The organism is Pedobacter terrestris (assembly GCF_052343045.1).
Classification (GTDB): Bacteria; Bacteroidota; Bacteroidia; order Sphingobacteriales; family Sphingobacteriaceae; genus Pedobacter.
Map to the genome: position 1 here is coordinate 4,381,172 of NZ_CP180264.1, position 230,686 is coordinate 4,611,857.

Consider the following 230,686-nt stretch of genomic DNA (forward strand, 5'->3'; position numbering starts at 1 on the left):
ATCCAGAAGTTGCAGAAATCGCCAATAAAATTGATATGTTATGGATTCCGGGATGCATGACGCCGACAGAAATCAGCATCGCACAAGCAAACAAAGCCATGTTGATCAAAATTTTCCCGGCTAATATTTTAGGGCCCGAGTTCATCTCTTCAATAAAAGATTTATTTGCCGGCCAGCTGTTTATGCCAACCGGAGGTGTAGAAATTGATGAAGAAAACCTTAAAACCTGGTTTAAAGCAGGTGTTTGTGCCGTAGGAATGGGCAGCAAGCTGATCAGTAAAGATGTTATGAGCAAAGGTCTTTATGATGAGCTTGAAGACAATACCAAACTCGCCCTTCAACTCATTCAAAAAAGTAAGTAAATAGTAAACCAACCTCTAACCAAATGAACCAACCAAAAATAGGCAAATACAGATGGACAATATGTGCACTTTTGTTTCTTGCTACAACCATAAATTACCTGGACAGGCAGGTGCTTTCACTTACCTGGAAAGATTTTATTGTTCCTGAATTTCACTGGACAAATAACGATTATGGAAATATAACCGCATTATTTTCCATTTTCTATGCCGTATCTATGCTTTTTGCCGGGCGCCTGGTTGATAAACTGGATACCAAAAAAGGTTTTCTATGGGCTATCGGCGTATGGTCTGTTGGTGCGTGTTTACATGCTTTCTGTGGCATTGCAACTTCAGGAATTATTACAGGAAACTGGTTTGTAGGCTTTGAAGGTGCAAAAGATATTATTGCAACAGTTAACAATACAGGTATGGTTATTTCGGTAAGTGTAACCTTATTCATTTTTGCACGTTTTGTTCTTGCAGTTGGCGAGGCCGGAAACTTCCCTGCTGCCATTAAAGCAACTGCTGAATATTTCCCGAAAAAAGACCGTGCTTTTGCAACCAGTATTTTTAATGCCGGCGCAACCGTTGGTGCACTTGCAGCGCCAATAACCATTCCCTTTATTGCCGAAGCTTACGGTTGGGAAATGTCTTTCATTATTATTGGAGCTTTAGGTTTCATCTGGATGGGGCTTTGGGTATTTGTGTATAATAAGCCCGAATTGCATCCACGCGTAAAAGCAGAGGAACTGGCTTACATTCAGCAAGATTTAATTGCAGACCGCAAACTAGCCGACTATGTAGAAGAAACCACAGAAAAAGTTTCTTTTTTAGATTGTTTTAAATACAAACAAACCTGGGCATTTGCCTTTGGTAAATTTATGACTGATGGCGTTTGGTGGTTTTTCTTATTTTGGACACCTGCATATTTAAGTTCTGTTTACGGAATGGATTCTACTCAAAGTGCTTTCCCCTTGTTTATTCTATATGTGATTACTTTACTATCCATCATTGGCGGTTGGTTGCCAACCTATTTTGTAGACAAAAAAGGAATGAATCCTTACGAAGGTCGTATGCGTGCCATGCTCATCTTCGCATTTTTCCCTTTACTGGCACTTTTTGCGCAACCACTTGGCCATATTACGTATTGGATTCCTGTAATTATCATTGGTATTGCTGGCGCAGCACACCAGGCTTGGTCTGCAAACATATTTTCTACTGTTGGCGATATGTTCCCGAAGAAAGCAATTGCTACTATTACCGGAATCGGCGGAATGGCTGGCGGTATCGGTTCCTTTTTCATCAATAAAGGATCTGGTTTATTGTTTGATTATACCGGGCAAAACCAAGTTGTATTTATGGGATTTAAAGGTGAAGAAGCCGGATATTTTATCGTCTTCTCTATATGCGCTGTCTGTTACCTGATCGGCTGGGTGGTGATGAAAGCGCTGGTACCTAAATACAAAGTAATCGAACTAAAATAAAGTATACGGGGCGTTAAAAGCGCCCCGAAATTTCAACCCTAATAACCTAACAAACTTAATCTATACTTAAACTATGGGTTAAGCATTTATTAAACTTAACACAGATCCCAAATTGAGTACACCTTTAAACCTCGAAAGTATTTTCGTTGAAGAAAGCCAGATTCCGGATGAATTTAGGCTTAAAGAAGAGATCAATCAAAAAGAGTATCTTTCTAATGGAGAAATGAAAACCTGGAGCGGACCTTTTAATGAGGTTTTCTCTCCGGTGTGCGTAAAAACGCCAGAAGGTTACAAACGCAAACGCATCGGCAGTTTTCCGGTTTGTACGGAAAAAGAATCAACAGAAGCATTAGATGCAGCCGTTGCTGCTTATGATAACGGTCGCGGACAGTGGCCAACCATGAGCGTTGCAGACCGCATTAGCTGTGTAGAAAATTTTACACAGAAAATGATTGAGCAAAAAGAAATTGTAGCGAAACTTATTATGTGGGAAATCGGAAAATCTTATGCCGATTCTGTAAAAGAGTTTGACCGTACTGTAGAATATATTTATGCCACAATTGATGCATTGAAAGATATAGACAGGCAATCTTCTCGCTTCGAAATTGAACAAGGCATTGTTGCGCAGGTTAGACGTTCTCCATTGGGCGTTGTGCTCTGTATGGGTCCGTTTAATTATCCGCTCAATGAGACTTTTACTACGCTTATCCCGGCTTTGATTATGGGCAACACGCTTTTATTTAAACCCCCGAAACACGGAACTTTACTGCATTATCCTTTGCTTGAAGCTTTCCGATCAAGTTTTCCAAAAGGTGTGGTAAATACCATTTATGGCAGAGGAAATACGATTGTACCGAGTTTGATGAAATCGGGAAAAGTAAATGTACTTACGCTAATCGGTTCAAGCAAAGTAGCCAATGAACTTAAAAAACTGCATCCAAAAGTAAACCGCTTGCGCGCAATTTTAGGCTTAGATGCTAAAAATGCCGCCATTATTACTAAAGATGCAGATCTGGATCTTGCCGTTTCCGAAACTGTTTTAGGTTCATTATCTTTTAATGGACAGCGTTGTACAGCAATTAAGATTGTATATGTACACCGCAGCCTGGCACAAGAATTTTTAAAACGTTTATCTGCAGAAGTAGAGAAACTAAAATTTGGTATGCCTTGGGAAAAAGGTGTAAACCTGACTCCACTTCCGGAACTGAATAAGCCAGAATACCTGAAAGAATGTATTGATGACGCAACTGCTCACGGCGCTAAAGTGGTAAACAAAAACGGCGGACAAACTTTCGAAACTTTTGTATATCCGGCAGTAGTTTATCCGGTAAACAGCAACATGAAATTGTATCGCGAAGAACAATTTGGCCCGGTTATTCCGGTTGTACCTTTTGATGATTTAGAAGAACCAATTGAATATCTGATTGGCTCGCCACACGGCCAGCAGGTGAGTATTTTCAGCAACAACGCTGCAGTAATTTCTTCACTTATTGATCCGCTGGTAAACCAGGTAAGTCGTGTAAACATCAACTGCCAATGTCAGCGCGGGCCAGATGTATTTCCTTTTACAGGTCGTAAAGACAGTGCAGAAGGTACGCTGTCTGTGGTAGATGCATTACGCTCTTTCTCTATACGCTCTTTGGTGGCTACAAAGTTTACCGACAGCAATAAAAAGCTTTTAAATGAAATTGTACGGGATGATGATTCCAACTTCCTGAGTACAAAATATATCTTTTAACACCCGTTATCTGAAAATTGGCGAAGGCCATAACGCTCAAAAGCCGCAGCTTGGAAGGTTTCACTCCCCGACTGCGGCTTTTTTTGTGGTTCAAATATTTCTTATTTCAGCTTTTTAGCCAGATTTAACTTCAATTCCTTTATGCCACTTGCCACCAATGAAGCCACTTGCTTTGCACCAAGCGGACTTAAATGCGTGTCGTCTTTTTTCCCTTCGGGATAATTCTCATTCCCGGGTTCAACGTGATTAAATAAGGCAATTGATTTTTCATCACCCAAACGGATTAACAGACTTTCAGTCTTTGCAAGCATATCGATTATCGGAACATTAAGTGAATCTGCAACCTGTTTCACTGCACGCGGATAATCGCCATGCGTATCCATTAAAACCCCATTTTTAAAACTTCTGCGTGCAATTGGGGTTAGCAAAACCGGTGAAGCTTTTTTTGCACGCGCCTCTTTGATATACTGGACTAAATTGGCTTTAAATTCTGCAATTGTTGTGCCTACAGCGGGTTTATCAATTTTTTCATCATTGTGCCCAAACTCAATAAAAACATAATCATTGGGTGTAAGTTTATCTACAATAGGTTGCCAACGGTTCTCTGCTCGAAAAGATTTGGTGCTTCTTCCATTTAATGCGCGGTTATCAATCTTCACATCTGTTTGAAAAAAAGATTGAAATTCCATTCCCCATCCGGTTTCCGGATATGCTTTTGCTTCTTTGTTGGCGGCAGTAGAATCTCCAATAATATAAATTGTTGTCGTCTTTTTTTGAGCTAAAGTGAAAGAAAGCAACAGGAGTGTTGCGGTGGCAAACAAGAGATTTTTCGTTGAGTTCATGGAATAAATTTAATATAAAAAAGGGGCAGTTTTGAATTGCCCCTTTGTCAAATATTCAGTTCAAAATTAGTAAGTCCACCGCGGATCGCCAATTGCAGTTGCAGTACTACTTGCAGTACGCAAAGCAGAACCAACCGGCAAAGTAAAATCTGTTGTGGTGCTTGTCCAGCTTAAAGCCAGTGTCTGGTTGCTGTTTAAGCTTGCAGTAGAAAATGTCAATGCTGTACCTGCACTTAAAGCGCTGGAAAGGTTAAAATAATTTGAATTGGAAATGGTAAGTGTACTCCCGCTTCCTGTTGCACGGATTGCCGCAGCATTCACCGTTCCAGATTTTGGCGTATTGGCCAGAATACTGTTTTGTATAACGAAAGAAATTGGATTAGCGGCTGCATCCAGAAATGCATATTTCGCATTGCCTCCAAAACCGTTAAAGGTAGAATAGCTAATTAATACTGCAGGAACAACATCGCCCGCATAAGTTGTGCTTGCTGTAACAATACCTGGGCCTGCATTATAAAATGTAGATTTTGTGATATTTAATGTATTAAACTGCAGTTTATTTAAGTGGAAGGTATAGTAACTTGATGAGCCGTTTGCGCCCATATCATACACTATAGAATTGTTTACTGTAATTCCTGTAATCTTGAAATCTCTCGCCGCCGTTCCTCTGTCGCCACGTAAAAATGCTGTAGTAGAACCATGTACAATGCAGTTATCAACCACAATATTGGTAAAAGTTGCCGCACTGGCGTTATTTGCCTGGCTGCCAATTAGGTTTAGAAAATATAATGATGCATTGGTGGCTCCATCAAAATCAATTCCCGAAAGGGTAATTCCGGCACCAGTTCCTTCTAAATCAAATTCTTTATAAATCACTTTTGTATCAGAAGGATTGCCTGAAGTAGATTTTATGGTAATCGATTTTTGTGTGATGAAACTCGCAAGTGTTAAATTGTACGCTCCGGGATTTAAACCGATGATTGCACCATTGGCGGCCGTGGTGATTGCTGTAGCCAAATCATCACCAGGATTAAGTTTTATCGTATAATTTGTAGCGGCCAAAGTGGTAAATGATACAATTCCTTTACTTTTTGTACCAGCAAACAACTCTGCAGAATATTGGGTTGCAGCGGTTAAACCTGTTATTGTTTTTAAACCTGCCGCAGCATCTGCAGTGTTTAATGTGGAAGTTACCGTAGCTCCGGTTGCTGGTTTAAGCACAATAGATGTAAGATCAGATTCTGGCGTATACCGAAGTGTTACCGCTGTTTCTTTTATTTCATTATCGCGCACGGCAAGGAACAACTGTACACCAGATATTTGAAATACAGAACTTCTTACATATTTAGATTCTGGCTGATCGGCAGTTGCATTTGCTTTTACACGGGCGTAGTATTTGGTTCTTACCGATAAATTATCTTCTGTAACCGATACACCTGTAGTATCAGACGTGGTAGAATATTTAACTGTAGAGAACAAAGAATCTGTTGAGAAATCTATACTGTATTTCAACTTTTTCCCGGTAGACATAAGCGGCGCTGTCCAGGTTAATTTAGCAGAAGTCTCTGCTGTAGTTATTTTAATGTCGCTTGACTTGAATATTCTTGCTGGCTCAGTAATTACCTCCTCCTTCTTGCAAGAAGCTATAAGGCCAATAACTGCCGAGAATGCAATCAGTTTTACAGATGCCTGGTATAATAATTTTTTCATCACTTTACTGTTAAGGGTTAGTAACCAAAGTTTTGGGCAATATTGGTGTTTTCAATCAACACGGTTTTCGGATATGGAAACAACTCTTTTTTATTTGCTTCAAAATAATAGGCAAACCCGGTTGATGTACTGGTTATAGAATTGTCTTCTGTAACAGATTTCCGCCAGTTTTTGGTGGTATAACCTGTTGGCGCTGTAGCAACACCTAAACCTGGCGTTACAAAAACATTGTTTGGTGTACCACCGTAAAGATCTAAGGTGGCTACTTCATTTACCGAAGTTCCCTGCACATATGTACCTTCTTTTGCATAGATATAATCCGGCACAGTAGCGTAAATTCCGGTACCTGCAATAAGTGCACGAAGTTTGGTCCGTGTTTCTTCAAACTTGCTGTTCATTAAATTCCAACGGATTAAATCGTACTTACGGATACCTTCTCCGCCAAATTCAAGCAAACGTTCTTTTACAATTGCATTAAAAAACCCGGTTTTATCTGTTGGCGTTACCGGAATTTCCGTTTCGCGGCCTACATATGCGCGTTTCTGTACTTCTTGTAAAGCGCTGGTTGCTCCTGCAGATGGCGCGCCATTTATTTCATTATCGGCTTCAGCATACATCAGCAATACATCTGCAAAGCGAATTAGCGGCCAGTTGATGGCAAAATTCTGTGATGAGGAACTGCCGTTAAATGCGGTCCATGATTTGCGGAATTTTGCATCGGTTTGGTTGAATAACGTATTGATGATTTTTTTAGACGTTGCTGTAATTTCAAAAACTCCGATGGTTACATCTCTGCGTGAATCGCGGCTTGCATCAAATTCATAGAAATATGTAGGAATAGCATTCATTCCTCCGCCACCAGATCCAAATGTAGATGCAGAATTAAACCGAATGCCGTTGTAATATCCAAGTTTACTATCTGTAGAAGCATTACTGCCGTACGCGGCAACCTCCATCATCAGTTCATGTGCATCATCATTTCGTGTGCCGTGCAGCGACTTAAAAACATTTTCGAAACTCGGATTTAAGGTATGCTGCGCGCGGTTATTCAACAAATCTGCGCACTCATCAAAAGCAATTTTGTAATACGTTAAGTAATCTGAGCGGCGTTCCATAGTATGTGTTGCGGTACGCAAAGCGAAACCTCCGCGAGCAAGCGCAATTCTGGCACGTAAAGCTTTAATTGCACCTTTTGTAAAACGGAAACTTCCGTATTCTGCAATTTCTGTACGCCATGGAACAAGGTCTTCTGCTGTTTTTAAATCGGCAATAATCTGCTCGTAGGTTTTATCCCGATCGGCGTTGGCTCCATACAACGTGCTTGCATCTGCAGAAGGCACAAATGACGCCGGAACATCGCCCCAATTGCGGATTAGTTCATAGAAAAACTGCGCGCGTAGTGCAAGTGATTCGCCATAATAACGTTTCATTGCAGCTTGTTCTGTTGCAGAACCGCCGGTATAAATTTTAGAAAGCGGAATATATTTGATACAGATATTGGCACGTTCAATTCCAGCGTACAATTGCAGGAATGGGTTAATCAAATCGGTATTGTCAGAACTTGCACCATACATACTAATTCCGCGGCGATCAGAAGAACTATAACTTCCTGATGTACGGAAATCATCCGCGGTTAAACCATATAAAGTAGAGATTCTGCTTCCGTAACCGTTATCCCCGCACAATCTATTGTATACGGCCAGAACTGCAGAATTGGTATATGTTGTACTTTCAAAAACAACATCTGGTGATGAAGTTGACGGGGATTCAACATCAAGATATTTCTTGCATGATGTTGTTAAAGTAATTGCTCCAACAGCGATCAGCATTAAAGCGGATTGTATAAAATTACGTTTCATGTTTTGCTATGCTAAGGATTAAAATACAAGGTTTAAGCCGGCAAGAATATATCTGCTTCTAGGATATGCAGCATAATCTACGCCCGGTGTAAGTGGATTTGATCTTCTGGTATTTGCCTCAGGATCATAACCTGAATAACCTGTGATAGTGAAGAGATTGTTTACTGTTGCATAAACCCTAAGTTTAGAGATAAAACCCGTTCTTTTAATCAGGCTTTGTGGCAAAGTATATCCCAATGTTACGTTGCTTACGCGGATAAAAGAACCATCTTCAATAGCGTAAGAGGTTAAAGCATAGTTTCCGGTAGTTGGTGTCCACATGGTGGTATTTGCATTCATTGCAGTAAGCGCTGCCGGATCTGTTACTCTAACGCCATTTGCATCAAAATTTTTCCATCTGTCTGTCATTACAGAAAGCAGGTTATTGTCTTTTACATTGTATTGAGAAGTGAACTCAAGTTTGTTGGCGTTATATACTTTATTTCCATAACTGAAGTTGATAAACACCGTCATGTCCCAATTTTTATAGGCGAATTGATTGTTAAAACCACCAATGAATTTCGGCTGTGCATTACCTAAAACGGTACGATCGTCATCGCCAATCATTGTACTGGATGATGAAGAAAGTTTTTTCACTTTCATATCTCCCGGTTGTGGATTTTTATTTCCTAGTAAAGCATAACTGTTCGCCACACCAGATTTTAGTGTATAGGTATATGAGCCATTCGTGTTCTGCACATACGTAAAATCATCTACAGTATAACGACCATCAGATATAAAACCATAGAACTGGCCAACCGGCTGACCGACCTCAACTTTATAATCGCCCAGACTGTTTACCCATCCAGATTGCGTGATGTAAGAATTTACACCATTCTGAAGTTCAATAATTTTATTCCGGTTAAAGGAAATGTTGAAACTGGTGGTATAATTAAAATCTTTGGTTTTAATGGCCTGATAGTTCAATTGAAACTCCCAGCCCTTGTTTTGCGTTTTACCCACATTTTGTTGTTGTGTGGTATAACCAGTAGTTTGCGGCACATTGGCGTTAAGCAACAGGTTTTTCGTTCTGTTGTCGTAATAATCAATGTTCACGTTTAAACGGTTGTTGAATAAATCAATATCCAAACCGGCATTTTTAGAAATATTGGTTTCCCAGGTGATGTTTGGATTAGATAAAATTGTACCGCTGGTTGTTCCAGAAATTAGGCCTGTAGCTACAGATGCATCTGTAGCAGCGTAACCACCTGCAGTAGAACTGGAGTAAAACAACGTACGGAATAAATCCTGACCAATACGGTTATTACCTGCCGCACCATAGCTCACTCTGGCTTTCAGGTTATTTAACCAATTCCATTGTAAATCTTGCATAAATTTCTCTTCAGTTACGCGCCATGCCACTTGTGCTGAAGGGAAATATCCCCATTGTTTACCGGGCGCAAATAAAGAAGATGCATCTGTACGGAAGTTAACAGTTGCCAGATATTTGTTTTTGAAACCATAAGACGCTCTTGAAAAAAGAGAGAATTGTCTGGTTGCAGAAATTAAAGATGTAGGTTTATCCTGTACAGAACCTGTTGGCGGCTCTGCTTTCTGAATGCTGGCAAAAGCCTGATCGGCTGTGATATTTACCGGAAACCATTTGATGGTTGCACTATTAGACGTAATATCAACCATGTTAATTTCTTGTCCAACCAACAAATCCAGACTGTGGTCTTTGCCCAGGTTTGGTCTGTAATTTAAAGTGTTGGTATTGATGATGGTTTTCTGACTAGAATTATCAAGCTGAATAGCCGGCAAACCTGCATTGTTGCGGGCAACATAACTCACCGGGCCATTGAAAGTATTTGTTTTCCGATCGGTAAAATTCATCCCGATGGTACTTTTAAACGTCAGGTTTTTAAGAATCTGGTATTGAAGATAACCGCTGCTGATCAAGTCATTTCGGTAATCGTACTTCAGTTCCTGATTGGCAAGTGTAATTGGATTGGTTAGGCCTGTTGTTAAGTAATCGGCATCAAATAAATCGCCAGAGTCACTTCCGCCAGTGTAAGGTTGGTAACGTACAGAATTACGCAAACGGTTAGTTCCCTGGGATCCTGTAGAAGACGTTCCAACACCGTCAATGCGTTGTCTGCTGTAACGAACGTTTACACCAACGCGAAATTTATCTGATATTTTATGGTCAAAACGGAAAGATGCAAAGGTTCTTTTATAACCTGAATTGAGCATAATACCGTCTTCACCGGTATTATTTACAGAAAAGTTGTAAGTCGTTTTTTCTGTACCGCCAGATAAGTTCAGGATTTGAGTATTGCTCCAGGCTTTCTGCCCAAAAACTTTATCCTGCCAATCTACATTTTGGATATTTCTATAAATATCCAAATCTTCAAAAGTGCCGTATTTTTTAGTAAAAGTATCTTTAACATCCTGCGACGTATTGTTATTGTACAATTCGTATTGGTACATCACAAAATCGTATGGGTTCATTACGTCCAGTTTATTTACAATTTGCCTAACACCAGCGTAAGCATCAAAAGAAACTACCGTTCTTCCGTTTTTACCACTTTTTGTGGTGATAATCACAACGCCATTTGCCCCGCGACTACCATAAATGGAAGTAGATGCAACATCTTTCAACACGTCTATAGATTGAATTTCATTTGGAGAAAGGATAGAAAGTGCATTTTCAACCTGAATCCCATCAACAATGTATAGAGGAGAATTATCGCCGGTTAATGAACTTCCACCACGTACTTTTATCGTGATATCTGCACCTGGTGAGCCTTCTGTGGTGGCTACAGAAACCCCAGCAAGTTTACCGGCCAGAGCTTGTGCGGCCGTACTTACCGGAAATTGCTCAATATCTTTTGCGCCAACAGAAGATACAGAACCGGTTAAGGCCTCTTTACGCACAGATCCGTAACCAATGTTAACCGTAACTTCTTCCAGTGTATTGGCATCTTCTTCCAGTATAGCATCTATTTTTGATTGATCTGTGAATGGAATGTTTTTGGTTTTGTATCCAACGTAAGTAAAAACCAGAATACCGCCTTTTGCCGGCACAGCAATTTTATAACCGCCATTTGCATCAGAAGTGGTTCCTGTTTTGGTGTCTTTAATGCTTACACTTACTCCAATCAAAGGTTGCCCGTCAGATTTATCTTTAATAATACCGGAAATTTGCCGGGTTTGGGCTTGAGACATGTTACCAAAAAAAAGGGTAATACAGGTCAATAAGAGTAAAACTCTGCTCATAATTATTTTGAATTAAATTTGGTTTTGCTAAGATTGTATGTAATTCAAAACATTAAGAATTTTATTCTTAATTGATTCTTAATGGATGATTTATATTTGGTTTTTTTTAGCTTAACAATTTTACAAACTAAAAATTAATTGAAAAGGGATTTAACCAAAAAACTATGCAATCGTTCCCGAAAACGTTTTCACCAAATTGAAAAATGAACGTTTTAGCCCACTTGCTGGGATATTTTTTGTAAATTGGGAGACCAAAACATGAGATTCGAAACGTCTACAATAAAAGATATTGCCAAAGCTTTAAACCTATCTACCTCTACGGTATCACGGGCGCTACGCGATAGCTATGAAATTAGCGAAGAGACCAAAAAAATTGTTATGGCGTATGCCAATAAGGTCAACTATCAGGCAAATCCAATCGCCCGCAGTCTTAAAGAGCGCAGAAGTTATTCCATAGGTATTATTGTAAGCGAAATTGCCAATAACTTTTTCTCCCAGGTAATTAACGGAATGGAAGCTGTTGCATACGATAAAGGTTACCATGTGATTATCTCGCAAAGCCACGAGTCTTTTAAACAAGAAAAAATTAACGTACAGCATCTTGCCTCGCGTTCTATAGACGGCTTACTCATTGCACTTTCTTCTGAAACTCAAGACATAGATTACCTTCGGGATTTATACGCCAAAGGATTGCCCATCGTGTTTTTTGATCGCGTACCAGAAAATTTTGCCACGCATAAAGTTATCGCCAATAATTTTAAAGGCTCTTTTGATGCGACCGAACATTTAATTCTTTCCGGAAAACGAACCCTCGCACACCTGACCAATTCAGAAACCTTATCCAATACGAAAGAACGCTTAGAAGGTTATAAAGCTGCTTTAGAGAAATACCATATTGCTTTTAGGCCAGAGTTGGTTAAATATTGCCAGCATGGCGGCATGCATAGTGAAGAACTTCAAAATGCGGTAAAAGAATTGCTTCCATTTAAACCAGACGGCATCTTTATTTCGAGCGATCGCTTAACAACCGGCTGTATCATGACCTTGAAAAACACCAATCCAGAAGTGGCACATCGCATTGCAATTGCAGGTTTTACCAATTCCAATCTTATTGAGCTCTTTTCACCTTCGCTTACATCGGTACGCCAACCCGCATTTGAAATGGGACAAGTAGCCACAGAATTGCTGATCAAAATGATTGAAGCCAAACAACCGATAGAGGAATTTGAAACCAAAATTCTGAATACAGAACTTATCAGAATGCGCAAAGATTTAGGAAATCGCTTTTTGTAACTGATTTCACGCAGATAAAAAGAAAAGAATAACGCTAAAAGCACAAAGTTTGGAGCATAGCGTTAAGCATAAATAATCTATAGGCAACTTTAATCTCCATGTTTTCCGTGGCTGGTTTTACTTTACACATTTTTTCCATTTCAAAAAAAGAGTAAACATAGAATGAAGTGAAGCAATTTACACGATATTCTATTTGCCTTTTTCCGTGCTCTCCGTGGCAAATCCTCTCATTCAAATCTGGAATTATCTGTTCATCAAAAAATTTGCTTCGTCGTGCCTCCTTGTAATGACGTGCTTACGAATAACAAATATTCTTACCTTTGCGGCTATGGTAGAAATCATTCTGAAAAAGGGCAAAGAAAAAGCAGCCATTCAACGGCATCCCTGGGTATTTTCTGGTGCTTTAGATAAAATTAAAGGGAAACCCGAAGATGGTGAAGTCGTCAAAACAATTGCATTTGACGGGGAATTTCTGGCCTATGGTTTTTTTAATAGCAACTCTCGCGTAGCTATTCGCTTAATTGAGTGGGATGAAAATCTCAAAATTGATCAAACCTGGTTTTCTAACCGGTTAAAACAAGCCATTTCTGCAAGAAAATCGATCTTAAATGATGAAACCAATACCTGCAGACTTGTATTTAGTGAAGCAGATTTCCTTCCGGGATTGATTGTAGATCAGTACGCAGATTTTCTATCGATGCAAATTTCCAGTTCAGGAATTGATCGCATGAAACAGGATATTGTAGAAATCCTTAAAACGGAACTCTCGCCAAAGGGCATTTTTGAAAAAAGTGATGCAACTGCCAGAAACCATGAAGGTTTAGCCTTAGAAAATGGTTTATTGTGGGGCGAAAATCCACCAGAATTTTTAGAAGTTAAAGAGAACGGAATCCGATACAACATTAACATTGCAGAAGGCCAAAAATCTGGTTTTTATTGCGATCAACGCGATAATCGCCAGATTCTAGCCAGCTATGCAAACGGCAAAAAAGTTCTGGATTGTTTTAGTTACAGCGGCGGTTTTAGCTTAAACAATTTAGCTAAAGGTGCTGCAAAAGTGGTTAGTGTAGATAGTTCTGCACTTGCTGTAGATACGCTGAAACAAAATGTTGCACTGAACGGATTTGATGCCGAGAAAGTGACGGCTATACAATCTGACGTAAATAAACAACTTCGGGCATTCAAAGAATCGGGAGAAATGTTTGATGTGATTGTACTCGATCCACCAAAATATGCACCATCGCGTTCTGCTTTAGATCGTGCGGCACGTGCTTACAAAGACCTGAACCGCTTGGGTATGCTTCTGGTGGAAAAAGGCGGTTTATTGGCTACATTTTCATGCTCTGGGGCAGTAGATATCGAAACATTTAAGCAAATTATTGCCTGGGCAGCACTTGATGCAGGTAAAGAAGTTCAGATTATTAAGCAATTCTGCCAACCAGAAGACCACCCTGTACGCATTTCATTTCCGGAAGGCGAATACCTGAAAGGCCTTTTGCTTAGGGTTTTATAATTAAAACCTGAAACCCAAAGAAATGTATGTTAAGGTACTTTCTTTAGAAAAACCTACAACCCCCTGCAGCAAAATCAAATCTGCGGGGGAAAAATAAATCCCGCCGCCGTAACCATTGTGCCAATTTGAAGAACTGGTTTCTGGCGACCAAACACGGCCGATATCATGAAAGCCGATTACACCGAGTTTTCCCGGAAATAAATAAGAATTGAAATCCAGCACTTTTAAACGCACCTCCAAATTGTTATACGCCATGGTACGCCCGGTAAATCTCCAGGTGTGATAACCACGCAAGGTTTGAGGGCCGCCAAGTTTCATCATCTGATAATATTCCGGCTGTCCAAAATTAGTTCCAAAACCCGTTCTGTTGGCAATTACAAAAACGGAATCCTGCCCCGGATTTAGATAAAAACTGAAATCGGTATTAAAATCAGCATAACGTTGTTTTCCAACGTTTAGGTTTTGTAAAGCATTAAAAGTTGCTTGCCAGTGTACACCGTTTGTAGGTTGTAAGCTATTGTTTCGCGTATCCACTTTTGCACCCACGGTGATTCCAGAATACCATCTGGTTCCAAAAACAAAAGCATCCGGATTTTCCAAGTTATATTCTGCCAGAAAACGCTGCTCATTATTAGACAGAGAGCTGTTATAAAATTGTCCAGCCAAACCGGCCTTAAGTTTAAATCTTCCATAGGTATGGCTTAAACTCACATCGCCATTGATATAATCGTAGCGATTGCGGAAATGGCTAATGCCATTATCGGTTTCCCGAAACTCTGTATTGTTGCCAATACCGAAAAAGTTGCTGTAATTGTTTGGCCCGTGAGAAAGCAGATTTATACTTAAATCGTTATTTCCAATTGCCTTCTTCCAGTCTGCCTCGTAAGAAATTAAAAACGATTGGCGCACTGTAGAATATTTGACTAAAAATTCGTGGTGAAAAGCATAAGGTTTTTTGCGGAAACCTTGTTTGGTATCTGCAAAACCCAAAATTAATGAAACGCCATAATCGTTATTGTATTCGCCCATAATTACAGGCATAAACCGATCATAAACAAAACTGTTGCGGTCATACTCATTCATTGCAGTATCTGCACTTAAACGAAGTTTTGCTTTTGTTCCATTCTCCACAACATTCTTTTTGTCAGAACGGTCATAGATATAGAGGTTTTTCTTGTTCGTAAAATTATTGCTCAAGGCGAATGTATCTACATCTCCGCCGCCAATTAAGCGTACTTTTATGGACGATTTTTGATCGCCTGTAACGTTAAAAGCATCCTGACCATCAAATCCATACAGCCGAATTTCTTTTGTCACTTCCGGATCGAAACTGCGCGTATAAAGTTGCTGCTGTACTTCGCCGTCTTTTAATGTTTTATTGATTTTTACATCAATTATTCCTCCTGATTTATAATCGATAGAAAAACGTTCATGTTTATCGCTCATCGGAATTTCAACAAAGATGGAAATGAACCGATAATATGCTAAAGCCTGTTTTCGGAGATTGTCGCGCCTGCTGATAAAGGTTTTGGTTAATCGCTCACCATCAAGTTTCCAGATTGATGGTGGTAATTTTTTAATGGCCGATGCAATTTTTTCATCCGTAAGTGCACCTTGTACATAAGCAATTTCTGTTTCCCAATCCGCTTCATTCAGCTGATTCAAAAAAGTGCGATCAAAATAACGTGCATTAAAATTCCAGCCGTTAATGTCTCTGATTTCTGCTTCGTAAGGTTGAAATTTTGATTTTAACCATTGATGAGAAACAATCCACGGAAAAACGCCAGAAGTTTGGTAAAAAACCTGATCCCGATCTCTTGGAATTGGTGTATAACGTGTCGTTTTACCTTCTTTAATTTTATCCCAGCGCCATTGGTCTTCATGCCGGTCCCAATCGCCAAGCAACATATCCAACAAACGTGCGCGCAATACAATTTTCTGATCTACAAGCACATCGTTATCGTCTCTTAATTTTTTAATTACTTTTAAAGAATTGTCGGTTTTATCCGATTCATCCGGAATCCGCTCTTCAAAAAGAAATACCTGGTTGGCAAATTCTTTACGGTATTCGCCCAAACCGGGATCGTCTGCAACGTAAACAACTTCTGGGTTGGAATGTGGAATTTGCAAAGCATCTGCCAAAGGTGGCACCGTTAACGCTGCAAAGGGATTTGACGTAGAAACCTGATCTTGAAGAATATCTTTCGCTATTGTGTTTTTAAGGTTTTGCGGCAATGCGCGTTCCGGAAATTTCTGCAGTGTACGCAGAACATATTCTCTTCCGGATTTATCACGCAACCTTAAAGACTTGGTTTGCATGCCTCCGCCAAGTTTTACAATTTCCAACCCGCCTTGCGCTTTCCTTAGATCGAAAACCCGCACCTTTACAGGCGTTGCCCATGCTTTCCTGTAGTTTTCGCCAAACAGAAAACGATGTGTTTTACCTACTTGACTATATTCCGGTGCAATTACAACTTCAATGCTGTCTTTTATCTGGCTTTGTGCAAACGAAATAAAGGGAAGTAAAAGAAAAATTGAAAAGAGGAGATGTTTATTCAAAATGCAAAACTTAGACACTAAAGATAAAGCAATTTTACGGGGAAAATGTTTAGTCTGCGTAAGTAAAACGCTTTTATGGAAAACAAAAAGGCATTTCATCCTATTGATATACTCTATAGGTTTGAAAATCATCAAAACAAAAACTAACTTCATCGTATGGAAACGGATTTAATCATCAGCCAAATAAATGAAATTCAAAGAGCTGCAAATGAAGCTTTTGAGCAAAAGAAAATTTCCCCATTTATGACCCATTTTGATGAGCAATTAAAATACAGCATTGCAAACGGTAGTGTGTGGACAAAAAAAGAACTGGGCGTTCAGACAGAGAAATTTTTCAGTAACGCAAAACAAATTTCCAAAGAATATTACCGCGTAAAATCCTCTTTTGAAAATGGTGTTTTTGTAGAGAAAATCGCGTCGAAAATTGTAATAAACAAATCTGTTCTGGCAGTTTTTTCGAAGAAACAAACCATCCAGACAGAAGAGGTTTTCCATTGGAAAGAAATTAGCGGACAATGGCGCGTAACAGAAGCTTCATTGATTTTAGAAGAGAAATACTGAAAGGTTGAAGGTAAAAGCTAAAGGGTGAAAGGCGAAAGCCAAAAGTAAAAACCTAAGGTCAAAAATTTCGTATAACTCAGTGTTTCCTCTGTGCACTCCGTGGTTTAAAAAATGTGAAAGCTGAAATGCAATTCCATAACTTCTCCGTGTTTTCTGTGCTTCCGTGGCAAAACCTCTATTTTGGTAGACTGAAAAATAGACTGCTCCCAGAAAGATCGGATTGCCTCCTCGCAATAATTCTCTATATAACTTCTCTGTGCCTTGCTCTGTGTTCCTGTGGTTAAACTGTGAAAGTAGAAAGATCAAAGCGTAAAGCAAAAACGTCATTCCAGAACTTCTCCGTGATTTCTGTGTTTCCGTGGCAAAACCTCTATTTTGGTAGACTGAAAAATAGACTGCTCCCAGAAAGATCGGATTGCCTCCTCGCAATAATTCTCTATATAACTTCTCTGTGCCTTGCTCTGTGTTCCTGTGGTAAACTGCGAAAGTAGAAAGATCAAAGCGTAAAGCAAAAACGTCATTCCAGAACTTCTCCGTGATTTCTGTGTTTCCGTGGCAAAACCTCTATTTTGGTAGACTGAAAAATAGACTGCTCCCAGAAAGATCGGATTGCCTCCTCGCAATAATTCTCTATATAACTTCTCTGTGCCTTGCTCTGTGTTCCTGTGGTTAAACTGCGAAAGTGGAAAGATCAAAGCGTAAAGCAAAAACGTCATTCCAGAACTTCTCCGTGACTTCTGTGTTTCCGTGGCAAAAAATCTAATAATAGCTAGACCGCAAAATAGATTGCTTCCGCGAAAAGCCGGAGCAAGCCGTCTTGCCTCCTCAAAATGATGCGATAAGAAACTGCTCTGTGCCTTCCTTCCTCTGTGTTCTCTGTGGTTAAAAAAAAGAAATTGAAGCTCTAAAAGCAAAAGGAATCTTCTATCCAAAACTTTAAAACAAAATCGGTATTTTTGCCGCTCAATTTAGATGATAACTTATGTTAAGAACAGTTACTTGCGGTGCCTTGAACCTAAATAATCTGGGCGAAAGTGTGACCTTGTGCGGTTGGGTGCAAAAATCAAGAGATTTGGGCGGAATGACTTTTATAGACATTCGCGATCGTTATGGTATAACTCAGTTGGTTTTTAACATGGATGACAATCGCGAATTGTGCGAACAAGCGCGTTTGTTGGGTAGAGAATTTGTGATTAAAGCAGAAGGAACCGTTGTAGAACGCAGCAACAAAAATCTTAAAATCCCTACAGGAGAAGTAGAAATCAAAATATCGGCTTTAGAAATTTTAAATGAGGCAAAACTTCCGCCTTTTATGATTGAAGACGAAACCGATGGCGGGGATGAATTAAGAATGAAATACCGTTACCTGGATTTGCGCCGTAACCCGGTACGCAATAACCTGGTTTTACGTCATAAGATGGCACAATCTGTTCGCCGTTACCTTGATGATCTGGATTTTATTGAAGTGGAGACTCCGGTACTGATCAAATCTACACCTGAAGGTGCGCGCGACTTTGTGGTACCAAGCCGAATGAATGAAGGCGAGTTTTATGCACTTCCGCAATCTCCACAAACCTTTAAACAACTGTTAATGGTTTCTGGATTCGACCGTTACTTTCAAATCGTAAAATGTTTTCGCGACGAGGATTTACGTGCAGACCGACAGCCAGAATTCACACAGATAGACTGCGAAATGTCTTTCATTGAACAAGAAGATATCTTAAATACTTTTGAAGGATTGATCCGTACATTGTTTAAAGAAGTACGCAATTACGATTTGCCTGAAGTACCACGCATGCAATATTCAGATGCAATGCGTTTATATGGTTCAGACAAACCAGATACACGTTTTGCAATGCAATTTGTAGAGCTAAATGATTTCGTAAAAGGCAAAGGTTTTCCTGTGTTTGACAATGCAGAACTTGTTGTGGGCATTAATGCTAAAGGTGCAGCAAATTATACCCGTAAACAATTGGATGAGCTTACAGATTTTATTAAACGTCCTCAAATTGGCGCTACAGGTTTAATTTATGCCCGTCACAATGAAGATGGTACAATTAAATCATCTGTAGATAAATTTTTTAACGAAGAAGATCTAAAACAATGGAGCGCTGCTTTCAATACCGAAAAAGGCGATTTACTTTTGATTTTAGCCGGCAGTACAGATAAAGTTCGTAAGCAACTAAACGAGTTGCGCCTTGAAATGGGAACACGTTTAGGATTGCGCGATAAAAATACGTTTTCTGCCCTTTGGGTATTGGATTTCCCACTTTTAGAATGGGACGAAGAAAGCGGACGCTACCATGCTATGCACCATCCATTTACTTCGCCAAAGCCAGAAGATATTGCTTTACTGGATACAAAACCGGGCGAAGTACGGGCAAATGCATATGATATGGTAATCAACGGTACAGAAGTAGGTGGTGGTTCAATACGTATTCACGACCGCGATTTGCAAGCGTTAATGTTTAAACATCTTGGCTTTAGCACAGAAGAAGCACAGAAACAATTTGGTTTCTTAATGGATGCATTTGAATTTGGCGCACCTCCACATGGCGGTATCGCCTTCGGATTCGACCGTTTAACATCAATTTTCGCTGGGCAAGATACCATCCGCGATGTGATTGCTTTCCCTAAAAACAACTCTGGTAGAGATGTGATGATTGATAGCCCGAGTACTATTGATGAAAAGCAATTAAAAGAATTGAAAATTAAAACTGACCTTTAATCAGGTATATCATCCGCAAAAGCATTTAAAGAAAAAACCCGGTCTGTAACACAGTCCGGGTTTCTTTTTTAATGTTGAATTATAATTTAATCTCTTCGTCTTTTGAGGAGATAAAGTGAAATTCTGTCAAATAATATGAAGGTTGAGCCTTCACTTTGATCCATTGGCCATATTTGAAAAACCAACGTCTTTGTAAGCTGAAAATTCCTTTTGTGATAAACGCTTCGATATATGGATGTACAGAAAGTGTAATTCCTTTTTCGTTTTGTTCTCTTAAAATATAATTAAGGTTATTTTCAATATCGTCCATTAAAACAATACTTGCTTTAATTTCTCCGGTCCCATCGCAGGCCGGACATTTTTCTACCGTTACAATGTTCATTTCCGGGCGAACGCGTTGTCTGGTAATTTGAACCAAACCAAACTTACTTGGAGGTAAGATGGTGTGTTTGGCCCGGTCTAACAACATCAGTTCGCGCAGATGATCAAATAACATCTTGCGGTTTACTGGTTTGTGCATATCGATAAAATCGATGACCACAATTCCGCCCATATCACGTAAACGCAATTGGCGGGCAATTTCTTTTGCCGCTTCCTTATTTACCTGTAAAGCATTCTCTTCTTGATTTTCTTTACTGGCGGTGCGGTTTCCGCTATTCACATCAATAACGTGAAGTGCTTCTGTGTGTTCTACCACAAGGTATGCCCCACCGGGCAAGTTTACGGTTTTACCAAAAGCATTTTTAATTTGCTTTTCTACGCCGAAGTGTTCAAAAATCGGTTCTTTCTGTTTGTACAGTTTCACTATTTTTTCCATTTCCGGAGAAATGTCGTGAACATAAGAACGGATATCATCGTAAAGCTCTGGCGTGCTTACGTAAACGTTTGTAAAATCAGGATTCAGAATATCACGTATTAACGTAGATGATCTGTCCATTTCGCCCCAAACTCTCTTTGATGGCTCGGCAGTAGGCAATTTCTTTATGAAATTTTCCCATTTGGCAATCAGATCAAGAAGATCTTTTTGCATTTCGGCAACCCCTCTGCCTTCTGAAACGGTTCTGATAATTACCCCAAAATTTTGAGGTTTAATACTTTCGATAATCTTTTTTAGCCGATTACGTTCGGTATTGCTTTTTATCTTTTTAGATATGGATATGGTATTGGAGAATGGCACCAGTACCACATACCTGCCGGCAATAGACAGATCGGAGCTTAAACGCGGTCCTTTAGTAGAAATAGGCTCTTTGGCAATTTGCACCGGTACGAGCATATTTTTTGTGAGTACATCAGAAATTTTGCCCGCTTTGTTTATATCCGCTTCGAGCTTTAAATTGTCTAATAATGTACCAGATACCGACCCGTTTCGCTTAATCTTAGTTAGCTTAATTAAAGATTGCACCTGAGGCCCCAAATCAAAATAATGCAAAAATGCATCTTTTTCATAACCAACATCTACAAACGCAGCATTTAGGCCCGGCATAATTTTCTTAATGCGGCCCAAATAAATATCGCCTACAGCGTAGTTATTATTAATTTGTTCTTTATGAAGCTCTACAAGTTGTTTGTCTTCAATCAATGCTATGGTAACTCCGGCAGGAGTCGAATTGATAATTAATTCTTTTACCAACAGCTACAGATTTAAGGCTTTCGCCCATGAAACAAATGGATAGTAACTCAGAAATTCTGACTCAGCAACAAACACACAATTCTAACATCGTATAAATGGTATAAACCTCACAGTATTCACTATGAGGTTTAATTTGCTGTTCAAAACAAGAAACTATTTTTTCTTATGTCTGTTTTTTCTTAAACGTTTTTTACGTTTGTGGGTAGCCATTTTATGTCTTTTTCTTTTTTTACCGCTTGGCATAATCTTAAGTTTTAAATGTTTTTATTAATTCAATCTGTTAATTAATTTTTATTTCTTAGCTCTGCAACCTTCTTATCAATGAATGATGATAGCGTTGGGTTTGCCGCTAATTTCTTGCTTTTTAGATAAGCATCCACTGCTTCTTGTTTGCGGTCTAAATTCTCTAATGCAGTACCTAAATAAAAGTACGCTTCTGGCGTTGGTGCTGTTGCAATAACCGTGTTAAAACGCGGAATAGCTTTATCAAACTGGCCTGATTTTATTGAAAATAAACCCAAATTCATATTTGCTTTAACATTTTTGGGATCTTTAGAAACCACCTCAAGCAACATGGCAATTCCTTCCATTGGTGCGCCGAGGCCATTTACTATTGTAACACCCAAACCCGTTTTAGCATCTATATTTGCCGGATCTTTCTCTAGTGCATTTTTAAAAGACGCATTTGCTTTTTGCAGCAACAAGGGTTGTGCAATACTGTCTTGTGTACTCTCAAAAGCCTTGATAAACTGATTACCTGCTGCCAACCATGTTTTAGATGATGGATTGGCATGGGCAACAACTTCAAGGTATAGGGCAGATGGTGTAATTTGTTCAACATCGTCCCATTTTTGAGCAAGCTCTTTAGCTAATTCTGTCTTTTCTGAACCATCGGCATTTTTGTACTTACCTTCTAATGCTGCAATATCCGTAGCTAAGTTTTGGTTTATTACGTTTTTTGCCGCTGTTGAAGAAGTTTCAATGCTTAGTTCAGGTGAAGATGTGGCAGCTGTTTCGGCCATTTGACCACTCGCAGGCATTTTGCCATTTTCTTCAGTTGGTTTAACCAACCCTTTAATATCTCTGGTAAACAAGAAAGCCGTAAGCAATAAAATAGCTCCAATAATGATAGTCTGTTTTGATCTTACGCCTGCGTTCACCATTTCTTATTAAGCTTCTACGTTAATTTTTTTAGAGTTACCTTTTACTTTATCAACAAATACTTTTGCTGGTTTAAAACTAGGTACAAAATGTTCTGGGATAATTATTGCAGTATTTTTTGAGATGTTTCTCGCCGTTTTTTGCGCTCTCTTTTTTACAACAAAGCTTCCGAAGCCTCTAACGTACACATTTTCGCCGCCAATCATGCTGGTTTTGATTACCTTGAAAAATGCCTCAACCGTCTCCTGTACATCAACCTTTTCAATTCCGGTTTTTGTTGATATTTCTGAAATAATATCTGCCTTAGTCATATTTTATTATTTATATAAATTGTTTTATTTTAATATTATAACTGTTTTGGGGTTGCAAAAGTATTGCTTTTTAATGAGATAGGAAAATAAAAGATGATTTTTTTATATCTGCACGTATCACCTTAATGCAACTTTTTCCATTATCGCAAAATTAGCCCGTAATTTGCATTAATGACTTTCCAGCAAGAACTGATAAATTGGTATAACCACAACAAGCGCGATTTACCATGGCGACATACTACTGATGCCTATACCATATGGTTATCAGAAATTATTCTTCAGCAAACCCGTGTAGAGCAGGGACTTCCGTATTTTAATAAATTTCTGGAAAATTTCCCAACCGTTACCCATTTTGCTACCGCAACTGAGCTCCATGTTTTAAAGCTTTGGCAAGGACTAGGATACTACTCAAGGGGCCGTAATATGCATGCTACAGCAAAATTGGTTGTGGAAAAATACGGTGGCATTTTCCCTACGTTACATGACGATTTATTGAAATTAAAAGGCGTTGGTGAATATACAGCGGCTGCAATTTCTTCATTCTCTTCTGGTGAAGCACGCGCCGTTGTAGATGGAAATGTGTTCCGGGTTTTGGCCAGATACTTCGGCATTGCAACGCCAATCAATTCTCCGGCAGGTAAAAAAGAGTTTTTTAAAATGGCAAATGACTTACTTTTCCGTGATGACCCGGCATTATACAACCAAGCCATAATGGAATTTGGCGCCATTCAATGCAAGCCAAAATCGCCAGATTGCAGCCAATGCCCGCTTGCACAAGATTGTTTTGCGCTAAATAATAATGTAGTTAAAACACTGCCTGTTAAACTTGCAAAGGCCGAAAAGAAGAATAGGTATCTGAATTATCTGGTATTGACCGATGAAGAACGCATTTTGGTTAAAGAACGTCAGGCAGGAGATATCTGGCAACACTTGTATGATTTTCCGCTGATCGAAAGTATTTCTTCGGATGAATCAAGCGCTGAAAATTTAGTAGGAAAAATCAGACAGGATTTTGGTCAGGATACAGAAATCACCCTTCTACGCGCTAAAAAACATCTTCTCACACATCAAAATATACATTTACAATTTTTTGGATTAAAAAATTATATCTTTAACTTTAGTAAACAAAAGGGCCTTAAATGGGTTTCTTTTAAAGAGTTAAATGACTTACCTCAGCCAAAGGTCATTCATGATTTTTTACAAGAACAATTTAATATGGTGACCTAACTAATCACCATTTTTTGTTAAGATTTACAACACAACTAACCAAAAATATTTTATGTCTGGGATTAACAAAGTGATATTAGTCGGCCATTTGGGTAAAGACCCTGAAGTTCGACACTTAGAAGGCGGTGTAACCGTTGCCAGTTTTCCGCTGGCAACCTCCGAAACGTACAACAAAGATGGAAAACGTGTAGAACAAACGGAATGGCACAATATTGTTTTGTGGAGAGGTTTGGCTGAGGTGGCGTCAAAATATTTACAAAAGGGCAAACTGGTTTATATAGAAGGTAAACTCAGAACGCGATCTTTTGAAGACAAAGAAAAAGTAAAGAAATATGTAACAGAAGTTGTTGCTGAGAATTTCACGATGTTGGGTAGAAAAAGTGATTTTGAACCTGGTCCAACAACAACGATCAGTCAGCCTGCAGAAAATAAGATTGCAGATGAGTATTCGATTGACCCGAACGATGCTTCCGGAGATCTTCCATTCTAAAATACTTCAAAAATAATTTAGCAAGCAGTCCAAACAGGCTGCTTTTTTTGTTTGTAAATATTCAAAATAAAAGCAGATTGATCCTTCATAAACATTGTTTTTAAACCAAAAAAGGTGACCTCCAGAGGGAAATCACCTTTTTTGAATTGCCTAACATTATTGGTTTAAACCTCACATTCTTTGGCGCATGCCGCCTCCACCTGGACCACCTTGCATTTGTACATCGCTACTCATATTTCTTCCGCCTATGCGGGTTAATGAATATGTGAAAGAAAACATATAATATCTTTTTAAAACATTATAGTTTAAATCTGTGATAGATGTACCGGTTGCCGTTCTGGTAACGCCAGTATTTTGGTTTAAGGCATCGTTTACCGCAAATTTAAACGTCCCTCTGTTCTTGAAAAACTGACGGCTTATATATGGATTTAAAATCGTATAGTTTTGGTTGTAAATATCGCCACCACCAATGTTGGTGTAGTAATCAATATCTATAGCTATCCTGATATTTGCAGGTAATACATAGCTCATATCAAAGCTCGGATTTACAGTATAATAAGAGGTATTCGCCGATTGCTGGGCAGAGAAGGTAGACCTTGTATAACTTCCGGTTATCCCTCCGGTAAGATCAAACTTATCAAAATTGGTCACCAATTTATAACCATTAGAAATTGTGATGCTGTTGGTTACATTTTTTCTGGAAAGAGTTTCGCCAACAGGCACAATAAAATTGACGTTACGGCTATAATTACCGCCGCCAGAAATATTAAGTGTTAATTTTCTTTCTGCCATTAAAGGTAAAGACCAGGTAGCGCTCGCATCACCGGCATATACGCCATCAACATTGATATAACTGACTTGTTGAATACCGTTTCCTAGTGTTAAAACATCAGTTCCGATACTGTTTATCGTTTGAGTTAAACTTAGCCTTGCAAAGAAAAAACGACCATTTTCGATATTAAAATTATTAAAATTTACTCTTAAAAGGTTGTTGAAAGAAGGTTTCAGGTTTTGATTTCCGACATATACGGTTTGTGTATTGGTATTATCCGGAATTGGCTGAATCTGATCTATTGTTGGTTGAGTAGTAGAACCACGATAGTTAATAAACAAACGTTTACGGTTACTGAAATTGTACCTGAACTGTGCAGATGGCGTAATGTTGATGAAGTTTTGTGTAAACTTATCGCCAGTGGTTAAATTGGTATTGACGCGGTTGGTTTGTTGTGCTGCAACACCAATGTTCCAATTGTATTTTTTCTCTGTTGTGGTTAAACTAAAACCAAGTGCATTGGTTAATGTTCTGTTATTATAGGTATTGGTGAAATCCAAATCAATGATGTCATAAGATAAAGTAGCTGGGTTGTAATTATAAACCTCGCGTTGAGAATCGCTATTGATATAACCATTCTGGTAGTTAAACTCCATACTCAATGTTTTGTTAATTGGCTCTGTATATACCAATCTGGTATTGTTGGTGATGGAACTGCTTTTGGTATTGTTGAACTGATTGGTAAGACTATCTCTCGAAACGGCGTTTTCCGTAGTTGTTTCTGCGCGATAATTAAGATTGGTACCATTTGCATCGTTAATATTGGTGCTCATGTTTAAGGATAAGGTACGTCCTCTGCGTTTAAAACTTTTGCGTATTAATAGGTTATTGCTTGCCGTTGGCGTTACAGACGTTGTTGTATTGCGTTGCAAACCAGTTGTTAAAGATGTAGTCAGATCGCGGGTATAATTTGTTGAACTGTTTCCATCTGTTTCTGTATACGCGAAGTTAGGTTGAATTTTTATCGATAAGCTTGGATTAATTTTAGTATCTACCATAAAATTAAAACGATGGTTTAATTTATCTGTAGTATTGTCTAAAGTTTGATTGATATTTGAAGCTGTTGTACCAGAAAGGTTCTGAACATTTGAGGTTTGCAAATTTTCTGAAGTGGATTTATTGAAGAAATAACTTGCCTGAAACTGAGTTCCATCTTTATAGGTATCTGCAAAGTTCAAACCTGCTGCATTGGTTGTGGTAATGCCGTTTCCGGTGCCGGATGACGAATTGCCGCCGCCGCCACCGCCGGTTCTTCCACCACTGCCAAAACCATTACCCACGCCATTTCCCTGGCCAAAATTTTGTTTGTTTACATTATTAAACTGCCCAATGAATGAAAGCTGCTGATCTTCATCAAATTTATTAACGTTTAAACTGACATCGTAGCGATCATCAGATCCATAACCTGCAGTACTGTTCCCGAAATAACCATGTTTCATCCCACTTTTAGTGGTAATGTTTAAGATTTTATTCCGAGTACCATCATCAATTCCTGTAAACTGTGCCTGTTCTGAAAGTTCATCTATTACCTGAATTTTATCAACCATATCTGCTGGCAAATTTTTGGTTGCCAGTAAAGGATCATTGCCGAAAAACTCTTTTCCGTCTACCTTTACCTTAGTAATCGTTTCGCCCTGTGCTTTTACACTTCCATCTTTCGCAACTTCTACTCCCGGCACCTTTTTTAGCAAATCTTCTACAACTGCGTTTTCGCGCACTTTTATTGATTTTGCATCAAATTCTATAGTATCTTTTTTTACTACAATTGGAATTGCAGCGGTAACATTAACGGTATTTAGATCTACCCCGTCATCTGCCATCTCTAAAGTTCCTACATTTAACGCCGCGTTACTTACGGTAACATCTTTAGTTGTAGTTTTCAATCCTAAAAAGGCTACATAAACCCGGTATTTTCCGGCTGGTATATTTTTCACAGTAAACGTACCATCGGGTTGCGTTTGCCCGCTGGCTACCACGCTAGAGTCTTTTAGACTTTTAACCGCTATAGAGGCAAAATCGACTGGTTTTTTATCAGAAGCGGTTATTGCTTTTCCTGTTATTGATCCAGAATTTTGTGCCATCGCGGTGTATCCGCAAAAAATCAGGACAAGTAAAATTGCCCTTTTAACATTCATCTTCATTAAACTTTCTTTGATTGTGATTACAAAACTATCCTGTCAGACTATAGTTTAACCGAAAGGTTTGTTAAGGCATGTTAAAACTATAGTAACATTTTGAATACAGCCAGAAAAGGCCGGAAAGAAGCAAAGGAATTTTTATTTATTCTGACCGGGAAACGATCTGTAATAAACCTTAGGACAGTGACAGTCTTTTTTAAAAACGCTGCAGCCTGATAGTAAAACGGTAGCGATGATTACAAGAAGGCTAAGATTTTTTTTCATTGAAGTTTAATTTATGAAGAATAATATAGCTAAAAACTGCCATGCAGGCGCCCAACATGTCGCATCCGAAATCCCACCACTCGGCAGAACGGTAGGTAAATACTTTCCATTGTAACAACTCAATTCCACCACCAATTATTGCGTTGATCAGTAAAATTTTAAATATTGTTAAAGTTCTGAAGCCGTAGCTGTGCTGGTAGTTTATTTTCCCGTAAAAGAGCAATACAGAGAGTACGTAAAAAAAACCTAAATGGGTCATTTTATCAAAACCTGTGAAAAAGAACCTGCCAGATTTGGTTTCTGGCATATGCATAAAACAAAGCACTAAAACAACGAATGTCCAGATAATGGCCCAGGTTTGTCCTTTTAGTGCTTTGAACATATAACTATTATGCGCCAACTAAGGCTTGATATGCTTCTGCTGTAAGCAATTCATCTAATTCGGCAGTGTTGCTTAAAGAAACTTTAACCATCCAACCATCGCCATAAGGATCAGAATTTACCAATTCAGGATTGTCATTTAAACCTGCATTAAATTCTAAAATTGTTCCGGTTACTGGCATAAATAAATCAGATACTGTTTTCACAGCTTCTACAGTTCCAAAAACTTCTTCTTTTGCAACTTCGCTACCTACAGTGTTGATATCAACATATACGATATCACCCAATTCGCGTTGTGCAAAATCGGTAACTCCGATAAATGCTTCGTTACCTTCAACTTTAACCCATTCGTGGTCTTTAGTATACTTTAATTCTGCTGGAAAATTCATTTATTTTTTATGATTTAATTTCAAATTCGATGTTTTCGTTAGCAAAGCGATCAATTAATTAGTCTAAACCAGTTAACTCCGCTTATTGAGCCAAAAATACAATTTAGTTTAACCAATAGCAATGGAGAAAAATCAAAGTTTAAGATTATTAAATCCCGAAAATAAATTTGAGTTTCCCAGGGATAAATAAAGAAAGACTTCTGGCAGATGAATGACCAACCAGAAGTCTTATTTTCTAATTCAATGTAAACCGCAAACTAAAACCAAAATTGCTGTACGATGTATTGAATGATTGTGAGGTATATGGCTTTGTGATGTTAGAATCGTAATACAATTTGATATTGAATTTCTGATTCAAAGCATAATCTACACTTGGCCTAAGCGTAATATTTTTTGCGCCAGATGACACTTCTGCAGATTCTACATCGGCACGGTAAATAACGGTTTTGTTATCTCTAACGGCAACATCCAGTTTAAAATCCATGTTGTTATCCATCTTAACACTTTTGAACATCCCAAAAGGGAAACGGAATTTGTTGGTTCTGTAACCCAAGCCGAAAACGATGTTGTTTTCTGACAATTGCGCCAACTGACTGTTAGATAAACTCAAACCCAGTAAACGCGATCTGTTCAGCTCCATTGAGATGGTCAGGTTATTTTTGAAACGCGTATCAATACCAATTAATGGCGCAAAATATTCAGCCAATGTAACCTGACTGAATTGATATTCTGGCAAAAAGTTATTGTTTGCATCACGCGCATCAACCGCTCCATTCCTTTCAGAATACCTTATTAAGGTATTGTATCCATTAATGTTGTATGAAGAGCGATAACCGTGTTTAAGATCTACAGACGAAAACCGATCAGCAATAAGGGGAATTTTTGTTAATCCACTGTAAGTTAAATTCCAGTTTGGCAAAGGAATTTTCGGGAAAGAATTTAAGGAAACCTTACTTGCATCTTTACCAGAATATGCAGCTAAAAATGCGGCCACAATTACATCCTGATTGTCTTTCCCGTAACCATCAGAATAACCACCGCTTGTACCTAAAGAGTTTCCGTTACGGGCACCTAGTCTTCTTGAAATAACCATTCTATTGGCCATAAACTGGTTAAATAAACTCGAAATCATACTCGAATTTTTTTCTTTAAATGCAGATCCTATAGCGATATAAGATATGCTATAATCGCCGGAAGTTGTCGCGCTTAAATTATCAAATGATGATGAAGTGGTTACGTATCTGAAATTAGATGAAAAATTTCTGTTCTGCGCACGGTTTGCTTTTAAGGTAATTTTAAGGTCGCGGATTGGTTCTACCTGACTGGTAAACTGCAAATCTTCACGAAGTGTATTAACATACAATTGTGTTTGCAAAGTATCGCTGGTAAGCCAGCCATTCATCAATGCCGATTGTCTTATGTCTGCCTGACTACCAAAAACAAATCCTAAACCTGGTGCACCAGTCACGTTATCTAATCCAAGGTATTTTGTTTTAGGGAGATATCCCGGAAGGAAAATACCTTTGGTTTGCACAAGATTGATGTTAACATTTTTGATACTGGTTAACACGCTGATGATGGCATCTTTAAAACTTCTGTTCTCTTGATTGTTGCTGGAATTTCTAATGAAACCAAATTTGTTATACAGCGTCATCAAGTTCAGCATGGGGTTTACCTGAACGGTCCTGGTATTCTGAATGGTATTTCCCAGGTTAATATTCGGATCTGTCAAAGTTGCCAAAGGCTCCGTTTGCCAGTTAAATGTTGTTCCGTATTTGGTGGTAACCGATACCCAGTTAAAACCCGGAATTTTATCGATTGGCAATTTATAACTCACGTTTAAATTGTGGTTGTAGTCAGTTGTGCGGCCAAAATTTTTCAGGTTTTGCCAAACGGTATCGCGTTTTAAGCCATCAATTTTGCCATCTGGTTCGTCTATAATGGAATAGTTGGTTGCATTAAAATCAAGTTGTAAAGAGCGTGTCAGGTTCCAGGCAACGCCATATACGCGGCTCATGGTAAAGTTTTTATTGTACGTTGTCGGATAGCCGTTTTTGTACACAGAAGTTGATGCGTCAAGCTCGTTGTTGCGCAAAGTATTTTCAGAATACAGCCGATCTACATCCATTCTGAAGTTTAAAGATGATGGCATAAGATTGATGTTGATATCTTTTAAAAGTGCCAGCATATTGGATTTTATAATTTTCTCGAACGGCGCATAGTTTCTGGATTCTCTGGAATAACTGTACTGCAAAGATGCTCTGTAAGTATTCTGCACTGAACTTTGATTAATGTAATCGCGGTGGTTATATTGCGTAAAGGCATAACTTGCAGAGAAGTTTTCAATGTCCCAAACCTGTGCAGGTTTTGAAGTATTTACACGCTCTTTATGCACATTGGTAAAGTTGATGCCTTTGCGTACGGTATAATCCTGTGAGAAATTCAGAATTGAATCGCGTTGCGATTTATTTGCCGCTTTATCTAAAGCATTTTTCAGTTCGATGTCCGGAGTTCTCGGGTTGTATTGTGGCGTAATAACTTGCTTAGAATAACTTACATACATCGGAATTTTTATGCCCGATTTCTGCGGAAGAAATTTACCCAATTCTACCGCTGAAGAAATATCGAAAGATGCATTATCCGACCGGTTTCGTTCAATCATTTTAGAATCCAGCGCACCAAATCCAATCGTTGATTTGCTTCCTGAAATATTTACATCGGCAAAATCTGCAAGTTTAAGATTTAAACGTCCGGTAGCTGCCCAACCGCCGCGCTCATCAAATTCAGTTAAACGCAGTTCATTAAACCAAACCAAAACGCTCTTATCCATGCCATCATCATCTTCCAAAGCGGCATTTCTAAGTGGATTTTTTACCCCAACCATATACACACGTACTTTACTCATATCCGGCTGTCCCTTTACGATAATCGTGTTGGTACCATCGGTATAAGTAAATGGCAGATTGGTTGGCCAGGCTTGTCCATTACTCAGTCTGGCTTCATTACGCGCAAGCTTGGCATTCTGGAAGAGCGTAAGATCAACATTCATGCGGTTCGCTTCTGGCCAGATTGCATCCGGATCGCGCGTACCAGCCGTTGTAATCTGCAAAGGCATATTATACTCGTAATAATTGTCTTGATTATCTGTACCAATCCTTAAAAAAGCCGCAACCTCATTATTGTAAATTAACTGATTGTTCACAGCTTCGGCGTGTACATACATTTCGAGTTTTTTATATGATCGGAAATCACTGTAAGCCGTTTTAAATGCAGCTCTTCCATAACCATCTTTTAATGTTTTTACCGTAACCGAAAGTGATTGTTCATTAAGTTGCGTATTGCTTGAATAGTTGCTGTAATCCCTTTCGCGTGCAATGCCTGGCGGCGTTACATATGGAATTGGTGTACGCGTACCATTTTCTTCGATATTTACTGTAGATACATCAATAGTGGAATTGTCCGGTGTTAAAGTTGCCAGCGCCGGATCTACAATAACTTCACTACTTGCATTCGTAGAATTATAGGGTCTCCATTCGCCGCGTACCAATTGTAATTTCGCAAAACGAAGTACGGCAGTATCGGTAAAATTGGTCATAAACATCCGCATAAAACGGATAGATTTAAAATCTTCAATACCACCGACTTTCTGACTATAATCGCCAATCGGGATTCTGAACTGATACCAGGTTGAGGCCTGTGTATTTCCATTGGCCAGTTTTACTTGTGAAGTTACTTTATCGGTAATGAAATTCTGACCAACAATCAAATCACTTGGCCGCATAGAAACTTTGTACTGAAAATATTCATCGCTCTGCGTCATATTATTATCGCGATTGATATCTTCCCCATCCGGAAGTGATGTTGATGCAGAATTTTCTAATCCAAGTTCTTCCTGAGATTGTTGTGCAGTTTTAGAATTTCCTTCCGGGCCGTTATAATTCTGATAACGTTTTAAAATTCCGGCATTCATTTGATCCAATGCCGGACCACGGAAATACGTGTAATTATCTGATGACGGATCTGCTTCTAAAGCCGCAGCAGCCGTGGCATTTAATTGCGATCTGATTTGTGCAATTTGTGTAGAAAATTTGCTGCGCTCATTGGCATCAGATAAACCATCTAAACCAACATCTTGCGCACGGCGTGTTGCCGGATCGGTATCAAAAGCCTGAATTACCGGTTGCAATTTGGGTACGCGCCCCCAGTTTGTCTCATCATATTTAGAAGGATCGTCTGTTGCAGGCAAACCATTTTCCAAGGATTTTCTTCCGTCTTTAAGTATATCTTCAGAAATATTACCCAGGTTAAAATATAAATCTCCGCCTGTTGATCCCGGTTTGTAGCTAAACGGATCCATCACCCAAAACTCTATATAACCAATATTTAAAGATTCAAAATCGTTGGTTTCTATCTTTCGCTGAAAACCGCCCCAGTTGTTTTGCGGTAACATTAAACGGCCATCTGCCTGCAAAGCGGTTGATCTGTAATTGTACGGCCCACGAAGTGTTGGATAGTACGCAACATCTAATGTCGTAATATTTTGTGCCTGGCCGGTTGCAATTTCTTTATACGGAAAAACTTCTTTTTCTAAAACTTCACGTACATAGTTATTGGAAAGTTCATCTTTATTGTTGCGGATGTTGGCAGGCGTAATTGTTGATGAAGAATTGTAAAATGTTGGATCGATATTGTAAAAAGCAATTTTGGCCCGGTTAAAACCGTAGGCAAGGTCATCTATCAATTGCGATTCACTAAACATTTGCGGTGTGCCGGAAAGTTGCCAGGCTATCGCACTTTTTAAATCAATGATAGACCTCGAAGATTCAAAATCGTCCAGATAACTTACACCGTTTTGGCTGTTGGCGAAATTTAATGCTTTCGGATGCCCCGGAATCAGTTGCGCAAACTCTCCATAGAATGAAACGCTTGATGGTGCTTTTGTAGAGATTAATGGGATTTTATCAACCAATTTAGTTAAAAATCGCGATGGCGAACTGTAGTTGACATCAAAACCCCAAATGGTATTGGAAATCGGTTCTTCGCCAATATTTACTTTTTGCGTAAGTGGCTTTTCTGTCAGGTTCATAAACGTACCGCCCAAAGTCAGTTTGTTATTTACCTGATAATCAAAACGGGTACCAAACAAAGATTTTTGCTGAAGCCCAAAAAGTTCGTTATTCTCTGTCGTTATCCGGATATTCTGCCCTGAAATTAAGACTGCCTGGTTAATAATACTTACCCGGCCGCCCTGATAATCTACCGTATAATCTACACCTTCTGTAAGTGGAATGGTACCAGAATATACCTTAACAGATCCTTCAGGAATATTGATGGAGTTTAAACTAAATTCTGAAGAGACTTCAGATTGATAATTTCCTTTAATTACGTACCGGTTTTGGTTCGGGAACAATTGCCGGGCAATTAACTGAGTAGAATCGTAGAGCGCGGTAAAGGTATATTTATCAATCAAAGCTTGTTCACTCGGAAGAAATTTCGATGCCAAATCTTTACCAAAAGGCTCTACAACCGGAAAAATGATACGTCCGTTTGTTGGGTCAATTGTTATATAACCCGTATTTGTATTGTTAATTAAAGAGGTTAGCGCACTTAACGAAGAAATGGTATTGGCAGTTGTTGTACTGGTAGAATATGCCCCGAAAGCATTGTTTACGGCAACAAAATCGAAAACCCCATCCGGCCGTCTTTCATTTTGAGTATTTAAACGATCTACTTCTGATAGTGAAATCCATTGTTTATTCATGGTATTCTGGCCTTCGGTCATCACCGGACTATCCACACCAGTTGCATTATCTGTACGATAAATATCCAGTTTGAAATTATTCGGACTGATTTGATAACCGCCAATAGAATAGATGTTTTTCATCATCAAATCCCAGGTTGGCAAAGCAATTTTAATCGTTTCGTTTTTTAGCAATTTGGTATACAAAACATTTGGGTTTGCAGAATCAAATGCCCTGTCTGTAGAGAACTCACCCACCTGATACTCTACTCCGTTATATGTATATCGGTACGCAACCGCTAATACTTCATCAGCATTTAAAGCCGCATTTAAGGAAATATACCCCAATTGTGGCTGAAAGGTAAATTCCCGGTCGGTCAATTTCCTTGCGTAGGTTAATTTGGCGAAGTTGTTTGTGCCGCCATTTGCCTGGAAAAAGGAAATAATATCATTAGAACTGCTTAGGCGTGCACCAGCAGGCAGTTGTGCCAATAAATTATTGGATTGCTGATTGAAACCAGTAACGGTAGTTCCGGCAGGCAGGTTTGATGTTCCACCAGAAATCTGCGCGGCGTTATAGGGTTGGTTTTCACCTAAATCCAAAAATGCCATTACATCTCTGGAATCTGTTGTAGTTCCGGCTTTGTTGGTAATCCAAACCTCTACCTTCGTAACTTGTATAGGGGACGTAATTACCGGCGCATTGGCCAGGAAATTATTGTAATTGTTGCGAAAATAGTGCGCCAAAAAATAATGCCGGTTTGCTTCGTAACTATCTGCACTTATGGAAAATGTATTTTGTTGTGCACCATTGGTAATTTTGATTTCGCGCGCTTCAGATTTCTGCTGCGTATATACACTGGTTACATTTAAACGCCCAAATTTCAGTTGCGTTTTAACACCAAAAAGTGCTTGCGCGCCGGTGATCAGGCTTGTATTTAAAGGCAGGCCAACATTACCAATTTCTATCTTTTGGATAATCTCATCCGGATCTCCGGTATATTCCAATTTGATCTGATTTTCAAAATCGAACTGTGCCTCTGTATTGTAATTGCTTTTGATTTTCAGTTTTGTACCAATATTCCCAACCAGATCCATTTGTATCCTCTGGTTAAAATCAAAATTGGTTTGTACACGCTGTTGCGAATTAAAAAGCGGATTTTCGTTCTTATTTACTCTACCCAAGAAAGTAAGCTCTGCCTCTCCACGTGGTTGAATATTAATGCTATTGCTACCAAAAATTTTCTCAAAAGATTTACTATTGATCTGGATTTCCGGGATTGCACCAGTATTTCGATAATCATTTACTTCGGCACTTGAAATGCTTCTCCAGTTTTCTCGCTTAATATCACTGTTTAATAAACGTTGATATTCTTCTACGGTTAAATACTGAATCTGTGTAACATATCTATCGCCAATAATGGTTTTCACAATATAGCGACGATTTTTGGCATCATACTCAACAGCGCGCTTCACATTATTAGGGAGCGGAGAAAACGGAGATGTAACCCGATCTAAACCAAGGGTTTCCTTTTCTTTAATGCTGAAGTTATTTTTAGATACGGCAGTATCCGTTTTGCTCTGAACAACCTGAGAGAGGGCGTTTTTTTTAGCAAATAAGAGAGATATGAGGAGCAGAAATGTAGAAATTCTCTTCAAAGGCAGTACTGTCTATAAATTTTTTAAAGCGTGCTTAATTAGTTGCTCTACCGAAAGCGTTCCTTCTGTCTTTGTTAAAATCTGATCAATAGTTTTTTCGGCGGTTTGTTTGGCGAATCCGAGCATTACCAATGCTGATAACGCTTCATCTTTCACAGTATTGTGTTGCGGTACAGAAATAAGTGTGTCTGCACCTTCTTTTTTTAGTTTGTCTTGCAACTCTAAAACCAGGCGTTGTGCGGTTTTTGCGCCAATGCCTTTAATGCGCTGTATAAGAGGCAAATCTCCCTTCACAATTGCAGCCTGAATTTCTAGAGGTGTAATGGAAGATAAAATCATTCTTCCGGTATTCGGCCCGATCCCGGAAACTGAAATCAGGTGTAAAAATAAACGGCGTTCGCCTTCATCGGCGAACCCGTATAATGTATGTCCATCTTCTTTAACGTGCAGCCAGGTATAAAGCTTGCAACGTTCAGAATCTCCAAGAGCGCTATAAGTGTTTAAAGAAATGTTTATATGGTAGCCAATACCTCCGGCTTCAATTACAACGTAAGTTGGATTTTTAAAAGTTAACTTACCATCAATATAGGCGTACATGAATATTATTTCTTAGTTGTTTTCCCAAATATACCTTTTCGTTTTGATGTTCCAGCAAGTTCTTCTTTAGCTTGAGCGTCAACAACAGCAATTGTTACCATATTCACAATCTCGCGAACAGAGCTTCCCAATTGAACAATATGAACAGATTTATTTAATCCTAAAAGGATAGGACCAACGGCTTCTGCTCCTCCTAATTCCTGTAGCAATTTGTAAGCAATGTTACCCGACTCTAAATTGGGGAAAATGAGTGTATTTGCCGGTGCATTTGCAAGTGTACTGAAAGGGAAATTCTCATTCAACAGTTCATTATTTATTGCGAAGTTACCTTGCATTTCTCCGTCGACAACAATTTCTGGATGGTTCTTATGCAGCAAACGTGCAGTTTCGCGCACTTTATTTGGTGTTATGCCATCATTAGAACCAAAGTTTGAATAAGACAATAAGGCAATTCTTGGTTTGATGTTAAATTGTTTTACAGATTTATCCACCAACAAAGTAATGTCTACCAGTTCTTCTGCCGTTGGATCTACGTTTACTGTAGTATCGCCAAAGAATACAGGGCCTTTTTTGGTCATCATCATATACATTCCTGCAACGCGTTTAACGCCTGGTTCTACACCAATAACTTGTAAAGCAGGTTTAATAGTAGACGCATAATTTTTGGTTAAACCAGAAATCATGGCATCGGCTTCGCCAAACTCTACCATAGATGCGCCAAAATAATTCCGGTCTCTCAGGTATTTCGTTGCATCATTTAACGAAGAAACGCCTTTACGCTGGCGCTTTTTGTATAAAGCTTCAGCATACTTTTTGGTTTTCTCCGGAGATTGCATTTGATCGATAATTTCTACACCGTTCAATTCCAGTCCGTGTTCGTTTATAATTGCCTGGATTTTTTCTTTATTTCCGAGCAAAATCGGAATTGCTACATTATCGTCTTTAACAATTTGTGCAGCTTTAAGAATTTTGTAATTATCGGCTTCTGCGAAGACAACACGCTTCGGATCTGATTTCGCTTTAAGCGTAACCGAACGCATAATGGCATCGTCCAAACCTAAACGTTTTCTAAGTTCTTCAGAGTACGCATCCCAATCCGTAATTACTTTTTTGGCCACTCCACTTTCTACAGCAGCTTTAGCTACAGCCATAGAAACTTCTGTAATTAACCTAAAATCTACTGGTTTTGGAATGATATAATCTTTCCCGAATTTTAAATTGGTTGCATTGTAAGCCAGATTTACGGCTTCCGGAACTGTTTTTTTAGCGAGTTCTGCAATGGCTTTAACCGCAGCGATTTTCATCGGCTCGTTAATAGTAGTTGCACGCACATCTAATGCACCACGGAAAATGTATGGAAAACCCAAAACGTTATTTACCTGATTTGGGTAATCCGATCGTCCGGTGGCCATAATAATGTCTTTACGGGTTTTGATCGCCAAATCATAAGCGATTTCAGGATTTGGATTCGCCATGGCAAAAACAATCGGGTTTTTAGCCATCTTGTTCAGCATTTCTGGCTGAATAATATTCCCGGCAGAAAGACCAACAAAAACATCAGCACCATTTAATGCATCTGCAACTGTTTTGATATCTTTTCTGTCTGTAGCAAACTCCATCCGGATATCGTCCAGATCTGTACGCTTGGTATCAATTAATCCGTTGATGTCAAACATCACCAGATTTTCTTTTTTCACCCCCAAAGAGAGGTACATTTTTGAACAGGAAACGGCAGCAGCACCTGCGCCGCTAATAACCATTTTAATTTTATCGAGTTTCTTTTTCTGTATTTCGCAGGCATTTAATAATGCTGCACCAGAGATAATGGCTGTACCGTGCTGATCATCATGCATCACGGGTATATTCATTTCCTCTTTCAGACGTCTTTCAATTTCGAAACATTCTGGTGCTTTAATATCTTCAAGGTTAACACCTCCGAAGGTTGGTTCAAGCGCTTTAACAATTTTTACAAAATCATCCACATTTTTGGTATCCAACTCCAAGTCGAATACATCGATATCTGCAAAAATTTTAAACAGTAAACCTTTACCTTCCATTACCGGTTTACCGGCTTCGGCTCCAATATCCCCCAAACCCAAAACGGCTGTACCGTTACTGATTACAGCAACTAGGTTACCCTTTGCGGTGTATTTATATACATCTTCGGTATTTTCTGCAATTTTTAAACATGGTTCTGCAACTCCTGGTGAGTATGCTAAGGTTAAATCTCTTTGAGAAGTGGTTGGTTTGGTAGGTACTACCTGTATTTTACCTGGTCTCCCTTGGGAGTGATAATCCAGTGCATCTTGTTTTCTAGTGATATTACTCATTAAGTAACGTATTAGTGACGCTGCAAATGTACAATTCTTTTACTACGAGCGAAATAAATAAGGGATCATTTAACAAAATGACGACTTACTGCTGCAAGCCACTGGCATTTCTGCACCATCAAAGTGCAGAATAGAAACACACGCTCAATTTTACAACGTAATGGCTGCAAACTCCCTTTAACCTTTGCTAATTTTAAGCACCATACCTGGCTGAAGAGCCGCTTTTTTAAGTCCGTTGTCGCTCTTGATCCGTTGAACAGTTGCTCCATTAAATTTTTCGGCGATGCCAGAAAGTGTGTCTCCAACTTTTACCTTATAACTTAAATAGGTTTCTAGTGTTTTTGTAGGCAAACTTCCTTTACGCAGAACTTTTAATTTCTGCCCCGGAACGATAGAATTGCCTTTAAGGCTGTTCCAAACTTTAAGATCTTGCACCTCTACGCCATACTTGTTTGCAATTGCGCCTAATGTTTGGCCACTGCTTACTTTATGGTAAACCGTGTTGGAAGCTGCAGGTGCTTTAACTGTTATAACCTTCATTCTACGCAAATCCCGTACATCATCTGTACCAGCTTCTACTATGCGGGTATCGGTTACGAGATCAGAAGTATTTAACACATTATAGACTGCAGTATAATCTGTGCCCTTAATAATTGGCATTATAATGCGTTTGGGTTCTTCGTCTGTGCCATTTACAATTCTCTTCTTGTACGATGGGTTCAGGGCGAATAATGCATCTTCATCCACATCTAAAGCTTTAGCCAGCAAAGGAAGTGAAACAAAGCGGCTGGTTTGCACGGTATCTGTTTTAGCAAACAAGGTACTCGCCTGTGGAGAGATCTGGTGTTTACCGGCATAATTCATCACGTAAACTGCAGCGATAAAAGCAGGCACATAATTGCGGGTTTCTTTAGGTAGAAATTGCCTAAGCACCCAAAAATCGCGAGAGCCGGATTTATCAATGGCGCGGGTTACATTTCCCTTTCCACAATTGTACGCCGCAATGGCCAGAAGCCAATCGCCAAGTTCTTCAAAAGCATCTCTAAAATATGCCGCAGCAGCGTAACTGGCCTGTATAGGATCTTTTCTTTCATCTACAAAATTATCCATTTTTAGGCCATATGCCTTTCCGGTTCCGAACATGAACTGCCAAATGCCCGTTGCGCCAACTTTAGAAATAGCATGCGGATTCATCTGCGATTCTACGATTGTAAGGTATTTTATCTCTTGAGGGATATTATAATCACGTAATGCTTTTTCAAAAATTGGAAAATAATACCCCGAAAGGCCAATCATTTTACCAAACATATCTTTGCGCTTTGCATAAATATCTATATACTGCTGTACGTATTCATTATACGGTAAAGGCACAACTTTAGTAATGGAATCTAAGCGGAGTTTGTATATATAATTCTGGCCAAGCAACAATGGATTTTCTGCAACTTGCGGTACCGCAGTTGTATCTGAATTGATAAAAATATTGTTTTGAATTTTTGGAAGACTATCCAGTTTAAGCGTTTGTTGTGCAGAAGTTGTACTTAGGAATCCGAAAGTTGCACAGATAGAGGTTAAAAGTAATTTTTTAATCATGGGCTATTTGATTTCTACACGCAACCATGTCAAATGCACGTCGAGGTGTTAAAGTACACTCAACAAAACATTCGACATGGCTGTAGAGTGCTTATTTTAAAAAAGCCTGAGAAAAAGCCAGAAGCTTATCTTCCTCAAAATGTTTGGCTGTAAATTGAATACTTAACGGCAAACCTGCCGCATTATTGCCTAATGGCAAAGCAATCGCCGGATGTCCACTCAACGAGGGCAAAACGGTAAATATATCGGCCATGTACATCACCAATGGATCTTGTACATTATCGCCAATCTTAAATGCTGGTGTAGGCGCAACTGGAGAAAGCAAGAAATCAAAATCCTGTAACATTTCGTCCATTTTCTCGCGGATTAAGCGACGTACTTGCTGCGCTTTTTGATAATAGGCATCATAATAACCTGCACTAAGCACAAAAGTACCCAAAAGTATTCTGCGCTTTACTTCTTCTCCAAACCCTTCAGCTCTTGACAATTTGTACAGCTCATTTAATGATTTTGCGTCTTCATTGCGATGTCCATAATGCACGCCATCATATCTGGATAAATTAGATGAGGCTTCTGCAGTGGTGAGGATGTAATATGCCGGCACCAAATAATCTAATAGATCGAAAGACACATATTCTATTGTGTGTCCAGCAGTTTTTAGATTTTCTATAGCCGATAGAATCGCATCTTTAACTTCAGCATCAAGGGCTTCATTCTCTATTGTTTCTTTCAAAACAGCAATTTTTTGCTGTTTAGATTCCTGAAGCTTAGAAAGATAATCGGGAACAGCTAAAGTTGAAACGGTAGAATCGTCGTCATCTGCTCCTGCTAAAACAGATAAAAGCAAAGCGGCATCTTCTACAGAAGATGTAATTGGCCCGACCTGATCAAAGGAAGAAGCATATGCAATAACGCCATATCTGGAAATCCGGCCGTAAGTGGGTTTCAAACCAATTTGGCCGCAAAAGGCCGCAGGTTGACGAACGGAACCACCGGTATCTGTACCGAGTGCAGACAAACACATATCTGCTTGAACGGCAACTGCCGACCCACCGGAAGAACCACCGGGAACAAGTTCTGGATTGGCTGCATTTTTTACCGCGCCGAAATAGGAAGTTTCATTTGAACCGCCCATTGCAAATTCATCGCAATTTAAGCGGCCAATAATGACTGCATCTTCTTGCAGCAAACGTTTAACAACGGTAGAAGAGTAGGGCGATACAAAACCCTCCAGCATTTTAGATGAAGCCGTAACCACATGATCCTGATAACAGATATTATCTTTAATACCGATAACCATGCCAGCAAGTTTCCCCGCAGTGCCGTTTTCTATTTTCTGCTGAACAGATTTCGCCTGCACTTCTGCCGAATAAAAAAACACCTCATTAAATGCATTGAGGTGTTTGTGATCTTCTATCTGTTGAAGATAGTAAGCCAGTAAATCGGGTACAGTTAATTGCTTTTGCGAAATGAGTATTTGTATCTCTTTAAGAGAACTGTATTTCTTCAAAACTTAAAATTTAGCAATTAAGCCGTTTTATCGCGGTTTGACGGATCTACCTGATCTCCATCTGCACCATCTTTTCCTTCTTTAAATTCTTTAACACCTTTACCTAAACCACGCATAAGTTCAGGAATTTTTTTACCGCCGAAAATCAACAAAATCGCAACTACGATTAAAATGATTTCGGGTGTTCCAAGCATTGCTGCTATTGTTGTATTTAACATGATATTTGGTTTTAAACTTTTTGACTTTCAACTTCTTTTTTCTCTTCTGAAGCAGTACCAGGAGTTGTTGCAACTGTAGGTTCTACCTTTTCATCAACAGGGGTTTCTTCTGTTGGATGGTGGCGTTGATTGTTGCTGGCAACCGTACTTTCTTCCTCTTTATCTACATCCATAGAGTTGATATTGCGGTGAATTTCACGTTTTACCCCATCAGATGCGTCTTTGAACTCTCTGATTCCTCGCCCCAAGCCTCTTGCCAGTTCTGGTAATTTTTTACCTCCGAACAACAAAAGTACCACTACCAATATGAGCACGATCTCTGATCCGCCCATATTTAAAAATTCTAATAACGTGCCTTGATACATCACTAATTACATTTTATACAAATATAGACATTTAAAACTGTCTATGGGTTTATTTACTGATCCAGGCCTCAGGGTTTAAGGTTGCTTGCCCCCTTCTAATCTGGAATTTTAATACGGCATCATCACCGGTATTGGCTACAGCACCAATAACTTCTTTTGTATCTACATCACTTCCGGTAGAAACTTTTATATCTTTCAGGTTTTGATAAACTGTAATATATTCACCATGCATAATAATTACCACGCCTCTGCCCTGTATATATTGTACGGTCAAAACTTTACCTGCAAACACAGCTCTAACTGCAGCTCCGTTTGAGGTGGTAATATCTACACCATCATTGGTATAAGACGCCAGATCCACTTTGTGCAAACCATATCTTTCGGTTATGGTTCCGGTGGCAACCGGCCATGGTAAGCGGCCTCTGTTGTTTTCAAACCCAGCAGATAATTTTGCTGCTTCTGGCGTTGCGGTAAGCAATTCGCTAGTGGTTTTCTCCCGTACTGGTGCAGTTGGCGTTGCTGTAGGCACTGGCCGATTTTCTGCCTTTGCTTTTGCCGCAGCAGCAGCAGCTAATCTGGCTTCTTCAGCAGCTTTTCTACGCGCTTCCTCAGCGGCTTTTCTTCTTGCTTCTTCAATGGCACGCTGAATGGCCAGCTTAATTGCGCGATCGATCTGTGCCTGTTGTTTTTTCTTCGAAGCAATATCTTGCTTAAACTGCTTTTCTTGTTTACTCAATTTATTTAATGCAGAAGATTGCTCGCTTTTATCTTTACCCAACTTATTCCTTTCGCGCTCTTGCTCTTTAAGTAAATCGCTCTTTTCTTTAAGGGTTTTATCCAAAACCTTAATTTTACCATTCAGATCTTGCTGCGTGGTTTCTATATAACCTGCCTGTTTTTTGCGGTATTGGCTAAACTGTTGCAGATATTTAATCCTTTTATATGCCTGGTTAAAATCTTTAGCCGCAAAAATAAACATCATTTTATCGTATGCATTTCTATTGCGTTGTGCAAAACGGATCATTGCGGCGTATTCTTTTTTAAGATCGCCCAGCTGACCTTGTAATGTATGTACGGTATTGGTATTCTGAGAGATTTGGTTATCCAGATTTTTTATTTCTGAGTTGATGGTTCCAATCTTATCCTGACGGAGCCTGATTTGCGCATTAATGGTATTAATTTGCTGTAAAGTGAGCTTTTTACCGCTGGCAGCTTTATTCAAATTCTTCTGCAGCTGCTCAATTTCACGTTGAATTGCTTCCTTTTTTCTGCGCAATTCATTTTCGGTTTGTGCCCTAGCCGAAAAGGCAATTACACTAAAAAACAGGATAAATACGAGTTTGTGTAGCTTCATTAAGCCAAAAGTATAAAAAAATGTGTAGTAAAAAATATTAAAAGTGAGATACTCAGGGTATAGCAGCCATTGATGAAATGTTCTTCACTTATTCTTCATCATAAACATAGTGAAGTGTTGCTATAGCTAATTTACCTCAGTAAACCTTTTTGGTACTGTAAACGGAAATTCTAACGGAACATTGCCATCAATTTTCGTAAACTGAAGAATAATATTAATCGTTTTCCCTTTAGATAAAGTGTTTATTTCTAATGCACTTGGAAAAAGTGAATCATTCAATTTCTGGTAATCGGTATAATTTACTTTTACAGACTGACCGTTTCTGCTGTCGCTTAGATTGGTTTCAGAAACTTTTAGTAATGTATTAAACAACAAGCGATAATCCAGATCGCCTTTTCTGCCTGAAAGTTCAGTACCACCACTTTGTGAATTCAGTTTAGATTGCGCATTAAGTAAATCTTCACTCGCATTGCCCACCAAAATTGCCTGTAAAGTATTAAATGTAAGTTGTTTATTGGCATACCTATATAAGTAACTAAAGGGCTGATTTACATATTGACTTTGAAAGCGATTGATAATTTTTACACTATCGGGTGTAATCAAAGCGCGCGCAACTTCTGCCATTCCGCCCAAAGCGGTAATGCTTACCCAAATCACTTCTTTATCTTTAATCCGAAAATTCATGGTTACATCATTAGATTTTCCGGCAATATCTAAACTGGCTTTAGCCTTTAAAGCAAGTGTGTTAAATTTAAGTTGTTTGGCGCTAATCTTGGCCAGCATTTCTGCTTTTGTACGGTCTACCTCGGTTTCTAGCGGAGCCTTTGGCGCAACAACAATTTCTTTTTTTGATTTACATGCCGAAATCAGCACAATTGATGCAATAAGGAACAGACTATTTAATGTATTTCTTTTCATTGATTTTCTTAATTAAAACATCAGATCCATTGCCGGCAGATTTAGCCTTTATCCACTGGATTACAGCACCATCTTTATCTCCTTTGAAATATAAAATATCTCCGTAACGTTCGAGGTAAACACCATCCTTATTGGTATTGTTTTGGAGTGCTTTCTCTATCCATTGCTGCGCCAAATCATATTTCTGCTGTTTAAATAAAATAAAAGCATAGGTATCTGCAACAGAAGGATTATCCGGCATAGCTTCTGCGGCCAATTTGGCATACGCGGCTGCTTTCACTAAATCGTCATTTCGCAAGGCGAGATAATACGCATAGTTATTCATGATCAGATAATTTTGCGGCTCAAGCACTAATGCTTTTTCGAAGCAAACTTTCGCTTGATTAAAATTATTCTGATTGATATAAATATCGCCTTGAAGTGCAAAAATCTGTGTTTGTAAAGCTTTATTCTCCGTATCCAGCTGCAATGCAAGTTTCAGATTAGCCAGAGCAGCATCGGCTTTGCCACTTTTAAAAAGTGCATAGGCAGAATAATAATATAGACTGGCCTGGTTTGGGTAAAGGGTTAGCGCTTCATCAGACAATTTAATGGCTTCGGCATATTTTCCCATCAAAGTTTGGAGATTTATAGTTTGTTCCCAAACCGCATACACCTGGTCGTCCAACTTCAATGCTTTTTGATATTGTTCAAGTGCCAGGCTGAGATTGTTTTGTTGATACAGCACGTCACCATAGAGTGCCTGAGCTTTTGCTGCCTCCGGATTCGATTCTGCCATCATTCTAGTCATTTCATTCAGATTGGTGGCAACCACCGGCGAATTAATTGCAGGAAACATGGCGATAACAATTTTAATTTTTTCTGTAAGAGGCATTTCTGCACTTTTAAAAGCTTGTTTAAGTGCGGCAAATGCAGCTTCGTCATTCTTCTGCCGGCGGTAAACGTCTGCCAAAGCCAGGTTAACTTCAAAATCATCCGGAGAAAGTTGCTGCGCTTTAATGAGTACTTTCGAGGCTTCAACAATATTTCCTTTTTGAAGCAGCAAACCGGCAGCATACAAGTAATTTTTGCTATCGGCCTGGTTACCTTCAAGCAACTTTATTATATCACTTTCTGATTTAGTTTCTACTTGCTGAAATCTTTTGCGTGCATTTTCCAAATCGCGCGAATTGCCAAATTTCTGTTCAATCTGGTTGTAAACAAATTTTGATGAATCGGCTTTGCCAGACAAATAAAACGCATTGGCTTTATCAAAATAATAAGCATCATTTTCAGGATCTATGTGAATTAACTGATCAAAAACACCAATCAATTCTGGCATTCTGTTGCCGCGTTTGTAAATCTCGCTCAATAACCTCCAATACCAAACGTTCTCTGCGTTTAAAGCAACCGCTTTTTTTATATTTATTTCGGCCTCTGCCAGTTTATCTTGTTTAAAATCTGAATTGGCAAGTTCAAAATAAGCAGCGTGATTTTTAGGATCTACACCAATTACTTTTGTAAAGTTGCTTGATGCCATTACATAATTTTCATTCAGTTTTTCCCGCAAACCTGTAAAAAACAAGAATTTAACCATATTGCTATCGCGATTGTTTGTGGTTAAAACTGGCTCCTGTGCAAACGCCTGTGTTGAACAGGCTATGGAGGCAAAGAAAAATAGTTTTTTTAGCATCTGTAAAATCCGGTTGGTATTTATTTGTTTTAAGCTTTTCCGGTATGGCCGTAACCACCTTCACCTCTTGCTGTTTCCGAAAGTTCTTCTACAGGCAACCAGTTTACCGTTTCGTGCTTTGCAACGACCATTTGCGCAATGCGCTCGCCATTTTGAACGGTAAATTCTGTATCTGATAAGTTTACGAGTAAAACTTTAATCTCTCCGCGATAATCTGCATCTATTGTACCCGGTGCATTTACAATTCCAATACCGTGTTTGTAGGCCAATCCGCTTCTTGGTCTAATTTGTGCTTCAAAACCTACAGGCAGTTCTATGTATAAACCTGTTGGAATGAGCGCACGTTGAAGTGGTTTAAGCGTTATAGCTTCTGCCAGAGCGGCCCGCAAATCCATCCCGGCAGCATGTTCTGTTTCATACTTTGGAAGCGCGTGTTCTGATGTATTGATAATTTTGATATCCATTTGCATTTTAAAATAAGGAGAAGGTTACAGTTTCGGATCTAACGTTTCATCATTCTTTTCAGATCATTCTTCTCAAAATAAACAATGCCGGCGATAAATGCAATCAATAGCGCATTTCCGACGTAAATATTGCGATGAAAAACGAAGAAAGAAGCAAAAACAATAACTGTGGATATAATTAAATAAGCCAAGATTTTCTTCAAATTATAAGGTATTGGATAATATTTTTGACCCAAAACGTACGATAAGATCATCATCACAAAATAAGCCATCATACTTACCCAAGCAGACCCCATATAACTGTATTTCGGAATTAGAACAAAGTTGAGCACAATGGTTATGAATGCGCCTGCAACAGAAATATATAAACCAAAACGCGTTTGATCTGAAAGGCGATACCAAATAGATAAATTCATATAAATACCCAGGCAAACATAACCCAGCAACAAATACGGAACTGCAGGCAAACCTACCCAGTATTCTTCGTTACGAATAAAATATTTAAGAATTTCGATATTGGCAATAATGGCAATAAACAGCACTGAAAGTGCAATAACAAAGTATTTTAAAATATCTGCATATATATTTCTTGCATTTTTCTCTTTTGCGTGACTAAAAAAGAAAGGTTCTGCGCCAAGTCGGAATGCAGTTATAAATATGCTGAGGAATATGGCAATTTTACAAACTGCACCATAAATTCCGACTTCGCCATTGGCGATATCCACCGGAAGCAATTTCTGAAGTACAATTTTATCGAGGTTCTCATTTACAATAAAGGATAAATTGGCAACAAGAATTGGCCAGCTGTATGAAAACATATCTCCAAAAAGTTTCCGATCGAACCGCAATTGCAATTTTAAAAACTCTGGCAATAAATAAAGTAATGTAACGATTGATGCAATTAAATTGGCCAGAAACACATAACCAATCCACTGGTAGCGGTACCAGCCAGAGAGCCATTCTGCACCAATCCAATGGTGTTTAATTACCGCCGGAACCGCAAAAATGAAAAACAAATTGAAACCTACAAAACAGCCAATGTTTAAAAATTTTGCAACGCTGTATTTAAAAGGACGGCCATCTGCACGGAGTTTTGCAAAAGGAATAACACATATTGCATCAACAAAAAGTATCCAGAGAAAAAAACTCACATACTTTTTGTAATCCATTATTTCTGCCGGTTTTGTAGCCAGATACGCCGCAATTGAGCTGGAAAACGTTAATCCTGTTAGGAGAAAAAGTGTGGAGATAAAAGCAATACACAAAAAAGAATTGTTGTAAACCTGTTGTTTCCGATCTTCAAACTTATTCAGATACCTGAAATAAGTACTTTCCATTCCAAAAGCCAGAACGGCATTAATTAAGGATGCATTGGCATACATATTGGTGAAAATACCATACACACCTTTTTTGTACACACCTGTGTAAATGGGCGTTAAAATAAAATTGAACAATCTGGAAAATACGGTACTGATACCGTAAACCATAGTTTGCCCCAAGAATTTTTTATATACAGACATGATTGATTTTTAAAAATAGGGTGGCCTGACCAGCGATTACCACAACAGGTTTTTCTTAACTACCTCAAAATTGGTGAAATTTTTCAGGTCGCTTTCTGTAACCTGCACAGCCTCTACAACGGCTTTCTCCGGGCCTTCATTGCACCATTCTAAAAACATATCGATTGTGGTTGCACCAGCTTCGGCTTCTATAAGAACGGAACCATCTTTCTGGTTTTTCACATAACCTTTAACGCCCATTTGATCTGCAACGGCCTTTGTACTTGCACGAAAAAACACGCCTTGAACTTTACCTGTAACTACGATATTGAGATGCTTAATATTACTACCCATAAGTTTTTTTATGTTACAAAGGTAAAAAGATGAGGCATTAATCCGCTGAACAAAATCAGTATATTGATTTGTTCGGCATTCTAACTGAAAAGGCTTGCCAAACGGCTTTTCTCTTGTAAAAACCCTGCCCAAATTTCATCAAGAATTTCTTTCGCTGGTTTTATTTTATTTAAAACTGTGGCAACTTGTCCAATTTCGAGTTCGCCATTTTCGATATCACCTTCAAACATACCGAGTTTGGCGCGTGCGCGACCAAGAAGATCAATCAATTCCTGGCGGTTTGCGCCGTTTGCCTCTGCATTAGACACGGCATCTGCAAAATCATTTTTCAGAAGCCTTACTGGTACCAGTTTTTTCATTGCCAAACGTGTATCGCCTTCTGCAGCATTTATAATTTTAGATTTAAAATTTGAATGAGCAGAGGATTCTTCTGCAACAGCGAAAGCAGAACCTACCTGAACGGCATCTGCGCCGAGCGCAAACGCAGCCAGCATGGCCCTTCCATCGGCAATTCCGCCAGCAGCGATTACAGGAATGCGAACAACATCTTTGATCAACGGAATTAAACACATGGTTGTTGTTTCTTCTCTTCCATTGTGCCCGCCGGCTTCAAAACCTTCTGCTACAATGGCGTCAACCCCGGCTGCCTGGGCTTTCAACGCAAATTTAGAATTTGCAATAACGTGTACAACCAAAATTCCATTGGCTTTTAAATGAGCTGTCCACGTATCCGGATTTCCGGCAGAAGTAAAAACAATTTTAACGCCTTCTGTAACCACAACATCCATCACTTCCTGAATATTTGGATAGAGCAATGGAATATTTACGGCAAAAGGTTTTTGTGAATGTGCTTTGTATTTTTGGATGTGTCTGCGCAGAACTTCCGGATACATCGAACCAGCGCCGATAATTCCCAATCCGCCGGCATTTGAAACCGACGCCGCCAAACGCCAGCCACTGCACCAAACCATTCCAGCCTGAATAATCGGAAATTCAATATCGAATAATTTGCAAATCGGATTCATAGGTATTTAATTGTATAATCAACACAGCTTTTCTACCAGATCGCCCACAATTGTAAAATCATCTGACAGCTGAATTAAGTTCAACCCGGGCTTTTTACCAATTTCTATTGAACCAAAAACATCATCTTTCTCCAAAAATTCGGCACCATTCCATGTTGCCCATTGCAACAAATCGGTAAAAGGAATTTTTTTATGCACTTGTAAAGTCTGCATTTCTGCCAAAATATTCAACTGACTGTTGCTGGCCAAACTATCTGTACCCAAAGTGATTTTTAATTTTTCTTTACGCATCAAATCTACATCTGGTAAGCAATTTTCTATATACAAATTTGCCTGCGGGCACAAACACCAATACAGTTGCTGTTTATTTTGTGCGGCAAATTCCAGATCTTCTTTTGCGGTTACTGTATTGTGCACCATCAAAATTTTCTGATTGGGGATATTTGGCAACCAGGTTTGTAACGAGGTTTTTCCTGATGGGGTGAAAAACGAAATATCTAAACCTAAAAAATCATATAACTTTAAAAACCCGCCTGTTTTACTCAGGAAAAAATCATTTTCATCATTCGTTTCCTGATTATGAATACTGATAATTTCGTTTCCTTGCCGGGCTACATTGGCAATTTTTTGCAATAACGGTACGGATACAGAATAAGGCGCATGCGGCACAACAGCCGCAGGCAAAGGCGCAAATTGTTTTTTGGTGCTCAGGGCAAAATCCATAATAGCATCTGCCCGATCGGGATTAAAACCCATTGCTTCTACAAAAGTATGGTAATAGATTTTACTCGATAGTTTTATCTGTCTGGATACAATCTGATTGGAAATATCGCCAACAGCAACAATACCATTTTCGGCCATTTTTGTATCGGCAAGTTGCATTGCTTGCAGCACTTCATCTGTCTCGCTTTGTCTGTTCTTAATAATTTGCTGCACAAATTCTACCAAACCTGTATGTTCAGGAATTTTATGCAACATGTGCGAAAGTTCCAGATGGCAATGGGTATTTACAAAACCCGGAACAATTGCACCGCTATGTTTTTGAATGTCAAGATCGAGTGCGAACGCTTCATCTTCCGTTAAAACTTCTTTAATCACACCTTCAGAATCAACAGCGATAACGCCGTTTTGAATGGGGGAAGTGCGTACCGGAAAAATCCAGTCTGCAGAGATATATCTGAGCATTTTTAGCAATTATTTAATTTCTTTTCCTTCTATTCTATTAATTCCCTGCATTTCAAATTCTATGGTTTGCCCGGCAGTTTGCATCGTTCCGGTTAAATCTACTCTGCTGTGGCTTTTAAGAATAAAACCTGTTGCCAGATCCAATTCTGCATCGCCAATATTTGTTCCTGACAAATCCGATTGAATTTCGTTGCCCATATTTTTAAACGAACCTTTTGATACGAGTGTGCCGCGTAAATCCAGATAAGCAATACCGTCTTTCACTTCCGTAAGTGTATAGGTTGTGATGGTTTCAATAGGCATAGAAATTTGCATTTTTGAATTAATAACCCAACTTTCGCCAATTTTAATGGCCTTTTCCGGATAAATTTTCAAAGACGTTTCCATAGTGTGCCGCATAGATTCTGCATTAAACTGCTGACTTAAAGTTGCTTTTATCTGCTTTACGGCAACAGAATCTTTTGAGGACCGGAAAGCAATATCACTAATCATTTTATCTACACCAACAACAGTTTTTACTTCTCCGTTTGGCGTTAATGACATCGTAAAACCGGCGTTTGTTAAGCCGCGCAGCGGATTATTTTTTGTGGTATCAGAATCATTAGAATCTACATTCATGGTATTTCCCATGGTAGAAGATTTCATAAACATGCGGTTGTAAATAACTTCGACATCTTTAAGTCGATCGTCGCCATTTTTGACATTGAAGGTATAATCCGTCCCGATATTCTGATTCATATTCATGGTTTGCCCACCAACCTTTTGTGTGATAATCTGATCAGAAACAATACTGAAATCGTATTTTTTCCCGATGGGAAAATTTTGTTTAAGGTGAAACGTTTTTTGTGCAAAGCTATTTACACCCGCCAAAATCAAAATAGAAAGAACGGTACTTTTTAATGCGTTCATTGTTTTATGCATTTAACCTGCCGGTTGCTGAGCAAAAATCCGGCTCAGCTGATGGTATAAATCGGGATGTTTTTCTTTAAGTAAATCAGGGCGTTCAAAGAAATACTCAGAAACCACGGCAAAAAATTCGGCCTCGTTTGTTATTGCGTAAGGATTAATGTCAGATTTATTTTCTTCAATTTTCTGCATTTCTGCATGCATCATTTTCACCCAAGGCAAAGTATATTCATGGGCGATTAAATTTTCAGGAATGCCATCTGTAGCGCCATCAGATTTATCTAAAAGATGTACAAATTCGTGAATGGCGGTATTTTCTTTTCCGGCACTTTTAGAAAAACCATGTCGCAATGCAGATCTGGATAAAATCATCTGTCCGTTCATATAACCCGTACCAACCATACCCATAATGTTGCGTTCGCCACCTTCAAATTGGAAGTCTTTATTAAAGGTATCCGGATAAAGTAAAACGCTGCTTAGATTCTGATATTGCCAATCGTCAAATCCAAAAATCGGAATTACAGCGCTTGATGCAATCAGTAATTCATCAAGTGTGGTCATATCCAAACCAACACCTTCTATGCGCACCTGATTAAAAAAGGCCGCAATTTTTTGTTCAAACCTAAGTTTGTCTGTAGAATCCAGATTGTGGTAAAACGATACATAATCATCCAGAATTTTTCGATCGGTTTCGGTTAATGGCTCAATTTCCGGTTTCTTTTTTTTAACAATAAAATAGATTGTTAAAATGGCAATCGGGATCAGGTAAGCTAATGGCAGGCTATTCATATATGAGATGGCTAGAGAGAATATTTGCAATGCTAATAAGCACAATGTATTTTCAAAAATCAGGATTCGATAATTTCCAGTTGAGTTAAGACCTGATCACGCGTTACCGGGTAAGGCTTACGGCCAACTAATGTTGCATAAATGGCATCGAAAAGTGGGGTATATGTTCCTATTTGTGAATAGACGTCTTCCGTTTTAATGGTTCCATTTTCAGAGATTGTCGTTAGCTTCCCTTGCATTCCCTGGGCTTCAACACCATAACCTGAATCGCCAATTTTCATTCCGCCAAGAAGTTGTTCTTCCTGAACATCTGCACGTGGTTTAATTAAACTTCCTTCTGTTCCGTGTAATACAAATGCAGGCTGAGGATTTAATGAAAGCATGGTTGCGGTTACAAATACCGTAATATCATCCGGAAAGTTAAGTTGAATGCTAAAATAATCATCAACTAAGGTTCCTTTTCTATTTTTTGTAGTGGTTTTAGTAAAATGTAGTGGTTTACCGAATAGAGAAATTACCTGATCCAATAAATGCGGACCCAAATCGTACAATAAACCGCTGGCTTCAATTGCTTGCTCTTTAAAAGCTTTCGGCCCGATTACATTTCTATACCGATCGTAACGCACATGCATTTCTACCAGTTTACCAAGTTTTTTCTCCTGAAGAATTTTCTTCACCGCAAGGAAATCACTATCCCATCTCCGGTTTTGATAGAAAAAAATCTGTTTACCCAAATTATCTGCCAAGGCGAACAGTTCCTTTGCCTGAGCGACGTTTGCAACAAATGGCTTTTCGACCAAAATATGTTTGCCGCTCTGTAATGCGGCTTTTGCATGTTCAAAGTGAAGATTGTTGGGCGTATTGATTACAACCAGATCGATTTTCGTATCTGCAAGTAAATCAACTATGGTATTGTAGCTGATCACTTGAGGATAAACTTCATTGGCTTTCTTGGTATTCCTTTCGGTAACCGCATATAAATTAAAACCGGCATTGGCCTGAAAAAAAGGCGCGTGAAATACTTTTCCAGACATACCATAGGCTAAAAGCCCTACATTAAAAACTTGATCTGCTATTGTGCTCATAGCCAAAAATACAATTCTGCTTTCAGCTTAATGACAAAGTCCAAACCTTTTAAGCGGTTCTGCATTCCTTTTTTACACTATCTTTGCAATTATGAAACCAGCAGAGATTAATGCGAAATGGAAAGCGCTTCAGATAAAAATTTCTGAAGAATTTGATTCTGATACGCCAGATTTAAAAGTGATACTTTTTTTAATCGGCGTACAGGAACTGGGAAAGGGCGGCATAAAATTCAGCAAACGCCAAAAAGAAGAACTGATGCATATTGCAACGTGCAGACTTTTAAGTGAGATGGGATTTTATGAACTTGAAGGTTTAGATCAGGATGGCTGGCCACATTGGAAACTGGTAAAACCGCTTCCGCCTTACACCATGCTGGAGCAGGAAATGCTGATGAAATCTTTAATAGTTGGCTATTTTGAAGATATTTATTCTTAAATCTTAAGAGTAAAAAAGCCCTAATGTTAGGCACATTAGGGCTGAAGGTATGTTTGTCTTCTGTTAAGAAGGTAGATGCAAATGTTAACCTTGTTTTTCTGCAGTTGCTTTCAATTGATCGTTGGCAACGATCACAATTTCTACACGACGGTTTTGGGCTCTTCCATCTTCTGTAGTATTATCTGCAATTGGTTCTGCAAATCCTTTACCAATGGTCACCAATCTTGATGATGGTACACCTTGAGAAACTGCATATGCTTTTACAGCGGCAGCTCTGCGCTCTGATAAACCTTGATTGTATACTTCTGTACCTTTATTGTCGGTATGCCCGATAATTTTAATATCCGTATCCGGATATTGATTTAATGAAGCAGCAAGACTTTGCACATTGGTTTTAGCTGCATCCTTTAAGGCTGTTTTATCAAAATCAAACAAAATACCACTATCAAATTTTACAATGATCCCTTCACCCTCGCGAATCACTTCTGCATTTGGAATGGCTTTCTGAATTTCTGCTGCCTGCCTGTCCATTCTTCTACCGATGAATGCACCTGCGGTACCACCAATAGCACCTCCAATTAAAGCGCCAACAGCGGTATTCCCTGCTTTTTTACCAATTAAGGCTCCTACAACACCTCCGGCAGCCGCACCAATACCTGCGCCTTTCTGTGTTTTAGTTAAACTATCGCAGCTTTGCAGCGCCATAGAACCTATTGCCAATCCTATACTTAATGTCGCTATTCTTACTTTCGAGATATTCATAATATTAGTAGTTAATAATCTTCTCCATCGCTTTCAAACACAATGCCAAAATTCAGAAAATTTAACTTTTACCCGTTTTAATCACTTTCAAAATAAAATTCAATCGATTAGTGCATAAAAAAACGGAGATGCTTTTACAGGCATCTCCGTTAATGTATCATTCTTAGTACAAACTAAGCCGAAAAATAGCTTTCTAACTCTTTGAGAGTATTTTCATCAGTTTTAAAATCTTTAATAATTTGTCCTTTTTCTACCAGAATAATGCGATTGCATACATCTGTTACGTGGTTCAAATCATGACTGGAAATAAATGTTGTCATTCCAATTTGTTCTTTTAACAGCTTTTTCAAGCGGATTTGAGTGGTTGGATCCAGATTGGCAAAAGGTTCATCAAGAATCAGTATTTCCGGATTTTGCATCAATGCGGCGGCAATACCCACTTTATTTTGATTTCCTTTACTAAAATCGCGAATGTATTTTCCGCTGTTTAGAATTTCGTTATTGAAAAACTCTGTGTATTGCAGCAGATAATTGCTCACATCGGCAACACTTAAATTGTGCAAACTGCCAATAAAGGTGAAATATTCTTCAGGTGTAAGATAATCAATCAGAAAACCTTCATCCAGAAAAGACGCGGTATAGTTTTTCCAGTTATCGTTTTTCATTACATTTTCGCCTTTGGATAATACTTCACCTTCTGAAGGGCGAATCAAATCCAATAGCATTCTAAAAAAAGTAGTTTTTCCGGCGCCATTATTTCCGACCAAACCAATAGTTTCGCCCGGCACAATTTCTACATGTTCTATGTTTACAACTGTTTTATCGCCGTAAACCTTTTTCAAATTTTTTACTTCTAAAATCATAATTATTCTCTAAAGCCTTCGGCTATTTTATATCGTTGTAATTCAAATCTTTTGGTGATGTAGTTTACCCAGAAATTACGCATTAAAAGCATAATTAAGCCAAATACAGAAACAATGGCCAAACCCAAATATGGTTTATCCATCATGCCAAATGGCACATACAGCAGAATTGGAGTTAATGCGTAAGGGAACATAAGCAACCATTGCGTAGCGCCTGTTCCCTGATAATTGAAACTTGCGGCTTTGCTTATATCCAGTCTTTTGTAATTTAAAGTAGCCAGGTATAAAACGACGACTGTTCCAAAACCAATATTATACAGATATGCCGCAAGATGCAACAGCAACAACTTCGGACTTAAAAACCCATAAAAGCTGGCGAGTAAGGTAATAATGGTACAACTAATTGTAAAGAGTAAAAACTTAGCTTTTATAAATTCTTTAGCATTGATTTTGTTGGCCAGAATACCATCAAAATGCGCACTTTGCCAAGCGAACATGAACTGTCCGTAAATAATTACCGAAATTCCGGTCATGAAAATCGCACCAAACATCATCTGTCCAAATGCATCTGCAAGAAGCGCCTTTTGTTTGTAAAACAAAAAACCATAAAAAAGGAAAAGAAAACCCATAATTACAGATGAACGTGGCCTTTTGTGCCTCAAAATCAGTTTCAGTTCAAGCGCAGCGAGTTCGCCAACACGCCCAAAACGATTTAAAAATGCGTAATCTGTACTCGCTTTGGTTTCACTTTTGCTGCCCAGTTCTTCTGTATACAGGTTTTTCCGCAAAAAGTTAGCGTTGATAAAAAATATAATAGCGGCTGCAAGCGTAAAAGCAAACCCTAAATATGGATGCGCGGCAATCTGGCTGAAAACTGCATTTGAACCGGCCATAACGGAAATAATTTTGAAATATTCCAGTGCAGCAAAAAGACCAAAAATAGCAAGTCCGGTGATTGTATACCATACATTTGTAATCGATTTACGTTTTATATAAAGTGCAAGATAATTGCAAAATATACTTAGCGAAAATATTGAGACGATATACATTAAACCAGTGAAGGCTCCGAATTGCGGAAAAATTTTAATAAATATAAAAGGCAGGAAAATAAAAAACGGCCAAAGGTTAAAAGCAGAAAAAAGTGCCTTTACATTGAGGAATTTTATGATCTGATTTCTGGAGATTTTAAGGTGCAAATACGGCACAATACTAAGCGTTGGCAATTCTTGAAGCTGCAACCTCATGATAAAATCGAGCGCGAAATAATACAAAATAATACCGTTAAAACTCTGTATTGGTGTTTGTTTCGGGAAAATCTCTTTTAAGATATAAGACATTCCGAATCCGGCCAGAAGCGCTAGTGCAAAAAAGTAGAGCATAAAAAAGCCGAGCACAATTTGTCCGGCAATGCTGCTGCCGCGATTTCGTGAACGCCAGAATGATCTCCATTGGTGGCTTAAAAAAATTTTCAGCATAGTGATTTAGTTAATAGATGTCTGTTGGTTGTAAGATACGATTTGGCCAGAAAAGTTACACTAATAATTATATTTATCTTTCCAGTTTTGCCTCAGTTTTTCGCGTAGTTTCTCCTCAGCGGCATTTTTGCCCGGATCGTAAAGCTTGGTACCGCTCAATTGATCCGGAAAATATTCCTGAGGAGAAAAGTTCCCTTCATATCCGTGTGAATATTGATAATCTTTACCATAACCAATATTTTTCATCAGCTTGGTTGGTGCATTTCTAATGTGCAACGGGACAGGTAAATCGCCAGTTTGTTTAACTAAAGATTGTGCCTTATTGATCGCCTCATATGCTGCATTGCTTTTTGCAGAACTTGCCAGATAGGTTACACATTGCGATAAAATAATCCGGGCTTCCGGGTAACCAATTACATTTACCGCAGAGAAGCAATTGTTGGCCAGCAATAACGCATTTGGATTGGCATTTCCGATATCTTCCGAAGCTAAAATCAGTAAGCGCCGGGCAATAAAAAGCGGATCTTCTCCACCTTCGATCATCCTGGCCAACCAATACACGGCCGCATTTGGATCGCTGCCGCGAATGGATTTGATGAATGCCGAAATAATATCGTAATGCTGCTCGCCAGCTTTATCGTACATGGCAAGGTTTTGCTGTGCATGCGCCAGCACACTTTCGTTCGATAGTATTACTTTATCCCCACCAATTCCGTTAATTGCAATTTCGAGCACATTAAGCAGTTTACGTGCATCGCCGCCAGACAAACGGATTAAAGCTTCATGCTCTTTGATGGTAATTTGTTTCTGCTGAAGAAGCTGGTCTTTCTTGATGGCGGTATTCAACAAACCAACCAGTTCATCTTCTGTAAGCGATTTTAAAATATACACCTGGCACCTGGATAGTAAAGCGGATATCACTTCGAACGATGGATTTTCTGTAGTTGCACCAATTAAAGTAACCAATCCGCGTTCTACAGCGCCCAGCAAACTATCTTGCTGCGATTTGCTAAAGCGGTGGATTTCATCAATAAATAAAATGGGCATGCCCAAAAAACCATCTTTAAGCTGCGCAGCTTTATCAATCACCTCGCGTACATCTTTAACGCCACTGTTAATCGCGCTTAAATTAAAAAATGGACGATCAAGTGCTTGTGAAATAATGTAGGCTAAAGTTGTTTTACCAACACCGGGCGGCCCCCAAAATATCATTGATGGCAATTGGCTGCTTTCTATTGCTTTTCTTAAAACTGCTCCCTGGCCCACCAAATGTTTCTGTCCAACATATTCATCAAGATTTTGAGGGCGCATTCTTTCTGCTAACGGAGATTGGTTTTGCATAGCGTAAATATATGAAAATTGATTATCTTGGGTTTATCTAAAGCTTCTAACCAGCATTAATACTGCTCATCACAATGTGTAACTGCACCTTAAAACAATTGTGTTATTACACGGTTCTGATTTTACGAATATGGAAATTAAAAACCTCGATCACTTTGTACTTACCGTAGCCAATATTGAAAGTACCTGCAAATTTTACGAAACCGCTTTAGGCATGAAGGTTATTGAATTTGGCGCCGGCCGAAAAGCTTTGCATTTTGGCAACCAAAAAATTAACCTGCATCCATTAGGTAATGAATTTGAGCCAAAAGCTTTTAAACCGATGCCTGGCTCGGCCGATTTGTGTTTTATCACCAACAATACTCTGGCAGAAGTTATTCAGGAACTGAAGAAAAAATGCATTGAAGTTGAAGAAGGACCAATAGAAAGAACAGGAGCAAACGGCCCGATTTCATCGATTTATCTCCGCGATCCGGATATGAATCTGATCGAAATCAGCAATTACCTTTAATCTTCAATTTTAGAGTGGTGCTTGGTGTCTTTCATCGTGGTGTACAAAATCAACGAAATTAGAATACATCCGGTTACGTACCAGTAAAAATAGTTTTCGTGCCCGATATTTTTAAACCAAAGCGCAAAGTACTCTGCTGTTCCGCCGAAAATTGCAACCGTTAATGCATAAGGCAAACCTACACCCAATGCTCTGATTTCTGCCGGAAACAACTCTGCTTTTACCACGGCATTAATGCTGGTATAACCGCTAACAATAATGAGTGCGGCAATCATCATGAAAAAAATTATTGTTGTATTGCTTTCTGCACCTATGCCGCTTAAAATAGGATAAGTGCATAGTGTGCCCAAAATACCAAAACCAATAAGCAAAGGTTTACGACCAATTTTATCAGAAAGCAGCCCGAACACAGGTTGCATAATGGCAAATACAAGCAATGAAATAAAGGACAATGTAGTAGAGGTTTCTTTGCTCAAATGAACGGTATTGACAAGGAATTTCTGCATGTAAGTACTAAAGGTGTAAAAAGCGATGGTACCGCCTAATGTTAAACCAACAACTGTAAAAACCTCTTTTGGATATTGCATTAAAACAGCCATTCCACTTTTTTTATCGTCATTTTCTTTTTTCTTAAAAGCAGAAGTTTCATCGATATGCCTGCGCAGATATAAAGCAATAAAAGACAATGCTGCACCGATAAAAAACGGAATCCGCCAGCCCCAGGTATGCAATTGTTCTGGCGTAAGCAGCCAATTCTGTAAAATTAACTGAATACCTAAAGCCAACAATTGGCCGCCAATTAAGGTTACGTATTGGAAGCTGGAATAAAAACCACGGTGTTTTTTGGTAGCCATTTCGCTGAGGTAAGTCGCTGATGTGCCATACTCGCCACCGGTGCTCAAACCCTGAATCAGACGTGCTAAAACCAACAACAGTGGCGCAGCAATTCCGATTGTACGGTAACCAGGCGTTGATCCGATAATGAGCGAACCGATTGCCATAATTAAAACCGAAAGTGTCATCGATTTTTTTCTACCCATTTTATCGGCAATACTGCCAAACAACCAACCACCAATCGGGCGCATTAAAAAACCAACGGCAAATATCCCTGCAGTGTTTAAAAGCTGTGCAGTAGGATTGCTGTCTGGAAAAAACACTGGAGAAAAATAAAGCGAAAACGCAGAATAGGTATACCAATCGTACCATTCTACTAAATTTCCAATTGAACCGCCAAAAATAGATTTTAAGCGGTATTCCATATCTTTAACATTATCTGTTTTATGCATATTAATTCAGTATAGAAATATAAATGAGCGTATGGAATTGGATGAAAACGGGTGTGTAAATCAAAAATAACATTAATTTAGCAACCTTGAACTGAATCGCTTCGCGAGAACCAAATCGCGCCATTATTGTTACTTTATAAATTTAATTTTATGAAAGATAATTTTTCTACACAAGCGGCAGAATATGCCATTTACAGGCCAACGTACCCAAAAGAGTTATACGATTATCTTTTTTCATTGGTTAACAATTTTAATGCAGCCTGGGATTGTGCAACCGGAAACGGACAGGTTGCCAGAGTTCTTGCCGAAAATTTTAACCAGGTTTACGCAACAGACATTAGCGAAAAACAACTCAGTCAGGCGTTAAAACTGCCAAACATTACCTATAAAGTAGAATCATCTGAAAAAGCAAACGTGCCAAATTCAAGCTTCGATTTAATTACTGTTGCGCAGGCGATTCATTGGTTTAATTTTGAAGCGTTTTATGCCGAAGTAAAGCGCACGCTTAAACCTGACGGCATTTTTGCTGTGCTGGGTTATGGAGTAATGACAATTGATCACGATGTTGATTTGGTGGTTCATAAATTATATGAAACCATTTTAGGCAAATACTGGGATGCCGAGCGCCGGTATATTGAAGAAAAATACCAAACCATCCCATTTCCTTTCGAAGAAATTAATGCACCACACTTCGATATTAAAACAACGTGGAATTTTGACCAACTGATTGGTTATCTCAATACCTGGTCTTCATTGCAACATTATAAAAAAACAAATGACCGCAACCCGCTTGAATATGTTATGATCGAGTTGAAGGAAGCTTGGGGAAATGCCGCACAAAAAGACGTTCAGTTTCCAATTTTAATCCGTATTGGGCGATAATTTGATTCCGGAAAATACACATTTGATTTCCCGGAAACACGCCTTTATACGCCGAAAAGCGTTTTGTAAATAGAATATTTATAGTTATCTGCTACGGCACTCACATTAAAAAACTCTGCTTCGAAAAGTTCGGTGAGTTTACTTTGCAGGGCAGCCAGAAACTGCGGTTTAATTTCTTCCAGGTAAGCACCGTTTAAAGTTTGCCTGCCAGACTTAAACCAAACACCTTCCGCACTCATGGTTTTTACCACGTACAAATTGGGTTCTACTTCTTTCTTGCCAGAAAACTGTTCAAAAGCATAAGTATACATCAGCGTTTGCACCAAAGCTTTATTGATGTGTTTGCCATCGGTATTAAAAAGTTCCTCAACATTTTTAAAAGTGAGCACATCACTTCCGGTTTTATAATCTACAATTCTGGTTACGCCATCTTTTTCATCAACACGATCAATCAAACCAAAAAGATTAATACTTTCCATACGGCCATAAACCGGAAAGCGAATTTCTGCGGTAATTTTTTGTTCTAAACTGAGCAATTTAAACGGCACCTGACTTTCATCCTGCTTCAGAATGATATCTGCATATGCATCTACAATGGCTAGAATTACCTGTTGCATCCCTGTAAATTCGGGCACTTTAGCTTCGTTATTAAACATCACTGCGGCGTATGCTTTTTGAATCATTGCCGGAATTTTCTTCCGTTCTGCCTGGATAAAATCCAGCTCAACTATTTTTCCTACACAATCTTCATAAAAATACTCCATCACTTTGTGCAAAATTGACCCTACCTGATTGGCTTCTATTACTGCAGAAACTTCTTCCGGCTCGCGGATGTCAGCAATGTAGCGAAAGAAAAAATCTATTGGATTGGAGAGATACTGCGTAAATGCCGAAGGGGATAAAGACCGTTCTTTGCGCAGGTATTTTTGCAATGCGTTTTGTATAAAAGGCTGTTTTTTGCTGATCTGAATATTTGGAGATTGCTCGGTTTTTACTTCTAGCGAAAGATCAAATTCTTGCACTTCAAACCGGCTTTCATACTGCAGTTGCTTAAAAATACGGCTTACTTCGCCAGATGTAGATTCATCTGTCAAGCTGTTGTACACAAAACTGATTTGTTTTGCGCGCTGCAATAAACGATAAACCATATAAGAAGAAATGGCGTCTTGATTCTCCAGCACCGGCAAGCCATATACACGTCTTAAACTATCTGGAATAAAGCTGTTGCCGATATTTGTTTTGGGAACAATGCCTTCATTGAAACCCAGAAATACAATTTTATCAAAATTCAGATTGCGGCTTTCCAGTAAACCCATCAATTGAATCCCGCTGAGCGGATCGCCAGAAAGTGGAACAGCAATTCCTTGCAACGCTTTTTGTACAAGTGAAATGACAAAAGCACGTTCTTCATTTATGATGTATTTGCCTACAGTATCCTGAAGCCGATTTAATTCTTGTATTGTTTTTACAAATAGTTCTGCATCAATTTTCTTCAACTGTTTGGCAGTCGACAAACGATTCAATACGGAATGTAAAACTTCCAGCAGCCGAACTGTGAGTTGATTTGGTTCTGTAATTTCCTGGAAAAACAATTCAAAAATGCCTTTCTGATTAATTAAACGTGTTACATCTACCGTATTAATCTTTTCATTAAGCAAAGCAGATTGAATTTTATCGCGCATTTTCTGACTGATTCCTGTGAGTGGATGTGTCAAAAATGCTTCGAGATTCTGATAACTGATTTGCCGGTTATGAAGAATTTCCAATTGTGTAGACAACCACAAATCTGCCAAACCAAATACTGCCGAACTTCCAAGTGGATAACCCATTGTAACATTCAGATCTATTGTTTTTCCAGAAATTGCAGTTGGAATGGTTTGGAGTGCAGGAATCAGCAAAGATTCATCTGCCAGAATTACTGCTGTAGACGAAATGCCTTCTGTTTTCTGATAGTCATCTGCCAGAATATGATTGAGAATTTTTGCCTGCGCCGATTGCCCTTGCACTTTGTACAAGTTAAGCTGATGTTTTTCGGCATCAAACATATTCGCCGCGTTAAATTCATTTTTCAACTGCAACTGGTTCAGGTTTCTTCTTAAGAACAAACCGGCTTCTTGCAAATCGTCATTCAGGTAATATGCATCAGCATCAAAATAGAAAATCGCTTTTTGCAAGTCCTGTAAACGTGTAAATATTTTCGCTTCCGATTTGCTGAGTGCATTAAAACCAACGAAAGCGATTTTCCCTTTAAAACTATTTATAAATGGATTTTGCTGAAGATCTGCTTCTGCCAGCTGGCGATATGCGCCACCACTGGTAATATGTTTTTGCGCCCGCAATGCTTCATGAAACTTATGATACAGTTTCGGCATGCGGCGCCACATTTTAATAAATAACTCTTGCTGCTTTTTGTGTTTGCCTTCTGCATACGATTGCCAGAACTGCTGCAAAAAAGCGTATTGCTCTGCACTCAGATAATCAAATTCTTTATTGATGATGGCAATATCTTCAAGTTCCTGATACAGTAAATTTGCATCGACCAAATCGGCATCAATCTGGTTAAAATCACTCAAGATAATTTTCGCCAGCGGAAAAAATTTATGGCTTTTAAGCGGTTGCAAATTTTCTTCCTTCAATAAATCATTATACACTTGGAAAAGCGTATAAAACTGGCGGTAAAAATCGGCATTTTTATAACTTCCGGCTTCAGCAAAAAACTCTTGTACGGTAAAAAAAGCCGGACTAAAAAAAGGTTTTTTAAAAATTTCGGCGAGGTATTTTTGCAGGTACGCAGCTGGTCTTTTATTGTTAAATACAATGGCACAATGCTGTAAACCGTTTCCAAACTTTGCAACCAAATCTGCGGCAACTTCTTCTAAAAAAGGTTTCATATTACAGCGTAGAGTTTATAGAGGTGAAACGGCTTTACTAATTTTATTATTCTGCTTTTATACATGTTTCAATTCTCCTTTAAGCGCATAAAAAAGGTAAGATTTTATGCTGTTATATCCCATATCTGTTAGCAGATTTTTGTAGGTCAAAATCTGCTCTATATGCTTGTCTGTTTGCTCTATTGTAAATTTATAATCGAGGATAATGATTTCATTTTCATGAATTAAAATCCGATCTGGCCGATGTATTTTCCCTTCGGCATCGATAATATTTTTTTCGGTGATGCTTTCTGTCGCAGCGGCTAAAAGTTGTGTCAAATCCGGATGATTCAATACTTTCATTGCCGATGTTTTCAATTCCGGAAGTTCGTCTTCCAAAATATCGCCTTGCGAAAGTAAATCGAGCAGATAACTGTCTACTTCCTTTTCGTTACTTACATTAGCCAGAACATCGTGCAGAATACTTCCTTTTCGTCCCGATTGTTCAATGTTCAAAATGTGTTTCAAATGGCGCTCCTGCGTTTCTACATACAATTCTGATAAGCGTTCTGTTGTTGGAAATTCACTCAACGAAATATGATTTCCTTCTGCATTGTCTTTTTTCCCTTCTACATATTCATCAATCTCATACCGATTGGTTTGCGCAAATTCGCTTGGATAAACTTTTCCTTCTGCTTCTACAGGTTCTGCAAATGCGGTAAAATCATCTAAAACTAAGGCCAGCGCATCTCCAACGTTGCTTAAACTTGGCTTTGCTTTGCCCATCAAGCCCATATAAATATAATCTTTGGCCCGTGTTGTGGCTACATACATCTCATTCAAAGCGTCCAGATTACTGTATAAAGTTTCTTCAAAATAAGCTTTTGCCACGGCAGAATCCGCAAGATGTTCTGAATATTTAAGCGGAATATCAACCAAATCTTTATACATGGTTTGCTGTGCTGAAACCCAGAATATAGAGTTTGGACGTGTTTTCAGGTTCCAATCGCAAAAAGGAATAAACACCGCCCGGAAGGCCAATCCTTTTGATTTATGAATCGTAATGACTTGTATTGCGTCTGTTCCTTCTGGTGAGGGCAAAGATTTTTTTATACCTTCTTCTTCCCACCAATTTAAAAAGTTTACAATTCCTTTTTCGCCAAAGCGACCGGCGTTTGCTGTTAAATCTCTAAATGCCAATAAATATGGAATGTGTGCGGTTTTTTGTTTCAAACCATAACTTCCAATCAGCGTTTCTACCAATTCTGGTAAAGGCAACTGTAGCCAATGTTGCCAGTTGTTGCATAAATCTGCCGGAAGTATTGCCGCCAAACTTTGAAGTGGCCGGTTTTTAAGGTTCTGATATACTTCAGGTTCTGGCGTTTCCCCTTTCACAAAGTGATAAAGTGCAATGCAATTGGCTTTGTAAAGCGCGTTTTGAGCATCTAAACCAACAAATGCTTTTAGTGTATTAATGATTAATTTGATGCATGAATTGTTTGAAATTAAAAGTGCATCGCCAGAGATTACTTCAATTTCTGCTTCCATAAGTTTTTTCACCACGCGCAAGGCATCGTTATTGGAACGTACCAAAACGGCTATGTCTCTTTGTGCATACGCTTTATTCTCTTTCAGGAAACGAATTTCCTGAACCATATCATCCAAAGCCACATCTCTGAAAGTTGTTTCAGTAAATCGCTCGGCATCGCTATCTTCTTTTACGAATTTTTTGATTTTAATTACACCGCCCTTCGCCGTTTTTAAAGCTAAATTTTGTGTCGCACCACTGTATATTTTGGTAATGATATCATCAAACTGATTTTCTGTCCACCACTCAACAACGTCTTGCGAGCGTCCATCAACACTTTCATTTAAACTCTTTTGTATTTTTGCCGAAATACTCGCGTACAACGCATTATTAAACTGAATGATATTTGCTGCACTGCGGTAGTTTTCTCCTAAACTATCTTCTACAACATTTTCTACACCAACGTCAGCTTTTGCCTGTCTGTGCAGAATATTCCAATCGCCGTTTCTCCATCTGTAAATAGATTGTTTAGTATCGCCAACAATTAAATTATCAATAAACTGACCGCCAGAAGACGCCATTGCATTGGTAAGCAACGATTTAAAACTTCCCCACTGACTTACTGAGGTATCCTGAAATTCATCGAAAAGAAAATTGCGGTAGCGGTTGCCAACTTTTTCCCATATAAATGAAGGGTTTTCGCCAGCATCACTGGTTATTCCTGAAATCAGTTTCTGCGCATCGCTGATCAGTAAATTCTCATTTTCTGATCGATAAATGGTTAACAAACTGGCAATTTCTTGCATTAACCTTAAATAATACAGGTTTTTATTAAATGCGAGTGCCAGCGCATATGTTGGAAGTTTGGTTACGTATTCGGTTTGTAAAGCGGAGAGTTTAGCGTTTAAAGCCTGAAAAAAATCTGGCGCATTGAAATTCTTCGCGAACCAATCGTCTGGCTGATCGATAAACTTGAAAACACTTTCAAGTTTCGAAAAATCTCCGCCAGCAACATGTTGCAATTTTAACAAACCATTTCTGGATTTTCCTTTCAGCTGATCGCTTGTAATGGCAAAATCATCGAACAGCTGATAACTTTCTGCCGCCATTTTCGCAATCTGTTCTTCGAACGTTTTAACTTCTACTTTCGTTAATCGGATGTAGTTTTTAAATAATTCGTCGATATTATCTGCGCCTAACTGATTAACCGCTTGCTCGAAAACCTGAAACCGTTCCTTAAAAATCTCGCCAATAAGGTTGTAAAGTTCGCTTTTATAGTTCCAGCTTTTATTGTCGCTAATGCGCTCAATTGCCAGATCAATAATCCATTGAAGAAGTTGCTTGTTGTGGTTAAGGGATTCATCGAGTTTTTCGACAAGATCATCCTTCACCTTATCGTAATTCATTTCGAGGTTGTAATCGGCATTCAAGCCAAGTTCAAAAGCGAAACCACGAATTACCTTTTGCACAAAACCATCAATGGTACTAATGGAAAAACGACTGTAATCGTGCAGAATTCTACGATAAATTTTATCTGCTTTGAGTTTTAAGGTTTCGGGTGTTAAATCCGGATGTTCCTTTAAAACCAAAGCGCGATAATCGTCTACTTTTTCAGCGCCAGTTGCAAAACCCTGAAGTACTTCTAGTATTCGGGTTTTCATTTCCTCTGTTGCCTTATTGGTAAAGGTAACGGCAAGAATTTCCCTGTATTTGCCTTCGCTGCTTAACAACAAGGTAAGATAGTGAGCGGTGAGGCTGAAGGTTTTACCTGATCCGGCTGACGCTTGAAGTATTTTTAAAGGCTTTGGCATAGTAATATCCTGGAATTTTCACGTGTTTTTCGAAAGAAATTTGTTGCTCAATTGCTCCGAATTTACAAACATAAGCGTAATCATTGCACGCGAAACAAAAAAATGGAGAATTTTATGGCTGCTATCAACCAAGAAACAAGCTAGCTGATTTTGAAATTGGCATTCTACAAAAAATACCATATAGACATATAGAGCTCGCAAACGGCAAAAACTATATGTCTATATGGTAAAAAATTAATTTTAATGCAATGTGGCCTCGTTATTTTTGGATATACTTTGCTACTTCTTAAACCATTAAGCCTAAAAAGTAACCATATGGACATATCGAACTCGCAAAGGCCAAAAACTATATGTCAATATGGTAAAAAATTAATTTTAATGCAATGTGGCCTCGTTATTTTTAGATATACGTTGCTACTTCTTAAACCATTAAGCCTTAAAAAACAACCATATAGACATATAGAGCTTCGCAAACGGCAAAAACTATATGTCTATATGGTAAAGTTAATTTTAATGCAATGTGCCTCTTTTGTTCTAAACATATTTTAATAGTTATCAAACCATTAAGCTTCAAAAAGTAACCATATAGACATATAGAAAATATAGAACTCCGCAAACGGCAAAAACTATATGTCTATATGGTAAAAAATTAATTTTAATGCAATGTGGCTTCGTTATTTTTAGATATACTTTGCTACTTCTTAAAACCATTAAGCTTCAAAAAGTAACCATATAGACATATAGAAAACATAGAGCTTGCAAACCGCAAAAACTATATGTCTATATGGTAAAAAAACAAATTTTAATGCAATGTGGCCTCGTTATTTTTAGATATACGTTGCTACTTCTTAAACCATTAAGCCTTAAAAAACAACCATATAGACATATAGAGCTTCGCAAACGGCAAAAACTATATGTCTATATGATAAAAAATTAATTTTAATGCAACGTGCCTCTTTTGTTCTGAACATATTTTACTAGTTATCAAACCATTAAGCTTCAAAAAGTAACCATATAGACATATAGAAAAAATAGAGCTCGCAAACGGCAAAAACTATATGTCTATATGGTAAAAAATTAATTTTAATGCAATGTGGCCTCGTTATTTTTGGATATACTTTACTACTTCTTAAAACCATTAAGCCTTAAAAAGTAACCATATAGACATATAGAAAACATAGAGCTCGCAAAACGCAAAAACTATATGTCTATATGGTAAAAAATAATTTTAATGCAACGTGCCTCTTTTGTTCTGAACATATTTTACTAGTTATCAAACCATTAAGCTTCAAAGTAACCATATAGACATATAGAGCTTGCAAACGGCAAAAACTATATGTCTATATGGTAAAAAATTAATTTTAATGCAACGTGCCTCTTTTGTTCTGAACATATTTTACTAGTTATCAAACCCTTAAGCTTCAAAAAGTAATCATATAGACATATAGAAAACATAGAATCAGCAAACCGCAAAAGTTATATGTCTATGTGGTAAAAAACTAATTTTAATGCAATGTGGCATCTTTATTTTTGGACATACTTTGCTACATCTTAAATATTAAGCCTTAAAGAGTAACCATATAGACATATAGAAAATATAGACCTGCAAAAGCGCTCAACTATTTATCCATATAATGATAAAATCATGCTTACAGGTTAAATTACTATTTTTTCTTTTTTCTTATTCTGGTTGGTCTTTTTTCCATTTCGTATTTGATGCCCAATAAATCTCTGATGACAACTGAAGCACAAGCGCCGCCAAATGCTGCCGGAAGATAAGAAACAGTGCCATAAGCAGAACGTTTGAAATTGCTGCCGTCAGTTAAAATTAACGATTCTCTGTTTACTCCCTCCGTAGAGAAAACGGCTTTTACTTGATCCACGTTTGGAAGCTTATTTAATCTTTTGCGAACATAACTCGCAAACACGCACTGATACGTATCTGGCAAATAGGTAATCCTTAATTTTGTGGGATCAACTTTACCACCTGCGCCCATAGAACTTACAATCGGAATGTTTTTTTCTAAAGCGGTAGAAAGCAATGTAATTTTCGGCATTACGCTATCTATACAATCCATCACATAATCAAACCGGGCTTCTAAAATTTCACGGCATTTTTCAGGTGTGAGAAATGAATTTACCACATGCAGTTTAAGATCCGGATTTATAGCCAAAAGTCTTTCTTGCATAATAGCAGCCTTGCTTACACCATGATTGATTGCCAACGCAGGTAACTGGCGGTTTCTGTTTGAAGGATCAACAACATCGCCATCTACAATGGTCATTTCGCCAATTCCGGAGCGACAAATAAATTCGGCCGCGAAAGAACCCACGCCACCTAAACCAATAACCAAAACATGCTTGGTTTGTAACAACTGAATCCCTTCATCGCCTACGAGTAAGGCAGACCGGGAAAGCCAAGAAACATCTGACATATTTTATTTTCTTATGATTTATTGCCCGGACATCAATTTATCTTGAGACATAAATCGTTATTCAATTATTTTCAATTTTTTCCAGTTTGCAAAAATAAGTGCTTTTAACTCATTAATGGTGCAGTTTCTCAAATTTGCAGTTTGTATATAAATCTCTTTGATCGAAATTTCTGAATCATCCGTTTCCAGAAAAAATAAATCCAGTTGCTGTACAAGTTTTGCCGCAGCACTATTCTCTTTAAAAACTGCTGCTCCTAAAGAAATATGAAATCCATTGTCAATCAGTTGCTGTGCCAATAGTTCATTTTTTGTAAAGCCATGAATAATCAGCGGAACAGTTGGCTCAAGCTGTTTTTTAATGGCAATCAATTCTGAAAAAGCACGAACGCAATGCAGAATTACTGGTTTATGCAATTCTTCAGCAAGTAAAATTTGTTTCTTCAAAATACTGATTTGCTCTGGTAAAGGATTTCCTTTTAAACGATCTAACCCGCATTCGCCAATCATTTTAATGCAATCTTGTTTTGAAAGTTCAGCAAGTACACGCATATTTTCCTCTACATTCAGATTGTCTGTATACCAAGGATGTAAACCGATAGAAATCGATTTTCCATCTTTAGAAACATCAAAATCATGGCCTAAAGAAAAACTCCGAATGGCCAAAACGTTATTCTCTTGCTCAGACCGATGAGTATGAATATCTAAAAACTGCACCAGAAATTTGATTTAGTAATGGATCAACATGTATTAATTCTGTAAATATGGGCATTATAGCCTATTCATTTAGTAGACTTTATTACATTTGTGCTTAATTTATTTACAATGAGAAAGATATTTGTTTTATTGGCTGCAGTTTTACTTTCTGTCGCTGCATTTGCTCAATCTAAACCTGCAGGTGTCCACATCTATAATCCTCAGGCTGATGCCAAAGCAGACCTGGCAAAAGCTGTTGCTAAAGCCGCGAAAGAAAACAAACATGTTTTGGTGCAAGTTGGCGGAAACTGGTGTAGTTGGTGTATTGCCTTCCATAACCTGGTAGACAGCACTACAACATTGAAAAATTACATCAATGAAAATTTCGAAACCGTATTGGTCAATTACAGTCCGGAGAATAAAAATGAAGGCGCACTTGCCAGTTTAGGTTATCCGCAACGTTTTGGGTTTCCAGTATTTGTCATTTTAGACGGAAAAGGTAAGGTGTTACACATCGAAAATTCTGCCTATCTGGAAACAGAAGAAGTGGCCGCAAATGGAAAGAAAAAAGTTGGACACGATGTGAAAAAAATTACATCGTTTTTAAAAGGATGGACAATCGCTGCTGTTAATCCACATACCTACGCTGCCAAAGCAAAATAATTTAAGAAAAAATTTAACGTCCGTACGTGCTCCGTACGGACGTTTGTATTAATTGTCCAGATCATCATCTGCTGCATCCAAATCCTCTACGTTTAATTCGTAAGATGGGCGCGAGGCTTCATCGGCCTGCTCAAGATGTTCCTTATCGTACTCAATGCTGGAATCATCTCCAGAAATTTCATTTATATTTTCCACATCATCTTCTCTGCGTAAAGCATCATTTGGATCATTGGAATAATCGTTTTCTATTGGATCTATCATAACCTGTCATTTTATATAATAATGGTTTTTGACCGAGAATTGTTTTCAGATGCTCAAAATATCCATTGTCAATTCTTAAAAACATTCAGAAACCAGCACGGCCGCATCTACGTAAATTCCGTTATGAAACTTTTAGCCTGCATTTTATTTTCTTTAGTAACTTCGGCGTGTACAAAAAATGCCGAAATGACTGAAAACCCCTCACTTAAACCAGATTCGATTGTTCAAAACTCTACATCAGCGCACAGCTACTTGGCTTTGGGCGATTCTTATACTATTGGAGAAAGTGTTCCGCAGGCTTCGTCGTTTCCATTTCAGCTGAAAAATTTACTTAACTATGCAAATAAATCAGTTGCTGATCCTAAAATTATTGCAACTACCGGTTGGACAACAGATGAACTTCAAAAAGCGATTGTACAGGCAAAAATTAATCAGAAGTTTGATTTTGTAACCTTGTTAATCGGTGTAAACAACCAATACCGTGGTTATCCGATAGAAACTTATAAAAAGGAATTTTCAGAATTGTTGCAAACCGCGATTGCATTTGCCAACGGCGATAAAACCCATGTTTTCGTGGTATCTATTCCCGACTGGGGCGCAACACCATTCGGGCATCAGGGGGCAAAAACGCCACAAACCATTGCTGCAGAAATTGATGCTTTTAACGCAGCCAACAAAGAAATTACGCTTGCTGCAGGTGTGAGTTATACCGATATTACGCCAGAATCAAGAAAAGCCGAAACAGACCTAAGTCTGGTTGCTGGCGACGGTTTGCACCCTAGCGCCAAAATGTATGCTGATTGGGCAAATGCATTGTTGCCTAAAGTTTCTGTTGCACTAAAATAATTTCATTATCAAGTAGTTAGTATTGCCAGTTTTTTATAATTTTAGCTTAATCAATATCTAATTTAACTAAAACTAAGGAAAACAGTGCGAATTACGAATCTGCCGGCGGCGGATTTCTGGCGGCCTTTTTAGGCGCTTATTTTGTATTTATCTTAATCATTGCAGTGATCTCGGTTGCCGGGATGTGGAAGACGTTTAAGAAAGCCGGAAAACCGGGCTGGGCTGCGCTAATTCCAATTTACAATACGATCATTTTGCTCGAAATTGTGGGCAAACCTATGATCTGGATTTTATGGCTCATTATACCTTGTGTAAATGTTGTTTTTGGTATTTGGCTGATTAATCTGGTGAGTAAAAGTTTTGGAAAATCTGAAGGTTTCACTATCGGCCTGGTGATATTCCCTTATATTTTCTGGCCAATTTTGGGCTTCAGTTCAGCTGCTTATTTAGGTCCGTCTGCTGAAGAAGCAAAAAATACTTCAGTACAAATCCATTTAACAGACCGAATGATCCTTTCAATAATCCAAATGATACCTCGCACATTGTGTAATGCAAAAAAGTGCAATCCTCGTATTTTGCAGTACAATGTCTTTTGTACATTGGCTGCAAAATCACTTAATTCCTTGTCCGTTTAAATGGCTAACAACTCTTGATTGTCCGGGTTGTGGTTTTCAACGGTCATTTTTGGCTTTAGTTGCCGGTGATTTGAGTACAAGCTTTAGGATTTATCCGCCGCTTATTCCATTGCTTTGTTTATTTACGTATTCCGCATTAAGGGTGTTAATCTCTTTCCCGAAACAAGATTTTGTTTTCAAAATAATGGTGTTAGTTGTAGGAAATCTGATTCTCCTCAATTATATGATAAAGATGATAACTTTATTTAATCGGCCTTAGAAGTAATGTGATTATAATCTTTTAACACGGTTTCTAAAAAAGCCAATTCATGCATTCCGGCAGGCAAAACAGCATTAATCAAAGTTTTTACTTTCGCTGCAGCCTGGAAAATTATATCGTGATTTCCGGTTTTATGATAGGTATTCAAAACTTCATGTATCAACTCTGCATCCCGATCGGAGAGGTTTTGTACATGTTCGAAAATAGGTGTATAATCTTCAACATTCGGATGAAACGCAATGTGTGCGAGTTCTGTTTGAGGTTGCGTTTTTATCAAGGTTGTTCCGGCAACCAGATCGCCAATTCGTTGTTTATTTTCTGTAACGGCAACACAGATTAAGCCGCCAACCCATCCCGTTAGGGTAAAATCTACAATTCTGAATAGCCAACGGATAAAATACTGACCCAAACTTGCCTGCGAACCATCTAAACTTATGACCTTTATTTTTAGAATCCTTTTTCCAATGCTTTGTCCATTCATAAAAATTTCGCAAATCAGATCATAAAATACATAACCCGCACCGTAAATTACCATTACAACTACAAAAGTAATTTCAGCAGAATTCATAAGTCCCATAAATCCAAAACCAATCATTAAAAGAATAATGAGGATGAGAAACAAGCCAAAATCAATTAATCTGGCCGCAACCCGTTCACCGAGTCCGGCAACAGGATAATCAATTTCAATATGTTGAGTGGTATTTACTTTTACGGTTTCCATGCACACCAAATATAAAAGATGCATTGTGATTTTTATTGGCCAATCAAAATTTTGTTTCTATTTTAACTGAAATTTTAGTCGGTTAAAACTAATCTATGAGAGAAGCGCTGTTTGTTAAACAAAATTCAGAAAAATGGAAAGGATATGAATCCTTGCAAACCAGCAATCCGGATGAATTGGCACAGCGTTTTATTGATATTACGAACGATCTGGCTTACGCCAAAACATTTTATCCAAAATCAACAACAACAGCTTATCTAAATGGAATTGCGTCGGTTCTACACCAGGCCATTTACAAAAATAAAAAAGAGGAAAAAGGCCGTTTTTTAAAATTCTGGAAATATGAACTTCCATTAAAATTTTATCAGCATCGTTTTTCCTTACTCTGGTCTTTTGTATTTTTTGTAATTGCAATGGCTATCGGAATACTTTCTGCAAAATATGATAGTTCTTTCCTTCGCATTTTCTTCGGCAACAGCTACATCAACATGACCAATGAAAATATTGCCAAAGGCGATCCTTTTGGCGTCTACAAACAACAGGGAGAGCTGATGATGTTTTTTGAAATTGCAACAAATAACATTTGGGTAATGCTGCTGATGATTATCAGTGGAATATTTGTTTCTATTGGCCCTGTTTTTTTTCTTCTGAGAACCGGAATTATGATTGGCGCTTTTGAATATTTCTTTTTTAGCAAGGGCCTTGGTGCGCAATCTATTCTGGTAATTTGGATACATGGCACTTTAGAAATTGCCTGTGCAGTAATTGCCGGCGGCGCGGGTTTAGTATTGGGAAACGGGATTCTTTTTCCAAAAACCTATAGCCGTATGCAGGCTTTTAAACAGAATGCAAAAGATGCAACGAAGATTGCTTTGGGCATTACGCCTATAATTTTACTGGCTGCCTTTTTTGAAAGTTTTGTCACCAGACATACAGAAATGCCTTTATACCTAAGCTTGATAATTTTAATTGCTTCGCTTGGCTTTATGATCTGGTATGTCATTATTTTACCTTACCAACTATTTAAACGTACTCAATTCCCTATTTAACAATGGCGCAACCTGTAGAATTTAAAAAAACACGAGAATTTGGAGAGCTTATTGGCGATACCTTTCTGTTCTTAAAACAAAATATTAAACCGCTGGCGAAGGCATTACTTTACCTCTGCGGACTTTTTATCGTTGCCGGAATACTTACCAGTATCCTTTCACAAATGAACTTGCTGGATTACACTCGCAGCGATATGCGCTCTCCGGCGTATCCCAGAAATACCTGGGCAAAAATTGTAAGCTGGCAATATTTTCTTTCTATGGTTTTTGCTATGGCTTATGCCAATTCACTTTATGTAACCATTTTAAGCTACCTAACTTTGTATGTAGAAAAAGGAAATGTTGCGCCTTCGCTTCTTGAAGTTTGGGGATATTACAAGTATTACTTTTTCAGGCTTTTGGGAAGTAGCTTTCTACTGACCATTTTCTTCGTAATCTGTTTAGCCTGTTGTTTAGTTCCGGGAATCTATATTTTTCCAATGATAAGTATTTTCTATCCTGTTATGATTATGGAAAATGCAGGTTTCAGGTATACGTTTAACCGTTCATTTAAACTCATTAAAAATGAATGGTGGGCGTCTGCAGCGGTAATTCTAATCATCTGGATTATTGCTTATGCACTGGCATTGTTTATTCAAATCCCATCTTTTGCGATCATGATGATCAGCACACTTTCACATGCAGAAAGGCCTTTTAGCAATGCCTATATTATTTTGAATGCTATTGGCAGTTACCTGTCTTACATTTTTTTTTCTATACCGGTAATCACGTCTACTTTAATCTATTTCAACCTGGTAGAGAAAAAAGAAAACAGTGGTTTAATGGAAAGAATTGGAAATCTCGGATCTGATACCGGAGCGCAAGAAATCAATGCAGAAGAATATTAACAGGGGTATTTTAGTGCTATGTTTACTGTTTTGTACACTTACATATAAAGCTGTTGCTGCGCATACAAATACGGCTAAAAAATCAATCGTTCAGAAGGATAGCAGCCAGATCAAAATTCGGCAAATAGATTCTCTCGCCATAGAAAAATACAGTAAGCAAAGCGATTTCATGTACAAAGAAATTTCGCCGGAACAACAAAGTTTATGGCAAAAATTCTGGCGATGGATTTGGGATTTGATTAACCGGATTTTTTCAGGCAAATCTTCAGATAGCGGATTTGTGAAAATACTCTTCCTCATTTTAAAATATCTGATTATAGCCGCAACAATTGGTACAATCATTTTCATCATCTTAAAATTGTGGGGTGTAGATTTAAAAATACTGACCGGAAAATCCGAAAAAGTTGATGTTCCTTATCATGAAACACTGGAGAATATTCATGAAATTAACTTTGAAGATCAGCTAGATGCCGCTATCCAACAATCGAACTATCGCCTCGCTGTTCGTTTATTATACCTCAGAACATTAAAAAAATTAAGCGATCAGGAACTGATCAACTGGTTGCCGGATAAAACAAATAAAACCTATGTTAGTGAAATTCAAGATCCGCAAAAAAGTGCAGAATTTTCTATTTTAACCAATCAGTTTGAATACATCTGGTATGGAGAATTTCATATAGACAAATCCGGTTTTGAAAACCTACAAAAATCTTTTCACCATTTTAACCATAAAAAGGCATGAGCGGATTGAAAAGATATCTTATTGTAAGTGCCATTTTAATGCTGTTGTATCTTTTGGCTCAATTTTTTAAACCAAAAGAAACCAACTGGACGGCAACCTTATTAAGGGAAGATAAAATTCCATTTGGCACCTATATTCTGGATCGGCAAATAGCAGATATTTTCCCGGATGTTATTGTACAGAAAACAGAAAATCCGATTTACAATACACTTAAGGAGGCCAAACCAAAAGGAAAATCCAACTATCTGATCATTTGTTCAGACTTGAAAATAGACAAACTGGATTACAAGGCGCTTACAAACTTTATAAAAGAAGGAAACCATGTATTTATTGCGACATTTAACCTGCCGAAAGTTTTAACAGATTCACTCAAACTGCGTATTACTTCAGACTTTAACAATGCTAAAGATCTTCCTATACAATTTACAAACCCTGCATTTGCGCAAAAGAAAGGTTTTGTCTTTGATAAATCTATCGCCGAGCAATATTTTAACAAAATAGACACAGCTAAAGCTATTGTACTTGGAGAAAGAGCCGGAAAAGCTAATTTTTTACAATACAAATTTGGAAAAGGTGCCTTGTTTATCAGCCCAAATCCTTTACTTTTCACCAATTACAGCCTGCTAAAAGCCGATGGGCGAATGTATGTTTCTAAAGCGCTTTCTTATTTACCAGAAGCGAAATTTTTAATTTGGGACGAGCATTTTACGCGCCCGCAAATAGAAGATCAATCGCCATTACGTACTATTTTCAAATACAGTGAATTGAAATGGGCGTATTTACTTAGTCTTTTTGGATTACTTGCTTTTGTACTTTTTGAAATTAAACGCCGGCAAAGAATTATACCAGTTGTTGTGGCGCCCACAAATACGTCTGTAGAATTTGTTGAAGTAGTTGGCCGTGTTTACTATCAGCAACGCAACAATACAGACATTGCCCTAAAAAAAATCAGTTATCTGCTGGAATACATTAGAAGTAAATACCGCATCAAAACGCTTGAGTTAAACGAAGAATTTAAGACTTCACTAACCGGCCGTTCTGGTGCACAAGAAAAAACAGTAGCATTTTTATGTACAACAATTAACCGTATAAAAGCTACCAAAGAGATAAAAGATTCAGACTTGATTGAACTGAATAAAATTATAGAAAAATTTTACAAAGAAGACCAATAAGATATGGAACAGGAAATGTTTAACCAACGTACAGATTTGAGCGAGCTGAATGCCGCCGTGATGCAGATCAGGCAAACTTTGGCTAAGATAGTTGTTGGACAAAAAGAAACTGTAGATTTATTGATTGCAGGTTTACTTGCAGACGGACATTTACTGCTGGAAGGTGTGCCCGGAGTTGCCAAAACATTGAGCGCCAAATTATTGGCAAAATGCATTTCGGCCAGTTTCTCCCGCATTCAGTTTACACCAGATTTAATGCCTTCTGATGTAATTGGAACAGCGGTTTTTAGTCCGAAAACAGGAGAATTTCAGTTCAGGCACGGGCCAGTTTTTGGCAATCTGATCTTGGTTGATGAAATTAACCGCGCACCTGCAAAAACACAATCTGCACTTTTTGAGGCAATGGAAGAACGCCAGATTACTGTTGATGGAACAACATATCATTTAGATGAACCATTTATGGTACTTGCTACTCAAAACCCGATCGAACAGGAAGGAACTTATCGGTTGCCTGAAGCTCAATTAGACCGTTTCTTATTCAAAATTGAAGTGAAATACCCAAGTTTGGAAGAGGAAATTGAGATTTTGGTGAATCAACATCAGCAAAAAACAGAGCATCAGCTTCAAGAAATTACGCCAGTGTTGAACATAGAACAAATTAAATCGTTGCGCGCTACTATAAAATCGCTCTTTGTAGAGCCGAAACTACTTGCATATGCGGCACAAATAGTGCACGAAACCCGAAGCAATAAATCCCTGTTTCTGGGCGCTTCGCCGCGGGCGTCACTTGCCATTGTGAACAGCGCCAAAGCTGTTGCAGCAATGGAAGGACGAGATTTTGTAACACCAGATGATATTAAAAAAGTTGCCATTCCGGTACTTGCGCACCGTGTAATGTTAAGTCCGGAGAAAGAAATGGAAGGTTTAACACCTGCAGATGTAATCAGCCAGATGATTAAAAAAATTGAGGTACCCAGGTAGATGAAGAGCTTTTTCAGAAAATATTATACAGATCTTTTTTTAAACCGGCGTTTATTTCTTGCGCTGGGTTTCTGTGTGGTATTATTTGTGTTTTCTTTTTTCCTTCCGTTAATCGGCAATATGCCTTATTTCATTTTTACGGCTTTAATTGCGCTGATACTGATTGACCTTATTTTGCTTTTTAGAACCAAAAAAGGCGTTTTCTTACATCGGGAAATCCCGGAACGGTTAAGCAATGGCGATGAAAATGAAATCAACATTTATCTCGAAAGTTTCTATCCTTTTGAAGTGAAAATTGGTTTGATTGATGAAATCCCTTTTCAGTTTCAAAAACGAGATTTATGGTTTGATGCGCGTTTAGAGCCACACACGCAAAAAGTAATTGCGTATTATTTGCGGCCAACCAAGCGTGGTGAATATGAATTTGGGCAAAGCCGTTTGTATGTCCAAAGTCCGTTGGGTTTATTAAGCAGGCGCTACAATATTGGTACGTATAAAACGGTTCCGGTTTATCCGTCATTTTTAAAAATGCGGCAGTATGAATTGATGGCCATATCTAACCGACTTACAGATTTTGGTATTAAAAAAATACGCAGAATTGGCCACAGCATGGAATTTGACCAGGTAAAGAATTATGTTCCAGGTGATGATTACCGAACTGTAAACTGGAAGGCAACGGCCAGAAGAGGCGATTTAATGGTCAATTCTTATACGGATGAAAAAGCGCAACATGTTTATTGTGTAATAGATAAATCGCGCACAATGAAAATGCCTTTTGATGGATTGAGCTTGCTGGATTATGCCATAAACGCAAGTTTAATTTTAAGCAGCGTAGCTTTGGTTAAAGAAGATCGTGCTGGTTTAATTACCATTGCAGAAAAAGTTGGAAGCATTGTGCCTGCAGATCGCAAAGCAACACAACTGAATAAAATTATGGAAGTATTGTACAAAGAAAAAACGCGTTACCTGGAAACAGATATGGAAGCTTTGTACATTGCCGTCAGATCTACTTTGAAGCAAAGAAGTTTGGTGGTTTTTTTCACAAATTTTGAAACCATGTCTGCATTAGAAAGACAGTTACCTTATCTAAAACGCATAGCTAAATTTCATCTGTTATTAATCGTGTTTTTTGAAAATACGACCTTAAAAACAATAAGTGAAACACCAGCTGTAGATGTTGAAGGTATTTACATCAAAACCATTGCAGAAAAATTTGCTTTCGAGAAAAAACTGATTGTAAAAGAACTGGCTAAACATGGGATACTCAGCGTATTGTCTACACCAGAAAATCTCACCGTGAATGTGGTTAATCAATATCTGGCATTGAAAGCGCAGCAAAAAATATAAAGCGACTTTTTCAAGTAATCACCATATAAAAGATATAAGAACATTGAGCCGGTTATACGTTCGATTATCAGAATTATAAAATAGAAACCGTTTTTTACAGCCCGAAACTTATTTGTTCTTTAATGTCTTATATGGTTAATTCTGTACACTTGTTTATTTCGGCAAGGCCAACATTGTCATGTTTACCTTGCCGAATTAAATAACACCTTCCTTATTCTTCTTCTCTGAAATAGACCTTATAAAAGTTCATCGATTTATCATCGTCATAACCTTTTTCAATCAGCTCTTTATTGCCGTGTATATAAATGTGAAAATTCTTATCCAGCTTTAAAACGCTTTTATACACACGCGCCTGTTTTTTAACAGCGGCTTCTGCAATTTCAAAAGTATCGGCTATTGGCGTTTCAAATTCCTGTTCGTAATTCTTTTTAAAATTTTTAAATGATTCTATTCCTTCATTGTTTCCGATAACTTCCTGACTAAATTCATCAATATCAAAGGTTTCTTTTTCTTTGAAATATTTCATTGAACGGTTAAGCAAATCTATTTTATCTGCTTTACTGATTTCAAATTCATCATCCAGTTTCTGGGTTACGAAATTTTTGTAAACGCCCAAAACATTGTTGGTTTGGTTGTATGCATCATTCCTGATTTTCAGTTTCAGAAACTCATCTTTCCAGTAAACGGCGGCCTCATTACTGCTTTTTGCCTGATCCAACACGACAACTTTATAGCCTTCTTCAGCATCCGTATTGAAAATCAAACAGCCCTTATCTAATTTATTAATGCTGATGGCTTCTTGCTCATAACTCATATTAAAGCCGTCCTGTTCAGGATATACTTTAAGGTAAGTGTCCTTTGTTTCAGATTTAAAAATCCCGATTACATCCAAAAGCTCTCCTTCAATCTGCACTTTCTCAAAATACGCCACGTACAATTCACCTGCTTTAATCTTCGGATGGTTGGCCACATCATATAAATATTTAGCCAACTGCTCAGAGTTTTCGTGAAACAACTTATTGTTTTCAAAAATTTCTTGTGCAAAATGGTACACTTCATTCAGTTTTAAATTATCACTGGAATGGTAAAAACGATATACTTCATTTACTTTTTCGAAAGGTTTTAAAAAATACTGCATCAGAAGATTGCCCAGCAATTCATCATCAATATTTAATGGTGCATCACTCAGTTTATAATATTCTTCCAGTACTTTATTTCCGGTGTGGTGAATGGAAAGTTGCTTTAAAGAAGCTTCGAAAAAAGTTGTCATAGCGGCAAAAGTAGTAAAACCTGCGCAAAATATGTTTCAAAAACAGGGGCAAGGCATACTAAATTTTAACGCAAAAAGCCAGACTTATATCTGCTATTTTTTGGCGATCAAACCAATTTGCATAGAATGTTTAAGCGCATCAGTACTGTTTTCAAATAAACATGTATGGATACCAAGCTCCTCTATCGCATGTAGAATTTGCTGGGTTTGGCTTGTGTTTTTCTTACGGATGTTCCGGATATAAATGGCTTCTATATTTTGCGGATATTTTTCGGCAATAGCCGAGTAAATCATCGGATCTTGCTGAGAGTTATCGCCAAAAAATATAAACCGCTGATTGGGAAAAGCATCTAAAATTCGCATTACACGAAGTAATTTCCCTTCGTGTCCGGTTTTGCCGGTTTTTATTAGATCACTCCAGTGTTTAAGGGTATTGAGCAGAAAAGCACCATTTGGCAACTTATTAAAATGAAAGGTTTCTACAAGGTAATCGTATAAGTTCCATTCGCTGCTACTTACATAGAAAAATGGATTTGGTTGTTCTGCCGATGTATGTGCTGTGGCCAATTGCTGGTAGTGATTTGCTGCATCGGGAAAAGTTTTCCGCGTATGCGGGTTTTTGATAAATAACTCGCGCAAGCGGCGTGCAATGGTTGCCGAGTGCGAAACCATAACCGTATCGTCTACATCAGAAATGAATGCATATTGTGTAATGTGAGGTACATACACTTTACCTTCTGCAGATGCAATAGTATTGCCATCGGGGTCAACCGCATCAACTTTAACATAATGCCAGCCGGCCGGAACATCCTGCTCTGCAGCCCATTCAAATTTAAAAAAACCATCGTCTTCGGTTTTATTGTAAATAGTTTGATCAAAAAACTGCAAACGAACATCAACAAAGGAAAATGGTTTTACGATAAAAAGTTTAATCAGACGGAGAATATTTACGAAGATATTATTGCTGTAGGTCTGCGTTGTTTTCGCTCGATATTTGAAGACGTGCCCGTAAACTACCAGATTTTGTTTATGGCCATAACCATTATAAATTTTTACGCTCATTTTATCCATTAAATGCAAAACACTGTAGAGAAAGAGTTGTTTGTGTAAATAAAATTGCCCGCCTGAAATGAAACTACTATTTATTGTAAACCCTGGTTCCGGAAACCACGATCTGGATCTGAATACCCTGATTGTATCTTTTCTTAAAGACAAAAATGCAGATTATGAAATTTATGAATTGCCGAAAGATTGCCATTTAGAGGAAATTAAAAGTAAAATTTCTGAGGTTAAACCAGATCGGGTTATTGCTGCCGGAGGTGATGGAACATTGAAACTGGTAGCAGAATGTACATTAAATACAGATTTGCCAATCGGCATTTTGCCTGCAGGTTCTGCAAATGGGATGGCAAAAGAACTCGGAATCCCGACGGACATTGATGCCGCACTTGAAGTTGTGCTTAGTGGCACGCCGAAAAAAATACACGCGATAAAACTAAATAACGAGCTCTGCATTCATTTATCCGATTTGGGTTTTAATGCTTTCCTGGTGAAAAAATTTGATTCATTACCAGAACGTGGAATGTTGGCTTATGCAAAAGCAACCTGGCACGCATTATGGAACCACAAAAAAATGCAGGTAGAATTAAATATTGAAGGAAAAAAAGTAAACTCTGCTGCTGCAATGGTGGCCATTGCCAATGCAACCATGTACGGAACAGGTTTAAAGATTAATCCGGATGGCAAACTGAACGACGACTTGTTTGAAATTGTTCTTGTAAAAGATTATTCTTATCTGGAAATTCTGAAAATCTGGTTCACAAAACTACCTTTTAACCCGAAAAAAATTGAGGTTTTTCAAACCAAGAGGGTTTCCATAAAATCTAAACATAAAGCACACTTTCAGGTGGATGGCGAATATATTGGCAAAATAAATACGGTAGAAGCATCAATCTTAACAGATGCCATTACCATAATAACTTAAGGCCAAATTTGGCGGTGTGTTTTTATGCTAAAATACAGACGGAAAAATTCTGCAACAAAACAAAGTCGAAACAACAGATTGAACCAATTGTCGCCGAGGTGAAGCAATTCTGGAATGTACGTGATAAACCCGAAAGAGAAGATCCAGACCACCAATCGAAAAGGAAATTGAATGTAATACGTAATGAAGCCAAATTTCTTGAGCGTGAATAAGCCTGTTGCAGAAACAAACAAAGACAGAAACAAGGGAAGAAGTAAAATAACTTTAGCTTGCGAAAGTACCTGATGTGGAATTTCATTTAAGTGTGTGATGATGTTCCAGAATTGCGAAGACAATAAGACTACGCTGAGCACATCCAGCAGGGCAAAAATTTTAATCCAGTTTCGCATTATTTACAGTATTTAGCCAGGTATTCATCGGCAAGTGTACTGCCTGTATTTTTCACAAAATTAAAATCGGTGCATGCGCCTTCCTTATCGCCCTGTTTAATTTTTTTTAATCCATTCTGAACGCGTTCTGATAAATATTCATCATCAATCCCCAGCTGATTTTTAAGGGCAATAATTTGTGCTTCCTGGCCAGGTTTAGCGTGGTCTATATGTTGGTAGAAATTTAAAACGGTATTGGTTAATCTTTCATCTGCCTGATAAGCCTGTATAGAAGCCTGAATATCTTTAGGATTTTTAGTTTCGCAATTGTAACCAGACAATACAAAATTTACGGGCACAATTATATAAATTGTACTATCATAACCTGCCGGAATTTGCCATTTTCCGCTACTTAACCGAACCAATCTTAGCGCTTCTTCGTCTAATTCTGTAATAATGCCTTTGGTAATTTTAGATGCATAAACCTGTCCGTTATTATCCAGTTTAAAGCGCACATTAACCAAACCCTGAATGCAATTTTGTTTAGAGAACTGCGGATAAATGGTGTTTTCGCGCAGAAAATTTGCAAAACCATCTTTCCCGCTTTTAAACTGCAACTGTGCAGAAGCGCGGGTACAGAATAAAATTAAACAGAAAACGATTACATTTTTCATTGGTGTAATTTACGTAAAATCCTTATAAAGCGATTGTCTAATCTACAAATGCTATTGCATTAAACCTTGTTTAAAAGCCGAAGGTTTGTTGAAGGATTAGATTTGGATCTGGGCAATTTGCGAGATAACGCGCTCGCTCACTAAAACGGCATACACCTGGATAATCACCGGCTTTACCTTCCATATCGAGTATCAATTGGAAATGTAAATGTGGCGGCCAGCTGCCATTTTCGTCTGGATTGCCAAGACGTGTAAATTCCTCTCCCGCAGCAATAACTTTCCCTTGAAACAACCCATCAAGCGAAGCGAAACTCAGGTGGCCGTAAAGCGCGTAAAATATAAAACCGCTAAAATCATATTGCAAAATAATGGTTGCACCATAATCGCCGAAGTGATCGTTATTGGCGAAACTGTGCACTACCGCTTCGTGAAAATTATAGATTGGCGTTGCTGCCGGTGCCCAAATATCTACACCCAAATGTAACCTGCGAGGTTCTTCTGCTGATGAAAAATGCGCACTGCGCGAATAAATGGTGCGGTGCTCATCGTATCCGCCAATGCCGTAACGGGCACGGTTTAGCGTTAGTTTTTGATTCACCCATTTAGAAAAAAGGTATGTGTCGTTTAAAATCTCATCGCTAAGCTCGGTGTTAGCGACGGTAAAATCCAATTGGAATACCCGATCAATTGAGGCATCAAAATTTACAACCTGCTTTATTTCAGACTTTTTTGATTTTACCAGCTGCTTAAAATCTTCCATCAACAGAAACTATTTCTTAGTAAGTGCTAATACAAAAGCTCCGCATACAGAATATGGCGGAGCTTTATAAATTCTTTTGAAAAATTAATTATTCACTTTCATCCGTCTCTTTACGTTCTTTGGCAATTTTGTCAAATAGGTGATCCATACGTTCTACATATTCATTGGTATCGTCAACAAAAAATGTCAATTCAGGAACCACACGTACCTGATGTCTAATTCTTGCGCCCAGTTTATAACGGATTTCGCCAGAATGTGCATTGACTGTATTGATGGATAATGTTGTATTGTTGGTGTTAAAAAAACTCAGGTATACTTTTGCAACGGCCAGATCTGGCGATACCCTTACGCGGGTAATGGTTACCAATGTATTCGGCAAATATACAGCACCTTCTCTTTGAAAAATCTGTGCCAATTCCTCTTGTATTACTCCGGCAAATTTCTGCTGACGTTTACTTTCCATGTTAATTAAGTTTAGCAATGTTTTATCCATTGCGTGGTGGCCAAACTTGGCGGTAATCTAATATAATAAATTATCGTAAGGGTACCTTGCTGTGTGTACAGCTTTTACCTTATCATACAATAACGTTTTGAACTCTTCGATATTTTCTTTCTCTGTAGCCGATACAAACAATACCGGAACTTTATCGTGGCTCATCCAACTGCGTTTAAATTCATCCAGCGTAAGTTTTCCATCGTCGTCTTCATCATCCGTTTCTGGCGATACATAGGCATCAATTTTATTGAAAACCAGAATCATATCTTTATCTATTGCGCCAATATCTTTAAGTGTTTCATTTACGGTATGAATCTGATCTTCAAAATTTGGATGCGAAACATCTACAACGTGTACCAGAATATCTGCTTCACGGACTTCATCAAGCGTAGATTTAAAACATTCTACCAGATGATGCGGCAGCTTGCGGATAAAACCGACAGTATCTGAAAGTAAAAAGGGTAAGTTTTCGATCACCACTTTACGTACTGTTGTATCTAAAGTTGCAAAGAGTTTATTTTCAGCAAATACCTCAGATTTTGCAAGCATATTCATAATAGTTGATTTGCCTACGTTGGTATACCCCACCAATGCAACACGAATAAGCTGACCGCGGTTTTTGCGTTGCGTTTCATTCTGTTTGTCAATTTGCCTCAAGCGCTCTTTAAAAAGCGTTATTTTAGACAAGATAATACGTCTATCCGTTTCGATCTGACTTTCCCCCGGACCACGCATCCCGATACCACCTTTCTGGCGTTCTAAGTGGGTCCACAAACGTGTTAACCGTGGCAAAAGATATTGAAGCTGTGCCAGCTCTACTTGTGTTTTTGCTTGTGCAGTTTGTGCCCTTCCGGCAAATATGTCGAGGATTAGATTACTTCTATCTAAGATTTTAACGCCCATTTCGCGTTCAATGTTTCGAAGCTGTGAAGGAGATAATTCATCGTCAAAAACAACAAGATCAATTTCCTCTGCTTTTACATATGCCTGAATGTCTTCCAGTTTTCCTGTACCAACAAAAGTTGCACGGTCTGGCTTCGTCATTTTTTGCGTAAAGTATTTCTCTACTTTCCCTCCGGCCGTATCCACCAAAAAGGCAAGCTCTTCCAGATATTCCCTGGCTTGTTCTTCAGAAGTTCCGGGTGTAATTACACCTACTAAAACCGCCCTTTCTTGTTTTACAGCGGTATCATAAAATTTCTTTTTTCCCATGTATTTCCACAAATATACGAAATTTGCCTGCCCTTAAATCTTTTGCCTTGCAAAGTGCCTACCTAAATAATTGAGCAGCTGAAAAAAACAAGACTATTTAGCGCTGCCGCGCGATAACCTTTCTGGCATTTACCAGATAGATATAATTGAGCATACAAAATGATGCCACAGCACCAAATGTATGCCATAGAAAATGTGTTCCAATCGCCAATATGCTCCAATGGTCTGCAATGCGGAAAGTGAGAGCAAATACGAATGCAATAAGCGCAAAACCTACCCATTTCCCATTTTTCCAATCGGTTTTAATCATGTAACCAAAAACGGGGAACAATACCAACGCAGCCATAAACGCATAATTGATGTTGATAAAAATCTGGAAATCGCCACCCTGAAATTGCCGCCGAAGAAAAAACTGAAAAGCGGCGTAAATCAATACAATGGCTAATGCCCAATACCATCGGGTAATTTTGGATAAGAAATAAACTCCTGCCGAAAGGCATAACAACATAATTGGAATCCAATCCATCATGATGAATATTGGCCAGCGCCTTAAACCATGATAGGTTGTTCCACCAATCCCTCCAATATATAGCAAAATAAGTGCGAGTGTCAGAAATTTATGATGCGTAAAGTTGCCCCAAAGTTTAAACGTCCAATATACCGCAATAAGCAGAAAAAAACCGCTGGTAATGGTGTTAAATGGCTCCGGAAATAGCTGGGCAAGATTGGTTTCGGTGTACAAGGTTCCACCATCTGGAGGGTTCTGTATCATAAGTTTGCTTTTACTCTTAAAAAACGAAAATCGCTATTGAAAGTTTGTATCGTTTATGCTAAAAACCCAGAATAGATTTCTCCACCTGAAATCGGCATTCAATGAATCTGCTAAAAAAATTTCCCCGCCTGAAATGGCGTTCGAAATCAAGGATTAGTCTAAATATCAAATTTAATCCCTTGTGCCAGCGGTAAGGTTGTAGAGTAATTAATGGTATTGGTTTGCCTGCGCATATATGCCCGCCACGCGTCAGAACCACTTTCTCTGCCACCTCCTGTTTCTTTTTCTCCACCAAAAGCGCCACCAATTTCTGCTCCTGAGGTACCAATATTCACGTTGGCAATTCCGCAATCAGATCCATTTGCCGAAAGGAAAAGTTCTGCTTCGCGCAAATTCTGCGTCATTATAGCAGACGACAATCCCTGAGGCACGGCGTTTTGCAAAGCAATCGCTTCATCAATAGTTTTATATTTAATCAGATATAAAATGGGTGCAAAAGTCTCGTGCTGTACAATCTGAAAATCGTTCCTCACTTCAGCAATGCAAGGTTGAACGTAGCAGCCACTCTGGTAATGTTCGCCCTGCAATACACCACCTTCAACAATAAAATTTCCACCTTCTTTTTTACATTGCCCAATAGCGGTTAAATACGAAGCAACAGCATCTTTATCAATTAATGGCCCAACATGATTTTGCTGATCCAACGGATCGCCAATTTTCAGTTGTTTATAGGCTTTTTCGAGTTTTGACGTGAACGCATCATATACACTTTCATGAATAATTAACCTTCTGGTTGATGTACATCTTTGTCCGGCTGTACCAACAGCGCCAAAAACAGCACCAATCAGACTCATATCCAAATCTGCATTTTCAGAAATTATAATGGCATTATTTCCGCCCAGTTCAAGCAAGCTTTTGCCCAAACGCGAGGCTACAGCTGTGGCAACAGCTTTCCCCATTCTGGTAGATCCGGTAGCCGAAATTAAAGCCACACGCACATCATTACTCATTACTTCTCCGAGAGAAGATTTTCCTAAAACCAAATTACATACGCCTTCGGGTACATCATTCGCGATGAATACACTAGAGAGAATATGCTGACAGGCAATTGCCGCCAGGGGTGTTTTTTCTGATGGTTTCCAGATACAAACATTTCCGCAAACCAGTGCAAGTGCTGCATTCCAGCTCCAAACCGCAACCGGAAAATTAAATGCAGAAATAATCCCAACAATACCTAAAGGATGCCATTGTTCATACATTCTATGGTTTGGCCGCTCGCTGTGCATGGTTAAACCATACAATTGCCGCGACAGGCCAACTGCAAAATCACATATATCAATCATTTCCTGAACTTCGCCCAAACCTTCCTGTAAACTTTTCCCCATTTCATAAGAAACCAGTGTGCCGAGATTCTGTTTATTGTGGCGCAACGCATCGCCAAACTGGCGGACAATTTCTCCGCGTTTTGGAGCAGGAATGTTTCGCCACAAAGCAGCTGCAGATTGTGCTTTTAAAACCACTTCATCATAATCTGCGGCATTGGCCAGTTTTGCCTTGGCAATCAAATCTCCGTCAACGGGAGAAAAACTATCCAGCGTACCGGTATTGTCTTTACCGCCCCAAATGCTTCCGGTACTAAATGCAGGATTGTTCTGAACAATGCCAAGCGCAGTCAAAACGGATTGAATATCTGTTCTCATATATGTAACGATTTACACAAAAAAACAAAAAATAAAACAAAGGCTGTTACATTTGAAGCTTGAGTTGGACTTAAATCTATCTTTAAAACATGAATCTTCACACAAAAATAAATATGAACACAAAACTAATCGTTTACAGTGCGCTAATCGGTTCGGTACTTTGGGCCAGTCCAGGTTTCGCACAGAATCAAACTGCAGAAAATAACAATAAATTAGCGATTTACCGAACAACAGCAACAAAAATTAACGATCTGGTGCACACCAAACTGGATGTCTCTTTCGACTACGCAAAGCGATATTTGTATGGCAAAGAATGGCTTACGGTAAAACCGCATTTTTATCCAACAGATTCACTTACGCTAGATGCGCAGGGAATGGATATCAAATCTGTTGCACTGCTTGGAACCAAAGGCAACCAGCCTTTAAAACATGTTTACCAGAACAACAAACTGTACATCACGCTGGATAAAATGTATAAAAACACAGAGAAGTATACGGTTGTAATTGAATATACGGCAAAGCCGGATGAACTGAAAGTGCAGGGCAGCGCGGCCATTACCGATGCGAAAGGACTATATTTTATTAATCCCGATGGTACGGATAAAGACAAACCAACACAAATTTGGACGCAAGGCGAAACAGAATCTTCATCGGCCTGGTTCCCAACAATAGATAAACCTGATCAGAAAACAACACAGGAAATTTCCATCACCGTAAAATCTAAATACGCAACCTTATCCAACGGAAAATTAATTAGCCAGAAAACCAATACAAATGGGACCAGAACAGATATCTGGAAAATGGATTTGCCACACTCGCCGTATCTATTTATGATGGCTGTAGGCGATTTTAAAATTACTAAAGATGCGTATAAAGATAAAGAGGTGAGTTACTATCTCGAACCAAAATATGCACCTTTCGCAAAGCAGATTTTCGGCAAAACCCCGGCAATGATCAAGTTTTACAGTGATTTGCTTGGCGTGGATTATCCGTGGAATAAATATGCGCAGGTTGTTGCCCGCGATTATGTTTCTGGCGCCATGGAAAATACAACTGCTACTTTACACGGCGAACAAGTACAAAAAACCGATCGCGAATTGCTGGATGGAAACGAAGAAGGAACGATTGCTCACGAACTCTTCCATCAATGGTTTGGAGATTATGTAACGGCAGAATCCTGGAGCAACTTAACCATGAACGAATCTTTTGCCACTTTCGGTGAGATTATCTGGCATGGAAAAGATGCCGGCAAAGATGCCGAAGATAAATCGCGTTACGATAAACTTCAGTCTTACCTGGGTTCTACCAAAAATGGTGAAAGTCCTGTTTTAGCGCGTTTTCATTATAATGATAAAGAAGATATGTTTGATAACGTGAGTTATGCAAAGGGATCAATTATTTTATACGCGTTAAAAAACCAAATGGGTGATGCGGCTTTCTATAAATCTCTTAATAAATACCTCACCAGCAACGCTTTTAAAAACGGAGAAACACATCAGCTTCGCCTGGCGATGGAAGACGTAACCGGAAAAGACTGGAGCCCATATTTTAATCAGTGGTATTATGCTGGCGGCCATCCAATACTGAGTATTGATTATGGTTATGAAAATGGAAAAGCGAGCATAAAAGTTAAACAAACTCAGGATGCTTCTGTGCAGACATTTACCTTGCCAATAAATGTTGATATCTATGCTGGCGGAAAAAAAATCCGCAAAGAAATCGTTATTGATAGTCGTGAACAAACATTCACTTTCGATGTGGCACAAAAACCTGAGCTGATTGATTTTGATGCAGACAAAATTTTGGTTGGAGAACTTAATGACAATAAAACAGCTGAGAATTATTATTTCCAATACAAAAATGCTGCGAGCTATGCCAACAGAATTGAAGCCATTCAGTTTATTATGCAAAGCAAAGCTGCCGCCGGACAACGGATATTATTGGCTGCTTTAAAAGATGCATCGGCAGATATCCGCGCTTTGAGTATTGACGGTTTGAATTTGACTGATACACAAATCAAATCTGCTGCGCTTCCAGTTTTGCTTCAGATTGCCAAAACAGATAAGGATACCGAAGTACGCGCAACAGCAATTGCGAAACTTGCAGAAACTGCCGATCCAGCGTATAAAACTATTTTTACAGAGGGTTTAAAAGACCGTTCGTATAAAGTAATTGGCGCTTCTATTGCTGCCTTAGCGAAATCTTCTCCTCAGGAAGCATTTTCTGCATTGGCAGCAATGGATCAAGACACGAAAGACCATATTTCAGAAGCTGTAGCTGTTTTATACATTGAAGATCCGAAGGATGAATACCAAGTTTTTTATGAAGATATTATGGTGAAAGGAAGTCGTCAGAGCGTATTTTCAGTGATTGGTCAGTATTTCCAGTATCTTCGGGCGAACAGCAATCCGGAGGTCACCGAAAAAGGCGTGAAAAGTATAAAATCTGCGATAGATCGTTTGAAACTTCAAAATTACCTGAATAGTCAACTTTCTGCTGCTTACACCGCTACAGCACAAGGAAAAGCGCAGCAAGCTGCTTCAGCCAATGGCGAAAGCAGAACAAAGCTGCAGAAACAGGCAGATGTATTTAAAAAAGCTGCTGCCGATCTTTCCAATTAAAATCAGAATACTTGATATTATCAGGCTTCACATTTATTTGTGAGGCCTTTTTTTACGGCATAATTTTCCAAGAAAAAATGCCCCGTAAAATGAATTACGAGGCATTAATAAACAAAAAAAATCAATCAACTATTAAGGTCTTGCACCCGTGTAAACGAGTGTATCTGTAGCAGAACGTCTGTTAGGACTTGCACCCCATTCAAATGAAATGTAAATTGTTTTGGTTGCTGGTTCGTAACGACTATCATAACTTGCAACATTTTTTAAAGTTGCGTTAGCGCTACTTTTCATAGTAATTTTATTTGTAGTTGGATTAACAGTAATCAGCAAACCATCTATACCGCCAACACCAGAACCATCAGACCAAACCTGACTAAAATCCAATCCTGTAGCCCCATTTGTTACCAGATCTTTAGAAAGACCTTTAAAGTTGCCGCTTAATACAGGATCTCCTTCTCTAAAAACATAACCCTTAAAGCTGTATTTACCATCGTAACGGTTTCTAACAGCCGTTTTGATTACGACAGAAGCGAAATTTTTACTGATAACGACGCCAGAAGCATCAGTAATTGTAACAGGTAAACCATAAGTTAAATCCGGATTCAACAGTGCGCTGGCAAATTTAACAGGAACCTGAACGCGACGTTGGCCAGCTGGAATGGTGATGGTGGTTGGCATGGTGAATGCCGACGTTGGAATCATCGTCAACTGATCTGAATGTGCCGCGTTATAATTATTGATCAATGCCGGATTAATGGCCAGAGTTACATTGAAAGGTGTATCTCTGGTTGTCGAAGCTGCATAGTTTAAATAGAAAACATAATCGCTCGGTGTATCTTGCTGAATAAGTGAGGTGCTCAATGAATTTACACTTCCATCCCCCATTGGAGTTCCAACTGGGATTTCTATTACAGGGGTTGTACTAGAAAAATCAGGTTGCTCATTTTTGTTTTTCAAGCAAGAGGATAGCAAAAGTACACACAGTACAGCAGCCATTCCTTTTAATATATTCTTATTTTTCATCTTATTCTTTTTATTATTTAACATCCCAGAAAATTCTCGATGTAAATTGATTGATTGTACCTTCAGCACTTACATTTGCCGTATTGGTATTGTATTCTCTTTGCGGATATAACATACGCACCGGAATTTTACGTGTGGTTACAGTTGATGCGATAGAAATAGGCATATCAGCAGGCAGTTCCAAACGTCTGTAATCTGTCCAGGGTTCTATAGCATTTGTACCGTTCATAGCTGCCCACTTTTGTTTGATTATCAAAGCGAGTTTATTCGAATTTGCATCCCAGTTCGCAACAGCCTGACCAGCCAGGTAAGTCTCTGCATCTGTATCTTCCAAATCCAAATACACAAAATTGGCCGTTACTGCAGCTTCGTAAAGTGCCTTCGCGTCACCAGTAATCCAACCACGTTGTGCAGCTTCGGCCTGTAAAAACAAACTTTCGAAATCTGTCAAAATTGGTTGTTTTTGGTCGAAAGATTTTAATACACCTTCACCAATACTCGAAACCGTTGCTATGGTTTGATCGAAGTTTACATCCTGACCCCATACAAGGCTAACATATGTACTACCTGCACCGTCATTTACGGTGTTGTAAAATCTTCCTAAACGCGGATCATTATTATTTCTAAGAAAATCCATACCGTAGGTACTCGCTAACATATAGCCGTGGCTCGCTGTACGATTTCCGTCTACACCATAACCATAAACTGCCCAAAATGGGTTTTGCTTTCCGGTCGTATTTAGGTATCCCGGATTGTTGAATATACCTTCATCTGTTCCAATAAAGCCAAAACCATTGGCATTAATTTTTGCCAATTCGGCTTTGATGTATGCTTCGCGACCAGGCATTTCAGATTGGCGAAGCAAAATTCTAAGTTTAAGCGTATTTGCAAATTTGCCCCATTTCTGAAGATTTCCACCATTAAAAATGTCTGCTGGTGCATCTGCCGGAAGTACAGTTGCCGTTTTAAATAGATTGGCAGCTGTGTCCAGTTGTTTAGCTAAATCTTCATAAATATCTTGGGCCTTATCATATTTTGGTGTTAAGAAAGAAACAGACTGTGAAGCTTGTGAATATGGAACATTTCCGTAGAAATCTACCAGGTACTGATAGTTCCATGCTTTCATCGTTTTGGCTACAGCAACAAAGAAATTTTGTCCGGTTGCTTTCCCTTGCTTTTCTAAGTAGGCATAGTCATTCAAATTATCGTATGCATTTGCCCACAGCGTTGTAGAGCCGCTCCAGTTCGTAGTAAAATTATAAGACCGTTCCTCATACCAGCCAGAAACACCACCTGGTGTCATCCAGTAGTTCATCCATAAAGCTGCGAAACTGTAAAATATAGATCCTCCTGTTGTATAAGCAGCAGTATTATTTAAAGCGCCCGTTAAAACCAGGGCAGGTTTTGCTGATGTTGCGGTATTCGGATTTTCATTGATATCCAAATATCCTTTTTTACATGCGCCCAGAAAAACAACTGTAGCTGCAAATAAATATATAAATCTCTTTTTCATCTTTTCTTGATAATTAGAAGCCAATTGTAGCTGTGAAACCGTAAATACGAGTTGGTGGCGTTTGATTTAAGTTGTTTACACCTTGTGCATTTCCGGTTCCAACGTTAATTTCCGGATCGGTATAAATGTTATCACTTGGTCTGAACATAAATAGGTTTCTCCCAACCAACGCAATGCTCGCATTTTTAATAAACTTAGCATTCTCTCTTAACCATTGCGCTGGGACTTGATATGCCAAAGAAAGCTCTCTGATTTTCCAGAATGCAGCACTTGAAACGTAGTTCGATGCAGTGTTGGTACGAATACCATCAGACCAGAAAGAACCATTGCCCTGGCTTGTAGTAACATTTGTATTTGGAGTGAATACACCCGGTGAAGTTTCGATAACGGAATTAGGATAGATAAATCTTTCGCGACCGGCTTGACCAGATGTATAACTAATACCTGCAAAATCTAACGTGCTGGCCATACTGCTATAGAAAACATTTCCGCTACGGTATTCAGCTACTCCAGATAAGGTGAAATTTTTGAAAGTAAAGCTTGTATTTACACCTAAAATATGGCTAGGATTGGTTTGTCCAAAATCTTTATTAACTGGATTTGAAAGTGGTAAACCAGTATTTGGATCAACAATTACTCTTCCTTGAGGATCTGTCTGGTAACTGCTCACTTGTAAAGATGGGAAACTCTGTCCAACTACGATATAATTGTTGTCGCCGATTCCCAATTGCGATTGCCCTTGATACAAAGACAAAACTTTATTGGTATTGTAAGAATAATTAACACCCACATTCCATCTGAAACCATTTGACAGGCCGATAACCGGGGCTGCATTTAAACTAAATTCGAAACCTTTATTTTGGCCAACACCAGTATTGATGATTGCACTGGTATATCCTGTTGTTGCAGATAAATCGATACCATTAATGATCTCCTGGTCTTTAGTTTTTTGAATATAAGCAGAAGTTTCTAATGTAATTCTATTATTGAGGAAGCCAATATCGAAACCAATCTCCTGAGAAATCGTCTGTTCAGGTTTTAGATTAGGATCATAAACCGCATTATCAATACTGTAACCAGCGGTATTTCCGTAAGGAAAATTACTTGCCGGACTTAAAGTAGAAATCAAGCGGTATGGATCAATTTGAACCGCGTATACTTTAGAAATACCACCTCGGATTTTCAAATTACTGATGATTTTACTCTCTTTCAAAGCAGGTATCGCATCTGTAAGCGTTATTGCTGCATCTACTGCAGGATAGAAAAACGAGCGATTGCTTTGCGACAGTCGGGAATCCCAATCATTTCTACCGGAAACGTGAATGGTTAGGAAATCGTCATACGTTGCGGTTAAATCTCCAAAAACTCCAAGTTGACGTGAATTGCGCTCTGTTTCTGAACCTACAATCTCACCGGTACGGTTGTTCAAATTGAAAAGATCATCCACAACAAGGTTGTTTCCTTGTGCACTCATGTATTTGTAATTTTTCTGGATTACCTGTGCGCCACCAATTAAGGTGAATTTAAACTTATTCACTGTTTTAGTAGCTGTACCTAAGAAATCTCCCGTATACCTACTTTCAAATTCATTATAATCCCGAACAGATGATCTGGTATACTGTGTAGCAGCACTTGCTTTTCCAGAATCATGCGCAAAATCAGAATAAGTATAAGCGTAATTGAAATCTTTTCCCTGTGAATTTTTAGTACTGATACCTCCACGTGCCATAAAGCTAAGCCAATCTGTCGGCTTATACGTAAGAGAAAGGTTACCTAACAAATCATCCCGGCGTTCTTTATTCCGGTTTCTGGCTAAACCAACATATGGGTTCTGGTAATAATCATTGTAGTAATTATTTGGATTTCCATATAATGAATTGATGTCGCTGTACTCAGATAAAGGTATATTACCCGGAGTATTAATTACATTATTATACACCTGATTGGTACTTTTATCGTAATTTCTCTGTGTATAATTAAATGAATAGTCGGCAGTAAACTTATCAATTTTTCTTGTTCCGTTAATTCGGAATGCTGTTCTGTTTGATTTATCACCAGGAACATACCCTTTACTATTTACGCGTTGTGCATTAATATAGGTTGTTCCATTTTCATTTCCTCCAGAGTAAGAAATATCATTTTGCTCGTCAATGCCTGTTTCAAAGAAGTCTGTTTTTTCATTAGGCTTATAAGTATAAGGAACCATTTGATAAGTACCATCTTCCAATATACGACCAACAGGCCTCAAAGAACCATCAAAACGGTCACCGAATGTCTGGTTCTCAAACGGGGTGTACTGGCCGAAACCAAATTCATCCTGATTCGTACCACCACCAAATTCCGTTTGCATTTTTGGCAGATAAGACAAACGATTCATCAATGTTGAATTTGTATAACTTACTGTTCCGCCATCTGTTGAACCACGTTTAGTACTTACGATGATTACACCATTTGATGCATCAGAACCATACAATGCGGCTGCGTTGGCACCTTTTAAGATGTTAACGTTATCGATGTCGTTAGGATTGATCGCATTCAATTGCGACAAAGGAACAATCACTCCATCCAGCACAAGCAAAGCCTGATTATTACCGGTGAATGAACGGTTACCCCTTAACACAACACGAACCTGATCTCCTGCATCAATCTGATTATTCGCCTGATTGATCTGCAAACCAGCTACTTTACCGGATAAACCCGTTGCAAGATTGGTTGGTCTGCTTGAGGTTAAATCCGATCCTTTAACTTGTTGTGTAGCATAACCAATCTCTTTTGGTTTGCGTTTGATACCCAACGCCGTTGTAACGGTAACTTCATTCAACATTTGCGCATCAGTTTCCAGTTTCACATCCAAAGCAGACTGATTTCCGACAGTCATTTCTTTAGTTACGAAACCAATGTAGGTAAATTGTAGCACATCGTTCGGCGACGCGCTAATCGCGAATTTTCCGTCTGCTGATGTTGATGTTGCTTTTTTGGTGCCTTTGATTAAGACACTCACTCCGGGAAGCGGAAGACCATCGCTAGATCCAACTACTTTCCCTGTTACAGTTTTGTTCTGCGCCATGATTTGGTTGAGGCCACAAAACAAAAACATGAACAAACCCAGTACAAGTTTTTTCATAATTTTCTTAGTAAGTTTTAGTTTAATGTTAGTTTATTCAGCGACAAATGAAAACGGGAGCCTTCAAGTACCGGAAACTATAAGGCTAAAGTAGTAAAAACGTTTTAAAATAAAACTAAAATGTTTTAGTATTTTGTATTATTTTGGTTTCTTTTCGTAAATTGAATTAAATTAAAACTAAGATTTACGTTATTTAACCCGCAAAACCTCAGGCTCGCGCAAAATATCCCCAATCACATGAAAAAAAACATGCTTTTAACTCTAATTAATGTTTTTTGTGCAATATTTACCTTTGCCCAAAACGTAACTGTTGGCCCAAGTGCAAAACCATTGAGAATAACACCTTCAGAAACATTAGAAAAATTTATTTATTACGATACAGATAAATCTCCGAGCACATTAACTACAATTAGCGGAAAAACCTTATCGGTAAAAACGCTAAAATACAATCTCCAGACGCAACAACTGGAGTATACAGATGGCGATAACACCTATGCTATTCAAGATTCCATCAAATCCTTTCAATTAAAGGACAAAACGGGCATTGAGCATATCTTTTTAAAAAAAGCAGACGGCAAAACTTCAATTTTTGTAGAAACGTTGGTAACAGGGAAGCATTCTCTCTTGAAACAACACAGTGCTAAAACAAGTGTATCGGAAGATTGGTATACGAAAAAGCAAGTGAAGAAAATTGTGACACAATCCAATTACTTTACTTTAACGAATGACAAACTGCAACAATTTCAACCTTCCAAAAAAGCTTTAGTTGCGGCCTTCCCAGATAAAAAAACAAAAATTCAAACTTTGATAGATCAAGAAAATCTAGATCCAAGTATAGAGACAGACCTAATCGCAATTTTCACCTCGTTGAATAAATAGTTGAAGGTTCAAGTTCCTATGCAGGATAACATTTTGATATCCTGCATTTTAATTTCTATATTTTTTTAAAATCTCCTGACACCGAAGCCGAGAGACTTTACTTGCCAACACTTATTGACTTCTCTATTACCCGATCTTTAATATTTTATCCTATTTTTGCTACAGAAGGGAAAAGGAACCGCGAAGTTGTTAAAATATATAGATTATCCACACATTTTTATTACAACAAAGAGCTTTATTTACAAGAGTTTACAACTTTTCAGCAATAGGTTGTTAATAATTATTTCAAAAATGGAACATTTATTATTGTAAACTTATAATGTGTTTTTATGCCATTTGGCACGGTTCTTTAATTTTAATGATATGGAAGAAGAGTTCTTTTTTGAATCCAACGAAGACGCACAACGCTCGGTTGAACGTTATGAAGAAATGCTCCGCAACAAGGATCAGTATTTTTTCGATGCGCACGCTTTTGAATACATTGTCGATTTTTACATTGAGAAAAATGATCCGGTAAAGGCACTAGAAGTTGTAGACTACGCAATTAGCCAACATCCTTATGCAACAGTTTTCTTAATTAAACAGGCTCATCTTTACATTTTAACCAACAACCATGAGAAAGCTTTTCTTGCGCTAAATAAAGCAGAGCTTTTAGAGCCATCAGAACCAGACATCTACTTACTGCGCGGAAATATTTTTCAAAACACGGAAAGATATGCAGAAGCGCTGGAAAATTATGAAAAAGCCCTCGGACTGGCGGAAACAACAGATGAGATACTGCTGCAAATGGCTTACGTTTACCAAAGCATGTCTGATTATGAAAGTGCAATCACTTACATCAAGCTCAGCCTGGAACAGAATATGGAAAACCAGGACGGCCTTTATGAACTCGCATTTTGTTATGACGTTTTAGACAAACAAGAAGAAAGCATCAAATTTTACCAGCAATATATTGATACAGATCCGTACTCTTACGCGGCATGGTATAATTTAGGCAACAGCTATCACAAACTCAGTTTATGGGAAAAAGCCATAGATGCTTATGATTACGCCATCCTGATCAAAGAAGATTTCAGCTCGGCTTATTTTAATAAAGGAAATGCACTTGTGCAATTGGATAAATATGCGGAAGCGATAGAAGTTTACAAACAGACTTTTGAATACGAGCAACCCAATGCAGATACGTACTGCGCGATTGGCGAGTGTTACGAAAAGCTGGAAAAAATGGACGAAGCCCGCTCATATTACAAAAAATCGGTTAAGATGGATCCAAAAATGGCCGATGGCTGGTTTGGGATTGGTGTAACCCTGAATTTTGAGGAACGCTACTTCGAATCGTTACATTTTTATAAAAAAGCAATTGATCTTGAAGCAGAAAATCCGGATTTCTGGTTTGCCATGGCAGATGCCTATTATAAACTTGGGCAGATAGATGAATCTATTGATGCTTATGAAAAAGTATTGGAACTTAATCCGGTGGATGTAGAAGCCTGGCTAGATTTCAGCACTGTTTTATACGAACAGGGGAAATTGCTTGAAGCTTCTGAAACCATGGCTCAAGCCATAAAAAATAATCCGGAAGCCGCAGAATTGTATTACAGAATGGTTGCATACCTGTTTGCACTTGGCAATTACAATGATGCCCTGGGTTATCTGGAAACTGCTTTAACTACAGATCCGGACAAACATTATATCCTTTTTGAGTACCTGCCGCAATTGCAGGATAACAGTGCAATTTTAAACGTAATTAACAGATATATCAGGTAACAGCCTTGTGAGAAAAATTTAACAAATAAATCGTAATTTTTTTTTCACTTTTGTACGCATATGAATTACCCATTATTAAACGTTCCTGAACGTCCAGCCAAACCGCGTCAAAAAGGGTTGACCATGGTAATGGATAAAGGATTGAGCTTACGCCAGGTTGAAGATTTTATCGAAGTTGCCGGCGTACATACAGACGTTGTAAAACTCGGTTGGGCAACCTCTCACGTTACCCCAAACCTGAAAGAAAAACTAGCTTTGTACAGAAGTGCAGGCATACCAACATATTTTGGAGGAACACTTTTTGAAGCCTTCGTTATCCGAAACCAGTTTGAAGATTATCAACGCGTTTTAGATCAATATGGAATGGAATACGCAGAAGTTTCTGATGGTTCTATTGAAATTGAGCACGATCGCAAATGCGAATACATTAGAAAACTATCCTCGCAGGTAACTGTAATCTCCGAAGTAGGAAGTAAAGATGCTGCAAAGATTTTTGCACCTTATAAGTGGATTAAATTGATGCAGGCAGAAATCCAGGCAGGCTCATGGAAAGTAATTGCGGAAGCACGTGAAGGCGGAAATGTTGGCATCTACCGCGGAAGTGGCGAAGTGCGTGAAGGTTTGGTAGATGAAATTCTGACACAAATCCCTGAAGAAACCATTATCTGGGAAGCGCCTCAAAAAGAACAACAGGTTTGGTTTATCAAACTTATTGGTGCAAATGTTAATTTAGGCAATATCGCACCAGCAGAAGTTATCCCATTGGAAACCATTCGATTAGGATTAAGAGGTGATACTTTCGATCATTTCTTGAATTTAGGAAAATAATACACTCCATACCGTATCCATACAGGAAACAGCCTTAACTAAACGTTAAAGGTGGTTTCCTGTATTGTTTTGGCGCTAATTTTATATTATGAAGACTTATGGCTTAATTGGCTTCCCGCTATCTCATTCTTTTTCGAAAAAATATTTTACCGAAAAATTTCTGAATGAAGGCATTGCCGATCATCAATACGAACTTTATCCGATAGAAAATATAGATGACCTGGGCGAACTTATTGCCAATCCAGATCTTCGCGGCTTAAATGTAACCATTCCGCATAAGGTAAATGTCCTTCCCTTTTTAAATGAAATTGATGCCGCTGCAGAACAAATTGGTGCTGTAAACTGTATTTCTATCAATCATTTCGAAGGCGAAAGTTACCTGAAAGGCTACAATACCGATGCTTATGGATTTGAAGAATCTATAAAACCATTTCTCAAACCCCATCATACCAAAGCACTTATTTTTGGCGATGGCGGCGCAACAAAAGCGGTAAAATACGTTTTAGAAAAGCTTGGCATTTCCTACATTACTGTAGTTAGAAAACCGACTCCAGGAGCAATTTTATATGCTGAGATTACTCCAGACATTTTAAAAAGCCATACCGTGTTAATCAACAGTACACCGTTGGGTATGTCGCCAAATATTGACACTTATCCAGAAATTGATTATTCTTACATCGGGGCAAAACATCTGGCTTATGATTTGGTTTACAATCCCTTGGAGACTGCTTTTTTAACCAAGGTTGCGGCAAATGGCGGCGCCATCAAAAATGGCTTGGAAATGCTACACAAGCAGGCAGAAAAATCGTGGATAATCTGGAATAAATAGTTTTTAATTCCGTTAATTGCAGGTCCCGTTTAACTGAAAAAATACAATGAAATTAAAAAGCCTTTATCTGTTTTCTATTCTGGCCATATTGTATGCAAGCGCTTGCCAGGATAGAGATTACAGCCCCAAACCCAGAGGCTATTTTAGAATTGTATATCCAGAAAAGAAGTATCAGACTTTTACAGATAATGCGCCTTACGCGTTCAGCTATCCTGTATATGCGAAAGCAGAAAAATATAAAGGCAGAGATGCTGGCAAATATTGGTATAACTTACATTATACTGCATTTAACGGATACTTACATTTAACATATTATGACGTAACTGGAAAACAGGAATACGACAAACTGGTAGAATACGCACGCGAATTGGCATTTAAACACACTATAAAAGCAAGTGCAATTGATCAGAAACTAATCAGTTACCCGGAGCGAAACGTGTATGGAATTTATTATGCCATACAAGGAAACACGGCATCATCTGTGCAGTTTTTTCTTACAGACAGTGCTAAAAATTATTTTCGTGGCGCTTTATATTTCAATGAAAGGCCGCAATATGATTCTATTGAACCTGTTATCAATTTCATTAAGAAAGACATAGACACTATGATTGCGTCTTTCCGTTGGAAAAAATAAAAAAACCCTTAAAAAACATATTACATGATCAACATACAAGTATTTACGTTTAATGCCTATGGCGAAAATACCTACGTTCTGCATGATGAAACCAAAGAATGTGTAATTATTGATCCCGGAATGTATGAAGCTTCCGAGCAAAACAGCCTTGCATCATATATCCGCGAAAATGCGCTGAAACCGGTTTTATTGTTAAATACACATTGCCATCTGGATCATGTTTTCGGGAATAAATTTGTTTGCGATACCTGGAATCTAAAACCGCAGTTTCATGAAGGCGAACTGCCTATAATTGAAGCCATTCCGGGTTATGCACCTTCAATGGGTTTTACGCGTTATGAACTTTCTCCTTTACCAGAAACTTTTTTGCCAACAGAAGGAGAAATCCATTTTGGCCAAAGTTCTCTTAGCCTGATATTTGCGCCCGGCCATTCGCCTGCACACCTTTGCTTTTACAGTAAAGCAGATGGCTTTTTAATAGGCGGCGATGTTTTATTTTACGGCAGCATAGGCAGAACAGATCTTCCTGGCGGCAACCACGCGGAACTCATTAAAAATATCGAGGATAACATTTTCACCCTGCCAGATGAAACTGTCGTATATCCCGGCCACGGGCCATCAACATCGGTAGGTTTTGAAAAACAACACAATCCGTTTTTTTAAAAAACAAATACGTACAAATTACAGCCAATATGGCGTGTAATTTGTGCATAAGATATTGCGTATTTTTTCGCCGAGCATTTTACTTAAATTTACCCTAGTGAACACATCATTTTATATCGCAAAGCGATACCTCTTTGCAAAAAAATCAACCAATGCCATTAACCTGATTTCGGGCATTTCTATGGTTGGTGTAATGGTGGGAAGTGCAGCTTTAATTATTATACTATCGGTATTTAACGGCCTAGAAAATACGGTATTGAACATGTTTGATACCATTACTCCGAATATTGCCATTACACCAGCCTCCGGAAAAACCTTTAATCCTAATAGTCCGACCATACAGAACCTGAAAAAAAGCCCCGAAATTTTTTCATTTACTGAAGTCTTGCAAGAGAACGCCTTACTTAAATACAACAACAAACAAGCCGTTGGTATGGTGAAAGGTGTAAGCGCCGATTACCTTAAAAACGCAAAACTAGACAGTACAATACTGGAAGGGCGATTTGTTCTTCAAAATGCAAATGGAAATAACGCAGTAATCGGCTCTGCTTTGCAGACTTACCTGTCTATCAACACGATGGATCCATTTACGGAGCTGGAAATTTTCTCTCCTCGAAAAAACATTTCCGCAAACAGCTTAAATCCAACCGATGATTTCATTACTCAAAACATCAGAGTAAGTGGCGTTTTTGAAGTACAACAAGAATTTGATAATGGCATTATCGTTCCGCTTAATTTTGCCAGAAAACTTTTAGACGACAGTGTTAATGTTTCGTCTATTGAAATAAACCTGAAACCTAACGCAGATATGGATGAGTTTCAGAAAGTGGCAAAAGAAAAGCTTGGCAAATCATACGAAGTGAGAAACCAGGCAGAGCAAAACCGATCGCTTTACCATATTTTAACGACAGAAAAGTGGGCAGTCTACATCATCTTAACCTTTATTTTAATTATTGCTATATTTAATATTATCGGTTCGTTAACCATGCTGGTAATTGATAAAGTAAAAGATGTTGCTATCCTGAGTAGCCTTGGCGCAAGCAAAGGTTTAATTAAGAGAATTTTTCTTTTTGAAGGAATGATGATTACCATGACAGGCTGCGTACTCGGACTGATTATTGGTTTAATATTTTACTTCATCCAGCATCACTTCGGAATTATAAAGATGGGAGATGGTGCGCTGGTCAGTTCTTATCCCATTGGATTAAAATGGAAAGATTTTGTTTTAGTGTTTGCCACTGTAGGGATTTTCTCATTTTTGGCATCTGCTTTGTCATCCAATTTGAGTGTAAAAAAGATTGATCAGGTCAACCAAACTATATAAGAATGAAATTATTTAAGTCGATAATGGTACTTGCTGTATCTGTTGGTTTATTGCTAACGGCTTGTAACCCTACAGAAAAAACTGATGAAACCAAAAACCAAACCAAGCTGGTTAAAGGCTTGTATAGTTTTGGCCCTGAAATGAAATCGTTTACGCTTTGCGAAGATGGTCGTGAGTTTTGGGTAACAGACAGCGTAAAAAAATTAGAGCTATCTTACAGCAATTTAAACTTTGAGAAACCTTACGAGCCGGTTTATGTAGAGCTGGAAGGCTTTTTTATAAAATCGGACACCACTGCGATTTCAGCGGATTTTGATTCAACTCTTGTAGTAACCAAAGTGGTAAAAATTACTAAAGACATTCCAGACGGGCCTTGTTCCCAATAAAAAACTGCCTGCAAAATAACAAAAACTGATCTGTTTTAAGTTCAACATATGGCAGGCAATCCTGGTTAAAACAGAAAATAAAATATGGCAGAGATTAATTGGTCTGATTTCGAAAAAGTAGCGCTTTGCGCAGGCACGGTATTAGAAGTTTTCGATTTCCCGGAAGCCCGGAAACCCGCATACAAATTAAAGGTCGATTTTGGCCCTTTGGGCATCAAAATGAGTAGTGCGCAAATCACCAAACATTATACAAAAGAAGAACTCATCGGCAAACAAATTATCGGCGTGGTCAATTTTCCCAAAAAGCAAATTGGCAAATTTATGTCTGAATTTCTGGTTACCGGTTTCGCTGATGAGCAAGGCGATATTGTACTCACTTCGCTTCAGGGAAAAGTGCCTGATGGCAGCAAAATGATGTAATAAAATGAGTTTTTACAATTTCGAAAATACTGGCGATAAAAGTTCAGAAGATATTCATTACATGAACATGGCCATTACAGAAGCCAAAAAAGCGCTCGCAGAAGAAGAAATTCCCATCGGCGCCATTGTAGTGTGCAAAAACCGTATTGTTGGCCGCGGATACAACCTTACAGAACGTTTTAATGATGTTACAGCACATGCAGAAATGCAGGCTTTTACTTCTGCAGCACAAACTCTTGGTGGTAAATACCTAAAAGACTGTACGCTTTATGTAACCATAGAACCTTGCGTAATGTGTGCAGGTGCAAGCTATTGGACACAGATTAGCCGAATTGTTTACGGTGCGCGCGAAGAAAAACGAGGCTTCATTTCTAAAGGTTCCAATTTGCTACACCCAAAAACAGAATTAACCGGCGGCATACTTGCCGATGAATGCGTACAGTTAATGAAAGATTTTTTTGCCCGAAGAAGATAAAGCACTTAAACGGCCTAGCAAGGATAGCTTTTTACAACACGCAAAAAAAGATTATGATGATAATAACATGAACAAATCTTAACCTTGTAATGTTATATTTGCTACAAGAAACATTTTTAAATCTTAAAACATAACCATTATGGCTTTTGAATTACCTGCGTTACACTACGCAACTGATGCATTAGAACCGCATATCGATAAAACAACCATGGAAATTCACCATGACAAACATCACCAGGCTTACGTTACCAACTTGAATAAAGCGGTAGAAGGCAAACCTGAAGCGAGTTTAAGCATCGAAGAAATTGTAAAAAATATCTCTAAATATCCTGCTGCTGTTAGAAACAATGGTGGTGGTCATTATAATCACTCATTATTCTGGAACGTTTTAGGCCCAAATAAAGGTGGCGAACCTACAGGAGATTTAGCAAAAGCAATTAACGAAGCATTTGGTTCATTTGCAGAGTTAAAAACTAAATTGCAAGAAGCTGGCGCTACCCGTTTCGGTTCTGGTTGGGCTTGGTTGTCTGTTGGTGCAGATAAAAAACTTCAAGTTTCTTCAACGCCAAACCAAGATAATCCTTTAATGGATGTTGCTGAAGTAAAAGGCACTCCAATTTTCGGTATTGATGTCTGGGAACACGCATATTACTTAAAATACCAGAACAAACGCCCGGATTACTTAGCTGCAATCTGGAATGTTGTAAACTGGGATGCTGTTGCAGAACTGTACAAAAAAGCATTGTAATTGATGCATAAATAATTCAGAAGTCCACAAAGTCAAATTTGTGGACTTTTTTATTTATAAGATATTTCGTTACCTTCGTAACTCTAAAATATTAAACATGAAGAGGGTTATATTTTTATTTTTAGTTTTGGTTGGTATTACTGGAATGGCGCAAGCACAACAGCAACAACCAAAAATGCCTACGCCAGATGAAATTGCGAAAAAGAATGTTGAAGATCTGGATAAAAAACTTAAATTAAATGCAACACAAAAAAGTTTGATTTACAACTTTACCTACAACCAGGCTAAAGAACAGGCAGAATTGATAAAAAGACAACAAACCGGCGCACCACGAGAAGACGATGTAGATAAATATTACAAACTACAAAACGAAACTCAGAAGAACATCCGCAATGTTTTGAAAGGCAACCAGCAAACCGATTATGATAAATTGATTGAAGACCGGTTAAGCAATAAAAGCAAAAAGAAAAAGAAAAAAGGTGATAAAGAGGAAGAAGAAGTACAAGGTGATATCAGCGGACTTCTATCTGGCCCACCGCTTGAAAAACAAAATATTAATTAGCAGAAAAGCCTTCAATTATGAAGGCTTTTGCATTTTATACGTTTTTGGTTTTTAGACGCTAAATCCCAACAATATCTTTTTTCTTTTTTTGTTTCATCGCCTTTGGGATTACTTCCAGAATTTCATCTTTCAAAGCATTTAGCATCCGTTTTTTGATGAAGTTTTTATGTGTAACCAAACTAATTTCCCGCACAGGCTCAGGCAATTTAAAATAACGTACTTTACTGAGTTGCTTGGTGTTCAACTCATCAATAGCCAGCTCTGGCAATAGGGTTGCGCCGCCATTCAAATCTACCATGCGAACCAATGTTTCTACGCTTCCGGTGTTGTATTCTAAACCCGGCATCCGATTGTTTTTAGTAGACCTGCAAATGTTCAAAACCTGGTTGCGCATGCAATGTCCTTCATTTAGCAGCCAGATATTTTCTTCGTTCAAATCTTCAGCATCTACCGCTTTCTTCTTGTACAGCTTACTGGTTTTACTGATATAGCTCACAAAATTTTCGTAATACAATGGGATCTCGCTCACATTGCTGTCAGACAAAGGTGTTGCCAGAATACCGCAATCTAAAACACCGGTCTTAAGATGATGGATAATATCTTCAGTTGTATACTCCCAGATCAGCAATTTCAATTCAGGATACTTCTCCATCATAGATGAAATGACTTTAGGCAGTAAATAAGGTGCAACTGTTGGGATTACACCAATTCTAAGCTCGCCCAGAACATCTTGTTGCTGACTGTTGATGAGCTCTTTAATTTTTCCGCTTTCTTGTAAAACAATCCGTGCCTGCGCAACAATCTGAGTACCAATTTCTGTTGGAGTTACTGGTTGTTTACTGCGATCAAATATTTTCACATTTAGCAGTTCTTCCAGTTTTTGTACCTGCATACTTAAAGTAGGTTGGGTTACAAAACACTTTTCTGCTGCCGTAACAAAACTCCGGTAAGTATCTACGGCCACAATATATTCTAGCTGAACTAAAGTCATATAGTTAAAATTTATTCACTATTATAAAGATATAAATTTTAACTATACCATTATCTTGCATAATTAAATTTTGACGCCGAGTAAATTATTCGCCTTTACGCAACCGATTAATATCTGCTTTCAAAGTCCTGATAAGCCAATGCAATACCTTCGCGCAGCTCAACCTGATGTTTCCAGCCAAGATTGTGCAACTTAGATACATCCATCAGTTTACGTGGCGTGCCATCTGGTTTACTGGTATCAAATACGAGGTTTCCTTCGTACCCCAATACATCTTTAATCAGCAAGGCCAAATCTTTAATGGTTAAATCGTGCCCGGTACCAATATTAATCAGGTTGGATTCATTGTAATTTTCCATCAGGAAATAACAGGCATCTGCAAGATCATCAGCAAAAAGGAACTCGCGCATTGGCGCACCAGATCCCCAAACTACAATTTCTGCATCGCCATTTATTTTAGCTTCATGCACCTTTCTAATCAGCGCAGGCAAAACATGTGAGTTTTGCGGATGGTAATTATCATTATAACCGTAAAGGTTTGTTGGCATTACAGAAACAAAATTACAGCCATACTGATCTCGGTAAGCATCGCACATTTTTATACCGGCAATTTTCGCAATTGCATATGGTTCATTGGTATGTTCAAGCGTTCCGGTTAACAGATAATCTTCTTTTAATGGTTGTGGTGCAAGTTTCGGATAAATACAGCTGGACCCTAAAAACATTAGCTTTTTTACGCCGTTGGTATAAGCGTTGTGGATTACATTGTTTTGGATCGCTAAATTTTCATACAGAAAATCTGCACGGTAAGTATTATTTGCAACAATACCACCAACTTTAGCTGCGGCTAAGAATACGTAATCGGGTTTTTCTTTCAGAAAAAATTCATCTACAGCTGTTTGATTTCTCAAATCCAGTTCTGATGATGTTTTGGTTACGATGTTCTCATAGCCTTCTTTAATCAACTTTCTATGAATTGCCGATCCTACCATCCCACGGTGGCCGGCTATATATATCTTTGCGTTTTTTTCCACGGTATAAAATTAGCCAAAAGTACGACACTCAAAAGAAAAAGAAGAGCTTAGGCAACAGAAAATGACCAGAGAATAGCTTATAAATTGTATTTTTGCCCTAAAAAAATACAATTGGGTAAAGATAAACTTAGACGTTTTGCAGAAATTGAAACTTTCGCAAACGTATATCAATTAGACGAAGGAAAGGTACTGAAGGGACAATGGGCAAAAACACATTTTAAAAATGAACAACCTGTTGTACTTGAGTTGGCTTGTGGAAAGGGAGAATACACGGTAAATCTGGCGAAACTTTTTCCGGAGAAAAACTTTATTGGTGTAGATTACAAAGGAAACAGAATTTGGAGAGGTGCGAAAACAGCTTTAGAAGAAGGAATTGATAATGTTGCTTTTTTAAGAATCCAGATTGAAAACCTTTTAGATTACTTTGAAAAAGGAGAGATTGACGAAATTTGGATTACTTTTCCAGATCCTCAGCCTCAGATTAGTCGGGAGAAAAAACGCCTCACTTTTCCGGCATTTTTAGAACGCTATAAAACCATTCTTCATACCGGTGGCCGCGTAAACCTGAAAACGGATAACGATGATTTATATGCCTACACTTGTGAAAAAGTGGCGGAATTGGGATTAAAAATTCATAAGAATACCGATCACTTATATACTTCTGATCTGGCAGACGAGGTTTTATCAATCAAAACCTATTATGAAAAGAAGTATTTATTGCACGATAAAAACATCAATTACATACAATTTTCATTTGAATAATTATGGATACCAATTTCTATGAGCAGGTTTATGAAATTGCGCGCTTAATCCCGAAAGGGAGAGTTACTTCTTATGGCGCCATCGCCAAAAGTTTAGGCGCGGCAAAATCATCCAGAATGGTTGGCTATGCTATGCGCTACGCTGGCGCGGCTCATCCAAAAGTACCTGCACATAGAGTGGTAAACAGCAGCGGTTTACTAACCGGAAAATTTCATTTCAGTCCGCCAGAACTTATGGAAGAGCTTTTGGCCAATGAAGGGGTTACAGTAAAAAATGATAAAGTACAGAAATTTAAAACGGTTTTCTGGAACCCGATTGAAGAAATTATTTAAACAGCTGAACGCGGGCTGAGATCCGTTTTTACAGCCTTTCTGATAAAAATGCAAACAATACAAAACACAAAAACATTTACATGATATGGGAAAGCTTGTAGAAGAATTTAATGGCTATCGTGAAAAAATGAACGATAGGATAATGGAAACGGCAAATACAAACATCAAACGTTTCTTTGCTTTAGACACCACTTCCTACGCAGAGGGCGCACTAGATGTTAAGACAAAAGAAATGCTGGGTTTGGTTGCATCAATGGTTTTACGTTGCGATGACTGTATCAAATATCACCTTGGAAAATGTTTTGACGCCGGTGTAAACAGTGAAGAAATGAATGAGATATTTATGATTGCAAATCTTGTTGGTGGAAGCATTGTGATTCCGCATTACAGACGTGCAGTTGAATATTGGGACGAGCTTAATGCTTAATTTGAGACCTCAATTTTGAATGATTAGATCTGTTTCGCCAACACATTAAATACAAAACGAAATGTCTCAGCCTGCCCAACCAATTGCAAAAATACGCTGCGCGTGGTGCACCAACGACCCGCTATACTTAAACTATCACGATGAAGAATGGGGCAAACCGGTATATGACGACAAAATACTTTTTGAATTTCTGATTTTAGAAGGCGCACAAGCCGGTTTAAGCTGGATTACGATTTTGAAACGGCGTGAGAATTATAGAAATGCATTTGCAAATTTTGACGTACAGAAAGTTGCCAGCTTTAACGAAATAGATGTAGAACGTTTACTGGCAGACAGTGGAATTATCCGAAACAAACTCAAAATTTCTGGTGCCATTTTAAATGCGAAACTGTTCATTTCTCTGCAAAACGAATTTGGAAGTTTTTCAAACTACATTTGGAATTTTCTGCCGGATAAAAAACCGATACTAAATAATGTGCGCACAATGGGAGATGTACCTGCAAGAACAGAAATTTCTGATCAGATTAGTAAAGACATGAAAAAGCGTGGATTCAAATTTTTCGGAACCACCATTTGTTACGCTTTTATGCAGGCAACCGGAATGGTTAACGACCATCTGAACGAGTGCTGCGCCAGATAAAAAAGGACTATTTTTTATTGTATTCCTGCACAAGATTAATCACATCACGACTGTTAAAATCGGCACTACTTTCAACTTTATTTAAGAATTCAGGCTGATCGCCAAGCTTTTGTAGTAAAATTGAGCGTACCGCATTTTTCTTGTCTTCATCGGTAATCGCTTTCATCGGAATTTCCTGAAGCGGTCCTGCGCCTGGTTTTTCAATAAAATACCGAACAGCAGCAGCCCCTGCAGGTAAATCTGGCGTACCGCGGCCTGCGCCTATACTAATTCCACCGCCCATACCAACGCCGCCAAAACCGCCGGTTCCGGCGCCAATACCAACTGACGGTCGGATTCTAACCTTTCTCTCTTTTTGGGCAGGCATAAGAGATTCTCCACCGAATGCATATAAATTAACTTTACCGTACTCCAATACTTTCACAAACCGAAATTCCATGGTTTTTCTTCCTGCAAAACCTTTGGTTAAATAGGTGTTGCCATTCCAGAAGAAATTTTTAATATCTTTAGCCAAAAGGATAACATCAGATTCATCATTCACACTAATCCACACTGAATAATAGTCGGTTCCCTTAACCGTTCCGCGGATCACGTCATCATTATTTTTTACAACAAAATCCTGCGCAGAAACAAATTTGGCAGCGATTAAAACGAAGAAAACTAGCAGTGTCGATTTCATATCTATCAATGGGTTTTTAAAAGAAACGTAATTTTGCCCTTAAACAGCATAGAATTAGAAATTTTTACAATAGACACCCAAATTTAGCCGTAAGTTTAGCGAAAGCATTAACTTTGGTTTTATGAAAAAACTCTTTCTTTTGGATGGAATGGCGCTTATGTACCGGGCGCATTTTGCACTTAGTAAAAACCCCAGATTTACATCTACAGGTATCAATACATCTGCAGTTATGGGCTTTGCCAATACATTAATGGATGTTTTGAAGAAAGAAAAACCCACTCATATTGCTGTAGTTTTCGACACTGAAGCACCAACAGAGCGGCATACAGAATTTGAAGCCTATAAAGCGCACAGACAAGCCATGCCAGAAGATTTGGCTGCCGCGATGCCTTATGTAATCAAGCTGATTACCGGCTTTAACATTCCGGTAATTACGTCTGATGGATATGAAGCCGATGATATTATTGGCACATTAGCAAAAAAAGCAGAATTAAAAGGTTATCAGGTTTATTGTATGACACCTGATAAAGATTTTGCTCAACTTGTTTCTGAAAATATATTCATTTACAAACCCGCCAGAATGGGAAATGACATGGAAATTCTGGGCGTTAAAGAAATTCTGGCCAAATGGGAAATTGAAAATGTATTGCAGGTAATCGATATTTTAGGATTATGGGGCGATGCTGTAGACAACATTCCCGGAATCCCCGGAATTGGCGAAAAAACAGCCAAATTGCTTATTAAACAATACGGTTCTATGGAAAACATTATCGCCCATAGCCATGAACTTAAAGGCAAACAACGCGAAAACGTAGAAAATTTTGCAGAACAAGGTTTAATTTCTAAAAAACTGGCTACCATTTTATTAAATGTTCCGGTAGAATTGGATGAGCAAAGCCTGGAGCTTTGTGATCCGGACCGCGATTTACTGGAACCTTTATTTACCGAACTTGAGTTTCGTACACTCGGCAAAAGGGTTTTTGGTGATGCTTTTTCGGTTACCACAGCACGTTTTGGAGAAGGTACACAAACAGATCTTTTCGGCAATCAAACCGGAGAAACGATTGCTTATTCCAATACAATTGAAGAAGAACCGGCAGAACCTTTACCTGCAAAAAACATAGACAATACCGAACACAATTATACGCTTATAGATACTGCGGAGCAGCGTGCCGAATTAATTAAGTTGTTGTTGGCCGAAAAAAGAATCTCATTTGATACCGAAACCACAGGAACAGATGCCAACATGGCCGAATTGGTAGGTTTATCTTTCTCGGTGCAACCCGGAACGGGATATTACATTCCGGTGCCAGCCGCCAAAGACGAAGCGCAGCAAATTGTAAACGAATTTAAAGTTGTTTTGGAAAATGAAGCCATTGAAAAAATCGGCCAGAATACCAAATATGATATTCTGGTTCTAAAATGGTACGGACTGGAAGTAAAAGGAAAACTGTTTGATACGATGCTTGCGCATTATCTGATTGATCCGGATACTCGCCACAATATGGATGTACTTTCTGAAAATTACCTTGGTTACACGCCAATTTCCATCACTACGCTAATCGGTCCAAAAGGCAAAAACCAAGGCACCATGCGCGATGTTCCGGTAGAGAAAGTTGTAGATTATGCTGCAGAAGATGCAGATGTTACGCTACAACTGGCGCATATTTTTGAACCCAAATTACAAGAACTTAATGCAGCAAAACTTGCTCAGGAAATAGAAAATCCACTGGTATATGTTTTGGCCGATATTGAAAAGGAAGGTGTAAGAATTGATATAGAAACGCTGAAAAATTATTCTGCCGAACTGGAAAAAGACATCATCAAGTTTGAGCAAAATGTATACGATAAAGCCGGTATCAAGTTTAATCTGGCGTCGCCGAAGCAATTGGGAGAAGTTTTATTCGATAAACTACAACTCGATCCTAAAGCGAAGAAAACCAAAACCGGCCAATATCAAACTGGTGAAGATGTATTAACCGCATTAGCAAGCAAAAGTGATATTGTACAGGATATTCTGGATTTCCGCCAGTTACAGAAACTAAAATCAACGTATGTAGATGCGCTTCCATTAATGGTAAATCCAAAAACTGGAAGAGTACACACATCTTACAATCAGGCCGTTGCCGCCACCGGAAGATTAAGTTCCAACAATCCAAACTTACAGAATATTCCCATCCGCACAGAACGCGGGCGCGAGGTTAGAAAAGCATTTATCGCCAGAGATGAAAATCACATCTTACTCTCTGCAGATTATTCGCAAATTGAACTTCGCATTATTGCCGATATCAGTAAAGAAGAAAACATGCTCGATGCATTTACAAAAGGCATCGACATTCATACCGCTACTGCCGCCAAAGTGTATGGCATAAGCATTGAAGAAGTAGATTCCACGCAAAGAAGAAATGCAAAAGCCGTAAATTTCGGTATTATTTACGGCCAGTCTGCATTTGGATTGTCTCAAAATCTGGGTATTCCGCGTAAGGAGGCTGCAGAAATTATCGAACAGTATTTTGCTCAATATCCCGGTATAAAACGCTACATGAGCGACACCATGAATTTTGCTCGCGAAAATGGTTTCGTAGAAACGATTATGGGCCGTAGGCGCTACCTGCGCGATATTAACTCTGCAAACCAAACGGTAAGAGGTTTTGCAGAACGAAATGCCATTAATGCGCCAATACAGGGTTCTGCTGCAGATATGATTAAAATTGCAATGATCAATATCCATAACGATATGAAAGTGCAAAACCTAAAATCTACAATGACTATGCAGGTGCATGATGAGTTGGTTTTTGATGTTTTAAAAACTGAAAAAGACATCATGAAAGCTATTATTCTAGACCGAATGCCAAACGCCATCAAAACTACTGTTCCAATAGTAGTCGAAATTGGCGAAGGCGACAATTGGTTGGCTGCACATTAACACATAAATCCCGGTTGTTTCTAAAAAAACAATCGGGGTTTATAGTTTAAACTGTACGCATCATATTTCTGAAATGCTCTGGCGTATACAAGGCATGCTGCCTGAAAAAACGTGCAAAGTAAGATGGATCTTTAAATCCGAGATCATATGCAATTTCCTTTACCGATTGTGTTCCACGCCCCAATGCGCGCTTCGCTTCTACAAGCAATAAACGATAAATAAGCTTACTTACACTGGAGTTCATTTTAGCTTTCAGCACTTCATTAATTCGTTTAAGTGAAATGCCCATTTCTGCGGCATAAAATGATGCTTCGTGATGGTCGCGAAAATGAACGTCGAGAAGTCTGAATAAATCTGCAATAATAGCGTCTACTTTATGATCGGAAGACGGACCTTCTGCGCGGAAATCAGCCAGATGCATCAAAAAAGCTTTAAGAAAACACCCCAGAATAGCCCCATCTGTTTCTTGGTTATATTCCTCCAAAATGAGTTCAAAAAGCATACTTATGGTGTTTTCTTTATTTTTTGGAATGGCAATTCCCGTATTATTAAATGGAAGAAATAATCTTCTTAGGCGATGATCGGGTATCTGTTCAAAAAAATCTGACGACCACACCAAAACTTTTGCTTCTGGCATTGTTTCCGCCGGAATGGTGTGTACCTGATCTGGTCCAATAAGATAAATCAGGTTTTTAGAAATTGGATATATCTCAAAATCTATAGAATGGATATCCGCATCTTCCTGAAACCAAATCAGCGCATAAAATTTTATACGGTGTTCTGCTGCATGCGCTCCAAACGCTGTACTTTTATCAAAAGCCATAAAAGCAGTGCCGGGCAATTCATGAATCGGAAAATCATCGCGTTGTTTCATATTGGTTTTAAAACAAATGCAAATATCGGCAATTACAATCCATTTTTAAGATCGCTTCCAATACTGTGAAGAGCCGAAACGCACAATTTAAGGGTTCAGCTATGTGATGTATGGTCTGTATTATTATTAGTACTTTAATTTCTAATCCCAGAACACTGTTATTTTTACCAATCAGAATAAAAATATCCTAATGAATAAATATTTGCTAAGCATAGGCGTAATTGCGCTGGCACTCCAAACACGTGCGCAGGAAAAAGCACTTACCACAAAAGACTACCAACATGCAGAAAGCTTTATGGCCTACAATACAGAATCTTTTATAGATAATGGTTATGTACGCCCAAATTGGTTGGAAGGCGATAAATTTTGGTATACGCTAAAAAATCAAAATGGCACGCAGACTTTTCTGGTAGATCCGGCAAAGAAAACGAAAGTATTAACAGATGAATTTAAAGATAAAGTAAGCGCACCACCTCCGCCAAGACGCGGCAGCAATGTTAGCGGTGTGGTATCTCCAGATAAAAAGAAAATCGTTTACATCAAGGAATTTAATTTATGGGTGAAGGATATTGAAACGGGGAAAGAAACGCAACTGACTACAGATGGCGTAAAAGATTATGGCTATGCAACGGATAATGCTGGTTGGACGCACAGCAATTCGCCTGTGGTGCGTTGGTCGCCGGATTCCAAAAAACTAACCACTTTCCAACAAGACCAACGCCATTTAAAAGAGATGTATTTGGTGAGTACCAATGTTGGTTCGCCAAAGTTAATGGCTTGGAAATATCCGCTTCCCGGCGATGCCCAAATTGCAACCATCAGACGTGTAATTATTGAAATTGAAAATCCAAAGGTAATTTCATTGAACATCGCACCAGATCAGCATCGCGGTACGCTAAGCGATGATATTTCCAGCAGCGGAACATTTGACGACATTGATTGGAAAGCTGATGGTTCTGAAATGGCTTTCGTTTCGACCTCACGCGATCATAAAAATGAAAAGTTCCGTATTGCAAATGCAACAACCGGCACCGTTCGCGAAGTGTTTGAGGAAACCGTAAAAACACAATATGAATCTGGGCAGGGCGCAATAAACTGGCGTTATTTGCCTGCAAGCAAAGAAATTATCTGGTATTCTGAGCGCGACAATTGGGGGCATTTGTATTTGTATGATGCAACCAATGGGAAAGTAAAAAATCAAATCACCAAAGGCGAATTTGTAGTAACTAAGTTGATTAGAGTAGATGAGAAAAACAGGCTTTTATATTTCACAGGAGTTGGCAAAGATGCTTCAAATCCTTATTTCAGCCATTTTTATAAAATCGGTTTCAACGGAAAAGGCCTTGTAGATTTAACTCCAGAAAGCGGAAATCATCAGGCAAGTTTCTCACCTTCAGGAAATTATTTTGTAGATACCTATTCTAAACCAGATGTACCACCAACTTTTGTATTGCGCAACTTAACTGGCGCAGCATTGGTTGATTTGGGTAAAACTGATGTAAGCCGACTTGCTGCAACTGGCTGGAAAGCACCTGCGCCGGTTAAAGTAAAAGCTGGCGATGGCAAAACCGACATTTATGGTCTGGTTTTTACGCCAACCAAAATGGAAGCAGGAAAAAAATATCCGGTAATTGATTATATCTATCCCGGCCCGCAAGGCGGAAGTGTAGGTAGCTGGTCATTTTCTGCATCACGCGGAGATCATCAGGCACTTGCCGAACTTGGTTTCATCGTTGTTGTAATAGAAGGTACAAGTAATCCAAACCGGTCAAAAAGTTTTCACGATATGAGTTATGGAAATATGGCTGTAAATACCTTGCCCGATCAGATTGCGGCAATCCGCGAACTTTCGTCCAAATATCCAATAGATACCAATAAAGTGGGCATTTGGGGCCATTCTGGTGGCGGTTTTGCAACTGCTGCTGCTATGTTCCGCTATCCTGACTTTTTTAAAGTGGGTATTTCTGAATCTGGAAATCATGAAAACCGCAACTATGAAGACGATTGGGGCGAACGCTACAATGGATTGGTTGAAAATGCAGATTATGAAGCACAGGCCAATCAAAATTATGCTAAAAACCTAAAAGGCAAATTAATGCTTGTTCATGGAATGATGGACGATAATGTGCCTCCATATAACACTTTACTTGTAGTGGAGGCATTGGAAAAGGCAAATAAATCATTCGATCTGGTTATTTTCCCGAATAGTGCACATGGTTACGGACCTTATTCTCCATACATGATGCGCCGCCGTTGGGATTATTTTGTGAAGAATCTGCTCAATGCAGAACCGCCAAAAGATTATGAAATGCGCGGTTCTAATTTGAAATAAAAACCTAAAGAACTTAAATCCTCCGGAAGTACATTTTCGGAGGATTTTTTATGTATTTCAAAACCAAGAAGACTATATTTAGTTTATCATAACAAACAATTAAATTATGGGCAAAACACGGCATGAAAATAATGTAATCATAACCGGAACTACGGGAATGGTTGGCGAAGGTGTTTTAATTCAGTGTTTAAACAGCCCGGAAATTGATTCGGTTTTAGTCATCAATCGCAAATCTTGTGGATATACACATCCGAAACTAAAGGAAATTATTCATCAGGATTTTCTCCACTTTGAATCAATTATTGCAGAAATTTCTGGCTATAATGCTTGTTTTTTTTGCCTAGGAATTAGTTCTGTTGGTGCAGCAGAAGACGTCTACTTCAAAATGACTTATACTTTAACGATGCATGTTGCAGAAATACTGGCCCGTCATAATGACGACATGACTTTCTGTTACGTTTCTGGCAGCGGTACAAATGAAAATGGTCGTTTAAACTGGCAGAAAGTCAAAGGAAAAACCGAAAACGATCTTAAGAAACTTCCTTTTGTTCAGGTTTTAAATTTCCGTCCGGGGTTTATAAAACCCATCAAAGGGCAAAAATTTGCACACAAGTTTTATAGATACATCAACTGGTTGTTCCCGGTTGGAAGAAAACTTTTTCCTAATGGCTTTTGCACGATGCAAGAGTTGGGCAACGCAATGATCAATTCTCTAAGCCATAATAATGAACGCCGTTCACTTGAAGGTACAGATATCATTGCATTAGCGAATGAATAAAAAAGGCATCGTTACCGATGCCTTTAACATTTTAATTTTTATGTTCGCGTTTCCGCTCATTGTCTTTATTTGATGTTTGATCGGATCTTTGGCCACCACCATTCGTTATGCCTTGAATTTTCTTATCCGTTTTGATATCGTGGTTTGCTCTGTCGGCAACAGAATTTCCCTGAACTTTTGTATTGTTCTTTGGCATGCTCGCATTTTTCATAACATTACATTTTAGTTGACATTTAACAATTTCTGAGCGTTATATATATAACCCCTTTTACCTACAGAAAGTTTTATTTTCAATATATCTTTAAAAGCTTACAACCTATTGTATTAAATGCATTACTTGGGTTGGTTTTTGTTTTATTCCTGTTTTGATTATTAATTTAGCAGGCATACAACATAACAAAAGTGAAGAAGAGCATTATTTCATCCATCATATTGGGCTTTGCAGTTTTTACAGCTGGAGCACAACAAAAAACTTATCTGGAGTTACTTTCGAATCAGCCAAAATGGGTTGATTCTGTATTCAAAAAAATGAACAGACGGGAGCGCATTGCACAAATGTTTTTTGTACGCGCACATACCAATCTGGGCACAAAATATATTGATTCTGTTGGACAGGTAATTAAAAAAGAGCAACTGGGCGGTGTAGTATTTTTTCAGGGCGGCCCGGCGCGACAAGCAGCAGCAACAAATGCGTATCAGAAAGTAAGTAAAATTCCTTTAATCATTTCATCTGATGGCGAATGGGGCCTTGGCATGCGTTTAGACAGCACTATATCTTATCCTTATCAAATGACACTTGGTGCCATACAAAACAAAGATTTATTGTATAGAATGGGACTGGAAGTTGCTAAAGATTTCAAACGTTTAGGTATGCAAATGAATCTTGCGCCAGATGCAGACATCAACAATAACCCAAAAAATCCGGTAATCAATTATCGCTCGTTTGGAGAGAATAAGTATAACGTAGCAACAAAAACTGCAGCGTATATGAAGGGAATGCAAGATGGCGGACTTCTAACAACTTTGAAACATTTTCCGGGTCACGGAGATACAGATGTAGATTCTCATTACGATTTGCCGCAGCTTACGTTTTCTGCAGCAAGGCTAGACAGTTTGGAAATGTATCCTTTTAAACAACTGATTAAACAAGGCGCATCCGGCATTATGATTGCACATATGAATATTCCGTCTTTAGACAATACACCGAATCTTCCCTCCACACTTTCTAAACCTATAGTTACCGGAATTTTAAAAGAAAAACTCGGTTTTAAAGGCCTGGTAATTTCTGATGCGATGGACATGAAAGGTGTTGTAAAATTCTTCAAAGATGGCGAAGCCGATTTGATGGGTATTATTGCCGGAAATGACATTCTCGAATTGTCTGAAAACAGTGATCGTGCGAACAAACTCATCCGTAAGGCAATTAGACAAGGCCGGATTGATATGAAAACTATTGATGAAAGTGTTCGCAAAATTTTAACAGCAAAATACTGGGCCGGATTACACAATCGCGATACCATCAATATGCAAAATGTTGTTGCGGGTGTAAACAGAAAAGAAAGTGCTGCGCTTGTTCAGGAACTTGCAAATGCTTCAGTAACCTTGTTGCGTGGCAAAGACTATATCAAAAAACTTATCCCAATCCGAAGAACGGCAATTATCAGTATTGGCGTTCCAGGGGTTACTACTTTTCAAAAAGAGATTTCTAAGGGTTTTTACAACTCGGTATATTATGTTTTGGATAAAGATGCTTCGGCAACACAAATCTCTAATATTGCCAGAGAAATTGGCGCTTTTGACCAGGTAATTGTAGGCATTCACGACAGCCGCTCAAGGCCGGGCAATAACATCCCATTAAACAACGGCGTAAAAGCTTTTATCAAAGATTTATCCAATAAAAATGCGGTTTTCGCTTTGTTCGCCAATCCATATAATCTGGCGGGATTATCCGGACTAGAGAAAAGTAAAGGTTTGGTTGTAGCGTATCAGAAAGAAGATTATATGCAAATTTCTGCGGCAGCTGTAATTAACAACCGCTTAGTTCCCTCTGGAAAATTGCCTGTAAGTATTGCACCAAACTTTAAATTTGGCGAAGGATTATAAATATTTGTCCAATCGGTTTATTCTGAAATCTTGTCTCAACAGGTTCCAGAATAGACCGATTAATACTCTAATACCGCACAATCAAAATTTCGCGTTTTACCATCAAGAGCGTAATTTGTATCCATTAATATTCCCGTTACATATATGGAAAACTATACCGTTGTAATCTTTATTCTGGCTATGATGATTGGGCTTTCGGCCATTGCCGATAAAGTAAAACTGCCTTATCCTATTTTATTGATTGTTGCCGGTATAGGAATTGGATTTGTACCGTCTATTCCGAAGATATCGCTTAATCCAGAAATTATATTTTTGATTTTCTTGCCGCCGTTACTGTATGATGCTGCTTTTAACATCTCCTACACACAATTTAAAACGAACATCAATACCATTGGTACATTGGCCATTTCACTGGTATTTTTAACCGCTGTTGGTATAGCTGTTTTTGCCCATTACGTTATTCCGGGAATGAGCTGGCCATTATCTTTTGTTTTGGGTGCAATTCTGTCTGCTACAGATGCAGTTGCGGCCATGAGCATTACTAAAGGTTTAAATATTTCTCATAAAACCAATACCATACTAGAAGGGGAAAGCCTGGTAAATGATGCATCTGCGCTTGTGGCCTATCAATTTGCAGTAGCGGCAGTTACCGGCGCTGCTTTTGTATTTTGGAAAGCCACATTAGAATTTGCTTTACTTTTGGGTGGTGGCTTTTTGGTGGGCTTGGTAATGGGAAAAATATTGGCATTTATCATCAACAGAACACAAAAAAACACTGTGGTTACCATTAGCTTCATGTTATTAATGCCTTTTGTTACTTACTTAATCGCAGAAACTGTACAGGTATCCGGAGTAATTGCGGTTGTTATTTTAGGTTTGGGCATTGCGCGGTTTAGCCATAAAGTTTTCCCGACAGGTTTAAAAAATCAATCCAAAACCATTTGGGAGATCATAATTTTTATGCTAAACGGATTGATTTTTATTCTGATTGGTCTTCAATTTCCTTATGTATACAAAAATATCGACGCCGGAAAAATCTGGGCTTTTATTGCTTACGCCTTTGCCATTACACTTGTAGCACTTGCTTTACGTTTCATTCGCGTACTGATGCAGAAGTTCAACCTACAGAATGCTTTTAAAAAAGGCAATAAAAGAGTTTCTGAAGATGCCCTTCTTGATTTTAGAAACAGTTTGGTTATTAGCTGGTCGGGCATGCGCGGAATTGTATCATTAGCAATTGCATTGGGTTTGCCAGAAACGTTATCAAACGGAGAAGCTTTTCCTCAACGAAACGAAATTATCTTCATTTCTGTAGCAGTTGTACTATTTACGTTAATTGGCCAGGGTTTAACACTGCCTTGGTTGGTTAAAAAAGTTGGCGAACCTAAGGTTGTGTAGAATGTTCTAAAAACATTCTACTTCCCAGAAACGGCTCCATATTTTACCGGCGGATAAAGAAATAACACCTTCTTTGCGTGGCAAAGATTGATCATGATTTACGCCATCGGCAATGCCACACCACGGCTCTAAACATACAAAAGGCGCATCGGGCGCAGCCCAAATTCCAAAATATGGAAAATGTTCAAAATGAAAATGTAAGCCGAAATCATTTTTTGTATTTAATAAACTGATACAGCTGCTTTGTAAAGTTTTAAAAATCAGCGCATCGTTTTTAAATAAATTGTGTTCCAATTTGAGTTTATGATTATTCAAATCAAGTGTTTCGGTTTTATCAGTAACCAATCCGTCATCCAATGTCCAAATGGTTAATTTCTCGTCTTCATTAAAAGCGAGATAATAATCTTCATAATTGGTGTCTGGTGTATTCGGGATAGCAAAAGCCGGATGTGCACCCAATGAAAACAACATTTTCGCTTTACCTGTATTTTTAACCTCGTAAGTGACACAGATTTTCCGCTCAATTAATGTATACCGAACGTTTAGTAAAAAGTTAAACGGATAAACAGCAAGTGTGTCTTCAGATTCATGGAGCGAGAAAAGCGCTTCTGTATCACTAATTTGTTTGCTTTCAAATACATGATCTCTTGCAAAACCATGGCGCGGCAAAGTGTAAGAATTGCCATTGTAATCGTATCTTCCATCTTTCAAACTGCCAACAATAGGGAAAAGAATCGGACTATGTTTTGCCCAATAATCTGGATTGGCATTCCACAAATATTCAATCTCTGTTTCCTTACTATATAAACGTTGTAATTCGGCACCTTTTTCGGCCAGGCTGGCCACCAAATATTGATTTTTAAGAGTTATCATCGCAAGCTAAAAGTAGTAAAAAACAGGTTACGTTCTATTAACCATAAAATAAAAAAATTGTTATCGTTAATTTCAAAAACAAGTTTCGCATGGGTCAAAACAAACCTCAATTTTTTGCAAAAAAATAAAGAATTAAATTTGCTGGCCTGCTTATTGCAATCTGGCCTGCAAGCACAATATGGATATGAAAAAAGCCGATAAACCCGATTTAAGTTTACTCACCAATAAAAAAGTTAAAGCCGCAATTAGTGCTTTACAAAATAACGATGAGGCTGCCTGGTTTGCATTGTTTAATGAAGATGTACTTTTTTATGATGATGGAAACCAAATGCAGTTTAAGAATTTTTTCAAAAAAGCATTGGGTCATGAACGGTTTCTGAGCATCGACAAAGTTGAGCTAAGCGGAATGGAAGTTCATGGAGATTTCCATTCAGACCAATGGGGAAAGTTTAGAACCTTTTTTAGGTTTGAACTGGATAGAAACGGAAAGTTTTCGCGTTTGGATATTGGGCAATCAGACCAGTAAAAGATTAAATTTGGGCCCTAAGCATATCTTCAGGCCCAATATTATTTAAGCCCTTTCTTCCCAAATACAGGCAATATTTACAATAGTTTGTACTGCTTTTTCCATATCCTGCACACTTACCCATTCTTGTTTGCTGTGAAAAGCATGTTCGCCAGCAAATATATTCGGACAAGGCAAACCCATAAACGATAATCTTGAGCCATCGGTACCGCCACGAATACTTTGCTGCTTTGCTACAACACCTGCACGTTCAATCGCTTCAATTCCGTATTGAACCACTTGCGGGTTCTGATCTAAAATTTGTTTCATATTCCGGTACTGCGCTTTGATTTGAAGACTATAACTAGATTCTGGAAATTTAGCCAATACTGTTTTTATGGTGTTTTCTAAAAATTGCCCATGTGCTTCTAGTTTTTCATCTGTAAAATCGCGAATGATGAAATGTGCTTCAGCCTGCTCAACCTGACCTTTAATGGAAACCGGGTGAATAAAACCTTCTTTCTGATGCGTCATCTCTGGTGTCAAAGCGTCTTTTGGCAATTGATCAATAATTTCGCACAAAATCTTAATTGCACTCTGCATTTTCCCTTTGGCAAATCCCGGATGTGTACTTACGCCGTCAATAATTAAAACCGCTCCATCTGCAGAAAAAGTTTCATCTTCAATAGAACCCAGCGTTTCGCCATCAATGGTATACGCAAAATCAGCCGATAGTTTATCCAGATTCGCTTTATCTACACCTCTTCCAATCTCTTCATCCGGAGTAAAAAGAATTTTGATTGCACCATGTTTAATCGCTGGATTGGCCGTTAAAAACCTGGCCGCTTCCATAATTTCTGCTACGCCGGCTTTATTATCTGCACCCAAAAGCGTTGTTCCGCTGGCTGTGATAATGCTGTTGCCAATCTGATGTTTCAAATCTTTATGCTCGGCCATTTTCAAAATAATTTTAGGATCGTCTGGTAAAATTAAATCCTGGCCTTGATAATTGTTATGAATAATCGGTTTAACATTTTCGCCACTACAATCTGGCGAAGTATCCATATGAGAGCAAAAGCAAATTACCGGAACCTGCTTTTCTGTATTGGATGGAATCGTTGCATAAACGTAGCCATTATCGTCCATTTCGGCGTCAGAAAGGCCCATTTCTAATAACTCCTCTACTAAAATGCGGGCCAGATTTTTCTGTTTATCTGTTGATGGACAACTTGAAGATTCTGGGTCAGATTGGGTATCTACCTGAACATATTTCATGAACCGTTTCTCAAGCGATCCGTCAAAGTTTTTGTAATCGAACATAATTCAAAGTTAAAAGTTATGGATATTCGATAAACATTTTATTTTTGTAAAAAAACGACATGAATTTTAAGCCCCTGAACATTACGTTTTTAGCCGTTTTCACATTATTGATTCCGAAGTTTTCTTCGGCACAAGCCAATTATTTTAAATGGTCTTATGGGCTTGGTGCAGGTCCTAACTTTTCGAGCACCGATGTACGTGAAGGCAGTTGGGGGCACACGTACAGCGGCAGTATTGATTATCATATCACGCCTTTCGTTACTGCAGGTTTAGAGGGGCAATTCGGCGTTGTACAGGGTGGTAATATTGTAACAGATCCACACAACAGGCAATTTGTAAATGAATATTCTGGCGCAAATTTCAATATGAAATTCATGCTGGGCGAAATTATCAATATAGAACGCAGCAACTTTTTATACAATATAAAGGGTTTATATTTCGGTACAGGTGTTGGTTTTATCAACAACAACTTAACCGATATTGTCCGCTATAAACCCAGCTGGGCAGCAAACGATCCGGGTTACGGGCCTTTTCCGGGGCAAGATAAAAGTGTAAATCTTTGGGTACCGCTTAACCTTGGTTTTAATTACTACATTAAAGATGGTTATGGTTACCTGCGCTATGTGATTAACTTCAACGCACAAAGCAATTATGTTTTTGGCGAAGGACTGGATGGATATAACGATCCGTCAAGTCAATTTAAAAACTACGATCCAGATACATATAATGTATACAGCCTAAGTTTCAGGTATTTCTTCGGAAATATTAAAGTTTACCGTAAAACGCTGTAAATCGTCCTTAAAGTAAAAATTGCATGAGAAAACTCTTTGTGCTTTTGCTGCTTTGTCTGCAAATTAAAGCCTACGCACAGCAAACTCCATTTGAAAAAAGCGGAAAAAAAGAAACCACAACATACAACGAAGCCATAAGTTACTATGAACAACTGGCAAAAAATTTCCCTCAGGCCAAACTCATCCGTTACGGCCAAACAGATTTTGGAAAACCTTTACATGTTTTTATTCTATCAAAAGATGCAGTGTTTGATCCGGCTCAAATCCGCAAGCAAAACAAACGCATTTTATTAATCAATAATGGGATTCATCCTGGCGAACCAGAAGGTATAGATGCTTCTATGATGTTGGCCAGAGATTTAATAAAAAACAAAAAACTGCCTTCGAACGTAGTAATTTGTATTGTTCCTTTGTACAATATTGATGGAAGCTTTAACCGCTCTGCAACATCTAGAGCCAATCAGAATGGTCCGTTGGATTACGGATTCCGCGGCAATGCTAAAAACCTGGACCTAAATCGCGATTTCATTAAAACCGATTCCAAAAATTCGGCTTCTTTTCAACAATTATTCAATATCTGGCAGCCCGAAATTTTTGTTGATACACATACCAGTAATGGTGCCGATTATCAGTATGTAATGACACTTATTCCGACACAAAAAGATAAACTCAACCCGATTCTTTCGACTTATCTGACCGAGAAAATGGTTCCTCAGATGTATGCTGAAATGGAAAAAGTTGGTTACCCGATGGTTCCGTATGTAAATTCTGTAAACGAAACACCAGACGCAGGCATTACCGGATTTATTGAATCTCCACGCTATTCAACCGGTTACGCGGCATTGCACAATTGTATCGGTTTTATGCCGGAAACACATATGCTGAAGTCTTATGATTTAAGAGTAGATGCAACCTATAAATTGCTGAAAACCTACATCGATCTGATTGAAAAAGATGCAGCGATTATTGGCGAAAATAAACACAAAGCGGATATTTTTGTATCTGCACAACAAGAATTTCCGATAGATTGGAAATTAAATAAAAACACCTTCACAGAACTCAATTTTAAAGGTTTTGAAGCCGGAAAAAAACCCAGCGCAATCAGCGGCGTAGACCGTTTATATTACGATCGCAATAAACCCTACACCAAAACCATTCAAGAATGGAACCATTATGAGCCTGCGCTTACTGTAGAAAAACCTGTTGCCTACATTATTCCGAAAGCCTGGGATAAAGTGATTGAACTGTTGAAATTGAATAATGTGACACTGAAACAATTGAATGCAGATACAGAGATTGCGGTAGAAAACTACTACATCGGCGAATTTAAAACAGCGCAAAGACCATATGAAGGACATTATCTCCACAGCGCAGTTAAAATAAACGCAGTAAAGCAAACTCTAAAATTTTACACAGGCGATTATGTAGTATATGCCAACCAGCCAGAAAATCGCTACATTATTGAAACACTTGAACCACAGGCAACCGATTCTTTTTTCAACTGGAATTTTTTCGATTCGATTCTGGAGATGAAAGAGCATTATTCAAGCTATGTTTTTGAAGATACAGCTGCACAAATTCTAAAAAGCCAACCAGAACTCTTGGCAAAACTTGAAGCCAAGAAAAATGCCGAACCTGATTTTGCAAAAAATGGCGCTGCACAACTTGACTTTGTCTACAAAAATTCTGATTATTACGAAAAGACACACAATCGATATCCGATAGCGCGTTTAACAAACGCTATCCAACTCGATGTAAAATAAAAATATGGAATACCTACAAATAGCACCAGTTGCTTCAATAATCTTCGTTTTTACCCTTGTTACCAGCCTTTATGCTTTTTATGACCACAGCATTTACGGCAAATTTATGCTGCACCCTTACAGCGTAGCAAAAGGCAACAAAGTTTTTTCTTTAATTACCAGCGGACTAATTCATAAAGATTACATGCATTTGTTTTTCAATATGTTTACCTACCTCGCATTTGCTTTCACATTGGAAAGATTGATTGGAAGCTGGCAATTTGGCTTGTTGTACTTGCTTTCATTGATATTAAGCGATTTGCCTACGGTATTTAGACATAAAGACGATTTTAACTACAACAGTCTAGGTGCTTCAGGAGCAATCAGTGCAGTTTTATTCAGTTATATCCTCTTTAACCCAATGTCTAAAATTTACATCATGTTTATTCCAATTGGAATCCCAGCAGTAGTATTTGGTGTATTGTATCTCATTTACTGTGCTTATGCTTCTAAAAATTCAAGAGATGGAATTAACCACGATGCACACTTTTTTGGTGCCCTAACCGGATTAATTTTTACAATCATTTTCGTTCCCGGAATCCTTCAGAATTTTATCAGTGCATTAACCGGCAGCAGGTAAATTCGGTTCTTCAAAAAAACTCATTGGTTGCTCGGGATTTTTAATAATCTCGAACAATGTATATCCCCAGGGTTTCCAGAAATTTTCAAGCACTTGCCCGTATGTTTTATGTTGCCAAACATCAAACAGCGGTTTACTCATATTGCCACGCAAAGGCATTGCTTCTATATACGTTGTACCTTCTACAGGCATAAATGTATATTCTGGCAAACGGTTAAAAAGGTATGCAGAGTAGTAAAAACGCGCACTTAACTCTTCAAACTGCTCTGCAGTTAATTTTTTTCCTTCAACGTGGTTGATGATATTTTGGTGGTAACGCTTATTTGTTCCGTTATCTTGCAAACAGGCAACAATTCCAAAATCCTTCATTTTTAAAGAAAATGTAAGGGTATTGATTTCATCGCGAAAACTGAAAGGCGTTTCGCCGTTTTCAAGCTCAACAATAGTTATAGACCAAGGAGTAAAATCTTCCAGTTCTATTGAAGTATACAGATTTTGCATCATGAAATTTAGATTGGCAAACTTCATCATTAAGGATTGAGACATGTTCAAGCCATCTGCGGTCATTTCTTTACGCAAAGCGGAATTCATTTCTGCATAAATGAATCCATATAAAAACTTACCAATCCAGTTGAATACATCTAACTCTGGCAAAGCCGATACTGCTTGGTATCCTTCAGAAAACGCCTTAGCTATTTTTTCTTCAAGCGGATCTAAAAACTGCGTGTTGATTTCGCTATTTACCGGAATGGCCAAGCTGTTGTAACTTCTGATGCTCTCATCCAAAAACTGAATTTGTTCTTCGCCGGTTAAACCTGCTTGGTTCAATAACCATTTGGGCAACAAAGGCACCTGAACTACAGGAGAACTAAAGGTTTTTCCACTTAGGAAACAGACCTTATATAAAAAATCGAAATTTTGGAAGGGATTGTATAAGCCAGTATTCATTGCCGCAATATTAGGGATTTAATTTTTGTGCAGACTTAACCCCGGCACATTTTAACGCAGGGATGAATAAACTTTTGTACGGAGCATTTCAAAGAGGAAATATAGTTTGAATTTCTGATCAATATCCATCATAAAAACCACCAATATAATTTACCAGCTGGCTGTAAATTGGTTTGGTAAACTCCAGAAATAAAGCATTTGCAGAAGGCGGAAGCAGTTCTCTTTTATTTGTCCAGGCCAGCTGCTGCTTATCCAAAGCGCGGTCATCACCTTTATAAGTTGCCCAGGCATCTTTCCAGATGTAGCTTCCATTGAACTTTTGTTGCCTAAGCTTAGTATGCGTTTTCCAATCGGTAATGGTTAAGTCTAAAACTCCGGTAGAACCCACTTGCTTTTCAAAAACACTTAACGTTGCTTTGACTGTGCCATAAATTGGTTTTCTATCACGTGTTTCACCAACAACAACGCTATCGCGTTTTAATTTTTCTACTCTTTCTTTAACATAGGTTTGGCCAACCACAAAATCATCAAAATTTAAACTCAGTACCTGATCCGGAATAATCTTTTGATCCGTAGCATCTTCTTCAGAGTAAAACAAAACAAATCGATTTCTGGAGTAGGTGGCAATATATTGATCAATCTGTTGCTGAAAATAATTGGCGCTCAGTTTATAATATCCGCGGTTAACCACAATTGGCTGTACAACGACTTGTGTAACTGCAGCCCAATATGCGTCGTCCATTTTTTCTTTTGCACCAACATAATTTGGCCACAGACTTAGCGTTTTTTCAAATTCAAAATAGGCTTTTTTTGCCGCGATTTTGGTTCTGGTATTCAGGTAGTTTAAACCAGAATTGTAGCGTGCAGCCGCTGCATTGTATTTGCTATCATTTAATTCTTTAATATACTTTGCAGGATGGCCAACCAATGTTAAACAAGCCGGACAGCTATTGATCTCATCTGCCAATTGATTGATTTGCTGATAATCGGCTATAACAGATTCCCACCGGTATAAATCGGTAGAAAGTTTTGCCTCATCAATTCTTCGCAAATGATTTTCCAAAGCCAGTGGATAAGCAGATTTTAAAACTTCTATGGCTTCTGCATTTTTGGGAGAACCTTGTAAACGATTTACTGATTTGGAAACTGATGCATCATAATTGCCTTTTTGCAGCGCTTTTTTACCCGTTGTACACGCGCCGATGGCTATGGCCAAAACCACAGCCAGGTAAATTAATATTCTAAAGCGTTTCATAGTCTGAGCATTATTTGGTAGCGTATAAACTGAGTTTGCACATATTGTGTATATTCAGCCGTTCAATAATTTTTGGCAATAATAAGCCAAATTATCAATAAGACGATAGATGATTAAAATAAGTTGCAAACCTTTTGAACTGGAATTAAAGCATCCATTTTCAATTTCAAAATTTACGCGCACCAGCACGCCAATTATGCTGCTAAAACTGCAATACGAAGATATTGTGGGATATGGTGAAGCTTCTATGGTGCCATACATGGGCGAAAGTTCTGAAACTGCTCAGCATTTTTTAAATCTTATCGACTGGACAAAAATCCGTTTTCCATTTAGTTTTCCGGAAATCATTGACTATCTGGATCAACTTGCAACCGGTCAGCCTGCAATTAAAGCCGCAATTGATATTGCTTTGAATGATATCCAGGCAAAAATACTAAACAAACCATGTTACGAAATTTATGGTGCGATGCCGCAGAATATGCCGGCAACATCTTATACCATAGGAATTGATACGTTGGATGTAATCCGCGAAAAGTTGAAGGATGCCGCTGCCTTCAAAATTATAAAAGTGAAACTAGGCAGAGACAACGATCGCGAGATTATTGAAACCATACGAAGTATGACCGATGTACCTCTTTTTGTAGATGCCAACCAAGGCTGGACCGATCAAATTAAAGCCATAGATCTGATTTACTGGTTACATGATAAGGGCGTAGTACTGATTGAACAACCGATGGATAAACACAATCTGGATGGAAATGCCTGGTTAACGCAACGCAGCCCAATTCCTTTACTTGCAGATGAAGCCGTACAACGCTTAGCTGATATGGACAACCTAAAAGGCGCTTACCACGGTATTAATGTAAAGCTGATGAAGAGTTGCGGAATGTATGAAGGCCATCAAATGATTTTGAAAGCCAGATCTTTCGGTATGAAAGTTTTGATTGGATGCATGAGTGAAACCAGTTGTGCAACACTGGCAGCAGCAGCACTAGCACCGCTTTGCAATTGGGCAGATTTAGACGGACCGTGGCTAACCAAAAACAATCCATTCGCCAATCCAAAATTTGAAAACGGAAAATATATTCTTCAAAACCTACCCGGTTTAGGTTTAGAAGGCATTCCTGCTACTTTTTTCCCTTAAATGATTTGCGTACTTCTTTCATCAACTGAAATTTAAAGTACATTAAACAGGCAGCTACACCAACCAAAAAAGCAGCCGGCAAGTATTTATTGTTTTGATAACACCAGATTACGCCAAAAATGGCAAGTATAATGGCAAGGTTGTAAAATATATTTAAGGCGAATTTCTTACCCATCTATTCAAAAATTTGATTGAAAGAATGATTGAATTTCTGCATACCAGAGCGGACTTTCCATCTCAGTTGCTTAAAATTCAATCATTCAAAATTCAATTATTAAAAATTAGTATACTGGCATATTTGGATCAAAAGCTTCTTGCCAAGCCAAAATACCGCCTTTTAAATTGTATAAATTTTCATAACCATATTGTTGTTCCAATTGCATTACTGCGGCCGCACTTCTTTTACCGCTTCTGCATTGAATAATTACAGGTTTATCTTTAGCCACTTTATCGGCTTCAATTAAAATTCCGCCTAATGGAATATTTTCGCCTTCCAGATTAGACATTTCATATTCGAATGTTTCACGAACATCTATCAACTGAAAATCTTCATTATTGTCAATTTTCTGTTTAAGTTCTTGTACCGATATCTCTTTCATTTTGAAAATGTGTTTTTGCAAATATAACAATTACGCCTAAGCAGCACAGTCAAATAAACGCTAAAATATTTGTGCTGGCGCTGTAACAACTTTAAGGCTCAGGCGTTTAATATAAAATTATTTCGATGAATAAATTAAACCGTTTTTTCTGGTTTTGCTCAGGTGCCCACACCGCCACTTTAGAGAAATACCCTTCAGAACAAAATAAATATACTGGCATTGGCGCAACCATCTTTTTTACTGGTCTTTTTGCGGCACTTTCTGGCGGCTATGCCATGTATTTTGTGTTTAAAGGAGATGACCTTGCGGTTATTTTCGCGCTCATTTTTGGATTTTTATGGGGCGCGGCCATCTTCAACATGGACCGTTATATTGTATCCAGCATCAATAAAAGTGCATCAACAAATAAGCAGCTTTTACAAGCCACACCGCGGATATTACTCGCCATTATGATTGGTATGGTAATTTCGCGCCCTATTGAACTTAAAATTTTTGATAAAGAGATTAAAGAACGCCTTAAAGTAAGTTACCTTAACGGGCAACGGTCAAAGATTGACACTTTAAATAAAGCTTTTGAAAACAAATATCAGGTAGAATTTGGCCGTTTAAACCAACAGAAAGCCACGCGAGATTCGTTAGAGAAAGGCATCAAAACAGACCGCCAGAAACTGAACTTCGAAATCTTCGGGAATAAAACTACAGAAACCTCTGGCGTAATGGGTTACGGACCGTACGCCAAAAGAAAAGAAACTGAAATCAAGCAACGCACAGATGAACTAGACAGTCTGAAAGCCAGCATAAACAAGGCAGAATCTTTTATTGATAAAAGGAAAACATTTGATGGTTTGCTTGCAGAGAAATTATACACCGGAAAACAATTGGATAGCTTGGCCAATATTGCAGGTTTTGCAGACCGCAACTGGGCACTCGGACAATTAAAATTTAATGTAGATGGCACCAAAGACAACAATACAGCCCTTGCCGTTACGTTTATCGGCTTGCTGTTCATCTTTTTTGAGTGTTTACCCGTTTTTGTAAAACTGATGAGCGCGCGCGGACCTTATGATTTTGCCACTGCAGATGCTGACGAAGTTTTCATTTATCAATCAAAGAAAAACAAAGATTTTCATTTTGAAGTTGCCGATAATATTCATGAAACACGGGTAGAAGCAGAAACCACTAAACAGAAGGAAATCATTAAAGGCAAAGCATACCGCGATCTGGAAAAATACGATTGGGATAAAGACTAAGTTCATTTTGCTTAAATTAGTCGCTTAAACTCTTTTTATGAAAAAGCGCCTCGCCCTGGCAATATTCGGATTACTCTCTTTTGCTGCATCTGCACAAAATGAAATCCGTTATGAAATTTCCTTTCCAAATGCCATACACCACGAAGCTGAAATCAGCATGTCTATACCAAACCTTCCCAAAGGGAACTTGACGGTTAAAATGAGCAGATCTTCGCCCGGCAGATATGCAACGCATGAATTTGGAAAAAATATATACAACCTTAAAGCAGTTGATGAAAGTGGAAAAACTCTGTTGGTTAAACAGCCGGCGGGAGATGTTTACGAAATTCAAAACCCAGGCCCGGCAGTAAAAATTACTTATACTTTATTCGGAAATTGGATTGACGGAACTTATGCTGGTTTTGACGAAACGCACGCACACATGAACATTCCGGCAACTTTCGCGTTTCCGGCAGGAATGGATAACCGCCCACGTTTGGTTCGCTTTAAATTTGATGAAAAATTAAACTGGAAGGTTGCAACGCAACTTAAACCACAAGAAAATGGTTGGTTTTACGCACCAAATTTCCAGTACTTTATGGATAGCCCAACGGAAATTGCCAATTATAAAGCCGCGCAATGGACGGTTCAAAACCCAGATGGTAAAACCCAAACCATTCATCTTGTAGCACATTCTAACGATGATCAACAAAGTATTGATGCCTACGCAGAAATGCTCAAAAAAATGGTTGCAGAGCATTATGCCGTTTGGGGAGAATTTCCAACTTATGATTATGGAAACTATTATTTTCTGGAAGATGTGTACCCGGAAAACGCAGGTGATGGTATGGAACATAGAAATTCGACATCAATTGTACAGCGAACACCAAAAATAGCCGGTTATGAAGCAAACTTACTCGGCACTTTCTCTCACGAATTTTTCCACAGTTGGAATGTAGAACGCCTACGCCCTAAAACGCTTGAACCTTTCAACTTTGAACATGCCAACATCAGCGATGAACTTTGGCTTGCCGAAGGTTTTACGCAATATTATGGCAATTTACTGTTAACCAGAGCAGGTTTAAAAACAATAGACAATGCTACACAAACCTTTACGGGTTTAGTCAATCAGGCATTAAACTCACCCGGCGCAAAATATTTTTCGCCAATCCAGGCCAGCAGGTACGCAGTATTTGCAGATGCAGGTGTAGCCATTGATCAAACAAACAAAATCAACATTTTTACTTCCTATTATACGTATGGCGCCGCAACAGCGCTTGCGCTTGATTTAAGTTTGCGCGCGGCATTTAAGCTCACGCTTGATGATTATATGCGTGCGCTTTGGAAAACCTACGGAAAAACTGAAATTGCCTATACCGTTCCAGATCTGGAAAAAACCTTAGCCAACTTAACCAAAAATCCAGCGTTTGCTGCGGATTTTTTTAAACGATATATTTACGGAACTGAGAAAAATGACTACGCAAAACTGTTGTTAAATGCGGGTTACATTTTGAGAAAATCAAATCCTAAGGAAGCCTTTGCAGGTTTTGGCCGTTTAACAGAAACCGATGGCCAAATTATTTTACCGCAAACATTAAAAGATTCGCCAGCCTACACCGCAGGTTTAGACGCAGGTGATATTCTAACTAGCATTGATGGTAAAGAAATCAACTCCGTAACTGCGCTCAATGCTGTTGTTGCAAGCCATAAACCAGGCGATGCGCTTAGCATTGCCTATAAATATCGTGGAGAAGAAAAAAGTACAAAACTAACCCTTGGAGAAAATCCGCTCTTAGAAATTGTCCCAATTGAAAAAACAGGTGGCACGTTAACCGCAGCAATGAAAACCTTCAGAAACCACTGGTTAGATACACAAGTAAAATCTAAATAACAACAACTAACTTAAATTGAACATGAGAAAAATTTTCTTTTTCACGCTCGTTAGCATGGCGAGTTTGCAGCTTAAAGCACAAAACATTGATAAAATTATCACCAGGCAATACACAGATCATTTGATTAAAACATTAAGCAGTGATGATATGCAAGGCCGGGCAACTTTTACACCGGGCATTGATAAGGCAGCAACTTTTATTGAATCTGAGTTTAAAAAAATTGGCCTTAAACCGTTAACCGGCGAAAAAACTTTCCGCCAAACTTTTTACAAATACCAATTGCGCAGAGAAAGCAGCGACGTAAAAATTAACGGAACTTCTGTTGATTTGAAATCGGTAGCAATTATTGGCAGCAACACAGAAACCTTAAGCCTTAATCCTCAGAATACTGAAATCGTAAAATTAGACCCCAATAAAACGCTTGCAGAACAATTCAGACCATTGACTTCTTCTGATCAAAATCACCTTATTCTGGTAAGTACAAAATTTGCAGATCAGTTTCCGCGCTATCAAAGCTTTAGCAACCGCACAAGTACCTTGGATGAAGCAGATTTAACCAGAAAATCTGCTGTACAAGTGTTCATTTTAACAGATGCAGATGTAACAGACTTTAGCGTTGCGGTAAAAAATAAAATCGAAAAAATGCCTCTTTTTAACGTTGCCGGAATGATTCCGGGCAAATCTAAAGCAAAAGAATTGGTTATTTTCTCTGGACATTATGATCATTTAGGCATAATGAAAGCTGTTGAAGGCGATAGTATTGCCAATGGTGCAGATGATGATGCATCTGGTACTACCGCTATGATTGCACTGGCGAAATATTACAAAGCACAAAACAACAATGAGCGCACATTGATTTTTGTTGCCTTTACTGCTGAAGAAATTGGTGGTTTTGGTGCACGTTATTTTTCTGAGAAACTAAATCCAGATGATGTAGTTGCCATGTTTAATATCGAGATGATTGGAAAAGAATCTAAATTCGGTAAGAACACTGCCTTTATCACAGGTTATGAACGCTCAGATTTTGGAAAAATACTACAGAAAAATTTAGAAGGAACTGAATTTACTTTCCATCCCGATCCATATCCTCAGCAACAACTTTTTTATAGAAGTGATAATGCTACACTTGCAGCTTTAGGCGTACCTGCGCATACCATCAGCACCGATCAGATTGATATTGACAAACTGTACCACAGTGTAAAAGATGAATACAGTTCATTGGATGTAGATAATATTCTATTGACGATAAAGGCAATTGCAAAAAGCGCCATCTCTATCATCAACGGTAACGATACACCAACCAGAATCCCGAAACTGGAAAAAAGATAGATTTTAAGATGCGATAAAATAACAATGCCACAGCTAAAAACTGTGGCATTGTTATTTAAAAACGGTATTCCATCACATAATCATCCATAAAATAACCGCCACCAATATCAATTTTAACAGCTTCTTTTACTATAAAACCCGCTTTTAAGTAGAAATCTTTTGCCTTATTATTTTTATTTACATTTAATTCTAACGCCGAAGCACCTGCCAATTTAACCTGATTAAATACTTCATTAATCAAAAATTTGCCGGCACCTTTTCCATGCGCAGCAGGTAAAACATATAATTTATGCAGTTTAAAAATGCGTTTTTCATGGTCAGAAACTGAATATCCGGCAAAACCAAATTCTTTCTCGCCTTCTTCCGCAATCAGAAAAATATGTCCGTCCATCAATTGTTTAAGCAACTCGCCTTTATTGTACATCTTATCCAGCATGTACGTAATCTGTTCTTGCCCGATGAGATCAAGATAAGTTGCCGGCCAGGTTTCCGCAGCAATTAATCGAATGAGCTCCAGGTCTTCTTCTTTCGCTTTTCTAATCGTCATCATATACGCTCACTAATAAAAATTGGCTGACCAGAAAAAGAAAACTCTACAAAACCATCATTCACCACTTCGTACTGATCTTCTTCTACCTGCATCAAATTGCTAACCTCAATGTAAGCGTTTCCTAAAATATTAAACACACTGCCTGCAGGTTTCCAAACAGAAAATCCAGATTTTATAGTATAAAATTTTTCGGTTGCCGTAAATACAACCAAATTAATCTGGTCATTAAATCCGGCGAATTTCTCCAAATTAAACTTTTCCGTAATTACATTTACTGCCGGAAATTTTTCTTCTACCAAATAATTTACTGCAACCATTAAAGGATCTACCGGACCTTGAATTTCTTTAGTTTCTTCTTGCGCAGGTTGATTTCCGTTTACCAGAACATCAATCTTTAAACCCAGTGAACGAATTTTATCGTAATTATCCCCGTTAACCAACACCGTTGGGCTCCACTCTAAAAGCTGGCCAAGCAGCTCTTCACTAAAATTTCCCAACTCATCAATATAGAGCGCAGGTTCTTGTTTTTCTTTTACAATGTGATGTGATGACATATTGTGAATATAGAATTTCTTATTAATTATTGGCAGAAAGTTCGTGCTTTAATTTCTTTTCAAAGTCCTCGCTTTGTAATTTCAACTCTGGCAAATCATTGCTAAAAGATAAATTGGCCATTGCTTTAATGATTTTTCCATTCGCGCCAACCAGCACGTTTGTAGGAAAACCATTGTTGATATTCAATTGCTGAATTTGCGTTAAAGACATACACACAACTTCATATTGATAACTCATTTTCTTTTGAAATATTCTTGCTTTAGCTACCGGGTCGGTAGTGATGGCGATGAATCGGATGTCCTTAGATTGATAAGTTTCCACCAACCGATTAAGTTCGGGCATTTCGGCTACGCACGGCGGACATTTTTCGAACCAGAAATTAATGAGCACAATTTTGTTCTTCAGCGATTTACTATCAAATATTTTTCCCTGTACGGTTTTACCTTTGAAGGCTTTTACATCTGTTCCGGCTAAGTCTTCAAAATAACTTTCTCTGGTTGCCCATTTGACAGGCGTTTCTTGTGCATGCACAAAAAATGTTGTCATTATCAATATTAAAAAGAAGAAAAATCTGCTCATAAGCCTTTAAATATAGGAAAAAGAAAACGGTCAAAACGAAAATTGCCCGACTCAAAGCTGAACCGGGCAATCAAAATAATGGTTTTTAACTATTATTGAAAACTGATGTTTCCGTATTGAGATTTTACCGTAACGTTTGATGAACCGCCAGAACCAATTTTTCCGTTATATTGTTTTCTGGAGCGGTAAGAACGCGAGTCGTCTTCTTTCAATTCCTTTGCTGCAATTTTGCCGTTGCTTACATTAAACCCGGCATATTGCGTATCCACATCAAGATTACCGTTAAAACCGGTTTCAAAACCTACGGTGATCCCGGCATATTGGCCATCAATATTTAACGTTTTTACAGATGGCGCTACATTATCTATATTCAGTTTATTGTATCGAACAGTAAATTCCGCATCTCCACGTAATCTGGCGATAGATACGTTTGCATATTGTGTGCTTAAATTAATGGCGCCAACGCTTTCTATAGCCAAACCTCCGTATTGCTGACTGATTGTCGGGTTGCCTTTTTTAATATTGCCGATTACCACTTTCACATATTGCGCTTTAAGTGTTAGTGCGCCCACATCGCCAAGTGTTAATCCGCCACCGTATTGGATATTGATGTTAGCATCTCCACTAATATTGTTCACTTTTGCAGAAACATATTGTGCAGACATATCTAAAGATGCAACGTTTCCAATGGTAATGCCGCCGCCATATTGATGTTTAACAATCAAATTGCCCGCATTTCCAATATTCAATTTTCCGTATTGTATATTGATATTGCTGTTGTTGCCAGTTAAATTCTCAGAGCTAAAATTGCCGTACTGAACTTTCATAGAAAGTGGCCCGCCGTAATTTCCCATTTCTACATTACCGTATTTGTTGTTAACTGTAAGCGCATTGTTTAAAGGCAAGAAAACCGTGTAATTTACTTTCACTTCGCGTCTGGATGTGATTTTTCCGTTGCGCATGCGTTTGCCCCAATTGCCATCTTCAGAATCTATAACGGTTTTAAAATTAATTGCATCGCCAGATTTATCTGCATCAATGCGTACCAGGTCTAAAAGTTTCTGCGCTTCAGCATCAGAAGTACTAAAGGCTTTAATATCCACATCCACTTTAATTTCGTTCTTATTCCAGGTTCTGATTATAATATTTCCATAAGTATTGCTTAGGGCAATTTTATCGCCATTACTTACTGAAAATGCTTTACTAAAGGTTTTGGCTTTCTGATTTCCATCGTCCTGATAATCATCCTGTATTTGTGTCGTGGAAACTGTACTTTTTGAATTTGATGCGTAATCCTGACTTACCGCATTAGCCGGTAATGCTGTTTCCTGTGCATATGTTTTTGCGGCGAGTAAAGCCACTATGGCCAGCATTAATTTTATATTCTTCATCTTCATTTTGATTTTGGTGTTTTACACATACAACCCGCCGACTGGCCTATGTGTTAAAACGTATTGATTAGTATAATTAAATTTGATTTACTCTGTTGCTATCCTCTACCTGATTAATAATCATGAGCTGTTGTTTCAATAAACGAAGTTGTATTTCCCGATTCTGAATCATTGCATTAATGATTGAGGTTTGATTTGCTGAAGTTGGCAATTCATTTTTAAGTCTGCCATATTCCTCATCTAGTTTTTTCAGATCTGCAGTAAACCTTTTATACAGTTCTGGATTGGCTGCTGCAAAAATGGCCAAACTATCGCGTTTTTCTTCAATCAACCCGGCGTAATGGTTTTCTTTGTTTGCGTAACCGGCATTCACATCTGCAAAATCAACGTCTTTTTGCGTATTGTGGCCGGCAAGTAACCAGGTTAATCCAATTACAACAACTATAGCTGCCGCAGCACTCATCCACAGATATAAACGAAATGGCCTTTTTTCTTGCTTGACTTTAGCGTCCAATCCCATTTCTATCTTCGCCCAAAGCCCGGCCGAAGGTTCTTTTACATCAAATGCCCTTCGGTTTTCTTTTACAAACGTTTCTAATTTATTATTCATCTCTCATCCCTTTCATTTCTAATATACTCTTCAATTTTTTCTTTGCCCGCATGTACTGCGTCCTGCTTGTATTTTCACTTATTTTTAAAATATGTGCAATTTCTTCATGATCGTATCCTTCTAATAAGTACAAACTCAATACAACGCGGTAACCATCTGGTAAATCGCCTATGGCTTCCCTAATTTGATCGGCCTGCAATTTCACTTCATAATCATCGGCTCCGTTTTCGTCTGGTAAATCGGCTACTTCATCCGTACCCACAAATTCAAACTTGCGTTTACGTAAATAATTTATGGATTTATTGATTACAATTTGTTTCAGCCAAAGACCGAAAGTGGTTTCCTGCCTGAAATCATAAATCCGTGTAAATGCATCCAAAAATGATTCTTGTAAAACATCTTCGGCTTCTTCTTCATAGTTCAGAATGCGTAGTGCAACGTTATACATTGCCTTTGCATATAGTTTGTACAATTCAAACTGTGCTGCACGGCTGCCTTGCATGCATTCTTTTACCAGATCGAGGTTCTTATCTACGTAAACGGTCTCCAAAATTTTGTTGATTCTGTCTAAATGACAATGGGGAATTTAAAACGTTGCATTAAGATAAAAAAAATAAATAAAAATCGTTATTAAGCGCTTAGAATCAAAAAATTGAAAACAATTCAATTGTTTTTTTTGTACTTTCATTTTCAAAAAATCTTTTATGGTTATTATTCAAAACATCAGACTAAGCAGAATTTTAAGGAATACCTGGCAAGTAGACTTGATTATGATTGTTTCCTGTACCGTCGCCTATCTGGTTCGCGAATATCTGATTGCACATCATTTCGAAATCCCAACCATAATTCCAAGTTTATTGGGTACCGCAATCGCTTTCTTTATTGGTTTTAACAACAATCAAGCATATGACCGCTGGTGGGAAGCCAGAAAAATATGGGGTGCTATTGTAAACGATTCAAGGTCTTTTACGCGTGCGGTACTAAACTATGTAGAGGGAGATGAGGCAACCGCAAAGCGGATGATTTACAGGCACATTGCATTTCTTTACGCCTTAAAAGCAAGTTTAAGAAACGCCGTTGACGAAAATTACGTAAAATACCTGCCAGAAGCCGATCAGTTGGAAATCCAAAAACACAGCAACAAACACAATGCAATTTTAAATATACAATCTCGTGATTTACAAAAATTAACGAAAACTAATGCCGTGGACCAGTTTAAATTCTTAAGCATAAATGATATGCTGGTGCGTTTTTCAGATTCTATGGGTATGAGCGAAAGAATTAAAAACACGGTATTTCCTACAACCTATTCTTATTTAACCAAAGTATTTATTTGGCTCTTTGTGGTTACGTTTACTTTGGTTATCAGTCAGTATGCAGGTGTTTATTCTATCTTTTTAGGTTGGCTAATTGGATTTGTTTTTGTGTCTACACAGATAAATGGAATGAGTTTGGTAGATCCTTTTGAAAACAACTCTGCTGGTATTCCGCTTAATCAGATCACAAGAACTATCGAAATTAATTTACTGCAAATGTTGGAAGAAACCGATATTCCTGAACCGGTAAAACCAATTAATGACGAGTATGTCCTTTAATCTTCCAAGGCAGTTTATGGCCGATAAAAATAAAAAACAAAGATAAAACGTAAAAAACAAACATCAGAATACCGCCGTTAAGCAGTGCTTTGGGATATCCGATTTGTGTTACGTTTATAAAAGGATAAGGATATTTTGTAGTTAGCGCCCCACGTATAATGACCATACATACATAAGCCAACGGATAAATGAGCCATTTTACGGCACTGCTGTATCGCAATTTGGATTTGTCTGTGAAAATAATCCAATACAATAGAAAAACCAGCGGATTAATTACATGAAGCAATTCGTTCGCTAATCTTGCTACCCCATTGCCGCTTAAATAAGAACGCAATGTAAGATTGTATACCAAACCAACTACTACAATATATACAGTAATTGCCGTGCGTGTTTCTGGCTTACTAAAAAACCGCCCAACTTTACTTTCCTTAAAAAAGGCCTCAGCAGTTAAATTTATCGCCACCAGAATATTGGTTAATACCGTAAAATAGCTGAGCAAAATCAGCAATGTTTTAATCGCTTGCCCGGTAATTTGATAAGTGCTGTAATATTGGATAAGTATAGATAGCCAAACCAACATACTGGCTGAAATAGTGTAGGTTTTTTGTTTCATTTCGGGGGATAAAAAAATGCTCACCTTAAACTAAGGTAAGCATTTGTATATTTTTTTCGGCTGTGCTTAAAACTTCACATTTAAACTGAGCAAGAAATTTGTTCCCGCCTGCGGAAAATAAAAATTCTCTGTGGTTAAACGCCCGCCAGAATAATATCCATACGTGTATCCATTACTTTCATATTTTTTATCCAAAATGTTATTCACCAATAAACCAACATTGATATTTTTTACGCCGGCAAATTTAAAATCATAACCAAAACGCACATTATTTACCCAATAACCATTTAAGGTTCTGTTTTCATTTTGTGTATTATCTAAATACTGCTTGCTTACATATTTGCTTTGCAAAGCAACAGCAAACCGTGTAACAGGCTTATACACCAATTCTCCGAATAAGATTGCTGCCGGGGAATAGGAAATATCCGTCAATGAGTAATTGTTAATGATTTGTCCGCCGTTATCGTAATCATCAATGTATTCTGTAAAGTTTTTGATTTTATTTCGGCTTAACGCGGCATTAGCATTCAGTATAAAATATTTATTGATGGTGTAAGATCCATCAAGTTCAATGCCTAAACGGTAACTTCTGTCAACATTTTGGCGATAACTGGCGCCAACATCATTAATTTTCCCGGTTACCACCAACTGGTCCTTATACAACATCGCATATGCATTTGCACCCAGGTTAAATCGGTTATTTTTAAAACGATAACCCAATTCAATATCATTAAGATGTTCTCTTTTCGGGAAAGCATCAATGGCTGCGTTTACATAGTCATCGCGATTGGGTTCTTTGTTTGCCACACTAAAAGACCCATAAATATTACTTTGCGGGTTAATAAAATATGTTGCCCCAATTTTTGGATTGAAGAAATTTAGTTTATCTGCGATGTTTAAATAGTTGAGGTCATTTTCTGTGCCATCAATCGTGTAATTTACCCGGCGGTACTGAAGATCTACGAATAGACTTAAAGCTTCAACCGGACTATAATTTGCTTTCGCATAAACGTTGAAATCGGTTTTAAAACCATCATTATCATAATAGCGTCGATCCGGATTTCCGTTAGAAGCGTATTCTGCCCAAATCACCTGGCCAAAATGTGCACCTTGATATTCATTGTAGGCACCACCGAAAGTTAAATTGAAATTCTTTTTCGGCTGATAGGTAAACGCGTAAGTAAGTCCGTAGAAATTATTATCCAACCAACGCCTGCGGATTAAATCTGTTTGTTCAATTGTTGTTCCGCCAATAAGCACAGGATTTAAGCCATAACTGGCCAAGTCATTCTGTGCCCGATATTCCTCGTAATAACCTTCTCCTTTTGTGTAGTGCAGTGCGCCATTAAACGACAAATTATTGGTTAGCTGCCTGGCATACAACAGCTGATAATGATTTTGCCAGTAGTTATCTGTTTGGTTATTGTACAAGAAACTGTTATACGTACGCCCAGAATTGAGCAAATTTGCAGCGTCTTCGGCATTTAAATCATTGCGTTCTATGTACGCATTCATTCCTGCAACATCATTATTCAACCGAGATTCGGGAATCCCGTTCCAGGATTGATAGGTTTTTTCGCTCCCGGAAAAAACATTGATTTTCAGTAAATCTTTATTTCCCTTATATGTACCAGATACAAAAAATGATTTCAAAAGGGAAGAACCACGATCTACGTAACCATCAGATGAAATTCTGGACAAACGACCGTCAAAGCTGAATTTATTTGCAATAAGTCCGGTGCCAAATTTCACGGTGTTTTTCCAGGTATCAAAACTGCCAAAAGTATTGTTTACTTCCGCATACGGAAGTGATTCATTAGTCGTGGTCTGTATATTTAAACTCGCTCCAAAAGCACCTGCACCATTTGTAGAGGTACCCACGCCACGCTGAATCTGAACATTATCAACTGAGGAAGCAAAATCGGGCATGTTTACATAAAACGTGCCTTGGCTTTCGCTATCATTAATTGGAATACCATTTACTGTAACATTTATTCTGGAGTTATCGCTTCCGCGGATGCGAATTCCGGTGTAACCAACGCCGGCACCAGCATCAGAACTGGCCACTACGCCGGGTGTATTTTGCAGAATAAAAGGAAGATCCTGACCAAAATTATTGGATTGAATTTCTTCTTTACTAATGTTCTTGTAAGTCGTTGCTGATTTTTCATTTGCACGAGTTGCAGTTACCACAACCTGATCGCCCAGAAATGTCTGCGCTTCTAGTACAAAATTCACAATTTCATTCTGCGAAACAGAAATGGTTTTTTCTTGCTGTTTATAACCAATATAACTTACCACCAGCGTGTACTTTCCTGCCGGAAGATTAATAGAATAACGGCCATCTCCATCTGTCGCTGTACGTTCCGCCCGGTTTTTAACCTTAATGTTTGCACCTGAAAGTGCGTTTGTGCCTCCATGAACTATTCCGCTTACGGAAATTTGTGCCCAACCAGCAAATGGCAAAAGAGCAACTAAAGTTGCCACCAATAATTTCTTCAATGTTTGATCTTTTAAGTTAAACCCATCGGAAATAGGGGTACTCCCGATTTCAGTTAAACTTCCATAACTCCAATCCCTACGCCGGCATTACCCGGATCAGGTGTATTTAAGGTATTGGGTTTGAAGGTTTAAAAGTTAAAGTTTGCGATGCGCAGAACCTTTTGCCTTTTACCTTTAACCTTTTACCATAAAATGGGTATGATCTCAGCCTGTTTTTGTGTTTAATAAACAAGGCACCCCTAATGATGCTGCAAATGTAAAAATTATTTTAACAAAAAATATAGCTGGTAAGCAAGCCAGTAAGATTATCTGTTTTTTAAGAAATTATCAATTATCGCAACTGCATTTCGCTCGCGGGCTTCATTTAATCCCCCAACTATGGTATAATTTGCATTTAAGGATTTTAGTTCCTTGTGCCATACTTCCATAAAATGTTCGCGCTGATTTGGGAAATCGCGCAATGGATCATCTTCCCAAGGTAGATCTATATCCATCAACAGGTATAAATCATATGGCTTTTCTGGCAAAGCATCTAAAACAATCTGTGGGGTTTCGCCAAGCATGGCATCGCTCCATATTTTGACGGTAATAAAAGTAGTATCGCAAATCATGAATTCTGCCTGATTTGTTGCCAATACTGCATCTTCTAATGCAACCTGCCCATAAAACATGTTTACTTCGTCTTGTAATGTATATGGACCAACCAAAGTTTCACAATAATACCGCGCATATTCCGGTACCCAAGCAACATTGTAATACCTGGCTAAAAACTTAGACATGGTAGATTTACCCGTACTTTCCGGGCCAACTACGGCAATTTTTTTAACAGACTTGTTCACGATATGTTTTTCTCCAATCCAGGTAGCCGCGATAAGCAATTATCACCAGTACCATGTACAATACAGCACTTAGGTTTAAGTTTTTATAAATAAATAAAGGAATATAACAGATGTTTACAAACACCCATAATAACCAGTTTTCCAAAATTTTTCTGGTAAGCAATAACTGCGCAATAAAGCTTACAGCCGTGCAAAAACCATCGGCATAAGGCACATTGCTATTGGTATAATGTGCCATAAACCAGCCAAGGGGCAAGCACAATAACGGAATGGCACAAATAACGACGATCCATTCTTTCTTTTTAAGGATCTTAACGGGCCGCTGTTTCTCTACTTTTTTATTTAGCCAAAAATACCAACCATAAAATGCTGTTCCTAGGAAGTAAATCTGCAAAGTCATATCTCCATACATTGCTTCGCGATAAAACAACAATCCGTAAGCGCTTACACTAATGATGGATACAGGCCAATTCCAAATGCTCTCTTTTGCAGCCAGGTAAATACATATGAAACCAGCAACTACGGCTGTCCATTCAAGCGCGGTAGTATGCATAAACTGATCTGCCAGAAACCTGAAGAATATCTGCATGGGTTAATGTTTGCCAAATGTAGGAGAAAATGCCTTAAAAGAAAAAATCCGGTTGAGGAGGGCTCCTCTAACCGGATAATAAACCAAACAAACTATTTATGAAGAAATCCTCTGCGGGTAACTAATCCGCTAAGGAAGCTTTAGATCGAACTCTAAAGTATTTACTAAACGCAAATACGATACGCTTATTACAACATTATTGCCAATATTAATGCTTTATATTCATCATGACGAAAATCTGACTTAGGAATCCCAAATGGCCGTTCTCTTTAACAAAACCTTAACAAATAAATTTTAAATATAATATAAATACTACAACGATGTATGTTTTACAGTTCAATACTGATTTAGAGTGTTCATTATTTAAAACTATTGCCTATACAAACTGTTAAGTTTAGCGTACATTTAAGAATTAATCAACACATTATGAAAAAACCAGGGACTATTTTCGGGATTGTATTTATATTTCTGTTGATCTCTTTTGCATTCAAAAATATAAAGCTAGGGCGCATTATCGGAAAAGTATCTCCAATTGAGGCCGTAAATGGAATTTCAATAATTGCCGGTACCGACACCATTTCTGCTGAAACTGCACAAGGCAGTTTCAGCTTTAATAATTTAAAACAAGGCGTGTATAAGGTGCTGATCAAAACCAATCCGCCGTATAAAGAAACGGTTATTGAAAATGTGGCCGTAAAAGACAGTTCTACAACAGATTTAGGGATCATCACACTGCAACAATAACGAAACGGTTTTTATAGTAATAGTAGATTTAAGCGCTGTTCTGGAAGTAATTTTTAATGTTTCAGTCAGACTAAATTCAAGTGATTTTGGAAGTGCCTGAGCGGCACTTTTTTTATTTGAAAAAATTGCAATGAAAACCACTGTAAAAACCTATCTTTGCATCCCGACAGAACAGTCGGGATTTTACTCCTTAAAAAGCACAAAAATCTCGTTGCTTTGTAGTCTTTGTAGACAATTTAACTTTAATTTTTGATTTTATATCATGCCTAAAGACACTTCCATTCGCTCAGTATTAATTATCGGTTCAGGTCCAATTATTATTGGTCAGGCCTGCGAATTTGATTACTCGGGTTCTCAGTCGGCTTTATCTTTAAAAGAAGAAGGTATCGCTGTTTCTATCATCAACTCCAATCCGGCAACCATCATGACGGATAAAGTTATCGGCGATCATGTTTATCTTCGCCCTTTATCAGTTGATTCGATTGAACAAATTTTACAAGAACACATTGCTTCTGAGGAACTACCAAGAATCGATGCTGTATTGCCAACTATGGGCGGTCAAACTGCACTAAACCTTTGTAAGGAAGCAGAAGAGCGTGGTGTTTGGGAAAAATACGGTGTTCGGGTAATCGGAGTAGATACAGATGCGATTGAAAAAACTGAAAATCGTGAAGCTTTCCGCCAGTTAATGGTCGATATTGGGGTAGGTGTGGCAACCTCAAAAATTGCCAACTCATTTCTTGAAGGAAAAGAGGCTGCTCAAGAAATTGGTTATCCGCTGGTTATTCGTCCTTCTTACACCTTAGGTGGTTCTGGTGGCGGTTTCGTACACAAAAAAGAAGAATTTGATGCAGCGCTTAAACGCGGTTTAGAAGCCTCTCCAACACACGAGGTTTTGGTTGAACAAGCTGTTTTAGGTTGGAAAGAATATGAATTGGAACTATTGAGAGATAGCAACGATAACGTAATTATCATTTGCTCTATCGAGAATTTCGATCCAATGGGAATCCATACAGGAGATTCAATAACCGTTGCACCAGCAATGACACTGTCTGATCGTTGTTACCAGGACATGCGTAACCAAGCGATTAAAATGATGCGCGCTATTGGAAATTTCGCTGGCGGATGTAATGTTCAGTTTTCGGTTAATCCGGCAAATGACGAAATTATCGCTATTGAAATTAACCCACGTGTTTCTCGTTCATCGGCTTTGGCAAGTAAAGCAACAGGTTATCCAATTGCGAAGATTGCAGCAAAACTGGCAATCGGTTACAACCTTGACGAAATTGAAAATCAAATTACCAAAACAACTTCTGCATATTTTGAACCTACTTTAGATTATGTAATCGTTAAAGTGCCACGTTGGAACTTCGATAAATTTAAAGGCGCAAATAAAGAACTAGGCTTACAGATGAAATCTGTAGGTGAAGTAATGGCCATCGGCCGTACATTCATCGAAGCTTTACAAAAAGCTTGTCAGAGTTTGGAAATCGGCCGTGCTGGTTTAGGCGCAGATGGCAGACAAAACAAAAACATCAATGAAATTATGGACGGCCTGGAACACGCTTCCTGGAACCGTTTATTCTTAATCAAAGATGCGATGACAATGGGTGTTCCTTTGGAATCTATCCGTAAAGCAACCCGCATTGATAAATGGTTCTTGAATCAAATTCAGGAATTAGTTGCTTTAGAAACGGAATTGAAGAGATATTCTTTGAACAATATCCCTCAGGATTTCTTTATCACATTGAAACAAAAAGGTTTCTCTGACGTACAAATTGCCTGGTTATTAGGCAATGTAACAGAAGATGAGGTTTATGACCGCCGTAAAGAACTCGGCATTCGCCGAGTATATAAAATGGTAGATACCTGTGCGGCAGAATTTCCGGCACAAACGCCATATTACTACTCAACTTTTGAACAAGAAAACGAATCTATCCCGTCTAACCGTAGAAAAATAATTGTTCTGGGTTCTGGTCCAAACCGTATCGGACAAGGAATTGAGTTTGATTATTCTTGTGTGCACGGTTTGTTAGCGGCAAAAGAATCTGGTTTTGAAGCCATCATGGTGAACTGTAATCCTGAAACAGTTTCTACGGATTTTAACATGGCAGATAAATTGTATTTTGAGCCGGTATTCTGGGAACATGTTCGTGAAATTATCGATCTTGAAAAACCAGAAGGCGTAATTGTACAGCTTGGCGGACAAACAGCATTGAAAATGGCTGAACAACTTACCGCAAAAGGCGTTAAAATTATCGGTACTTCTTTCGAAAACATGGATCTTGCAGAAGATCGCGGACGTTTCTCTGATTTACTGAAAGAACTTGACATTCCATATCCACGTTATGGAGTTGCTGAAAATGCTGAAGAAGCTTTAGTAGTAGCCAACCAGGTGGGTTATCCGGTTTTGGTTCGTCCAAGTTACGTTTTAGGTGGACAAGGCATGAGCATTGTAATCAATGATGAAGACCTGGAAAAAGCTGTTGTTAAGCTTCTGGGAGATTTGCCTGGAAACCGTGTTTTGATTGACCACTTCTTAGATCGTGCAGAAGAATCTGAATCCGATTCAATCTGTGACGGAGAAGACGTTCACATTATCGGAATGATGGAACACATCGAACCTGCTGGGATCCATTCTGGAGACTCAAGCGCTGTATTGCCTCCTTTCAGCTTAAGCGAAAGTGTTACCAACCAAATGGAAACATACTCTAAAAAACTCGCAAAAGCACTAAACATTAGCGGCTTGCTAAACATTCAGTTTGCCGTTAAGGATGAGAAAGTTTACGTAATTGAAGCCAATCCAAGAGCATCACGTACGGTTCCATTTATTGCAAAGGCATATGATGTACCTTACATCAACATCGCTGCAAAAATTATGCTGGGTGTTGCGAAATTGAAAGACTTTAAGATAGAGCGTAAGCTAAACGGTTATGCGATTAAAGAACCGGTATTCTCTTATGAGAAATTCCCTGAGGTAGCAAAAGAGCTTGGCCCGGAAATGAAATCGACCGGTGAAGCTATTCGTTTCATCAAAGATCTCGAAGATCCATATTTTAGAAAATTATACAAAGACAAGTCGATGTATTTAAGTAAATAATTACTTAGGGCGGTGCTAAAAGCACCGCCTTTTTTTTGCAATGTTAATGCGGAGATGATGTATGAATACAAACATCTGAATAAATCCAACGTGTAACTGGTATCTGTTTTTTTTGGAATAAAAAAACCCGGGCCAGCGCAGTAGAGCTAACCCGGGTTCTTAAATGTAATTTTGTATTATTTGGATTTTGCACCCAATAGTTCTTCTAACTTACTTTGCAAAGCTTCTTCTCTTAATCCTTTTGCAATAATTTTACCGCTAGGATCGATCAGAAAGTTTGCCGGAATAGAATTAATGCCATACATTTTAGCTACTTCATTATCCCAGAACTTTAAATCTGAAACATGTGTCCAGGTTAATTTATCATCAGCAATCGCTTTTAACCATGCTTCTTTTTTCCCAGGTTGATCAAGAGATACACCTAAAACGGTAAAACCTTTGTCCTTATATTTGTTATAAGCTGTAACCACATTTGGATTTTCCTTTCTACAAGGACCACACCATGAAGCCCAAAAATCTACCAACACATATTTACCTTTAAAATCAGACAGTTTAACGGGTTTACCATCCGGATCATTTTGAGTGAAATCCATGGCCATAACGCCAACTGCAGTTTTTCTATTGGCTTCAAACCGTTGCGCCAGGCTTTTTCCTGAAGTTGTTGCTTTCAATTCCGGTGTTAAAGCCAAATATGCTTTTTCTGCACCAGCAAGTTGCTCAGGATCGTACATTAATTGTCCAATAGCTGTTAAGCTGATGAATGATTTTGGATTGTTTTTTGCAAATTCTAAATAAATAGGAGGTAAACCAGCAGATTCCTTTTCATATCTGCCACTCAATTCTTTCATGATGGCCTCATCCTTCTTCTGCTCTGGTTTTAGTGCTTTGTATTCCGCATCAATCACTGCCAGTTTATCCGTTACAGGCTTAGTTAATGCATTCAATTTCTTTGAATCATCATTTACTACAGATCCGGTGATGGTTGCATTTTTCAGCGAATCTGCCGTTGTAAGGTTAATGGTCGCTGGCTCCAGATATACGTTTAAACCGTCTACCTTTTCTCCTGCTGAAGGTCTTTTTACATATGGATTTTTGTTAAGAAACAAAGAAGCTCTGGTCGGATCTAATACAGCGCCTTTAAAAGCGAAAGTCCCATTAGCAACGGTTGTTGAATCCGTAATATCCTTACCTCCCGTTTTATATAACAAATAAATTTTATCGCCGGTTTTTAGGGCCTTAGCAGAACCGTTTAAAACAAATGGCTTTTGAGCCATTGCTGCCAAAGGCAACAATGCCATGGCAGATAAGATTAATTTTTTCATCTTTTTTTGGTGATTGATGTAACTGTATTCCAAATATACCTTTATGCACCCAAAAAAAACAATCGACTTCCTGAATTTATGTAAGTTTCTGGTAAGTTCTCCACCAAAGATCAGGCATATCCCCATTTACGGCAATCTGATAGTCGTCATAACGACATGGAACCAGATGATAGCGTTCATTTTGTGACTGCCCTGACGGGTATGGCACCTGCATCCACCAACGATCGGATTTCTTACTTTTAACGAAAGTCATTTCACCTGTCCCATCTTTCAAACTTGTTCGGTAGATAATAAACTGCGACTTAGGTGTTAACGGAAAATCTTTCTTGCGCGCATAAAATCCATCAACGAAATACCAAACCATCTGTGCAAGGAGAAATGCCGTTTGTCCATTATTATCATATGCCGGATTAAATTCATAGAAGCCAATCGACGTAAGTTTATCATTAATGCCGGCATAACGCGCAATTCTACAGGCTTCTTCTCCATCAAACCCGTTTGGCGTAGCATTCGCATTTCCTGCAGCGTCTGCAGAACGAATGGCACCCATGTCAAAACTTACCATATTGGCGTTTCGGATAACGGGTTCTGCGAGACTAATATCTTGCGCAAACTCGCCTAAACGGTGCACATCGAAATAGAGTTTATCCATCACACTCAAACTCTCCTGATTTACAAAATACGTTTGATAACCTACATTGCTAAAATTGAAAAGGAAGTTTGGCTGGTGCAGGAAAATTTTATTCAAATAACAATCAGACCTGGTGGCCAGGCCCTGTTCTTCATCGTCATCAATATCGAACCGATTGTCTATAACCACAAGATCTACTTTCTGTTCCAGATCTTCATATCCCATGTATTGTCCATAAGTCAAATCCTGACCTCCGCCAATTATCACCGGAATAATATCTTTTCTGATTAAATCGGAAACCACCATCCGCAAAGCGATATACGTATCTGCAACCGTTGCACCATGTTTTATATTGCCTAAATCAACAATTCTGCTGGTAAAAGCACCTTCATTTAATCTGTAGAACTTTTCTCTAAAATAGTCTGGCGCCAATGCACACCCTTCGTTATCTAAAGCATTTCTACCATCCAGAACACCAATAATGGCCAGATCGAATTTTTCATCCTCCAGATCCGGAAAATCTTCTGTATAAATCCGCGTTTTTAAACCTAGCTGACTGTTCAAAAATCCATTTTTAGGCTTGAAACGATCGGGGTTGATGGGCGAAAAGAAATCTGTTAACGACATATTTTTAAAACTCTCGCCTCAAATATCTATTTTTGAATGCGTATTTCCACATATAGCCCGAAAAAAATAAAATGATACTGGTAACCGGCGGAACAGGATTTCTAGGTTCTGAATTAATAAAACAGCTTACCGATAAGGCTTTGCCGGTAAGGGCAACTAAGCGCGAAAATTCTGCCATTCCAAAAATTCTTCTAAATAATTCTTTAATTGAATGGGTAATCGCAGACATCAATGAACCTTCTGCTTTAGAAGATGCATTTACAGATGTTACACATGTTTACCATTGTGCGGCTTTTGTTTCGCTCAATTCAAAACATAAAAAACAATTGTTCCATGTCAATATCAACGGCACATCGAACATTGTAAATCTCTGTTTGGAATACAATTGCCGTTTGCTACACGTAAGTTCAATTGCCGCCTTAGGCGAAGCAAAAAAGGGGAAACTTATATCAGAAAAAGATTTCTGGGAATACGATGCCAAAGCCCATGCATACGGCCTTTCCAAATATGAAGGTGAAATGGAAGTTTGGCGTGGCATTTCTGAAGGACTGGATGCGGTAATTGTAAATCCATCTGTCATTATTGGCAAAAGTGCGGGTTTTGAAGGTAGCGGCTCCATTTTTAAACTGGTAAAAGATGGCTTTTCATTCTATACCGATGGCTCAACCGGGTTGGTTGATGTTGACGATGTAGTTAAAGCGATGATTTTACTGATGGATGCCGATATTACCGCAGAAAGATTTATCCTCTCTTCAGAAAATTATCATTTTAAAACATTATTTGAAACCATTGCAAAGGGCTTTTCAGTGAAAGCCCCGCAGACGGAAGCAAAACCCTGGATGCTTAACCTGGCCTGGAGAGCTTTGAAATTCTTTTCTATCTTTACCGGAAAAGAACCTTCAATTACTAAAGATACAGCGAAAAGTAGTGTTACCTCCAGTTTTTACGACAATCAAAAAATCATCGGCCAAACTGGAATAACGTTTAAACCCGTTGCACAAAGTATAACTGAAATTACCCAATATTTAAGATAATGCCTAAACAAAAAGCGTATTACATCATCGATTTTGATAGTACATTTACCCAGGTAGAAGCTCTGGATGAGTTGGCCAGAATTTCTTTGAAAAAGCATCCTGAAAGAGAAATAATCTTTCAAAAAATTGAAGATTATACCAACCAGGCGATGGAAGGTAAACTGTCTTTCTCAGAAAGTTTAGCTCAACGCATAAAACTTTTAGAAGCCAATGAAGAGCATCTTAAAGAACTGATCAAATTTCTGAAGAAAAAAGTATCGAAATCATTTTCCCGCAATGCGGATTTCTTTAAAAAACATGCCGATGATGTTCTGATTGTTTCTGGCGGTTTCAAAGAATTTATTACGCCCGTTGTTAGCCAGTATCACATTAAAAAAGAAAATATTTACGCCAATACTTTTGTTACTACCGGAGACGGAAATATTATTGATTACGACCACGCAAACCCTTTAAGCGAAGAAGGAGGAAAAGTGAAGTTGTTACAACACTTAAAACTGGAAGGAGAGCTGTTTGGAATTGGCGATGGCTATTCAGATTTTCAATTGCGCGAAAGCGGCCTGATTAATAAGTTTTTTGCCTTTACAGAGAATATTGCCAGACAAAGTATCGTTGAAAAAGCTGATCATATTACGCCAAGTTTTGATGAATTTCTTTATGTAAATGATTTGCCAAGAGCGATTTCTTATCCTAAAAACAGAATATTGTGTTTGGTGATTGGAGATGTTGATCCGAAAACGATTGCAATGCTCAAAAATGATGGCCTTTCTATCCGACACAAAGAATCTTTTGAAGAAAAATATGTAAAAGATGTGGCTATGATTGTTGCGGCTGATGGAGAAAAACTAGATCACGAACGCATGAAAAATGCAGTAAAACTGAAAACAATCGGATATCTGGGCAACAGCAAAGGAAAACTTGATCTTGACCTTTGTGCCAAAATGGGTATCGTACTTTTTGATGATCCCAAAAACAACCCGCATAACATCGATTTTATCCCGAAAAGAATGATCGATTTTATGAATACCGGCGCAACCTATCTAAGCCAGAATTTCCCGAATCTGCAATTGCCTAAAATTGACAAATCGCACAGACTAATTCATATCCATAAAAACGTACCGGGAATTATGGCAAAAATAAATACGGTTTTTGCCAAACACGATATTAATATTGTTGGTCAGTTTTTGATGACCAATTCTGAAATTGGATATGCTATTACTGATATCAATACAGAATACGATAAACATGTGTTTAAATCTCTGAAAAAAATTGAGCATACCATCAAGTTTAGAGTGTTATATTAATCTGATACCAATTGTAGCCATCTGGCAGCTGAGCATTCCTTTATAAGCAAGTTGCCAGATTCTATTCGATTAAAATAATCGTAGTGTTGTTTAAATAAAAAACTGACGCTAAGCAATCTAGCTACAAACCAATCACAAAGTCGTCAAAACGTGTATGCCAACACAATTTTATTCCAGACCCAACATTTAACGGATCAACTTCCGTTTTAAAAGCAAATGCTTCGGGCTGCCAAAAATTTGAGCTGTATAAATTCCGGTATGACCGGAAAACAAATATGCTGCAACACAAGCCAGGGCGATAAATATCCCGGAAGATACACCAAACAATTCAATTCCCATTAAAATACAGGCTAAAGGCGTATTGGCTGCTCCAGAAAACACAGCAACGAAACCCATACCAGCCATTAAGCCAACCGGCAATGGTACAAATGTGCTCAGAAAACTGCCCAATGTTGCGCCAATAAAAAATAGCGGGGTAACTTCTCCACCTTTAAATCCGCTACTCAGTGTTAATGCCGTCAACAACAACTTTAATGCAAAAGCAGATGAAGATTCTTGAACCAAAAAAGATTCTGACATAACAGGAATTCCTAAACCGATATATTTGGTATTGCCCAATAGATAAACGGCGCCTACTAAAATTATTCCTCCTAAAACAGGACGCAAAGGTGGATATTTAATTCTTGAAAAGAGACTCGTTAGATAATGATTCAATGCGGAGAAACTTCTTGCGGCCAAGCCGAATAGAATACCAGCGCCCAATGATAAGAGTAGGTTGACGTAGTCCATTTCCGGAATTTCAGCAATTCTATAATGCGTATGCCCAACGCCCCATGCTTTACATGCAAAATCAGCAATTACGGCCGTAATAAAAGAAGGAAGGATAGCCGTATACATTACACTCCCTACAACAAAAACCTCCAACCCGAAAACGGCACCGGCTAAAGGTGTACCGAAAACCGAAGCAAAACCAGCACTAATTCCGCAAATTAAAATGATTTTACGGTCGCGGGGTTTCAATTTAAAAAGTTTAGTAAACTGATCTGCAAAGGCACCTCCAATTTGAACTGCAGTACCTTCACGACCGGCAGAACCGCCGAAAAGATGTGTGATCACTGTGCCTACAAAAATTAATGGAGCCATTACCAATGGGATAATTTGTTTTGGTTGCTGCAATTCTTCAATGAGTAGATTATTTCCTTTTACAACATCTTTACCCAGATAAAAGTACATCAAGCCAATTCCCAATCCTGCGAGAGGGAGAAAGGCGATAATCCATAAATGATCTTCTCTGAAATTTGTAGCCCAACTTAAACTCTCTAAAAATAATGCAGACGCCGAACCGACGACAGCGCCAATAATTGTTGCGATCATCAACCATTTTATGGTATGACTAAACAGAAATTTCAGATCGGTTTTTAACAGTTGTGAAAAGGGCAGAAGAAAGCCTTCTGTAATTTTTTTAACAGGCATTAGTATTCAATTTTACATTTAAAATCGTAGGAGTCATCAGCCTGTTCGGGCGGTTTTGGCGGTACCCCATCGCCATTGGCTCAAAAATATAAAATTTAGACCTGCGTTCCAAAATCTTTAAGCACCTTTGTACGCTAAACACAAACAAATGGACTTTACTCCAGAAATCAAAAGTAAACTGAATCAACTTCAGGAAAAATACACCGCAATGGGCCAAGACATGGCTTCCTACCTTGATGGATTGCTGTACGCTGATTTCCTGACCTACTGGGATTATATCCATCTTGATACGCTATTGAGCCTGCAAAGCCCTAAAACTCCTTTTCCTGATGAAGAAATATTTATTATGTACCATCAGATTACAGAACTGTATTTTAAACTGGCTTTACATGAATGCACGCAAATTTCTGAACACGAAAATTTAAACGTCGATTTCTTTACCGCAAGGATTAAACGTATCAATGCCTATTTCAATGCATTGACCACATCTTTTGAAGTGATGGTTGATGGCATGGAAAAAGATCAGTTTTTAAAATTCAGAATGTCATTGCTTCCTGCCAGTGGTTTTCAATCTGGCCAATACCGCATGATCGAAATTTCTGCCACAGATTTTATCCAGCTGACCGATAAAAGCAAAAGGCAAGAACTTACAGGCAAAACCATTGAAGAACAGTTTCAATACATTTACTGGCAATATGGCGCTACTGAACTGGCTACAGGAAAACAGACATTAACTTTAAAGCAATTTATTAAAAAGTATTCTGTTCAGTTTTTACAACTCGCAAAAGACCGTTTAAATACGAATTTTTCAAGTTTATATAAACGTTTTGAAAGCAGCGGATCAGATGTTTCGGCGCTTGCAGATGAACTTAGAAAGCTTGACCTTTTTGTAAACGTAGAATGGCCTTTATCACATTACAAATCTGCCGTGCGTTATCTTGAAAAAGATCCTGTAGATATCGCAGCAACCGGAGGAACCAACTGGCAGAAATATTTGCCTCCACGTTTTCAAAAAAGAATCTTCTATCCATTTCTGTGGACTGAAGAACAAATGAACGAATGGGGGAAAGGCTGGGTATTAAATGTTCTTAAAACACTCAAAAACAAAGATTAATATCTCAAAAAGCTATTAATAAATCGGCAAATTTGCTAATTTGCGCAAAACCAGAAATGATCTGTCGAGATGGATGGAAGTGTATTTTTCCACTTTCTGCATTGAGGAGACGATTCATTTAAAAATATAATAATATGACCGAGACATTAGATATCAAAATCACAAAGGCAGGGCAAACTCGTTTGTCTGTGACTGATTTTTCTCAATTACCGTTCGGTAAAGTATTTACCGACCACATGTTTACTGCAGATTTTGAAGATGGAGAATGGAAAAATCTTCAAATTTTACCTTACGGACCAATTCCGATGAGTCCTGCAATTTCAGCTTTGCATTACGGACAAGCAATTTTTGAAGGTTTAAAAGCATACCGCCAGCCAGATGGAAAGATTAGTGTATTCCGTGCCGATAAAAATTTCGAGAGATTTAATAAATCTGCGGCAAGAATGTCTATGCCAACAATACCTGAAGAAATTTTTATGCAAGGTTTGTCGGCGCTAATTCATATCGATGAAAAATGGGTACCATCACAAGAAGATTATGCATTATATGTTCGTCCGGTGATGTTTGCTATGGACCCATTTTTAGGTGTTAAAGCATCTGACAGTTATAAATTTGCTTTATTGACCACACCAACAGGTCCATACTACAGCAAAGCATTAAAAGTTAAAATAGAAACTGAATTTACACGTGCAGACGATGGTGGTGTTGGTTTTGCAAAAACTGCCGGAAACTATGCACGCTCTCTTTTCCCTTTCGAAGAAGCACGTAAAGAAGGTTTTGATCAATTGATCTGGACAGATTCTATCAATCATGAATTTATTGAGGAAGCTGGAACAGCCAATTTGATTTTTATTATAAACGGCAAACTGGTTACACCATCTGTACGCAGCACGGTATTGGATGGCGTAACACGCGATACCATCATCAAGCTGGCTAAAGAAGCAGGTGTTGAAGTAGAGGAACGCAGAGTTTCCGTAAAAGAGGTGATAGAAGGTATTGAAAATGGAAGTTTAACTGAAGCATTTGCTGCCGGAACCGCTGCCACAGTAACACATATTGGAGAAATTGGATATCAGGGTAAACTTTACACCTTAACCGATTCTTCTACGAGACATATTTCTAACGGAATTGCAAAAACACTAAACGACATTCGTTACGGTATAACTGCCGATAAATTTGGATGGAATTGGGTTTTATAAAAAAACTGAGCAAAAAAAAGGCGCCAATTGTTATCAATTGGCGCCTTTTTTTTGCCGTTATTTATTAACAAGCAGAAAAATTATTTATCTAATATCACCACGCCTTTTGCTTCGAAAGCGAGTTCTTTTTTAGGGTCTGTTATTTTAGCAACCTCTTCCGGGCTCTTTTTAGCATCTTCTGCGTAGTGGCGCAAAGTTTCTACAGAAATGGTTTGTTTCTTTGCAATTCCATCTAATACAACTGTTTTACCTACAACATCCATAGGCATAAAAAAAGCATAATCTTTAAACGTTACACGCATTGGCTCGCCATTTGGCATTTCCAATGTCATCCAACAGCCTTTCTTTTTGCATACATCTACAACCTTACCTTCAATTTTCATATCGGCCGATTTGCTTTCGCCCATTGCGGCTTCCATTTTTCCAGCAGGTTTCACGTCGTTAGGTACAAATTCTTCACCAAATTTCTGACCCTTCAACGGTTTTTGTGCCATTGTTACACTGGCACAAATGCATATAATAATGCTTAGGATGATTTTTTTCATGCGTTTATTTTCAAAATTCCCTTAACTCCTTCAAAGTTATTTAAAATTTCTCTAAATAAGAGGCAAAAAAAATCCTCGCTAGTTATAAACTAACGAGGAAATCATCCCTATTGTCATAGATCACATCCCATGTATGATGTACAACACTTAGCTATAGGCAATTTATGATCCAAACTGGCACAAGCTAAATAATGATCCGCATCATCCTGACACACAGAATATTAAAAAATAAATATGGATATCCATTGTAAAATCAAAACTGTAGAAATTGTGTATACAGTTTGTATATTGTAGAAAATTGGGAAATTAATTCCTCAATTTATTGAATCATTCATCCAAAAATCAGGCTAAATACTTCTTCTATTTTGCTTACTGCTTTAATTTCGATATTGTACTTTTCAATAGAAATGCCTTTTAGATTGTATTTCGAAATAAAAATAGATTCAAAACCCAATTTGTCTGCTTCGGCAATGCGCTGTTCAATACGATTAACAGCGCGTATTTCTCCGGAAAGGCCAACTTCTGCAGCAAAACAATTTTTTGTAGAAACCGGAATATCCTGATGAGAAGAAATAATCGCGATTAAAACGCCTAAATCTATTGCAGGATCTTCAACACGTATTCCTCCTGCAATATTTAAGAACACATCTTGTGTACTTAACCGAAAACCGCATCGTTTTTCAAGCACGGCAAGCAACATATTCATTCTTTTAGTATCAAAACCAGTTGCTGAACGTTGCGGTGTGCCGTACGCCGCCTGACTTACCAGCGCCTGTGTTTCAATAAGCATTGGGCGTGCACCTTCTAACATTGCCGAAATGGCGATGCCGCTTAATTCTTCATCGCGCTGCGAAAGTAAAATTTCTGACGGGTTGGAAACCTCACGCAGTCCGCTGCCTTGCATTTCATAAATCCCAAGTTCTGCCGCCGCACCGAAACGGTTTTTAATCGATCGTAAGATTCTATATACATGGTGACGATCGCCTTCAAACTGTAAAACAGTATCAACCATGTGTTCTAGAATTTTTGGCCCTGCAATGGCACCATCTTTGGTAATGTGGCCGATAAGAAATATTGGTGTTCCGGTTTCTTTTGCAAAACGAAGCAATTCTGCAGTACATTCGCGTACCTGAGAAACACTGCCTGGTGTAGAATCTATATGTGCAGAATGCAAAGTCTGTATAGAATCTATAATAAGCACTTCTGGCTCCAGAACTTCAATCTGTTTAAATATGTTTTGTGTTGAGGTTTCTGTAAGGATATAACAATCTGGCGAGCCATTGGCAACGATACGCTCTGCACGCATTTTAATTTGTTGTTCGCTTTCTTCTCCGGAAACGTACAGTAGCTTTTTGCCGCGCAAATTCAAAGCAATCTGCAACATTAAGGTAGACTTTCCAATGCCTGGCTCACCACCAATCAATACTAAAGAGCCTTCTACCAATCCGCCGCCCAATACCCGGTCAAGTTCCTGATCACCTGTGGCAATCCTTCGCTCAGTAGACGTCTGGATGTCATTTACTTTATTAGGTATGCTGAGTTTACGTGTACCGGTTTCGCTTTTCCATGTTGGTACGGAAGCGGGTGTTTTTTCGATAATTTCTTCAACAAAAGTATTCCACTGACTACATGAAGGGCATTTGCCCAACCATTTCGCCGATTCGTATCCGCAGCTCTGGCAGAAGTATGCTGTTTTTGATTTTGCCAATTTGATGATAATTTTTCTCTACGAATGTAGAGCTAAACCTTGAAAATCGGGCGATTACTTTTAAACAAAATCTATGAATGAAATGATGAAGAGAAAGTTATGAAAATAACTTATGTAGAATTTTTCCACAAAATAAAATGCCCCGAATCAATCGAGGCATATTTTAATAAGTTTCACTATCCGGCGGGATGCCGTAATCGACAAATTTCTTTGCCTGTTTTTCTTTTTTCTTGCCGAACCAGCCTTTAACAGAATTGAATATGGCAGAGAGGTGTTCTGCATCTAAAGATTTACCTAATTTCCCAGAAGCTAAGCCAACAAGGGCTTTGGTAATAAAGCCAGAACTTCTGAAAATGGTTTTATTCATCAGCATTGGTAAAATTAGCGACATCGCTGTACCGCTGAAATTCAATTTGTCGTCTACTTTGAGCAAATTACTAGGTGATGCATACTTTTTTATTAATGCACCAATAGAAAATTGCTTGATGAATAGTTTAGTATCTGTTTTAAGCGCATTTTGCTTTACAGTATATTCTACTTTAAGTGCAACTTTGGCTGCATGCAGATCTTCAAGGTTTCTGATATTATACTTTCTCATCGTCCTCCTCCTTATCTGCAAGTTTGTCAAAATATTTTCTTATTGCCACGTTAATGATTGCCTTTTCAATGTACTTATCTTTAGTTAAGTATACCACAATAGCAAAAAGTGCGTAAAGTGCAGCTACACAACCGAAGCCCCGCGTAAAACTTCCCAATACATCTGATAAAAAGAGCGCCAGCGTTACACTTCCGAAAAGGAAAGCTAAAATGAAGCACACAATAACAACAGTATTGGTAACCAGATCCGCAAATATTTTGGATGCTTTTTCTACAAGATACAGTCTGGCAAATTCCAATCTGGCTTCAATAAGTCCTTTGGCATCGTCAACGATATCCTCAATACTTTTTTCTTTGTTTTCTTGCATAGTTTAGATGGAATTTAGCTGGATGCAGATTATACATCCAGCTTTTTATATTTATGCGTGCTCAACGTCATCGCTATATTCTTCTTCTACGCTTCTCAATTTGGTTTTGATAGAGTCTACAACTTTATCTTTTAAGCTAGCTAAGTTGTTGATTTCATCTGCCGCTTTGTCTTTAATAGAATCGCCAAGATCTTTAAGGGATTGACTTAGCTTATCGCGTGTTTCATCACCTTTATCTGGCGCAAACAAAATACCTAATGCGGCACCAGCAGCTAATCCAGCCAAAAGGGCAACTACAACTTTTGAGTTATCATTCATAATAATGTATTTTAAGGGTTTAACATTCACAATATAATACAACTATATTATTTTTGGTTAAGCTATAAATTATAACTCATTATGCTCATTAATTGTTTTAATTCTTTCCAATCTTTCTGAAGCCAGCGTACTGCTTTCATAAATCTTGATGAGCAGGATAAAATAAGATAGGAGTAGCGGACCAAAAATAAGTCCTAATATTCCGAATAAAGGGATACCAATAATTACGCCAATTACTGTAATAATGGGATGAATATTGCCAACTTTTTTTGCAATGATGAAACGAAGCACATTATCGATATTAATGATTACAACAAAACCGAAAATGAGCATTGCCCATCCTTCAAAACTATGGCCATTTGCAATCTGTAAAACTGCAGCAGGTACAAAAACAACTGGAGGACCGAGTACTGGGACGAAGGATATAAATGTGGTAATCACGCCCCAAAAAACCGGATCGCGATAGCCCAACACAAAAAAAGAAAGACTAACCAATGAGCCTTGCACAATGCAGATTAACCCTTGCCCAAGTACGTTTGCATATGTTGTATTGCGCATTTCATCGCCAAACCTCAATGCATTTTGCGCTCTGAACGGCGCATATTTAATTAAAGCCGTTTCGAATATTTTACGTTCAATAAGCATAAAATACAATAAAAAATAAACCACCAATAAACTTAAGACGATGTTGATTGCGCTTGAAATTAAAGACGGAAAAAGTTGCGTTGCCCAATTGCCCAGCCTGTTTAAGCCTTCTTCAATCAGCTTCGCATCTATCTTAAATGGGATGAGATGCTGAAATTTAACCAACAAGTTTTTAAAAAAAATCTCATTGTCGCGCAGTTCGGAAATTTTGGCAATTACCATGCTACTCAATCCGTAAAAAGGCAATATGATAACAACGATACTTAATGCAATTAAGGTTACAGCAACAAACCTACGGTTTAGCTTTCTGATTTCCGCCCAATAAATATACGCCGGGCGCATAATGGTATACAAAACCAGTGTGCTTAAAATTGCGCTAAAAATACCTTGAAGGGAATAGGCGATTAGAAGTCCGAGCACAATAATAATAACGAGGTTAATATTGTTGCGCTGCTTGTAAGAAAATACGGACATATTGGCGTGCTATTGATTTTTTAGAACTAAATGTAGAAATCCAGCTTTTTGTTTGCCCGCAAAACAGAAATATTTAAGCGTCTTGATTTTTTATCGCTTTGATTTTATTGTAAAGTGTTTTACGATCAATATTCAGTTTTTGAGCGGCTTTAGTTTTATTAAAATTTACTTCTTTTAAAACCCGCAGAATGGTTTCATATTCGGCCTCTTGAGCGGCTTGTTTCAGATCTTTATTTAGGATCGGAAACTTACTTTTTAGCACAGATAAGGTATTGGCGGGTTCTGATTCTTCATTTAGCAACTCTAACGGAAGTGCATCTTTTGGCACTAAAACGCCATCTGTAAGCAGAGCGGCACGTCTGATTACGTTTTTCAATTCGCGAACGTTGCCCGGCCAGGTATAATTTTGCAAACAAACTTCGGTTTCTGCAGAAAAACCGATTATAGATTTATTCAATTCATCATTCGTAGCTTTTAGAAATTGCCTGGCAAAAATCAGAATGTCATCTTTTCTTTCTTCGAGTGACGGAATGTGAATGGAAAATTCGTTAAAACGGTGGTATAAATCTTCCCTAAATGTACCATTAACGATATTTTGAGGAAGGTTTTCATTCGTTGCCACAATAATGCGAACATCAAGATCAATTTCTTTCGTGCTGCCAATCCGTTTAATTTTTCTTTCTTGTACGGCCCGAAGTAGCGTGGCTTGAATTTCGTACGAAAGGTTTCCGATTTCATCCAGAAATAGTGTACCTCCGTTAGCTTGTTCAAAGTGGCCAACTTTAGTGTACAAAGCGCCTGTAAATGCACCTTTTTCATGTCCAAAAAATTCACTTGCGGCAAGTTCTTTTGTTAAAGAACCACAATCCATCGCCACGAAAGGCTTATCTTTTCGTAAACTGTTAAGGTGAATGGTTTTTGCCACATATTCTTTTCCAGTTCCACTTTTACCTGTTAAAATTATACTATAACTTGTTGGTGCAATCAGCTTAATTTGTTTTAAAAGTTTTAAAGAAGCACCACTTTTACCTTCAATATATCCGCCTTGCGTATTCGACTCTTTAACAGGAAGATCGATACGCTGTATTTTCTCTGAAGATTTTTTTTCAGGAATGGATATTTGCTGACTAGACAAAGCTTTATTTATAGTGATGAGGATTTCATCCGGATACAAAGGCTTTGTAATATAATCATAGGCGCCTAGCTTGATCAGTTCTACTGCAATTTTTATATCTGTATAACCAGTAATGATAATTACGCTGGTTTTCGGATAAAGTTCTTTAATGCGTACAAGTACTTCCCGGCCATTGGTATCTTCTAGGCGGTAATCGCACAAAACCAGATCAAAAGTTTGCTGAGCCAAAATACTAAAAGCTGCCGCACCGGTAATCGCATTTGAAATTTCGAAACCATTTCTGGTTAAAAACTTAGACAATAAATGTCCAATGTTTACCTCATCATCTATTATAAGTATTTTCCCTTTCATCAGGTAAAGTATTGAGCACAAACAACCGGTTGGTTACTCCAGCAGAAGCCGCTTTAGTTTTTCGGATGCAGTATAGCCAAAAAAAATGGGTTGGGAAATTTTTTCTACACTTAAAAGGTTTTACCAATGGCAGTTATCTTATAGAAATGACTATTCTCCTATAAACTCGGCTTTTCGCTTTTCAATAAATGCAGCTACGCCTTCTTTGAAATCTTTGGTTTCAAAACATCTGCCAAAAGCAGCAATTTCAGTTTGGTAGCCATCCGTTCCGTTTACGGATGCATTAACTGCTTCAATTGCAGATGCAATGGCTAAAGGTGCACGTTGTTTAACTGTATTCAGAATTTCTTCTGCCTTAGAAAGTAAATCTGCCTGTGGCACTACATAATTTACCAGACCAATACTCAGCGCTTCTGCGGCTAAGATCATATTTGCTGTTGTAATCATTTCAATGGCTTTGCCTTTTCCTACCAATTGTGTTAAGCGTTGTGTGCCTCCATAACCAGGAATTAAGCCCAACGTTACTTCTGGTAAACCCAGCTTAGCGTGATCCGTAGCAATACGCATATGGCAGGCCATAGCCAATTCCAAACCTCCGCCCAATGCAAATCCATTTATTGCAGCAATAAAAGGTTTGGAAGCATTTTCAATAGCATTGAAAACAGACTCATGCCCGTGTTTTGCCAAAGCTTCACCTTGCTGCCCATTGTAATCAGAAAACTCTTTGATATCAGCACCTGCAACAAAAGCTTTCTCCCCTGCACCGGTCAGAATTACGCCACGAACTTCTCCATTTTCATTTGCATATTGTATAACATCGGCCAATTCTGTCAAAGTATCTTTATTTAATGCGTTTAGCGCTTTCTCCCGATTAATGGTGATGTATAAAATTTGTGCCCTTACTTCAGTAATTAAATTTTGATATGTCATAGCTTAAAAATTTCTGTTTTCTGTTACCCAATTCTCTATATAATGAACAATACTGCTCATGGTTGTTCCGGGCGGAAAAAGTTCACCAACACCTAAATCCGACAGTTTTTTTCGGTCGGCCTCCGGAATAATTCCTCCTCCGGTTAATAAAACGTCGTCCAGTTGTTTTTCTTTCATCAAATGGATAATCTTCGGAAAAACGGTCATGTGTGCACCAGAGAGAATTGAAATACCAATGGCATCTACGTCTTCTTGCAGAGCGGTATTTACCACCATTTCAGGCGTTTGCCGTAAACCTGTATAAATGACTTCCATACCTGCATCCCGAAGGGAAGTTGCAATTACTTTAGCGCCCCTGTCATGCCCATCAAGACCAACCTTGGCAACTAAAACGCGTATAGGCCGATTTAATGTTTTGCTCATAATGAATATTAAGTTGATGTAAATGTATTGATTTTGTCTATCAAATTTAATCCTACCTGAAAACATTAGAATTACACTAATCTTTTTACATTTGCATTCCTAATTTACAGGTTTTTATGAGTGAAGAGAAGTCATTGAACTTTATTGAAGAAATTGTTGAGAACGACCTAAGTAGTGGTAAGTATGAAACTTTGGTTACGCGTTTTCCGCCAGAACCAAATGGTTATCTACACATTGGCCATGCAAAAGCGATATGCTTAAACTTCGGACTAACACAAAAATACGGAGGATACACCAACCTGCGTTTTGATGATACCAATCCGGTAACGGAGAAAACAGAGTATGTAAACAGCCAGCAGGAAGATATTAAATGGTTGGGTTTTAGCTGGAAAAACGAACTTTATGCATCCAATTATTTTGATGAGTTATATGCTTTTGCTGTAAAACTGATTGAAAAAGGATTGGCTTATGTAGATGAAAGTTCTGCTGATGAAATTGCTGCACTAAAAGGAACACCTACAGAACCCGGCAAAGATAGTCCGCACCGCAACCGCAGTGTAGAAGAAAATCTGAACATATTTACGCGTATGAAAGCGGGTGAATTTGGCGATGGCGCTTACACTTTACGGGCAAAAATTGATATGGCGAGTCCGAACATGTTAATGCGCGACCCGATTATATACCGCATTAAACACGCAGAACATCACCGTACAGGCAATAAATGGTGCATTTATCCAATGTACGATTTTGCGCACGGACAGAGTGACAGTATTGAAAACATCACCCATTCTATCTGTACTTTAGAATATGTTTCGCACCGCGAATTGTACGATTGGTTTATTGAAAAACTGGATATTTTCCCTTCCAAACAATATGAATTTGCCCGTTTGAACTTAACTTCTACGGTAATGAGCAAGCGCAAATTGTTGCAACTGGTAAACGAACAGCTTGTAAATGGTTGGGACGATCCGCGGATGCCAACAATTTCTGGTTTACGCAGAAGAGGTTTTACGCCTAAAAGTGTACGTGAATTTTGCGAACGCATTGGGATCGCAAAACGCGAAAACCTGATTGAATTAAGCTTGCTTGAATTTTGTATCCGTGAGGATTTGAATAAATCTGCAAATCGCGTAATGGCGGTTTTAGATCCAATTAAACTGGTGATTACCAACTATCCTGAAGGACAAACAGAAGAATTAATCGGCGAAAACAATCCTGAAGCAGAAGATGGTGGCGGCACACGTGTTATTCCATTCAGTAATGAACTTTGGATTGAGCGCGAAGATTTTATGGAAGTACCGGCAAAAAAATGGTTCCGTTTGGCGCCAGGTGCAATGGTTCGCCTAAAATTTGCCTACATCGTAAAATGTGAAGATTTCATTAAAGACGAAAACGGAAATGTAACAGAAATCCGTTGTACCTATATTCCTGAATCTAAAAGTGGCAGTGATACCAGCGGCGTAAACGTTAAAGGCACCATCCATTGGGTAAGTGCACAGCATGCCAAAACTGCTGAGGTCCGTTTATATGATCGTTTGTTTACTTCAGAAACTCCTGATGCAGAAGAAGGCGATTTTAAAGATTATCTAAACCCGCAAAGCTTAGAAATTTTGCCGAACGTATATATAGAACCATCTTTGCTTGATGCAACTCTGGATCATCGTTACCAATTTATCCGTAAAGGATATTTCTGCCTGGATAAAGATTCTACAGCAGAGAAATTGGTTTTTAACCGTACAGTAACATTAAAAGATACCTTCAAGAAACCGAACTAGTTTTTAATAAAAAAAGGCGACCCGAAAGAGTCGCTTTTTTTATGGTTCATTGTTTCATTTATAGATTGAAGATATTCAGCACTAAGCTTCGGACCTCCGTCTTTCTGACTTTCCGACTTACCTAATACTTTAAATACACATTATAGAGAACTAAAACATCAACAGGTGTTAATTTTGGTGTAATATCTGATTGTATAAAGTGGATTTTAAATGCAGTAATTGCTGCTGGCAAATTGCTGGTGTCGTACCCGATAAAACGCAAAGCCATTTCCGTATTAAAATCTGCTGGCGGATTTTTAAGCACCTCATCATACCAATATCCAAAACCTTTATCGGCCAGTTTTTTCCACGGAAAATTCTTCGGATCGTTTTTTCGTCGGGGGGCAATATCAGAATGCCCGATAAAATTTGCTGCCGGGATATTATAGGTTTTTTTCAAGGTAGCGAGTAATTTAAGCAGGCTATTGATTTGTGCATCCGGCCATGGATCTGTCAGTCCGTTATTATCCAATTCTATTCCTATAGACGAAGAATTGAGATCCGTATCTTTTCCCCATTTACTTACCCCGGCGTGGTTTGCGCGCAAATAATCATTTACCATATGTACCACTTTGCCATCTCTGCTAATTACATAATGCGCGCTGGTTCCGGCTTTGGTAGAGAAGAAAGTTTTAACGGTTTGTGCTAAACTATCCTGTGCGGTATGGTGAAGGATAACGAAATTCGGTTTACGAATACCGAAATTAACAGAGCCAATCCACTCTTGATTTTTTGGATTTAAAGTATCATACAATTGCCCCACAGGCGGTGTGGATTCAACAATTGCTGCAAATCCCTGCGCTTTTTCTTTATATATTTTTTCTGTAGCAGCATATTTGGAAGTCGTTCCGCAGCCTGTAAACAACAGCACAGCAGACAACATTAAAACAAAATGACATTTGGATAGGTTAATTGACAACATACTTATTGTGTTAAAGTTATGAAGGTACAAAGTTAAGGTAAACTTGTTCCTTTACATCAAACTTTATACAAAGCTTTCAAAATTTACTAATTTAGCGCCCTTATACTTTCAGAATGAATATTTTATACAAACCCACTATATTTTTATCGGCTGTTGCCATTTCTGCTGGTTTATTTTCCGGCTGTTCTGGCAGCGACAATAAAACCTCAAAAGGGCAAGCCGGCGTTAAACAAAGAGACAGTTTGACGGATTATGTTGCGCAACGGCTACCCATTTATGAGCGTGTTAGATTAACCTCCAACATTAACCAGTTGAGTATTAACGACAGAAAAGTACTTCCGCTGTTGATCCAGGCTGCAGAGATAATGGATGAATTGTATTGGAAACAAACCTATCCGCAAAAAGACAGTTTGTTAACCACAATTAAAGACGATAAAACCCGAGAATTTTTCAATATCAATTATGGCCCCTGGGATCGCTTAAATAACGACAAACCTTTTGTTGCAGGTGTTGGAACACGGCCAGAAGGCGCATCATTTTATCCCGCAGGAATTACCAAAGAAGAAATTGAAAAAGCAGACTTACCGGATAAGTATAACGCGTATTCTGTAATCAGAAGAGACACTTCAGGCAAATTAATTACCGTCCCTTACAATGTATTATTTGCATCAGAACTGCAAAAAGCCAGCTCTTTACTTAAACAGGCGGCTTTATTGGCTGATGATGCCGGACTAAAAAAATACCTGAACCTAAGGGCTGATGCACTGGTAACTGATAAATATAATGCAAGTGATTATGCCTGGCTGGACATGAAAAACAATGGATTGGATGTTATTATCGGCCCGATTGAAAATTACGAAGACAAACTTTTTAATGCACGCACCAGCTATGAAGCTTATGTATTAATTAAAGACAAAGAATGGAGCAAGCGCCTGGCGAAATATGTAAAGCTTCTTCCAGAGTTGCAAAAAAACCTGCCTGTAGCTGCAAAGTATAAAGCAGAAACGCCGGGAACCGACTCTGAACTGAATGCTTACGATGTAGTATATTATGCCGGCGATTGCAATGCCGGATCTAAAACAATTGCTGTGAACCTTCCGAACGACGAAAAAATACAGCAGGAAAAAGGCACACGCCGTTCGCAACTGAAGAATGCAATGAAAGCAAAATTCGATAAAATCTTAGTGCCAATATCAAAAGAATTAATCGATGCAGAACAACAACAATACATCAAGTTTGATGCTTTCTTTGCTAACGTCATGTTCCACGAAGTTGCACACGGCCTGGGCATTAAAAAAACGGTAACCGGTAAAGGTTTCGTACGTGAAGCACTAAAGGAGCAATACAGCTGGCTTGAAGAAGGCAAAGCCGATATTTTAGGTTTGTATATGGTAACCGGGTTACTTAAAAAAGGCGAACTGCAAGGCGATATTAAAGATTACTATACTACGTTTATGGCCGGTATACTAAGATCTGTACGTTTCGGCGTTTCTGAAGCACATGGAAAAGCCAATATGCAATGCTTCAACTATTTTGAAGAAAAAGGTGCATTTGAGCGTACTGCGAAAGGAACCTATAAAGTAAACTTTGATAAATTTGCAACCGCAATGAATGACCTGAGCGCATTTATTATTACGCTTCAAGGCAATGGCGATAAAGCCGCAGTAGAAAAAGCACAAAAAGAAAAAGCAGTAATTTCTACACAATTGCAGGCAGATCTTGACCGCTTGACCAAAAGAAACATTCCGGTTGATGTGGTTTTTGAACAAGGAGTAGATGTACTCGGCATGAATTAATACAAAATATACAACAACATTAAAAGCCGTTATTCCGTACCAATCGGGATAACGGCTTTTTCTTTTTCAAAATTTCTGTAACCTTTTCCTCTGGCTCTCGTCTTATCAACAACTAAATAACAGAAACGTACCGTTTCTAAACTGAACTTTTTAATTGTCGGACAATGCAAAGGTGTGCGTGAAAACGCAGATGGAAACCTATTGCCGCATTTTTTTAAAAACAGAACCTATGAAAACAATTTATACTTTATTATGCCTCAGTTTTGCGCTCATACCAGTCACCAAAGTACTGGCGCAAGATAACAAGGGAAATATCCAGGGAATAATTTTGGACGAACACCAGAAACCCGCCGATTACGTTACGGTAGTTTTAATGAAAGCGTCTGATTCTTCTGTTGTTAAAACAGCCTTCACCAACCCAGATGGGAAATTCGTATTCAACATAAATGTAGCTGGAGGTTATTTTTATAAAGCCAGCAATATGGGATATAAAGTATTAAAAAGTGAAGTGAAAACCCTCTCCAGCGGATCTGACAAACTCGATTTTGGTGCTGCTGCGCTTGTGCCAAATACCCAAACACTAAATGAAGTTACGGTATCAACCACAAAACCACTTATCGAGCGTAAGATGGATCGGGTAGTGATGAATGTTTCCAACAGCTCTATTGCTACAGGTTCTACGGCGTTAGAATTATTACAAAAAGCACCCGGAGTTTCTGTAGACCAGAATGACAATATTGCGATGCTCGGAAAACAAGGTGTAATGATCCAGATTGATGGAAAACTAACCTACATGAGCAATGCCGATGTAGCCAATCTATTGCGCAATATGCAAAGCTCAGAGATTGAAAGCATCGAATTGATTACCAATCCATCTTCAAAATATGACGCTTCAGGCAATTCCGGAATCATCAATATCAAAACCAAAAAAAATAAAGGTGGTGGCACAAACGGAAGTGTAACGGCAACTGCAGGTCAGGGCCAGAAATTCAGATCAAGTGCAGGTTTAAACCTGAATCATCGCACCAAATATGTAAACCTTTTTGGCAATTACAACTATTACAACAACAAGCGCACACAGTTTATGTCTATAGATCGGATTTCCAGTGGAAATACCGGAAACACCTACTTCGGACAAGCCGGAAATTCGGAAAGAAAATATTCTGGCAGCAATTTCAAAGCCGGATTGGATGTATTTATCGATAAAAAAAATACCATCGGCGCTTTGGTTACCGGATATTTTAATGATGGGAACGATGCGGCAAATTACCTCACCAATATCGGCCCGTCTTTTTCGCGTGCAGATTCTGTTTTATCGTCTACAAACCGCATCGAAAACAATTATAAAAACCTTTCTTACAACCTGAATTATAAATCGGTATTGGATACCGCCGGACAGGAATTGACCGCAGATCTGGATTATTCCAACTACAACGGAAAAGACATTTCCAATTATGCCAATTTGTTTTCTTTACCCAATGGCATTGCAACACGACCAATCATCCTGACCAGAAACACCACTCCCTCAAAAATCGATATTAAAGCATTTAAAGTAGATTATGTATTGCCGCTGAAACATAAAATGAAACTGGAAGCCGGTTTGAAAAGCAGCTGGGTAGAAACCGACAACAACCTGTTTGCAGAACAATTCAGCAACAACAACTGGCAAAATGATCCGGGTAGAACCAACCAATTTATTTATACAGAAAATGTAAATGCCGCTTATGTAAATTTTAATAAGCAATTTAAGAAAACAGGGATACAATTGGGTTTAAGAGCCGAGCAAACCAACTCTAAAGGCAATTCTGTTACAACGGCAACGGTGATTAAACGCGAGTATGTGGATTTTTTCCCAACGGTATTCATCAATCAGGAGTTGAGTAAAAACAGCGATTTGAATATTTCGTACAGCAGAAGAATTGACCGGCCGAGTTACGATGCTTTAAATCCGTTTTTATTCTATGTAGATCAGTATACCTACAACCAGGGAAACCCTTTTCTAAACCCGCAATACACCAATAATTTCGAGCTGACGTACATGTTTAAGAAAAAGTATTCGCTTACCTTAAATTACAGTAAAGTAAATGATGTAATTACAGAGGTGATTTTGCCAAATAACGAAATGCAGGCGCTTTACCAAACCAATGAAAACCTGGCTACACAAACCAGTTATGCAGCTGTGCTGAGTATCCCGGTTAATTTTGCTAAATGGTGGCAAAGCAATAATACCATTAATGGTTTTTATCTGAATTTTAAAGCACCAGATTTGGGTGGCATTCCTTTAGATAATGAAAGTACATCGGTACAGATTAAATCTATGCATACCTTCACTTTTAACAAAGGTTTGGGTGCCGAATTGATGGGCAGTTATGAATCGCCTATAACGTATGGTGTTTTACGGATCAAAACCCGCTGGGGCATAGATGTTGGTTTAAGCAAATCGCTGATGAACAAAAAAGCCAGCATTAAGCTTTCGATAAATGACATCTTCAACACCCAACGCAATAATATAGAAAGCGCTTATCCAGGTTTGCAATATACCTTGTACCAGAATAATGATATCCGTTCTGCACGGTTAAGTTTTACGTATCGTTTCGGGAACAATGAAATTAAACCCGCAAGAAGAAGAACAACCGGCGTAGAGGCAGAACAAGGCCGTATGAAAAACTAAGAAATAAAAAAAGGACCTTTCACAAATATGAAAGGTCCTTTTTACGATATCGTTATATAGGTTTAAACCAGATCGAAACCAATATCTTCTCTGAAATATTTCCCGTCAAAATAAATTCTTCCGGCATCTGCGGTTGCAGATTGCAGGGCTGTAAACAAATCTTTCTGTAAACTGGTAATGGCAATTACACGGCCGCCATTGGTTTTAACCACATCATTTTCCAACAATGTACCTGCATGAAAAGCGTTAGAATGACGCAGGTTTTCAATTCCGGAAATGGCTTTACCTTTTAAATATTCACCAGGATATCCACCTGCTACAATCATTACGGTTGCGGCGGTTTCATCGCTGATTTCCAATTGTACCTCGTTCAGCTTTTTATCTGCAGCGGCCACAAAAAGTTCTACAAGGTCATTTTTTATTCTTGGAATTACACTTTCCGTTTCCGGATCGCCCATACGCGCATTGTATTCAATTACATAAGGTTCATCGCCAACTTTAATCAATCCGAAGAAGATAAAACCTGTATAATCAATGCCGTCGGCTTTTAATCCGTTTACGGTAGGCTTAATAATTCTTTCCTCAATTTTTGCCAGAAATTCTGCATTGGCAAATGGAACCGGAGAAACAGAACCCATACCACCGGTGTTCAGTCCGGTATCGCCAAGGCCAATTCTTTTATAATCTTTAGCTTCTGGCAAAGTAATGTAATGCGCTCCATCAGTAAGAATGAAAACAGAAAGTTCAATTCCGCTTAAAAACTCCTCAATTACGACTGTTGCGCCTGCTGCACCAAATTTACCACCAAGCATCAGTTTCAATTCTTCCTGCGCTTCAATAGTTTCGGTACAAATCAGCACCCCTTTTCCTGCCGCCAAACCATCTGCTTTCAAAACCACAGGCAAAGCATGTGTTTCCAGGTAAGCCAGTCCTTCTTCCAATGTTTCAGGAGTAAAAGATTGTGAAGCTGCAGTTGGGATATTGTGGCGTTGCATAAACTGTTTTGAAAAGTCTTTGCTGCCTTCCAGAATGGCACCCTCTTTTTTCGGGCCAATTACCGGAACATGTGCAATTGCATTGTCTGCAAGGAAAAAATCATGAATACCATTTACCAAAGGTTCTTCGGGGCCAACCACAACCAGATCAATCTTCTCAGAAAGCACAATTTTCTTAATGGAATCGAAATCATTAACACTTACATTTATGTTGGTTCCATAAGCTCCGGTGCCACCGTTTCCGGGTGCAATAACCAGTTTATCGCAAAGCGATGATTGACTCATTTTCCAGGCTAAAGTACTTTCTCTACCGCCTGAACCTAAAAGTAAAATATTCATGCCGGCAAAGATAGATAAAAAGATGTTATTCCTTGCCGGATGAGTATCGGAGAACTTACCAGACTATGATCTTGCCTGGCAAGACAATTATGATTTTGCGCCCCTGGTCATTTGCTCAAGCATATCCCACATTTCCGTCGGTATTGCTTCTAAACCATTAAACTGGCCTGCACCTTGTAACCACTCGCCGCCATCAATGCTAATCACTTCGCCATTGATATAGCCAGAGAAATCGCTTACCAGAAAAGCAGCCAGATTGGCCAGCTCCTGATGATCGCCAACACGTTTTAACGGAACGCGGTTTTTAAAGTCAAACTTCTTCGCCAGATCGCCAGGCAGCAATCTTTCCCATGCGCCTTTTGTCGGGAAAGGACCCGGTGCAATGGCATTTGTACGAATCCCATATTTACCCCACTCTACAGCCAAAGAACGGGTTAAAGCCAGCACGCCACCTTTGGCACATGCCGAAGGCACAACGTAGGCAGAACCCGTAAATGCATAAGTGGTAATAATGTTCAATACCGCAGCAGGCTGCTTCTCTTTAATCCAATGTTTACCAAAGGCAAGCGTACAGTTTACCGTACCTTTTAATACGATATCGATAATAGAAGAAAAGGCATTTGCGGATAAACGTTCTGTAGGTGAAATGAAATTCCCTGCGGCATTATTAACCAAAACATCAACTTTACCAAATGTGGCAACGGCTTTCTCTAAAACCTGATCAATCTGTTCGGCTATACGAACATCACAGGCCACAGCCAGAACCTTACCGCCGGTTTTTTCTTCCATTTCATCGGCAGTTTTCTGCAATACATCTTGCTTTCTGCTGGTAATAACCAAATTGGCACCAAGCTTTAGAAAATATACGCCCATGGCTTTTCCTAAACCTGTTCCTCCTCCGGTAATTACGATTGTTTTGCCTTTCAATGCATCTTCACGAAGCATTGGCGAATTGTAGTTCAACATAATATCTGGTTAAATTAAAGGACTTGGTTAATTTTTTCTCTGCAGGTTTTCGAGGATAGTTTTCAGAATGTGGCGCGTGGTTGGCGACCACCATTGTTCCAGCATTTTTTCTAACGTTGCAGATTGATCTGCGCTTGCTGAAGCAATTAATTCTTCACGAATATTGAGCTTACTCTGAGACCAGGTATTGCTTTCAAGCTCCATAAACTTTTTGATCTTTCTTTCTGCGGCCGTGAGTAAACTTTCGTTTTTCGCAAGTTCATCTACCAGACCAACCTTTAAAGCTTCATCCGGGTTGTATAATTTACCGGTAAGCAAGCTTCTGTGCGCTTCGGCTTTGCCAATCCAGAATGCATACAACTGAAAGATACTGTTGGGCACAATAATGCCAACAGGAACCTCATTTAAACCAATAATATACTGGCCTTCGGCCATTATGCGATAATCGCAGGCCAGCGCCATAACGCAACCCCCTGCCGGGCTATGCCCGCTAATCGCTGCAACCATAGGCTTTTTAAAAGCAATCAGGTTTGCCGTAAAAGAAAGAAATTGTTTCCAGAAAGCTTTTGCCTGCTCTTCATTATAGTTGTAAAGCTCTACAAGATCCAAGCCTGCAGAAAAGAAAGGAGCAGTACCAGTTAAAATTACTCCGCCAACGTTATCGTCTGCAGAGATGTTTTTAAGCATGTCATCCAGTTCGGTAATCAATTCTCCATTTAAGGCATTTGATTTTCCCCGCGCCAGGGTAATGGTAGCCAACCTGTCTTTTACACTTACTTTTATTGTATTCATGTTTTCGCTATTTACATGGTAAGTATAGGTTTTTATACCTAGGATTGCAAGTATGCAGGTTCACGACAGCATCATTTTATGTCATCTACATGATGCAATTACAGTAGAAAAACCCAAAATCCTTTAAAGAATAAGCGCACTGTTCTCTACACGCAGGCAAAATAAAAAACTATTTCACCGTGTAGGTAAATACTTTTCTGCCAATATGCCCCATTGCATCTATGCCTTCAATTACAACCCGGTATGTTGCCGGCTCGCTTGCATTGTAAAACTCAAATTTTGCCAGGCCGTTTTTGTCTGATACCACCTGCGGATTCCAGTAAATAGTAGAGCGCAGATCTGGTCTGGAGTTTGAAGTGGCATTTTCATATTTCGGCGAATAAAACTCGCGCGAAACGGAATAACCTTTAGGGTTTAGCGTTACAATGCCTGGTGCGTACCGTGTTGAGCTATTGTAACCACTGTCGCCACGTTTAGTTGTAATCACCAAAACGCCACCTCCGCCACGCGAACCGTAAATAGCCGTACTGCCTATGTTTTTGAGCAGCTCTATGGTTTCTACATCATTTGGAATAATGTTATCCAGAAAATCGGCTTCAACCTGCATACCATCCAACACGATCGACATCGGCTGATTTTGGCTACGCATTAAGTACGGAATATTTCCTCTGAAAATTACGCCGGGTAAACGGCCTTGCAGGCATTGCGACAGCGTAATGCAAGTAGACAACTGATCGGCGGTGAGAATGTAATCTGCCCGGCCGGCTCCGTTAAGATTTGCGGAGTTTTTTGCGGGATTTTTCTTCTCTGTAATGGTTACTTCTTCCAGCTTAATGCTGCGTTCCAATAAGCCTAATCTCGTCATTTCATTAAAGTAATTGTCACTTTCTTTAATGTACTTCATTAGTGCATTGTTTACATTCACTTCAATATCCGCACTGTTTTTATTGCGTGTAACCACTTGTCCGGGAACCATGTCTACATTAATGTCTACAAATTTACGATCGGCTTTTGTTCTGGCTTGCACTACAAATTTAGTACTGTCGCCAAAGTTCAGGTTATCAAATACAAAACGGCCTTCGGCATTGGTTACCGTATCCAGAATAAAGATAGAACCTTTGCTGGCCATCAGCATGACTTTACCTCCGGCAACAGGTTTGCCACCCTTCATCACCGTTCCGCTAATCTGCAGGTTTTCTTCGGGTTTATAGGTTATGGTTGGTCCGGCATTGTTAATTACATTACGCCATAAAAAACGACGCCAACCTTGTGTAAGCATCAGGTTATCCAGTTTCTGCGCTGTTTGCACATCATCTTTAAGGAAATAATGATTCGGGTTTTCTACATATCCGTTCAAATCAGAAGTAAGCAACAAAGTACTCAGAATATTGCTCTCATTTTCTTCATCCGGCTCAACTTTAGTGGCATTGGTTACGGCAACAGAGAAACTACCCTGAACAGGATTATCCAGATCTGTTGCATCAAAACTAAAACTCGTTTTGCCGCGTTTTGCCGAAGAAACTGCCGACGTATTTAAACCAATATTTAGCAGATCTGCCTTATTGCGGTTAAATATAATACGCTCTGCAATGGGTTGATTATTGCCGGAAAACAACGTAAACTGTACAATACCGGCAGGAAGATTTTTCTTAGGCACATGGGCAACCAGAACTTGTTTATCCATTTTTGCTTTAGACACATAAAACACATTTCCGCCTTGCTGGGCTACAACCTTTAATTCCTCTCCATTAACCAGGCTGGCGCTTCCCATAATTTTAAGAATTACCCTTCCTGTATCCAGGTTGTTTACGGCAATTGTATATCCGGCTTTTTGCGCCAGCGGCAATCTGAAGTTTTTAGAAGATCCATCTTTGAAGGTCACTTTTGCCGAGTAGGTTTTTCCGGCCTGCAGGTTAAGGACAAAACTGCCCATACCGAGATAATCGGTCTGGAATGTGGTCAACTCGGTACCAGCATCGTCTACAATTGATCCTTTTACGTCTTCGCCGCGACCAGAAGAATTTACAGATTTAATGGCCACGCGTTGTGGCAGTTCTTCTATAAGTGTTCCGCCTTCTGGCATAAACTGCACATCCACGTCAGTAGATGTAGAACGGATCGGAATAGATTTGGTTACTTTTTGTTTATTGTCTAATGTAAGCGTTGCCACGATTTTACCACTTTGATTTGCCGCTACTGACGGGCCTGAGAAAGTGATCACAGCATCGCCGCTCAAGCTTGTTTTGGTTTTACCGCGCGCAACAGACCGGTAATCGATTTGCACATCATAACTCACATCACCCTCTTTATACGCTACACCGTTTTTATCTTCAAAATGGATGGTTGCGGTAACTTTGTCTTTATTATTTTCCTTTGCAAATTCATATTTGGTTTCTGTAAAAACCTTATTGGCCCAGCTGTTTCCAATTTTTATTGTCTTTTCAAAAAAGAAATCTGTTCCAAAATTGCGCATATAATTGGTATAGGCGCGCAGCCGGTAATTCCCTTCAGAAAGCGAATCTGTGAGTTTAAAATCGCCCCAGGTAATCCCCGCCATCAAAGGCAATTTCAGCTGCTTTTTAATAGAGTCGCGCTCATTAATCAACTCCACATAAAGAATTTTACTGATGGTACTTGGCGATGATGTTTTGGTGTTTAAGGTATAGGCTTTAAACCAGATATCGTCTCCAACTGCGTAATATGGCTTATCTAAATGCAGGTAAACTTTTTCCTGCGGATATTTAGCGGTATACTCATCCAGTTGTTTTAGCAACAAAGTAATTGGATCATCGTCTGTTCTAAAGGCGGCCAGTCCGGCAAAAAGAACCAAAAGTACGAGTGCAGAAATTGTTTTAAGCTTCATTTGTGGTTAGCTGAAAATAAATATGCCTCAAGATACAAATCTCAAGGCATAATATTATGAATTTACGGTGAATTTGGAAATGCTAGAAGGTGTTCTTCCACATCATGCTTTCAACCGGTTTGGTGGTCTTATTGTTGTATTTGGCGTTGTTCTTGGTATTGTACATGGTTTCAATTGTTCCTTCAACCGCAAAATAAATGAGTTGGCCAATGGGCATTCCGGCGTAAATACGAACAGGCTGGGCTACAGAAATTTCCAGTGTCCACGTATTGCAGAAACCTACATCACCTTTACCTGCAGTGGCATGAATATCAATCCCTAAACGTCCGGTACTGCTTTTCCCTTCTAAAAAAGGCACGTGGCTGTGCGTTTCTGTATATTCTAAAGTTACGCCCAGATAAAGTGTTCCGGGCTGAAGAACGAAACCATCTTTTGGAATTTCAAAATGCGTAATTTCATTGTGTTTTTTTGCATCCAATACCCGGTCTTTATAGGTGGCCAGATATTTCCCTAAATGAACATCGTAAGAATTTGTGCCCAAACATTCGCGCTTAAACGGCTCAATAATTATGCTTCCCTTGTCAATTTCCTCTAAAATCCTTTTGTCCGATAATATCATTTTTATGCGTATTTTTGGCCTAAATTATCAATTAATTAAGATAGTTTTGCATGTAACCTTCATTTTTATAAATGCCGATAGTTTATCATAAAAATATTGAAGAACATTCTGCTTTGGCCATCTGGAAAATTACGGAAACCGAAGAAGAGCTTATGGCAGGATTGCAGCTCAAACAGCATGAAACTGACCTGATTTCGTCTTTCAACAACGGAAAACGCCTTTTACACTGGCTGAGCACGCGCTTGCTGTTGCGCACCATGCTCAATACCAAAGAATACATCGACTGCCAGTTTGATGCAGATGGAAAACCATATTTAACCAATTTTGATTACCACATTTCGCTAAGCCACAGCTACGATTATGCGGCGGTAATGATCAGCAGAGATTATGCTGTAGGGGTAGATATTGAACTGGTTAAACATAAAATCAAAAGCATTAAGCATAAATTCCTGAACGATGTAGAATTGGCACAAAAACAAATCGGCGACAATACAGAAGGTTTATACATTGCCTGGTGCGCCAAAGAAGCGGTGTACAAGTGGCACGGCAAAAAAGGACTCGAGTTTAAACAACACATCCACATTAAACCTTTCAAACTAAAAGCAGAAGGAGACCTGAATGTTTTGGTAGAATTGCCAACAGGATTGCGCGAACTTACCGTTCATTATTTCAAAACAGGTGATGGGTATATGCTGGGTTATGTAATCAGCAATTAGAATTTCAAGATGAGCAATACAGAAAAGCAGGAAACACCATTAAAATTGGTGCCAACGCAGTTTATAGATTGGGGATTGACGGATTATCAGGATGCCTGGAACAGACAGGAAGAGTTACTCAACAAAACGGTTGCGCTTAAAGCAGAAAACCGGACCAATGGTACCAACTTGCCTACACCCAATTATTTGATTTTTAATGAGCATCCGCATGTATATACATTGGGAAAAAGTGGTCATCCGGATAATCTCTTGTTGGATGAACAGGGATTGATAGACAAACACGCTACCTACTATAAAATTAACCGGGGCGGGGATATCACTTACCACGGACCCGGACAAATTGTAGGTTACCCGATTTTAGATCTTGATAATTTTTTTACAGACATCCACCTGTATCTCCGTACACTGGAAGAAGCCGTTATACTTACTTTAAAAGATTATGGTATTGAATCTGGCCGCTATCCGGGTTATACCGGTGTCTGGCTGGATGCAGATAACGATAAAGCCCGTAAAATCTGCGCAATGGGCGTACGCTGCAGCAGATGGGTGACCATGCATGGCTTTGCTTTTAATGTAAATGTAGATCTGGATTATTTTAAAAATATTGTGCCCTGCGGAATTGACGATAAGGATGTCACCTCAATGGAGCGCGAGCTTGGACGAAAACTGGATCTGGAAGAAGTGAAAGCAAAACTTAAAAACCATATTGCGGCTTTGTTTAACATGGAGCTGGTGTAAGGGGTTTTAACCACAGAAGGCATTGCGTTTTTCACAGCGGAAACGGGCTGTTTCGAACCGAAGGAAACTTTTAATAAAAAAGATGGCTTCCTCGTTCCTCCCCGCAATGACGATTTGCGAACCCTCCATCCCGAACGGAGCGCAGCAAAGGGAGAGATCTACCACCACCAAACCCTTTTTCCGAAACATTAGCCTCAAGCGCCTCGTTGTCTGCTTTTTCTTCTTCTTTTTTCTTATTTTAGATCAACTTGATTGGGGCATAATATAGAAAACCGAAACCTGCATCTATAGACTTTGTCTGTGCACTAAAAAACACAGGAACCAGGCCTGTAGCCGCTCATAATGTTGCCTTTCACCATGACCAAGATAGATTCCATTATAGAACTTCTCTACAACATCTACGTAGCCATTCAAAATCAAAATCCCCCAACCCAAAACAACGCTACACTACTCACCCGACAACAGGTCAAAGATTTCTTAAAAATCAGCGAAAGTACCTATAAACGTAAAGTAAAAGACGGCACACTGAAACCCATGAAAATGCCCGGAGGCGACCTGTTTTACCAAACCGACCTTTTTGAAGAACTGGCAGAAAGCAAGAGAAAAGGGCGGATGTAAATCCTTTTGCACCTGCCGGTGAATCGGCCAGTCGACCTATAACCATCCACACCGCCTACACGGCGCCCCAGCCCGCAAGAACAAACCGACCATAGCCTATGGGTTTTGTTGTTGCGGGCTTTTTCATATTATTGAGCGAATAAGTTAAAAGGGTAGGAGCCTCAACTACTCATCCCTGAGTAATTCCGGTTTCCCATATACATACAGGAGCAATTCTTTCTATTTTTATCCGCGAGGAGAATATCTCTTTCCAATTCCAAACTGAAAAAAATGCTCGATCCTATCATCGTACAGGCCGAAACCGATTTACCTGCTTTCGAAGCACTGATCAAAGATTTTGAACGCCAACCAAAAGTGGTACTCCAATCTACTTATCTCGAATTGTGCAAATATCCTGCAAGCCGGTTTGAAGAAGTCTGTACACGCCTGTTGTGTTTCTATTTCAACCCGACCAATGAGCACGGTTTCCGCGACTTATTTCTGGACGCTCTTCTCGAACTGCTTTCGCCTGATGCCCCTATACGTTACGAAAGTGATCAGATTCAGGTAGTCAATGAACTGAACTCAGAAGGCAAACGCCTCGATATGTTAATCAAAAGCCCCGATCTGGTTATCGGCATCGAGAATAAAATTAACGCTGCGGTATACAATCCACTCGAAACTTACGCCAGGCAGATTGCCCTATATGGCAAAAAGCAAGTGTTTAAAGTAATCCTGACCGTAAGAAACATTACCGATAGCCGGGAAATGGCTTACATCAGAGAGCACGATTTTATCGTAATCCCATATACCGCGCTCTTCACCAAAATCAAGAAAAATATAGGCCATTATATTGCCCAAGGCAATCAAAAATATCTGGTATTCATTTACGACTTTATCCAAACCATTGAAAATATGACGGGCGACACGTACGACAACAATAAATTAAGCCATTTCTTCTCAGCCAATGCCGAAAAAATTGATGAACTGGTTACGCTTTATGCGAAATACAATGAACGCATTCTGAAGGTACAGCGCGAAAGCATTTCTAAATTAATGGCGGCCATTAAACTGCAAACCAACGATCCGCGCTGGTGGGCTTACCAGGGTTGGGATCTCGGTTATGACCATTTTAACGCAGAAACAAATAAACCACGTATTGGTATTGAAGCTTCTTTCGAAACCATCAACAACAATCCGCTCGCTAAATTCAGGATCTACATCACCACCTGGAATCTGAAAGATTTTGTGCCTTATGAAGATGTGCTTACCGAACTTTTCCCTACAAACTACCTCGACAAAACCAATGACGGACGGGTATTTCTGCATATGGATGTGATTGATGACCTCAATGAAGAACTCATCTTAGAAAAGCTGGCCTTTTACTACCAATTGCTGTATAAAATTGTGGCCGAGCGTGAGGGTTAGACGGTATTGAACTTGGTGCTGTTAATCCCGCATAAACTCAAAACCATTATTACTCGCAATAGTAATTAATGGCTCTATAGCATTTCTAAACTTCTCCTTATAGTCCACCGGAACCTCGTCAATAGCGTCAAAATCGGGGAAAATGCTCAGGTAATCTTCCATCAGGCGGTCTTTGGGCATTTTCGTTTTCATAACTTCTATGGCTTGCTTCTGCATTTCGTAAAAACGATCAAAATGCCTGGAGAGGATCGGAAGTTTGTCAGACTTGGCACTGTTGAAAGCTGGATTAGCGGGAATAAGGTTCCAGAGCAAATCATGCGAAACAAAAGCATAGGGTATAAAATGTTCTACCGCAAAAGCATTGTGCTGAAGCTTTGTGTTCGTATAAATGCAGTCTACGCCTCCAAGTTCAGCAATTACTACATTCCAAAACTTACGTTGCCTGGTCAAACCATTCCTTCTTGCGAGCTTAATTAATTTATTGGGGATATCCGGAACATTGGGATTGTGTTTTTGTAGATACAGGCTCAACTTCCAGTAACAAAAGCTCCTTAAAATCCCTGCATTCCGGCTTAAATAGTTGATCCACGCCGGGTTAACGGTCACTGTATCCTGATCTACCGCATACAAACACTGGTTTTCAAATTGCGCAGATGCACCATATACGGCTTTCTTATTTTCTTTAATCGCAGGAAACCACGGACTCAGAAACCGATGCGGCACCTGGTGATCAAAATGACGCAAGGTTTTTAGTGTTTGAAGGTTTGCACTGCTAAGCAAGCGTTTTTTAATTTTCATGCGGTCTTCGTCTACAGTCAATTGCTCCAGTGCTGCAATTGCTTCAACCGCCTGGTGCAGCTGGTCTTGCGGCCCAAAACTAATGTGGAAATAATTTATCGTATACCAGCTTGCCGCCACCATGCCTACAAACAATTTATGTTTGGGAATATGGTAATGGCCTTCTTCTATTTCATCCAGCAAAGATAAAAACCAATAGAATTTATAGGTGGCAGAAGTATGGTTAAAACCAGCAGCCAAAAGATTAATGGGCAATTGGGCGTCAAAGGGGATCATTTGGCCGAAAGATATTAATAAGCGGAAGGATGAACAAGTTTTAAATGAAGGATTTTTGGAAATGTGAATGGTTGAGTAAGTTAAACAGTGTACACCTTTGACTTTCTTATAGTTTCACCATGAGAATTCGGACATCTCAGTGTTGAGCATTCGCAAAAATGCCTAAATTAGATTAGCACATTGCCCCTAATTTTGCAGTGAAATGACTTGTATGAATTGCTGAGACTCTGCTCGGGGCTACAAAAAAGTCATCAGTCTAATATGATTGATGGCTTTTTCTACTTTTGGGGCGAGAAATAGGGAAAATTCATACTTTTTATATCTTTATTAGATAATCAGAGTTTAATTCCTAATTATAGCTTATATCAGGTAAAATATTTCAACTATATATTTGTGAGAGAATACCACCCAAGAATAAACGAGAGCCAAAAACCCTTGACAACAGGTAGGATAATTCTTGGTAGCTTTCCAATCTGGTCATTAACTGAATCTGAATTAGATGATGAATTGACGCTCTCGAAAATGAAGAAACGAGTACAAAATGGAGATTTTCAGTATTTTTATGGAAGTATAAGTAATAAGTTTTGGCAATGGTATCAAAGTTATATTGACGGTCAAATTAAGTGTAATAATGTTGAGTCAATCTCAAAGAGCATATACCTCAATAATATAGGGATAACTGACATGATTTTTAGTTGCGTTAGAAAAGGAACATCAGCTTTAGATAAACATTTGTCTTCTAGAAAATATAACTACAATTTTTTTGAGTATCCTAAAAAAGGTGAAACGTTGAAAATTCTTTGCACATCTAAAGGTGTAATGAATGACATGCTATTAAAGGGAGTTTTCTTTAAGATTCATAAGGATATTAAACTTAATGAGCAAAAATCGAATAAGCTTCAGGTAGAAACCCTTGCGTCGTTAGAGGGAGATAATAATCTTTCTAAGCCCATTATAAGGGTTTTAGAAATTCAAGGGGGTGGGACTATTGAATGTTTTGCAACTCCATCTCCTGGAAGCCCCTATAGAAGGTTGATAGATTTTGGATATAAATATGGAGACATCGATACTTATCTAAATAAATACCTGAAAACAGTGTTTCAGTGGTTTGTTTGAGTAAATTTGCACAAACTAAATTATATCAAATGCTTTCAGATAATTTCATCGGGTTTTACAACAACTGGTTACAAAAGTTTAATGATATCCAAGGCCAAAACCTTTCAAGTTTATTTGATAGGTACATCACATTGTTCATAATTTATAATAGCCTTTACACACAAGTGCCACTAACTCTAATTCAGCGAGGCACGCCTGTAAAAGCGAATATGAATGATAAGGAATTAGCAATTAGATCTGTAATCAAAATTTTAGGTGCGCCCCAATTGATCCAAGAACTAATTCGAAAAGGTTCTAATGATGATATCCTTCGACTTATCAATTTAATTGAAGGGGAGCAATTTTATATTAATCTTCATTATGGCACAAGACAAAGAAATGAAGATCTATTAATTTTGAATAAATTAAGATCCACAAACTTATCGCAAAAGGCTGTTGGAATTCTAGACATAGTATATAATGTTAGATGCAACTTGGTGCATGGACACAAAGATTTTGTAGAGCCTCAAAGAGAACTGCTTGAACCTCTAATTGCTATACTGAAAAATTTAAATGAAATTTTATTTGATGAGCTAACTCGATAATGCTTTTATTTAAAAAATTGATCAAACAGAGCTTGCCCCATCTGTCTATATTGACTTGATTTATAAGATTTGAAATCAAAGCTATCCACTCCAATAATCTTTGACTTATAGTAAGCTACATCACCTGTTTTTCCGTTTTCTATTAGAATTCTTAAAAGATTAATAATTCCATTTATAACTGTCACATTTAACATTGCTGCTGGTTCGTTTTTATCTATTGACCATTTTTCTGGAGATATCAAATCTTTAAAGGCAATTAACAGATTTCGTATTTCATTAACAGCGAAAACTTTATACTCTTGTAGCAATTCAAAATTCTCATTCTTTGTTTTAAGTTCGTGCTTATTTGGGTTTGTCCATAATTTATATGTGCTGTCCGTACCATCTAATTTTAGTAAAGGTCTTAAACCGAAGCTTATTATTGAAGCAGTCTTAATTTTAGTCCGTTCATACCAATATTGTGTAAATAGAGTACCTAATGGCCCTCCCATATTAAGTTTATTGATTACGTATTTTGAAATTGATATCGTTGAAAATGGGTTTAACAGTGATTCAATTTCTTGCTTAACATTGACATCAGCTCCAGCTTGTTTTGCATTAATTTCCAAGAATAATTTTGCCTCAAATTTTAAACGTTTATCTTCAATCTCATTTTTCGGATATAAGATACCAGTAACTAAAAGATTTTGTTTACCTCTAAGTTTGGCAATAGATTTCTCATATGTATCGTCTCCTTCATGGTAGGCATAAGACCTATGTTGTCCATCTATAATTCCTATTATATTACTTACACTATCAATAGATATTTTAGTAGGTTGAATTTTAGTTTCTTCGGAGTTCTTAATATTTCCGTCGTCATCAAACTGTATTTCGATACCTGCGTCATCGAACAATTTAACTTTTTCTATAGGAATTGTTACAATGATATTATTAATGAATACGCGTTCTTCATCTTGTAAATATTTACGCAAGTCTTTCATTTTTGGAGCCAACAACATCCTTTGATAAAGTCCTACATTGTTTGAGTTGCGCCAACCATCTTTGCGAAGAACAAATGCTCGCTTCAATAAGGATTCAGCATCAATATAAAAGGTAACAATTTTGTATCCATCCTGAAAAGAAGAGTGTTCCTCGGGGAGTATATGTCCTTGAAAATCATCAGCACTACCTGTTGCCGTTTTTAGGATCACCGCACCTACTTTTGAAAAGGGGATTTCTAAAAAATCAAAGAACTCGTATTTAGCAGTTCTCTTAATTATCTTAGCAATACTTTCAAAATACTTCACTATAGGGAAGTCAAAATATGTTACTTTCTCAACTAATTCTTTATGCTCAGTGGGTATTTGATATTTTGAGGCGTAAATTATTTTTACTTGAAGCTGTTTAAGGCTATACTTATCAGCTTCAGAGGCTTTAAATGATTTTTGAAATGCTTTAAAAGAGTCATGCGTCAGTAGAAATTTCATAAAAGCTGCAGTATCTGCATTTATGAGATCATAAATGATTTTTTTTCCTGTGAGATGTACAGAAACTTTCCTTTCAACAGTATACTCCGTTATGACGATTATGTTCTCTTGAAAGAATATGTCATCAAGTTCGGATGTTCTACCATCATAAACGAACTGGGTATCATCAATGCCAGGAGCTCTCTTGAACCCCATGTTTTCCATCAAAACCCTTATTTCCCTTTGTTGTTGACTTTGTTCTCTTGTAATAGGTTTACCCTTCGGAAGACTTTTTTTAGTTGAAGACTTTTTTTTTTTAATCTTGAGAGCGGTTTTTTAGCCATAAATTAATTACTCATAATCTTTTTCATTTAAACATACAGAAATTTCACTTAAAATAGTTTCGGTTTTTGCTAAAGTTGAAAGTTCTGTTGAATTAATTACTTTTTTGTAAGTATGACTTATTTTTTTTGTGTACACGTAAATCTTTCTACTTGGAAGAACTTCACGTGTATATTTTTCGATTGATGTAAAAATATCAACTTTAGCTTCAATGCCATATTTGGACAGAGGGGCTATTGAACACAATTCTTCTGCGAGCTTTTTAACGATATCTACGCTGTCAATTTGAGTTATTAATATAGAGTATTCTACTACAATCAAGGAATGTGCTTTTGAGGGCTTAATGCTAATTGGTTTTACATAAAGAAATTCAATATTGGGGAATGTATCTTGGATTTTTTGGAATAAAAGCCTTCCTAATTTAAGAGCTCGGAGGTCTAAAATTATAGATTCGAAATCATTAATAGGTATTAAATTCTTCTCTTCAAGTATATATTCTCCCCTTTTAACTTCTCCAGTTTCTTTCAGGTAATTCTTAAACATTTTGATGTACTCTGGATTTAACTCCGTTCCAATGTACTTCCGCATCATGTTATCAGCTTTGGAAAGAACAGCACCTGTTCCAGAAAACGGGTCGAAAACAACATCTCCTTCATTTGTTGTTAATTTAAGAATCTGCGCAATCATTTCTTCAGGCAATGGGCAGAAATGCTTTATGTATCCTTTTCCCCATGAACCTTGAGTTGGGATTTCAAAATTCCAAATTGCATCAGGTGTCTTACCTTTCGGATTATATCGCTCAGGATATTTAACCCACCATTTTTTTAAAGCTGAAAAATCTCTTACTTTATCTATAAAAAATTTGTAATTTTTTGACTTAGAGAACATCAATACATATTCAAAAGAACTTCTCATCTGACCATGATGTGCCCAAGGAACTGTCCTATCCTTTCCCCATATGATTATCTCTTGAAGTTTCCAGCCGATGCCTTTAATTTTTTCTGCGAAGTCAAAAGGTAAGGGTACGACTGCGCCATTTTTTCTAAAAGCATCAATGATTACCCAAAGTGTACCATCTTCTTTAGTGCAGTTGTAGACTTTTGAAAAGACAGTAAATAAATCATTTAAGTACTCTTCATAGTTTTGTCCAAAGCCAATCTGTTCTTTATACCCATAGTCCTTCATATCGAAATATGGCGGTGAAGTTACAGTAACATCAAGTAAGTTTTCTGGAATTATTGAATCGATATTTCTAGCATCAATTTTATGAATTTTGTATATATCGACGTTTTTTGGCATATAATTAAAATCTGCAAATTAAGGCTTTTTATTTTCAAAAATAGAAAATTTTATAGAAGCTAATCATTATATAGTTAGTGCGATATAAATCAATATCGAGTAAGGTTCTCGATTCCTCTTAGGGCTACATAAATGTTGTAAGAAAAGTATCAAACTACATAAAAGAGTGCGATAGGTCAAGTTTTGGGGCTAAAACTTATATAAATTATCGTAAAAAGTCGGTTTATGGAATGAACAATTTATAAACCTGCTCAAAAACAAATATTAGGCCCAAAGAATTATGATTAGCTTTTTTTGTCAATGTTTAACTTCTCTTTTCCACAAAGCCCAATACATAATACACATTGCCTCTAGCCGTATTTTCTAAAGCGATCCCAACCGATATTTCCTTTTTACCGATAATCCAGATGTATGTCTTAACGAATTTTCCATCCGACATCATTGTTTGTTCCGGATAGCCCATGTCATGTTGGGGCAATCCGTAGGTTTTAGCAAAATGATCTTTGAGTAAATCCATTCGATCAAAAAGTGTTTGGTCAAATGCTGTATTATTAATGGTCGCACTATCAATCAAATTGATCATATTCAATTCCTGTACGATATTGTAATTGCCGGTAAGAATATAGCTGTTCCCATCCAGTTTGATCAGGGAATCGGGATATAAACCATTGAACTGTTTTTCCGATATGCCAAATTTTGCTTTACCTATGGCGATACCTTCAGTTTCTCTGATTAAACTCTCCGTTAATACAACATCTGGCTTATTCTGTTTACATGAAAAAAAAAACAGGATAACGACAAAGAAAACCGAGAAAAAAGAGAACGTTTTTTGCATTGATCAGTGTAGAAGTATTTTGTTAAAAAGCATATACATTTAAGAAATGTAAATAAAAAAAGTACCTATAAATAGAAAGCAGCATGTCGGCGATTGCATACATCAATTTGATTTGAGGGTTAATTTAAACATCACATCCGTTTTTTGTCTTGACTACAAATAAACTTCAAACGTTTCGAGAATCTAAGTTATAAATCTTTTACAAATTTCATTTACGGTTTTCCGTAAAGCGAAAAAATTTTCTTCATTATGGGGTCAAAACCTAATCATTAAAACCACCAGGGCTGGCAATTGGCAAATAAAAAACCCAGATAACTGAAGGATTCAAAGCGGTGGTTTAAACCAAAAAAATAAAAATTTAGGCTCGTAAAAGTGATTCCTTGGAGTGTATTTCAGTTGTTTTAAAATCCTCCCATTTTAATTATTATAAGTACCCTTTCGTATATTATATATACGTACCCTTACGCCTTCTATCTCCATTAGGTCTTCAGCATTTAAGATCAACATCTTCCCCCCCACCTCCTTTACACCAGATTAACCCCTGCATTACCCCTTGTTTACCTATTGGTTACCTCGGGGGTAATAAATAGGTAATGAAAAGGTTAACAACAGGTAAACAACTAGTCATTTTTGCAGCAAGCAAGGTACACCCGCCACTTCACTGAAGGTTCAAAAGCGCTCAATACAGTCCAAAACAGCTCAATACAGTCCAGAATTAAATAGAGAAAGGAAAGCCCTGTAATTTGGATCAAGGATTTAAACATACCGGTATAGAAAAGATCCGCTTAAACAATGATCACCTTTTAAAAAGACAAAAAATTATGGGAACGTATTCAAACGGCGCAAATGGCGCCTTCACAGGAAAAGTTGGAAGCATGATTGGCAGCAGCTGGCGCGGCATCACCTATCTGAAAGGCTTACCTAGAAAAAGCACGAAACCGGCAACAGAAGCACAATTGGCACAAAGAGCAAAATTTGCAATGGTACCGGTTTACCTGAGGCCAATTAAAGACATTCTGAACCTGGGTTTTGGGGATAAACAGCTCACCAAATTAACGGCCTACAATGCCGCAGCAAGGCTTTTTTTAACTGAAGCCATTATTGGAACCTATCCCGACTTTAGTGTTGATTTCAGTAAAATGACGCTGAGTAAAGGTGCACAATCCACTTTCCACAACCTGTCTATGGTTTTGCAGGGATCGGATCTGGGCTTGAGCTGGGAAAACCTCACCAACAGTTACAATTCCTTTGCCGACGATAAGCTGGTTGTCGTGATTTTTAATGAAACGAAGCAGATGTATTCCATTTATGAAAATGTACAGCGTGCCGATTTAAGCTCTGCCATAACATTGGGAAGCGGATTTGCGGCAGATGTACTGCATGGCTGGGCATTTTCGACCAACCGCGATTCGAGTTCGGTAAGCAACAGCCAGTACCTGGGCAGTATAATTGTCCCTTAATTCTATCTGTATTCACCTAAAAGCCGACTGCCGGCGGGCGACCAGCAGAAGTTCTGTAGCCGCCTACTGGCGTCGGTTTTTTTAAAACCTTAAAACCATGAAAACCTTCATACATTCAAGGAGAGCACTTCCGTTTGGAAAAGACATGCTTAAAACCGCAGCGTTCTGCACAGCACTTTGTTTGCTGTGGCACTATTTACCTGGCCTGATCCGGTACATGCAACCCACCGCCGGACTGCTTGATGCCGGCATCTTTCAACTGCTTTTTCTGGCAGCCTTAACTTTTATGATCATCTGCGTCTTGGTTTGGTGGTTACTCCTTACCTTCTGGACCTCCATGCAACTCGCCCCATTACAAACACTGGTTTCACATTTTAACTCCTGTACACCATGGCAACAATTCGGATTCTACTGGGCATCTTATGCCTTATTGCTTCTGGCAGCAATCTTGTGTTTAAGCGCAATTGTATAAATGGCCAATGGCCTGCAGACCTGGCGAACATTACTGCCCTGAACCGGGAATACAGGCCGCCCCAAATCATCAATTTATCAAAATCTGGAGATGCAGCAACCAGATTGCTGAATATTGCTGCGAAGGAGATTGGCGTACGGGAAAAGACCGGAAATAATGATGGTATAGCAGTAGAGCAATACCTGCGCTATGTTAAACTTGGAAAGGGATATGCCTGGTGCGCAGCATTTATCAGTTGGATTTTTGGGCAGGCGGGTTATGCTGAACCCCGCACCGCATGGTCTCCGGCTTTATTTCCAAACAGCCGTTTAAGCAAAACCGTTAGCACGGGACAGGTGTATGGCATTTATTTTTCCAGCTACGGGCGTATTGCCCATTGCGGATTGGTAGAAAAAAAAGATGGCGACTACATTATTGGTATTGAGGGAAACACCAGTGTAAGCGGCAGCAGGGAAGGAGACGGTGTATATAGAAAGCGGAGGCACATTAAAACCATTAAGTCTTTTGCAAGCTGGCTGCCGGGAAAGGAGACTGAACCATGAGCAACAACAAAATAAAGCTGTTCTGCTTTGGCTTACTCATTTGTTTCGGTTGTGCATCTATTAAGAAGCAGCGCAGTAGCCAGGCCACAGACAGTACTGTTTATTCTGCACAACAAACATCTAAGCTCAATACCGTAATTTACGAACAGGCTGATGAGCAATTGGACCTGGGCACGCTGAGTAATGCGACCATAATTATACCCACGGGCGCATTTACCTATTCTGCCACGCAGGGTTTTACAGGCTCGGCGACTGGCGTATATGTATTGAACCGGGAAGAAAAAAACCTGTCTGTAAAAACTTCAGCACGCCACAGCAGTGAAACAGCGCTGAACAATGCATCCACCACAAGCAGCAGCTCAAGTCGTACGCAGAGCAGCACATTAACCGAAAAAACCGGGACGTGGAGCTTGTGGTGGTTATTGATTTTACCATTGCTTGCGCTGGTCATTTTGGCGTTAAAATTTAAGCCCGTTTTATCCTGGCTACAAAGATTCTGACGCAGGCGCAATTGCATGTACACAGGAAGAGGACTAAAAACAACCCACTGACTATTGATTGGGCGAGTGTCAGTGGGTTTTTGTGTCTGATTTTCATGGACATTGTCCACCACGCAATGACGCTCGGATTGCCAGAACTATACTCCATCCAGTACCTGTTATCTTACAATTACCCCGTGTAAATGTCCTATGAATTTAAGTTTAATGGATCGATTGAAGCATACATTTGCAACCTGCATGCATGATTTTATGTAAACACCGGCATTGCGTGAAGCCATCCAGCATCAGAAGTGCTTAATGTAGATTTCTCCGCCTGAAACAGGCGTTCGAAATGACGCGTGGACGAGAAATGAAGCAATCGCTAACTGTATTCGTCGTTGCGAGGCACGAAGCAATCCTACAAATTAGGTTAGGAAAAATTGAACAAACGCTTTAAGATTGCTCCCTCGTAACTCCTCGCAATGACGATTTGCGAACCCGTCATCGCTAACCCCCAAACGCCTTACGCCTCACGCCACCCATGCCCGTCATTGCGAACCGAGGCAATCCTACAAATTAGGTTGGGAAAAATTGAACAAACGCTCTAAAGATACTTTTAACAAAAAAGATTGCTTCGTCGTGCCTCCTCACAATGACGATTTAAGAACCCGTCATCGCTAACCCCCGAACGCCTCACGCCTCACGCCACCCATGCCCGTCATTGCGAACCGAAGCAATCCTACAAATTAGGTTGGGAAAAATTGAACAAACGCTCTAAAGATACTTTTAACAAAAAAGATTGCTTCGTCGTACCTCCTCGCAATGACGATTTAAGAACCCGTCATCGCTAACCGCCAAACGCTTTACGCTTTACGCTTTATGCAACCATCCCGAACGGAGCGCAGCAAAGGGAGAGGCCTCCTCCGCATTCAACCTCACACATCAACCAACTCACTGAGTTTAATCTCTAAAATATCTGCAAGTTGTTTAAGAATACTAATGGAGGTATTGGATTCGGCACGTTCAATACGGCCAATCTGCCGGATATCAATGCCGCTGATCTCTTGCAATTTCTCCTGGGTCATGTTTTTCGACTCACGGATTTTCACCAATCGTTTACCGATGGCGATTAAAAATTCCTGATCCCGATATTGTTTTCCCACCCGTGCAAATTCAAAATTAAAATTTTCAAATATTAGGACGCATTTGTCTTGTTTTAAGATTTATTTCAGTATCTTCGCTTCAGTAACGGTTAATAAAACAGCCGTTTGATCTGAAATCGCATGATTTCAGTTGGTTAAGACAACGATTAAAATGCAATCGCAACGCCTATACACTCATCGATCCCGCTATGAGTTGCGAAAAATCCCATTTAGATATTGCTGAAAGGCTGAAGATCCCCGTGTAGAGAGCGGCGCTGGCCCTGTTTCCTCATATACACAAGCGTATTTGTGAGAGCCGTGGATGCGGAAGCACATATTGAAGACGTTGAGGAACAGGGCTTTGCTTTATCCTGAAAACAAAAAGAACGGACAGACTGGTTTTCACTGGATAAAAGCCGGAACAAGGGATGAGTAATTTCCATTTTGCGAAGATAACATGCTTTTTATGGTCTCAAAATTTAGAGCATACAAGAAGCACACCCTTAAACACACTTGCCACAACACCACGAAAACGGCACCGAATGTGGCAAATCATCTGCTTATACTTCACAACAAATTCAAGGTCTTTAATCGCCTGTTGCACTTGCCTGTCTTCAATTACAAATTCCAAAAAACATGTTTCGCGTATTCTGAATAATTCTTTATTATTGGCGCATGAAAAATTACGTTGTCTCCCTGCTTTTTATTCTGCTTGCGCAGGGTGTAAAAGCGCAAACTGAAATAAATCAGGCCTGGGAAAGTTTCTTTAAAAATGATAGGAAAAGCGCCCGGAATCTGTTCACTTCACTAACTCAAAAACCAGAAACAGCTAAACCAGCAAATCTTTCGCTCAGCTTAATGGCAGAACTGGATCAATCTGGCGAGCAAAGTTTCGATTACTTTAAGAAATTTTATGACCAGAGTGATCATCCTGAACCTTACATCCTTTCGTTATGGTCTAGTTATCCTTTAGTCACAACTTATGGCGCTACAAGCCCTAAACACCTGGAATTTTACAATAGCCTGCTGAAGAAAAAACTGGATGGCACCATATACGCCATGGCAAATTCGCGTATTGGCAGTTATTATGAAGGCAAGAAAAAATACGATCTGGCAGATAAAGCCTATCAGCAGATTGGCAGTATAGACAATTGGGCCATTACGGGAGAGTTTGAAAACATATCGACCAGTGGATTTGATAAAACTTATGGTGTATTGCAGAAACCTCAGGCAGATGCCGTGTTTACGGGCAAGCGCAATTTAACTTTTGGATGGCGCAAGGTTCCTTTTCAGAAACACAATAAGTGGTTTGATTTTACGTACTACAGCAACTATGAAAATGCACTGGTTTTTGCACAAAATTTTGTTCAGTCGCCGGCAGATTTGTCTGCACAACTGCGCATTGGCGTTTCGGGCTCTGTTAAGGTTTGGGTAAACGATCGCTTGATCATCAGCGAAGCAGAAGAACGCAATAATGACCTGGACAACTACATCAGCAACATTAAACTAAAACAGGGTTATAACCGCATATTGGTTCAAATTGGCGAAAGCTATGCCGGCAGATCTAATTTCCTGATGCGCATTACCGACGATACCGGAAAACCAATCAGCGGACTTACCTCCACTGCAGATGCACAGCCTTACACAAAAGACAACGCTAACGAACTGAGTTTGGTAAAACTGCCTGCAATCACTTTCTTTGAGCAACAGATTGCCAAACAACCCAACGATTACCTGAATAAAATTTTACTGGCTAAATTTTATCTGCGCAACGATAATGCCTTTGAAGCGCGCCGTGTTTTAGAGCCGCTAAAAGAAAAATTCCCGGAAAGTACCTATCTGAACCTTCTGTATATACAATTGTATAACCTGGAAGACAACCGTACAGGAGGAGAAACTTTACAGGAAGCAATTAAAACAGCAGATCCGGAATCTCCTTTTGCTTTAAGTTTAATTTATAACGATTTGGTTGCGCAGCAGGATTACAATGGTGCAGATGCAATTATTGCCAAACTTGAAGCAATTTACGGCGAACATGAAAACGTTTTTGCCAAGAAAATACAGATTGCAGGCAAGCGCAACAATCAGGAAGAAATTGTTAAACTGGTAGAAGCAGCTTATGCTAAATACCCGGAAACGGGCAACCTGGTTTGGTTAAAATATTTGTGCGAAAAGGAAATCCGCAAGAACAACAATGCCATCAGTTATCTGAAAAAATATGTAGATGAACACGACAATTACGAATTTTCAAAATATCTGGCGAAAGCTTATTTCGATAAAGGCAATAAATCTGAAGGATTGAATGTATTCCAAAAGGAAATTGATAACGACCCTGTTGCGGTAGGCATTTATATTGAACTGGGAAATGAATATTACAGTCTTCAGCAATATGACAAGGCCGAAAAATTGTATCAGCAAGCTTTATCAATCGCACCGAACAGCAGCAGCTATTACCAATCTTTAGGAAAGATTTATGAAATGCGTAAGCAGCCAGAAAAATCTATTGCAAATTACCAGCGCAGCTTACAATTAAATCCGAACAATTATACGGCGGTACAGTGGATGCGCAGTGCTGAAGGTAAAAAAGATGTTTTTGAATATTTTGAGCAACCAGACCTTAAATCTTTACTGGCAAAGGCGCCGAAAGCAGCAGATTACCCGGATGACCATACCGTAATTCTGGATGAAGAGGTACAGAAAGTGGTATATGAAAATGGTGGCTCTGAAGAGAAACACTTTTACATCAGCAAGGTGCTTACTTCTAAAGGATTGGAGCAACTTAAAGAATACAATATTCCATATTACAACTCACAGGATCTGAATGTAGAAGTAGCCGAAGTGCTTAAAGCCAATGGCAGCAAAACCCCTGCAGAACAAAACGGAAGTCAGATTATTTTCACCAATCTGGAAGTGGGCGATGTAATTAACCTGCGTTACAAAATTCAGAATTACAACCAGGGCAGTATGGCCAGCCATTTCTGGGATTCGTTTTACTTTACACACGGCGTAAGTTATCAAAATACACGTTTCTCTCTATTGGTACACCGCAATAAGAAATTCGAGTATACTTTTTCTCAGAAAGCGATTGAGCCTACTAAAACCGCTAAAGATGAATTTGATTTGTATGTATGGAATGCAGAAAAGCAGGATGCATTAATTTACGAAGATAAAATGCCGCCAATGGATGATGTGACCAATATTCTTTACCTGTCATCTATTCCCGACTGGAAATTTGTGGCCAATTGGTATAGCGACATTGCAACGGCTAAAGCAAGAAGCAGCTACGAAATTAAAAGCGTAATTAACGATTTATTTAAAGGCAAAGAAAAACTGGATGAACTGAGTAAAATCAAAATGATTTACCGCTATATCACCCAGAATATTTCTTACAGCTCGGTATCCTTCAGGCAAAGTGGTATTATTCCTCAAAATCCCGCAACAGTAATCAATACGCGTATCGGCGATTGCAAAGATGTTTCTACCTTGTTCATCACCATGTGTAAAGAAGCCGGAATAAAAGCAGAACTGGCATTGGTAAAAACCCGCGATAACGGACAACGCACCATGATGTTGCCCAATATTGATTTTAACCATTGCATTGCTAAAGCCATTACAAACGGTAAAGAATATTTTGTAGAATTAACGTCTAACACATTGCCTTTTGCAACGTTTTACAATGGTTCTTTACAAGAACAGATTTTGGAAATTAACAGCAACACCAATGCAATTAGCACATTAAACCCGCAGCAAAGACCTAAAAACGTAGCCAACTACCATGCAAGTTTAAGTTTTAAAGGGAATGATATGATGATTACGGAAAACAGCACCACAACGGGAGCGATAAACAGTGCACTGCGTGATGCATATAATGATTTATCGCCTAAAGATCAGATTAAAAAGTTCAAACAGGACATGGCCGCTGAGTTTCCGGAGAATGATGTATTTGTGCTGAAGTTTATAGATTTAGATCCAAAAACAGCTGTTTCTGATACCTTAAAAGCACATACAGAATATGCATTAATGAAAATGAGTAAACCGGTTGCAGGCATGAGCATTTTTTCATTACCCTGGAGTTTATCTGTTACGGCTTCTCAACTTCAGTTTTTGCAACCCCGCAAATTTGGAATAGATTTAACACAACTGTTTTTAAGCGAACTGTGCAGCCAGGAAATTACAATGGAATTACCTGCGGGAAAAAAACTGGTAGAAGCGCTTAAACCGATCAAAGTATCTAATGAATATCTGGATTATAACCTCAGCAGTAAAATTGTAGGCAACAAGGTTATTTTCAGCCGGCAGTTAACGTTGAAGAAAGATTTTGTTCCGGTAGATAAAACCGAAGAATTTAAAGCCGCTTTTACACAAGTAGTTGATGCAGATGCACAACAACTTGCCATGAAATAAAGCTGAATAGTAAAATTTATAAAGCCCGAAACGGGGAGATTTGTTTAAAAATTCAAAACAGATCTCCCCGTTTTTTTTGCTTTTTTCTCAATCTAAAAAAGCAGGTATACTGAAGAACCGCTATCTTGGAGGAAAAAAACTTACCTGAATGACACTACGCCTTAGTATTCTAATTATTCTGATCTGCCTGAGCAGGATGACTCACGCACAAAAGACTATAGTCGAAACTGTGGATATACACAACTACTGGCAAGCTTTTGATAGTGTCCAAAATAATAAAGATTACAATAAGCAACTTGGCTTTATTAAACATTTGTACATTGACCGCGGAACGCCCGGTCTCAAAGCTTTTATCCAAACCCGCGGTTATACGGACTCTCTTTGGCTCAGCAACATTCTTAAATATCCTAAATTTTGGGCATCTATCCGTTCTACAACCCTAACGATGGAGACGCGTGCAAAAACCTTGGAGTCTTACATTCTGAAATTTAAAGAGCTCTATCCGCAGCTGAAACCTGCAGCAATCTATTTTACCATTGGCGGATTGAATAGCGGAGGCACCACATTGGCCAATCAGGTGTTAATTGGGGCAGAAATGATTTCCGGAAGCGCGGCTACAGATGTTTCGGAATTCGACAATGAATGGCTGAAAGGTGTATTTGCAAAACCTGATTTATCGGGAATTGTTACCCTGAATCTCCATGAATATGTACATACGCAGCAGCGCGGCGATGCCCATAATGTACTGGGCCAATCGCTTAAAGAAGGACTCTGTGATTTCATTACAGAGCTTTGTATAGAGAAACCTTTGGAAACAGCTTACCTGAACTTTGGCCGCAAACATGCAGATTCTATTAGAAAGGCTTTCACCAATGATATGTTCAGTACAGGATTTAGCCGATGGTTATATAATGGTTTTAACCAACGCACGCAGGCAGATCTGGGTTATTATGTAGGTTACGAGATTTCTAAAGCATATTACCAAAACGCGAAAAATAAAGGCCAGGCTATATGTGAGCTGATTGAAGTAAATTACTCAGATGAAGCGGCTGTAGAACAACTGCTCCAGAAATCAGGTTACATTACCGAGGCCTACAATCGCGGGGCATTACTCAAAAACTACCAGAAACAACAACCATTCGTGACGGAACTTTCGCCTTTTAAAAATGATACGTAGGATGTAGATCCTGGAATTACCGCACTAAGAATTACTTTCTCCAAACCCATGGCGAAAAATATTTCCATTAACCGCTCTAAAATTGATGCAGCTCATTTTCCGGCGACAAAAATTATCGGTTTTGAGAACAACAACCAGACATTGGTTTTGGCAGTTTCCCTAAAACCCAATTGTACTTATGATTTTGCGATCACCGACAGATCCAGTCAATCTAGTGATGGATATGCATTCAGAGAAACTGAGTATGAAATCCGCTTCAAGACTAAACCATAAGCCAGTTATTTATTTTTAAAAAAAAATAAAAACCTTAAAACATTTTCTGGCAAGACCTGTTTATAGTATAGTTTGTTTGGTTTAGTTTTATCGGTGGATGCTTATAAAACATTCTATATAGCCTCATAGAAATATGGGGCTTTCTCATTTTTTATCTTTTTGTAAATCTGCCCGATAGCGGATTCTTCCGCCTTGCGCGCCAACAAAACGGGTTTATTTTCGTTTTCTTTTTCAGGTGATCCTTTTTCGGCTAGACTTTTGTTATTAATCAAACGACAAAAATCAGGGCAAAACATCCCCATTTATCTGCTCACAGAAACCCTAAAATATGTTACTTGGTGCTACAAAAAACACAATAGAACACAAACCAGACGAAGAATTCATTGTACAACTCATGCTTCAATCCAGATTTGCAGAAGCGTATTTACTGTTGAAACAATCGCCTCAAAACCATTCAGCAACGGCATTTAACCTTGCCATTTGTGTATTCCATTCAAAAAACTACGAGCAAGCGATTCTCCATTTAGAGCAAGCCCGGCAAAATATCCCTCAAAGCCTAAATCCAAAACCATTGCCAGATCATATTGCACAAAATCTTATTGACCTTCAGAAAGAAACCGAAGATTACCTTCAACCGCTGAGTCAGAAATATGCTTCTGCTTTCAGCGAAATCTTCCGCGATCACATTATCCGCTTACAAACAGATTGCTGGCTTTTACGGCAAAACTGGCAAAAAACTGTAGAAACGGCAAAACCCATCGAACATAAAAATTACCGCAATGTTATAAACGCCTTGCGTATTGCAATACCTAAATTATCATCACTATGAATGAATTTAATCAAATCAGAGATGCGTATCAGAAAAACTTGTTTGCAACCGCAGGTACTGAAACAGACATCTTGAGTTTGTACCGCGCGCTACCGGATACAGACGTAACCGGCGATGCCGAAGAAGACCTTTACCATTTGGCGGCGAGATTTGCCGATGCAGATGCGGTGAATTTTCTACAGGAAAAAGGAATAAAACCGCGAAGCGATAAATATGGAAATACGGCATTACATGCATTAACCAATACCCGTTTTGATTTTGGTTCAGCAAATGTTGAACAACAATCTGCAGCAATATATGCAACCGCCCAGGCATTGCTGAATGCCGGCGTTAATGGAAAAAAGAAAAACGACTCTGGCAAACTGGCTTATTATGAAGCCGGACTAAAATACATGTATTCTTTTATAGAAGCCATGGGCGATGCGGGCGTTAAAATGGATGCCACAGCAGAAGAAGGTAAAAATCTTTTGCACTCCATTTGCGATAAGCTGGTACACAGAAAAACATTAGCTGGTGCAGTAGATGCGGCAACCAAAACCGTGGCCGCGCTATTAGAGAAAGGACAAATAGACCCCGAAGATCAGGATATATTCAATAGCACTCCACTTACTTATGCCCAACGAAGCGGTGTTAAGGAAATTGCAGCGCTGCTTTCTGGCGAAGAAAGCGGAAGTGTAACGGTTGGCATGAGCATTCATGAAGCCGTATTAAACCGTGATACCGCAGCAGTAGAAGCTTTAATTGCCTCAGGCACAGATTTAGACGAATTTTCTGATCAATATCGCCGCACGCCATTAATGCTTGCTTGTGAATATCCATCGTTACCCATGGTAGAGTTATTGGTAAAAGGTGGCGCCGATGTAAATTACACCTCAGGAAATGAAGAGACGGCCGTTTTGTTTCTAATCACCAAAGCAGTCAGTAATTTTGGAAGAGGAATGAGCCGCGATTTAAAAGACGTGATCAAGATGCTGCGCAAACTGGTAGATGGTGGATTGAATATCAACGCACCTGCTAATGCAGACAGAGATACGGCGCTTCATTTGGTATGCCAGGCTGGTTATCTGGCCGATTTAAACCTTAACCTTGCAGAAGAAATTATAGAAAGCGGGGCGGATGTAAATACCACAAACCATGACGGACAAACTGCATTAATGGCTTTTTGTGCACAAGGCGATGAGACCAAATTTGCCCTTGCAGAGCTTCTTTTGGATAACGGTGCAGATACAACTTATGTAGATAAACGCGGCAATACCGCATTGATTTATGCTGCGGGTAATGGAAATAAAATGTCCGCAAAGCGAATGGTCGGTTTATTATTGGATCAGGATACCAGTACAATTGAAAAAGCAAATAATGCAGGTCAAACTGCGCTTGATCTTGCCGTACAACGCGACAACGAAGCTGTAGTGAAACAAATTCTCACCTCAACCGAATAAATCATTCTATGGATAATATGTTTTTGAATGCGTGTAAAAATGCGCAAAAAGGAATAGTACAGGCTTTCTTAAAAAAAGGCGGAATTAATGTAGATAAACGCGACGCAATGGGCAACACGCCTTTGTATTATGTGAGCGTTAAGGGTGCAAAAGACCTGGTTAAAATATTGATTGATGCTGGTGCCGATGTTCAGCTGGCGAATAACACGAGCGAAACGCCGCTTCACATTGCCGCACGTGCGGGAAGCAAAGACATCATCACCTTACTTACACAGGCAGGCGCAGATGTAAATGCCGCCAACAATAACGGCCAAACACCATTGTTTTATGCTGTACTTGCCGGAAAGACCGAAACCTCGTTGTTTTTAGTGTCCTTAGGTGCAGATACAGAATCAAAAGACAATATGGGATATACTGTTTTTGATCATGCAACGGCAAATGGCATGCGCGATTTCATTTCTACAATTGCCAGCAACAACGTAGGCAAAAAAGACGATCACGGCAATACGCCACTGCATCAGGCCGTTTACAACAATCAAAGCGAAACGGTATCAGCTTTACTAAAAACAGATGCATCAAATGTTAACGAATTGAATAATGATGGGGTGAGTGCGTTGATTTTGGCGGTAAACAATTCTAACATCAACCTATCTGAAATGCTGATTAAAAATGGAGCAGATGTAAACCTGCATGTATTAAATGGCAATTCGGCTTTACATTATGCTGCTGGCATTGGAAACCTTCATTTAGGTAAATTGCTTTTGCAATCTGGTGCCGAAATTAACTCTCGGAATAGTTTTAGCGAAACACCGCTTTTGGTGGCGGCGCAATGTGGTTTCAATGATTTTACAGCGCTACTAATCGAACAGCATGCAGATATTGCAGCTGTAGACAATAATGGTAAAAGTGCAATGGATTTTGCCAGTGAAAGGGGCTATACAGAAATTCTGGAACAACTGCTGGCGGCTGGGTAAGGTTCGGTTATTGGTTCATTGGTCACTCGTTCATTGGTATAAACCCAAACCTTTGACTTTTGACGAGTTAGTTCATTCGTCATTTGCTCATTAGTTTGAACCCAAACCCCGGACTTTCGGTCTCCAGACTTCCGACTAAACAACAAATGCCACCGAAAAAGGTGGCATTTGTTGTTTTAATTTATCGTTGAAGTTTAATTTCTGTTCTTCTGTTTTTCATTCTTCCGGCTTCTGTATCGTTTGGAGCAATCGGATCTTTCTCGCCATGACCAACAATAGTGAAGTTAGATGCATTTAAACCTGCATTTACAAAGTAAGATTTTACTGCATTTGCACGGTCTTCAGACAATTGCTGATTGTGCTCTGGCGTACCTTCAGCTGAAGAATATCCATTCAATATAAATTTGGTTTCTGGTGCTTTTTTCATTTCGGTAACGGCTTTATCCAGAATAGAGAATGAAGCAGTCTTCAACACATAAGAGTTAAATTCGAACTGAATATTGTCCAGATTAAAATTTGGTTTATCATCTACAACAGTTTCTTCGGCAGGTTTCGGCGCTGGTGCGGGCTTTGGTTCTTCTGCTGGCGGAGGTGTCGGTTTTTCTACTGGAGTTGCAGGTTTAGCTGCCAGTTTTTTGGTTTTGCAAGAATACATAGCCAAAGTGGAGAATCCGATTAATGCTGCAAAAGCTAACTTTTTAGGAATGTTCATTTTAAATTATTTTAGGTTTCAAATTGTGCGCCTAAACTAGCAAACAATTTTTAATTACAGAATATAACGGTTCTTTTTAATAGAACTTGTATAAATGGGGCAAAACATCTGATTATTTAAAACTGCAAAGCATTTAAAAGTTAAAGAAAGGCTGAGGTTTTAATATGCCATTAACGGTTTCAGTGTATTGTGGCGATGTTTGGAATGTTTTGCTGGTTTGCGGATGAAGATCACTATATTTATTTCACTCTTAATATTTAAATTAATCTAGCCTTAACCACATGAAAACACTCTTAAAAACAGTCATTTTATGCTTATCTATCTTATTTGCCAATGCTCAGGACCAGAAAAGCATAAATTTTATTAATAACCTGAGCTGGTCAGATCTTAAACAAAAAGCCAGCGCAGAAGAAAAGTTTATACTCATAGATTTTAGTACCACCTGGTGTGTTCCATGTAAAAAAATGGAGCATGAGGTTTTTACAAAAGAAAATGTATTTGAATTTGCGAATAAAAACTTCACTTCAACTTATTACCAATGCGATACATCTGCAAATGATGCTCCATCTATAAAAAATAGATATAGCCAGGCTAAGGCGCTGGAAAAAGAATTTAACGTTTATTCTTATCCAACTTTTATTATTCTCAATTCTCAGGGACAAGAGGTACATAAAATTGTTGGATATAGAACGGATTCTGAATTTATATCAGAACTAAAAAGGGCAATAGATCCGGCAACACAACACGGACTGTTAACAGCCCAATACGATAAAGGAAATCGCGATCCGGAATTTTTGCTTAAGCTCATCAATTCTACCAAAAATGTATTTGATTTTGTGGCTCTGCCAAAATACGTCAACACGTATCTGACTACACAAGACAACAAACTTAGTGCAGATAATATCAAGCTGGCTATGCTGGGTGCCAAAAGCACTTCAGATTTGTCGTTTGACGTATTGGTTAAGAATGAAGCTGCCGTTGATGAAATTGCGGGTAAAAATAAAACAGCGAATGTAATTGTACCGATTGTCTTTTACGACCTTGCTGTTCCCGAACTTCGGGTTAATGGAAAAGTAAACAGAGATGCCAGTGGCATGATGATTATGTTTGAAGGTGAACTTAATAAAAATATCAACTGGAAAGACTTCGAAACGAAGATGACACATTCATATCCTGCTTTTGCCGATAAAATTATTGCACACAGCAAAGCAAACTATTTTATGTGGGATAAGGATTGGCAGAAACTGGCCAAAGTAGTATCAAGCTCACTTGCTCAGAAACAATTAAGCCAACATCAAGTAACAAGATCAATTGATGCAATATTTTATGAGTGTGCGGATAAAAAGATTTTAAAGACAGCATTATCCTGGACTTCGAACGAACAGCTTAAAGAAGACAGCGATCTTTTCTGGTCAAAATCTAAACTTATGTACAAACTCGGCCAAACATCTGAAGCACTTGCTTTACTAAAATCGAACAGGAAAGCAGACGCCGATAATACCTACCTGGAAAGCATAATTGATAAAATGGAAAAAGGTGTATCTCCATGGGAATAACCTGAATAATTTAAATAATGAAACAGTCATTCCTAAGTGAAGCTTATTATACGGATGACTGTTTTTCTTTTTGATGATAAACAGTCTCCGGTCTAATTGCATTCTCCTTAACTACGTCATCTTTCGCTGCATCTATCCTATTTCGCTTATCATGATTTAATATTTTTTGACATTTAACTTTCCTCCAGTAATATTCCAATAAAATGCCCAAGCCCACAGCGACAAGAAGTGAACAAACTATCCAAATTATTCTGGAAAGCATAAACCGATAAGGAGAAGTATATGTTTTTTGAATATATGAACTTAAAGGCATCAAGCGCTTCGCGGTATCCATCGGGTTTATACCATTACCTGTAAAAAACAATGGCAATTTATCCGCCTTGGCATACCAGACTTTTCCGAGATCTGCATGTGTTAAAGTATCTGGCAAAGTAATTCGTTTAAAACTGTAGAGTGCTTTTAAATTTAAAGGAACAACCGGCGCAGTGCCAACCTTTCTATTGCAATCAATAGGTTCATAATGATTTCCTGTCCAATACATACACTTTTGGTTTGGTTGGGGATCGCTCGGCGTATTGTTGAGATAATTGTAAGAAATAAATGCGATGCGAGCAAAACCCAATAGAATTAGTGAGGCAATTAGAATAGTTGAGATGGAACGGAGTGGCTTTGGACGGATATTCTTATCATCCGTGTTATTTTTTTGATCATTCTTACGAGCTTCATCCTTTGCTTTCGTCGACGCACTAGTGTCAGATATGTTTTTTCCAAATGGTGCATTATCATCTTTATCAAATTCCTTACCATCCTCAGGTATCTCCTTAGTGGTTTCTTCCTGACCTATACCCTCATTTGCCTCTTCCGTTTTTTGCTTTCCGTTTTGCTCACGAAGTATTTTATAGTACTTAAAACTTGGTCTTGGCTGGAAATCAATAAGAAAAGCCAATAACTCAGTATTTTTCTCGTCAGTGGAAGTCGTTATTTCCTTAACATGATTTAAAAGTGGCCGAAATTCACGTTCTCCACTTTGCGAAATAATTCTCTGCAAATTTGGATCTAATGATTGTATATCAAAAAATTCAAATAGAATGTCATGATCCTGATCATTATAACGCTTATTAAACACCTTTAAGGTTTCATCTCTTAAGCGCGCAACAGTAGGAGATTTTAAATCATTTGAAAGTTCTCCATTATCTCTCTTCCGCTTGTAAGTTTCTAATACTAATTCTTGATAATCTTTGAGCATTGACGTTAATTTTTGCAATAAAAATAAGACAGAATTTCAAGAATCCTTTACGGTTTTCCAGAATTTTCCCGGAAGTATATCAGAATTCGCCCAGTATTTCCGGAAGTACCGGAATTCTCTGGATTTAAGCTTTTTATCCTCCCCACCTTTGTTCTGTCGGTCAGCGATAGCGAATTAAAAAAAGAAAACAACACGCTCTTGCTGGCAGATAAAATCGAGAAGAAATCGCGGTAGTATTTAACCGGTTTGGGAAGCAGTTACTTGCTCCCGCGATAGACGCTCAATCACTTCCCAAAAAATTCAGAAGGCCTTCTGACAAAAATCGAGCGAACCCTACACAGAGTGTGTAGGGGGGAACTCAACTTGTCTAATTTCTAATTTTTTGAAATCATGTTCATTCCTCTTTTTATAGCAATTATGTTGGGTCTTGTAAGTCCTTCACAGTCTAATAGTGCATGCTCGCACAACAACAATTCAACCGTTAGTATCAACGGAACCGGTGATGAAGGCGGAGGTGATAATGGAGATAATGGCGGCGGCGGAAGCGAAGGTGTAGGTGGAGATACAGGTGGCGAAAACGGCCACGTTCACCCACCAAAACCATAATTCTTTTAAAGGCGGCCCAATTCAGGCCGCCTTCTTTATGCACAGCAAATTTTAAAATACCGATTTATGAGGAAAATGCGTTCACTATTATTTTATAAATTTACGGCTAAACACTACGCCCTTGACACGCTCAAACTTCTGTATTCTATTTATTTTTATTGCCGGATTGTTTTCTTGTAGAAGGAACAATGAAAACGTTGATCAAAAATCGGACAATATCTTTTATGATCTGGGTCTGGAATTTTCAGATAAAAATGAAACAGATAGCGCATTCAGATATTTCAATATGGCTAAAGACCTGTATCTCCAATCTAAAGACAGCTTAGGTGTAGGTAGAAGTTTAACAGAAATGGCCATCATTGAAACCGACAAAGGAGATCATTTCGGGAGCCAGGAAACACTCCTCGAAGCACTCTCATATTTAACTGACCGAAAAAAAACGAATCGTCCTACACTTAGCGCTACCTATCACACCCTTGGTGTTACGGCTTCAGAATTGCAAAATTATGATGAGGCTATTAAGTTTTACGAACAATCGTTAAATTATACGGGAGATAGCAGTATTATATTAATTACTAAAAACAATATTGCAAATGCCTATCGAAAGAAAGGAAATTTTACAAAGGCATTAAGTATGTATCGTGCTATTTTAAACCAAAAGATAGACCGTAAAGAATTTTCCAGAACCCTCTCAAATTTTGCTTTCACTAAATGGTTGGAACAACCCGATTTTTTGTCCTCGCCATTACTTTTAAAAGCATTACATATTCGACAGGCCAACCGGGATTTATGGGGACAAAACGCGAGCTTTGCTCATTTATCAGATTATTATCAAAGTAAAAACCGCGATTCTTCACTGTTTTTTGCCAACAAAATGTATGAAGTTGCAAAGATACTGAAGAGTCCCGATGATCAGGTTGAAGCTTTGGCGAAGCTGACCAAACTAAGTTCGCCGAAAAATGCCACAAAGTATTTTGAGCGTTATGTAAATCTTTCGGACAGCATTCAGAAAGCCAGAAATGCAGCAAAGAATCAGTTTGCTTTAATCCGTTATGAAAGTGAAAAAAGCAAGGCTCAAAACCTGATCCTGCAAAAAGACAATGCAGCAAAAACCTATCAAATTATTATTCTCGCATTTGCTGCTTTGGCCGCTTTGGTTATTGGAATAATCTGGTACCGGAAACGAAAACAAAGACTGGAACAAGAAGCTCAGGATGCCATTCGTGAAAACCAATTGAATACATCAAAAAAAGTGCACGATGTTGTGGCTAATGGTTTGTACCGGGTAATGATCGAAATTGAAAACGAAGATGAAGTAGATAAAGAAGGTATTTTAGACCGGATTGAGAATCTCTATGAGCAATCACGCGATATTTCTTACGAAAAACCAAGAACGAGCAAACGTAGTTTCAATGAAAGTTTGGATCAATTGCTGCGTACTTTCGCTTCAGATGACACCAGAATTTTACTGGTGGGCAATAATGCGGCACTTTGGCAAAATGTACCCGAAAAAACCAAAACAGAATTAGAGCACATCCTTCAGGAATTGATGGTGAACATGAAAAAACACAGTTATGCAAGTGATGTGGTACTGAAATTTGAACGCAATGACCAGCAGATAAAAATATCATACACTGACAATGGTGTTGGCTTTGATGACGCGCAATCATTCAATAATGGTTTAACCAATACGGGAAACCGTATAAATACGATCTCTGGCAATATTACCTTTGATACTAAAGCAGAAAAGGGACTAAAGATTAAAATCACTTTTCCGGTTTCTTAATCAAATAGTATATGTTTAAAAAAGTATTAATTGCCGAAGACCATGAAATTGCCAATATTTCTGTCGTAAAAACACTTAAAGACCTTGGGATTGAAAGTGCCGATTACGTATACTATTGTGATGATGCCCTTACCTGGATTCGTAATGCCCAGAAAAATGAATGCCCTTACGATCTGTTGATTACTGATCTTTCATTTGAAGAAGACCATAACCGGCAAACCATTTTAAATGGCGCCGAATTGATCAAAGCAGCTAAATCTGCTCAACCAGATTTAAAAGTGCTTGTTTTCTCCAGCGAGAATAAACCAGCTGTTATAGATACTTTGTTCAAAGACCTTAATGTTAATGGCTTTGTTCGCAAGGCTCGCCACGATGCACAAAACCTGAAGCAGGCACTTCATACCATTTCTAATGGAAAAGAGTATTTGTCGCCAGACTTGAAATCGGGATTAAGAGACAAAAATTCTCATAACTTTACCGAGCTGGACATTGCAATAATTACCTTGCTTGCCCAGGGAACCCGGCAGAAAGAAATCCCGGTTTTTCTACAGTTGAAAAATATTAAGCCTTTCGGATTGAGCAGCGTAGAAAAACGCCTGAACCTAATGAGAGAAATCCTGGATTTCTCAAAAAATGAGCAATTGGTAGCCTATTGTAAAGATATGGGGATTATTTGATAAGGAAATTATGCTTTGGTTTTTAACAAAGTCCCGTCATTGCGAACCGAAGTGTGGGGATTGAGTGAGCGCGTGACGCAATCTTACATGCAAATCTTTTGAATTCATACTTCCAACAGTGATCTCTAGAGCAGCGAGAGATTTATTGCAATGAAATATAAATTACTGGTATAGATTTCTCCGTCTGAAACAGGCTTTCGAAAGTACGAAGTGGGGGCAGACATTACCGTTCAAAACTCTACCTTTCATTCACAAATCAACCAAGAATATTTACTTTTATCGCATGGAAAATATTTCAGGAAAAAATGCACTGATTACCGGCGCCGGTAAAGGCATCGGCAGGGCTATAGCGATTGCATTGGCAAAAGAAGGCGTAAACCTGGGCCTCGTAGGCAGAACGCAAAGCAATTTGGATGAACTGGCCACAGAACTGGCAGATTATTCAATCCAAGTGGTTACAGCTGTTGCAGACATAGCCAATCTCGATTCTGTAAATCTTGCAGCAAAAAAAATACAGGATGAACTTGGTTTCATCAGCATTTTGGTTAATAATGCGGGCATTGGCAAATTCGGTAAATTTTTGGAGTTGGAACCACAAGAGTGGGAGCAGATTATCCAAACCAATTTGCTTGGCGCATATTATGTAACACGTGCCGTTGTACCAGAAATGATCAACCAGCAAAGCGGGGATATCATCAACATTTCAAGTTCATCTGCTGCAAGTCCGGCGGCAGTTACAAGTGCCTATTCTGCATCTAAAGCGGCTTTAAATGCATTTTCTACTTCGTTGATGCAAGAAATGAGAAAACACAATATCCGTGTTACGGCATTTTCTCCAAGTACTACCGCAACGGATATGGCCATTGATCTGAAACTTACAGATGGCAATCCCGATCGTGTAATGCAACCAGAAGATCTGGCAGAAGTGATTGTATCTCAGCTGAAACTAAACCGTCGTATTTTTATCAAAGATATTGCAGCCTGGTCTACCAACCCATAAAACTTTATTTGCCACGGAAACAAGGAGGATTTTTTCTCTTCAAATTTCTAATGCTGGCAAATAACCCATAACAAATTAACCACATAAGAAATGTAGATTATAGAAGAAAGAACCCTTCATATGTTCTCAAATTTCTTATGTGGTTAAATTGCTTTTTCGGCAAGCTTATTTTCACTCCAATACGTGTTGGATTTTTTTATAATTAACGTATGTAACAACTCTCACGATGATTAAGTATTTAGGTTAAATAATGTTAAATCGTTTTTGCAAACTAACAAATTAGTTTATATTAGAAGGGCTAAAAAACAGCTCAAATCTAAATATGAAACGACACGCTCTACTCTTGTGGCTACTTATTGCTACGTCTTTTTCTACCTATGCGCAACATTTGCACAGCATAAAAGGACGCACAGTAGATACCGCATCTACCACTCTACTAACCGGAACATCTATTGCCGTACTCAATGCAAAAGATTCTACACTTGTTAAATTTACCCGATCGGCGCAAAACGGCACTTTCGAAATTAATGGCATTAAAAACGGGAAATTTATCCTGTTGGTTTCCTATCCTAAATACGCAGATTTTGTAGATCACTTTACGCTGGATTCTACACAGCAAATAAAAGATTATACCAAAATTAACCTGACCGGGATGGCCACCATTTTAAATGATGTGATCATTAAAGGAAACCGCGCAGCCATTAAGATTAAAGGCGACACCACAGAGTTTGATCCTAAGGCGTTTAACATAGAACCCAACGCCAAAGTAGAAGATCTGATTAAACAGTTTCCGGGTTTCCAAGTAGATAAAGATGGAAAAATCACTGCTCAGGGACAAAACGTACCTAAAGTTCTGGTTGATGGCGAAGAATTTTTTGGCGATGACCCCACGCTAGTGACTAAAAATTTACGTGCCGATATGGTAGAATCTGTTCAGCTTTATGATAAAACGAGCGACCAGGCAGCTTTTACCGGAATTGACGATGGCGAGAAAACAAAAACCTTAAACATTAAACTTAAAGAAGATAAAAAAAACGGATACTTCGGTAAAGTACAAGCCGGAGCAGGAACTGATGATTATTATCAAGGACAGGCGATGTTCAACAAATTCTGGGGCAAAAAGAAATTTTCTGCCTATGGTATAGCTGGCAATAATGGTAAAATTGGCTTGGGTTGGGAAGATGGAAATAAATACGGATCTAACGCTGCACCGGAAGTAACTGACGACGGAGGAATTTATTTTACCGGAAGCGGTGATGATTTTGATTCCTTCAGCGGCCAATATAACGGCCAGGGAATACCTGTTGCACGCACCGGAGGTTTACACTTCGACAATAAATGGAACAAAGACAAAGAGTCTTTAAATACCAATTACAAGATTGGTTCAATACGTGTTACGGGCGACCGAACTACGCTTAACCAGAATAACCTGACATCCGGAACAATCAATACCAACTCTGGCCAAACTTTCGACAATGATATGTTCAGGCAGAAAATGGATGCAACTTATCAGATAAAACTGGATACCACAACAACATTGAAAGTAAGTGTAGACGGAACATTAAAAAACAGTGATACGGAAAATATTTTTACAAGTGAGGGCCGCGATCAGCGCGACAGCTTACTGAATACCGGGAACCGGAATTTGACAAACTCTACAGACGAACAAATTTTTAATGTAAGTGCATTGCTCACCAAAAGGCTGAAAAAGAAAGGCCGTACAGTTTCATTGAGTTTGAGTCAGAATGTTAATACCAATAAAAGTGAAGGATATTTGAATTCAACAAATGAGTTTTTTGATACTACAGGCGCTTTAGACAGCACGGTTCTGGTCAATCAGTATAAAGTAAACAACATTAGAAACAGCACGTTCAAATCAAACCTGGCGTATACAGAGCCATTATCGAAATCGCTTTCTGTAGTTGTAAATTATGGTTTAAGCTTTATTAACGGAACTTCAGACCGCAAATCCTTTAACCAATCGGCACAAAATGTATATGATGTTTTTGATCCGCTGTTTAGCAACAACTACAAATTAGAGCAAACATTAAATCAGGGTGGTGCAGTTTTTAATTACCTTAAAGGAAAAGTGACAGCAAACATGGGTTCGAAATTCTCTGCAGTGAAATTTAATCAGGATGATTTATACAATAACATCCGTTACAGCCGAAACTTTATTAACTATATGCCTCAGGCCAGTTTTACCTATCGTTTCTCTCAACAAAAATCATTCAGGTTTAATTATAACGGAAACAGTTCGCAGCCCACGCTTGATCAGATCCAACCGGTTAGAATTAATACTGATCCATTAAACATCACTTTGGGAAATCCGGATTTAAAACCATCATTCCGCAGTTCATTTAATGCGCGCTACAGTTCATACAAAGTGTTGACAGACCAATCGATTTACATCAGCGCGTATTACAGTTTCACATCCAACCCAATTGCCAGCGACATTAATACAACAGCTGCCGGCGTAAGTACAAATCGTTTCGTAAACTTATCTGGAAGCACACCATTTAATTATAATTTTTACGGAGGTTTTAGCCGTAAAATTTTCGGCGTAAGTACCGGCTTCGATTTAAGCGCAAACAGCAATACTTCATTCAACTATATTAACGGTGTATTGAATAAAACCGAAAGCAGTACGTATAATTTATCCGCAAATTTGTATAAGTATATAGAGAAAAAGTTTAATGCCAGCGCATCTTTCGGGCCAACATACAATGCAACAAAAGCCTCTGTTCAGGAATCACTGAACAGTAACGGTTGGGGATGGAGAGGGAGTTTTTATACAACTGTACATTTGCCAGGGAAAATAGACCTGAACAGCGACGGCGAATACCAGTTTACCGGAGCCACGCAAACTTTTAGTGAAAACTTTGAACGTTTTGTATGGAATGCAGGCATCAGTAAAAAATTCCTGAAATCAGATAATCTGGTTGTTTCTGCCAGCATGAACGATCTCTTAAACCAGAATATTGGTTTTAATCGTTCGGCATATAATGGAAACATTACTCAAACCAGTTATACAACCATCAGAAGGTATTTCATGCTGTCGGTTTCCTGGGATTTTACAAAAATGGGTGGAGCAGTAAAAAAATAACAATTATGAAAACTAAATTAACTTATACGCTTTTGTTTCTACTCATTGGTTTGGGTAAAAGCTTTGCACAGAATGCACATTTCGTTTATCACGGTGTTATCGAATTTGAGAAACGATCCAATATGCATGCCATAATCAAACGCAAAATAAATAAGGAAAATGAAACATTTTATTTACCGGTATTTGAGAGTTACAAGAAAAACAATCCGCAATTTAAAGTGAGTAAAAGCACACTCTTTTTCAACAGTGACAAAAGCCTGTATAAATATGCTCCAAGTGACGATGCGTTAAATGGCAATTGGGTAGCGAGAGATGTTCTAACAGATTTAAGAAATACGGTTGCTACAAATTTTGCTTCGGAAAGCAGCATTACGCAAAAAAGTGTGTATGAAGACTTGTACCTTGTAAAAGATAGCGTAAGAAAGATTAACTGGAAGATTACCGATGAGACACGGAATATTGCTGGTTTTGAATGCCGCCGCGCAAATGCGCTGATTATGGATTCTATTTATGTAGTGGCATATTATACAAATGAAATTGCCGTTTCCGGCGGACCAGAATCTTTTACCGGTTTGCCGGGAATGATTTTAGGTCTCGCACTTCCGCACGAAAACATCACCTGGTTTGCAACCAAAGTAACAGAAGTTGCCGTACCAGAAAAAGACCTGGCACCGCCTGCAAAAGGAAAAGCTGTAGACAATAAAGCTTTGGAAACTATTTTAAAATCGGCAATGAAAAATTGGGGAGCAGACGGACAAGCTGAAATTAAAGGATTTTCACTATAAAACGCCGCGTTTATTTTTTGCTATTGTGTATTTTAGCAACAAATAAAATTGAATGTACGCAGAACTGCATCAGCACATTAAACGGTTTGTAGATTTGAGTGGCGAAGAAGAGGCTTTACTTTCTTCGCTGCTCAAATCTTTTTCGTTTAAGAAAAAAGAACTTTTATTAAACGAAGGACAGGTTTGCCGGGCCAATTATTTTGTGGTAAAAGGATGTTTGCGCATGTATTTTATCGATATAAAAGGTGCCGAACAAACCATTCAATTTGCGATTGAAAATTGGTGGATGAGCGACCATACCAGCCTCCAATTTCAAAATGCTTCTCAATTTTATATCCAGGCTACAGAAGCAGCAGACGTGATTGCCATTGAACACCATCAGCAGGAAGAACTATTTAACAAATTGCCTAAACTGGAACGGTATTTTAGGTTGGTATTGCAAAAATCTCATTCGGCAGCGCAAATGCGCATTAAATATTTATACAGCATGACCGGCGAAGAACGTTACCGCCAGTTTGCACATTTATTTCCAGAATTTATACAGCGCATTCCTCAATATATGCTGGCCTCATATCTTGGTTTTACACCAGAATTTCTCAGTAAAATCCGCGCTAAAAAATAGCTAAAGGCACTTCGTTTTCTTTCTTAAACTAGATTAAGTTTTTTGCTTTTTCTGATGGCGAACTTTACATCTTAATCAAAAAATAAAAAGATGGAAAACAGAGTAAACATCCAAAAAACACAGCCAGCAGCTTATCAGGCTATGTATGGTTTAGAAAAATATGTATCTGCCAGTTCAATTGATCCAATTTTATTGGAACTGATTAAAATGCGCGCTTCTCAAATTAATGGTTGTGCATTTTGCTTAAACATGCACTCGATAGATGCGCGCAAAATGGGCGAAACCGAGCAACGTTTATATCTTTTGAACGCCTGGAGAGAAACTACACTATTTACAGAAAAGGAAAAAGCCGTGCTGGCACTTACAGAAGAAGTGACTTTAATTGCGAATCATGTTTCTGATGAAACCTATGCGCGGGCTGCAGGCTTTTTTGATGAAGTAGAACTTAGCCAGATTATTATGGCTATAGTGGCGATAAATGCCTGGAACCGGATTGCCATTAGCACCAAATTGATTGTAGGCTAAATTGAGTTGTACAAAAAAGGAGGAAATGTTGATTTTCCTCCTTTGTATTTTTCATTTTATAAAATCTATTTCAAAAGATCAAGAATGGCCAAGACAGAAAGTTTTTTCTGCTCGCCACTTTCCATTTCTTTAAGTGTAAGTTCCCCGCTGGCCATTTCATCGCCACCAATCAGCAAAACGTAAGGAATGTTTTTCGCATCTGCATAGGCCATTTGCTTTTTTAGTTTTGCCGAAGCAGGATACAATTCTGCAGAAATCCCTGCATTTCTGAACTGTTGAAGAATAGGCAACGCGTATTTTTCTGATTCTGCATCGAAATTACTGATCAAAATTTTCGTTCCGATTTCTGCCGATGCAGGAAAAAGATTAAGCTCTTCCAATACATCATAAATCCGGTCTGCGCCAAAAGAAACGCCAACACCGGTAAGGTCTTTTAAACCAAACATGCCAGTTAAATCGTCATAACGGCCGCCGCCGCCAATACTACCCATTGCAACTTCATTGGTTTTTACCTCAAAAATACACCCGGTATAATAATTTAATCCGCGTGCTAAAGTAATATCAAGTTCTAAATTTGCAGTTAATGGAAGACCGTAAGCAACCAATTGTTCTACATAACTGAAAACCTGTTCAATTTCTTCAATACCTTTCAAACCCGTTTCTGAAGCCGATAAAACAGATTTCAAACTGGCTAATTTTTCTTCGTTATCGCCTTCAAGCAAAATTACAGGTCTTAATTTCTCCAGATCTGTTTCTGTAAAACCACGTTCTAAAAGCTCTTTACTAACGCCGTCAAGACCAATTTTATCGAGCTTATCTATGGCGACAGTCATGTCTATAATCAAATCAGGTTTACCTATAATTTCGGCAATACCTGATAGAATTTTTCTATTATTAATTTTAATAGAGAAATCTTTTAGCCCGAGTTTAGACAACGCTTCGTTATAAATCAAAATAAATTCTGCTTCGTTAAGTAAACTTGAAGAACCAACAACATCTACATCACACTGATAAAATTCTCTGTATCTTCCCTTCTGCGGACGATCTGCGCGCCAAACCGGCTGAACCTGGAAGCGTTTAAAAGGAAGTGTAATTTCATTCTGATGCATTACCACGTAACGTGCAAAGGGAACGGTTAAATCATACCGAAGTGCTTTTTCAGAAACTAGTGGAATTAGCGCATTACTATTTTCTTCTGCGGAAAAATCAAAAGATTTCTTTTTGGGATCTTTCAAAAAATCGCCACTATTTAATATTTTGAAAATAAGTTTGTCTCCTTCATCACCATATTTTCCCGTGAGGGTAGAAAGGTTCTCAAAACTGGGTGTCTGAATTTCTGCATAACCATATTTTCTGAAAACCGTTTTTATGGTATCGTAAATGAAATTGCGTTTCACCATTTCTACCGGTGTAAAATCGCGCGTGCCTTTTGCTAATGAAGGTTTAATAACTGACATAGCCGCAAAAGTACGAAAATGTTTAGAATGCAGATATTTTGAAGAAGTTCTGTTAAAACGCCTTTTTAAATGGCATTTGGAAAGTTTATGACAGCAAAAGGGCACCGCTATCGGGCGCCCTTTTGCTGTTTTTTATAAGTTTAACCAATTACGCCTGGCTATCGCGCAGTCTTTTAATTTCATCGTGAGATGTCCTTAAACTGGCTTTTTGTTCTGAGACTAATTCTCTGATATTGCTTGGCAAATCTTCACTTTCCAATGCCATTTTATATGCATTTTGAGCAGCATCTTCGCCAAACTCACAATTGTTTAAAACTGTTTTTCTATCGTGACCAGTAAAAATGGCTTTTACATCCATCCAGGCACGATAAATTTTGCCCGAATTAGTGGTTCCGTTTTCAACATCTTCCCCTAAAACTTCTATTTCCTGTGCCAGAGCCATTTTATATTTCCGGCTTTCATCAATCATATCCAGAAATAAAGCGCGTAAATCTTCGCTACCTTCCTGAAGTTCAGTTCTGGCTTTTTCATAGCCCGCTATACGGTCATTATTTATCTGCACCAAGTCGTTTAATACTTCTGCGGTTATCGTTGTGGTTTTCATAATCAATAGATTTTATATATTTTAAGAACATGGCCTTTAAGAAAAAGGTTTGTCATTTTTTTAAAAGCTCAGAAACCTATGTGGAGGATTAAAATTTTCGCTCATTAGATTTCCGGTGGCGTTCCAAGAATACGAGTGGCGGTAATAATTTGACGGTAACGCGTGAAAGATTGCTTCATGCCTTGGCTTGATTCCCAAGCTTCTGTTCGCAATGACGCAATTTTACTCAGGCCGTCATTGCGAGGCACGAAGCAATCCTACAAATTTGGGTTAGGAAAAACCCAATAGGCACTTTAACGTTACTATTAACAAAAAAGATTGCTTCGTCGTTCCTCCTCGCAATGACGCGATTTCCTCAATTCCAGCTAGGTGTTCTCGGTGGTTAAATGAAAACAAAAGGAAAAAGCTTATAATTAGTTTACAGCATAAAAATTGTGCTTTACGGTTTTCCGTAAGTTTATTACTGCTTGCCTTGATAGTTTTGAACCAACGAAAAAATCAAACCTGGTAAAATATGGATTTAAAACTCAAGCTTGCCCAACTTCACCAAAGAGTTGTTGGTCTTAAAGATCAGATCAACACAGAAGAAGCGACAAAAAATGCATTTGTAATGCCTTTTATCCAAATATTGGGTTATGATATTTTTAACCCAACGGAAGTTGTTCCAGAACATATTTGCGACATCGGCACAAAAAAAGGGGAGAAGGTGGATTATGTAATTCGCAAGAACAACGAACCGATTTTGATTTTCGAGTGTAAACACTGGAAAGAAAATGCTGATGCACATAATTCTCAGCTTCATCGGTATTATCATGTTTCAAAAGCAAGATTCGGTGTGCTTACCAATGGCACAATCTATAATTTTTATGCCGATTTGGAGAAACCCAACATCATGGATGAAAAACCTTTCTTGACCATCGACCTAGAAGATCTTAAAGACAATGCAATAAAAATTCTGGAAAATTTTACCAAAAACGAATATAACCTGGAAAGCATTCTGGATTCGGCCGAAGGCTTAAAATACATCAAGGCCATCCAAAAAGAATTTGAAAAGGAAATTGATCAACCTTCGGATGAGCTGATTAAAATGCTGGTTAATCGTTTTTTTGATAAACCGCTAACGGCGAACCGAATGGTAGTTTTTAAAGAATATGCGAGGAAAGCACTTACGATTTCCATAAATGAATCTATAAGTCATCGGTTAAAATCTGCATTGCATATTAATGAAAAACCAGAAGTAGAAGCTGATCAAAAAGTTGCTTTGGTAGATGATACCAGTGATCCAAAAATTATCACAACAGATGAAGAACTCGAAGCCTTTCAGATTGTGAAAGCCATTCTACGTGAAAAAATTCCTGCTGCGCGCATTGCTGCTAGAGATACGCAATCATACTTCGGTGTGCTGCTTGATGACAATAACCGTAAACCCTTATGCAGGTTTCATTTTAATACCGCGAATAAATATCTGGAAACCTTTAATAATGGTAAAGATGCGGGTGAAAAAACCTTACTCAACAGTTTAGATGAGTTGTACAACTTTAGAACTGAACTGCATAAAACCGTAGATATTTACCCGTAACACAACCCGAAAGATACCTCATAACGCTCCGCTCTCAGGACAATGTCCGGGGTTGCCAACATCCTGATCTGGAGTGGGTAATCCCGGCATTTTATTTTTTAGCGAAATTCAAAAGAATGTAATTCTAATATTACAATAAAACAACATGTCAGAATATAAGGACAACTCAAATTAGGCTATATTTGTCCACTCATCATCCCCAAAAATAATATGATTAATTATTAAATGATGAAAAAATTAATGTCTCCATTCGCTTTTGACAACCAGGATTCAAGGTTCGAGGCGGTTGATCAACCAGCATCCAGCTTTTCCCGAAAACAAGTTGATTCCCTTACGGTTAGCCATAAGGATGGCCACTCAAGCACAGATACCTTTGTTTCTATTATGAGAAGACTTGGTATTTTAAATTTATTGATCTTGCTTGCGATTTCTGTGAGTGGCCAGAGAAGAGTTAAAACTTTTCAATTGATGGAACCCAATTTCAACACCAAAACCATCACAGGTATTATAAGTGAAGTGTACAGTACAAAACGTTATGGTAAAACATTTTGGTGGGTACGCCTTGGCAATGATACGATTGTACATATTTGGGCAAAACATTTGGATACGGTTACTATGAAACCTGGTTTGGTTAAGTCATTTATTTCTATAAAAAAACTGGACAATAACTGGTGGAAAAAAGAAAAATCTGAATACAAACTGTATCAGCTTACACCGATTCCTCCTATAGAACACAGATAGTACGCTACATTTTATTTATGGGTTTTGGTTTTTACGGTTTCCCGTAAGGATAGCACACAAGCGGTACCTAATTTTGATGAATAAATTATTAAAAATTAGGCTCTTATGAAATCTATACGCTCTGTTCAAAAACCTCAAATTGCTTATGCATTTAATGATGAGCATAAAACCAGATACCTATTGGTTTTTTGTGCAATAGCGTGCTTTTTTTCGATTTTAAGATTTCCAATTTTCTACTACCACGTTTTGCGCCTCATTGTTTCTACAGGTGCTTTCGTAGTAATTGTAGTTCTTTTACAAAAACGTATTTACGTATGGTTGCCGGTTTTCTTAACAATATTGATCTTGTTTAACCCGCTTTACCCAATTTATTTATATCGAAAAGCGATCTGGGTACCGATAGATATTATCACGGGTATTCTATTTCTTTTGATCGCATTTTTTAAGAAAAACAAATCTGCATTGCCGGCAAAGCCAGGTGAAATTCCAGTTGCCTCAAAAGTTCTGGCCAGAGACCGCATGGTTTCATCGACAATGAAAAGATAACTCACCCCAAAATAACATTATGAACATCCAGATCGAAAATCTATTTCGTAGCGGCGCTACGGAAGAATCAGTAGAAGAATCTACAAATTCTAAAGAACCCAATGTTGAAGAAAACGACGAGGTTAGAAAACGTACCTATCACGAGTCTGGTTTCAGAGATGGTTCCAGAAATATTGGCAGTCCAAGGGCACTTTCTATTTGTCTAAATGCCATCTACGCAAAATTTCAAAATGAAGAGAAAGAAATGGTAGAAAAACAACGATTGAGTAAAGAACCTTATATTAATGAACAGCGAAACAGACAAACTGAAGTTAAAACGCTTGCATTAACCAAAGACAGAAAAACCGAAAACATAGCAAAACTTGATACCGATATCCGCGCGGTAAATGACAACATCGAAACATTGAAATTTGAAATTAATGATTTATCCAGAAACCCCGAAAAATATCATCTGAATGCCGAGAAAGGTGCTTCGGCGAAGTTTTGGATCGGTTTAATCATCTTGCTGCCCATTAGTTTATATTTATTTACGTTCTACATTTCTACTTCGTATTCGGCTTTTTTTAAAAAATTCGAAGGAGATGCAGACGATATATTTTTAAGTGTTCTTGATCCGAAAGCTTTAGATAAAGCATGGAAAGATGGATTGCTAGAAGGCGCATTTGTAACCTTAATTCCTTTTGTGTTTTTAGGTTTAGGTTATCTGATTCACATGTTTGGAGAAGCAAAAACGATTTTAAATTACTTCAAAATGATCTTGCTTTTTGCCGTCACTTTCATTTTCGACGCGATTTTGGCCTATCAAATTGAAGATAAACTTTATCAGACAGGAAAAACATTTGAAGATAAACCGTTTGATTTGGGTATCGCGTTTTACAAAATTGAGTTTTGGGGTATCATTTTCGCGGGCTTTGTGGTCTACATTATTTGGGGTGTGGTATTCGACTTTATTATGAAAGAACATCGTGAGAAAGACGTGATCCAACATGAGCAACAAAAACGTAAAAAAGACATTCAGATTCACCAGGAGCGGATTACCGATATTGAGAAAAAGAAAGAAGTATTTTCTGATGAATTGAAAAATACAAAAGAAATGATCCTCAAAGCTGAAGGCCGAATTGTAGAGTTGCAACATATAATTGATGCCATTATCATCCCCACAAAGGAGTATGTATTGTACGCATCAGAATATATGCAAGGTTGGATTACTTTCATCAATCAAAAAATCCACATCTCTAAATATGAAAAAGACATTCTGCTTAACGAATGTATAATGGCTTATGATGAGAACTTAAAAGCAGTGGGCGCGAGTGAAGATGCCCAAAATTCAGTTTACGCCACAACCCTTTAACCAATTAATATGAAACATATTTTATTAGGCGGTTTGCTGCTCGCTTCTATTTTCAAACCCGTTGCTACACTTAAAACGGCACCTCAAGTCCCGGTAGAGAATTTGAACATCAGCATTTTACTGGATCTTTCTGATCGGATTAGTACAACCAAACATCATGATGGCACAATGGAGTTTTATAAAAGAGACATCGAATATATCAAAACGATTGAAAATGCTTTTATGGCGCACGTAAAACGAAAAAAAATATTTCAGTTGAATGATGATATGCAGGTTTTCTTTTCGCCGGCGCCAAAAGATTCGCGCATTAATAATTTGAGCGAATTGTTACGCGTAAATTTCGATCGGAAATCAAGCAAAAAAACCATCAGTACAACAGATAAAGCCTATGCAGAAATTCCACAACAAATTTATCAGGCTGCTTTAAAAGACCAGACTTTTGTAGGTGCAGATATCTGGCGATTTTTTAAAAACAATGTTCATGACTACTGCATTAAACCTAACCGGCGAAATATTTTGGTAATACTTACCGATGGCTACATGTATCATAAAGACAGCAAATTTACGCAGGGAGGAAAAAGCTCCTATATAACCCCGGCATATCTGAAAACTAAAAAACTTACAACTTCTGCTTTTGGTTCTGTGATGCAAAAAAACGGTTTGGGTTTTATCCCGGCAACATCAGGCTTACAAAATTTGGAAATTATTGTTTTAAACATAAATCCTTCGCTGAACAGTCCATATGAAGAAGACGTGATTAAGCGATACTGGAGCGATTGGTTGCGGGCAATGAACGTAAAAAAATATACTTTGCAAACAACAGACCTCCCTTCAGCTCTTAATCCGGTTATCCAAAAAATGATACTTTAAATTCACGCTTATCAATCCCCAACATGAAAACACTCTCTATCTTTATTCTGCTTCTTGCGCATATCAATGGTGCCGAAGATCCATCAACCGTGTATATCTGCAACAGCGGTAAAGCCAAAAAATACCATTATACTCAAAACTGCCGTGGATTGAGCAACTGCCAGTCTAAAATTATAAAAACAACTATAGAGCAAGCTAAAAAAGACGACAAGACTTTATGCGGATGGGAAAAATAAGCTTGCTTGTTTTATTGATTTTCTGGAGTGGATGTATAATTTTTCCTCAAGAAACCGAAATTCATGAATTAGCAAGCGGTACTTTTCAGGCAAAGGTGATCCGAATTTTAGATGGCGATACCATGGAAGTTTTATATGAAAACAAACCTGTAAAAATCCGCCTTGCGCATATTGATTGCCCGGAAAAAAGGCGAAAACAACCTTTTAGTCAGGCCGCGAAGCAAACCCTTGCCGATTTATGTTTTGGTGAAAACGTTACTGTAGAAGCGCAAAAATACGATAGATACAGCCGTTTGATTGCAGTCGTAATTAATGCGCGCAAACAAGTGATCAATCAGGAAATGATTCGGCAAGGCATGGCCTGGCATTTTAAAAAATATTCAAGCGATAGTTTGTATGCACAATTGGAGATAGAAGCCCGAAAAATGAAAATTGGTTTGTGGCAAGATCCCAATCCGGTTGCGCCATGGGAATGGCGGCAAAGGAAGAAGCGACCAAAGGTTTAGATTCGCTTTGACAACTTACTATTATCGTTTATAATTAAGTTGTCAAAGCAAATTATTGCACTGCCTAACTTGTTTTGACATATTGAAAGGCGCAAATTCAAGGCTATTAAGTTTAACTAATTTTACTGGGCGATTGTCCAAACTGTTTTTTAAATGCAAAAGAAAAATGCGAGAGATCTTCAAAACCCAAATCGAGGTAAATATCAGATGCATGTTTACCTTTTTGTTTAATCAGATAATGCGCTTCCTGCAGCCTTTTTTGTAAAAGCCATTTTCCGGGCGTAAGTCCGAATACGGATCCGAAATCTCTTTTAAAGGCGGCCAAACTTCTACCGGTTAAATATGCAAAACGTTCTAAACTCACGTTAAAATAAAAGTTCTGGTTCATAAAAGCTTCCAGATCTATTTTAAAAGGATTGTTAAAATCGAACAAAACACTTTGCAAATCCGGCCGCAATTGAAGTAAAAGTAAAATGGCTTCATTTACTTTCAACGCGGTCATTTTCGGATCGTTTAACGCATCTGCGTGATGATAGGCCAATAAGGCATCGAAATAGTTTTTCATCAGCAGGTTTGTTTCCAGTAAAAGAACAGACTGTTCATTGGTTTTATGATCAGCAAAGACAGCATATTTCAAACTAAATTCTTTTAAGACTTGCTGAGTGAGGTATAAGGTAATGGATTTAAACTCTCCATCTGTCGGCGGATACTTCACAAACTTTAAAAGCTGATTTCTTTTGATAAAACGAAGCGATCCCGGTGCAGCAGCATATTCTGTTTTGCCATCGTTTAGAACTAAAGATCCCGAAAGCTGGTAACTCAGCACATGTTCAGACACAAAATTTTCGCCTTCTCTGCTTTTTTGATAATAGCATGAATACACAATATCGGGCCGTTTCGGGTTGTTTTCAACTTTCATCTATACGAATATACTATACACGCTTCAACTGCTCAGGTTTTTTAAAGGTTAAAATTAAATTTTTATCCCTTTCTGACTTAGAAATTTCTGCCCTTCTTCTGTAGTAAACATATCTTCTGCCTCATCATGATCGGTTGATTTTGTAACCGCCAACCATTCTTCAAATTCTGCTTTCCGGGCGGCATCAGCATTTTGAAGAATTTGTGCCGCTTCGCTGCCCAAAACCAAATGCATAGGTGTTTTATTGCCCTGCACAAGTTTAATCATCACTTGCGCCGCCTTATCGGGGTCGCCAATTGGTGTAAATTTCCCTGAAGTCAAAAAAGCTTTAACGCCACCAACTGTATTTTCATAACCTTCTACATCTGGTGCAAAACTCATGGATGAGCCAGCCCATTCTGTACGGAAACCGCCAGGTTCTATAGAAGTTACCTGGATATTTAAAGGTTCAACTTCTTTTCTTAATGCTTCAGAAAAACCAGCTAAACCAAATTTTGCGGCTTGGTAAATGCTCAAACCCATATTGCCCACGCGGCCACCAATAGAGCTAATTTGTAAAATATGGCCGGAACGTTGTGCACGCATAAATGGTAAAATGGCACGCGTAATGGCAATTGGAGCATAAAAATTAACTTCTAATTGGCTTTGAACCTGTTCTTGTGTAAATGCTTCTGCTGCGCCCGTTACACCAAAACCTGCGTTATTCACCAATACATCAATGCGTCCAAAATGCTCAATCGCCTGTTTAACTGCATTTTCAATGTCTGCATCTACTTGTACATCCAGTTTTAAAGCCAATACTTGTTCTTTGTATTGTGATACAAAATCTATTAAAGCATCAACATTTCTGGCTGTGGCCACTACAAAATCGCCAGCGGCCAAAACTGCAGCTGTCAGGCTTTTTCCCAGTCCTTTGGAGCTGCCTGTTATAAACCATACTTTTTTCATTTTTTTTTTATTATTTATCGTACAAACTTCCACAAAAGGCAGTGTTTAAACTTTGTTCAAAAGCTCAACTTCACTGTGTTCAAAAGCTCAAAATATTTTCTACACAATTGAAATTTTGAACGGGGAAATTTTGAGGCAGGGACGTTTCTATTCAAAGCTTAAGAATTTAGTCATGATTTTAATTCAGGAAAATCAAATTTCATTACTGTGGAATAGATCTAGCAATAACCAAAACGCGCTTTAAAGAGAATCAAACGGTGTTTTTAACACAGTTAACCTCAGCATAACAGCAAATTTTTGACTAAAAACTTCTTGGTACATTATTTAGACTAATTATAAATTATATTCTATCTTTGCCCGCAAATTCTAACATTTCTTTATTTCACATATTTAATGAAACATTTATACACATTAGTATTAAGCTGTTTGCTATTGCTGGCAGCTTCAAAAACCTATGCCCAAAGCACCGGGAAAATTGCCGGAACGGTGACTTTGGTAGACGGGCAACCTTATGCTTCTGCATCAGTTTCGATTCTGGAAACCGGAAAAAATACCCTAACCAATGAATCGGGAAGTTATTCTTTTGAACAGATACCTTCTGGCGATTATACCATTCGCATCCAATTGTTGGGTTTCCCACAAAAAAACTTTAAGGTAACTGTAACTGCCGGAGCAACCGCTTTGGTAAATTACCAGCTTGATCGGGAAAACGTGCAAGCTTTGCAAGAAGTAACTGTTGCCGGAGCAACCAATAAATTTACGAAGAAAGAAAGTGTATACATTGCACGTTTACCTTTAAAAAACCTGGAAAATCCGCAGGTATACAATTCTGTACCTAAAGCATTATTTCAAGAACAAATGGCAATGGATTTAGGTAGTATTGCCAAAAATGTTCCAGGTGCTGGTATTCCGATGATTGCCAACCAAGGCAGGGTAACTTTCCGCTCGCGCGGTTTTGATACAGAGCCTAACGCCCGTAACGGCGTTGCTGGTGCTGCATTTTCATTTATTGATAACGCAAATCTTGAACGTATTGAAGCCATTAAAGGCCCTTCTGCAACTTTGTTTGGCAACAGCATTGCCAGCAGTTATGGTGGTTTATACAATCGTGTAACTAAAAAACCGTATAACGGTTTTGGTGGCGAAGTAGGATACTCTACCGGAAGCTGGAATTTTAACCGTCTGAATTTTGACATCAACAGCCCGATTAATGCAGATAAAACCGCATTATTTCGCCTGAATGGTGCAACCACTTGGGAACACAGTTTCCAGGATTTGGGTTTTACCAATAGCGTAAGTGTAGCACCAAGTTTTTCTTATCAGATTACAGACCGTTTGTCTTTATTGCTGGATGTAGAATTTGGCCAGGCAAAAGGGACTTCTGTAGTACGCCTTAACCCGTATACTGCGGTGCCAACCGGAGCAACGAGCGTAGAAAGATCCATTGCAGATATTGGTTTCCCGTATAACAAAACTTTTTTAAGTAATGATCTTACATACAGCACGCAAATGATGAACATTTTTGCTCAGATCAATTATAAGATTTCTGATCAATGGACTTCACAAACCGTCGTTTCCAGAGCTCGTTCATCAATTAGCGGAAATATTACCGCATTGAATGGCAGAAGCGAAACTACAATTCGTCCAAATGTCATCAATGGATATACTCAGTTTATAGCAACAGATATTCAGCAGAATTTTACAGGAGATTTTAACATAGCAGGGCACCGTAACCGTATTGTTGTTGGTTTGGATTATTACAATAACTTTAATGATTTTGACCGCGTTACAGTTAACCTTACAGATGTTGATTTTATCAATACGCCGACTTCTTATCGCGTAAGCAAGTTTAAGGTTGATTCATTAACGTCCAGAGGTACATTAAGGAAAGAATCCAATGGAGACAACACCTATTCCGCTTATGCCTCAAATGTATTTGATATTACCAGCCAAATCAAAGTAATGGCAAGTTTACGTGTAAATCGTTTTCAAAATAAAGGGATTTACAATATTGTTACCGGCCAAACTTCGGGCGGCATAGCAACCTCAAGTGCTCAAAGTAGTCCTTACGGACAAACAAGTTTGTCGCCGAAATTAGGATTAGTATATGAAGTATTGAAAGATCGTGTTTCACTTTTTGGAAACTACATGAACGGCTTTTTTAACCGAAGTGGGTTAAAAAGCGATGGAACACGTGTTGACCCCGAATATGCAGATCAGATGGAGTTTGGTGTTAAGGCCGATTTATTCAATCATAGACTAGCTGGAACGGTAAGTTATTATGATATAAAAGTTAAGAATATCATTCGAACTGACCCTGCCGATCCGTCGAATTTTTATATTCAAGATGGTTCACAACTCAGCAGAGGCGTAGAGGTTGAGTTAACGGCAAATCCATTTGATGGCTTCAATATCGTTGCGGGTTATGCGTATAACGACAGCAGAATAACAGAATCTGCTGATGCACGAAATAATGGCTTGCGCCCCGGACAAACTGGCCCGCCAAATACTTTTAACTTTTGGATGAGCTACCGTTTTCCTCAAGGTAAGCTTAGAGGTTTAGGAGCCGGATTTGGTGGAAATACAGGCGACAAATCCTATTATCTAAACACTTATAACTCTAAGTTTATCATTCCATCTTACCAAATATTTGATGCAAGTATATTCTACGATAACCAGAAATTCCGTATCGGATTTAAGGTAGATAACATAACCAGTGAAAAAGCATGGTCTGTGCGTTTAACGCCACAATCTCCGGCACGCTTTATCGGAAACTTTATTTTGAGGTTTTAGATGAAGAGCCCAAAAAATACCGAATATATACAGCTTTAATACTTATCCTTTCGGTTGCAAACGTTGTGTCATCACAAAATGTTAATTTGACGTTGCATCCGAAAGGACGGTAAAAACGCCAAAACACCCCAAGTTTTATAAACTGCTTTTCTGAGTAAACGCGAACTTTTTGCGGTAGGCTTTTTTAATCCAGATTTGGATTACTCCATTGACACCTTTTTTTCCATACAAGGCTGTAGCCTGATTTCCTTTCACCACCTTCATATTGTCGATCCATTCCGGAGAAATTTTATGCATCTCTGAAGCCGCAATCGTACAACTTTTGTTGCCAGAAAATACCATGTAAAGCGGTGTTTGTTGTACCGTTACTACAGAAATGGCGCCCAACATCATCCGCCGAACCTCACTTAAACGAACAATCATTCGATCACTTATTGCCGTTTCTACCGTTTCAAATGTATTCAATTTGAAAATATATTGTGATAAGCAATCAGAATCGGATAAACGAAGTTGAAATTGCCCGTTTGCATCACTTACTGCCAATACATTCTCATAACCTTTTTTGCTGATTTTTACTCCGGCAAGCGGCGTGCTGTCTTTCTGGCTGATCACCTTGCCGGTAAACGTATTTTTTACCGAATCCAGTATTTGCCAATCGGGATTACCAGATGGAAGCAGTTTAAAACTGCTATTTCCCTGCGTCAAAACTGGCTTTGAATTTTGTGCCCGCGCCGGATTAACCACAATTGCACCTAAAGCAAATGGCATTAACCAGTGCCAGTTAATTTTGTGCACCGGTAAACTGAGTTTTCGGTTAAGCTGACTTTCCGCTAGTCTGGCACAAATATTTTCTTTTTTATGCTGAAAAAAGCGAAACAACTCCTCGTCGGTTTTATCGCTCAGATCCAGAATATTTTTTTCGCAACTGCTGCAATAATGCTTTCCGTTTGCTTGTTCTATTTCATTCCATTGTTTTGTACAAGGATCTGTGATGACCAATTGTAGACTTTTCATATTCAGGTTTTTATAACAGATGCACAATTCTTACGCATTCCATATTAACCTGGCAATAAAAAACCTTGATGTTTTATTTTATCTTCAAATTGGGAATCAGCGGCTCTGTATCAATCAATTCCAATTCCTTTACCATATTTAATGTTCCGTTTTTGTATTTCAAAAAATGAGGTGTTTGTATGTGCGCTTTATATGCTTCTTCTGTTGCATACATTTCAAGTATGGTTAAATGCGTTGGCTGCGCTTTCTCAAAAACGGCATACAAAGCCAGTACGCCTGGCTCTTTGGCCATTGAGGCTTCAATTTCTTCCTTTAATATGCTTTTATACCGATCAAGTTGTGCAGCATCTATTACCAATCTGGACAAGCGCACTTTTTGCGGTTCTGCGGGCTTTTTTGCCGCAATAAAAAAGGTTGCCAACGCAAGTATGCAAACTAAAGTGCTGCTGTAAATTAAAAATTTCATATCCTTTTATCTTTAAAATTAATGTGAATAT

At 38.5% G+C, this 230,686-nt stretch carries 199 protein-coding genes and 1 riboswitch (1 of these 200 only partly in view); of the genes, 95 read left to right on the top strand and 104 right to left on the bottom strand.

What is annotated here, in order from left to right; all coding sequences use genetic code 11:
- The 3 genes from ACJVDH_RS18770 to ACJVDH_RS18780 form a co-directional block, all read left to right on the top strand.
- Positions 1 to 362: the 3' portion of a bifunctional 4-hydroxy-2-oxoglutarate aldolase/2-dehydro-3-deoxy-phosphogluconate aldolase gene (locus ACJVDH_RS18770; RefSeq protein WP_443944932.1), read on the top strand. 301 nt of this gene lie to the left of the window's left edge; the window shows 362 of its 663 coding nt (coding positions 302-663); its start codon lies off the left edge, out of view; it ends in the stop codon at positions 360 to 362.
- Positions 363 to 385: 23 nt separating this feature from the next.
- On the top strand, positions 386 to 1,825 hold the full coding sequence (locus ACJVDH_RS18775) for an MFS transporter (protein WP_443944933.1): 1,440 nt from the start codon (positions 386 to 388) through the stop codon (positions 1,823 to 1,825).
- Positions 1,826 to 1,937: 112 nt separating this feature from the next.
- Entirely contained in the window at positions 1,938 to 3,563 is a 1,626-nt protein-coding gene (locus ACJVDH_RS18780) for an NADP-dependent glyceraldehyde-3-phosphate dehydrogenase (RefSeq protein ID WP_443944934.1), read from the top strand.
- A 101-nt stretch (positions 3,564 to 3,664) separates the two neighbouring features.
- On the opposite strand, the gene ACJVDH_RS18785 is transcribed toward ACJVDH_RS18780, so the two are convergent.
- The 4 genes from ACJVDH_RS18785 to ACJVDH_RS18800 all read right to left on the bottom strand — a co-directional run bounded on the left by ACJVDH_RS18785 (position 3,665) and on the right by ACJVDH_RS18800 (position 11,232).
- Entirely contained in the window at positions 3,665 to 4,405 is a 741-nt protein-coding gene (locus tag ACJVDH_RS18785; protein WP_443944935.1) for a rhamnogalacturonan acetylesterase, read from the bottom strand.
- Between the two features lie 66 nt (positions 4,406 to 4,471).
- Positions 4,472 to 6,115 (bottom strand): DUF4957 domain-containing protein, encoded by a 1,644-nt coding sequence (locus tag ACJVDH_RS18790; RefSeq protein ID WP_443944936.1) that lies wholly within the window; start codon positions 6,113 to 6,115, stop codon positions 4,472 to 4,474.
- A gap of 17 nt (positions 6,116 to 6,132) precedes the next feature.
- Positions 6,133 to 7,974, bottom strand: coding sequence for a RagB/SusD family nutrient uptake outer membrane protein (locus ACJVDH_RS18795; RefSeq protein ID WP_443944937.1), 1,842 nt, complete (start codon positions 7,972 to 7,974; stop codon positions 6,133 to 6,135).
- An 18-nt stretch (positions 7,975 to 7,992) separates the two neighbouring features.
- Entirely contained in the window at positions 7,993 to 11,232 is a 3,240-nt protein-coding gene (locus tag ACJVDH_RS18800; protein ID WP_443944938.1) for a SusC/RagA family TonB-linked outer membrane protein, read from the bottom strand.
- Between the two features lie 258 nt (positions 11,233 to 11,490).
- Between ACJVDH_RS18800 and ACJVDH_RS18805 the strand changes: the two genes are divergently transcribed.
- Positions 11,491 to 12,525, top strand: a complete 1,035-nt coding sequence (locus ACJVDH_RS18805; protein ID WP_443944939.1) for a LacI family DNA-binding transcriptional regulator — start codon at positions 11,491 to 11,493, stop codon at positions 12,523 to 12,525.
- A 328-nt stretch (positions 12,526 to 12,853) separates the two neighbouring features.
- On the top strand, positions 12,854 to 14,038 hold the full coding sequence (locus ACJVDH_RS18810; RefSeq protein ID WP_443944940.1) for a class I SAM-dependent rRNA methyltransferase: 1,185 nt from the start codon (positions 12,854 to 12,856) through the stop codon (positions 14,036 to 14,038).
- Here the strand turns inward: ACJVDH_RS18810 and ACJVDH_RS18815 are convergent, their stop codons facing one another.
- Positions 14,039 to 16,750: a BamA/TamA family outer membrane protein gene (locus tag ACJVDH_RS18815; RefSeq protein WP_443944941.1), complete on the bottom strand. Its 2,712-nt coding sequence runs from the start codon at positions 16,748 to 16,750 to the stop codon at positions 14,039 to 14,041.
- Positions 16,751 to 16,753: 3 nt separating this feature from the next.
- On the opposite strand from ACJVDH_RS18815, the gene ACJVDH_RS18820 reads away from it, so the two are divergent.
- Positions 16,754 to 17,158 (top strand): hypothetical protein, encoded by a 405-nt coding sequence (locus ACJVDH_RS18820; RefSeq protein ID WP_443944942.1) that lies wholly within the window; start codon positions 16,754 to 16,756, stop codon positions 17,156 to 17,158.
- 982 nt (positions 17,159 to 18,140) lie between these two features.
- Positions 18,141 to 19,886 (top strand): aspartate--tRNA ligase, encoded by a 1,746-nt coding sequence (gene aspS, locus ACJVDH_RS18825; RefSeq protein WP_443944943.1) that lies wholly within the window; start codon positions 18,141 to 18,143, stop codon positions 19,884 to 19,886.
- A 79-nt stretch (positions 19,887 to 19,965) separates the two neighbouring features.
- On the opposite strand, the gene ACJVDH_RS18830 is transcribed toward aspS, so the two are convergent.
- The 3 genes from ACJVDH_RS18830 to ACJVDH_RS18840 all read right to left on the bottom strand — a co-directional run bounded on the left by ACJVDH_RS18830 (position 19,966) and on the right by ACJVDH_RS18840 (position 22,988).
- Positions 19,966 to 21,516, bottom strand: coding sequence for an Rne/Rng family ribonuclease (locus tag ACJVDH_RS18830; protein ID WP_443944944.1), 1,551 nt, complete (start codon positions 21,514 to 21,516; stop codon positions 19,966 to 19,968).
- Between the two features lie 284 nt (positions 21,517 to 21,800).
- The gene (locus ACJVDH_RS18835; RefSeq protein WP_443944945.1) at positions 21,801 to 22,679 is read right to left on the bottom strand and encodes a tetratricopeptide repeat protein; all 879 of its coding nucleotides are present in this window, start codon (positions 22,677 to 22,679) and stop codon (positions 21,801 to 21,803) included.
- 6 nt (positions 22,680 to 22,685) lie between these two features.
- A complete protein-coding gene (locus tag ACJVDH_RS18840; RefSeq protein WP_443944946.1) occupies positions 22,686 to 22,988 on the bottom strand; it encodes an HU family DNA-binding protein in 303 nt (100 codons plus the stop codon).
- Positions 22,989 to 23,159: 171 nt separating this feature from the next.
- On the opposite strand from ACJVDH_RS18840, the gene mutY reads away from it, so the two are divergent.
- Together mutY and ACJVDH_RS18850 are read left to right on the top strand one after the other, a co-directional pair.
- Complete coding sequence (mutY, locus tag ACJVDH_RS18845) at positions 23,160 to 24,215, top strand: A/G-specific adenine glycosylase (protein ID WP_443944947.1); 1,056 nt, start codon at positions 23,160 to 23,162, stop codon at positions 24,213 to 24,215.
- 52 nt (positions 24,216 to 24,267) lie between these two features.
- Positions 24,268 to 24,705: a single-stranded DNA-binding protein gene (locus ACJVDH_RS18850; RefSeq protein WP_443944948.1), complete on the top strand. Its 438-nt coding sequence runs from the start codon at positions 24,268 to 24,270 to the stop codon at positions 24,703 to 24,705.
- Between the two features lie 171 nt (positions 24,706 to 24,876).
- Here ACJVDH_RS18850 and ACJVDH_RS18855 read toward each other — a convergent pair whose 3' ends face one another.
- From ACJVDH_RS18855 to ACJVDH_RS18955, 21 genes are all read right to left on the bottom strand, one after another.
- Positions 24,877 to 27,618: an outer membrane beta-barrel family protein gene (locus tag ACJVDH_RS18855; protein WP_443944949.1), complete on the bottom strand. Its 2,742-nt coding sequence runs from the start codon at positions 27,616 to 27,618 to the stop codon at positions 24,877 to 24,879.
- Positions 27,619 to 27,922: 304 nt separating this feature from the next.
- Positions 27,923 to 28,321 carry a VanZ family protein gene (locus ACJVDH_RS18860; protein WP_443944950.1) on the bottom strand — a complete coding sequence of 133 codons (399 nt, stop codon included), beginning with the start codon at positions 28,319 to 28,321 and terminating at the stop codon, positions 27,923 to 27,925.
- 7 nt (positions 28,322 to 28,328) lie between these two features.
- Entirely contained in the window at positions 28,329 to 28,709 is a 381-nt protein-coding gene (gcvH, locus tag ACJVDH_RS18865) for a glycine cleavage system protein GcvH (RefSeq protein WP_443944951.1), read from the bottom strand.
- 235 nt (positions 28,710 to 28,944) lie between these two features.
- Positions 28,945 to 36,108, bottom strand: coding sequence for a T9SS outer membrane translocon Sov/SprA (gene sov / locus ACJVDH_RS18870; protein WP_443944952.1), 7,164 nt, complete (start codon positions 36,106 to 36,108; stop codon positions 28,945 to 28,947).
- A 12-nt stretch (positions 36,109 to 36,120) separates the two neighbouring features.
- Positions 36,121 to 36,705, bottom strand: a complete 585-nt coding sequence (gene ruvA, locus ACJVDH_RS18875) for a Holliday junction branch migration protein RuvA (RefSeq protein ID WP_443944953.1) — start codon at positions 36,703 to 36,705, stop codon at positions 36,121 to 36,123.
- A 5-nt stretch (positions 36,706 to 36,710) separates the two neighbouring features.
- Positions 36,711 to 39,035, bottom strand: coding sequence for an NADP-dependent malic enzyme (locus tag ACJVDH_RS18880; RefSeq protein WP_443944954.1), 2,325 nt, complete (start codon positions 39,033 to 39,035; stop codon positions 36,711 to 36,713).
- 177 nt (positions 39,036 to 39,212) lie between these two features.
- Positions 39,213 to 40,625: a transglycosylase SLT domain-containing protein gene (locus tag ACJVDH_RS18885; RefSeq protein WP_443944955.1), complete on the bottom strand. Its 1,413-nt coding sequence runs from the start codon at positions 40,623 to 40,625 to the stop codon at positions 39,213 to 39,215.
- 91 nt (positions 40,626 to 40,716) lie between these two features.
- The gene (gene gatA / locus ACJVDH_RS18890) at positions 40,717 to 42,135 is read right to left on the bottom strand and encodes an Asp-tRNA(Asn)/Glu-tRNA(Gln) amidotransferase subunit GatA (protein WP_443944956.1); all 1,419 of its coding nucleotides are present in this window, start codon (positions 42,133 to 42,135) and stop codon (positions 40,717 to 40,719) included.
- Positions 42,136 to 42,152: 17 nt separating this feature from the next.
- The gene (locus tag ACJVDH_RS18895) at positions 42,153 to 42,353 is read right to left on the bottom strand and encodes a Sec-independent protein translocase subunit TatA/TatB (protein WP_443944957.1); all 201 of its coding nucleotides are present in this window, start codon (positions 42,351 to 42,353) and stop codon (positions 42,153 to 42,155) included.
- Between the two features lie 11 nt (positions 42,354 to 42,364).
- Positions 42,365 to 42,718 carry a Sec-independent protein translocase subunit TatA/TatB gene (locus ACJVDH_RS18900; protein WP_443947638.1) on the bottom strand — a complete coding sequence of 118 codons (354 nt, stop codon included), beginning with the start codon at positions 42,716 to 42,718 and terminating at the stop codon, positions 42,365 to 42,367.
- A gap of 49 nt (positions 42,719 to 42,767) precedes the next feature.
- Positions 42,768 to 44,072 (bottom strand): murein hydrolase activator EnvC family protein, encoded by a 1,305-nt coding sequence (locus ACJVDH_RS18905; RefSeq protein WP_443944958.1) that lies wholly within the window; start codon positions 44,070 to 44,072, stop codon positions 42,768 to 42,770.
- A gap of 126 nt (positions 44,073 to 44,198) precedes the next feature.
- Positions 44,199 to 44,990, bottom strand: coding sequence for a DUF4292 domain-containing protein (locus ACJVDH_RS18910; RefSeq protein ID WP_443944959.1), 792 nt, complete (start codon positions 44,988 to 44,990; stop codon positions 44,199 to 44,201).
- On the bottom strand, positions 44,968 to 46,662 hold the full coding sequence (locus ACJVDH_RS18915; protein ID WP_443944960.1) for a tetratricopeptide repeat protein: 1,695 nt from the start codon (positions 46,660 to 46,662) through the stop codon (positions 44,968 to 44,970). Before ACJVDH_RS18915 ends, ACJVDH_RS18910 begins: the two co-directional genes overlap by 23 nt.
- A 29-nt stretch (positions 46,663 to 46,691) precedes the next feature.
- On the bottom strand, positions 46,692 to 47,126 hold the full coding sequence (gene dut, locus ACJVDH_RS18920) for a dUTP diphosphatase (RefSeq protein ID WP_443944961.1): 435 nt from the start codon (positions 47,124 to 47,126) through the stop codon (positions 46,692 to 46,694).
- A 38-nt stretch (positions 47,127 to 47,164) separates the two neighbouring features.
- Complete coding sequence (locus ACJVDH_RS18925) at positions 47,165 to 48,646, bottom strand: oligosaccharide flippase family protein (RefSeq protein WP_443944962.1); 1,482 nt, start codon at positions 48,644 to 48,646, stop codon at positions 47,165 to 47,167.
- Positions 48,647 to 48,682: 36 nt separating this feature from the next.
- On the bottom strand, positions 48,683 to 48,979 hold the full coding sequence (locus ACJVDH_RS18930) for an acylphosphatase (protein ID WP_443944963.1): 297 nt from the start codon (positions 48,977 to 48,979) through the stop codon (positions 48,683 to 48,685).
- Positions 48,980 to 49,059: 80 nt separating this feature from the next.
- Positions 49,060 to 50,004 carry an NAD(P)H-dependent flavin oxidoreductase gene (locus tag ACJVDH_RS18935; RefSeq protein WP_443944964.1) on the bottom strand — a complete coding sequence of 315 codons (945 nt, stop codon included), beginning with the start codon at positions 50,002 to 50,004 and terminating at the stop codon, positions 49,060 to 49,062.
- Between the two features lie 18 nt (positions 50,005 to 50,022).
- Positions 50,023 to 51,189 carry an amidohydrolase family protein gene (locus ACJVDH_RS18940; RefSeq protein ID WP_443944965.1) on the bottom strand — a complete coding sequence of 389 codons (1,167 nt, stop codon included), beginning with the start codon at positions 51,187 to 51,189 and terminating at the stop codon, positions 50,023 to 50,025.
- Positions 51,190 to 51,198: 9 nt separating this feature from the next.
- Positions 51,199 to 52,098, bottom strand: coding sequence for a DUF6263 family protein (locus ACJVDH_RS18945; protein ID WP_443944966.1), 900 nt, complete (start codon positions 52,096 to 52,098; stop codon positions 51,199 to 51,201).
- 12 nt (positions 52,099 to 52,110) lie between these two features.
- Entirely contained in the window at positions 52,111 to 52,884 is a 774-nt protein-coding gene (locus ACJVDH_RS18950) for a zinc-dependent peptidase (RefSeq protein WP_443944967.1), read from the bottom strand.
- Between the two features lie 59 nt (positions 52,885 to 52,943).
- Entirely contained in the window at positions 52,944 to 53,969 is a 1,026-nt protein-coding gene (locus ACJVDH_RS18955) for a Gfo/Idh/MocA family oxidoreductase (RefSeq protein ID WP_443944968.1), read from the bottom strand.
- Between the two features lie 91 nt (positions 53,970 to 54,060).
- Here ACJVDH_RS18955 and ACJVDH_RS18960 point away from each other — a divergent pair, with 91 nt between their 5' ends.
- The gene (locus tag ACJVDH_RS18960; protein WP_443944969.1) at positions 54,061 to 54,405 is read left to right on the top strand and encodes a hypothetical protein; all 345 of its coding nucleotides are present in this window, start codon (positions 54,061 to 54,063) and stop codon (positions 54,403 to 54,405) included.
- Between the two features lie 84 nt (positions 54,406 to 54,489).
- Here ACJVDH_RS18960 and ACJVDH_RS18965 read toward each other — a convergent pair whose 3' ends face one another.
- From ACJVDH_RS18965 to ACJVDH_RS18980, 4 genes are all read right to left on the bottom strand, one after another.
- Complete coding sequence (locus tag ACJVDH_RS18965; RefSeq protein WP_443944970.1) at positions 54,490 to 55,167, bottom strand: OmpA family protein; 678 nt, start codon at positions 55,165 to 55,167, stop codon at positions 54,490 to 54,492.
- 173 nt (positions 55,168 to 55,340) lie between these two features.
- Positions 55,341 to 56,030 carry an ABC transporter ATP-binding protein gene (locus ACJVDH_RS18970; RefSeq protein ID WP_443944971.1) on the bottom strand — a complete coding sequence of 230 codons (690 nt, stop codon included), beginning with the start codon at positions 56,028 to 56,030 and terminating at the stop codon, positions 55,341 to 55,343.
- Between the two features lie 2 nt (positions 56,031 to 56,032).
- A complete protein-coding gene (locus tag ACJVDH_RS18975; RefSeq protein ID WP_443944972.1) occupies positions 56,033 to 57,505 on the bottom strand; it encodes a DUF5687 family protein in 1,473 nt (490 codons plus the stop codon).
- A gap of 60 nt (positions 57,506 to 57,565) precedes the next feature.
- Complete coding sequence (locus ACJVDH_RS18980) at positions 57,566 to 58,846, bottom strand: replication-associated recombination protein A (protein WP_443944973.1); 1,281 nt, start codon at positions 58,844 to 58,846, stop codon at positions 57,566 to 57,568.
- Positions 58,847 to 58,976: 130 nt separating this feature from the next.
- Here ACJVDH_RS18980 and ACJVDH_RS18985 point away from each other — a divergent pair, with 130 nt between their 5' ends.
- Positions 58,977 to 59,357 carry a VOC family protein gene (locus tag ACJVDH_RS18985; RefSeq protein ID WP_443944974.1) on the top strand — a complete coding sequence of 127 codons (381 nt, stop codon included), beginning with the start codon at positions 58,977 to 58,979 and terminating at the stop codon, positions 59,355 to 59,357.
- Here the strand turns inward: ACJVDH_RS18985 and ACJVDH_RS18990 are convergent.
- The gene (locus ACJVDH_RS18990) at positions 59,354 to 60,643 is read right to left on the bottom strand and encodes an MFS transporter (protein ID WP_443944975.1); all 1,290 of its coding nucleotides are present in this window, start codon (positions 60,641 to 60,643) and stop codon (positions 59,354 to 59,356) included. The genes ACJVDH_RS18985 and ACJVDH_RS18990 overlap by 4 nt on opposite strands.
- 150 nt (positions 60,644 to 60,793) lie before the next feature.
- Between ACJVDH_RS18990 and ACJVDH_RS18995 the strand changes: the two genes are divergently transcribed.
- Positions 60,794 to 61,525 (top strand): class I SAM-dependent methyltransferase, encoded by a 732-nt coding sequence (locus ACJVDH_RS18995; protein WP_443944976.1) that lies wholly within the window; start codon positions 60,794 to 60,796, stop codon positions 61,523 to 61,525.
- 44 nt (positions 61,526 to 61,569) lie between these two features.
- Here the strand turns inward: ACJVDH_RS18995 and ACJVDH_RS19000 are convergent, their stop codons facing one another.
- The 4 genes from ACJVDH_RS19000 to ACJVDH_RS19015 form a co-directional block, all read right to left on the bottom strand.
- On the bottom strand, positions 61,570 to 64,416 hold the full coding sequence (locus ACJVDH_RS19000; protein WP_443944977.1) for a PD-(D/E)XK nuclease family protein: 2,847 nt from the start codon (positions 64,414 to 64,416) through the stop codon (positions 61,570 to 61,572).
- A gap of 57 nt (positions 64,417 to 64,473) precedes the next feature.
- Positions 64,474 to 67,734, bottom strand: a complete 3,261-nt coding sequence (locus tag ACJVDH_RS19005) for a UvrD-helicase domain-containing protein (RefSeq protein WP_443944978.1) — start codon at positions 67,732 to 67,734, stop codon at positions 64,474 to 64,476.
- Between the two features lie 1,664 nt (positions 67,735 to 69,398).
- Entirely contained in the window at positions 69,399 to 70,169 is a 771-nt protein-coding gene (locus tag ACJVDH_RS19010) for a tRNA threonylcarbamoyladenosine dehydratase (RefSeq protein WP_443944979.1), read from the bottom strand.
- A gap of 57 nt (positions 70,170 to 70,226) precedes the next feature.
- The gene (locus ACJVDH_RS19015) at positions 70,227 to 70,883 is read right to left on the bottom strand and encodes a TatD family hydrolase (protein WP_443944980.1); all 657 of its coding nucleotides are present in this window, start codon (positions 70,881 to 70,883) and stop codon (positions 70,227 to 70,229) included.
- A gap of 108 nt (positions 70,884 to 70,991) precedes the next feature.
- Here ACJVDH_RS19015 and ACJVDH_RS19020 point away from each other — a divergent pair, with 108 nt between their 5' ends.
- Complete coding sequence (locus ACJVDH_RS19020; protein WP_443944981.1) at positions 70,992 to 71,525, top strand: thioredoxin family protein; 534 nt, start codon at positions 70,992 to 70,994, stop codon at positions 71,523 to 71,525.
- A gap of 48 nt (positions 71,526 to 71,573) precedes the next feature.
- On the opposite strand, the gene ACJVDH_RS19025 is transcribed toward ACJVDH_RS19020, so the two are convergent.
- Entirely contained in the window at positions 71,574 to 71,786 is a 213-nt protein-coding gene (locus ACJVDH_RS19025) for a hypothetical protein (protein ID WP_443944982.1), read from the bottom strand.
- A 186-nt stretch (positions 71,787 to 71,972) separates the two neighbouring features.
- On the opposite strand from ACJVDH_RS19025, the gene ACJVDH_RS19030 reads away from it, so the two are divergent.
- The 3 genes from ACJVDH_RS19030 to ACJVDH_RS19040 all read left to right on the top strand — a co-directional run bounded on the left by ACJVDH_RS19030 (position 71,973) and on the right by ACJVDH_RS19040 (position 73,526).
- Complete coding sequence (locus tag ACJVDH_RS19030) at positions 71,973 to 72,632, top strand: SGNH/GDSL hydrolase family protein (protein WP_443944983.1); 660 nt, start codon at positions 71,973 to 71,975, stop codon at positions 72,630 to 72,632.
- 164 nt (positions 72,633 to 72,796) lie between these two features.
- Complete coding sequence (locus ACJVDH_RS19035) at positions 72,797 to 73,267, top strand: DUF5684 domain-containing protein (protein WP_443944984.1); 471 nt, start codon at positions 72,797 to 72,799, stop codon at positions 73,265 to 73,267.
- Positions 73,218 to 73,526 (top strand): DUF2752 domain-containing protein, encoded by a 309-nt coding sequence (locus ACJVDH_RS19040; protein WP_443944985.1) that lies wholly within the window; start codon positions 73,218 to 73,220, stop codon positions 73,524 to 73,526. The genes ACJVDH_RS19035 and ACJVDH_RS19040 overlap by 50 nt, the downstream gene beginning before the upstream one ends.
- On the opposite strand, the gene ACJVDH_RS19045 is transcribed toward ACJVDH_RS19040, so the two are convergent.
- Entirely contained in the window at positions 73,513 to 74,247 is a 735-nt protein-coding gene (locus tag ACJVDH_RS19045) for an RDD family protein (RefSeq protein ID WP_443944986.1), read from the bottom strand. The two genes, ACJVDH_RS19040 and ACJVDH_RS19045, sit on opposite strands and share 14 nt — an antisense overlap.
- Before the next feature lie 95 nt (positions 74,248 to 74,342).
- On the opposite strand from ACJVDH_RS19045, the gene ACJVDH_RS19050 reads away from it, so the two are divergent.
- The 6 genes from ACJVDH_RS19050 (at position 74,343) to ACJVDH_RS19075 (ending at position 80,425) form a co-directional block, all read left to right on the top strand.
- Entirely contained in the window at positions 74,343 to 75,296 is a 954-nt protein-coding gene (locus ACJVDH_RS19050) for a stage II sporulation protein M (RefSeq protein ID WP_443944987.1), read from the top strand.
- 2 nt (positions 75,297 to 75,298) lie between these two features.
- Positions 75,299 to 76,183 carry a hypothetical protein gene (locus tag ACJVDH_RS19055; RefSeq protein WP_443944988.1) on the top strand — a complete coding sequence of 295 codons (885 nt, stop codon included), beginning with the start codon at positions 75,299 to 75,301 and terminating at the stop codon, positions 76,181 to 76,183.
- Complete coding sequence (locus ACJVDH_RS19060; protein WP_443944989.1) at positions 76,167 to 76,925, top strand: DUF4129 domain-containing protein; 759 nt, start codon at positions 76,167 to 76,169, stop codon at positions 76,923 to 76,925. The genes ACJVDH_RS19055 and ACJVDH_RS19060 overlap by 17 nt, the downstream gene beginning before the upstream one ends.
- Entirely contained in the window at positions 76,922 to 78,097 is a 1,176-nt protein-coding gene (locus ACJVDH_RS19065; protein WP_443944990.1) for a DUF4350 domain-containing protein, read from the top strand. The genes ACJVDH_RS19060 and ACJVDH_RS19065 overlap by 4 nt, the downstream gene beginning before the upstream one ends.
- Before the next feature lie 3 nt (positions 78,098 to 78,100).
- Positions 78,101 to 79,078: an AAA family ATPase gene (locus ACJVDH_RS19070; protein ID WP_443944991.1), complete on the top strand. Its 978-nt coding sequence runs from the start codon at positions 78,101 to 78,103 to the stop codon at positions 79,076 to 79,078.
- A gap of 120 nt (positions 79,079 to 79,198) precedes the next feature.
- The gene (locus ACJVDH_RS19075; RefSeq protein WP_443944992.1) at positions 79,199 to 80,425 is read left to right on the top strand and encodes a DUF58 domain-containing protein; all 1,227 of its coding nucleotides are present in this window, start codon (positions 79,199 to 79,201) and stop codon (positions 80,423 to 80,425) included.
- 211 nt (positions 80,426 to 80,636) lie between these two features.
- On the opposite strand, the gene ACJVDH_RS19080 is transcribed toward ACJVDH_RS19075, so the two are convergent.
- The gene (locus ACJVDH_RS19080; protein ID WP_443944993.1) at positions 80,637 to 81,695 is read right to left on the bottom strand and encodes a nucleoid-associated protein; all 1,059 of its coding nucleotides are present in this window, start codon (positions 81,693 to 81,695) and stop codon (positions 80,637 to 80,639) included.
- Between the two features lie 93 nt (positions 81,696 to 81,788).
- Complete coding sequence (locus tag ACJVDH_RS19085; RefSeq protein ID WP_443944994.1) at positions 81,789 to 82,757, bottom strand: App1 family protein; 969 nt, start codon at positions 82,755 to 82,757, stop codon at positions 81,789 to 81,791.
- Between the two features lie 67 nt (positions 82,758 to 82,824).
- Here ACJVDH_RS19085 and ACJVDH_RS19090 point away from each other — a divergent pair, with 67 nt between their 5' ends.
- Complete coding sequence (locus tag ACJVDH_RS19090) at positions 82,825 to 83,679, top strand: diacylglycerol/lipid kinase family protein (protein WP_443944995.1); 855 nt, start codon at positions 82,825 to 82,827, stop codon at positions 83,677 to 83,679.
- Here the strand turns inward: ACJVDH_RS19090 and ACJVDH_RS19095 are convergent.
- The 7 genes from ACJVDH_RS19095 to amaB form a co-directional block, all read right to left on the bottom strand.
- A complete protein-coding gene (locus ACJVDH_RS19095; RefSeq protein ID WP_443944996.1) occupies positions 83,676 to 84,068 on the bottom strand; it encodes a hypothetical protein in 393 nt (130 codons plus the stop codon). The genes ACJVDH_RS19090 and ACJVDH_RS19095 overlap by 4 nt on opposite strands.
- Complete coding sequence (locus tag ACJVDH_RS19100) at positions 84,068 to 84,721, bottom strand: TonB family protein (RefSeq protein ID WP_443944997.1); 654 nt, start codon at positions 84,719 to 84,721, stop codon at positions 84,068 to 84,070. The genes ACJVDH_RS19095 and ACJVDH_RS19100 overlap by 1 nt, the downstream gene beginning before the upstream one ends.
- A 70-nt stretch (positions 84,722 to 84,791) precedes the next feature.
- Positions 84,792 to 85,481: a peptidoglycan DD-metalloendopeptidase family protein gene (locus ACJVDH_RS19105; protein WP_443944998.1), complete on the bottom strand. Its 690-nt coding sequence runs from the start codon at positions 85,479 to 85,481 to the stop codon at positions 84,792 to 84,794.
- Positions 85,482 to 85,569: 88 nt separating this feature from the next.
- A complete protein-coding gene (gene rbfA, locus ACJVDH_RS19110; protein ID WP_443944999.1) occupies positions 85,570 to 85,944 on the bottom strand; it encodes a 30S ribosome-binding factor RbfA in 375 nt (124 codons plus the stop codon).
- 57 nt (positions 85,945 to 86,001) lie between these two features.
- Positions 86,002 to 87,189 (bottom strand): GTPase HflX, encoded by a 1,188-nt coding sequence (gene hflX, locus ACJVDH_RS19115; protein WP_443945000.1) that lies wholly within the window; start codon positions 87,187 to 87,189, stop codon positions 86,002 to 86,004.
- A gap of 97 nt (positions 87,190 to 87,286) precedes the next feature.
- Positions 87,287 to 87,961, bottom strand: a complete 675-nt coding sequence (locus ACJVDH_RS19120; protein ID WP_443945001.1) for a hypothetical protein — start codon at positions 87,959 to 87,961, stop codon at positions 87,287 to 87,289.
- Positions 87,962 to 88,119: 158 nt separating this feature from the next.
- A complete protein-coding gene (gene amaB / locus ACJVDH_RS19125) occupies positions 88,120 to 89,661 on the bottom strand; it encodes an L-piperidine-6-carboxylate dehydrogenase (RefSeq protein WP_443945002.1) in 1,542 nt (513 codons plus the stop codon).
- A 113-nt stretch (positions 89,662 to 89,774) separates the two neighbouring features.
- On the opposite strand from amaB, the gene ACJVDH_RS19130 reads away from it, so the two are divergent.
- Complete coding sequence (locus tag ACJVDH_RS19130; protein WP_443945003.1) at positions 89,775 to 92,282, top strand: M1 family aminopeptidase; 2,508 nt, start codon at positions 89,775 to 89,777, stop codon at positions 92,280 to 92,282.
- Between the two features lie 132 nt (positions 92,283 to 92,414).
- Here the strand turns inward: ACJVDH_RS19130 and ACJVDH_RS19135 are convergent, their stop codons facing one another.
- From ACJVDH_RS19135 to ACJVDH_RS19145, 3 genes are read right to left on the bottom strand one after another with little or no spacing between them, the layout of a single operon-like run.
- Positions 92,415 to 93,305, bottom strand: coding sequence for a DUF1735 domain-containing protein (locus ACJVDH_RS19135; RefSeq protein ID WP_443945004.1), 891 nt, complete (start codon positions 93,303 to 93,305; stop codon positions 92,415 to 92,417).
- A 13-nt stretch (positions 93,306 to 93,318) separates the two neighbouring features.
- Positions 93,319 to 94,818, bottom strand: a complete 1,500-nt coding sequence (locus ACJVDH_RS19140) for a SusD/RagB family nutrient-binding outer membrane lipoprotein (RefSeq protein ID WP_443945005.1) — start codon at positions 94,816 to 94,818, stop codon at positions 93,319 to 93,321.
- A gap of 13 nt (positions 94,819 to 94,831) precedes the next feature.
- A complete protein-coding gene (locus ACJVDH_RS19145; protein WP_443945006.1) occupies positions 94,832 to 97,942 on the bottom strand; it encodes a SusC/RagA family TonB-linked outer membrane protein in 3,111 nt (1,036 codons plus the stop codon).
- Between the two features lie 237 nt (positions 97,943 to 98,179).
- Here ACJVDH_RS19145 and ACJVDH_RS19150 point away from each other — a divergent pair, with 237 nt between their 5' ends.
- From ACJVDH_RS19150 to ACJVDH_RS19205, 12 genes are all read left to right on the top strand, one after another.
- A complete protein-coding gene (locus tag ACJVDH_RS19150) occupies positions 98,180 to 98,821 on the top strand; it encodes a hypothetical protein (RefSeq protein ID WP_443945007.1) in 642 nt (213 codons plus the stop codon).
- A gap of 363 nt (positions 98,822 to 99,184) precedes the next feature.
- Complete coding sequence (locus ACJVDH_RS19155) at positions 99,185 to 100,588, top strand: tetratricopeptide repeat protein (protein ID WP_443945008.1); 1,404 nt, start codon at positions 99,185 to 99,187, stop codon at positions 100,586 to 100,588.
- Between the two features lie 60 nt (positions 100,589 to 100,648).
- Positions 100,649 to 101,416: a phosphosulfolactate synthase gene (locus ACJVDH_RS19160; protein ID WP_443945009.1), complete on the top strand. Its 768-nt coding sequence runs from the start codon at positions 100,649 to 100,651 to the stop codon at positions 101,414 to 101,416.
- A gap of 88 nt (positions 101,417 to 101,504) precedes the next feature.
- The gene (locus tag ACJVDH_RS19165) at positions 101,505 to 102,245 is read left to right on the top strand and encodes a shikimate dehydrogenase family protein (protein WP_443945010.1); all 741 of its coding nucleotides are present in this window, start codon (positions 101,505 to 101,507) and stop codon (positions 102,243 to 102,245) included.
- 46 nt (positions 102,246 to 102,291) lie between these two features.
- Positions 102,292 to 102,879 carry a gliding motility lipoprotein GldD gene (gldD, locus tag ACJVDH_RS19170; protein WP_443945011.1) on the top strand — a complete coding sequence of 196 codons (588 nt, stop codon included), beginning with the start codon at positions 102,292 to 102,294 and terminating at the stop codon, positions 102,877 to 102,879.
- A gap of 24 nt (positions 102,880 to 102,903) precedes the next feature.
- On the top strand, positions 102,904 to 103,542 hold the full coding sequence (locus ACJVDH_RS19175; RefSeq protein ID WP_443945012.1) for an MBL fold metallo-hydrolase: 639 nt from the start codon (positions 102,904 to 102,906) through the stop codon (positions 103,540 to 103,542).
- 97 nt (positions 103,543 to 103,639) lie between these two features.
- On the top strand, positions 103,640 to 104,866 hold the full coding sequence (locus ACJVDH_RS19180) for an ABC transporter permease (RefSeq protein WP_443945013.1): 1,227 nt from the start codon (positions 103,640 to 103,642) through the stop codon (positions 104,864 to 104,866).
- A gap of 2 nt (positions 104,867 to 104,868) precedes the next feature.
- The gene (locus tag ACJVDH_RS19185) at positions 104,869 to 105,252 is read left to right on the top strand and encodes a hypothetical protein (RefSeq protein ID WP_443945014.1); all 384 of its coding nucleotides are present in this window, start codon (positions 104,869 to 104,871) and stop codon (positions 105,250 to 105,252) included.
- Positions 105,253 to 105,336: 84 nt separating this feature from the next.
- Complete coding sequence (locus ACJVDH_RS19190) at positions 105,337 to 105,672, top strand: tRNA-binding protein (RefSeq protein ID WP_443945015.1); 336 nt, start codon at positions 105,337 to 105,339, stop codon at positions 105,670 to 105,672.
- 4 nt (positions 105,673 to 105,676) lie between these two features.
- Positions 105,677 to 106,147, top strand: coding sequence for a nucleoside deaminase (locus tag ACJVDH_RS19195; protein ID WP_443945016.1), 471 nt, complete (start codon positions 105,677 to 105,679; stop codon positions 106,145 to 106,147).
- 139 nt (positions 106,148 to 106,286) lie between these two features.
- On the top strand, positions 106,287 to 106,895 hold the full coding sequence (locus tag ACJVDH_RS19200; RefSeq protein ID WP_443945017.1) for a superoxide dismutase: 609 nt from the start codon (positions 106,287 to 106,289) through the stop codon (positions 106,893 to 106,895).
- 97 nt (positions 106,896 to 106,992) lie between these two features.
- On the top strand, positions 106,993 to 107,457 hold the full coding sequence (locus tag ACJVDH_RS19205) for a hypothetical protein (RefSeq protein WP_443945018.1): 465 nt from the start codon (positions 106,993 to 106,995) through the stop codon (positions 107,455 to 107,457).
- A 58-nt stretch (positions 107,458 to 107,515) separates the two neighbouring features.
- Here the strand turns inward: ACJVDH_RS19205 and ACJVDH_RS19210 are convergent, their stop codons facing one another.
- Positions 107,516 to 108,448, bottom strand: coding sequence for a LysR substrate-binding domain-containing protein (locus ACJVDH_RS19210; protein ID WP_443945019.1), 933 nt, complete (start codon positions 108,446 to 108,448; stop codon positions 107,516 to 107,518).
- 107 nt (positions 108,449 to 108,555) lie between these two features.
- Positions 108,556 to 109,482 (bottom strand): GDP-L-fucose synthase, encoded by a 927-nt coding sequence (gene fcl / locus ACJVDH_RS19215; protein WP_443945020.1) that lies wholly within the window; start codon positions 109,480 to 109,482, stop codon positions 108,556 to 108,558.
- A gap of 111 nt (positions 109,483 to 109,593) precedes the next feature.
- Between fcl and trmB the strand changes: the two genes are divergently transcribed.
- The 4 genes from trmB (at position 109,594) to ACJVDH_RS19235 (ending at position 111,643) form a co-directional block, all read left to right on the top strand.
- Positions 109,594 to 110,244 (top strand): tRNA (guanosine(46)-N7)-methyltransferase TrmB, encoded by a 651-nt coding sequence (gene trmB / locus ACJVDH_RS19220; RefSeq protein WP_443945021.1) that lies wholly within the window; start codon positions 109,594 to 109,596, stop codon positions 110,242 to 110,244.
- Positions 110,245 to 110,246: 2 nt separating this feature from the next.
- A complete protein-coding gene (locus ACJVDH_RS19225; RefSeq protein WP_443945022.1) occupies positions 110,247 to 110,576 on the top strand; it encodes an MGMT family protein in 330 nt (109 codons plus the stop codon).
- A gap of 85 nt (positions 110,577 to 110,661) precedes the next feature.
- Positions 110,662 to 111,003: a carboxymuconolactone decarboxylase family protein gene (locus ACJVDH_RS19230; RefSeq protein ID WP_443945023.1), complete on the top strand. Its 342-nt coding sequence runs from the start codon at positions 110,662 to 110,664 to the stop codon at positions 111,001 to 111,003.
- Positions 111,004 to 111,064: 61 nt separating this feature from the next.
- Positions 111,065 to 111,643, top strand: a complete 579-nt coding sequence (locus ACJVDH_RS19235; protein WP_443945024.1) for a DNA-3-methyladenine glycosylase I — start codon at positions 111,065 to 111,067, stop codon at positions 111,641 to 111,643.
- Between the two features lie 7 nt (positions 111,644 to 111,650).
- On the opposite strand, the gene ACJVDH_RS19240 is transcribed toward ACJVDH_RS19235, so the two are convergent.
- Positions 111,651 to 112,322 carry a hypothetical protein gene (locus ACJVDH_RS19240; protein ID WP_443945025.1) on the bottom strand — a complete coding sequence of 224 codons (672 nt, stop codon included), beginning with the start codon at positions 112,320 to 112,322 and terminating at the stop codon, positions 111,651 to 111,653.
- Between the two features lie 121 nt (positions 112,323 to 112,443).
- Between ACJVDH_RS19240 and polA the strand changes: the two genes are divergently transcribed.
- A complete protein-coding gene (gene polA / locus ACJVDH_RS19245) occupies positions 112,444 to 115,248 on the top strand; it encodes a DNA polymerase I (RefSeq protein WP_443945026.1) in 2,805 nt (934 codons plus the stop codon).
- 46 nt (positions 115,249 to 115,294) lie between these two features.
- Here the strand turns inward: polA and ACJVDH_RS19250 are convergent, their stop codons facing one another.
- Complete coding sequence (locus ACJVDH_RS19250) at positions 115,295 to 116,122, bottom strand: helix-turn-helix domain-containing protein (protein WP_443945027.1); 828 nt, start codon at positions 116,120 to 116,122, stop codon at positions 115,295 to 115,297.
- A gap of 190 nt (positions 116,123 to 116,312) precedes the next feature.
- Here ACJVDH_RS19250 and ACJVDH_RS19255 point away from each other — a divergent pair, with 190 nt between their 5' ends.
- Positions 116,313 to 118,454, top strand: coding sequence for a DPP IV N-terminal domain-containing protein (locus tag ACJVDH_RS19255; protein WP_443945028.1), 2,142 nt, complete (start codon positions 116,313 to 116,315; stop codon positions 118,452 to 118,454).
- 106 nt (positions 118,455 to 118,560) lie between these two features.
- A complete protein-coding gene (locus ACJVDH_RS19260) occupies positions 118,561 to 119,232 on the top strand; it encodes an epimerase (RefSeq protein ID WP_443945029.1) in 672 nt (223 codons plus the stop codon).
- A 31-nt stretch (positions 119,233 to 119,263) separates the two neighbouring features.
- Here ACJVDH_RS19260 and ACJVDH_RS19265 read toward each other — a convergent pair whose 3' ends face one another.
- Positions 119,264 to 119,443 (bottom strand): hypothetical protein, encoded by a 180-nt coding sequence (locus ACJVDH_RS19265; protein ID WP_443945030.1) that lies wholly within the window; start codon positions 119,441 to 119,443, stop codon positions 119,264 to 119,266.
- Positions 119,444 to 119,634: 191 nt separating this feature from the next.
- Here ACJVDH_RS19265 and ACJVDH_RS19270 point away from each other — a divergent pair, with 191 nt between their 5' ends.
- Both ACJVDH_RS19270 and ACJVDH_RS19275 read left to right on the top strand, forming a co-directional pair.
- Positions 119,635 to 121,335 carry a glycoside hydrolase family 3 protein gene (locus tag ACJVDH_RS19270; RefSeq protein ID WP_443945031.1) on the top strand — a complete coding sequence of 567 codons (1,701 nt, stop codon included), beginning with the start codon at positions 119,635 to 119,637 and terminating at the stop codon, positions 121,333 to 121,335.
- 144 nt (positions 121,336 to 121,479) lie between these two features.
- Positions 121,480 to 122,733, top strand: coding sequence for a Na+/H+ antiporter (locus tag ACJVDH_RS19275; RefSeq protein ID WP_443945032.1), 1,254 nt, complete (start codon positions 121,480 to 121,482; stop codon positions 122,731 to 122,733).
- A 6-nt stretch (positions 122,734 to 122,739) separates the two neighbouring features.
- On the opposite strand, the gene ACJVDH_RS19280 is transcribed toward ACJVDH_RS19275, so the two are convergent.
- Positions 122,740 to 123,606 (bottom strand): aldose 1-epimerase family protein, encoded by an 867-nt coding sequence (locus ACJVDH_RS19280; RefSeq protein ID WP_443945033.1) that lies wholly within the window; start codon positions 123,604 to 123,606, stop codon positions 122,740 to 122,742.
- Between the two features lie 178 nt (positions 123,607 to 123,784).
- Between ACJVDH_RS19280 and ACJVDH_RS19285 the strand changes: the two genes are divergently transcribed.
- Positions 123,785 to 124,132 carry a hypothetical protein gene (locus ACJVDH_RS19285; protein ID WP_443945034.1) on the top strand — a complete coding sequence of 116 codons (348 nt, stop codon included), beginning with the start codon at positions 123,785 to 123,787 and terminating at the stop codon, positions 124,130 to 124,132.
- Between the two features lie 45 nt (positions 124,133 to 124,177).
- Here ACJVDH_RS19285 and pepT read toward each other — a convergent pair whose 3' ends face one another.
- Complete coding sequence (gene pepT, locus ACJVDH_RS19290) at positions 124,178 to 125,431, bottom strand: peptidase T (RefSeq protein ID WP_443945035.1); 1,254 nt, start codon at positions 125,429 to 125,431, stop codon at positions 124,178 to 124,180.
- Between the two features lie 59 nt (positions 125,432 to 125,490).
- On the opposite strand from pepT, the gene ACJVDH_RS19295 reads away from it, so the two are divergent.
- Genes ACJVDH_RS19295 through ACJVDH_RS19305 form a run of 3 tightly spaced genes read left to right on the top strand, consistent with a single transcriptional unit; the run spans position 125,491 to position 128,604 of the window.
- Entirely contained in the window at positions 125,491 to 126,222 is a 732-nt protein-coding gene (locus ACJVDH_RS19295; RefSeq protein WP_443945036.1) for a hypothetical protein, read from the top strand.
- Positions 126,223 to 126,245: 23 nt separating this feature from the next.
- Positions 126,246 to 127,985 carry a M14 family metallopeptidase gene (locus tag ACJVDH_RS19300; protein ID WP_443945037.1) on the top strand — a complete coding sequence of 580 codons (1,740 nt, stop codon included), beginning with the start codon at positions 126,246 to 126,248 and terminating at the stop codon, positions 127,983 to 127,985.
- A gap of 4 nt (positions 127,986 to 127,989) precedes the next feature.
- On the top strand, positions 127,990 to 128,604 hold the full coding sequence (locus tag ACJVDH_RS19305; protein WP_443945038.1) for a rhomboid family intramembrane serine protease: 615 nt from the start codon (positions 127,990 to 127,992) through the stop codon (positions 128,602 to 128,604).
- Here ACJVDH_RS19305 and ACJVDH_RS19310 read toward each other — a convergent pair.
- Positions 128,587 to 129,552 carry a hypothetical protein gene (locus tag ACJVDH_RS19310; RefSeq protein ID WP_443945039.1) on the bottom strand — a complete coding sequence of 322 codons (966 nt, stop codon included), beginning with the start codon at positions 129,550 to 129,552 and terminating at the stop codon, positions 128,587 to 128,589. The two genes, ACJVDH_RS19305 and ACJVDH_RS19310, sit on opposite strands and share 18 nt — an antisense overlap.
- Before the next feature lie 118 nt (positions 129,553 to 129,670).
- Entirely contained in the window at positions 129,671 to 130,807 is a 1,137-nt protein-coding gene (locus ACJVDH_RS19315; protein WP_443945040.1) for a hypothetical protein, read from the bottom strand.
- 112 nt (positions 130,808 to 130,919) lie between these two features.
- On the opposite strand from ACJVDH_RS19315, the gene ACJVDH_RS19320 reads away from it, so the two are divergent.
- Positions 130,920 to 131,951 carry a dipeptide epimerase gene (locus ACJVDH_RS19320; protein WP_443947639.1) on the top strand — a complete coding sequence of 344 codons (1,032 nt, stop codon included), beginning with the start codon at positions 130,920 to 130,922 and terminating at the stop codon, positions 131,949 to 131,951.
- On the opposite strand, the gene ACJVDH_RS19325 is transcribed toward ACJVDH_RS19320, so the two are convergent.
- Together ACJVDH_RS19325 and ACJVDH_RS19330 are read right to left on the bottom strand one after the other, a co-directional pair.
- On the bottom strand, positions 131,935 to 132,126 hold the full coding sequence (locus ACJVDH_RS19325; protein WP_443945041.1) for a DUF6358 family protein: 192 nt from the start codon (positions 132,124 to 132,126) through the stop codon (positions 131,935 to 131,937). The genes ACJVDH_RS19320 and ACJVDH_RS19325 overlap by 17 nt on opposite strands.
- A 106-nt stretch (positions 132,127 to 132,232) precedes the next feature.
- Positions 132,233 to 132,550: a rhodanese-like domain-containing protein gene (locus ACJVDH_RS19330; protein ID WP_443945042.1), complete on the bottom strand. Its 318-nt coding sequence runs from the start codon at positions 132,548 to 132,550 to the stop codon at positions 132,233 to 132,235.
- Between the two features lie 125 nt (positions 132,551 to 132,675).
- Between ACJVDH_RS19330 and ACJVDH_RS19335 the strand changes: the two genes are divergently transcribed.
- From ACJVDH_RS19335 to ACJVDH_RS19345, 3 genes are read left to right on the top strand one after another with little or no spacing between them, the layout of a single operon-like run.
- Positions 132,676 to 133,800 carry a DUF4407 domain-containing protein gene (locus tag ACJVDH_RS19335; RefSeq protein ID WP_443945043.1) on the top strand — a complete coding sequence of 375 codons (1,125 nt, stop codon included), beginning with the start codon at positions 132,676 to 132,678 and terminating at the stop codon, positions 133,798 to 133,800.
- A gap of 37 nt (positions 133,801 to 133,837) precedes the next feature.
- Positions 133,838 to 135,670, top strand: coding sequence for a M61 family metallopeptidase (locus ACJVDH_RS19340; protein WP_443945044.1), 1,833 nt, complete (start codon positions 133,838 to 133,840; stop codon positions 135,668 to 135,670).
- Between the two features lie 22 nt (positions 135,671 to 135,692).
- Positions 135,693 to 137,000 carry a M20/M25/M40 family metallo-hydrolase gene (locus ACJVDH_RS19345; RefSeq protein ID WP_443945045.1) on the top strand — a complete coding sequence of 436 codons (1,308 nt, stop codon included), beginning with the start codon at positions 135,693 to 135,695 and terminating at the stop codon, positions 136,998 to 137,000.
- A gap of 55 nt (positions 137,001 to 137,055) precedes the next feature.
- Here ACJVDH_RS19345 and ACJVDH_RS19350 read toward each other — a convergent pair whose 3' ends face one another.
- The 6 genes from ACJVDH_RS19350 to ACJVDH_RS19375 all read right to left on the bottom strand — a co-directional run bounded on the left by ACJVDH_RS19350 (position 137,056) and on the right by ACJVDH_RS19375 (position 141,235).
- Positions 137,056 to 137,550 (bottom strand): GNAT family N-acetyltransferase, encoded by a 495-nt coding sequence (locus ACJVDH_RS19350; RefSeq protein ID WP_443945046.1) that lies wholly within the window; start codon positions 137,548 to 137,550, stop codon positions 137,056 to 137,058.
- Positions 137,547 to 138,104: a thiamine pyrophosphokinase gene (locus tag ACJVDH_RS19355; protein ID WP_443945047.1), complete on the bottom strand. Its 558-nt coding sequence runs from the start codon at positions 138,102 to 138,104 to the stop codon at positions 137,547 to 137,549. The genes ACJVDH_RS19350 and ACJVDH_RS19355 overlap by 4 nt, the downstream gene beginning before the upstream one ends.
- A 22-nt stretch (positions 138,105 to 138,126) precedes the next feature.
- Positions 138,127 to 138,651 carry a TlpA family protein disulfide reductase gene (locus tag ACJVDH_RS19360; RefSeq protein ID WP_443945048.1) on the bottom strand — a complete coding sequence of 175 codons (525 nt, stop codon included), beginning with the start codon at positions 138,649 to 138,651 and terminating at the stop codon, positions 138,127 to 138,129.
- A gap of 125 nt (positions 138,652 to 138,776) precedes the next feature.
- Positions 138,777 to 140,075 carry a hypothetical protein gene (locus ACJVDH_RS19365; RefSeq protein ID WP_443945049.1) on the bottom strand — a complete coding sequence of 433 codons (1,299 nt, stop codon included), beginning with the start codon at positions 140,073 to 140,075 and terminating at the stop codon, positions 138,777 to 138,779.
- Positions 140,076 to 140,151: 76 nt separating this feature from the next.
- Positions 140,152 to 140,685, bottom strand: a complete 534-nt coding sequence (locus tag ACJVDH_RS19370; RefSeq protein ID WP_443945050.1) for a hypothetical protein — start codon at positions 140,683 to 140,685, stop codon at positions 140,152 to 140,154.
- Complete coding sequence (locus ACJVDH_RS19375) at positions 140,678 to 141,235, bottom strand: RNA polymerase sigma factor (protein WP_443945051.1); 558 nt, start codon at positions 141,233 to 141,235, stop codon at positions 140,678 to 140,680. Before ACJVDH_RS19375 ends, ACJVDH_RS19370 begins: the two co-directional genes overlap by 8 nt.
- Positions 141,236 to 141,389: 154 nt before the next feature.
- Here ACJVDH_RS19375 and ACJVDH_RS19380 point away from each other — a divergent pair, with 154 nt between their 5' ends.
- A complete protein-coding gene (locus ACJVDH_RS19380; RefSeq protein WP_443945052.1) occupies positions 141,390 to 142,280 on the top strand; it encodes a bestrophin family protein in 891 nt (296 codons plus the stop codon).
- Here the strand turns inward: ACJVDH_RS19380 and ACJVDH_RS19385 are convergent.
- The 4 genes from ACJVDH_RS19385 to pnuC form a co-directional block, all read right to left on the bottom strand.
- Complete coding sequence (locus tag ACJVDH_RS19385; protein WP_443945053.1) at positions 142,258 to 142,893, bottom strand: Pr6Pr family membrane protein; 636 nt, start codon at positions 142,891 to 142,893, stop codon at positions 142,258 to 142,260. The two genes, ACJVDH_RS19380 and ACJVDH_RS19385, sit on opposite strands and share 23 nt — an antisense overlap.
- Positions 142,894 to 142,959: 66 nt before the next feature.
- Positions 142,960 to 145,395, bottom strand: coding sequence for a TonB-dependent receptor (locus ACJVDH_RS19390; protein ID WP_443945054.1), 2,436 nt, complete (start codon positions 145,393 to 145,395; stop codon positions 142,960 to 142,962).
- Between the two features lie 305 nt (positions 145,396 to 145,700).
- Positions 145,701 to 146,234 (bottom strand): AAA family ATPase, encoded by a 534-nt coding sequence (locus tag ACJVDH_RS19395; RefSeq protein WP_443945055.1) that lies wholly within the window; start codon positions 146,232 to 146,234, stop codon positions 145,701 to 145,703.
- The gene (gene pnuC / locus ACJVDH_RS19400; RefSeq protein WP_443945056.1) at positions 146,218 to 146,823 is read right to left on the bottom strand and encodes a nicotinamide riboside transporter PnuC; all 606 of its coding nucleotides are present in this window, start codon (positions 146,821 to 146,823) and stop codon (positions 146,218 to 146,220) included. The genes ACJVDH_RS19395 and pnuC overlap by 17 nt, the downstream gene beginning before the upstream one ends.
- 426 nt (positions 146,824 to 147,249) lie before the next feature.
- Here pnuC and ACJVDH_RS19405 point away from each other — a divergent pair, with 426 nt between their 5' ends.
- Positions 147,250 to 147,567 carry a carboxypeptidase regulatory-like domain-containing protein gene (locus ACJVDH_RS19405; RefSeq protein ID WP_443945057.1) on the top strand — a complete coding sequence of 106 codons (318 nt, stop codon included), beginning with the start codon at positions 147,250 to 147,252 and terminating at the stop codon, positions 147,565 to 147,567.
- A gap of 262 nt (positions 147,568 to 147,829) precedes the next feature.
- A complete protein-coding gene (gene carB / locus ACJVDH_RS19410) occupies positions 147,830 to 150,667 on the top strand; it encodes a carbamoyl-phosphate synthase large subunit (RefSeq protein WP_443945058.1) in 2,838 nt (945 codons plus the stop codon).
- 176 nt (positions 150,668 to 150,843) lie between these two features.
- Here the strand turns inward: carB and ACJVDH_RS19415 are convergent, their stop codons facing one another.
- Positions 150,844 to 151,989 (bottom strand): redoxin domain-containing protein, encoded by a 1,146-nt coding sequence (locus ACJVDH_RS19415; protein WP_443945059.1) that lies wholly within the window; start codon positions 151,987 to 151,989, stop codon positions 150,844 to 150,846.
- 76 nt (positions 151,990 to 152,065) lie between these two features.
- A complete protein-coding gene (locus ACJVDH_RS19420) occupies positions 152,066 to 153,247 on the bottom strand; it encodes a formimidoylglutamase (protein ID WP_443945060.1) in 1,182 nt (393 codons plus the stop codon).
- A gap of 71 nt (positions 153,248 to 153,318) precedes the next feature.
- On the opposite strand from ACJVDH_RS19420, the gene ACJVDH_RS19425 reads away from it, so the two are divergent.
- A complete protein-coding gene (locus ACJVDH_RS19425) occupies positions 153,319 to 154,281 on the top strand; it encodes an NAD-dependent epimerase/dehydratase family protein (protein WP_443945061.1) in 963 nt (320 codons plus the stop codon).
- Positions 154,281 to 155,582, top strand: coding sequence for an HAD-IB family phosphatase (locus ACJVDH_RS19430; protein ID WP_443945062.1), 1,302 nt, complete (start codon positions 154,281 to 154,283; stop codon positions 155,580 to 155,582). The genes ACJVDH_RS19425 and ACJVDH_RS19430 overlap by 1 nt, the downstream gene beginning before the upstream one ends.
- Positions 155,583 to 155,768: 186 nt before the next feature.
- Here ACJVDH_RS19430 and ACJVDH_RS19435 read toward each other — a convergent pair whose 3' ends face one another.
- The gene (locus ACJVDH_RS19435) at positions 155,769 to 157,055 is read right to left on the bottom strand and encodes a voltage-gated chloride channel family protein (protein ID WP_443945063.1); all 1,287 of its coding nucleotides are present in this window, start codon (positions 157,053 to 157,055) and stop codon (positions 155,769 to 155,771) included.
- 20 nt (positions 157,056 to 157,075) lie between these two features.
- Positions 157,076 to 157,138: riboswitch (Fluoride riboswitch) on the bottom strand.
- 65 nt (positions 157,139 to 157,203) lie between these two features.
- On the opposite strand from ACJVDH_RS19435, the gene ACJVDH_RS19440 reads away from it, so the two are divergent.
- Both ACJVDH_RS19440 and ACJVDH_RS19445 read left to right on the top strand, forming a co-directional pair.
- Positions 157,204 to 158,169 (top strand): tryptophan 2,3-dioxygenase family protein, encoded by a 966-nt coding sequence (locus tag ACJVDH_RS19440; RefSeq protein WP_443945064.1) that lies wholly within the window; start codon positions 157,204 to 157,206, stop codon positions 158,167 to 158,169.
- 134 nt (positions 158,170 to 158,303) lie between these two features.
- Positions 158,304 to 159,368 (top strand): branched-chain amino acid aminotransferase, encoded by a 1,065-nt coding sequence (locus ACJVDH_RS19445; protein ID WP_443945065.1) that lies wholly within the window; start codon positions 158,304 to 158,306, stop codon positions 159,366 to 159,368.
- An 80-nt stretch (positions 159,369 to 159,448) separates the two neighbouring features.
- Here the strand turns inward: ACJVDH_RS19445 and ACJVDH_RS19450 are convergent, their stop codons facing one another.
- The 9 genes from ACJVDH_RS19450 to ACJVDH_RS19490 form a co-directional block, all read right to left on the bottom strand.
- Entirely contained in the window at positions 159,449 to 159,913 is a 465-nt protein-coding gene (locus ACJVDH_RS19450) for a DUF4920 domain-containing protein (protein WP_443945066.1), read from the bottom strand.
- Between the two features lie 331 nt (positions 159,914 to 160,244).
- Positions 160,245 to 161,621, bottom strand: a complete 1,377-nt coding sequence (radA, locus tag ACJVDH_RS19455) for a DNA repair protein RadA (protein WP_443945067.1) — start codon at positions 161,619 to 161,621, stop codon at positions 160,245 to 160,247.
- Between the two features lie 163 nt (positions 161,622 to 161,784).
- Entirely contained in the window at positions 161,785 to 162,219 is a 435-nt protein-coding gene (locus ACJVDH_RS19460; protein WP_443945068.1) for a hypothetical protein, read from the bottom strand.
- Positions 162,206 to 162,586 carry a phage holin family protein gene (locus ACJVDH_RS19465; protein WP_443945069.1) on the bottom strand — a complete coding sequence of 127 codons (381 nt, stop codon included), beginning with the start codon at positions 162,584 to 162,586 and terminating at the stop codon, positions 162,206 to 162,208. Before ACJVDH_RS19465 ends, ACJVDH_RS19460 begins: the two co-directional genes overlap by 14 nt.
- A gap of 51 nt (positions 162,587 to 162,637) precedes the next feature.
- Complete coding sequence (locus ACJVDH_RS19470) at positions 162,638 to 162,904, bottom strand: YtxH domain-containing protein (protein WP_047800161.1); 267 nt, start codon at positions 162,902 to 162,904, stop codon at positions 162,638 to 162,640.
- 69 nt (positions 162,905 to 162,973) lie between these two features.
- Positions 162,974 to 164,023, bottom strand: a complete 1,050-nt coding sequence (locus ACJVDH_RS19475; RefSeq protein WP_443945070.1) for an AI-2E family transporter — start codon at positions 164,021 to 164,023, stop codon at positions 162,974 to 162,976.
- Positions 164,024 to 164,096: 73 nt separating this feature from the next.
- Positions 164,097 to 165,509, bottom strand: coding sequence for a sigma-54-dependent transcriptional regulator (locus tag ACJVDH_RS19480; protein ID WP_443945071.1), 1,413 nt, complete (start codon positions 165,507 to 165,509; stop codon positions 164,097 to 164,099).
- Positions 165,510 to 165,659: 150 nt separating this feature from the next.
- Complete coding sequence (locus ACJVDH_RS19485; RefSeq protein ID WP_443945072.1) at positions 165,660 to 166,439, bottom strand: enoyl-CoA hydratase/isomerase family protein; 780 nt, start codon at positions 166,437 to 166,439, stop codon at positions 165,660 to 165,662.
- Positions 166,440 to 166,442: 3 nt separating this feature from the next.
- Positions 166,443 to 166,862, bottom strand: coding sequence for a cobalamin B12-binding domain-containing protein (locus ACJVDH_RS19490; protein WP_443945073.1), 420 nt, complete (start codon positions 166,860 to 166,862; stop codon positions 166,443 to 166,445).
- Between the two features lie 116 nt (positions 166,863 to 166,978).
- Here ACJVDH_RS19490 and ACJVDH_RS19495 point away from each other — a divergent pair, with 116 nt between their 5' ends.
- Positions 166,979 to 168,637: a glutamine--tRNA ligase/YqeY domain fusion protein gene (locus ACJVDH_RS19495; protein ID WP_443945074.1), complete on the top strand. Its 1,659-nt coding sequence runs from the start codon at positions 166,979 to 166,981 to the stop codon at positions 168,635 to 168,637.
- Positions 168,638 to 168,758: 121 nt separating this feature from the next.
- Here ACJVDH_RS19495 and ACJVDH_RS19500 read toward each other — a convergent pair whose 3' ends face one another.
- Positions 168,759 to 169,598, bottom strand: a complete 840-nt coding sequence (locus tag ACJVDH_RS19500; protein ID WP_443945075.1) for an N-acetylmuramoyl-L-alanine amidase — start codon at positions 169,596 to 169,598, stop codon at positions 168,759 to 168,761.
- A gap of 113 nt (positions 169,599 to 169,711) precedes the next feature.
- Between ACJVDH_RS19500 and ACJVDH_RS19505 the strand changes: the two genes are divergently transcribed.
- Positions 169,712 to 171,394: a dipeptidyl-peptidase 3 family protein gene (locus ACJVDH_RS19505; RefSeq protein WP_443945076.1), complete on the top strand. Its 1,683-nt coding sequence runs from the start codon at positions 169,712 to 169,714 to the stop codon at positions 171,392 to 171,394.
- Positions 171,395 to 171,623: 229 nt separating this feature from the next.
- Positions 171,624 to 174,065 carry a TonB-dependent receptor domain-containing protein gene (locus tag ACJVDH_RS19510; protein ID WP_443945077.1) on the top strand — a complete coding sequence of 814 codons (2,442 nt, stop codon included), beginning with the start codon at positions 171,624 to 171,626 and terminating at the stop codon, positions 174,063 to 174,065.
- 62 nt (positions 174,066 to 174,127) lie between these two features.
- On the opposite strand, the gene purD is transcribed toward ACJVDH_RS19510, so the two are convergent.
- The 5 genes from purD to dcd form a co-directional block, all read right to left on the bottom strand.
- On the bottom strand, positions 174,128 to 175,399 hold the full coding sequence (gene purD / locus ACJVDH_RS19515; protein ID WP_443945078.1) for a phosphoribosylamine--glycine ligase: 1,272 nt from the start codon (positions 175,397 to 175,399) through the stop codon (positions 174,128 to 174,130).
- Between the two features lie 87 nt (positions 175,400 to 175,486).
- Entirely contained in the window at positions 175,487 to 176,365 is an 879-nt protein-coding gene (locus ACJVDH_RS19520) for an SDR family oxidoreductase (protein WP_443945079.1), read from the bottom strand.
- A gap of 27 nt (positions 176,366 to 176,392) precedes the next feature.
- Positions 176,393 to 177,157, bottom strand: coding sequence for an enoyl-CoA hydratase/isomerase family protein (locus ACJVDH_RS19525; protein WP_443945080.1), 765 nt, complete (start codon positions 177,155 to 177,157; stop codon positions 176,393 to 176,395).
- A 169-nt stretch (positions 177,158 to 177,326) separates the two neighbouring features.
- A complete protein-coding gene (locus tag ACJVDH_RS19530; RefSeq protein WP_443945081.1) occupies positions 177,327 to 180,020 on the bottom strand; it encodes a TonB-dependent receptor plug domain-containing protein in 2,694 nt (897 codons plus the stop codon).
- Between the two features lie 82 nt (positions 180,021 to 180,102).
- Complete coding sequence (dcd, locus tag ACJVDH_RS19535; protein ID WP_443945082.1) at positions 180,103 to 180,639, bottom strand: dCTP deaminase; 537 nt, start codon at positions 180,637 to 180,639, stop codon at positions 180,103 to 180,105.
- Positions 180,640 to 180,710: 71 nt separating this feature from the next.
- On the opposite strand from dcd, the gene ACJVDH_RS19540 reads away from it, so the two are divergent.
- From ACJVDH_RS19540 to ACJVDH_RS19555, 4 genes are all read left to right on the top strand, one after another.
- On the top strand, positions 180,711 to 181,355 hold the full coding sequence (locus tag ACJVDH_RS19540) for a 4'-phosphopantetheinyl transferase family protein (RefSeq protein ID WP_443945083.1): 645 nt from the start codon (positions 180,711 to 180,713) through the stop codon (positions 181,353 to 181,355).
- 9 nt (positions 181,356 to 181,364) lie between these two features.
- Positions 181,365 to 182,093: a lipoyl(octanoyl) transferase LipB gene (gene lipB / locus ACJVDH_RS19545; protein WP_443945084.1), complete on the top strand. Its 729-nt coding sequence runs from the start codon at positions 181,365 to 181,367 to the stop codon at positions 182,091 to 182,093.
- A gap of 357 nt (positions 182,094 to 182,450) precedes the next feature.
- Positions 182,451 to 182,711, top strand: a complete 261-nt coding sequence (locus ACJVDH_RS19550) for a helix-turn-helix transcriptional regulator (protein ID WP_443945085.1) — start codon at positions 182,451 to 182,453, stop codon at positions 182,709 to 182,711.
- Between the two features lie 270 nt (positions 182,712 to 182,981).
- A complete protein-coding gene (locus ACJVDH_RS19555; RefSeq protein ID WP_443945086.1) occupies positions 182,982 to 184,118 on the top strand; it encodes a PD-(D/E)XK nuclease family protein in 1,137 nt (378 codons plus the stop codon).
- A gap of 21 nt (positions 184,119 to 184,139) precedes the next feature.
- On the opposite strand, the gene ACJVDH_RS19560 is transcribed toward ACJVDH_RS19555, so the two are convergent.
- Positions 184,140 to 185,192 carry an HNH endonuclease domain-containing protein gene (locus ACJVDH_RS19560; protein ID WP_443945087.1) on the bottom strand — a complete coding sequence of 351 codons (1,053 nt, stop codon included), beginning with the start codon at positions 185,190 to 185,192 and terminating at the stop codon, positions 184,140 to 184,142.
- Between the two features lie 393 nt (positions 185,193 to 185,585).
- On the opposite strand from ACJVDH_RS19560, the gene ACJVDH_RS19565 reads away from it, so the two are divergent.
- Positions 185,586 to 186,308 (top strand): hypothetical protein, encoded by a 723-nt coding sequence (locus ACJVDH_RS19565; protein WP_443945088.1) that lies wholly within the window; start codon positions 185,586 to 185,588, stop codon positions 186,306 to 186,308.
- A gap of 29 nt (positions 186,309 to 186,337) precedes the next feature.
- Positions 186,338 to 186,892: a hypothetical protein gene (locus ACJVDH_RS19570; protein ID WP_443945089.1), complete on the top strand. Its 555-nt coding sequence runs from the start codon at positions 186,338 to 186,340 to the stop codon at positions 186,890 to 186,892.
- Positions 186,893 to 186,897: 5 nt separating this feature from the next.
- Here ACJVDH_RS19570 and ACJVDH_RS19575 read toward each other — a convergent pair whose 3' ends face one another.
- The 3 genes from ACJVDH_RS19575 to ACJVDH_RS19585 form a co-directional block, all read right to left on the bottom strand.
- Complete coding sequence (locus ACJVDH_RS19575; protein WP_443945090.1) at positions 186,898 to 188,562, bottom strand: DGQHR domain-containing protein; 1,665 nt, start codon at positions 188,560 to 188,562, stop codon at positions 186,898 to 186,900.
- 126 nt (positions 188,563 to 188,688) lie between these two features.
- On the bottom strand, positions 188,689 to 189,978 hold the full coding sequence (locus ACJVDH_RS19580; protein WP_443945091.1) for a DNA-methyltransferase: 1,290 nt from the start codon (positions 189,976 to 189,978) through the stop codon (positions 188,689 to 188,691).
- 304 nt (positions 189,979 to 190,282) lie between these two features.
- Positions 190,283 to 190,813 carry a hypothetical protein gene (locus ACJVDH_RS19585; RefSeq protein ID WP_443945092.1) on the bottom strand — a complete coding sequence of 177 codons (531 nt, stop codon included), beginning with the start codon at positions 190,811 to 190,813 and terminating at the stop codon, positions 190,283 to 190,285.
- Positions 190,814 to 191,634: 821 nt separating this feature from the next.
- Between ACJVDH_RS19585 and ACJVDH_RS19590 the strand changes: the two genes are divergently transcribed.
- From ACJVDH_RS19590 to ACJVDH_RS19600, 3 genes are all read left to right on the top strand, one after another.
- Positions 191,635 to 192,273 carry a DUF6266 family protein gene (locus ACJVDH_RS19590; protein WP_443945093.1) on the top strand — a complete coding sequence of 213 codons (639 nt, stop codon included), beginning with the start codon at positions 191,635 to 191,637 and terminating at the stop codon, positions 192,271 to 192,273.
- A 390-nt stretch (positions 192,274 to 192,663) separates the two neighbouring features.
- A complete protein-coding gene (locus tag ACJVDH_RS19595; RefSeq protein ID WP_443945094.1) occupies positions 192,664 to 193,287 on the top strand; it encodes a peptidoglycan-binding protein in 624 nt (207 codons plus the stop codon).
- Positions 193,284 to 193,787 carry a hypothetical protein gene (locus tag ACJVDH_RS19600; RefSeq protein WP_443945095.1) on the top strand — a complete coding sequence of 168 codons (504 nt, stop codon included), beginning with the start codon at positions 193,284 to 193,286 and terminating at the stop codon, positions 193,785 to 193,787. Before ACJVDH_RS19595 ends, ACJVDH_RS19600 begins: the two co-directional genes overlap by 4 nt.
- Positions 193,788 to 194,701: 914 nt before the next feature.
- Here the strand turns inward: ACJVDH_RS19600 and ACJVDH_RS19605 are convergent.
- On the bottom strand, positions 194,702 to 194,929 hold the full coding sequence (locus tag ACJVDH_RS19605) for a helix-turn-helix domain-containing protein (RefSeq protein WP_443945096.1): 228 nt from the start codon (positions 194,927 to 194,929) through the stop codon (positions 194,702 to 194,704).
- Between the two features lie 654 nt (positions 194,930 to 195,583).
- Here ACJVDH_RS19605 and ACJVDH_RS19610 point away from each other — a divergent pair.
- From ACJVDH_RS19610 to ACJVDH_RS19635, 6 genes are all read left to right on the top strand, one after another.
- Complete coding sequence (locus ACJVDH_RS19610; protein ID WP_443945097.1) at positions 195,584 to 199,312, top strand: tetratricopeptide repeat protein; 3,729 nt, start codon at positions 195,584 to 195,586, stop codon at positions 199,310 to 199,312.
- 148 nt (positions 199,313 to 199,460) lie between these two features.
- Positions 199,461 to 200,489, top strand: coding sequence for a hypothetical protein (locus tag ACJVDH_RS19615; RefSeq protein WP_443945098.1), 1,029 nt, complete (start codon positions 199,461 to 199,463; stop codon positions 200,487 to 200,489).
- 48 nt (positions 200,490 to 200,537) lie between these two features.
- Positions 200,538 to 200,762, top strand: coding sequence for a hypothetical protein (locus tag ACJVDH_RS19620; RefSeq protein ID WP_443945099.1), 225 nt, complete (start codon positions 200,538 to 200,540; stop codon positions 200,760 to 200,762).
- Positions 200,763 to 201,090: 328 nt separating this feature from the next.
- A complete protein-coding gene (locus tag ACJVDH_RS19625; protein WP_443945100.1) occupies positions 201,091 to 201,591 on the top strand; it encodes a hypothetical protein in 501 nt (166 codons plus the stop codon).
- Positions 201,588 to 203,030 (top strand): ankyrin repeat domain-containing protein, encoded by a 1,443-nt coding sequence (locus ACJVDH_RS19630; protein WP_443945101.1) that lies wholly within the window; start codon positions 201,588 to 201,590, stop codon positions 203,028 to 203,030. Before ACJVDH_RS19625 ends, ACJVDH_RS19630 begins: the two co-directional genes overlap by 4 nt.
- Before the next feature lie 8 nt (positions 203,031 to 203,038).
- Positions 203,039 to 204,004, top strand: coding sequence for an ankyrin repeat domain-containing protein (locus tag ACJVDH_RS19635; RefSeq protein WP_443945102.1), 966 nt, complete (start codon positions 203,039 to 203,041; stop codon positions 204,002 to 204,004).
- A 181-nt stretch (positions 204,005 to 204,185) separates the two neighbouring features.
- On the opposite strand, the gene ACJVDH_RS19640 is transcribed toward ACJVDH_RS19635, so the two are convergent.
- Positions 204,186 to 204,716 carry an OmpA family protein gene (locus tag ACJVDH_RS19640; protein ID WP_443945103.1) on the bottom strand — a complete coding sequence of 177 codons (531 nt, stop codon included), beginning with the start codon at positions 204,714 to 204,716 and terminating at the stop codon, positions 204,186 to 204,188.
- 281 nt (positions 204,717 to 204,997) lie between these two features.
- Here ACJVDH_RS19640 and ACJVDH_RS19645 point away from each other — a divergent pair, with 281 nt between their 5' ends.
- Entirely contained in the window at positions 204,998 to 206,272 is a 1,275-nt protein-coding gene (locus tag ACJVDH_RS19645; protein WP_443945104.1) for a thioredoxin family protein, read from the top strand.
- Positions 206,273 to 206,318: 46 nt separating this feature from the next.
- Here the strand turns inward: ACJVDH_RS19645 and ACJVDH_RS19650 are convergent, their stop codons facing one another.
- Complete coding sequence (locus ACJVDH_RS19650; protein WP_443945105.1) at positions 206,319 to 207,518, bottom strand: hypothetical protein; 1,200 nt, start codon at positions 207,516 to 207,518, stop codon at positions 206,319 to 206,321.
- 390 nt (positions 207,519 to 207,908) lie between these two features.
- Here ACJVDH_RS19650 and ACJVDH_RS19655 point away from each other — a divergent pair, with 390 nt between their 5' ends.
- From ACJVDH_RS19655 to ACJVDH_RS19690, 8 genes are all read left to right on the top strand, one after another.
- A complete protein-coding gene (locus ACJVDH_RS19655) occupies positions 207,909 to 208,124 on the top strand; it encodes a hypothetical protein (protein WP_443945106.1) in 216 nt (71 codons plus the stop codon).
- A 121-nt stretch (positions 208,125 to 208,245) separates the two neighbouring features.
- Positions 208,246 to 209,910 (top strand): ATP-binding protein, encoded by a 1,665-nt coding sequence (locus ACJVDH_RS19660; protein WP_443945107.1) that lies wholly within the window; start codon positions 208,246 to 208,248, stop codon positions 209,908 to 209,910.
- Positions 209,911 to 209,921: 11 nt separating this feature from the next.
- Positions 209,922 to 210,587, top strand: coding sequence for a response regulator (locus ACJVDH_RS19665; protein WP_443945108.1), 666 nt, complete (start codon positions 209,922 to 209,924; stop codon positions 210,585 to 210,587).
- A gap of 283 nt (positions 210,588 to 210,870) precedes the next feature.
- A complete protein-coding gene (locus ACJVDH_RS19670) occupies positions 210,871 to 211,587 on the top strand; it encodes a 3-ketoacyl-ACP reductase (protein ID WP_443945109.1) in 717 nt (238 codons plus the stop codon).
- Positions 211,588 to 211,909: 322 nt separating this feature from the next.
- A complete protein-coding gene (locus tag ACJVDH_RS19675; protein WP_443945110.1) occupies positions 211,910 to 214,693 on the top strand; it encodes an outer membrane beta-barrel protein in 2,784 nt (927 codons plus the stop codon).
- A gap of 5 nt (positions 214,694 to 214,698) precedes the next feature.
- Positions 214,699 to 215,478 (top strand): GLPGLI family protein, encoded by a 780-nt coding sequence (locus ACJVDH_RS19680; RefSeq protein ID WP_443945111.1) that lies wholly within the window; start codon positions 214,699 to 214,701, stop codon positions 215,476 to 215,478.
- Between the two features lie 52 nt (positions 215,479 to 215,530).
- Positions 215,531 to 216,100: a Crp/Fnr family transcriptional regulator gene (locus tag ACJVDH_RS19685; RefSeq protein ID WP_443945112.1), complete on the top strand. Its 570-nt coding sequence runs from the start codon at positions 215,531 to 215,533 to the stop codon at positions 216,098 to 216,100.
- A 90-nt stretch (positions 216,101 to 216,190) separates the two neighbouring features.
- Positions 216,191 to 216,625, top strand: a complete 435-nt coding sequence (locus ACJVDH_RS19690; RefSeq protein ID WP_443945113.1) for a carboxymuconolactone decarboxylase family protein — start codon at positions 216,191 to 216,193, stop codon at positions 216,623 to 216,625.
- A gap of 65 nt (positions 216,626 to 216,690) precedes the next feature.
- Here ACJVDH_RS19690 and hisS read toward each other — a convergent pair whose 3' ends face one another.
- Positions 216,691 to 218,082, bottom strand: coding sequence for a histidine--tRNA ligase (gene hisS, locus ACJVDH_RS19695; protein WP_443945114.1), 1,392 nt, complete (start codon positions 218,080 to 218,082; stop codon positions 216,691 to 216,693).
- 148 nt (positions 218,083 to 218,230) lie between these two features.
- Positions 218,231 to 218,686, bottom strand: coding sequence for a PA2169 family four-helix-bundle protein (locus tag ACJVDH_RS19700; RefSeq protein ID WP_443945115.1), 456 nt, complete (start codon positions 218,684 to 218,686; stop codon positions 218,231 to 218,233).
- 514 nt (positions 218,687 to 219,200) lie between these two features.
- Between ACJVDH_RS19700 and ACJVDH_RS19705 the strand changes: the two genes are divergently transcribed.
- From ACJVDH_RS19705 to ACJVDH_RS19735, 7 genes are all read left to right on the top strand, one after another.
- Positions 219,201 to 220,265, top strand: coding sequence for a type I restriction endonuclease (locus tag ACJVDH_RS19705; RefSeq protein ID WP_443945116.1), 1,065 nt, complete (start codon positions 219,201 to 219,203; stop codon positions 220,263 to 220,265).
- 225 nt (positions 220,266 to 220,490) lie between these two features.
- The gene (locus ACJVDH_RS19710; RefSeq protein ID WP_443945117.1) at positions 220,491 to 221,006 is read left to right on the top strand and encodes a hypothetical protein; all 516 of its coding nucleotides are present in this window, start codon (positions 220,491 to 220,493) and stop codon (positions 221,004 to 221,006) included.
- A gap of 105 nt (positions 221,007 to 221,111) precedes the next feature.
- On the top strand, positions 221,112 to 221,552 hold the full coding sequence (locus ACJVDH_RS19715; RefSeq protein WP_443945118.1) for a DUF6804 family protein: 441 nt from the start codon (positions 221,112 to 221,114) through the stop codon (positions 221,550 to 221,552).
- 19 nt (positions 221,553 to 221,571) lie between these two features.
- Positions 221,572 to 222,903, top strand: a complete 1,332-nt coding sequence (locus ACJVDH_RS19720) for a hypothetical protein (protein WP_443945119.1) — start codon at positions 221,572 to 221,574, stop codon at positions 222,901 to 222,903.
- A gap of 9 nt (positions 222,904 to 222,912) precedes the next feature.
- Positions 222,913 to 223,773, top strand: a complete 861-nt coding sequence (locus tag ACJVDH_RS19725) for a hypothetical protein (RefSeq protein ID WP_443945120.1) — start codon at positions 222,913 to 222,915, stop codon at positions 223,771 to 223,773.
- A 23-nt stretch (positions 223,774 to 223,796) separates the two neighbouring features.
- A complete protein-coding gene (locus ACJVDH_RS19730; protein WP_443945121.1) occupies positions 223,797 to 224,009 on the top strand; it encodes a hypothetical protein in 213 nt (70 codons plus the stop codon).
- Positions 223,997 to 224,515: a thermonuclease family protein gene (locus ACJVDH_RS19735; RefSeq protein WP_443945122.1), complete on the top strand. Its 519-nt coding sequence runs from the start codon at positions 223,997 to 223,999 to the stop codon at positions 224,513 to 224,515. Before ACJVDH_RS19730 ends, ACJVDH_RS19735 begins: the two co-directional genes overlap by 13 nt.
- A 112-nt stretch (positions 224,516 to 224,627) precedes the next feature.
- Here ACJVDH_RS19735 and ACJVDH_RS19740 read toward each other — a convergent pair whose 3' ends face one another.
- Positions 224,628 to 225,434 carry a helix-turn-helix domain-containing protein gene (locus tag ACJVDH_RS19740; protein WP_443945123.1) on the bottom strand — a complete coding sequence of 269 codons (807 nt, stop codon included), beginning with the start codon at positions 225,432 to 225,434 and terminating at the stop codon, positions 224,628 to 224,630.
- A 54-nt stretch (positions 225,435 to 225,488) separates the two neighbouring features.
- Positions 225,489 to 226,382: an oxidoreductase gene (locus ACJVDH_RS19745; RefSeq protein WP_443945124.1), complete on the bottom strand. Its 894-nt coding sequence runs from the start codon at positions 226,380 to 226,382 to the stop codon at positions 225,489 to 225,491.
- A 393-nt stretch (positions 226,383 to 226,775) separates the two neighbouring features.
- On the opposite strand from ACJVDH_RS19745, the gene ACJVDH_RS19750 reads away from it, so the two are divergent.
- Complete coding sequence (locus tag ACJVDH_RS19750; protein WP_443945125.1) at positions 226,776 to 229,175, top strand: TonB-dependent receptor domain-containing protein; 2,400 nt, start codon at positions 226,776 to 226,778, stop codon at positions 229,173 to 229,175.
- Positions 229,176 to 229,310: 135 nt separating this feature from the next.
- Here the strand turns inward: ACJVDH_RS19750 and ACJVDH_RS19755 are convergent, their stop codons facing one another.
- Both ACJVDH_RS19755 and ACJVDH_RS19760 read right to left on the bottom strand, forming a co-directional pair.
- Positions 229,311 to 230,189 carry a hypothetical protein gene (locus ACJVDH_RS19755; RefSeq protein ID WP_443945126.1) on the bottom strand — a complete coding sequence of 293 codons (879 nt, stop codon included), beginning with the start codon at positions 230,187 to 230,189 and terminating at the stop codon, positions 229,311 to 229,313.
- A gap of 73 nt (positions 230,190 to 230,262) precedes the next feature.
- A complete protein-coding gene (locus ACJVDH_RS19760) occupies positions 230,263 to 230,655 on the bottom strand; it encodes a putative quinol monooxygenase (protein ID WP_443945127.1) in 393 nt (130 codons plus the stop codon).
- Positions 230,656 to 230,686 lie beyond the last annotated feature (31 nt).

Bases quoted from the DNA above. Each gene is read 5' to 3' on its own strand.
- ACJVDH_RS18775 (WP_443944933.1), top strand. From the start codon at position 386: ATGAACCAACCAAAAATAGGCAAATACAGATGGACAATATGTGCACTT.
- ACJVDH_RS18785 (WP_443944935.1), bottom strand. From the start codon at position 4,405: ATGAACTCAACGAAAAATCTCTTGTTTGCCACCGCAACACTCCTGTTG.
- ACJVDH_RS18790 (WP_443944936.1), bottom strand. From the start codon at position 6,115: ATGAAAAAATTATTATACCAGGCATCTGTAAAACTGATTGCATTCTCG.
- ACJVDH_RS18795 (WP_443944937.1), bottom strand. From the start codon at position 7,974: ATGAAACGTAATTTTATACAATCCGCTTTAATGCTGATCGCTGTTGGA.
- ACJVDH_RS18800 (WP_443944938.1), bottom strand. From the start codon at position 11,232: ATGAGCAGAGTTTTACTCTTATTGACCTGTATTACCCTTTTTTTTGGT.
- ACJVDH_RS18805 (WP_443944939.1), top strand. From the start codon at position 11,491: ATGAGATTCGAAACGTCTACAATAAAAGATATTGCCAAAGCTTTAAAC.
- ACJVDH_RS18810 (WP_443944940.1), top strand. From the start codon at position 12,854: ATGGTAGAAATCATTCTGAAAAAGGGCAAAGAAAAAGCAGCCATTCAA.
- ACJVDH_RS18815 (WP_443944941.1), bottom strand. From the start codon at position 16,750: ATGAAGTTAGTTTTTGTTTTGATGATTTTCAAACCTATAGAGTATATC.
- ACJVDH_RS18820 (WP_443944942.1), top strand. From the start codon at position 16,754: ATGGAAACGGATTTAATCATCAGCCAAATAAATGAAATTCAAAGAGCT.
- aspS (WP_443944943.1), top strand. From the start codon at position 18,141: ATGTTAAGAACAGTTACTTGCGGTGCCTTGAACCTAAATAATCTGGGC.
- ACJVDH_RS18835 (WP_443944945.1), bottom strand. From the start codon at position 22,679: ATGGTGAACGCAGGCGTAAGATCAAAACAGACTATCATTATTGGAGCT.
- ACJVDH_RS18840 (WP_443944946.1), bottom strand. From the start codon at position 22,988: ATGACTAAGGCAGATATTATTTCAGAAATATCAACAAAAACCGGAATT.
- mutY (WP_443944947.1), top strand. From the start codon at position 23,160: ATGACTTTCCAGCAAGAACTGATAAATTGGTATAACCACAACAAGCGC.
- ACJVDH_RS18850 (WP_443944948.1), top strand. From the start codon at position 24,268: ATGTCTGGGATTAACAAAGTGATATTAGTCGGCCATTTGGGTAAAGAC.
- ACJVDH_RS18855 (WP_443944949.1), bottom strand. From the start codon at position 27,618: ATGGCACAAAATTCTGGATCAATAACAGGAAAAGCAATAACCGCTTCT.
- ACJVDH_RS18860 (WP_443944950.1), bottom strand. From the start codon at position 28,321: ATGTTCAAAGCACTAAAAGGACAAACCTGGGCCATTATCTGGACATTC.
- gcvH (WP_443944951.1), bottom strand. From the start codon at position 28,709: ATGAATTTTCCAGCAGAATTAAAGTATACTAAAGACCACGAATGGGTT.
- ruvA (WP_443944953.1), bottom strand. From the start codon at position 36,705: ATGTACGCCTATATTGATGGTAAGTTAACTTTTAAAAATCCAACTTAC.
- ACJVDH_RS18880 (WP_443944954.1), bottom strand. From the start codon at position 39,035: ATGAGTAATATCACTAGAAAACAAGATGCACTGGATTATCACTCCCAA.
- ACJVDH_RS18885 (WP_443944955.1), bottom strand. From the start codon at position 40,625: ATGATTAAAAAATTACTTTTAACCTCTATCTGTGCAACTTTCGGATTC.
- ACJVDH_RS18895 (WP_443944957.1), bottom strand. From the start codon at position 42,353: ATGTTAAATACAACAATAGCAGCAATGCTTGGAACACCCGAAATCATT.
- ACJVDH_RS18900 (WP_443947638.1), bottom strand. From the start codon at position 42,718: ATGTATCAAGGCACGTTATTAGAATTTTTAAATATGGGCGGATCAGAG.
- ACJVDH_RS18905 (WP_443944958.1), bottom strand. From the start codon at position 44,072: ATGAAGCTACACAAACTCGTATTTATCCTGTTTTTTAGTGTAATTGCC.
- ACJVDH_RS18910 (WP_443944959.1), bottom strand. From the start codon at position 44,990: ATGAAAAGAAATACATTAAATAGTCTGTTCCTTATTGCATCAATTGTG.
- ACJVDH_RS18915 (WP_443944960.1), bottom strand. From the start codon at position 46,662: ATGCTAAAAAAACTATTTTTCTTTGCCTCCATAGCCTGTTCAACACAG.
- dut (WP_443944961.1), bottom strand. From the start codon at position 47,126: ATGGATATCAAAATTATCAATACATCAGAACACGCGCTTCCAAAGTAT.
- ACJVDH_RS18925 (WP_443944962.1), bottom strand. From the start codon at position 48,646: ATGTCTGTATATAAAAAATTCTTGGGGCAAACTATGGTTTACGGTATC.
- ACJVDH_RS18930 (WP_443944963.1), bottom strand. From the start codon at position 48,979: ATGGGTAGTAATATTAAGCATCTCAATATCGTAGTTACAGGTAAAGTT.
- ACJVDH_RS18935 (WP_443944964.1), bottom strand. From the start codon at position 50,004: ATGAATCCGATTTGCAAATTATTCGATATTGAATTTCCGATTATTCAG.
- ACJVDH_RS18940 (WP_443944965.1), bottom strand. From the start codon at position 51,189: ATGCTCAGATATATCTCTGCAGACTGGATTTTTCCGGTACGCACTTCC.
- ACJVDH_RS18945 (WP_443944966.1), bottom strand. From the start codon at position 52,098: ATGAACGCATTAAAAAGTACCGTTCTTTCTATTTTGATTTTGGCGGGT.
- ACJVDH_RS18950 (WP_443944967.1), bottom strand. From the start codon at position 52,884: ATGAATAGCCTGCCATTAGCTTACCTGATCCCGATTGCCATTTTAACA.
- ACJVDH_RS18955 (WP_443944968.1), bottom strand. From the start codon at position 53,969: ATGAGCACAATAGCAGATCAAGTTTTTAATGTAGGGCTTTTAGCCTAT.
- ACJVDH_RS18960 (WP_443944969.1), top strand. From the start codon at position 54,061: ATGAAACCAGCAGAGATTAATGCGAAATGGAAAGCGCTTCAGATAAAA.
- ACJVDH_RS18965 (WP_443944970.1), bottom strand. From the start codon at position 55,167: ATGAATATCTCGAAAGTAAGAATAGCGACATTAAGTATAGGATTGGCA.
- ACJVDH_RS18970 (WP_443944971.1), bottom strand. From the start codon at position 56,030: ATGATTTTAGAAGTAAAAAATTTGAAAAAGGTTTACGGCGATAAAACA.
- ACJVDH_RS18975 (WP_443944972.1), bottom strand. From the start codon at position 57,505: ATGCTGAAAATTTTTTTAAGCCACCAATGGAGATCATTCTGGCGTTCA.
- ACJVDH_RS18980 (WP_443944973.1), bottom strand. From the start codon at position 58,846: ATGCAAAACCAATCTCCGTTAGCAGAAAGAATGCGCCCTCAAAATCTT.
- ACJVDH_RS18985 (WP_443944974.1), top strand. From the start codon at position 58,977: ATGGAAATTAAAAACCTCGATCACTTTGTACTTACCGTAGCCAATATT.
- ACJVDH_RS18990 (WP_443944975.1), bottom strand. From the start codon at position 60,643: ATGCATAAAACAGATAATGTTAAAGATATGGAATACCGCTTAAAATCT.
- ACJVDH_RS18995 (WP_443944976.1), top strand. From the start codon at position 60,794: ATGAAAGATAATTTTTCTACACAAGCGGCAGAATATGCCATTTACAGG.
- ACJVDH_RS19000 (WP_443944977.1), bottom strand. From the start codon at position 64,416: ATGAAACCTTTTTTAGAAGAAGTTGCCGCAGATTTGGTTGCAAAGTTT.
- ACJVDH_RS19005 (WP_443944978.1), bottom strand. From the start codon at position 67,734: ATGCCAAAGCCTTTAAAAATACTTCAAGCGTCAGCCGGATCAGGTAAA.
- ACJVDH_RS19010 (WP_443944979.1), bottom strand. From the start codon at position 70,169: ATGTCAGATGTTTCTTGGCTTTCCCGGTCTGCCTTACTCGTAGGCGAT.
- ACJVDH_RS19020 (WP_443944981.1), top strand. From the start codon at position 70,992: ATGAGAAAGATATTTGTTTTATTGGCTGCAGTTTTACTTTCTGTCGCT.
- ACJVDH_RS19025 (WP_443944982.1), bottom strand. From the start codon at position 71,786: ATGATAGATCCAATAGAAAACGATTATTCCAATGATCCAAATGATGCT.
- ACJVDH_RS19030 (WP_443944983.1), top strand. From the start codon at position 71,973: ATGACTGAAAACCCCTCACTTAAACCAGATTCGATTGTTCAAAACTCT.
- ACJVDH_RS19040 (WP_443944985.1), top strand. From the start codon at position 73,218: ATGTCTTTTGTACATTGGCTGCAAAATCACTTAATTCCTTGTCCGTTT.
- ACJVDH_RS19045 (WP_443944986.1), bottom strand. From the start codon at position 74,247: ATGGAAACCGTAAAAGTAAATACCACTCAACATATTGAAATTGATTAT.
- ACJVDH_RS19050 (WP_443944987.1), top strand. From the start codon at position 74,343: ATGAGAGAAGCGCTGTTTGTTAAACAAAATTCAGAAAAATGGAAAGGA.
- ACJVDH_RS19055 (WP_443944988.1), top strand. From the start codon at position 75,299: ATGGCGCAACCTGTAGAATTTAAAAAAACACGAGAATTTGGAGAGCTT.
- ACJVDH_RS19060 (WP_443944989.1), top strand. From the start codon at position 76,167: ATGCAGAAGAATATTAACAGGGGTATTTTAGTGCTATGTTTACTGTTT.
- ACJVDH_RS19065 (WP_443944990.1), top strand. From the start codon at position 76,922: ATGAGCGGATTGAAAAGATATCTTATTGTAAGTGCCATTTTAATGCTG.
- ACJVDH_RS19070 (WP_443944991.1), top strand. From the start codon at position 78,101: ATGGAACAGGAAATGTTTAACCAACGTACAGATTTGAGCGAGCTGAAT.
- ACJVDH_RS19075 (WP_443944992.1), top strand. From the start codon at position 79,199: ATGCCTTATTTCATTTTTACGGCTTTAATTGCGCTGATACTGATTGAC.
- ACJVDH_RS19080 (WP_443944993.1), bottom strand. From the start codon at position 81,695: ATGACAACTTTTTTCGAAGCTTCTTTAAAGCAACTTTCCATTCACCAC.
- ACJVDH_RS19085 (WP_443944994.1), bottom strand. From the start codon at position 82,757: ATGAGCGTAAAAATTTATAATGGTTATGGCCATAAACAAAATCTGGTA.
- ACJVDH_RS19090 (WP_443944995.1), top strand. From the start codon at position 82,825: ATGAAACTACTATTTATTGTAAACCCTGGTTCCGGAAACCACGATCTG.
- ACJVDH_RS19095 (WP_443944996.1), bottom strand. From the start codon at position 84,068: ATGCGAAACTGGATTAAAATTTTTGCCCTGCTGGATGTGCTCAGCGTA.
- ACJVDH_RS19100 (WP_443944997.1), bottom strand. From the start codon at position 84,721: ATGAAAAATGTAATCGTTTTCTGTTTAATTTTATTCTGTACCCGCGCT.
- ACJVDH_RS19105 (WP_443944998.1), bottom strand. From the start codon at position 85,481: ATGGAAGATTTTAAGCAGCTGGTAAAATCAAAAAAGTCTGAAATAAAG.
- rbfA (WP_443944999.1), bottom strand. From the start codon at position 85,944: ATGGAAAGTAAACGTCAGCAGAAATTTGCCGGAGTAATACAAGAGGAA.
- hflX (WP_443945000.1), bottom strand. From the start codon at position 87,189: ATGGGAAAAAAGAAATTTTATGATACCGCTGTAAAACAAGAAAGGGCG.
- ACJVDH_RS19120 (WP_443945001.1), bottom strand. From the start codon at position 87,961: ATGATACAGAACCCTCCAGATGGTGGAACCTTGTACACCGAAACCAAT.
- amaB (WP_443945002.1), bottom strand. From the start codon at position 89,661: ATGAGAACAGATATTCAATCCGTTTTGACTGCGCTTGGCATTGTTCAG.
- ACJVDH_RS19130 (WP_443945003.1), top strand. From the start codon at position 89,775: ATGAACACAAAACTAATCGTTTACAGTGCGCTAATCGGTTCGGTACTT.
- ACJVDH_RS19135 (WP_443945004.1), bottom strand. From the start codon at position 93,305: ATGAAAAATAAGAATATATTAAAAGGAATGGCTGCTGTACTGTGTGTA.
- ACJVDH_RS19140 (WP_443945005.1), bottom strand. From the start codon at position 94,818: ATGAAAAAGAGATTTATATATTTATTTGCAGCTACAGTTGTTTTTCTG.
- ACJVDH_RS19145 (WP_443945006.1), bottom strand. From the start codon at position 97,942: ATGAAAAAACTTGTACTGGGTTTGTTCATGTTTTTGTTTTGTGGCCTC.
- ACJVDH_RS19150 (WP_443945007.1), top strand. From the start codon at position 98,180: ATGAAAAAAAACATGCTTTTAACTCTAATTAATGTTTTTTGTGCAATA.
- ACJVDH_RS19155 (WP_443945008.1), top strand. From the start codon at position 99,185: ATGGAAGAAGAGTTCTTTTTTGAATCCAACGAAGACGCACAACGCTCG.
- ACJVDH_RS19160 (WP_443945009.1), top strand. From the start codon at position 100,649: ATGAATTACCCATTATTAAACGTTCCTGAACGTCCAGCCAAACCGCGT.
- ACJVDH_RS19165 (WP_443945010.1), top strand. From the start codon at position 101,505: ATGAAGACTTATGGCTTAATTGGCTTCCCGCTATCTCATTCTTTTTCG.
- gldD (WP_443945011.1), top strand. From the start codon at position 102,292: ATGAAATTAAAAAGCCTTTATCTGTTTTCTATTCTGGCCATATTGTAT.
- ACJVDH_RS19175 (WP_443945012.1), top strand. From the start codon at position 102,904: ATGATCAACATACAAGTATTTACGTTTAATGCCTATGGCGAAAATACC.
- ACJVDH_RS19185 (WP_443945014.1), top strand. From the start codon at position 104,869: ATGAAATTATTTAAGTCGATAATGGTACTTGCTGTATCTGTTGGTTTA.
- ACJVDH_RS19190 (WP_443945015.1), top strand. From the start codon at position 105,337: ATGGCAGAGATTAATTGGTCTGATTTCGAAAAAGTAGCGCTTTGCGCA.
- ACJVDH_RS19195 (WP_443945016.1), top strand. From the start codon at position 105,677: ATGAGTTTTTACAATTTCGAAAATACTGGCGATAAAAGTTCAGAAGAT.
- ACJVDH_RS19200 (WP_443945017.1), top strand. From the start codon at position 106,287: ATGGCTTTTGAATTACCTGCGTTACACTACGCAACTGATGCATTAGAA.
- ACJVDH_RS19205 (WP_443945018.1), top strand. From the start codon at position 106,993: ATGAAGAGGGTTATATTTTTATTTTTAGTTTTGGTTGGTATTACTGGA.
- ACJVDH_RS19210 (WP_443945019.1), bottom strand. From the start codon at position 108,448: ATGACTTTAGTTCAGCTAGAATATATTGTGGCCGTAGATACTTACCGG.
- ACJVDH_RS19225 (WP_443945022.1), top strand. From the start codon at position 110,247: ATGGATACCAATTTCTATGAGCAGGTTTATGAAATTGCGCGCTTAATC.
- ACJVDH_RS19230 (WP_443945023.1), top strand. From the start codon at position 110,662: ATGGGAAAGCTTGTAGAAGAATTTAATGGCTATCGTGAAAAAATGAAC.
- ACJVDH_RS19235 (WP_443945024.1), top strand. From the start codon at position 111,065: ATGTCTCAGCCTGCCCAACCAATTGCAAAAATACGCTGCGCGTGGTGC.
- ACJVDH_RS19240 (WP_443945025.1), bottom strand. From the start codon at position 112,322: ATGAAATCGACACTGCTAGTTTTCTTCGTTTTAATCGCTGCCAAATTT.
- polA (WP_443945026.1), top strand. From the start codon at position 112,444: ATGAAAAAACTCTTTCTTTTGGATGGAATGGCGCTTATGTACCGGGCG.
- ACJVDH_RS19250 (WP_443945027.1), bottom strand. From the start codon at position 116,122: ATGAAACAACGCGATGATTTTCCGATTCATGAATTGCCCGGCACTGCT.
- ACJVDH_RS19255 (WP_443945028.1), top strand. From the start codon at position 116,313: ATGAATAAATATTTGCTAAGCATAGGCGTAATTGCGCTGGCACTCCAA.
- ACJVDH_RS19260 (WP_443945029.1), top strand. From the start codon at position 118,561: ATGGGCAAAACACGGCATGAAAATAATGTAATCATAACCGGAACTACG.
- ACJVDH_RS19265 (WP_443945030.1), bottom strand. From the start codon at position 119,443: ATGAAAAATGCGAGCATGCCAAAGAACAATACAAAAGTTCAGGGAAAT.
- ACJVDH_RS19275 (WP_443945032.1), top strand. From the start codon at position 121,480: ATGGAAAACTATACCGTTGTAATCTTTATTCTGGCTATGATGATTGGG.
- ACJVDH_RS19280 (WP_443945033.1), bottom strand. From the start codon at position 123,606: ATGATAACTCTTAAAAATCAATATTTGGTGGCCAGCCTGGCCGAAAAA.
- ACJVDH_RS19285 (WP_443945034.1), top strand. From the start codon at position 123,785: ATGGATATGAAAAAAGCCGATAAACCCGATTTAAGTTTACTCACCAAT.
- pepT (WP_443945035.1), bottom strand. From the start codon at position 125,431: ATGTTCGATTACAAAAACTTTGACGGATCGCTTGAGAAACGGTTCATG.
- ACJVDH_RS19295 (WP_443945036.1), top strand. From the start codon at position 125,491: ATGAATTTTAAGCCCCTGAACATTACGTTTTTAGCCGTTTTCACATTA.
- ACJVDH_RS19300 (WP_443945037.1), top strand. From the start codon at position 126,246: ATGAGAAAACTCTTTGTGCTTTTGCTGCTTTGTCTGCAAATTAAAGCC.
- ACJVDH_RS19305 (WP_443945038.1), top strand. From the start codon at position 127,990: ATGGAATACCTACAAATAGCACCAGTTGCTTCAATAATCTTCGTTTTT.
- ACJVDH_RS19310 (WP_443945039.1), bottom strand. From the start codon at position 129,552: ATGAATACTGGCTTATACAATCCCTTCCAAAATTTCGATTTTTTATAT.
- ACJVDH_RS19315 (WP_443945040.1), bottom strand. From the start codon at position 130,807: ATGAAACGCTTTAGAATATTAATTTACCTGGCTGTGGTTTTGGCCATA.
- ACJVDH_RS19325 (WP_443945041.1), bottom strand. From the start codon at position 132,126: ATGGGTAAGAAATTCGCCTTAAATATATTTTACAACCTTGCCATTATA.
- ACJVDH_RS19330 (WP_443945042.1), bottom strand. From the start codon at position 132,550: ATGAAAGAGATATCGGTACAAGAACTTAAACAGAAAATTGACAATAAT.
- ACJVDH_RS19335 (WP_443945043.1), top strand. From the start codon at position 132,676: ATGAATAAATTAAACCGTTTTTTCTGGTTTTGCTCAGGTGCCCACACC.
- ACJVDH_RS19340 (WP_443945044.1), top strand. From the start codon at position 133,838: ATGAAAAAGCGCCTCGCCCTGGCAATATTCGGATTACTCTCTTTTGCT.
- ACJVDH_RS19345 (WP_443945045.1), top strand. From the start codon at position 135,693: ATGAGAAAAATTTTCTTTTTCACGCTCGTTAGCATGGCGAGTTTGCAG.
- ACJVDH_RS19350 (WP_443945046.1), bottom strand. From the start codon at position 137,550: ATGATGACGATTAGAAAAGCGAAAGAAGAAGACCTGGAGCTCATTCGA.
- ACJVDH_RS19355 (WP_443945047.1), bottom strand. From the start codon at position 138,104: ATGTCATCACATCACATTGTAAAAGAAAAACAAGAACCTGCGCTCTAT.
- ACJVDH_RS19360 (WP_443945048.1), bottom strand. From the start codon at position 138,651: ATGACAACATTTTTTGTGCATGCACAAGAAACGCCTGTCAAATGGGCA.
- ACJVDH_RS19365 (WP_443945049.1), bottom strand. From the start codon at position 140,075: ATGAAGAATATAAAATTAATGCTGGCCATAGTGGCTTTACTCGCCGCA.
- ACJVDH_RS19370 (WP_443945050.1), bottom strand. From the start codon at position 140,685: ATGAATAATAAATTAGAAACGTTTGTAAAAGAAAACCGAAGGGCATTT.
- ACJVDH_RS19380 (WP_443945052.1), top strand. From the start codon at position 141,390: ATGGTTATTATTCAAAACATCAGACTAAGCAGAATTTTAAGGAATACC.
- ACJVDH_RS19385 (WP_443945053.1), bottom strand. From the start codon at position 142,893: ATGAAACAAAAAACCTACACTATTTCAGCCAGTATGTTGGTTTGGCTA.
- pnuC (WP_443945056.1), bottom strand. From the start codon at position 146,823: ATGCAGATATTCTTCAGGTTTCTGGCAGATCAGTTTATGCATACTACC.
- ACJVDH_RS19405 (WP_443945057.1), top strand. From the start codon at position 147,250: ATGAAAAAACCAGGGACTATTTTCGGGATTGTATTTATATTTCTGTTG.
- carB (WP_443945058.1), top strand. From the start codon at position 147,830: ATGCCTAAAGACACTTCCATTCGCTCAGTATTAATTATCGGTTCAGGT.
- ACJVDH_RS19415 (WP_443945059.1), bottom strand. From the start codon at position 151,989: ATGAAAAAATTAATCTTATCTGCCATGGCATTGTTGCCTTTGGCAGCA.
- ACJVDH_RS19420 (WP_443945060.1), bottom strand. From the start codon at position 153,247: ATGTCGTTAACAGATTTCTTTTCGCCCATCAACCCCGATCGTTTCAAG.
- ACJVDH_RS19425 (WP_443945061.1), top strand. From the start codon at position 153,319: ATGATACTGGTAACCGGCGGAACAGGATTTCTAGGTTCTGAATTAATA.
- ACJVDH_RS19430 (WP_443945062.1), top strand. From the start codon at position 154,281: ATGCCTAAACAAAAAGCGTATTACATCATCGATTTTGATAGTACATTT.
- ACJVDH_RS19435 (WP_443945063.1), bottom strand. From the start codon at position 157,055: ATGCCTGTTAAAAAAATTACAGAAGGCTTTCTTCTGCCCTTTTCACAA.
- ACJVDH_RS19440 (WP_443945064.1), top strand. From the start codon at position 157,204: ATGGACTTTACTCCAGAAATCAAAAGTAAACTGAATCAACTTCAGGAA.
- ACJVDH_RS19445 (WP_443945065.1), top strand. From the start codon at position 158,304: ATGACCGAGACATTAGATATCAAAATCACAAAGGCAGGGCAAACTCGT.
- ACJVDH_RS19450 (WP_443945066.1), bottom strand. From the start codon at position 159,913: ATGAAAAAAATCATCCTAAGCATTATTATATGCATTTGTGCCAGTGTA.
- ACJVDH_RS19460 (WP_443945068.1), bottom strand. From the start codon at position 162,219: ATGAGAAAGTATAATATCAGAAACCTTGAAGATCTGCATGCAGCCAAA.
- ACJVDH_RS19465 (WP_443945069.1), bottom strand. From the start codon at position 162,586: ATGCAAGAAAACAAAGAAAAAAGTATTGAGGATATCGTTGACGATGCC.
- ACJVDH_RS19470 (WP_047800161.1), bottom strand. From the start codon at position 162,904: ATGAATGATAACTCAAAAGTTGTAGTTGCCCTTTTGGCTGGATTAGCT.
- ACJVDH_RS19475 (WP_443945070.1), bottom strand. From the start codon at position 164,023: ATGTCCGTATTTTCTTACAAGCAGCGCAACAATATTAACCTCGTTATT.
- ACJVDH_RS19480 (WP_443945071.1), bottom strand. From the start codon at position 165,509: ATGAAAGGGAAAATACTTATAATAGATGATGAGGTAAACATTGGACAT.
- ACJVDH_RS19485 (WP_443945072.1), bottom strand. From the start codon at position 166,439: ATGACATATCAAAATTTAATTACTGAAGTAAGGGCACAAATTTTATAC.
- ACJVDH_RS19490 (WP_443945073.1), bottom strand. From the start codon at position 166,862: ATGAGCAAAACATTAAATCGGCCTATACGCGTTTTAGTTGCCAAGGTT.
- ACJVDH_RS19495 (WP_443945074.1), top strand. From the start codon at position 166,979: ATGAGTGAAGAGAAGTCATTGAACTTTATTGAAGAAATTGTTGAGAAC.
- ACJVDH_RS19500 (WP_443945075.1), bottom strand. From the start codon at position 169,598: ATGTTGTCAATTAACCTATCCAAATGTCATTTTGTTTTAATGTTGTCT.
- ACJVDH_RS19505 (WP_443945076.1), top strand. From the start codon at position 169,712: ATGAATATTTTATACAAACCCACTATATTTTTATCGGCTGTTGCCATT.
- ACJVDH_RS19510 (WP_443945077.1), top strand. From the start codon at position 171,624: ATGAAAACAATTTATACTTTATTATGCCTCAGTTTTGCGCTCATACCA.
- purD (WP_443945078.1), bottom strand. From the start codon at position 175,399: ATGAATATTTTACTTTTAGGTTCAGGCGGTAGAGAAAGTACTTTAGCC.
- ACJVDH_RS19520 (WP_443945079.1), bottom strand. From the start codon at position 176,365: ATGTTGAACTACAATTCGCCAATGCTTCGTGAAGATGCATTGAAAGGC.
- ACJVDH_RS19525 (WP_443945080.1), bottom strand. From the start codon at position 177,157: ATGAATACAATAAAAGTAAGTGTAAAAGACAGGTTGGCTACCATTACC.
- ACJVDH_RS19530 (WP_443945081.1), bottom strand. From the start codon at position 180,020: ATGAAGCTTAAAACAATTTCTGCACTCGTACTTTTGGTTCTTTTTGCC.
- dcd (WP_443945082.1), bottom strand. From the start codon at position 180,639: ATGATATTATCGGACAAAAGGATTTTAGAGGAAATTGACAAGGGAAGC.
- ACJVDH_RS19540 (WP_443945083.1), top strand. From the start codon at position 180,711: ATGCCGATAGTTTATCATAAAAATATTGAAGAACATTCTGCTTTGGCC.
- lipB (WP_443945084.1), top strand. From the start codon at position 181,365: ATGAGCAATACAGAAAAGCAGGAAACACCATTAAAATTGGTGCCAACG.
- ACJVDH_RS19550 (WP_443945085.1), top strand. From the start codon at position 182,451: ATGACCAAGATAGATTCCATTATAGAACTTCTCTACAACATCTACGTA.
- ACJVDH_RS19555 (WP_443945086.1), top strand. From the start codon at position 182,982: ATGCTCGATCCTATCATCGTACAGGCCGAAACCGATTTACCTGCTTTC.
- ACJVDH_RS19560 (WP_443945087.1), bottom strand. From the start codon at position 185,192: ATGATCCCCTTTGACGCCCAATTGCCCATTAATCTTTTGGCTGCTGGT.
- ACJVDH_RS19570 (WP_443945089.1), top strand. From the start codon at position 186,338: ATGCTTTCAGATAATTTCATCGGGTTTTACAACAACTGGTTACAAAAG.
- ACJVDH_RS19575 (WP_443945090.1), bottom strand. From the start codon at position 188,562: ATGGAAAACATGGGGTTCAAGAGAGCTCCTGGCATTGATGATACCCAG.
- ACJVDH_RS19580 (WP_443945091.1), bottom strand. From the start codon at position 189,978: ATGCCAAAAAACGTCGATATATACAAAATTCATAAAATTGATGCTAGA.
- ACJVDH_RS19585 (WP_443945092.1), bottom strand. From the start codon at position 190,813: ATGCAAAAAACGTTCTCTTTTTTCTCGGTTTTCTTTGTCGTTATCCTG.
- ACJVDH_RS19590 (WP_443945093.1), top strand. From the start codon at position 191,635: ATGGGAACGTATTCAAACGGCGCAAATGGCGCCTTCACAGGAAAAGTT.
- ACJVDH_RS19595 (WP_443945094.1), top strand. From the start codon at position 192,664: ATGGCAACAATTCGGATTCTACTGGGCATCTTATGCCTTATTGCTTCT.
- ACJVDH_RS19600 (WP_443945095.1), top strand. From the start codon at position 193,284: ATGAGCAACAACAAAATAAAGCTGTTCTGCTTTGGCTTACTCATTTGT.
- ACJVDH_RS19610 (WP_443945097.1), top strand. From the start codon at position 195,584: ATGAAAAATTACGTTGTCTCCCTGCTTTTTATTCTGCTTGCGCAGGGT.
- ACJVDH_RS19615 (WP_443945098.1), top strand. From the start codon at position 199,461: ATGACACTACGCCTTAGTATTCTAATTATTCTGATCTGCCTGAGCAGG.
- ACJVDH_RS19620 (WP_443945099.1), top strand. From the start codon at position 200,538: ATGGCGAAAAATATTTCCATTAACCGCTCTAAAATTGATGCAGCTCAT.
- ACJVDH_RS19625 (WP_443945100.1), top strand. From the start codon at position 201,091: ATGTTACTTGGTGCTACAAAAAACACAATAGAACACAAACCAGACGAA.
- ACJVDH_RS19630 (WP_443945101.1), top strand. From the start codon at position 201,588: ATGAATGAATTTAATCAAATCAGAGATGCGTATCAGAAAAACTTGTTT.
- ACJVDH_RS19635 (WP_443945102.1), top strand. From the start codon at position 203,039: ATGGATAATATGTTTTTGAATGCGTGTAAAAATGCGCAAAAAGGAATA.
- ACJVDH_RS19640 (WP_443945103.1), bottom strand. From the start codon at position 204,716: ATGAACATTCCTAAAAAGTTAGCTTTTGCAGCATTAATCGGATTCTCC.
- ACJVDH_RS19645 (WP_443945104.1), top strand. From the start codon at position 204,998: ATGAAAACACTCTTAAAAACAGTCATTTTATGCTTATCTATCTTATTT.
- ACJVDH_RS19650 (WP_443945105.1), bottom strand. From the start codon at position 207,518: ATGCTCAAAGATTATCAAGAATTAGTATTAGAAACTTACAAGCGGAAG.
- ACJVDH_RS19655 (WP_443945106.1), top strand. From the start codon at position 207,909: ATGTTCATTCCTCTTTTTATAGCAATTATGTTGGGTCTTGTAAGTCCT.
- ACJVDH_RS19665 (WP_443945108.1), top strand. From the start codon at position 209,922: ATGTTTAAAAAAGTATTAATTGCCGAAGACCATGAAATTGCCAATATT.
- ACJVDH_RS19670 (WP_443945109.1), top strand. From the start codon at position 210,871: ATGGAAAATATTTCAGGAAAAAATGCACTGATTACCGGCGCCGGTAAA.
- ACJVDH_RS19675 (WP_443945110.1), top strand. From the start codon at position 211,910: ATGAAACGACACGCTCTACTCTTGTGGCTACTTATTGCTACGTCTTTT.
- ACJVDH_RS19680 (WP_443945111.1), top strand. From the start codon at position 214,699: ATGAAAACTAAATTAACTTATACGCTTTTGTTTCTACTCATTGGTTTG.
- ACJVDH_RS19685 (WP_443945112.1), top strand. From the start codon at position 215,531: ATGTACGCAGAACTGCATCAGCACATTAAACGGTTTGTAGATTTGAGT.
- ACJVDH_RS19690 (WP_443945113.1), top strand. From the start codon at position 216,191: ATGGAAAACAGAGTAAACATCCAAAAAACACAGCCAGCAGCTTATCAG.
- hisS (WP_443945114.1), bottom strand. From the start codon at position 218,082: ATGTCAGTTATTAAACCTTCATTAGCAAAAGGCACGCGCGATTTTACA.
- ACJVDH_RS19700 (WP_443945115.1), bottom strand. From the start codon at position 218,686: ATGAAAACCACAACGATAACCGCAGAAGTATTAAACGACTTGGTGCAG.
- ACJVDH_RS19705 (WP_443945116.1), top strand. From the start codon at position 219,201: ATGGATTTAAAACTCAAGCTTGCCCAACTTCACCAAAGAGTTGTTGGT.
- ACJVDH_RS19710 (WP_443945117.1), top strand. From the start codon at position 220,491: ATGATGAAAAAATTAATGTCTCCATTCGCTTTTGACAACCAGGATTCA.
- ACJVDH_RS19715 (WP_443945118.1), top strand. From the start codon at position 221,112: ATGAAATCTATACGCTCTGTTCAAAAACCTCAAATTGCTTATGCATTT.
- ACJVDH_RS19720 (WP_443945119.1), top strand. From the start codon at position 221,572: ATGAACATCCAGATCGAAAATCTATTTCGTAGCGGCGCTACGGAAGAA.
- ACJVDH_RS19725 (WP_443945120.1), top strand. From the start codon at position 222,913: ATGAAACATATTTTATTAGGCGGTTTGCTGCTCGCTTCTATTTTCAAA.
- ACJVDH_RS19730 (WP_443945121.1), top strand. From the start codon at position 223,797: ATGAAAACACTCTCTATCTTTATTCTGCTTCTTGCGCATATCAATGGT.
- ACJVDH_RS19735 (WP_443945122.1), top strand. From the start codon at position 223,997: ATGGGAAAAATAAGCTTGCTTGTTTTATTGATTTTCTGGAGTGGATGT.
- ACJVDH_RS19740 (WP_443945123.1), bottom strand. From the start codon at position 225,434: ATGAAAGTTGAAAACAACCCGAAACGGCCCGATATTGTGTATTCATGC.
- ACJVDH_RS19745 (WP_443945124.1), bottom strand. From the start codon at position 226,382: ATGAAAAAAGTATGGTTTATAACAGGCAGCTCCAAAGGACTGGGAAAA.
- ACJVDH_RS19750 (WP_443945125.1), top strand. From the start codon at position 226,776: ATGAAACATTTATACACATTAGTATTAAGCTGTTTGCTATTGCTGGCA.
- ACJVDH_RS19755 (WP_443945126.1), bottom strand. From the start codon at position 230,189: ATGAAAAGTCTACAATTGGTCATCACAGATCCTTGTACAAAACAATGG.
- ACJVDH_RS19760 (WP_443945127.1), bottom strand. From the start codon at position 230,655: ATGAAATTTTTAATTTACAGCAGCACTTTAGTTTGCATACTTGCGTTG.